Source organism: Robertmurraya beringensis (assembly GCF_042433785.1).
GTDB lineage: Bacteria > Bacillota > Bacilli > Bacillales > Cytobacillaceae > Robertmurraya_A > Robertmurraya_A beringensis.
Genome location: NZ_JBHLUU010000127.1, coordinates 1 through 175681, shown reverse-complemented (window position 1 = coordinate 175681; position 175681 = coordinate 1). Strand labels below are relative to the sequence as shown.

The 175681-nt window shown below is 39.1% G+C and carries 160 protein-coding genes, 6 pseudogenes and 4 riboswitches; of the genes and pseudogenes, 119 read left to right on the top strand and 47 right to left on the bottom strand.

Annotated elements, in window-relative coordinates; translation table 11 throughout:
* Positions 1-184 precede the first annotated feature (184 nt).
* The 4 genes from ACFFHF_RS23775 to ACFFHF_RS23760 all read right to left on the bottom strand — a co-directional run bounded on the left by ACFFHF_RS23775 (position 185) and on the right by ACFFHF_RS23760 (position 2111).
* Positions 185-355 carry a hypothetical protein gene (locus tag ACFFHF_RS23775; protein ID WP_377059202.1) on the bottom strand — a complete coding sequence of 57 codons (171 nt, stop codon included), beginning with the start codon at positions 353-355 and terminating at the stop codon, positions 185-187.
* A gap of 20 nt (positions 356-375) precedes the next feature.
* Positions 376-774, bottom strand: a complete 399-nt coding sequence (locus tag ACFFHF_RS23770) for a DoxX family protein (RefSeq protein WP_377059201.1) — start codon at positions 772-774, stop codon at positions 376-378.
* Between the two features lie 60 nt (positions 775-834).
* A complete protein-coding gene (locus tag ACFFHF_RS23765; protein ID WP_377059205.1) occupies positions 835-1539 on the bottom strand; it encodes a M56 family metallopeptidase in 705 nt (234 codons plus the stop codon).
* Between the two features lie 149 nt (positions 1540-1688).
* Positions 1689-2111, bottom strand: coding sequence for a BlaI/MecI/CopY family transcriptional regulator (locus ACFFHF_RS23760; RefSeq protein WP_340903562.1), 423 nt, complete (start codon positions 2109-2111; stop codon positions 1689-1691).
* A 139-nt stretch (positions 2112-2250) separates the two neighbouring features.
* Here ACFFHF_RS23760 and ACFFHF_RS23755 point away from each other — a divergent pair, with 139 nt between their 5' ends.
* The 4 genes from ACFFHF_RS23755 to ACFFHF_RS23740 all read left to right on the top strand — a co-directional run bounded on the left by ACFFHF_RS23755 (position 2251) and on the right by ACFFHF_RS23740 (position 4782).
* Positions 2251-2901 carry a YdeI/OmpD-associated family protein gene (locus ACFFHF_RS23755; RefSeq protein ID WP_377059200.1) on the top strand — a complete coding sequence of 217 codons (651 nt, stop codon included), beginning with the start codon at positions 2251-2253 and terminating at the stop codon, positions 2899-2901.
* A gap of 100 nt (positions 2902-3001) precedes the next feature.
* Positions 3002-3343 (top strand): MerR family transcriptional regulator, encoded by a 342-nt coding sequence (locus ACFFHF_RS23750; RefSeq protein ID WP_377059199.1) that lies wholly within the window; start codon positions 3002-3004, stop codon positions 3341-3343.
* A gap of 23 nt (positions 3344-3366) precedes the next feature.
* Positions 3367-3792, top strand: a complete 426-nt coding sequence (locus ACFFHF_RS23745) for an SRPBCC family protein (protein ID WP_377059198.1) — start codon at positions 3367-3369, stop codon at positions 3790-3792.
* A gap of 636 nt (positions 3793-4428) precedes the next feature.
* The gene (locus ACFFHF_RS23740; RefSeq protein WP_377059197.1) at positions 4429-4782 is read left to right on the top strand and encodes a putative zinc-binding protein; all 354 of its coding nucleotides are present in this window, start codon (positions 4429-4431) and stop codon (positions 4780-4782) included.
* A gap of 39 nt (positions 4783-4821) precedes the next feature.
* Here the strand turns inward: ACFFHF_RS23740 and ACFFHF_RS23735 are convergent, their stop codons facing one another.
* Both ACFFHF_RS23735 and ACFFHF_RS23730 read right to left on the bottom strand, forming a co-directional pair.
* Complete coding sequence (locus tag ACFFHF_RS23735; RefSeq protein ID WP_377059196.1) at positions 4822-5322, bottom strand: GNAT family N-acetyltransferase; 501 nt, start codon at positions 5320-5322, stop codon at positions 4822-4824.
* A 4-nt stretch (positions 5323-5326) separates the two neighbouring features.
* Positions 5327-6325, bottom strand: coding sequence for a glutathione S-transferase family protein (locus ACFFHF_RS23730; RefSeq protein ID WP_377059195.1), 999 nt, complete (start codon positions 6323-6325; stop codon positions 5327-5329).
* Between the two features lie 256 nt (positions 6326-6581).
* On the opposite strand from ACFFHF_RS23730, the gene ACFFHF_RS23725 reads away from it, so the two are divergent.
* Positions 6582-7814 carry a multidrug effflux MFS transporter gene (locus ACFFHF_RS23725; RefSeq protein ID WP_377059194.1) on the top strand — a complete coding sequence of 411 codons (1233 nt, stop codon included), beginning with the start codon at positions 6582-6584 and terminating at the stop codon, positions 7812-7814.
* Positions 7815-7943: 129 nt separating this feature from the next.
* Here ACFFHF_RS23725 and ACFFHF_RS23720 read toward each other — a convergent pair whose 3' ends face one another.
* Positions 7944-8303: a Lin0512 family protein gene (locus ACFFHF_RS23720; RefSeq protein ID WP_377059193.1), complete on the bottom strand. Its 360-nt coding sequence runs from the start codon at positions 8301-8303 to the stop codon at positions 7944-7946.
* Between the two features lie 574 nt (positions 8304-8877).
* Between ACFFHF_RS23720 and ACFFHF_RS23715 the strand changes: the two genes are divergently transcribed.
* The 9 genes and pseudogenes from ACFFHF_RS23715 to clpP form a co-directional block, all read left to right on the top strand.
* Entirely contained in the window at positions 8878-9810 is a 933-nt protein-coding gene (locus ACFFHF_RS23715; RefSeq protein WP_377059192.1) for a prolyl oligopeptidase family serine peptidase, read from the top strand.
* A 122-nt stretch (positions 9811-9932) separates the two neighbouring features.
* The gene (locus ACFFHF_RS23710; protein WP_377059191.1) at positions 9933-11099 is read left to right on the top strand and encodes an acyltransferase; all 1167 of its coding nucleotides are present in this window, start codon (positions 9933-9935) and stop codon (positions 11097-11099) included.
* A 24-nt stretch (positions 11100-11123) separates the two neighbouring features.
* Entirely contained in the window at positions 11124-12653 is a 1530-nt protein-coding gene (locus ACFFHF_RS23705) for an AMP-binding protein (protein ID WP_377059190.1), read from the top strand.
* Between the two features lie 29 nt (positions 12654-12682).
* Positions 12683-13636, top strand: a complete 954-nt coding sequence (locus ACFFHF_RS23700) for a sulfonate ABC transporter substrate-binding protein (protein ID WP_377059204.1) — start codon at positions 12683-12685, stop codon at positions 13634-13636.
* A gap of 18 nt (positions 13637-13654) precedes the next feature.
* Positions 13655-14419: an ABC transporter permease subunit gene (locus tag ACFFHF_RS23695; protein WP_377059189.1), complete on the top strand. Its 765-nt coding sequence runs from the start codon at positions 13655-13657 to the stop codon at positions 14417-14419.
* A 20-nt stretch (positions 14420-14439) separates the two neighbouring features.
* Positions 14440-15192, top strand: a complete 753-nt coding sequence (locus tag ACFFHF_RS23690) for an ABC transporter ATP-binding protein (protein ID WP_377059188.1) — start codon at positions 14440-14442, stop codon at positions 15190-15192.
* A gap of 90 nt (positions 15193-15282) precedes the next feature.
* Positions 15283-15975, top strand: coding sequence for a hypothetical protein (locus tag ACFFHF_RS23685; RefSeq protein WP_160546095.1), 693 nt, complete (start codon positions 15283-15285; stop codon positions 15973-15975).
* 163 nt (positions 15976-16138) lie between these two features.
* On the top strand, positions 16139-16861 hold the full coding sequence (locus ACFFHF_RS23680) for a sigma-70 family RNA polymerase sigma factor (RefSeq protein ID WP_160546094.1): 723 nt from the start codon (positions 16139-16141) through the stop codon (positions 16859-16861).
* Positions 16862-16885: 24 nt separating this feature from the next.
* Positions 16886-17470, top strand: a pseudogene (gene clpP / locus ACFFHF_RS23675) (ATP-dependent Clp endopeptidase proteolytic subunit ClpP); the annotation flags it as partial.
* A gap of 36 nt (positions 17471-17506) precedes the next feature.
* Here the strand turns inward: clpP and ACFFHF_RS23670 are convergent.
* Positions 17507-17821, bottom strand: a complete 315-nt coding sequence (locus ACFFHF_RS23670; RefSeq protein WP_377059187.1) for a DMT family transporter — start codon at positions 17819-17821, stop codon at positions 17507-17509.
* Positions 17821-18162, bottom strand: a complete 342-nt coding sequence (locus tag ACFFHF_RS23665; RefSeq protein ID WP_377059186.1) for a DMT family transporter — start codon at positions 18160-18162, stop codon at positions 17821-17823. Before ACFFHF_RS23665 ends, ACFFHF_RS23670 begins: the two co-directional genes overlap by 1 nt.
* A 68-nt stretch (positions 18163-18230) precedes the next feature.
* Positions 18231-18330: riboswitch (guanidine-I (ykkC/yxkD leader) on the bottom strand.
* A 143-nt stretch (positions 18331-18473) separates the two neighbouring features.
* Positions 18474-18516: riboswitch (PreQ1 riboswitch) on the top strand.
* Between the two features lie 53 nt (positions 18517-18569).
* Here ACFFHF_RS23665 and queC point away from each other — a divergent pair.
* From queC to ACFFHF_RS23630, 7 genes and pseudogenes are all read left to right on the top strand, one after another.
* Entirely contained in the window at positions 18570-19223 is a 654-nt protein-coding gene (queC, locus tag ACFFHF_RS23660; RefSeq protein ID WP_160546090.1) for a 7-cyano-7-deazaguanine synthase QueC, read from the top strand.
* A 3-nt stretch (positions 19224-19226) separates the two neighbouring features.
* Positions 19227-19706 carry a 6-carboxytetrahydropterin synthase QueD gene (gene queD, locus ACFFHF_RS23655; RefSeq protein ID WP_160546089.1) on the top strand — a complete coding sequence of 160 codons (480 nt, stop codon included), beginning with the start codon at positions 19227-19229 and terminating at the stop codon, positions 19704-19706.
* Entirely contained in the window at positions 19703-20431 is a 729-nt protein-coding gene (gene queE, locus ACFFHF_RS23650; RefSeq protein ID WP_377059185.1) for a 7-carboxy-7-deazaguanine synthase QueE, read from the top strand. Before queD ends, queE begins: the two co-directional genes overlap by 4 nt.
* 145 nt (positions 20432-20576) lie before the next feature.
* Positions 20577-21785 (top strand): MFS transporter, encoded by a 1209-nt coding sequence (locus tag ACFFHF_RS23645; protein ID WP_377059184.1) that lies wholly within the window; start codon positions 20577-20579, stop codon positions 21783-21785.
* Positions 21786-22268: 483 nt separating this feature from the next.
* Complete coding sequence (locus ACFFHF_RS23640) at positions 22269-22733, top strand: NUDIX domain-containing protein (RefSeq protein WP_160546086.1); 465 nt, start codon at positions 22269-22271, stop codon at positions 22731-22733.
* Positions 22734-22776: 43 nt separating this feature from the next.
* Complete coding sequence (locus ACFFHF_RS23635; RefSeq protein ID WP_160546085.1) at positions 22777-23295, top strand: NUDIX domain-containing protein; 519 nt, start codon at positions 22777-22779, stop codon at positions 23293-23295.
* A 180-nt stretch (positions 23296-23475) separates the two neighbouring features.
* A pseudogene (locus tag ACFFHF_RS23630) lies at positions 23476-24524 on the top strand (DUF2332 domain-containing protein).
* A 297-nt stretch (positions 24525-24821) separates the two neighbouring features.
* On the opposite strand, the gene ACFFHF_RS23625 reads toward ACFFHF_RS23630, so the two are convergent.
* Entirely contained in the window at positions 24822-26165 is a 1344-nt protein-coding gene (locus ACFFHF_RS23625; RefSeq protein WP_160546083.1) for an MFS transporter, read from the bottom strand.
* Positions 26166-26535: 370 nt separating this feature from the next.
* Between ACFFHF_RS23625 and ACFFHF_RS23620 the strand changes: the two genes are divergently transcribed.
* The gene (locus ACFFHF_RS23620) at positions 26536-27264 is read left to right on the top strand and encodes a GDSL-type esterase/lipase family protein (protein ID WP_160546082.1); all 729 of its coding nucleotides are present in this window, start codon (positions 26536-26538) and stop codon (positions 27262-27264) included.
* 63 nt (positions 27265-27327) lie between these two features.
* Complete coding sequence (locus ACFFHF_RS23615; protein WP_160546081.1) at positions 27328-27786, top strand: DinB family protein; 459 nt, start codon at positions 27328-27330, stop codon at positions 27784-27786.
* 24 nt (positions 27787-27810) lie between these two features.
* On the opposite strand, the gene ACFFHF_RS23610 is transcribed toward ACFFHF_RS23615, so the two are convergent.
* The 3 genes from ACFFHF_RS23610 to ACFFHF_RS23600 form a co-directional block, all read right to left on the bottom strand.
* The gene (locus ACFFHF_RS23610; protein WP_160546080.1) at positions 27811-28863 is read right to left on the bottom strand and encodes an iron-containing alcohol dehydrogenase; all 1053 of its coding nucleotides are present in this window, start codon (positions 28861-28863) and stop codon (positions 27811-27813) included.
* The gene (locus tag ACFFHF_RS23605) at positions 28863-29516 is read right to left on the bottom strand and encodes an MtnX-like HAD-IB family phosphatase (RefSeq protein WP_377059183.1); all 654 of its coding nucleotides are present in this window, start codon (positions 29514-29516) and stop codon (positions 28863-28865) included. Before ACFFHF_RS23605 ends, ACFFHF_RS23610 begins: the two co-directional genes overlap by 1 nt.
* 106 nt (positions 29517-29622) lie before the next feature.
* On the bottom strand, positions 29623-30093 hold the full coding sequence (locus ACFFHF_RS23600; protein ID WP_377059182.1) for a hypothetical protein: 471 nt from the start codon (positions 30091-30093) through the stop codon (positions 29623-29625).
* Positions 30094-30206: 113 nt separating this feature from the next.
* Here ACFFHF_RS23600 and ACFFHF_RS23595 point away from each other — a divergent pair, with 113 nt between their 5' ends.
* The 24 genes from ACFFHF_RS23595 (at position 30207) to ACFFHF_RS23480 (ending at position 54941) form a co-directional block, all read left to right on the top strand.
* Positions 30207-31139, top strand: a complete 933-nt coding sequence (locus tag ACFFHF_RS23595) for a D-2-hydroxyacid dehydrogenase (protein ID WP_377059181.1) — start codon at positions 30207-30209, stop codon at positions 31137-31139.
* Positions 31140-31306: 167 nt separating this feature from the next.
* Positions 31307-33013: a methyl-accepting chemotaxis protein gene (locus ACFFHF_RS23590; protein ID WP_377059180.1), complete on the top strand. Its 1707-nt coding sequence runs from the start codon at positions 31307-31309 to the stop codon at positions 33011-33013.
* Positions 33014-33038: 25 nt separating this feature from the next.
* A complete protein-coding gene (locus ACFFHF_RS23585) occupies positions 33039-34094 on the top strand; it encodes a sugar ABC transporter substrate-binding protein (protein ID WP_340903539.1) in 1056 nt (351 codons plus the stop codon).
* 202 nt (positions 34095-34296) lie between these two features.
* The gene (nikA, locus tag ACFFHF_RS23580) at positions 34297-35823 is read left to right on the top strand and encodes a nickel ABC transporter substrate-binding protein (protein WP_340903538.1); all 1527 of its coding nucleotides are present in this window, start codon (positions 34297-34299) and stop codon (positions 35821-35823) included.
* Between the two features lie 54 nt (positions 35824-35877).
* Positions 35878-36831, top strand: a complete 954-nt coding sequence (nikB, locus tag ACFFHF_RS23575; RefSeq protein ID WP_160546075.1) for a nickel ABC transporter permease — start codon at positions 35878-35880, stop codon at positions 36829-36831.
* Complete coding sequence (gene nikC, locus ACFFHF_RS23570) at positions 36831-37655, top strand: nickel transporter permease (RefSeq protein WP_160546074.1); 825 nt, start codon at positions 36831-36833, stop codon at positions 37653-37655. The genes nikB and nikC overlap by 1 nt, the downstream gene beginning before the upstream one ends.
* A complete protein-coding gene (locus ACFFHF_RS23565; RefSeq protein ID WP_340903537.1) occupies positions 37652-38470 on the top strand; it encodes an ATP-binding cassette domain-containing protein in 819 nt (272 codons plus the stop codon). Before nikC ends, ACFFHF_RS23565 begins: the two co-directional genes overlap by 4 nt.
* The gene (locus ACFFHF_RS23560) at positions 38467-39237 is read left to right on the top strand and encodes an ATP-binding cassette domain-containing protein (RefSeq protein WP_160546073.1); all 771 of its coding nucleotides are present in this window, start codon (positions 38467-38469) and stop codon (positions 39235-39237) included. The genes ACFFHF_RS23565 and ACFFHF_RS23560 overlap by 4 nt, the downstream gene beginning before the upstream one ends.
* A 14-nt stretch (positions 39238-39251) precedes the next feature.
* Positions 39252-40601, top strand: a complete 1350-nt coding sequence (locus ACFFHF_RS23555) for an MATE family efflux transporter (protein ID WP_160546072.1) — start codon at positions 39252-39254, stop codon at positions 40599-40601.
* Positions 40602-40797: 196 nt separating this feature from the next.
* On the top strand, positions 40798-42564 hold the full coding sequence (locus ACFFHF_RS23550) for a methyl-accepting chemotaxis protein (protein WP_160546071.1): 1767 nt from the start codon (positions 40798-40800) through the stop codon (positions 42562-42564).
* Between the two features lie 104 nt (positions 42565-42668).
* Positions 42669-42779: riboswitch (TPP riboswitch) on the top strand.
* 96 nt (positions 42780-42875) lie between these two features.
* Positions 42876-43694, top strand: a complete 819-nt coding sequence (thiM, locus tag ACFFHF_RS23545) for a hydroxyethylthiazole kinase (protein WP_160546070.1) — start codon at positions 42876-42878, stop codon at positions 43692-43694.
* Between the two features lie 14 nt (positions 43695-43708).
* Entirely contained in the window at positions 43709-44344 is a 636-nt protein-coding gene (gene thiE, locus ACFFHF_RS23540; RefSeq protein ID WP_340903533.1) for a thiamine phosphate synthase, read from the top strand.
* A 20-nt stretch (positions 44345-44364) separates the two neighbouring features.
* On the top strand, positions 44365-45180 hold the full coding sequence (gene thiD / locus ACFFHF_RS23535; RefSeq protein WP_160546068.1) for a bifunctional hydroxymethylpyrimidine kinase/phosphomethylpyrimidine kinase: 816 nt from the start codon (positions 44365-44367) through the stop codon (positions 45178-45180).
* A 5-nt stretch (positions 45181-45185) separates the two neighbouring features.
* A riboswitch (TPP riboswitch) is annotated at positions 45186-45282 on the top strand.
* 101 nt (positions 45283-45383) lie between these two features.
* Entirely contained in the window at positions 45384-46154 is a 771-nt protein-coding gene (locus tag ACFFHF_RS23530; protein ID WP_160546067.1) for a thiazole synthase, read from the top strand.
* A 9-nt stretch (positions 46155-46163) separates the two neighbouring features.
* On the top strand, positions 46164-47279 hold the full coding sequence (gene thiH, locus ACFFHF_RS23525) for a 2-iminoacetate synthase ThiH (protein WP_160546066.1): 1116 nt from the start codon (positions 46164-46166) through the stop codon (positions 47277-47279).
* A gap of 12 nt (positions 47280-47291) precedes the next feature.
* On the top strand, positions 47292-48359 hold the full coding sequence (locus ACFFHF_RS23520; RefSeq protein WP_160546065.1) for a LuxE/PaaK family acyltransferase: 1068 nt from the start codon (positions 47292-47294) through the stop codon (positions 48357-48359).
* Positions 48350-49783: an acyl-CoA reductase gene (locus ACFFHF_RS23515; RefSeq protein ID WP_160546064.1), complete on the top strand. Its 1434-nt coding sequence runs from the start codon at positions 48350-48352 to the stop codon at positions 49781-49783. The genes ACFFHF_RS23520 and ACFFHF_RS23515 overlap by 10 nt, the downstream gene beginning before the upstream one ends.
* Before the next feature lie 13 nt (positions 49784-49796).
* Complete coding sequence (locus tag ACFFHF_RS23510) at positions 49797-50549, top strand: ATP-binding cassette domain-containing protein (protein WP_160546063.1); 753 nt, start codon at positions 49797-49799, stop codon at positions 50547-50549.
* Positions 50546-51313: an ABC transporter permease subunit gene (locus tag ACFFHF_RS23505; protein WP_160546062.1), complete on the top strand. Its 768-nt coding sequence runs from the start codon at positions 50546-50548 to the stop codon at positions 51311-51313. Before ACFFHF_RS23510 ends, ACFFHF_RS23505 begins: the two co-directional genes overlap by 4 nt.
* On the top strand, positions 51310-52311 hold the full coding sequence (locus ACFFHF_RS23500) for an ABC transporter substrate-binding protein (RefSeq protein WP_340903530.1): 1002 nt from the start codon (positions 51310-51312) through the stop codon (positions 52309-52311). The genes ACFFHF_RS23505 and ACFFHF_RS23500 overlap by 4 nt, the downstream gene beginning before the upstream one ends.
* 41 nt (positions 52312-52352) lie before the next feature.
* Positions 52353-53099, top strand: a complete 747-nt coding sequence (locus ACFFHF_RS23495; RefSeq protein WP_160546061.1) for an SDR family oxidoreductase — start codon at positions 52353-52355, stop codon at positions 53097-53099.
* Between the two features lie 7 nt (positions 53100-53106).
* The gene (locus ACFFHF_RS23490; RefSeq protein ID WP_160546060.1) at positions 53107-53733 is read left to right on the top strand and encodes a thiamine phosphate synthase; all 627 of its coding nucleotides are present in this window, start codon (positions 53107-53109) and stop codon (positions 53731-53733) included.
* Positions 53717-53920 carry a sulfur carrier protein ThiS gene (thiS, locus tag ACFFHF_RS23485; RefSeq protein WP_160546059.1) on the top strand — a complete coding sequence of 68 codons (204 nt, stop codon included), beginning with the start codon at positions 53717-53719 and terminating at the stop codon, positions 53918-53920. The genes ACFFHF_RS23490 and thiS overlap by 17 nt, the downstream gene beginning before the upstream one ends.
* Before the next feature lie 4 nt (positions 53921-53924).
* Positions 53925-54941, top strand: coding sequence for a MoeB/ThiF family adenylyltransferase (locus tag ACFFHF_RS23480; RefSeq protein ID WP_160546058.1), 1017 nt, complete (start codon positions 53925-53927; stop codon positions 54939-54941).
* Positions 54942-54978: 37 nt separating this feature from the next.
* On the opposite strand, the gene ACFFHF_RS23475 is transcribed toward ACFFHF_RS23480, so the two are convergent.
* Complete coding sequence (locus tag ACFFHF_RS23475) at positions 54979-55437, bottom strand: hypothetical protein (RefSeq protein ID WP_160546057.1); 459 nt, start codon at positions 55435-55437, stop codon at positions 54979-54981.
* 11 nt (positions 55438-55448) lie between these two features.
* A complete protein-coding gene (locus ACFFHF_RS23470; RefSeq protein WP_340903526.1) occupies positions 55449-57278 on the bottom strand; it encodes a peptidoglycan-binding protein in 1830 nt (609 codons plus the stop codon).
* 394 nt (positions 57279-57672) lie between these two features.
* Here ACFFHF_RS23470 and ACFFHF_RS23465 point away from each other — a divergent pair, with 394 nt between their 5' ends.
* Both ACFFHF_RS23465 and ACFFHF_RS23460 read left to right on the top strand, forming a co-directional pair.
* On the top strand, positions 57673-58182 hold the full coding sequence (locus tag ACFFHF_RS23465) for a GNAT family N-acetyltransferase (RefSeq protein WP_160546056.1): 510 nt from the start codon (positions 57673-57675) through the stop codon (positions 58180-58182).
* A 97-nt stretch (positions 58183-58279) separates the two neighbouring features.
* The gene (locus ACFFHF_RS23460) at positions 58280-59257 is read left to right on the top strand and encodes a DUF3231 family protein (protein ID WP_340906214.1); all 978 of its coding nucleotides are present in this window, start codon (positions 58280-58282) and stop codon (positions 59255-59257) included.
* Between the two features lie 41 nt (positions 59258-59298).
* Here ACFFHF_RS23460 and ACFFHF_RS23455 read toward each other — a convergent pair whose 3' ends face one another.
* Both ACFFHF_RS23455 and ACFFHF_RS23450 read right to left on the bottom strand, forming a co-directional pair.
* Positions 59299-60270 (bottom strand): alpha/beta fold hydrolase, encoded by a 972-nt coding sequence (locus tag ACFFHF_RS23455; protein ID WP_160546054.1) that lies wholly within the window; start codon positions 60268-60270, stop codon positions 59299-59301.
* A gap of 12 nt (positions 60271-60282) precedes the next feature.
* A complete protein-coding gene (locus ACFFHF_RS23450; protein ID WP_160546053.1) occupies positions 60283-60816 on the bottom strand; it encodes a helix-turn-helix domain-containing protein in 534 nt (177 codons plus the stop codon).
* Between the two features lie 217 nt (positions 60817-61033).
* Between ACFFHF_RS23450 and ACFFHF_RS23445 the strand changes: the two genes are divergently transcribed.
* The 3 genes from ACFFHF_RS23445 (at position 61034) to ACFFHF_RS23435 (ending at position 62316) form a co-directional block, all read left to right on the top strand.
* Positions 61034-61255, top strand: a complete 222-nt coding sequence (locus ACFFHF_RS23445; RefSeq protein WP_340903524.1) for a hypothetical protein — start codon at positions 61034-61036, stop codon at positions 61253-61255.
* Between the two features lie 61 nt (positions 61256-61316).
* Entirely contained in the window at positions 61317-61760 is a 444-nt protein-coding gene (locus tag ACFFHF_RS23440; protein WP_160546052.1) for a hypothetical protein, read from the top strand.
* Between the two features lie 19 nt (positions 61761-61779).
* Positions 61780-62316 carry a GrpB family protein gene (locus tag ACFFHF_RS23435; RefSeq protein WP_160546051.1) on the top strand — a complete coding sequence of 179 codons (537 nt, stop codon included), beginning with the start codon at positions 61780-61782 and terminating at the stop codon, positions 62314-62316.
* 48 nt (positions 62317-62364) lie between these two features.
* On the opposite strand, the gene ACFFHF_RS23430 is transcribed toward ACFFHF_RS23435, so the two are convergent.
* On the bottom strand, positions 62365-63264 hold the full coding sequence (locus ACFFHF_RS23430) for a Gfo/Idh/MocA family protein (protein WP_340906212.1): 900 nt from the start codon (positions 63262-63264) through the stop codon (positions 62365-62367).
* A 226-nt stretch (positions 63265-63490) separates the two neighbouring features.
* Between ACFFHF_RS23430 and ACFFHF_RS23425 the strand changes: the two genes are divergently transcribed.
* From ACFFHF_RS23425 to pepF, 11 genes are all read left to right on the top strand, one after another.
* A complete protein-coding gene (locus ACFFHF_RS23425) occupies positions 63491-64054 on the top strand; it encodes a sigma-70 family RNA polymerase sigma factor (RefSeq protein ID WP_160546049.1) in 564 nt (187 codons plus the stop codon).
* Positions 64047-65177: a hypothetical protein gene (locus ACFFHF_RS23420; protein WP_160546048.1), complete on the top strand. Its 1131-nt coding sequence runs from the start codon at positions 64047-64049 to the stop codon at positions 65175-65177. Before ACFFHF_RS23425 ends, ACFFHF_RS23420 begins: the two co-directional genes overlap by 8 nt.
* 101 nt (positions 65178-65278) lie before the next feature.
* On the top strand, positions 65279-66085 hold the full coding sequence (locus ACFFHF_RS23415; protein WP_160546047.1) for a Cof-type HAD-IIB family hydrolase: 807 nt from the start codon (positions 65279-65281) through the stop codon (positions 66083-66085).
* Between the two features lie 257 nt (positions 66086-66342).
* Positions 66343-66951 carry a TetR/AcrR family transcriptional regulator gene (locus ACFFHF_RS23410; protein WP_160546046.1) on the top strand — a complete coding sequence of 203 codons (609 nt, stop codon included), beginning with the start codon at positions 66343-66345 and terminating at the stop codon, positions 66949-66951.
* A gap of 11 nt (positions 66952-66962) precedes the next feature.
* Entirely contained in the window at positions 66963-67574 is a 612-nt protein-coding gene (locus ACFFHF_RS23405) for a TetR/AcrR family transcriptional regulator (protein ID WP_160546045.1), read from the top strand.
* Positions 67575-67725: 151 nt separating this feature from the next.
* Complete coding sequence (locus ACFFHF_RS23400; protein ID WP_160546044.1) at positions 67726-69240, top strand: gluzincin family metallopeptidase; 1515 nt, start codon at positions 67726-67728, stop codon at positions 69238-69240.
* 66 nt (positions 69241-69306) lie between these two features.
* The gene (locus ACFFHF_RS23395) at positions 69307-70182 is read left to right on the top strand and encodes a GNAT family N-acetyltransferase (RefSeq protein WP_160546043.1); all 876 of its coding nucleotides are present in this window, start codon (positions 69307-69309) and stop codon (positions 70180-70182) included.
* 245 nt (positions 70183-70427) lie between these two features.
* A complete protein-coding gene (locus ACFFHF_RS23390) occupies positions 70428-70814 on the top strand; it encodes a hypothetical protein (RefSeq protein ID WP_160546042.1) in 387 nt (128 codons plus the stop codon).
* A gap of 20 nt (positions 70815-70834) precedes the next feature.
* Complete coding sequence (locus ACFFHF_RS23385; RefSeq protein ID WP_160546041.1) at positions 70835-71485, top strand: PspA/IM30 family protein; 651 nt, start codon at positions 70835-70837, stop codon at positions 71483-71485.
* Positions 71486-71601: 116 nt separating this feature from the next.
* Entirely contained in the window at positions 71602-71796 is a 195-nt protein-coding gene (locus ACFFHF_RS23380; RefSeq protein ID WP_160546040.1) for an IDEAL domain-containing protein, read from the top strand.
* Between the two features lie 253 nt (positions 71797-72049).
* Positions 72050-73837 (top strand): oligoendopeptidase F, encoded by a 1788-nt coding sequence (gene pepF / locus ACFFHF_RS23375; RefSeq protein WP_160546039.1) that lies wholly within the window; start codon positions 72050-72052, stop codon positions 73835-73837.
* A 42-nt stretch (positions 73838-73879) separates the two neighbouring features.
* Here the strand turns inward: pepF and ACFFHF_RS23370 are convergent, their stop codons facing one another.
* The gene (locus tag ACFFHF_RS23370; protein ID WP_160546038.1) at positions 73880-75544 is read right to left on the bottom strand and encodes a YrzE family protein; all 1665 of its coding nucleotides are present in this window, start codon (positions 75542-75544) and stop codon (positions 73880-73882) included.
* A gap of 166 nt (positions 75545-75710) precedes the next feature.
* On the opposite strand from ACFFHF_RS23370, the gene ACFFHF_RS23365 reads away from it, so the two are divergent.
* On the top strand, positions 75711-76370 hold the full coding sequence (locus ACFFHF_RS23365) for a hypothetical protein (RefSeq protein WP_160546037.1): 660 nt from the start codon (positions 75711-75713) through the stop codon (positions 76368-76370).
* A gap of 297 nt (positions 76371-76667) precedes the next feature.
* Here the strand turns inward: ACFFHF_RS23365 and ACFFHF_RS23360 are convergent, their stop codons facing one another.
* Positions 76668-76919 carry a phage holin family protein gene (locus ACFFHF_RS23360; protein WP_119708441.1) on the bottom strand — a complete coding sequence of 84 codons (252 nt, stop codon included), beginning with the start codon at positions 76917-76919 and terminating at the stop codon, positions 76668-76670.
* Positions 76920-77117: 198 nt separating this feature from the next.
* Here ACFFHF_RS23360 and ACFFHF_RS23355 point away from each other — a divergent pair, with 198 nt between their 5' ends.
* The 23 genes from ACFFHF_RS23355 to ltaS all read left to right on the top strand — a co-directional run bounded on the left by ACFFHF_RS23355 (position 77118) and on the right by ltaS (position 109984).
* Positions 77118-77261 carry a YvrJ family protein gene (locus tag ACFFHF_RS23355; protein WP_340903521.1) on the top strand — a complete coding sequence of 48 codons (144 nt, stop codon included), beginning with the start codon at positions 77118-77120 and terminating at the stop codon, positions 77259-77261.
* A gap of 219 nt (positions 77262-77480) precedes the next feature.
* The gene (locus ACFFHF_RS23350) at positions 77481-77681 is read left to right on the top strand and encodes a cold shock domain-containing protein (RefSeq protein WP_160546036.1); all 201 of its coding nucleotides are present in this window, start codon (positions 77481-77483) and stop codon (positions 77679-77681) included.
* Positions 77682-77830: 149 nt separating this feature from the next.
* Positions 77831-78970, top strand: coding sequence for an exonuclease SbcCD subunit D (locus ACFFHF_RS23345; protein WP_340903520.1), 1140 nt, complete (start codon positions 77831-77833; stop codon positions 78968-78970).
* 1 nt (position 78971) lies between these two features.
* Positions 78972-82109 carry an AAA family ATPase gene (locus ACFFHF_RS23340; protein ID WP_377059177.1) on the top strand — a complete coding sequence of 1046 codons (3138 nt, stop codon included), beginning with the start codon at positions 78972-78974 and terminating at the stop codon, positions 82107-82109.
* A 255-nt stretch (positions 82110-82364) separates the two neighbouring features.
* Positions 82365-84245 (top strand): selenocysteine-specific translation elongation factor, encoded by a 1881-nt coding sequence (selB, locus tag ACFFHF_RS23335; protein WP_340903518.1) that lies wholly within the window; start codon positions 82365-82367, stop codon positions 84243-84245.
* Between the two features lie 53 nt (positions 84246-84298).
* A complete protein-coding gene (locus ACFFHF_RS23330) occupies positions 84299-85279 on the top strand; it encodes an STAS domain-containing protein (RefSeq protein ID WP_377059176.1) in 981 nt (326 codons plus the stop codon).
* Positions 85280-85679: 400 nt separating this feature from the next.
* Positions 85680-86564 carry a nitrilase-related carbon-nitrogen hydrolase gene (locus tag ACFFHF_RS23325; RefSeq protein WP_160546031.1) on the top strand — a complete coding sequence of 295 codons (885 nt, stop codon included), beginning with the start codon at positions 85680-85682 and terminating at the stop codon, positions 86562-86564.
* Between the two features lie 42 nt (positions 86565-86606).
* Positions 86607-87980: an NAD(P)-dependent oxidoreductase gene (locus tag ACFFHF_RS23320; protein WP_160546030.1), complete on the top strand. Its 1374-nt coding sequence runs from the start codon at positions 86607-86609 to the stop codon at positions 87978-87980.
* Positions 87981-88012: 32 nt separating this feature from the next.
* Positions 88013-89299 (top strand): NAD-dependent dihydropyrimidine dehydrogenase subunit PreA, encoded by a 1287-nt coding sequence (gene preA / locus ACFFHF_RS23315; protein ID WP_160546029.1) that lies wholly within the window; start codon positions 88013-88015, stop codon positions 89297-89299.
* A 22-nt stretch (positions 89300-89321) separates the two neighbouring features.
* Positions 89322-90737, top strand: coding sequence for a dihydropyrimidinase (hydA, locus tag ACFFHF_RS23310; protein WP_160546028.1), 1416 nt, complete (start codon positions 89322-89324; stop codon positions 90735-90737).
* Between the two features lie 93 nt (positions 90738-90830).
* Complete coding sequence (locus ACFFHF_RS23305) at positions 90831-92303, top strand: cytosine permease (RefSeq protein ID WP_160546027.1); 1473 nt, start codon at positions 90831-90833, stop codon at positions 92301-92303.
* Positions 92304-92317: 14 nt separating this feature from the next.
* A complete protein-coding gene (locus ACFFHF_RS23300) occupies positions 92318-92545 on the top strand; it encodes a hypothetical protein (RefSeq protein ID WP_160546026.1) in 228 nt (75 codons plus the stop codon).
* A 74-nt stretch (positions 92546-92619) separates the two neighbouring features.
* Positions 92620-94269: a PucR family transcriptional regulator gene (locus tag ACFFHF_RS23295; RefSeq protein ID WP_377059175.1), complete on the top strand. Its 1650-nt coding sequence runs from the start codon at positions 92620-92622 to the stop codon at positions 94267-94269.
* Positions 94270-94375: 106 nt separating this feature from the next.
* Positions 94376-95842: a CoA-acylating methylmalonate-semialdehyde dehydrogenase gene (locus ACFFHF_RS23290; RefSeq protein WP_160546024.1), complete on the top strand. Its 1467-nt coding sequence runs from the start codon at positions 94376-94378 to the stop codon at positions 95840-95842.
* A 32-nt stretch (positions 95843-95874) separates the two neighbouring features.
* Positions 95875-97233 carry an aspartate aminotransferase family protein gene (locus tag ACFFHF_RS23285; protein ID WP_160546023.1) on the top strand — a complete coding sequence of 453 codons (1359 nt, stop codon included), beginning with the start codon at positions 95875-95877 and terminating at the stop codon, positions 97231-97233.
* Positions 97234-97280: 47 nt separating this feature from the next.
* Positions 97281-98384 carry an alanine dehydrogenase gene (ald, locus tag ACFFHF_RS23280; RefSeq protein ID WP_160546022.1) on the top strand — a complete coding sequence of 368 codons (1104 nt, stop codon included), beginning with the start codon at positions 97281-97283 and terminating at the stop codon, positions 98382-98384.
* A gap of 19 nt (positions 98385-98403) precedes the next feature.
* A complete protein-coding gene (locus ACFFHF_RS23275; protein ID WP_160546021.1) occupies positions 98404-99651 on the top strand; it encodes a M20 family metallo-hydrolase in 1248 nt (415 codons plus the stop codon).
* A gap of 216 nt (positions 99652-99867) precedes the next feature.
* The gene (locus ACFFHF_RS23270) at positions 99868-102573 is read left to right on the top strand and encodes a tetratricopeptide repeat protein (RefSeq protein ID WP_160546020.1); all 2706 of its coding nucleotides are present in this window, start codon (positions 99868-99870) and stop codon (positions 102571-102573) included.
* Between the two features lie 206 nt (positions 102574-102779).
* On the top strand, positions 102780-105215 hold the full coding sequence (nirB, locus tag ACFFHF_RS23265; protein WP_160546019.1) for a nitrite reductase large subunit NirB: 2436 nt from the start codon (positions 102780-102782) through the stop codon (positions 105213-105215).
* 37 nt (positions 105216-105252) lie between these two features.
* On the top strand, positions 105253-105612 hold the full coding sequence (gene nirD / locus ACFFHF_RS23260; protein WP_377059174.1) for a nitrite reductase small subunit NirD: 360 nt from the start codon (positions 105253-105255) through the stop codon (positions 105610-105612).
* 47 nt (positions 105613-105659) lie between these two features.
* The gene (gene cobA, locus ACFFHF_RS23255; RefSeq protein ID WP_160546018.1) at positions 105660-107129 is read left to right on the top strand and encodes a uroporphyrinogen-III C-methyltransferase; all 1470 of its coding nucleotides are present in this window, start codon (positions 105660-105662) and stop codon (positions 107127-107129) included.
* Between the two features lie 18 nt (positions 107130-107147).
* Complete coding sequence (locus ACFFHF_RS23250) at positions 107148-107777, top strand: precorrin-2 dehydrogenase/sirohydrochlorin ferrochelatase family protein (protein WP_340903508.1); 630 nt, start codon at positions 107148-107150, stop codon at positions 107775-107777.
* A gap of 230 nt (positions 107778-108007) precedes the next feature.
* Positions 108008-109984, top strand: coding sequence for a lipoteichoic acid synthase (gene ltaS, locus ACFFHF_RS23245; protein WP_377059173.1), 1977 nt, complete (start codon positions 108008-108010; stop codon positions 109982-109984).
* A gap of 87 nt (positions 109985-110071) precedes the next feature.
* On the opposite strand, the gene ACFFHF_RS23240 is transcribed toward ltaS, so the two are convergent.
* Positions 110072-111727, bottom strand: a complete 1656-nt coding sequence (locus tag ACFFHF_RS23240; RefSeq protein WP_377059172.1) for a glutamine--tRNA ligase/YqeY domain fusion protein — start codon at positions 111725-111727, stop codon at positions 110072-110074.
* A 444-nt stretch (positions 111728-112171) separates the two neighbouring features.
* On the opposite strand from ACFFHF_RS23240, the gene ACFFHF_RS23235 reads away from it, so the two are divergent.
* Positions 112172-112945 (top strand): C40 family peptidase, encoded by a 774-nt coding sequence (locus tag ACFFHF_RS23235; protein WP_377059171.1) that lies wholly within the window; start codon positions 112172-112174, stop codon positions 112943-112945.
* A 96-nt stretch (positions 112946-113041) separates the two neighbouring features.
* Here the strand turns inward: ACFFHF_RS23235 and ACFFHF_RS23230 are convergent, their stop codons facing one another.
* Positions 113042-113245: a hypothetical protein gene (locus ACFFHF_RS23230; RefSeq protein ID WP_377059170.1), complete on the bottom strand. Its 204-nt coding sequence runs from the start codon at positions 113243-113245 to the stop codon at positions 113042-113044.
* A gap of 42 nt (positions 113246-113287) precedes the next feature.
* Entirely contained in the window at positions 113288-114325 is a 1038-nt protein-coding gene (locus ACFFHF_RS23225) for a M42 family metallopeptidase (RefSeq protein WP_160546156.1), read from the bottom strand.
* Positions 114326-114456: 131 nt separating this feature from the next.
* Between ACFFHF_RS23225 and ACFFHF_RS23220 the strand changes: the two genes are divergently transcribed.
* On the top strand, positions 114457-115851 hold the full coding sequence (locus ACFFHF_RS23220) for a PAS domain S-box protein (RefSeq protein ID WP_377059169.1): 1395 nt from the start codon (positions 114457-114459) through the stop codon (positions 115849-115851).
* A 19-nt stretch (positions 115852-115870) separates the two neighbouring features.
* Here the strand turns inward: ACFFHF_RS23220 and ACFFHF_RS23215 are convergent, their stop codons facing one another.
* Complete coding sequence (locus ACFFHF_RS23215) at positions 115871-116482, bottom strand: YczE/YyaS/YitT family protein (RefSeq protein ID WP_377059168.1); 612 nt, start codon at positions 116480-116482, stop codon at positions 115871-115873.
* A 117-nt stretch (positions 116483-116599) separates the two neighbouring features.
* Between ACFFHF_RS23215 and ACFFHF_RS23210 the strand changes: the two are divergent.
* The 4 genes and pseudogenes from ACFFHF_RS23210 (at position 116600) to helD (ending at position 121731) form a co-directional block, all read left to right on the top strand.
* Positions 116600-116836, top strand: a pseudogene (locus tag ACFFHF_RS23210) (hypothetical protein).
* Positions 116837-116981: 145 nt separating this feature from the next.
* A complete protein-coding gene (locus ACFFHF_RS23205; protein WP_377059167.1) occupies positions 116982-117935 on the top strand; it encodes a Gfo/Idh/MocA family protein in 954 nt (317 codons plus the stop codon).
* Between the two features lie 124 nt (positions 117936-118059).
* The gene (locus ACFFHF_RS23200; RefSeq protein ID WP_340903498.1) at positions 118060-119301 is read left to right on the top strand and encodes an MFS transporter; all 1242 of its coding nucleotides are present in this window, start codon (positions 118060-118062) and stop codon (positions 119299-119301) included.
* 141 nt (positions 119302-119442) lie between these two features.
* Entirely contained in the window at positions 119443-121731 is a 2289-nt protein-coding gene (helD, locus tag ACFFHF_RS23195; RefSeq protein WP_377059166.1) for an RNA polymerase recycling motor HelD, read from the top strand.
* A 20-nt stretch (positions 121732-121751) separates the two neighbouring features.
* Here the strand turns inward: helD and ACFFHF_RS23190 are convergent, their stop codons facing one another.
* Positions 121752-123125, bottom strand: a complete 1374-nt coding sequence (locus ACFFHF_RS23190) for a dipeptidase (protein ID WP_377059165.1) — start codon at positions 123123-123125, stop codon at positions 121752-121754.
* Between the two features lie 161 nt (positions 123126-123286).
* Here ACFFHF_RS23190 and ACFFHF_RS23185 point away from each other — a divergent pair, with 161 nt between their 5' ends.
* Together ACFFHF_RS23185 and ACFFHF_RS23180 are read left to right on the top strand one after the other, a co-directional pair.
* The gene (locus ACFFHF_RS23185) at positions 123287-126649 is read left to right on the top strand and encodes a hypothetical protein (protein WP_377059164.1); all 3363 of its coding nucleotides are present in this window, start codon (positions 123287-123289) and stop codon (positions 126647-126649) included.
* A 79-nt stretch (positions 126650-126728) separates the two neighbouring features.
* The gene (locus tag ACFFHF_RS23180; protein ID WP_160546005.1) at positions 126729-127169 is read left to right on the top strand and encodes a peptidylprolyl isomerase; all 441 of its coding nucleotides are present in this window, start codon (positions 126729-126731) and stop codon (positions 127167-127169) included.
* Between the two features lie 319 nt (positions 127170-127488).
* Here ACFFHF_RS23180 and ACFFHF_RS23175 read toward each other — a convergent pair whose 3' ends face one another.
* From ACFFHF_RS23175 to ACFFHF_RS23150, 6 genes are all read right to left on the bottom strand, one after another.
* Positions 127489-128139: a glycoside hydrolase domain-containing protein gene (locus ACFFHF_RS23175; RefSeq protein WP_340903491.1), complete on the bottom strand. Its 651-nt coding sequence runs from the start codon at positions 128137-128139 to the stop codon at positions 127489-127491.
* Between the two features lie 77 nt (positions 128140-128216).
* On the bottom strand, positions 128217-128828 hold the full coding sequence (srtD, locus tag ACFFHF_RS23170) for a class D sortase, LPxTATN-specific (RefSeq protein WP_340903490.1): 612 nt from the start codon (positions 128826-128828) through the stop codon (positions 128217-128219).
* The gene (locus ACFFHF_RS23165; RefSeq protein ID WP_340903488.1) at positions 128828-129628 is read right to left on the bottom strand and encodes a processed acidic surface protein; all 801 of its coding nucleotides are present in this window, start codon (positions 129626-129628) and stop codon (positions 128828-128830) included. The genes srtD and ACFFHF_RS23165 overlap by 1 nt, the downstream gene beginning before the upstream one ends.
* A gap of 150 nt (positions 129629-129778) precedes the next feature.
* The gene (locus ACFFHF_RS23160; RefSeq protein WP_340903487.1) at positions 129779-131398 is read right to left on the bottom strand and encodes a PhnE/PtxC family ABC transporter permease; all 1620 of its coding nucleotides are present in this window, start codon (positions 131396-131398) and stop codon (positions 129779-129781) included.
* Entirely contained in the window at positions 131395-132153 is a 759-nt protein-coding gene (locus tag ACFFHF_RS23155; protein ID WP_340903485.1) for a phosphonate ABC transporter ATP-binding protein, read from the bottom strand. Before ACFFHF_RS23155 ends, ACFFHF_RS23160 begins: the two co-directional genes overlap by 4 nt.
* A 10-nt stretch (positions 132154-132163) precedes the next feature.
* Positions 132164-133051: a putative selenate ABC transporter substrate-binding protein gene (locus ACFFHF_RS23150; RefSeq protein WP_340903483.1), complete on the bottom strand. Its 888-nt coding sequence runs from the start codon at positions 133049-133051 to the stop codon at positions 132164-132166.
* Between the two features lie 342 nt (positions 133052-133393).
* On the opposite strand from ACFFHF_RS23150, the gene ACFFHF_RS23145 reads away from it, so the two are divergent.
* Together ACFFHF_RS23145 and ACFFHF_RS23140 are read left to right on the top strand one after the other, a co-directional pair.
* Entirely contained in the window at positions 133394-134590 is a 1197-nt protein-coding gene (locus ACFFHF_RS23145) for a glycine C-acetyltransferase (protein WP_160545999.1), read from the top strand.
* 19 nt (positions 134591-134609) lie between these two features.
* On the top strand, positions 134610-135557 hold the full coding sequence (locus tag ACFFHF_RS23140; RefSeq protein ID WP_340903480.1) for an L-threonine 3-dehydrogenase: 948 nt from the start codon (positions 134610-134612) through the stop codon (positions 135555-135557).
* A 45-nt stretch (positions 135558-135602) separates the two neighbouring features.
* Here ACFFHF_RS23140 and selD read toward each other — a convergent pair whose 3' ends face one another.
* Positions 135603-136640 carry a selenide, water dikinase SelD gene (gene selD, locus ACFFHF_RS23135; RefSeq protein WP_340903478.1) on the bottom strand — a complete coding sequence of 346 codons (1038 nt, stop codon included), beginning with the start codon at positions 136638-136640 and terminating at the stop codon, positions 135603-135605.
* Positions 136641-136871: 231 nt separating this feature from the next.
* Between selD and ACFFHF_RS23130 the strand changes: the two are divergent.
* Positions 136872-137054 (top strand): annotated as a pseudogene (locus ACFFHF_RS23130) (Rdx family protein); the annotation flags it as partial.
* Between the two features lie 55 nt (positions 137055-137109).
* Here ACFFHF_RS23130 and ACFFHF_RS23125 read toward each other — a convergent pair.
* The gene (locus tag ACFFHF_RS23125; RefSeq protein WP_160545996.1) at positions 137110-137481 is read right to left on the bottom strand and encodes an Hsp20/alpha crystallin family protein; all 372 of its coding nucleotides are present in this window, start codon (positions 137479-137481) and stop codon (positions 137110-137112) included.
* 108 nt (positions 137482-137589) lie between these two features.
* On the opposite strand from ACFFHF_RS23125, the gene selA reads away from it, so the two are divergent.
* Entirely contained in the window at positions 137590-139020 is a 1431-nt protein-coding gene (gene selA, locus ACFFHF_RS23120) for an L-seryl-tRNA(Sec) selenium transferase (RefSeq protein ID WP_377059162.1), read from the top strand.
* Positions 139021-139045: 25 nt separating this feature from the next.
* On the opposite strand, the gene ACFFHF_RS23115 is transcribed toward selA, so the two are convergent.
* Complete coding sequence (locus ACFFHF_RS23115; protein WP_119708486.1) at positions 139046-139192, bottom strand: small acid-soluble spore protein P; 147 nt, start codon at positions 139190-139192, stop codon at positions 139046-139048.
* A 109-nt stretch (positions 139193-139301) separates the two neighbouring features.
* Between ACFFHF_RS23115 and ACFFHF_RS23110 the strand changes: the two genes are divergently transcribed.
* Positions 139302-139562 (top strand): hypothetical protein, encoded by a 261-nt coding sequence (locus ACFFHF_RS23110; protein ID WP_160545993.1) that lies wholly within the window; start codon positions 139302-139304, stop codon positions 139560-139562.
* Between the two features lie 43 nt (positions 139563-139605).
* Here the strand turns inward: ACFFHF_RS23110 and sspO are convergent, their stop codons facing one another.
* Positions 139606-139755 (bottom strand): small acid-soluble spore protein SspO, encoded by a 150-nt coding sequence (gene sspO / locus ACFFHF_RS23105; RefSeq protein WP_160545992.1) that lies wholly within the window; start codon positions 139753-139755, stop codon positions 139606-139608.
* A gap of 355 nt (positions 139756-140110) precedes the next feature.
* On the opposite strand from sspO, the gene acnA reads away from it, so the two are divergent.
* From acnA to ACFFHF_RS23055, 10 genes are all read left to right on the top strand, one after another.
* The gene (gene acnA / locus ACFFHF_RS23100) at positions 140111-142819 is read left to right on the top strand and encodes an aconitate hydratase AcnA (protein WP_160545991.1); all 2709 of its coding nucleotides are present in this window, start codon (positions 140111-140113) and stop codon (positions 142817-142819) included.
* Positions 142820-142939: 120 nt separating this feature from the next.
* Positions 142940-143989: an S-methyl-5-thioribose-1-phosphate isomerase gene (gene mtnA, locus ACFFHF_RS23095; RefSeq protein WP_160545990.1), complete on the top strand. Its 1050-nt coding sequence runs from the start codon at positions 142940-142942 to the stop codon at positions 143987-143989.
* Between the two features lie 82 nt (positions 143990-144071).
* Entirely contained in the window at positions 144072-144494 is a 423-nt protein-coding gene (locus tag ACFFHF_RS23090) for a hypothetical protein (protein ID WP_377059161.1), read from the top strand.
* Between the two features lie 18 nt (positions 144495-144512).
* Positions 144513-145019: a redoxin domain-containing protein gene (locus ACFFHF_RS23085; protein WP_160545989.1), complete on the top strand. Its 507-nt coding sequence runs from the start codon at positions 144513-144515 to the stop codon at positions 145017-145019.
* 130 nt (positions 145020-145149) lie between these two features.
* The gene (locus tag ACFFHF_RS23080; protein ID WP_119708492.1) at positions 145150-145281 is read left to right on the top strand and encodes an FbpB family small basic protein; all 132 of its coding nucleotides are present in this window, start codon (positions 145150-145152) and stop codon (positions 145279-145281) included.
* Between the two features lie 65 nt (positions 145282-145346).
* Positions 145347-145490, top strand: coding sequence for an acid-soluble spore protein N (locus ACFFHF_RS23075; RefSeq protein WP_119708493.1), 144 nt, complete (start codon positions 145347-145349; stop codon positions 145488-145490).
* A 172-nt stretch (positions 145491-145662) separates the two neighbouring features.
* Positions 145663-145899 carry a small acid-soluble spore protein Tlp gene (tlp, locus tag ACFFHF_RS23070; RefSeq protein ID WP_160545988.1) on the top strand — a complete coding sequence of 79 codons (237 nt, stop codon included), beginning with the start codon at positions 145663-145665 and terminating at the stop codon, positions 145897-145899.
* Positions 145900-145995: 96 nt separating this feature from the next.
* Positions 145996-148323, top strand: coding sequence for an AAA family ATPase (locus ACFFHF_RS23065; RefSeq protein WP_340903471.1), 2328 nt, complete (start codon positions 145996-145998; stop codon positions 148321-148323).
* On the top strand, positions 148323-148757 hold the full coding sequence (locus tag ACFFHF_RS23060) for a YbgC/FadM family acyl-CoA thioesterase (RefSeq protein ID WP_160545986.1): 435 nt from the start codon (positions 148323-148325) through the stop codon (positions 148755-148757). Before ACFFHF_RS23065 ends, ACFFHF_RS23060 begins: the two co-directional genes overlap by 1 nt.
* A gap of 14 nt (positions 148758-148771) precedes the next feature.
* On the top strand, positions 148772-149071 hold the full coding sequence (locus ACFFHF_RS23055) for a hypothetical protein (protein ID WP_340903467.1): 300 nt from the start codon (positions 148772-148774) through the stop codon (positions 149069-149071).
* Between the two features lie 25 nt (positions 149072-149096).
* Here the strand turns inward: ACFFHF_RS23055 and ACFFHF_RS23050 are convergent, their stop codons facing one another.
* The 3 genes from ACFFHF_RS23050 to ACFFHF_RS23040 all read right to left on the bottom strand — a co-directional run bounded on the left by ACFFHF_RS23050 (position 149097) and on the right by ACFFHF_RS23040 (position 152271).
* Positions 149097-149384 carry a HesB/YadR/YfhF family protein gene (locus tag ACFFHF_RS23050; protein WP_160549972.1) on the bottom strand — a complete coding sequence of 96 codons (288 nt, stop codon included), beginning with the start codon at positions 149382-149384 and terminating at the stop codon, positions 149097-149099.
* A gap of 200 nt (positions 149385-149584) precedes the next feature.
* Entirely contained in the window at positions 149585-150757 is a 1173-nt protein-coding gene (locus tag ACFFHF_RS23045) for a CapA family protein (RefSeq protein ID WP_340903464.1), read from the bottom strand.
* A 458-nt stretch (positions 150758-151215) separates the two neighbouring features.
* On the bottom strand, positions 151216-152271 hold the full coding sequence (locus ACFFHF_RS23040; RefSeq protein ID WP_160548824.1) for a phosphatidylglycerol lysyltransferase domain-containing protein: 1056 nt from the start codon (positions 152269-152271) through the stop codon (positions 151216-151218).
* A gap of 178 nt (positions 152272-152449) precedes the next feature.
* On the opposite strand from ACFFHF_RS23040, the gene ACFFHF_RS23035 reads away from it, so the two are divergent.
* Entirely contained in the window at positions 152450-152620 is a 171-nt protein-coding gene (locus ACFFHF_RS23035; RefSeq protein ID WP_340903460.1) for a hypothetical protein, read from the top strand.
* A gap of 91 nt (positions 152621-152711) precedes the next feature.
* Here the strand turns inward: ACFFHF_RS23035 and ACFFHF_RS23030 are convergent, their stop codons facing one another.
* Together ACFFHF_RS23030 and plsY are read right to left on the bottom strand one after the other, a co-directional pair.
* Positions 152712-153398: an ATP-binding protein gene (locus ACFFHF_RS23030; RefSeq protein WP_160548825.1), complete on the bottom strand. Its 687-nt coding sequence runs from the start codon at positions 153396-153398 to the stop codon at positions 152712-152714.
* 131 nt (positions 153399-153529) lie between these two features.
* The gene (gene plsY / locus ACFFHF_RS23025) at positions 153530-154117 is read right to left on the bottom strand and encodes a glycerol-3-phosphate 1-O-acyltransferase PlsY (protein WP_160548841.1); all 588 of its coding nucleotides are present in this window, start codon (positions 154115-154117) and stop codon (positions 153530-153532) included.
* A gap of 211 nt (positions 154118-154328) precedes the next feature.
* Between plsY and ACFFHF_RS23020 the strand changes: the two genes are divergently transcribed.
* The 8 genes from ACFFHF_RS23020 to ACFFHF_RS22985 all read left to right on the top strand — a co-directional run bounded on the left by ACFFHF_RS23020 (position 154329) and on the right by ACFFHF_RS22985 (position 164482).
* On the top strand, positions 154329-156050 hold the full coding sequence (locus ACFFHF_RS23020; RefSeq protein ID WP_160548826.1) for a glycosyl hydrolase family 18 protein: 1722 nt from the start codon (positions 154329-154331) through the stop codon (positions 156048-156050).
* Between the two features lie 98 nt (positions 156051-156148).
* Positions 156149-156562 (top strand): CoA-binding protein, encoded by a 414-nt coding sequence (locus ACFFHF_RS23015; protein ID WP_160548827.1) that lies wholly within the window; start codon positions 156149-156151, stop codon positions 156560-156562.
* Between the two features lie 328 nt (positions 156563-156890).
* Entirely contained in the window at positions 156891-158870 is a 1980-nt protein-coding gene (parE, locus tag ACFFHF_RS23010; protein ID WP_377059160.1) for a DNA topoisomerase IV subunit B, read from the top strand.
* A complete protein-coding gene (gene parC / locus ACFFHF_RS23005) occupies positions 158867-161314 on the top strand; it encodes a DNA topoisomerase IV subunit A (RefSeq protein ID WP_377059159.1) in 2448 nt (815 codons plus the stop codon). The genes parE and parC overlap by 4 nt, the downstream gene beginning before the upstream one ends.
* Before the next feature lie 144 nt (positions 161315-161458).
* Positions 161459-162328, top strand: coding sequence for an NAD-dependent epimerase/dehydratase family protein (locus ACFFHF_RS23000; protein ID WP_160548828.1), 870 nt, complete (start codon positions 161459-161461; stop codon positions 162326-162328).
* A gap of 85 nt (positions 162329-162413) precedes the next feature.
* On the top strand, positions 162414-163193 hold the full coding sequence (locus ACFFHF_RS22995; RefSeq protein WP_160548829.1) for a YybI family spore inner coat protein: 780 nt from the start codon (positions 162414-162416) through the stop codon (positions 163191-163193).
* A 79-nt stretch (positions 163194-163272) separates the two neighbouring features.
* Positions 163273-163752: a staygreen family protein gene (locus ACFFHF_RS22990; protein WP_160548830.1), complete on the top strand. Its 480-nt coding sequence runs from the start codon at positions 163273-163275 to the stop codon at positions 163750-163752.
* A gap of 97 nt (positions 163753-163849) precedes the next feature.
* A complete protein-coding gene (locus ACFFHF_RS22985) occupies positions 163850-164482 on the top strand; it encodes a nucleotidyltransferase family protein (RefSeq protein WP_160548831.1) in 633 nt (210 codons plus the stop codon).
* Positions 164483-165362: 880 nt separating this feature from the next.
* Here the strand turns inward: ACFFHF_RS22985 and ACFFHF_RS22980 are convergent.
* The 7 genes and pseudogenes from ACFFHF_RS22980 to ACFFHF_RS22950 all read right to left on the bottom strand — a co-directional run bounded on the left by ACFFHF_RS22980 (position 165363) and on the right by ACFFHF_RS22950 (position 175439).
* Positions 165363-166718 carry an IS1182 family transposase gene (locus tag ACFFHF_RS22980; RefSeq protein ID WP_377059158.1) on the bottom strand — a complete coding sequence of 452 codons (1356 nt, stop codon included), beginning with the start codon at positions 166716-166718 and terminating at the stop codon, positions 165363-165365.
* 334 nt (positions 166719-167052) lie between these two features.
* Complete coding sequence (locus tag ACFFHF_RS22975) at positions 167053-167688, bottom strand: 2OG-Fe(II) oxygenase (protein WP_377059157.1); 636 nt, start codon at positions 167686-167688, stop codon at positions 167053-167055.
* Between the two features lie 541 nt (positions 167689-168229).
* Positions 168230-169210: an NADPH:quinone reductase gene (locus tag ACFFHF_RS22970; protein WP_377059156.1), complete on the bottom strand. Its 981-nt coding sequence runs from the start codon at positions 169208-169210 to the stop codon at positions 168230-168232.
* 381 nt (positions 169211-169591) lie between these two features.
* Positions 169592-171170, bottom strand: a pseudogene (locus ACFFHF_RS22965) (SagB family peptide dehydrogenase).
* Between the two features lie 23 nt (positions 171171-171193).
* On the bottom strand, positions 171194-173140 hold the full coding sequence (locus ACFFHF_RS22960; RefSeq protein WP_377059155.1) for a TOMM precursor leader peptide-binding protein: 1947 nt from the start codon (positions 173138-173140) through the stop codon (positions 171194-171196).
* A pseudogene (locus ACFFHF_RS22955) lies at positions 173137-175042 on the bottom strand (putative thiazole-containing bacteriocin maturation protein). The gene ACFFHF_RS22960 and the pseudogene ACFFHF_RS22955 overlap by 4 nt, the downstream one beginning before the upstream one ends.
* A 157-nt stretch (positions 175043-175199) precedes the next feature.
* Positions 175200-175439: a hypothetical protein gene (locus tag ACFFHF_RS22950; protein WP_377059203.1), complete on the bottom strand. Its 240-nt coding sequence runs from the start codon at positions 175437-175439 to the stop codon at positions 175200-175202.
* Between the last annotated feature and the right edge of the window lie 242 nt (positions 175440-175681).

Sequence of the window (175681 nt, the reverse complement as noted above, 5' to 3'; positions counted from 1 at the left end):
GGATTTGGACGGGTTACCACCTGACTTATCCATTATAAAGGACTTTTTCTTTGCACAATATAATAAAGTTGAACATTTTGAGTATTTTTAATAGTGAAATTAAATTAATGCAACACTAGTGATCTAAATCTTCTAATTGTGAGATATTTTCATGCAGCTGAACCAGCTGCTGTTGGCAGTGTGTTCAGGTGTATGTGGTGATAAAAAAGAATAGTGTTGGTTTCTCTTGTGGGAAGGTGACTTCCTTCTTATTTTGGTCAACCAAAGCCAGCGTTCCATCCATTTTCTCTGTTCCGCAAGCGGTCAAGAGCAAAAGAAGGATCGCTAATAAGCTAAATAATCGTTTTGTTTTCATTGTTACACCATAACCTTGTCTTATATTTGAGTGGGAGTTTCTTTCGTAGGAATTTTCGAATCTAGACTGAACATCGAGCTGCCGGTTAGTGATAAAAAGACAGCGATAGCAAGTAAAACAACATCTAATTCATATCCTCCCATGAAACCTGCGCCAATTTTTACTTTTACAATTGCACCTAACATGATAAGTGCAAACAGGGCTGAAACAAATTTCGTTCCTAGTCCAATGATTAAGGCAACACCTCCAAGTAGCTCAATTCCAGCAACTACATAAGCAAGTATTCCTGGCAAACCAATACTTGCAAACCATCCAGCCGTATTTTCAATTCCTCCTTGTAATTTGTCTAAACCATGGATAAAGAAGGTAATTCCTAGTACAACCCTTAGAATTAGGGCACCTATTTCATGTTTGTTCATTCATTCATTCTCCTCTCATTTTATTTTAAACTACACAATGTAGTGTAATACCCAAAAAGATTAGGCAGTGGTGAGTAAAACCATGCCTATGAAAAAAAGTAACACGTGAACCGAAATGAAAATGGTTTTTGTGGTTAACTTGATTGGAATCGCTTCTTTTGGTTCGACTAATTGCTGTAGCCGAAAGTTAATAGAACCCCCAGAAAAATGAACCAAAGAAGGGGTAGTCTTTAATGAAACATGATACTTAATCAACTTGATTAATGCCGTACTTAGCTCCATTTCTGACCCCATTTTTCGTACCGCATACTCATCTGCAAGAATTTCACTAATGATACTGTAATTTTGTTGACACCAATGCGTTAGCGGAATGAACCACAGAGACTGGGCAATGATCTCTAGCAAAAAGACCTTCAACGGATCACAGTTGTTTTTATGAAAGGTCTCGTGCTCAATCACTGCTCTCAACTCATCTTTTTCAAGCAACTGGATTAAACCGGTTGATAAGACAATTGTAGGTTTGATGTACCCCATGGTGAAGGCAAGTACGGAACTACTTTTGACAACGATTAGTTGATCGTTATGACCAAACGTAGTTCGAATCAACGAGGTTAACTCATTATCCTTACATTTCAATAATCGTACAGAAAACCTTTTAGATACAATTACTTGTCTACCTATTTTTATAAAGGTGATTAATAAAATATAGGTGAGGAGGGTGTTAATGAGAAAAATAACTAAAAAATAATAGAACGAATCTTCCATAAACAAGCTTAAGCAAAATTTAAAAAAGTTCATTTTTAGCTGTGTACCAAAAATCAAATGAGTAAGAAACATTCCCATTTGAACCCATATGAGGGTTGCTAACCCAAGGCTTAGAAATAGTAAGTAGAGTGATTTCTTTTTCCACCACATCATAACTTGTCCTTTTTAAGTTGTTGAATTTTTTGTTCGAGTTTATTTAATAGGGTTTCATCCACGTCGGTGAGGGAATCAATCATGTGGCTGATCACAACGCCACCGAATTCATCGAGTAGATTTTCGGTCAGTTTTTTGGACTGTTCTTCCAAAAATTCCTCTTTGGTTTGAATAGGACTAAAAAGGGAAACACGTCCACTTACTCGCTTTTTTAGTACCCCTTTGTCTACCAGTCGATTCATAACCGTCATAACGGTATTAAAGTTGATATTTTTTTCAGAATCAAGGCTTTGCTGTACTTCTTTTATACTGTATTCACCTTGTTCCCTGTCCCAGAAAAGCTCCATAATTCTTGCTTCTAACGGACCAAAGAAACGAGAAAGACCTTCTTCATTGTACTTAAATCGCTTAATAGACAAGTTAATCACCTTCCACTACTGATTGTAGTGTGAAATATAAAGATAATCAAGTGAAAAACATCCTTTCCTAAAACAATAGTATGATATAACTATATATAAGAAAAGAGACTTATAATTGAAGGAGGTAAGGGAGCCAACTATGTCAATCGTCGAAAAATTAAAACTAGAAAAGTATACAAATATGGTAGTAATTAACCAGCCAAGTGATTATGATATTTTTACAGGTTATCCTACCGAATTAAGAAGAGATCATGATGCGGTTTTCATTTTCATTGAAACACTGGACGAAATGGTCGCTCATACACAGCATGTCATTAAGAATCAATTATTACTTGAAAAGGGCTATCTTTTCTTCGCCTATCCGAAAAAGGGCAATAAACGATATAGTTCATATGTACATAGAGACGATATCTTTCCTGCGATGAGTGTAGGGGAGGACGGATATATTGGAGACAGTGAGATAAAATTTGGACGTATGGTTAGTATGGACGATGTGTTTACTGTTGTTGGCTTAAAGCGAGAGAAAAAGAAAATGAAGAAAACTCCAGCTGCCAGTCAATGTGTAGCTGATTATGAGGACAATATTACAGATGTGGAAGCATTATTAGCAGACACACCGAACGAACTTGCGTTTTACCAGAGCTTGACCCAGGGATACAGAAAAGACTGGGCGAGATTCATTTTTTCAGCGAAACAGCAACAAACAAGAGACAAGCGCCGCGGGCAAATGGTCGAAGTCCTCTCACAAGGCTATAAAACCATGGATTTGTATAAACAACAGAAGAAATAAGAAAGAATGACGAATGAGAGAGCTGCTCATTCGTTTTTTTAAGAAAAAAATTTGACTGTGTTGTGCACCCCACAGTGTATCCTAAGGGTGGGAGGACGAAATGTATAAAATCAGTGAATTTGCAAAGTTAACGGGATTAAGCAAGGAAACTCTTCGTTATTATGCAGAAGTGAAGCTATTAGAACCCGCCTATATTGATCCAAAAAATAATTATCGTTACTATGACGATGGTAGTATCTTTTTAGCCACTCTATTAACAAAGCTTAGGAAAATAGGCTTCACGATCCAAGAGATGATCTCCGTGATGGAGGACGAGTCCTTTGCGAATCTAGAAACATTATTAATACAAAAGAAAAGAAATATACTACAGCAAATCCATGACCTTCAGTTGCAAGTTGAAGAAATAGATGGATTTTTAGCATCAGGCAAGGAGGAAACCTAGTAATACATTGGAAGGAAGAAAAAGTGATTCCGTCTAATATCGAAACGGTATGGAATTTATTTTCAGATAAAAATATCAAGAGAATCATGCCAAAAGTAGAAGAACATATCTTAATTGAAAAAAGGGAAAGCGAAGCAGGAGCCAAGCATCGACAAACCTATCGCGAGGGGAAAAGACTAGAAACCTATATTGTAGAAACGCTCATTTATGAAGACAGGGAAGGGGAAAAGAAAAAACAAATTCAGTTTGTTTTAGGAAAAGCCTTTGCAGTTACCCTAACTTTTACACTAATAAAGGTCGATGATTCCCAGACAAGATTGATATACGAAGGGGAGAACAAAGGGGTCAACTTTGTTGGCAGAGCGATGCTAAAGCTTGCTGGGAAGAAGAGTAATCACGATGTGGTGATGGAGTTTCTAGAGCGGGTACAGACAGAGGCAGGGAAATAAAGACGGCACAACGCAAAAATGGAAAATATACCTAAATGAAGGCTGTATCTGTGGTAAAGGCACTAGGAAACGTTCTTCATAACGCCTATGAAGGACGTTATGGTAGAAATACTAGGCGCTAACGGTCTTCATGAGCCCGATGAAGGAAGTTACAATCAGAAATACCTGCGCTAACGGTCTTCATTAACAATTTTCAAGTCCATACTTAATATCTCTACATAAAAACCTAGTTGTACAACGTTTGTACAACTAGGTTTTTTCTCGCGGTTATTATTTCCCAAGTTATTTATCTTAAAATAACATTATAGGGAGAATATCCTTGATCCAACCTTCCTGATTTCCGTCGATTCTTGTCGTGTAATTTTCTGTTGTTATAAATTTGAGCAAAAAAAAGAACGCCTATTAGCGTCCCTTTGCATTCTATTAATCTACATTTACAAACTGCACGTCCTCTTTTTCTAACCCTATAGGTAGGAAGAGCTATACGTGAATTACAAGTAAACGAAGAGCTTTTCTTTAAATTCTTTCAATTTAATAAAAAAAGTAACATTCTTCACAGAATCCAATCCAACATTTCCTTTACAGTAAATAAAAATCAGAACAGTTTGAAAAGGAATCTGTAAAGGAGGAGTTCTGATGAAAAAAACACATTTGCCGTTGGTATATTCATGCTCAGGCTGTTCTTCAGCCGCACAAACCGCAAACTTGATCGCAGTCAAAATGGATCGGGAGGACATCGCCGAAATGTCTTGCATAGTTGGAGTTGGGGGAGATGTTAAGCCACTTGTAAAAACAGCGAAATCAGGGAGGACAATCATCGCCATTGATGGCTGTCCGTTGGCTTGTACGAAAAATTGTCTCGCGAGGCACGAGGTTCAACCCACCCATTATTTTGACCTATCTAAATTTAATGTGGTAAAGAAAAAAGGGGAAGACCCAGACTTAGATGTGTTTATGACGACTTATGAAAGAATAGTAGAGCTCATTTAATGGAGTAAGGATATGTTCACCTTGAACATATCCTTTATTCTAGATTGATAAACGAAATGCCTTCACTATAATGCCATCATTAGCTGGCTCAAAGTCGTATTGTGGCAGACGTTCGAAACCAAAATGTTTATAAAGTTTGATCGCATTTGTCATAAACTCTCCTGTATGTAACCCAATCGCTTGGTAACCTTTGGTCTTAGATCGTTGAATGCACTCTTTAATTAAAGCAGAGGCAATTCCTTTTCCTCTGAATTCTTCAGCAACAGCCAAGACACGAATTTCAGGGTGATCCAGTTCGTCAACCATCCCCTCATACGCATCCGTTTTAGCAGGAAAAAGAGCCACACTGCCAACGATTGTGCCCTCTACTTCTGCCACAAGTAGCTCCACACCCGGCTGACTGTCGGCATCAGAAGAGATGGCTTTTTTAAGCGCCTCCCAATGTGCATTCGGAATTTTCTCCGCATGCTCCGTATACGCATTCACACGTTGTTCCCGTATAAAAGGGATTTCAGTCTCTTTTGCCTCACGAATAATCATAATGTTACACCTCTAACTTCCTTAGAAATTTGTCTAGTTGATTACTTAGTAAATGACGATTATGCTCCATGTTCCAATCTGATAAATCAGGTCCTTTCGGCAATATTTTCACGGAGGTATTGCTTGGATCAATCGTTATAGATGTGTGGTAGTGTTTTTTTATAGCATCAAAGTCAGTTGTATCACCAAATCCAGTAGTTTGGTAGAGATCACGTGCATATCCCCAGAGATTTTCGTATTGACGAATGAGCTGTCGGTTAGTATTAAAACGAGTATAGTAAGCTGCATCAAACCTGACTAATGTGGCAAAAAGACGAACATCTGAATCGGTGATATAGTCCCCAAGTAAAAACCGTTTTTGGGATAAGCGCTCCTCAAACTCATCGAGTCGAGCAAACAACGTATCATACGCCTGTTCATATGCATCTTGCGATTTCGCAAAACCGCATTTGTAAACACCATTATTAATATCGTTAAAAATGATTGTGTTTAAATCATCAATCTCTTTTTGTAGATGCTCAGGGTACAGAATAGGAGCATTAACTTTATGATAGGGAGCCCAGACGGTTTCCAAGTAATTTGTTAGTTTAAAATAATCATTGTTAACGGCTTTAAACTCTTTTACATCGACCATAACAGGAACGGTTGGTCGGCCAGAATACTCTGGATCGGTTTTTGTATAGATATCACTTAGGTACCGTATACCGAGAATCGGATCTACACCATCCTTATCTAGAGAAAACTCCCAATCAACATGTGGAAGGTGGGGACGAATGGGACTCACTGTTCCTAAACTGATCACATCCTCTAACCCTAGCAAACGGCGAACAATAACGGAGCGATGTGCCCAAGGACAAGCTTGAGACCAAAACAAGCGATATCGGCCAGACTCAATCGGTAACTCTCCTGGACCGTCACCAAAAGGAGTGGAAAATCGATTGCCTTGTCTTTTGAAAGATCCATCTTTATTAAACTCTTTACTAGTAAGCTGTTCATCCTGCATAATTGTCAACCCTCTCAACGAATTGTAAAAATACTCTGAATTTGAGGCTTTATTCAAATTTTAGTCTTTTTCTATCGGCTTCGTCAATTTTTAAAGCCGCGACGCCTGATGTAACCGCATACAAAAATTTTATAAATTTTATTATATATTTCAACCCCCGAAACAATTTACTTTACTAAGGCAATGTTATAGAATGGTAAAGTTACAATCTTAGGAAATTATGATCTTCATATTTAAAAAGAAAGGCGAGAGGAACTTGAACAATTTAACAGGTACAAAGCGTTTACAGCTGGCATTGCTTCTAGGGTCTCTGGCGATCTTAGGTCCGTTTACCATCGATATGTATTTGCCTTCTTTTCCGACTATTGTGGAAGAGTTCGGTACAACGGCATCTTTCGTGCAAATCAGTTTAACTTCATGTTTGTTAGGCTTAGGACTAGGGCAATTAATTATCGGCCCAATGAGTGATGTACAGGGACGGAAAAAACCATTATTAATATTTCTTATTATGTATTTAATTGCCTCTGCCATTTGTGCATTTGCTCCCAATATTTATTTCTTCATTGCAGCTCGTTTCTTACAAGGATTTTCAGCAGCAGGTGGGATCGTTATTTCGAGAGCGGTCGTACGTGATAAGTTTAGTGGAAGAGAATTAACGAAGTTTTTTGCATTATTAACATTAGTAAGTAATCTTGGTCCCATTATCGCTCCTGTTGCAGGTGGCGCAATTCTAGCCTTCACAAATTGGACGGGAGTGTTTGTCGTTTTAAGTGTCGTGGGTCTAGTTTTATTTTTCACGGTATTCTCAAAGTTGGAAGAATCACTCCCAACCGAGAAGCGTGTTCCAAGTAATATTGGCCAAACATTTAGGAATTTTGGAACTTTATTAAAAGATCGTCAGTTTACAGGATATGCCTTTACACAAGGATTTATTGTGGCTGGGATTTTTGCTTATGTTTCTGGTACTCCATTTGTGTATCAAAATATTTATGGAGTTTCACCGCAAGTATTTAGTTTATTATTCGGATTGAACGGAATTGGCTTGATTCTAGGAAGTCAGGCAGTTGGAAAGTTCGTAGACGTGATATCAGAAAAGACCTTTTTAGTTATTGGTCTAACCATTTCAAATGTATCAGGTGCGATTCTTCTTGTTGCGTTATTACTAAAGGCTCCATTAATTGCTGTGGTTATTCCTATCTTCTTCTTCGTTGCATCGATCGGGATTATTGGAACCACATCGTTTTCACTTGCAATGGAGTCACAAGGGCATATCGCTGGTAGTGCATCGGCTCTATTAGGTTTATTACCATTTATCCTAGGCTCTATTTCGTCCCCACTTGTAGGGATTGCAGGTGAGAATTCAGCCATTCCGATGGGTTCTATTATCTTTGGCGCTAGCTTTTTAGCTTTTCTTTCTTATTTTCTTTTCGTACGAAAGGCTTCTGACGTGAAACCAGCTATAGAAGAACCTGAGAAGATTTCAGTATAAGATCTAGACGCTATCCAATAAGGGTAGCGTCTTTTCTTCTAAAATATTTAATGGTTGGATACATTGAATTTTAACTGTATAAAGATAAACGAAAAAAGGGCAGGAAAGCTATTTCCCGCCCTATATTTATTAGTAGCCAACCTCAACAGCTGCTACAACTATGTACATCAAATCATTTTTATCTTCTTTATCAGGAAGAACGATTCCGCTTGTTGTTAACATTCCTCCATCCTGAATGTGAACAGTCACCTCTCCGTACGGAAGAACTGCCTTCACCGCTTCAATATCTAGCAACTCTTTATCACCAGGAACCGCCAATTTCACATTCACTTTCATATTTTCCAGCTTGTTCTCCGGAAGAACCGTACGAATACCTGGCATTGAGTTAAAATGAATTGCATTTTGAACCGCACGAATTGCTGCTTTTGTCACGTTTTGCCCGTGAACATCAATCCCCATTCCTGTTTCAATAAACATAATCTGATCCATAAATTTCCCTGCCTTTATTATTTTTTCCCTCTAAGGATAACCCAAATCAATCGTTTTACCAACTAAAAAAGAGTAGACTAGTCATCATAAAATAGAAACATTTGGTTAATTTAATAAAAAGTAGGATTTTAGAATATTAATGAGTCTTAAGTGCTTTTAAAAGCAGCAGTCATTATTTCAGAGGCCAATTGAAAGCCTGATTTTGACAGAATTCTGATTTACAGTGCAAATAAAGGTCGGATTCAGACAAAAACAGTGACTCATACTAATTCAGAGTCCAAATGAAGACCGGATTCGGACAGAATTAGCAACTTATACTAATTCGAAGACCAAATGAAGGCCAGATTCGGACAGGAACAGCAGCTCTCACTAATTCAGAGTCCAAATGAGGGTCTAATTCAGACAAAAACAGCAACTCAAACTGATTCTCAGTCCAAATGAGAGCCTGATTTGGACTAAAAGGGCAGCAACAACCAGTTCACAGTCCGAATGACACATTCATGCCCATACCAAACACAAAAATAAAACACAAATACCTCCATTTCAAATCAAAATAACAAAACGAGTTGATCAAATGAAAAAAAGCATTCTTCTATTAATCATCGTCGCCATAACAAATTTAACTACATGCAGCTCTTATGCTAAAAATAACGATGAAATCCAAACCATTCCTACAAAAAAGTCAGCCTATAACGGAGTACATCTTCAAGCAAATATTGTGTACGCGAAGACTGAGGTCAAGCCGTTACATATGCACATCCTGCTACCAAAACAAAAATCAAAACCTCGTCCATTGATTGTGTTTATAAAGGGAGGAGGCTGGGGATTTCATCATCCTCAAAAGACGTTTGAGTTCATCCCGCAATTAGTGATGTTCGCCCAACACGGCTATGTGGTAGCAAGCATCGAGCATCGAACCAGTCATGAAGGAAAATTTCCGACACAGCTATACGATGTAAAAAACGCCATCCGGTACTTACGCGCGCATGCAGTTCAATACAATGTCAACCCCAATCGAATCGGTGTATGGGGCAATTCTTCCGGCGGTCACTTAGCAGCTCTACTAGGAACCACAGGAGGAGTTCGTGAACTAGAAGGTGATGGTGAATACTTAAATGAGTCAAGTTCCGTCCAGGCTGTAGTCGATTGGTATGGACCGACAGATATGTTACAAATGAGTAAATATCCCGCTGATGTTGATTTCGACTCGCCCGACTCACCTGAGTCTGTACTAATTGGCGGAGCTCTTCAGGAAAATAAGGAAAAGGTGAGACGTGCCAACCCCATCACATACATAACCAAGGAGGATCCACCGTTCCTAATTATGCATGGTGACAAAGATCGAAGAGTTCCTTACAATCAAAGTGTCTTATTATTCGAAGCACTTAAAAAAGCAAACGTAGAAGCAACCATGATTAAAATTAAGGGTGCAGGTCACGGCGGATTTTCACAACCAGAAATATTAAACACGGTACAACAATTTTTTGATAACCATTTAAAAAGGTGAGCCATTAGGTTCACCTTTTTGCATTCTACCTACTTTGTTACATAAATGGTAACAAAATCGTCATATTTATCCTTTTAAATGAGATAGTACAAACTTTCTAGATAAGGAGGGACTTAGATTAGGTGAAGAAGACACATGTATACGAAGTTGATTTTATGCGAACGTTCATCATGCTAGGGGTTTTATCCGTACATACGATGACGATTTTCAATCAACAATTTGATGATTGGACCATTCCCTTTCTGTCCATGTCTGCCTTCCATTCCTCGATGAAAGTGACAAGACTTGCTTTTATGTTCATCACGGGATTTGTCTTGTTTCTAACTTATTATCATAAGGATCTTCAACTTTTTACCTTTTGGAAAAAAAGACTCTCATTGATCGCCATTCCGTATGTATTTTGGAACATAGTGTATCTAATATTTCGAGGGACTTACAGCATTGATTTTAACGGATCGATCTCAGCTTTTTTAGTAGAACTTATGAATTCATTGCTACAAGGTGATGAGTTTTATATTTATTTTGTTTTAGTAAGTTTCCAGTTTTATCTCGTGTTTCCGTTTTTACTAGCTTTGCTGAAAAGGTATGAAAAATGGCATTTGCAGCTATTTGTTGGAAGTGTGATTTTTCAGGTATTGTTAACAACCTTTTATAAGCTAGGGATTCCCCATCTTGATACAAGCAATTGGCCCTATTTACTTTCTCATTACGGTGTATTTGTGTTGTCGTATCAATGCTGGTTTGTTGCTGGGGGAATGGTGGCCTGTCACTATGAAAAAATATGTACGTTTCTCGAACAACATAAAAAGACGATTCTGTTTCTTTTATTTACGGGAGTCGTCATTATGTGGGCGTATTACCTATTTAATCGCGTTATTCTTTTGGAAAGTGATAAAAGGGCACAGTCACCACAGCAGCCGATTTTTCTCCCGTATAGCTTACTAGTGATTGCCCTTCTAATGATTTATGGCAGGAAGTGGGCTAGCGTTCGCAACGATCCAAAATGGGAAAAGTTCAGCCAATTTATTATGTTTGCGTCTAGTTGTTCCTTTGGCATGTTTCTCGTCCAACCGTTTCCACTGTTTATGATTAAACAAATGGTTCCACTGTTCTCTGAAGCAAAGTGGATGTATGTGATTGTTCTTCCGGCTTCGATTGTGTTTGTGTATGCTACATCAATGATCCTTTCGTACATGTTGAACAAAACCCCCATCGTTTCCTATGTGGTCGGAAAAAAGTCAAAACTTCCACGTTGGCCAAAAATAGTGAAGGCAAGGGAACAACTGTAAGAAATTAGATAGGAGTGGATTCGAATGTCAAAACTAACCCATCAAATACAAGAAGCGTTACTACAAAATAGACCCATTTTACATGAAAAAGAAACCTGGTATACAACGAAAGAATTGCAATGGGAGATGACCAAAGTTCAAGATTATTTAATCACAGCAGGTGTATCAAAAGGAGATCGTGTCCTAGTGGGGCTTCCAAACTCGTATCAATTTATTTCTATTTTTCTAGGAATCATTAATTATGGTGCGGTCGTTGTACCGATGAATCCCTACATGCCAGAGATTGAATTTCTTTCTTTCATTGAAAGAAGCAAGCCGGTATTTGGCTTTATCAAACCAGAGTATACAAACTTTCTATTAAAAGAAGAAGTGAAAAGGATCCCACTCGATTCCTTTTGCCGTGTGGACTACGACGGTTACACCTTCTTTGATTTTAAAGAGCTAAATAAACCATTCCAACGTGAAGCTAATATTGAAGAAGATTCCATTGCGATCCTTTTATATACATCGGGAACAACCGGCATCCCGAAAGCAGTTGGATTAACTCATGAACAAATTCTGGAGACAGCCACAAATATTATCATGTCTCATGAATTGAAATCAATGGATACGACATACTGTTTTTCGCCACTGTTTCATATTAATGCACAAGTAGTGGCCGTTCTTTCAACCATTTTATCGCATGGAAAAATCGTTCTAGATGAGAAGTTCAGTGCAACAAAGTTTTGGAAGGTTCTCTCGGAGTTTCAGATCACATGGGTTTCAGCCGTACCTGCGATTATATCGATTTTATTAGAAAAACCACAGCCGTCAGAGATTCCCACACATGTTCGATTTATCCGTTCCGCCTCTGCACAGCTACCGATGATTCATGCGAAACGATTTGAACAACGATTTGGAATTCCCTTAATTCAATCGTATGGAATGACCGAAGCAGCAAGTCAGATATGCGTAAATCCACTTCCACCGAAAAAGAGAGTACTAGGATCTGTCGGCCGGCCAGTTGGGCTTCAACTTCAAATTGTCGACTCAAACGGAAGAAAAGTACCAACTAATAAAGTAGGGGAAATAACCATTCGAGGGAAAAATGTTATCACATCGTATGTGGAAGCTCTGAATCAAAATGATTTTCGAAATGGCTGGTTTCATACCGGTGATCTCGGGTTTATGGACCAAGAGGGATTTGTATTTATTGTTGGGCGAATAAAAGAAATGATTAATCGCGGAGGCGAAAAAATCAGTCCATACGAGTTAGAGGACGTGATCCGTCAACTACCTATGATTAAAGAAGCGGCTGTAATTGGGATCCCACACCATCTATATGGGGAGGAAATCGTTGCCTATATACGTCAAAAACAACATGATCACAATGATGAGTTGGAACAGTTGGTCATCGATCATTGTGAAAGAAACCTAACAAGCTTCAAATGTCCTGCAAAAGTTGTCATCGTTGAGGATCTCCCACATGGACCAACAGGCAAGGTACAAAGAAGTAGATTAAAAGAAATAAGCTTGGAATATTTTCAAAATCGCCAGCATTCAAGTATGAGATAAAAATAGATAGGTTGTGTATCCATTTGAAAATGAATAAAAAGTATCTGATGATCCTTGGTAGTTTGCTTCTGGTTTGTTTCATCACGATCGGTTGCAGCAATCAATCGAATAATGAGACAGAGGAGGAAAAGGTCGTTAGAATTGGTTATCAAAAAAATGGGCCTTTATTTATTGTGAAGTCACGAGGAACATTGGAAGAAAGTTTAAAAGAGTTAGGGTTTACGGTCGAATGGAAGGAATTCCAGGATGGACCTTCTCTTTTAGAAGCGCTAAATGCAGGAAGCATTGATCTTGGTCGTACCGGGAACACACCGCCGATCTTTTCACAGGCAGCGGGTTCCAAACTAACATATGTTGCTGCAGGATTTTCGAAGTATGAGGGCAGTGGGATTCTCGTAAAAAATGATTCAACGATCACGTCGCTTGCTGACTTAAAAGGGAAAAAGATTGCTTTTTCAAAAGGATCTAGCTCCCACTATTTACTCGTCAAAGCTCTAGAATCTGTTGGTCTTTCTCTCGATGATATCCAACCTGCGTATTTAACTCCTGGAAATGCACGGATTGCATTTGAGCAAGATCAAGTGGATGCATGGGTCGTGTGGGATCCTTATACATCTTCTACAGAAGTAAATGCCAATGCCAAATTACTGGTCAATGGAGAAGGTTTAACCACTGATCGCGACTTTTTTGTTTCTACCGAAGATTTCGCAACTAACCAAGAAGAATTACTTAACACCGTTCTAAATGAAGTGTCAGTGTCTATGGACTGGGCGAATACTCATCATGAGGAGCTCATTGAATTACTAGCAACAGAGCTAAAAATGGATGAAGCTTCTGTTACCTTAGCGGTTGAACGACGCGTGTATGGGGTAGAGGACATCAATGACGAAATTTTGATAGAACAACAAGAAATGGCTGACTTATTTTACGAATTAGAGATTATTCCTAACGAAATAAAAGTCAACGAGGCAGTCAAACAGTAAGAATGGAGGGAAAGGAGAATGTTCAATCGCGTATGGAGGGAAAAGCTGATTCCTTGGATGATTCCTATGATCATCCTTGGATTATGGCAAATTCTTAGTATGAACGGGATGATTCCGGCAACCATTCTACCGTCACCAATAGCGGTCATTCAATCTGGAGCAGAGCTTACCGCATCAGGAGAATTAATTGACCATATTACTATAAGTCTAGGTCGTGCCTTAACTGGTTTTCTCATCGGAGGATTTTTAGGGTTTCTTTTCGGTTTATTTAATGGATTATTTAAACCTTTGGATTTACTATTGGATACTTCCATTCAAATGCTAAGAAATATACCACATTTAGCGTTACTTCCACTCGTTATCCTTTGGTTCGGAATTGACGAAGTGTCAAAAGTGTTTCTGGTCGTATTAGGAGTTCTTTTTCCTATTTATATCAATACGTACCACGGAATCAAGACAGTTGATAAAGGGCTGATTGAAATGGGAAAAGCCTATGGTCTGAAAGGATATTCGCTTTTCTTTCAGGTCATTTTACCAGGAGCATTATCATCCATTTTGGTAGGTATTCGCTACGCATTGGGGGTCATGTGGACGACACTTATTGTTGCCGAGACTATCGCCGCCAATTCTGGAATCGGCTATATGGCCATGAACGCGAGAGAATTCATGCAGATGGATGTGATTGTATTAAGCATTCTCATCTACTCCTTACTCGGAAAACTCTCCGATTGGATTGCAAAGCTCTTTGAAAAAAAATGGCTGATGTGGAAGCAATTATCCTAACAGAAGGAGGATGATATTGTATGGACTTTAACCCTATATTACATGTTGATCATGTTCGAAAATCGTATAGTGACACCCCAGTATTAAAAGGAATTAACTTGTCTATTTTTCAAGGAGAGTTTGTCTCGATTGTTGGGAAAAGTGGCTGTGGAAAAAGTACGCTGCTTCGAATTATAGCTGGACTAGAAGATATTAATGAGGGTGAAGTGAAGGTGAATGGGGAAAAATTAACAACCATCAACGATGAGGCAAGAATGATGTTCCAAGATGGTAGATTGCTGCCGTGGAAAACACTTCTCCAAAATGTGGGTTTGGGGTTAACAGGTGATTGGAAACCGAAAGCTACGTATGTATTAAATAGTGTTGGTTTAAAAGATCGTGCTGGCCATTATCCATCTTCCTTATCAGGTGGACAAAAGCAACGGGTAGCACTAGCTAGGGCCCTTGTCCATGAACCCGAGCTGCTTCTGTTAGATGAGCCACTAGGAGCGCTTGACGCGTTAACTCGAATGGAAATGCAAAACCTAATTGAATCCGTATGGAAAGAGAATCGACTCACCGCGATTTTGGTCACCCATGATGTCGAGGAAGCCGTTCTTCTATCCGACCGAGTCATTGTGATTGGAGAAGGGGAAGTATTGCTGAATAAAAAAATTGATTTACCTAGGCCAAGAAGTCGATCGAATCCAACTTTTCATCACTATACCGAAGAAATTCTTGAAGTAATAATGGAAGAAAGCTGCGTTAAGAAAAGTGAGTGCAAAATTGTTTAATAATTCTTTCATCATTTGTTCATAAATTGGTAATAATTTCTGGACATCCTACCTTCTGTAGTACAAAACATAAGATGAAGGAGGAAAGAAATGGTGAAAAAAATCAAAGGATTATTTCTGGTTGCTCTAGTTTTTGGGTTGCTCGGTTCTGTTCAAGCACTTGCAGCAACGGAGGAAAAGGTGGAAGTGGGGTCGAAAGCAGCGCATGCTCATAAAGGACATTTCCACCACAGTCCGGAGTTTCTTGAGAAAAAAGCGAAAGAGTTAGGGATTTCTACTGAGGGAAAAGATTCCGAGACGATAGCGAAAGAAGTTCGTGAAGCCATGATCAAGAAGAAGGCGGAAGAGCTCGGAATAATAACGGAGGGAAAGAACTTTGACACTTTAGCGAAAGAAGTAAAAGAAACGTTTATTAAAAAACAAGCAGACGAGCTTGGTATCAAAACGGATGGAAAAGATAGTGACACGTTAGCAAAAGAAATACGAGAAACCATCATTAAATCAGAGGCGAAGGAACTCGGCATTTCCACTGAGGGGAAAGAACTCAAAGAACTAGCCAAAGAAGTTCGTGAAACCAGTATCAAGAAAGAAGCAAAAGAATTGGGGATATCTACAGAAAATAAGGATTTCCGTCAGTTAGCACATGAAGTACGAGAAGCAAAAATTCTTCAGGCGGCAAAGAAATTAGGGATTTCTACCGAAAATAAAACGACAGAAGAACTTTTTGATGAAATGATGACCAATCATGAAGAGGAAGTAAAAAAGTTAAAGCTGTTTCCATGAAGTCAAATGTGACTATTCGATTTAGAGTAGTCACATTTTTTATGTTCCCAATAGTGGTACCACCACATACATTTCGTATAAACTAAAAAAAAGATGGTGACCCCGTATCTTTATTTCTCCATTCTTCGTTTAAAGGATAGAGAGTGCTGAAGGAGTGATGGTTGTGCAAAGTAAAGTTAGGAAACAGGAGACGGATATTAAGGAACACCCTAGGCTTACACGTGAGGAAGAAATCGAGGAACTTTATTCAAAGCTTCAACGATATTGTCAGTTCATTTCCCAAAATAAATGGGATGGAGAGGATTTGGCTCAGGAATCGTTCCTGAAAGCTTGGCTTCATTATAAGTATCAGCCGGAAATTTCTGCCGCGCTTGTGAATAAGATTGCTCATAATGAATGGATCGACACCATAAGAAAGCGCAACAAAGAAACTCTCGAAGATATTCCTGAACAATCTCAAAACGAGACAGAACAAATTGTTAACCGCTTTGAAGCCATTCAACAACTGATTCATCAATTAACCCCGAAACAAGCAATTATGTTTGCCTTAAAAGAAGGATTTCAGTTTCAACTTTCGGAAATAGCGGAGCTTTTGGATACTTCTGAAGCGGCTGTAAAGGCGGCCATCTTTCGGGCAAAACAGCGCCTTGGAAAAAAGGACTCAGAAAAAACCAATCCTTTAATTGAACAATATTGGAATGAGGATGAACGCCAACATATCGAGATCATTCTTTATGAATCTTTCAAAGCCCATGATCCGTCACCACTCATTCGTTCCATTCCGAACATTCGCTCGTTACGAAAAGATGATACCCTAACTTGCACGATGAAAAAACCATCACCTCTCTTCAATCGTCCTTCAGGCACTGTCTATATGGCTGCATAATTTTATGCAAGTGAAACGAAGGAGGAAACAAATATGAGTTTAATTCCATATGTTATCGAACAATCAAATCGCGGAGAACGTTCGTACGATATTTACTCTAGACTTTTAAAGGATCGAATTATTATGATCGGTGAGGAGATTAATGATGCTGTAGCTAATAACGTAGTAGCACAGTTATTATTTTTAGCAGCAGATCAACCCGAGAAAGACATTTCTATCTATATTAATAGTCCTGGAGGTTCCACTTCGGCGGGGTTTGCGATATATGATACGATGCAATACATTAAACCAGATGTTAGAACGATCTGTACAGGGATGGCTGCTTCCTTTGGGGCGATGCTCTTACTTGCTGGAACAAAAGGAAAGAGGATGGCACTCCCGAATAGTGAGATCATGATTCATCAGCCTCTTGGGGGAGCGAGGGGGCAAGCAACAGAAATCGAAATCTCAGCCAAACGGATTATCAAACTTCGTGAACATATCAACAAAATTATTTCCGACCGAACAGGCCAGCCTGTGGAGAAGGTAGCGAGGGATACAGATCGAGATTATTTTATGAGCGCAGAAGAAGCGAAGGAATATGGGATTATTGATGAAATTATAAAGTAGTAAAAGAGGAGTAGCTTCTATTAAAGGCTACTCCTCTTATGATACTAGTTTTAATCCAATCACAGACCCTAACACCATGGCTATGAATAGCATACGTTTCCAATCGTTCGACTCTCCATAAAACATAATCCCGATAATAGCACTACCTACAGTTCCAATTCCTGTCCAAATCGCATAAGCTGTTCCCATCGGTATCGTTTTCATCGAAAATGAGAGTAAAAAGAAACTCACTCCGAATCCAAGAACAACGAAAGCTAGTGAGTACCAATTTCGCTTTAAGTTGAATTGATTGATCAAACTCACACCAACAATTTCAAACATTCCTGCTAATATTAAAGCAAACCACGCCATTAACTTTCCTCTCCTTCAAGAACCTTTTCTCCCGTGACGATCTTAAGCCCAATGATTCCTATTAATAAAATCAGAATTAGTAGCATTTTTTCTATTTTAAACATGTCTCCAAAAAACAAGATATCTGCCAAGACCGTACCGACCGTTCCTAACCCGACAAAGACTGCATACACCGTTCCAACAGGCAGAGCTCTGCTCGCGCGAAGCATCACATAGAAACTAATAGCAATCGAAATTCCAGTTCCTAACCAATCCCACACATCATCGGCATGCTTCAAACCAATCACCCAAAACACTTCAAAAAACGCAGCAATAAATACCATAATCCAATGCTTATTCATGTGAAATCCCTCCGATAATTATTATTCCCACAAAACAAAAAAGCCCGAGAGCTACTGAAAAATCAGTTACCTCCCGGGCTTTTATCCCTCCGTGACACAGTGAAAAAACTGTGAGTTTCCTCTCGGTCCAGACCAACAAGCTGTTGCGGAACCCTAGAAAACATTTTCCATATATAACAAAATATATTATACACATATATGAAATTTATGCAAATAGATTACATATTTTATAGATTTATAAATAAGTATGATAGTAAGAACAAATTTACTACCACTTTTGTCGAAATATGATATAATTCTCGAGGGATAAATAAAAAGAGGTTCTAGCTACCCTCTCTAAAAAACTAAGGAAAACAGTACTGCTTTCTTAGTGGTACTGTTTTTTCCGTTAAAAAGGAGCATGCAATTTGAAAAACGATAAAGCCATTGTTGTGTTTAGCGGCGGACAGGATAGCACGACTTGTTTATTTTGGGCACTTAAAAACTTTAAAGAAGTCGAAGCGGTAACGTTTGACTATAATCAACGTCATAGCTTAGAAATACAATGTGCAAAAAATATAGCCAATGAATTAGGTGTCAGACACCATATTTTAGATATGTCATTACTTAACCAATTAGCACCAAATGCGTTAACTCGCTCAGATATTGAAGTAAAAGAAGGGGAAGAAGGAGAACTTCCGTCAACTTTTGTTCCAGGTAGAAACCTCTTATTCCTAACATTTGCTGGTGTATTAGCACGTCAAGTAGGCGCGAAGCATTTAGTAACAGGCGTTTGCGAAACAGATTTTAGCGGGTACCCAGATTGCCGTGACATTTTTATTAAATCATTAAATGTTACCTTAAATCTTTCCATGGATGATCAATTTGTCATCCATACCCCGCTTATGTGGTTAAATAAGGCCGAAACATGGGCATTAGCAGATGAGTTAGGCAAGCTTGATTACGTTCGTGAAAATACATTAACTTGCTACAATGGCGTCATCTCTGATGGCTGTGGTGAATGTCCGGCTTGTGTGTTACGTAAAAGAGGCCTTGATGATTTTTACAACGGGAGGTTTTAACACATGTACGGATTTCGCATCGTAGAAAATCTGCAGAAAATTGATCAAGACATCAAACGAAAAGAATTAAAATATCATACTAAGCGCGTACTTGTGAGTAAGGAATTTACGTTTGATGCGGCACACCATCTACATTGTTATGAAGGAAAATGTAAAAACCTCCACGGCCATACGTATAAAGTGATTTTTGGCATTAGCGGCTTTGTTGATGATAGAGGCTTAATGATGGACTTTGGTGACATTAAAGAAATTTGGAAAAATGAAATTGAAATTTTCCTTGATCATAGATATTTAAACGAAACACTACCACTGATGAACACAACGGCGGAAAACATGGTTGTCTGGATTTATGAAAAAATGCAAGAAGCTGTTACAACAGAAGAACGTCAAAAGCTGTATCATGGGGCAAGAGTGGAATTTGTTAAACTCTATGAAACTCCTACTAGCTACGCGGAAGCAAGAAGGGAGTGGATGGAGGAATGAGTAAAATTCCTGTGTTAGAAATTTTTGGTCCTACGATTCAAGGGGAAGGCATGGTCATCGGGCAAAAAACGATGTTTGTTCGCACAGCTGGCTGTGATTATTCGTGCAGCTGGTGCGACTCTGCCTTCACATGGGATGGAAGCGCAAAAGATGATATTCGTATGATGATAGCAGAAGAAATTTGGCACGAGCTTAAGGAAATCGGCGGAGACAATTTTTCATTTGTAACGATCTCTGGTGGAAACCCGGCCCTTTTGAAAAATTTAGATGGATTAATTGGCCAGCTTAAAGAAAATCAAATCAAGATCGGGATTGAAACACAAGGCAGCCGTTGGCAGGATTGGTTTTTACAAATTGACGAACTAACTCTTTCTCCGAAGCCGCCAAGTTCAGGCATGGAAACAAATTTTGAGGTGTTGGACAGCATTTTTGCCAACTTGCAAGCAGGGGAATTTGCGAATCAAGTGAGTATAAAAGTGGTGATATTTGATGATCATGATCTGGAGTATGCGAAAATCGTTCATAATAGATACGCTACCATACCATTTTACTTGCAGGTAGGGAATGACGACCTCACCAATACAAATAACGACGAGCTTGTGAAAAAGCTTCTCCAAAAATACGAATGGTTAGTGGATCGTGCTGTTGCTGATCCCGAGCTTAACGATGTAAAAGTTTTGCCACAATTACATGCGTTTTTATGGGGAAATAAGCGCGGAGTATAAGATAAAATAGAAGCATTCACCTTTTTGGTGGATGTTTTTTTATTTCATCAACCGAATATTTCGAGAGTGAAAATAATCCCAATTTATGTTACAATATTAAGATATAAAAAGTATTAGCGAATGATGAACATTGGAGATGTAAAGGATGGAAACGTGGAAACGAAATTTGTGGGTACTTTGGATTGGCGTCTTTTTTACAGCAGCTAGTTTTTCAATGGTCATTCCGTTCTTACCCATCTTTCTGATCCAAATTGGAGTGCACAACCATACGGAAATGTGGTCAGGATTATTGTTTAGCTCCGCCTTTTTTGCAGGGGCAATCGCCTCACCATTTTGGGGAAGAATAGCCGATAAGTACGGTAGGAAACCAATGATTGTAAGGGCCGGAATTGTCCTGTTCTTTATTTACACTTTAATGGCCTTTGTCACGAACCCCTATCAAATTTTGGTACTTCGAATCCTACAAGGCTTACTAAGTGGCTTTATTCCTGGAGCCATCGCTCTTATCGGAACAAACACCCCCTCCAAGCATGTAGGCTATGCGTTATCACTCATTTCAACTGCTTCGGCTTCTGGTATGATTGCTGGACCCTTAATTGGTGGTGCCATTGCAGAGTGGGTTGGTAACAGATGGGCATTTGCAACAGGTGGGATAATTGTATTCATTGCCACTATACTTATTATCTTATGGGTTAAAGAAGAAAACTTTGTTCCTAGTAAAGAAAGAGGATCGGTTACGAACGATATTAAGTTAGCGATGTCCAACCGTCCATTAATGATGGTCACTGTACTGACCATTATAACTAGTTGTTCCATCATGATCCTTGAGCCTGTTTTACCATTATATGTGGTGAAAATCGGCGGATCCTATGAAAATACTTCGTTATTAGCGGGAATCATTTTCTCTTTGCCTGGAATAGCTAGTGCCTTGTTCGCACCGGTATGGGGCAAATGGGCAGATAAAGTGGGATTTCATAAAGTATTGTTCATCGGCCTTCTCGGTGGAGGAATAGGCATGCTCGCCCAAATCGCTTTTACAGAAATTTGGGGATTCTCAATCGTCCGCTTTTTGTTTGGAATCTTCTTCTGTGCGGTATTCCCAGCATTAAACGGTCTTGTAGTAAGAGCAACGGAAGAGGATTTCCGTGGCAGAGCGTTCGGACTGAACCAAACCGCTAACCAAATAGGCGGGATGATCGGACCGATGCTTGGTGGAGCAATCGGTGGTCTATTTCCAATCCAAACCGTTTTCCTCGTTACCGCAATATTTTTATTTGCAGCAACAGCTGTTGTTTTCTGGAGCGGAAACGGAGTTCAGACATCAACTAAAAGAAGAGTCGCACATAGCAAGTAAAAAGGACGCTACTCTGTAAAATTAAGGGCAAGTGGATGTACCTTTTTATTTGCATTGTAGATGATTGTCTTTAATGTCAGACATTAAATAAAAATTAAGTACATCACTTGTATATAGTGGTGTACTTTTTTAGTTTATTTAGACCTCTAAATGACCTCATTTACAACAACAACAATATATTACATTGACCCAAAGGAATTAAAAGTCGCTATGAATTACTGGTCTTTAATGGAGAAAGGGAGCCATGGAAGAAGGGTTAAGTTTCTTAGATTTAGTAAAGATACTGTGAAATTACTGATGCGATATATCAAAAATGACCGACTCCAATATGACGAATTCCAACGCAATTTTGAAGAATTGCCAAATGAGGCTCCAATATTTATTACGGCTCTAGGGACCCACTCTTATTAAACAAACGAAGCAGTTTTATAATAAGGGTTAATCAAACATATGGTAAAATTAGGGTAGAAGAGGGGGGCATATATGAATATTAGAAACTCAGCAAAAGCCATAATACTTAAAGACAATAAACTCTTACTAACAAAAAATAAGGATGAAGAAGGTTATTTTTATCTTTTTCCTGGTGGAGGGCAAGAGCACGGAGAAACGATTCATAGTACTTTAACTAGAGAGTGTATGGAAGAGATTGGGGAACAAGTAGAAATTAAAGAGCTCCTTCATATTAGAGAGTATATAGGTAAAAACCACGAACATTCTTCTTTCGATTTTAATGTTCATCAAGTTGAATATTACTTCATTTGTAACCTTATTGATGGACTAAATAATAATGGATCACCAACTAATCCTGACAGTCACCAAGTGGGAATTGAATGGGTTCAAATTAACGATTTACTAGATTATAGAATATATCCGAAGGAATTAAGAAGATACATAGTAAGATATTCTAGGAATGAAAAATCTCCTGTTTATTTGGGAGATATAAACTAGATAAAGGGTGATTCTTCCATAATTTTATATAAGGAGTTTAGCAATGGAAAAGTGGGATTTATTTGATAAGCATCGTAATAAAATAGAGAAACAAATAACTCGTGGAGATGAAATGACACCAGACGAGTTTCATTTAGTAGTACACGTATGTATATTTAATTCAAAAGGAGAAATGCTTATTCAGCAGCGTCAACCCTTTAAGCAAGGATGGCCGAACCTTTGGGATATCACCTGTGGTGGTAGTGCAGTTGCAGGCGATACAAGTCAGCACGCTGCTTCAAGAGAGTTATTCGAGGAGTTGGGAATTCATTATAACTTTGAAAGGGTTCGTCCTCAATTTACTATTAACTTTGAACGTGGCTTTGATGATTATTATTTAATTGAATATGACTTGGATTTGAATGATTTGACGTTACAGACTGATGAGGTGCAAGCAGCCAAGTGGGCTTCTAAAGAGGAAATCTTAAAGCTAATAGAACTAAAACAATTTATACCTTATTATGAGAGTATCATTGGGTTTCTTTTTGAGGGTCGACATCATTATGGCTCCATTCGTCTTTAAATGAATGAAACGTGCAAGAAAGTTTGGACACGTACTAAAAGGCTTTCTCTTGTGTCGTTATAAAAAAAGGATTGTTGTATAAGATTTTCTTTTCTTGATGATATGGTCACAATAATAAAGGCTTTTTTTGGAAAAATATAGAATTATACAATATTCTTGTTTAAAAAGGGAGGATTATATTTGTTTAATGCTGAAGTCTTGTCAAAAACTTTTCTGACGTTTGCCGAGAGGGAATGTAAAGGGTCTAGTTTATTATACGAATATTTGTCCAAAAAAATTGCTAGAGATGAAAACCTGCTTGAAATTTGTAGTAGCGCACGTGCGGGACAACCTGTTCCAAACCTTCTGTTTGGTGCAGTTCACTATCTCTTACTAAATGGTAAGGAACACCCATTAAAAGAGTATTACTCGAGCATAGTAAATAATCCAAAATTATTTAATGAGTCGTTTGAAGACTTTAAAGATTTTTGCGATAAATATCGAAATGAAATTGAGTCGATTCTTAAAACTAAGCTTGTTCAAACCAACGAAGTACGAAGATGTGCATACCTTTATCCTGCTTTTTGTACTATTTACGAGAAAGCAAAGAAACCATTAGCACTTGTCGAAATTGGGACAAGTGCGGGGTTACAGCTTCTTTGGGATAAATATTCATATTCCTACGGGCAAAATAACATTTATGGTAATATAGATTCTAAACTTAATATTTCAGCAGAAATAAAAGGAGAAATTATTCCAATCCTCCATTCGACACCGCCGCCAGTTTTAACAAGGGTTGGCTTTGATCTAAATATAGTTGTCTAAAAAATGAGGAAGAGCACTTGTGGCTAAAATCATTAATATGGCCCGAACATAAAGAGAGGTTGTTTATGTTTGAAGAAGCTGCAAGTTATATCAAGGACGGCTCAGTACATTTGGTTGATGGGGATGGGATAAGTCTATTATCAGAATACATTGAAAATATACCAGAGGACAGTGCAATTTGCATATTCCATACTCATGTTGCGAACCAAATATCATTAGAAATGAAAAAACGTTTATTAAAAACTGTTGAAGCTATAGGTAAGGAAAGAGATGTCTTCCATATCTACAATAATGTTCAAGATAGATTTTTACATCTAGATTATTATTTGAATGGCATTGAGAGTCAAAACACTATTGCAGCAACCGATGGGCACGGTAGATGGTTTGAATGGTTTTTGAAAAATGAGCTGCCAATTACACAGTAAATATGGAACTCGGTAAAGCTGCAAATTATAGGCAGCTTTCTTTATTTTGTATAACTTTGTGAAATTTTGCACTTAAACAATAGGGGGCGTTTGCACAACAACATTATATTTTTTTGTTGTAGTAAAAGAGGTCATTTGTTGTACAAAGAGAGGATAGATAGAGCATATTTTCTACTGCTCACCTATCCTCTTTAATTTAACCATCTATAATGTCTGACATTAAATAGAAATTCATTATTGATAAAGGTTTTAAGAAATATATTGACTTTTAATAAAACCCAGATCCTCCTTTTTGTGTTACCCAATTTTAGCAGCAGGAGTGGATTGCTCTGCTGTATTTTTTTGAATAAGGAAAGAAGTTAGTAGAGCTAAAACACTACCAATAAATCCAAACTGGAATAAATGATGAATTCCGTCCATATCGGATGCACCTGTAGTTAACAGATAACCCATAACGGTTACCCCGATAACGGTACCCATGTTTCGGCAAAGCATAAAGAACGCTGTGGAGACTCCTTTTTCGTGCACACCCACGAGTTGTTGTACCCCGATCACTCCCACTGTGGACAGCATTCCAAAAGCGATCCCTTGAATAAGCATGACAAAGAATACAAACCAAAAACCATGACTTGGATCTAGAAGAAGCAACAACAGACCTGATGCGAATAAGAATGCATTACCGATAATCAGCAATCTTCGATATCCGTATTTTAATATCCACTTTCCTGCAGGAACGGCCGCCATCATCCAGCCAATAGCCTGACCAAGGAGCGCAACACCACTGAGAAAAAGGGAAAGACCAGCGATATGTTGTAAAAACAACGGAATATAACTAGCTGTACCAAAAAGAGCCAGATTCCCAATAAAACCATTAAAATTAATTCTCGATATCATTTGATTTTTAAACATAGAAAACGGAACGATCGGTGATGCTTGCTTTTTCTCAAAGAAATAAAACCCTACAAGCAATAATACTCCTACTATGCAAAAGATCCATCTATTTTCTTGAACTACTGTAACAAGAAGCAGACTAGTAATACTAGCACCAAACAGTACCGCACCCATATAATCGACCTTTGCTTTTCTCGGTTCATATTCCTCTTTATAAGCTAATAAAGTGACAAATGAAATCAGACAGATTGGTAGGTTAATATAGAAAATCCATCTCCATGTTAATACTTCCACAAAGAAAGAACCTAAAAGGGGAGCAAGCACAGCCGATAACCCCCACATTCCTGTGAATAATGCTTGGATTTTCCCACGTTTTTCAACTGAGAAAAGGTCACCAGCAATAATGGCTGGAAAGGGCATCATAAAACCGGCACCCATCCCTTGTACAGCACGAAAAATAACCAATTGTATCATATTGGCAGATATGCCACATAGAAGTGATCCAGCTAAGAAAAGTAAGATACCGAAGCCAAATACTTTCTTTCTACCAAACAAATCAGATAATCTTCCAGCCACCGGGGATAATATGGTGCTAGCAATCATATAGGAAGCAAACGACCATGCATACAAATCAAAACGGCCAAGCTCCTCTGCGATGACAGGCATGGTTGTGTTCATGATAGTTGTATCAATGGATGCAACAAGCATCGCGAGTACAATACTAATCATGACGGTTACTCGACTTTTCATAAAAATTCTCCTTTTTACGGCTTGATATATGTATAATACTTCGAATACAGAAGTATCTTGAACTTGAAGTATATTAAAGCAATTGGTGGTTTATGTCAAGAGGTGGTGTTGGACCATAAGTTTCATAGTATTTTGTAAACTTGAGCGCACATATAAAAGACGTGAGTTGGATTTTCTAGTTACTTACTCAATTCTGCTACTTGCTCAGCGGTTAATGCCCCTGATTAATGAAGCGTGAGTTGGATTTTTGTAATATTTGTGTGGTCATATGGAAAAACAAAATAAAATATTTATCGTGCGAATAGGAATTTTGTTCTTAATCACGAATTATTATAAAGAATAAGGAAAAGGGGGAGTAGGTGTTATGAAAATGAAGAGGATAATTTTACGTTCCATGATAATTGGATCACTTTTAGCATCCTTACCAATGACAGCGTTTGCAAAAGGCAGCAAACAAGTCGACTATGTGGCTCTTGGTGATTCATTAGCCGCTGGGGCAACACCTTATCATAAACTAGATAAAGGGTACGCAGATTTTCTGGTTGATCGTTATGAGCAATCACAGTATGAAATCACATTAGATAATTATGGTGTCCCTGGATACAGAACTACCAATATCGTAAGCGAGCTACTCAATCCTAACAATGCCAATTACGCTGAACTACGAAACTCCATTAAAAACGCTGAGCTTGTTACCATTGATATTGGTGCCAATGACTTATTAGCCAATTTAAATACTATAAGGCAAAATCCGTCCACCGCACCTGCTGTATTAAACACCATCGCCGAAAACTTATATCTTATTTTAAGTGAAATCGATAAGATCAATCCAGGAATAAAGGTCTATGTTATGGGCTACTACAATCCATTCCCTCATCTACCAAAGCAAGAGCAGGCTGCCTTACTTCCATTATTAGATGCGCTGAATCAGACCATTGAAAAAGTCGCTTCCGCCAATGGTGATGACTTTGTCCCTACAGCAAAAGTGATTAAAAAATATGAAACATTATATGTGCCAAACCCTAACGACATCCATTTAAGTTTAGAAGGATATAAGGCCGTAGCGAAAGAATTTTGGAAGGCAATTCAAGAAGAGTAAAGTTCCTCACGCCCTATTTCACAATGAAAAAGGGCGTGCAAATTTTCGGAGGAGGTGAAAGAATTGAAGTCCATTCAAAGCATGTATGATCACTTGCATTGGGCAAATGAACGCATCATCAACACCTTGCTTTCACTAAGTGTACCCAATAAGCCAGCAGGAAAATTATTTGCTCACACCTTATTAGCTGAACGAGTGTGGATCACTAGGCTGGCGGGGAATAGCAGCGCACACCTTCCTATATGGTCCGACCTCTCTATAGAAAGTTGTAAGGAACTACTTCACAAGAATCATCATGATTATCAGCTTTTTTTATCAAAATTAACAGAACAAAAGGGCGAACAAACCGTTACATATAAAAATAGCACGGGAACTGAGTTTCAAGACTCGATCAGAGATATCCTCGTTCATGTAGCTCTTCACGGACAGTATCATCGAGGTCAAATCAATCTTCTTCTCCGACAACATGGCGAAGAACCCATTGCCTCGGACTATATCATTTTTAAAAGGGAAAAAGAATAAAGTGGGTGCTTACGGGCTTCACCTTTATTCTTTAAATAATCCCTTCAAAATCTCATCTTCATCTAGCAACTGTTTGGCTTTTTCACGATACCTTTCTTCGTGTAAAAATGTATACCGATTAGGCTTTATGGTAGGCGCCAAATCAATCGCTTGCAGGTATTCTTCTTTATGTAGTGACAATGTTTGTACATAATCAAAAAATCCCGTACGTTCAAACACTTTTCTTACACGTTCGTGTCTGTGATTCTGAACTTTTGCTACGATATACGTTGCAATCCCAACCTGAACACCATGCATTTGTGGTGCATCTGATATTTTATCCAATGCATGTGAGATCAGATGCTCAGAACCGCTAATAGGAGCACTATTTCCACTTATATCGGTCGAAATTCCACCCATCGTCATCGAACTAACCAATTCTTTTAAGAATATTGGATTCTTAATATCGTTCATAGGTGTTCGGATAAAACTGTTCACCGCTTTTTTACTTAGCATCGCCGCAAATGCATTAACATATCCAACCCCATGTTTTTCTTCAAAATCCCAATCATATAGGGCGGTGATATTTGACAGTAAATCACCGATTCCCGCGAGAATCATTTTTGTCGGGGCAGTCTGTATGATATCAAGGTCTACAACGATTCCATAAGGAATTTGTGCTGGAACGGTCGTCTTTTTGCTATTTACCATAATCGAACAGTTAGAGCTTGCAAATCCGTCATTTGACGCAGAAGTAGGGATACTAATAAACGGAAACTTCCGAATAAACGCAACATACTTTCCATAATCGACTAGTGCGCCACCACCCATAGCTAGGACTACATCATAGTTCTTTAGCGAAAAGGCTACTTGAATCAAATCATTGATATCCAATCCGGATTTCAATACCTTTGTATCGAGAGTGAGCCTTGAAAAGGAGGACTCAATGGTTTCAGCAAAAGTTTCATTCGTAAACTCATCAAAAAAGATCATTGCATTGCGAAATCCATGCTTGATTAAGTACGCTTCTAATTGATGAATAACCCCACTATTAATTTCCAGTAAAGAAGGAATCGAGATATTTGTACCTTGCCGCATTATCGTGAAATCAGCCCTTTATTGATTAAATATTTTTCAATTTCTGTGAACTCCTCCACAGCTTTATAAGGGACACCTTTTTCCTCTAGCATATCTTGTAGGGCATCCTTGGCAAAGGTGAGGTCAGCAAACACAGCCGGATGCGAGTCAGGCTCACTGTCTCCAGCAAAATACACCAGCTCGTATTCTTCCTTTAATTTTTGAATTACTTTCGATTTATCAATTCCATATCGCTCAGAGTATTTCCAGTCGTTACTATCAATTTTCATATGAATATTTTTTTCGTGAAAAAATCCTTCGTTTGAAAATACAGTCACGTCTTTTATGTCGTATTTCTTAAGAATATGATGAATGTAATAATCCGTACCTGCACTTAGTATGTAAAAATCTCCACCATTTTCTTGAACATGCATGATAAATGAAGGAACATACTCGTCAATTGGTATCGTATGTATATCTTCAATAATATGTGCTTCTTCTTGGTGAATTGCTCTAAAGACGGTTGCAAGGAAATCAATATCTTTGATCGTCCCAGCTTTCCATTCGTTAAATAGTTCTTTCCCTTCTGAAAAGTATTTATCAATCACCATCCAGTAAAAGTCTTTCTTTGAAATCGTACCATCAAAATCAGAAACAAATGCCCATTTTTTCATCTTCAAAAATTCCCTTCACTATTATTTAGGTATTTCCCATATTATAAGCAAAAATTGGTAAGATAACGAAGTAAATTTAAAAGACTCATGGAAAATTCCATGAGTCTTAATTGGACGGTTTATCCGTTTCTTGCTCCGGTTGAAACAACTTCGCGGAAACAGCATTTAGTTTATTTAAAAACCGATTAAAACCAAATCCAACAAAAAAAGCGATGCTGATTTGGGCGTATGGAGTATCTTCATATTCAATAAATTGAATTAATAAAATCCCACTTTGAATGAGGGTAACCGCCACAACGGCTGTCCCTGTAGCAAATATAGGATAAAATATATACATAATCCACTTTCGATAATCGGTTAATTCACCTTTCATATAATGGGAACAAAACATATATAGATGCCGAAGTGAACCACCAATTGCACCCGCAAAGAAATAATAAAGAAAGATTTCTATTTTAGAAACCTCTGGAATCCACTTTTCAATCCTTCCCGTCCATAGCATACCTACAGCGATAAAACTTCCGAAAAAAAGAAGGGATAAATAGATGAGTATCACGATTTTTAGCCATCTCTTCATAGTTATCACCCCGTTTTACACTGTATGAAAGAGTAGAAGTGGAAATACCAAAGAGCTACTTCTATTTATCGCGCTATAGTACAATAAATGATATTAGACAATCGGAGGTTTGTATGAACATACATAACATTCTTATAGCAGGGGAGTATCAGAAGGAATTTGAGACATATTTTCCAAACATGGATCAAAAGGAATTTCGCTTTCTACCAGTAGAGGCGATCACCGAACATGACTTAGACTGGGCAGATGCCTACGTTGGTTTTAAACCATGCGTGAATTTTCAAATACCGAAAATTAAATGGGTTCATTCCTTTAATGCAGGTGTAAATAATTTTTTAGAAATAGAGGGCTGGAATGAAAATCAAACTCTCCTTACCCGTACCATTTGTTCCTTCGGAGAACGAATAAGTGAGTACTGTTTAAGTTATCTATTAACAAACCTACAATATCATGGACAATTTCAGCAGCAACAGCAACAAAAAAAGTGGTGTCAAAGAACGCCAAAGTTGCTAAAGGATGTTACGATCGTTATTTTTGGAACTGGGGCCATTGGCCAAGAAGTAGCTAAGACGTTTACCTATTTTGGTTCAACCGTTATTGGCGTCTCCGAAAGCGGTAAACAAAAAGAATACTTTCATAAAGTTGTTCCGATAAGTTCCGTTTCTTCTATAATTGAAAAAGCCAACTGGATCATCAGTACGCTTCCGCTGACTCATCACACAAAACAATTATTCAATGAAAAACTTTTCTCTCAAACGAAGTCAGTTGGTTTTATTAACGTAGGCAGAGGCGCAACAGTTGATGAAAAAGCACTGATCACTGCGCTCGATTCAGGGAACGTACATACGGCGATCCTAGATGTAGTAGAAATAGAACCACTACCAGAAGAATCGACTCTTTGGTTAAGGAAAGACGTAATCATCACTCCACATATCTCTGCTGTAACCGAACTGAACGAAGCAATTCTTTGCTTTGCTCAAACCTTACAAGCCTTAGAATCAAACCACCCCGTATCGAACTCAGTGGATTTTGATAAAGGATATTAAAAAAGGTCTGTTTCTATCAAGATGATGGAAACAGACTTTTTTAGTTCCTTATTCTTATATAATATTTTTTTTGTAAGAAAACTTAACATAATCTTCACAAATGCCGATAAAAAGAATGAAGAATTTTGTCGATTGTTAAAAACAATCACCGAGTTAGGGGGAGTAGTATGTTAAGAAGGGTAAAATGGTCAAACATCAAGATTGGTGGAAAGTACATGGTGATCTTCTCTTTTATGACCATTGCTTTTATCATTTCTGTAGTAGTTACAGGGATTTTTATTAAAGATACGAGCGAAAAAATGGAAGATACAGTGACGAGAAATCAAGTAGCTGTAGATGCTGGAAACTTGGTAACTCTTTACCATGAAAAGTACTTATTAGTTCCGGAGTACATTCTATTGTCTGATGAAACCAAGTTGAATGTGTATTTGGATCATAGTCAAGAGTTTGTCAGTATCGCTAAAAGAATAAAGAAAAATCTAACTACCAATCAATTGGAAACGTTTAATCAGCTCATAGAGAACAATCATAAACTCGACGAGTATTTCTTTAGTACAATCGTACCAAAAGTACAACAAATTAATACAGAAGAGTTTGCGACATTAGAAAGTGAAGCAAGAGAATTAAAAAATGAAACCATTAAATTGGGATATGAGTTAAAAGATTCAGCGACAAAAATTAGTGAAGCTGACTTAGCATCCGCACAAAGTCAACTGGAAAGACTGTATCTTATTCTTATTCTTTCATCATTTGGATCAATCATTCTTTCTTTTATCATGATTTTTATTCTTAGCCGCAGAATCAAGAGAAATCTGGAAGAAATCGTTGTACAAAGTAACGAGATTGCTAGTGGCAGACTGAACAATGAGAGATTAACCTACAGTGGAAACGATGAAATTGGACAACTCTCTCATTCTATTAATGAAATGGGAACAAGCTTACGAGGAATGATTTCCGAAATCTCAACTTTATCAGCTGAAGTGGACAAACAAAGTGTTACGTTGTTTGAGTCATCTGAGGAAGTAAAGCTGGGTAGCGAACAAGTTTCTATAACGATTGAAGAAATGGCGAAGGGCGCAAGCTCACAAGCGGATAATGCAGCGAATATTGCGTCAAAAACGAAGGAATTTAACGAAGAAATCGTACAATCTAACTCACAAGGGGAAAGATTAGTAGAATTTTCTGGTCAAGTGTTAGATGTGGCCGTTCGCGGGGACAATCAAATGAAAGAATCACTACAACAAATGAAAAAAATTAATCATGTGGTAAGTGAATCTGTTCACCAAGTGAAGAATTTAGAAAGCAAAACACAATCAATTACAGAAATCGTCCATGTGATCAAGTCCATTGCCGACCAAACTAACTTGCTTGCTTTAAATGCGTCCATTGAAGCGGCCAGAGCTGGAGAAGCAGGAAAAAGCTTTGCTGTTGTAGCAACGGAAGTAAGAAAATTAGCCGAAGAGGTTTCGCGTTCAGTTGAAGGGATCGCATCCATTGTTTTCAGCATAAAAGAAGAAACATCAAAAATTGCTGAAAATTTAAACGAAGGATACGGTGAGGTAAATAAAGGAACCGTACAAATTGAACTAACCGGCCAACAATTTGCAGACATTAAGGAAAAAGTAGAACATATGTCTATTGGCATAAAAACGATTTCAGAAAGTTTTAATAAAGTTCAACAATCAAGTCAATCCATGAGTGAGAATATCGAGCATATTGCTGCCGTATCAGAAGAAACCGCCGCTGGTTCGGAAGAGATATCAGCTGCAGTTCTTCAACAAAACCAATCACTCGACAATATTTCTGTAAGTGCCAAAATGCTTACAAGCATGGTAGAAAGAATGAACAATTTGATCAAAAAATTTGAACTATAAAGGCTCAAAAGGAAGGAGGATATATATGAAAAATATTCCAAAGATGTCTCTCACAAGCTTGTTTCTAATTATTGTTATGATCGTTACAGCTGGTTGTTCCTCGACAGAGAAAGCATCAAGCACTAACCACTCAAAATTAATCACTGATGATTCAAAACCATATGTCGGATTTTTATTAGATACGCTAAAAGACGAAAGATGGTACAAAGATAAAGCACTGTTTGAAGAAGAAATTAAAAAGTTGGGCGGGCAAGTAAAAACACTAGCCGCCAACGGATTGGATGAAGTTCAAATTAAACAAGCCCAATTATTAATTGAGGAGGGAGTAGATGTATTAGTCGTCGTTCCTCATGATGCTGTGATTTCAGCTGAAATCGTAGAAATTGCTCATGAAGCAGGGGTAAAGGTGGTTTCCTACGACCGATTGATAAAAAATGCTGATGTTGATTACTATATTTCCTTTGATAATGAAAAAGTAGGAGAAATTCAAGCTACAGAAATTTTAAAGAAAGTACCTAATGGAAATTTTGCTTATATTGGTGGAGCAGAATCTGACAACAACGCGATTCTTTTCCGCCAAGGCGCGATGAAAGTATTACAGCCTCTAATCGATAACGGAACCGTGAAGCTCGTTCATGATCAGTATACTGATGATTGGAACCCAGACATTGCAAAAGAAAATATGAAAACGGCACTGAGTAAAAATGGAAATGCTATTAACGCGGTTATTGCTGCAAATGACGGAACGGCTGGTGGAGTAATTGAGTCATTAGCAGGCGTTGGTTTAGCTGGTACCGTTCCTGTTTCTGGTCAGGACGCCGAGCTTGAAGGAGTTCGCCGTGTTGTTCAAGGATTACAAACGATGACCGTATATAAACCGATTAACCTATTAGCGGTAAAGTCTGCCGAAATGGCGATTATGGTAGCAAAGGGAGAAGAAGTAAAGACCGACAAGCAAATTAACAATGGAAAAATCGATGTCCCAGCTGTCTTCTTAGATCCAATTGCCATCACAAATGAAAACGTTCGTGATACCGTGATCAAGGATGGATACTTGAACGAGGCAGACGTGTTTAAATAAATCATAAGTATAGGACCAACTGATGATCGTTGGTCTGTTTTTTTTATATTAAATCGTAAAAATTACGATTTAATATTGACACTATGAATGCAACACATTATAGTTTAGTATTGTAAACTGAAATGATTTCGATTTACCAATATTTATTGTATTTTAATCGTAATGATTTCTGTTTACAAAAATGTTCAAAGGATGGGTTCGATTGAAAAAGTCATTTATTACTTACATACTTCTTGCTTTCGTTATTGTTTTTACAGCTGCTTGCAGTAGTAGCGGAACTTCTTCAAAAGAAAGCGAGGAAAAGAAAACAGTAAAACTATTATTTAGCTTTGCATCAAAAACCTTAGATCCTCACCAGGATTGGATGGGAGTACGTGCAGGAATTGCTGAAACCTTAGTCCAGATTGACGAAAATCTAGAAATACAGCCTTGGTTAGCAGACTCTTGGGAACAATTGGATTCAACTACCTGGAAGTTTCATATTCGAGAAGGGGTTACCTTTCACGATGGATCTACACTAGATGCTGAAGCGGCAAAGAAATCATTTGAAAGACTAATAGAAGTCAATGAGGCAATGAACTCCAATTTGAAAATCGCGTCCATCACAGCTAGTGGCCAAGAAATTACCTTCCAAACCGAGGAGGAATATCCAGCTTTTCTATCGGAACTAGTTCATACAAACGCTTCGATCATTAAGGTGGATTCTGAAGATATTAGTGAGCAACCAATTGGAACTGGACCATTTCAAGTACAAAGTTTCGCACCAGAATCCGAGATTAAACTAGTAAGCTATGAGGATTATTGGGATGGAAAGGCAAAAGTAGATGAAGCAACAGTTACATTTAATTCTGACGGAAATGTACGTGCGTTAGCCCTTCAATCAGGAGAGGCAGATATCGTCTATCACTTGCCTCCCGAAACACTGAAACCTATAGAAGACAATAAGGATCTTCGCATTGAATCTATCATGAGTCTACGAGCTCATTTCCTTCTATATAATTCAGTCAATCCTCAATTACAGGATGAAAATGTCAGAAAAGCGATAGATTTACTGTTAGATCGTACAACCGTTGTGGAAGAAATCATGAATGGTCATGCGACAGAAGCTACTGGTCCCTTTAACCCCATGTTTGCTTTTTCGTCGGATAAAGAAGTGGTAAAGTCTAACCCCGTAAAAGCGGCGGAGCTGTTAGAGGACGCAGGTTATATAAAAAACGCAAGTGGAACACTTGAAAAAGACGGAAAGTCACTTGAATTAACCGTTGCTACGTATCAAGGAAGACCTGAGCTTCCGCTAATTGCTCAATATTTACAAGCAGAAGCAGCTTCTGTCGGCATAAAAATAAACATTGTCACAGTTGAAAATATTGATACGTTTCTATGGGAAAAGCAAGATGACTGGGATATTGCAACGTATTCCAATTTAACGGCTCCTCGTGGTGATGGTGGATTTTTCTTGAACTCTGCGTATGTTCCAGATGGCTCCTTAAACCCTGGACAAATTAACGTGCCGGAACTAACCAATACTATTTTACAACTAAATACTACGAGTAACTTAGAGCAACGCGTAGGATTAGAAAAGGAAGCCGTTAAGCTAATACAGGAAAAAGTTCTTCATTCGTTTGTTGTTCATCCTCATATTATTATAGGTGTGAGCAATCATGTGAAAAACTGGGCTCCCGGTTCAGAAGAATACTATATTTTAACAAACAAATTAGAGGTTGAATAATCAAAAGGTGAAAGTGTCCTTGGCACTTTCACTTTTCTCGTGAGGAAGGTGATTATGTTGAAGAGAATAGGGAAGATGATTGGTTCAAGACTGTCTCAGTTATTAGTTATGGTATTTGTTTTATCCTTTTTAACCTTTCTGTTAATGAAAATTACTCCAGGAGACCCGATACGGTCCATCCTGAAGGTTGATGATGTGTCGGTAACAACAGAGAAAGAAGAAGAGTTGAAGAAGGAATATGGATTTGATAAACCCATTCTACAGCAATACGGTGACTGGATTATTAATGTAGGCCAATTTGATTTAGGTGAATCATTGATCTCAAAGAAACCTGTCTCTGAGCTGATATTTGATAGATTACCTGCAACTTTTGCGTTAGCAATAGGTGGATTAACGGTTCTTTTCCTTATTTCCATACCATTAGGAGTGGTCAGTGCTTTATATGAAAACCGATGGCCCGATTACATAAGTCGCTGGTTTGCGCTCGTTGGTGCTTCTATCCCAAGTTTTTGGTTAGGACTACTGCTTATGTATTTCTTTTCATTAAAATTGCAATGGCTACCGATGATGGGGAGAGGGACATTTGCCCATTATGTTCTGCCTTCAATCACTCTTGGAATGGCGATGGCACCGATCTATATTACCTTGTTAAGAGAACGACTCATCACGATCCTGCAAAGCCCGTTTATTGAAGCAGCGATAGCAAGGGGGATTAGTAGAAGTAGAATCCTTTTCTTCCATGCGTTACGTGGAAGTCTCATTCCACTTGTTACGATGTTTGGCCTTAGTCTCGGAAGTCTACTTGGCGGGATATCAGTCATTGAAATTTTATTTTCTTGGCCAGGCATGGGGGAATTAATTGTTCAAGCTGTTATGCAACGTGATTATCCCCTTATTCAAGGCTTTATTATTGTGATTGGCTTTTTAATCGTACTAACCAATTTGCTCGTTGACTTACTTTATTTGGTGATCAACCCACAAGTTCAGCAAGGAAAGGAGGCAAAATAATGAAAAACAAGAAAAACCTGAGTATGGTGATAGGGATCTCTCTTGCCTCTATTTTAGCCATAGTTTTTTTGGTGGGAAGTTTCTTTGGAACCCAGGATCCGTTTTATATTAATATGACCAACCGTCTAAGCGCTTCATCATCCCATCATTGGCTTGGCACGGATCATATGGGAAGAGATATTTTTGCACGAATTGTATATGGTGCCAAATTAACGATTGGACTAGGACTCCTTATCATCTTGCTAGCAATGTGTATAGGTATTCCTATCGGATTGCTATCAGGATATATTGGTGGGAGGATGGATGCTTTTTTTATGAGAGTCATAGATGGAATCCTCGCTTTTCCAGATTTCATCTTAGCAATTGCGATAGCAGGAATTCTAGGACCAAGCTTAACCAATATTGTGATTGCGATTGTCCTCGTAAAATGGATTGTATACGCTCGTGTTGTTCGAGGCTTGGTTTTAGAAGAGAAACAAAAGGAGTTCGTTCTTGCTTCAAGGCTCTCTTATTCTAGTAACTTTCATACCATACAGTTTCATATCATCCCACAAATATTTTCTGAGATTGTCGTTATGGCTGCTATTGATGTAGGAAAAATTATTTTGCTGATTTCTTCTTTTTCCTACATTGGAATAGGTGCTCAAGCGCCGTTACCCGAATGGGGAGCCATGTTGAATGAAGGAAGAACATTCTTTCAAGTGCATCCATCTCTAATGGTCTATCCAGGCATTGCTATTTTGTTGACTGTTCTATGCTGCAATCTTCTTGGAGAAGGGTTAAAAGGTTATTTTAAGACGGGAAAAAGGAGGAACATACTGTGAAGGAGAGGCTTTTATCTATACAAAACCTATCAATAAAGACGAAAGATGAACAGTTACTTCTAAAAGATATCAACTTAGAATTGAATCAAGGCGAAATGGTCGCACTGATTGGAGAAAGCGGTAGTGGTAAAAGTATAACCGCAAGGACCGTTCAAGGCTTATTGGATTCTACTATGGTAGTTACGGGTCATGTATTTTACGAAGATATGAACCTTCTTTCCTTGGATAAAAGAAACCACCATCGACTGCTAGGAAGCGAGATAGGGAGTATCTTTCAAGACTATCGTGGCAGCTTTACCCCGTTTATAAAAGTAGGAAAGCAAATGGTAGAAGCGATTCGTTCTCACTATTCTATTAGTAAAAAAGAGGCGAAAGAATTATCTCTTCATGTTCTCGAGGAAATACAATTAGATAGCAACCGAATCTTTCAAAGTTATCCCTTCCAATTAAGTGGCGGGCAAGTCCAGCGAGTTGCGATTGGATTAGCATTAGCTTTAAAGCCTAAGTTACTTATTTGTGACGAAATCACAACGGCTTTAGACGTTATGACAGCGGAAGCAGTACTAGATGCGATTGAAAAAGTTAGAAAAGAAACACGCTGTGCAGTTTTATTTATCACACATGATCTCGTACAAGCATACAAACGATCCGACCACATTTTTGTGATGCAAAAAGGGAGAATCGTTGAGGAAGGAACACCGGAACAAATACGTTGTGAACATCAGCATCCATATACAAAAGAATTATGCTCCTGTTTGTTGTCACTACCAGGAGAACGTTACCTTCACACCCATCAAGGAGTTCGAACCGTATGAGTTTACTAAAAGTGGAACAACTATCAAAAGTATATACAAACAATATTGCTGCACTACAAGGGGTTTCTTTCCAAATAGAGAGGGGAGAAATCGTTGGTATTGTTGGGGAAAGCGGCAGTGGAAAAAGTACACTCACGAAACTCATTCTTGGTCTAGAAAGCTATAAACAAGGGTGTATCACATTTAACGAACAACAAATCCCTCCTAAAAAACGAGCAGATGTTCGAGCCTATCGGAAGAATATCCAAATGGTCTTTCAAGACACTAATAGTGCTTTAAATCCAAAACTACCAATTGGGAAAAGTTTACTTGAGCCACTTAACAACTTTACTGATTTTACACCTTCTTATTTGCCACCAGGTAAGCATACCAATCGTGAAAAGGCAGAGAGATTGCTTGAAATGGTTGGACTAGAGAAGGTTATGGTGGATCGCTATCCCGATGAACTGAGTGGCGGTCAAAAACAAAGAGTGTGTATAGCACGTGCTATAAGTATTGAACCTGCTCTTTTAGTTTGTGATGAAGCAACTGCGAGCCTAGATGTGTCCGTTCAAGTACGTATCTTAGAGCTATTAAAAACATTACAGAGAAACTTACAAATGTCCATCTTATTTATTTCTCATGATATACGAACAGTAACCAACTTATGTGATATAATTCTTGTCATGAAAAATGGGTGCTTGGTCGATCATTTTCAACTATCTGACCTTTATGCTCCTGAAAGACATTCGTATACAAAAGCGTTGTTACAAGCTGCTATGCTGTAAGAAAGGGGAGTAAAATGAATTTAGCTTCCGTTAAACAAAAGGTTCACCGCTATTCACATACATGCACTCATCGCGAATACTTAGTATTGGCTTTTCCGTTAATTTTATCTGGAGTGTCTACCCCATTACTAGGGGTGGTAGATACTGCCGTCGTAGGAAGAATTCAAGATCCTACGGCATTAGGCGGGGTCGCGATTGCAGCCGTTATTTTTAACACGCTGTACTGGTTGCTCGGCTTTTTACGTGTGACAACCAGTGGCTTCACTTCACAAGCCGATGGAGCAAAAAACGAAGAAGGTATTATGCTAGCTCTTTATCGTCCAATGATCATTGCTATTCTGATGGGATTGCTATTCATCCTTTTTCAAAAGCCCATCATCCATCTTTCTCTCCTATTAATGGGCGGGAATACAGCAACAAACGCTCTTGCTGAAACCTACTTTCTTATTCGTATCTGGGGAGCACCATTTATTCTACTAAGCTATGTAACCATCGGTTGGTTAGTCGGCTTAGGTAAAGTGAAAATGTCTTTGTTCCTGCAAATTGGTATGAATGTATTAAACATTGTGCTAGATATTGTATTTGTTCTGGGCCTACATATGGGGGTTGCAGGCGTTGCCTATGCTACATTAATTGCTGAAGTGTCCTCCGTTATAGTTGGAATGTTCCTTATTTTTCAAACAAATAAAAGTCGTTTCTTTATTCCTTCTCTTAGTGCATTAATCAAGAAAGATACCTTAACTCAAATGTTTCTTGTTAATCGCGACCATTTTCTCCGAACATTATGTTTGGTTACAATGACTGGAATACTCACCTCAAAAGGAGCAAGTATGGGTGAGCTCACCTTAGCTGCAAATGCGATCCTTTTACAAATTCAGTACGTAATGGCATATCTATTTGGCGGATTCGCTAATGCCTCAAGCATTTTAGTGGGAAGAGCGTTTGGAGGAAAAAACACTTCTCTATATTTTCGAGCCTTGTCGCTTTCTGCAACTTGGGGAATTGCCACAGCTATTCTTTTATCCTTTTTGACTATCCTGTTTGGAGACTTTATCGTGTCATTATTCACGACTATTCATGAGGTAAGAGAAACCACTCATGTATTCTTATTTTGGATGTTATTATTTCCCCTTGTCGGATTTTGGGGATTACAACTAGAAGGTATTTTTTCCGGTGCAACGGACGCGAAATCAGTAAGAAATTCTATTTTTATTGCATTACTTGTATTTTTAGCAGCCATTATAGGTCTTGTACCTGTTTTTGGGAACCACGGAGTATGGATGGCGTTTATCTTATTTAGTCTATCTCGAAGCGTCTTTTTATCACTATATCTCAAAAAACTAACTAATCGATTAGTCGGATAAGGAAATTTGCAGAGAAATGTCATAACCTGCGCTTCCCTAGGAAATACCATGATTTCCTAGGTTTTTTATTCCGAGAATAGTTCTTAAGAATTAGGTATTTAGTTTTATTTTTATACAATACTTACACTTCCTTTACAATTGCTTAATATTCCTTTGCCATAATGAAGTGGACAAACGGGTGAAGGATGTGTAGGGATTGAAGTCTATTGATAAATGGGTTAATAAAATTAAGAATACAAAATGGCGGTTACCAATCATAAGAATACCATTTCAATCACAAAGTATTCGAAAAAAAATCATGCTTAGCTTCGGGCTCGTGTTACTAGTTTCTAGTGGACTAGCTATTTACTCCATGATCAATACCCAAAAGGCAAATGAATTAGCAAAATCACTTATTCTAAAAGAATCACAGCAATTAAACGCCTTACAAGATTTACGATTTTTCATGGCTGAGCGATTAAGACTCGTAAATGAGTACATGCTTGAAGGTTCTCCTCAGGCTAAGGAAAGCTTTGAAAACAATGTACACCTAAGTACCCAATTAGAAGATAGGTTATTGACTAACGTAGCTGGGAACAAAGATGAAGCTGCTGTAAAAAAGGTCATTTCCGACGGTTCCAAATGGAATGAGATGATGATGAAGGAAGCTTTCGACGTGTTTGATAACGGAGAGAAACGCCAAGCCTTACTCAATGTTGGATCTGAAAAGTTTAAAGCCGAACAAACGATGGCAAAATTAAAGGCTTTAGCAGATGAAAAAAATAAAAGTGTAGAACAGCTGGGAGAAGAAATCATTTCAAATGGAAATCAAGTTCAACTTTGGACAATGATCTTTACATTCATCGTTATTTGTATTTCCGTAATAGTTGCCATCGTATTGATGAATTCTATTCATGGCCCGATCCGTCGTTTATCAGAGAGAATTCAAGTAGTTGCAGAAGGTGATTTTAGTCACGCAGATATGAAGGTTACATCAAATGATGAAATTGGTGAGCTAACTACTACTTTCAACCGGATGGTAAAAGAACTGCGAGCCTTAATTTCCCAAGCATATGAGACAACCACCCAGGTTTCTGCCTCTGCGGAGGATTTAACAGCAAGCTCGGAGGAAACCGCACAAGGTTCAGAAAGTATTACTTTTTCCATTCAAGAGGTTGCTGCTGCCTCTCAAAAACAACTAGATAGTGTAAATGAAACCATACATACAATGAACACATTGGCTTCGATTCAAGAAACTCTCACTTTTTCATCAGAAAAACTGGAAGCTTCAGCTAATATGGTCGATGGAGTGTCTAAAAACGGAAACAAGGTCGTAGAGAATGCAATAAAGCAAATGTCACATATACATGACTCTGTAATCGAAGTGGCAGGAGTGATTGGTAACCTTGGAAGACAATCAAAGGAAATCAGTCAAATAACCAAAGTGATCACTGGTATTGCAGATCAAACGAACTTACTCGCTTTAAATGCTGCGATTGAAGCAGCACGAGCCGGGGAGCATGGGAAAGGTTTTTCTGTGGTTGCTGATGAGGTCCGGAAACTTGCCGTACAGTCAAAGAGCTCTTCTAACGAAATTATAGATCTTATTTTGAAAATCCAAACCGGTACAAATCAAGCCGTAAAAGCAATGGAAAAAAATACGCTTGAAGTAGAAAATGGGTCAATCGCTGTAAATGAAGCGGGAAGATCTTTTATACAAATCACTGACTCTATCACAGACATTCGTAAAACGATTCAGTCTATTCATCAATATGTCCAAAAAATGACGGAAAGTTCCAAATGTGTAACTGCCAATATCGAAGTGCTAACAGAAATTGCAAAGGTAAATTCGAACTCCTCTTATGCGGTTGCTGCATCTGCTGAGGCACAGTTGGCAACGATGGAGGAAATCGCTTCTTCTGTTCAGACAGTTAATGAAATGGCGATTAACTTAAAAGAAGTTTTAAGGAAATTTACGATTTAATCGGCTTCCTCCTGTTGGTACAGGGGGAACTTTTTTTACTTTTTAAATAATTTATAGTTGCGTTATAAAAAACCTTCCACTATGATGTAAATATAGTTTCATAGGAAATCTACTAGGGGGGCCCGTATGTTCGGGCTGAGAGAAAACAATTCAGTTTTCGACTCTTGGAACCTGATCTGGCTCATACCAGCGGAGGGAAGTAGTTACTGCGAAGATAAATGTTTATTGTTTCGTAACTATGCCAGGTTCTATAAGAATCTGGCTTTTTTTGTCTTGAAATCGTTTTGCTAATATGAAAGGAGCAGGGAAAAATGAGTCATGAATTTTTAACATTAATTGATAGAGTAAGAGAGCAATCACCGTTAGTTCATAATATGACGAATGTAGTAGTAACTAATTTTGTTGCTAATGGATTGTTAGCTCTTGGCGCTTCACCAGTGATGGCCTATGCCAAAGAAGAAGTAGCTGAGATGGTAAGCATCGCGAATTCCCTTGTGCTCAATATCGGCACATTAAGGGAACCTGAAGTAGAAGCGATGATCATTGCTGGTCAAGCAGCGAATGAAAAAGGCGTTCCAGTCGTCCTTGACCCGGTTGGAGCTGGTGCAACACCATACCGCACAAATACTGTAAAACGACTTCTATCTGAAGTGAACATTAGCCTATTACGCGGAAATGCTGCAGAGGTAGCCAACGTAATAGGAGAAGAATGGCAAACACGCGGTGTGGATTCTGGTACAGGTGAAGGGAATATCACAGACCTTGCTCGAATGGCAGCTCAAAAATTACATATGACCGTTGTGGTTACCGGAAAAGACGATGTTGTTTCTAATGGTGAAGAATCGATTATTATTTCAAACGGGCATCCACTTCTAACAAAAGTAACTGGAACTGGTTGCTTATTTTCATCTGTCGTAGGAGCGTTTGCAAGTGTAGAAACCAATTATTTACTCGCAGCGGCAGGAGCATCAGCCTTTTATGGTGCAGTTGCTGAGCGTGCGATTTTAGCGACAGGTGACCAACATGTTGGCACTTTTCAGATGGAATTTCTTAATCAACTCATGCTCACTTCATCCTCTGATGTGGTAGACCTCGCCAAAGTCAGCATTGCAGAAGTAACATCCATATGAGGGAGCAAAAGGAAATGGATTTTCTAAAACTGTATTTTATTATGGGCAGTCAAGACTGCTTGAATCGAACACCTGAAGAGACGTTAGCTCTAGCCATTGAAGGTGGAATTACTTGTTATCAATATCGAGAAAAAGGGATCAGCACTCTCGGAGAAATTGAGAAGTACGAACTTGGAAAAAAACTGCGAGAACTCTGCGGGACACATAAGATCCCATTTATCGTCAATGATGATCTACCACTGGCTATCGCTCTTGATGCTGATGGAGTACATGTTGGCCAGGATGATGAAAATGCAAAATATGTGAGGGAGACAATAGGTCCTAAGAAAATTCTTGGTGTATCCACACACACGGTTGAAGAGGGACTTCAGGCCGTTCTAAACGGAGCTGATTACTTAGGAATTGGGCCGATGTATCCTACCATTTCAAAAGCGGATACCGAAAAGCAACAAAGCTTAGATATCTTCACTGAATTTCGTCATGCAGGAATTTCTTTGCCTCTTGTTGCGATTGGTGGAATGAATTCTACCAACGGAGAAACCGTTATGAAATCAGGAGCTAATGGCCTCGCAATCATTTCCGATATTTGTCGAGCCAGTCATATCCAAGAGCATACCAAGCTTTTACGTAGATTAGTTGATGAATTTTAGGCAAGGAGAGGTTATTCGTTATGGTAAAAAAGGCATTAACCATCGCAGGGTCAGATAGTGGTGGAGGGGCTGGTATACAGGCTGATTTGAAGACATTTCAAGAACTTGATGTATACGGAATGTCTGTGATAACAGCCGTAACTGCACAAAACACAACAGGCGTACAAGGTGTCTATAAGGTTCCTTTGGAAGGGATTCAAGAACAACTTCAATCGATTGCTGAAGATTTGCGTCCAGATGCGATCAAAACCGGAATGTTATTTAACAGTGATACCATTGATGCGGTTTCGAGATTTATAGAATTTTATGAAATGAAACATGTCGTCGTAGATCCCGTAATGATTGCAAAAGGGGGAGCATCACTTTTACAAAACGAAGCGGTTAAAGCTTTAAAAGAAAAATTACTTCCACTTGCGACCATCGTGACACCAAATATTCCAGAAGCAGAGGTGCTTACAGGAATAAAAATTGTGACAATGGATGACCGAAAACAAGTTGCTAAATTGCTCCATATCATGGGTGCAAAAACTGTCATGATCAAAGGCGGACATGATCAGGGTAGGGAAGAAATGATTGATCTTTTATATGACGGTCAACAATTTCACACCTTTAGTTCGAATCGGATTCCCACAAAAAATACTCATGGCACAGGCTGTACCTTTTCCGCTGCCATAACCGCACAACTCGCAAAAGGGAGCTCCGTTGTTCAAGCGGTGAAAGTGGCAAAAGACTTTATTCAGGCAGCCATCGAAGAAGATTTACACATCGGATCCGGCCACGGCCCAACCAATCATTGGGCATACAAACGAAACAAAGTTAAAATCGCAATCAAATAAAATAAAAAATTAGCTAGGGGTGCCTAAAAGCTGAGAGGAATCTTTCCAACCCTTGAACCTGATTTGGTTAGAACCAACGTAGGGAAGCAATCATTTTACATGAGCTCTATTATGAGGAAAAGCTTTATGTAAGAATGTGAAGGCTTGCCAAAATTGGTAAGTCTTTTTTATATTTCCAAAATGAACCAATAGGAGGAACCACAATGACCGACTTATTAACGATTGGGAACACGCAGCTACATAACCGACTACTAACAGGAACTGGAAAATTTTATAATCACAAGCTAATGAAAGAAGCACTAACCCAATCCGGTTCACAAGTCGTCACAGTCGCTTTAAGACGAGTAGACCTGAATGCTACTGGAGAAGAAAACATCTTAGAATACATTCCTAAAGACATGATTCTACTTCCGAATACGTCGGGAGCAAGAACGGCGGACGAAGCGGTTCGAATTGCCCGACTTGCAAGAGCAGCCGGCATGGGGAACTGGATTAAAATTGAGGTCATTTCCGACCAAAAGTACTTGCTTCCTGACAATTACGAAACAGCTAAGGCAACTGATATCTTAGCGAATGAAGGGTTTATCGTTCTACCTTATATGAGCCCAGACTTAATGGCAGCAAAAGCGATGCAAAATGCTGGAGCAGCAGCAATTATGCCACTTGGTTCTCCTATCGGTTCAAATCGAGGTATTCGCACGAAGGAATTGATCCAAATTTTGATAGAAGAGATGGAGCTTCCAATCATTGTTGATGCAGGAATCGGAAAGCCATCTGAAGCAGCGGAAGCGATGGAAATGGGAGCAGCCGCTGTACTGGTAAACACAGCCATTGCTACAGCTAAGGATCCCGTTGAAATGGCCATTGCATTCGACTTAGCAGTCAAGGCTGGAAGGAAAGCTTACTCGAGTGGAGTAGGACAGACAACAACGACAGCACAAGCGTCATCTCCATTAACAGGATTTTTAGGGTAGGTGAGTGGAATGTCATTTTATGATGAGTATGTAAAAGTAAAATATTATCCATTTGACGACTTTTTTTCTACCATCACTACTCAAGACGTAAGAAGGGTTTTGCAAAAAGAGAGACTTCATACAGAAGATTTCTTGATTCTTTTATCTCCAGCTGCTGAAAATTGTCTAGAAGAAATGGCACAAAAGGCACATCAACGTACCGTACAGCATTTTGGCCGTACGATTCAATTATACGCACCACTGTATTTAACCGATTATTGTGTGAACAAATGTACGTACTGCAGCTTTAGTATTGATAATGATTTTCCACGTAGAAAATTGACCCTGGCTGAAATTGAAGAAGAATCAAAGGCACTTGTCAAAATGGGATTACGACATATTATCTTGCTAACGGGAGAATCTCGCCTCCATTCCTCGGTAGATTATTTGTGTGAAACGATTGATGTGATGAAAAAGTATTTTTCTTCTTTATCCATTGAGATACAGCCATTAGATACGGAAGAGTACCAAACGCTCGTTGCCCGTGGAATTGATGGATTAACGGTGTACCAAGAAGTGTACAACGAAGAAATCTATAAAAAGCATCACTTAAAGGGACCGAAACGCAATTATCGCTATCGACTAGATGCACCTGAAAGAGGTGCCAAAGCTGGCATGAGATCCGTCAATATCGGAGCACTACTAGGAATGGATGAGTGGCGTAAGGAGGTCTTTTTCACAGGACTTCATGCTCATTACTTACAAAGAAATTATCTCGAAACGGATATTGCTCTATCCTTTCCTCGAATACGCCCAAACCTTGGTGGTTTCCAACCAAAGGTCGATGTATCTGATAAAAATTTAGTTCAAGCAATGCTGGCATCTCGTTTATTTTTACCACGTGCAGGTATGACTCTATCAACACGAGAAAGCGCGGAACTAAGACGTCATTTACTTCCGTTAGGAGTGACCAAAATGTCTGCTGCCTCATCTACCGTTGTCGGGGGATATGCCAATAAAGAACATACTCATAGTCAATTCGAAATTTCGGACAAAAGAAGTGTGGCAGAGGTAAAGGAATCACTGAGAGAACTTGGATATCAACCTGTCGTAAAAGATTGGGAAATACTAACACATTCATCTTAAGGAGAGTACAACATGCACTACGAAGATATCAAGCAAAGGATACTCACTTTTATTGAAAATGAAGAAAGAGATTCATTTGATTCATTAGCCTTACAGGTCTTCGCCTACCAATACGAAAATAATCGTATTTACCGGAAGTTTTGTCGATCAAGAAAGGTTCACCCATCAATGGTGCAATCCTATCAGCAAATTCCTCCTGTACCTGTTGGTGCTTTTAAGGAGGCGGTCATCGCTTGTACACCGATTGAAGAAGCGGAGACGTATTTTCAAACAAGCGGAACGACCAGTGGAAAGCAAGGGAGAAATTATCACCATGACTTAGAGGTGTGGACTGCTTCGATGAAGTCACATTTTGAAGAAAATATCATGAAAGAGAAATGCCGTGTGAAAATGGCCATTCTATTTCCACATCCAAAGGAAATGCCCAATTCCTCTCTGTCACAGTATTTGTATACAGCCATTCGCGACTACGGCACGGAGGAGAGTGTTTATATCGCCAGTAACGGGACCTATGATTTCGAAAAGCTCGTCTCATTCCTTGTAGAATCTGAACGCACCAACACCCCTGTATATTTGTTAGGGGCTACGTTTTCCTTTATCCATTTTGTTGAGTACATGGAAGGCAAAAACCTTCAATTTCAACTACCAAAAGGAAGCCGGTTAATGGATACAGGAGGGTCTAAGGGTCGAGCCATAGAAATGAGTTCAGATCAATTTAAACAAATGGTAGCAGAAGCGTTTAACTTACCCGTTGAAGATTGTGTGAATATGTATGGAATGACCGAGCTAAGCTCCCAGTTTTACGATCAAAGCGGAAGCGGGCAACAAAAAGCTCCTCATTGGGTAAGAACAGTAGTCATCAATCCTGAAAACGGTTTGTGTGTACAAGACGGTGAGCGGGGAATACTCGTTCATTATGATCTAGCCAACTTCCATTCGGTCCTTGGGGTTATGACGGAGGACTTAGGGATTTCGAAAAAAGGTGAATTTTACTTGTTAGGAAGAAGCGAAGGGGCAGAAGCAAAGGGCTGTTCCCTCGCCGTAGAGCAGTTTCGTAATGGAGTAAGCAAATGGAACTAAAAATTGGATTTGTCCCAAGCATGATCTCCCCATCTTATGAAGAACGAACGTTTGATTCTCTTACTCTTCTTGTACCAAAACTTACGAGTGAGGAACTGAAACAAGTTGTTTTACATCTAAAACAGCAACAAAGAAAACTGCAAGCTCGGAAAACGAATGACATTATTGACTCCCTTGACCAAGCCATTCAACTCTGGCTTGACCCGAACTACCACAATCGAAAACTAGCGGAAGAGCTTCTTCCCATTATAACTGGGTATGACTCGGAAATGATACGCGTGTTTTTACATTCGTATTTACGTTCCTTTCGTAAAGAAAAGCTGCAAAGAATGGTCGAGGTGGATTTCCCTAATCCTTTTGTACTTGACGAGTTTCGTCCACGTTCATCAGGTGGCTTAACAAGAGCCTATGGACCCAAGCTCATTACGAATGTGTTTTCCGGAAATGTTCCTGCCTTGCCGTTATGGAGTTTAGTAAGCGGCCTTTTAGTTAAGTCTAGTACACTTGGGAAGCTCTCTTCCTCCGAGCCTTTGTTTCCCTGTCTGTTTGTTGAAACATTGAGAGAGATTGACAAGGACTTAGCGGAATCCATCAGCATCATTTGGTGGAAAGGTGGAGAAGAAGAATTAGAGCGTATAGCATTCTCTTCATCAGAGGCAGTGATTGCATATGGAAGCGAGAACTCCATTGATTCGATTAGAAAAAAAGTTCCATCTCACGTCAACCTACATGCACATGGACATAAATTGAGTGCTGGATTTATTGCAAAAGACTGTTTACAGCGCGTTCTCGTAACCGAAACTGCTAGGAGGGCTGCAAAGGATGCTTCTCAATTTGATCAACAAGCCTGCCTTTCTCCTCATGTCTTTTTTGTAGAGGAAAAGGGGAATGTATCGGTACGGGAATTTGCTAGTTTGCTAGCGCAGGAAATGAATAATTACGAGGTGAAAATGCCAAGGGCTAGATTAAGTGAACAGGAAAATCAAGCGATCATTCAGGCCCGTTCATCCTTTCAATTTCAAGCTTTTCAAACGAATGATATAACACTTTTCGAAAGCGAAGAAAGTACTTCTTGGACCGTTGTTTACGATAAGAAAACGACTTTGTTTCCCATCTCACCATTAAACCGCTTTGTGTATGTGATTCCCGTTCAGTCCATTGAAGATGTTCCTTGCTATCTACATGAAGTTCGAGGATTATTACAGACCTTTGGGGTCGCCTGCACGCCAAACCATTTTCGTTCCATCATAGAAGTGCTTGGCCAATGTGGAGTCAATCGAGTTACCTTTTTAGGCCGTATGGGAGAACCGGAACCTGGTTGGCATCATGATGGCAGACCTCATTTAGCCGATTTGGTTCGCTGGGTCGACGTGGAGGCTAGCGTAGAAATTGAAATGGATGCGTATGATCCGAATCGAATTTAAGGAGAGAAGGGACATGCAGGCACCATATATACAATTAAAAGAGATTAGGCTTACTTTTGATAAAGATCAAAAGGATACAATCCGTCGATTTTCCCTCAATATTAAGGAAGGCGAATTTATCAGCATCGTTGGAAAAAGTGGCTGCGGAAAAACGAGTCTTTTACAAATGGTTGCAGGAATGAAAAAGCCTACCTCTGGATTGATTACAATAGGTGGACATGAGGTGAAAGAACCGGTTGATGAGCTTTCATACGTGTTTCAAAAACCTATTTTACTAGAATGGAAAACGATCTTGGAGAATGTCTTACTTCCATTACAGTTAAAGCGAAAATTGACTGAAAGAGATACGAATAAGGCAAAGGAAATGCTAGATCGTGTTGGACTAACCGATGCGATTCATAAATTTCCATATGAGTGCTCGGGTGGGATGCAATCAAGAGTGGCAATCGTACGTGCCTTACTTGATAAGCCACAAATCCTTTTGATGGACGAACCATTTTCTGCACTAGATTCTTTTACAAGAGATCAATTGCATGTTCAACTTAATGAATTAATCGATACGTACAAACCAACCGTATTATTTGTCACTCATGATTTGCAAGAAGCATTTTTCCTGTCTGACCGAATTATTCTTCTAGGTGGGGAACCGGGACGAATTCTTCAAGAATACCAAGTACCGTTTACTCGACCACGACAGAAGTCTATTTTATTCGATCAGTCATTTTACAACTTTCAGCAAGATATGAATGAGAGGCTTCAATCATGAAGAAAATCTATCTATATTCGACTCTACTATTTATTTTCCTGCTTATTATGTGGGAGATGATTGTTAAGGTGAAGAAAATATCACCGTTAATTTTACCTAAACCAACAACCATTGCAGAAAATCTTTTCACCCTGTTACAGAGTGGGTATTTTACACCACATATTTTCACAACCCTAGTTGAAATTATTAGTGGATTTTTTGTGGGTGGTCTTATTGGAATCGGACTGGGCCTTTTGGTTTCACAGTCGAACACCCTTCGACTTGTCTTGAAGCCCTATATTATCGCAACACAAGCCATGCCAAAGGTCGCTTTAGCTCCGCTTCTCATTCTATGGTTTGGGTACGGATACACGCCAAAGATTTTGATTGTGGCATTAATTAGCTTCTTTCCTTTGTTCGAGAGTACGATTACAGGCTTGTTAGTAGTCGACAAGGACCGTTTAGCCCTTTTTCAGCTATTAAAAGCTAGCAAATGGCAAACTTTGTGGAGACTGCAATTGCCGACCTCCATCCCTTACTTGCTTTCGGGTATGAGGGTGGCGGTTGTCCTTAGTGTGGTTGGAGCCGTTGTTAGTGAGTTTATTGGTGCGAATAAGGGATTGGGAGCGTTAATTATCGTGGCACAAGGAATGATGGATACGCCATTATTATTTTCAGCCTTTATCCTTTTAACAGCTATTGGCATCCTTTTGTACGCTTCGATATATGCCATCGAACATCTATTTTTAAGAAAATATACAACTTATCGGAGGAAAATTTCGTGAAATTCATTAAAGTAGTTCTACCAATTTTACTAGTTTTAACAGTCATCATAGCAGGCTGTTCAAAGGAAAGTAGTCAAGCAACGGAATCAGAAAATCAAAGGGAAACGATTCGAATGGCCTCATGGAGTAAACCAATTGTTGAACAAAGCAACTTATATGTGGCTGAGGATAAAGGTTTTTTTGAAAAAGAAAACCTTACATTTGAGTACATACCTGGTGCTGGTGGAGGAGATGCAGTTAAGAACATCCTGGCTGGAAATGCTGATATTGCTTTCGCAAACCTAGAGGCCGTATTGTTAGCTGTCGAAAAAGGTGAAAAATTGAAGATCATTTATAATATTTATCCTGAAAACGTATTTAACTTAGTTTCCTTAAAGGAAAGTAATATTCAATCCATAGAGGATTTAAAAGGAAAAAATGTCGGAGTATATAGCTTGGCTAGTGGGACCTATCAAAATTTACAAGTGCTTTTGCATGACGCAGGAGTGAAGGAAGAGGAAATGACGATAACGGCAACCGGCGTTCTTAATTTCGCCCCTTTGATGGAAGGGCAAGTAGCTGCTACCGCTGCTACAGATACCGGTTTGTATGATGCAAAGCAAAAGGGCTTAGGCGAAGTAAATATCATTGAAGTAAAAGATGTGCTAAATACTCCATCTGATGTGTTTGTTGTGACAGAAAAGGTATTTAACGAAAAGAAAGATCTTCTTATCCGCTTTCTTCAGGTCTATAAAGATAGCATAGAGTATACGATGGAGAACCCAGATGAGGCAGCTGATATAGCAACGAAGCATGCAGTGGACGGAACCAATATCACACGAAACAAAGAGATTATTGCGATTAGAAACCAAACTAGTGAGAACAACAACGGTCTGGGTATGTTCGACTTTACCGTTTTAAAAGAGGTTGAAGCGTCTTACGTAGAAATGGGATTACTACAAAAAGCGGTTAATATAGAAGACCTTACCACAAATGAACTTGTTGAACAGCTGAAGTAAGGGGTGTTAATGTGAATCTCTCATTAGCAGGAAGGGTATGCATGATCACGGGTTCAAGCCGAGGCATTGGAGCTGCATTTGCTGAAAGCTTCGCCTCCGAAGGGTGTCATATCGTTATAAATTATTTAAAAAATGCAGAAAAGGCAGAAATACTCGCGGACAAATTACAAAAAGAATACGGAGTGGACTGTCTACCCATTCAAGCGGATGTGACGAATGAAAACGATGTAAAAAGATTGATAAGCATGGTAATTGAAGAGTTTGATCGGATCGATATTGTGGTTAATAATGCCCTCCATAGCTACCTTTTTGATCCTACAGAGAGAAAATGGGCATGGGAAGTAGAGTGGGAAGACTATCAAAAACAAATCGATGGTTCCTTAAAGGGGACCTATCTCCTGAATAAATACGCAATACCGCATATGAAAGATATGAACTTCGGTCGAATCATAAATATGACAACCAATTTATTGTATCGCCCGATTGTACCTTACCATGACTACAACACAGCCAAGGGAGCGGTCATGACCTATTCTCAAAACCTAGCCGCTGACCTAGGAAGATTCGGTATTACCGTTAACTGTATTGCTCCAGGGCTTGTGTATCCGACAGAAGCAAGTAAACGAACAAAAGAGGAAGTGAAATCAGTCATTGTTGCTGAAACACCACTTGGGAGAATTGCCCGACCTGAAGATGTTACAGGAACAGCCCTATATTTAGCTAGTAATTGGGCTCGATTTGTAACAGGTCAAACCATTATCGTTGATGGTGGATATACGATGAAATAAGGAGGGTATGATGAAAAAAGAATTGCATGTCATTTCAACAGGACAGCAAGAAAAAGCAGATGTGATTAAAATTGCCAGAAGCATTCACACATATGTGGATTATATTCATTTACGGGAGAATCATCGGTCACCAGAAGAAATTCTTCACTTCATTCAAGGCATGAAAGAAGCGGATATTCCCCTTTCAAAGGTAATACTAAATGGACCGTCAAGTGTGGCGTTAGCTGGAGGGGTAGCTGGAGTTCAACTTTCCCATAGAGGCGAAGATGTACTCAAAGTAAAAAAGAATTATCCAATGTTACGTGTGGGATGCTCGGTACATTCGCTTAGTGAAGCATTGGAAAAAGAAAAAAAAGGTGCCGACTTCTTATTATTCGGACATGTGTTCGAAAGTAATTCTAAGCCTGGACTCCGTCCTCGTGGTCTGCATGCATTACAGGAAATCACTGCTTACGTATCAATTCCTGTCATTGCTATTGGCGGAATGATTCCTTCGAATGTACAGGAGGTTCTTACGGCAGGTGCTAGTGGAGTGGCTGTCTTATCGGGTATTTTTGGAGCGAATGATCCCGAAAGAGCTGCCTTCAATTATCATAAGGAACTTGAGGTGAAGCAAAATGACCATTTACGTTAACGGTAAAGAAACATTGTTAGGAACAGGAACCAATACGATTATGACACTCATTGAATATTTCGAACTAAATCCAAAGGTTGTTATTGTTGAACGCAATAAAGATATCGTTGCGAAAGAAAATTATGAGTCTACGATCCTTGAAAAAGGTGATCATATTGAACTCGTACATTTTGTTGGGGGAGGTTGATGATTTGAGCGACCGATACTCGAGACAGGAACTTTTTTCACCAATTGGGAAAGAAGGTCAAAAGCAAATACAGCAATCACATGTATTAATTATTGGAGCAGGCGCACTAGGAACAGCACTTGCTGAATCTCTCACACGAGCAGGAATAGGGAAACTGACCATCGTTGATCGTGATTACGTCGAATGGAGCAATCTTCAACGCCAACAGTTATATAGTGAATCTGACGCTCGTGATCGGATCCCGAAGGCTGCAGCAGCAAAAAAACGGCTTCAAGACATCAACTCTGACGTGGAAGTGGTATCACATGTGATGGATGTAAGCATCGAGGAGATGGAGCAGTTAATGGTAGGGGTTGATCTTATTTTAGATGCAACCGATAATTTTGACACGCGACTACTTATCAATGATATGTCACAAAAAGCGAACATTCCATGGATTTATGGAGCATGCGTGGGGAGTTACGGGTTGTCTTTTACCATCATTCCAGGAAAAACTCCGTGTTTGCAGTGTTTATTAGATCATATTCCTCTAGGTGGAATGACCTGTGACACAGCCGGTATCATTTCACCCGCAGTTCATACCGTTGTTGCTCACCAAGTAACAGAAGCACTTAAGCTTCTTACTAGAAATCTAACAGCACTTAGAGGCTCTCTTTATTCGTTTGATCTGTGGCTTAATTCATCGTCATCGATTTCAGTAGATAAAATGAAAAAAGATGATTGTCCGTCTTGTGGAAATACTCCACATTATCCGTATTTAGATAAAACCAACTCAACAAAAACAGCGGTGCTCTGTGGAAGAAATACCGTACAAATTCGACCAGCAACCAACACAAACTTAAATCTTGAAGCACTAGCTGATCGACTGAAACCCTACGGACAAGTGAGTAAAAACCATTATTTACTATCACTGACGAAGGGAGAACACAGACTCGTATTTTTTACAGATGGACGTGTACTTATTCATGGAACAAAGGATATTGCAGAAGCAAAAAAATTGTACTATCAGTTTGTAGGATAAAAGGAGGGTCCTCGTTTTTAGAACAGGACCCCTTTAGCTATTCTTGTCCGGTCACAGTCACATTTCTAACCGAAAATTCCGTTTTCTTCTTCTCTTTTGTTAATACAAATACATCTATTTGTGAGGAGTCACTCTCAAGTATAAAGTCTAGTTGTTTTAGGCTCCAGTTGCTTGTTAATGGGACTTCCAGTTCTTTTTCTTTTAAAAATTTGCCCCTAGCATCTGTTTCTTCAATTTTTAAAATGACCACATCTGACCCTTTGGCTTCCATTTGAAACAAGATGTTTTTGGTTTCAAGATCTTTAGGTGTTGAAACAAAACCTTCTCCGGCCTTCAATCCTTCTGTTTTAATGAGAAATTCACCTTTTTGCGCCTCTTGAACAGTAGCACCTACACCAAGTAACGGAAGGCTTGTCATTTCTTTCGCGGAAATACTTTGACTTTTTACCACAAAAGCCAGCAAGATTACCAAAAACACATGCATCGTTTTTTTCATCGTTTTTCCTCCTATTTGGTTACCATATCTAATTTACTGAGAGTTGCTGGACCTGCAATACCATCAGCTTTTAATTTATATTTCTTTTGAAACGCAATAACGGCATTTCTTGTTGCTGCATCATACACACCAAGTGAATTCCCTCTGTATACGCCATTTTTCTTTAACTTGTTTTGCATATCCACTACAGCCGCACCTTTTGAACCAGAACGTAAGGTAGGGTACTTTTTAACAGAGGTTGTTGCTGGTTTTGATACGGTAGCCACTTTGGTTGGGGCGATTACCGCATCAAGCTTGGATAAAGTTGCAGGTCCTGCGACACCGTCCGCTTTTAGCTTGTATTTTTTCTGAAAGGCAATGACCGCATTACGCGTACTTGTATCGTATTTACCATGCACACTTCCTTTATAAATTCCCGCTTTCTTTAGTTTATTTTGCATATCTGTAACCGCTGAGCCACTCGATCCCACTCGAAGAGTTGGATATTTCTTTGCTGGTGCTGCTACGATAGGAGCCGGTGCTCTTGGTGGAGCTACGGCTGGTTTTGGTGCAGGAGCAGGTGGAGGTACCGGTGTAGTTGGAACAGGAGCAGAGACAGCACCTGGTGTATTAGCAGCTGGTTGACTTGTTATTGGTTGCTGATTAGTAGGTTCGGTTTGCAAAACTTTTACTTTCAAAGCTTGTCCAATAAAGATGGAATCTGTTGTTAATTGGTTCCATGCTTTCAATTCATCAACGGTCATTTTATAAGTGGTCGCAACTTTCCAAAGTGTGTCGCCAGATTGAACGATATGTGTAACAGCAGAAGAAGGAGCCGTGCTTCCTGTTTGCTCCTTTGGCTGAGTTTCATTAACGGTAGAAACTTCTACTTGTCCATCATGTGCTAACCATGTACGATACGATTGCCAAATGGATGAGCTTTCTTGCCCTAAACTCCAACTTCCAGAGCCTTTTAAATTATATTTATGAATTAACTGTAACTTCGCTTTAATTGACTCATGATTTTCATACCAAATATGATATGTACCAGCAGTAAGAGTGTTGCCAGCAATGGTCATAGTTGGGTCTCCTGGTTTAATCGTAATGGTTGCTTTAGGGGATTGTGTCTTCTCATCGTAGGTCACCGTACCGCCGTATTTGGCGAGCATTTCATCAACGCGGTTGTTGGAAATCCCCGCTCCGCCTGTTGCTTCACCTTCTTTCCAGTATCGTCCGTAAAAGGGAACTCCTAGAACAATTTTGTCAGCAGCAACTCCTTGATTCAAAGAGTATTGAATGGAGCGTTCCACCCAGCCATAACTTGCGACAGGGCCTTGAGGTCCTCCGGTATAGCTTTCATCATAAGCCATAATCATTAAATAACTGGCATATTTCGCAAGCTCTTTGTAGTCATAAGACCCATGCCAGCCTTTGTTCCATCCGTTTGGGTTAGCAGCAATAGCTACTGAAATCTCCTTGTTTGCAGGAAGTTTTTCGCGCAACAAGCGAACCAAATCTGTGTAGGCTTCACGGTCGATATCTGTCACATTTTCAATATCCACCTGAACACCATCAAGATTATTTTTTACGATAAAGTCGGCAATTTGAGAAGATAATTTTTCACGGTTGCTAAGCTCCTGGCGTCCGAGCGTTCGGTCCCAATGATTACTTAAAAAGGGTACGACTTTAATTCCACGGGCATGCATTTGAGTAACAAAAGCTGGATCAAATTGAGAACTAATTTTGAGCGATCCATCGGCATTCAAATCAAAATAGCTTGGGGACACTTGATTTAAGTTTCCTTGTGTCTTATCCACTTGAGAAATATAAGAGTTTGTATTTCCAAAATATAAATAACTCATGTTAAAAGTCACTTCGTGAGCGGAAGCTCTTAATGAAGGGAAGTTAGCAAGAATCATGGCACCAGAAACAACAAGAACCCTTGCAATCTTTAAACCAGGGAATTGCTTTTTAACAAAACCTTTTGCTGAGTGCTGGAGAGTATCGTTTCCCTGCCAAATTCCGTACTAAACTCAGTAATTAAACTCATTTTATCTATGTCCATATGTACAATAGCTATAAGCTGCCCGTCTTGTTCTTTTAGTTCAATTTGAGAAAATTCATACATTTTGTTGTTCACTCCCTAGTGTTAGTATGTTCTATCTGTCTGGTCATCATGAAAATTACATAACAGATAAAGGAAGGTTTCTTGGTATAATGAAGCCATAAAGAAATTTATAAAGGGAGAGGAAAGGAATGTTCATTCGTAAAGCCATACCTGCGGATGCAAAGGGCATCGCAAAAGTTCATGTTGATAGCTGGCGAACCACTTATAAGCATATTTTTCCAGATGATTACCTACAATCATTAACGTATGAAAGCCGAGAAGAATTATGGAATGGGGTCATCCCTAACGGACATGTATATGTCGCTGAAAATCATCAAGGGGAGATTGTTGGTTTTTCTTCAGGTGGAAAAGAAAGAACAGGAGACTACCCCGGGTATGAGGGAGAATTATATGCCATATACATTCTGCAGGAATACCAAGGGAAAGGGATTGGGCGCCAACTCGTGAAGCCGTTAATTGAACAGTTCAAAAATGAGGGAATGAATTCAATGACGGTGTTTGTCTTGGAAGAGAATCCTTCAAAGCATTTTTATCAATCACTTGGAGCAACAGAAATCGACCGGCTAAAAGATACCATAGCCGGAAAAGAAGTAATTGAACTGGTATACGGTTGGAAAGACTTTTCAATAATCACATAAAATACACCCATATCTATTACATCCGACTCATTAATTTCATTTATTTCGCCAACAATAAGAAATAAAGTTATAAATGAGAGGACGATAATAGTTGAAAATGCAAATGGATTTAACCGCCAGTGAACAAGGCTATCTCTGGTCGATGTACCAGTCACTTTCCATGAATATGTGTATATTAAAGTATTTTGACCAAATTGCAGAAGATGAAGAGGTTAGGGAGTTAAACAAGGAAATTTTAGCTTGTTGTCTGAACACACAACTTGAAATTACAACAATTATGAATAATGAAGAATTTCCCATTCCTGTTGCCTTTACAGATCAAGATGTGAACTTACAAGCAGGCAAACTATTTACAGAACCACTTATTCTTTATTATCATTGGTTTGTTTCAAAAGGAAACTTAAATTATTCATCCATAGCCTTGAATACGATTGCACGGGAAGATGTATTTGCTTTATTTAAGAGATTTAATACCGAATCATTAGAATTATTGGATAGGGCAAGAATTCTTCTACTCGAAAAAGGATTATGGATTCGATCACCATATATCCCGATACCAAGTGAGGTTCAATTTGTTCAAAAACAAAGCTACTTAACGAAGTGGCTTGGTGAGCATCGTCCATTGACAGGTCAGGAAATTTCAATGATATTTTATAATGTTTTAACGAATGAATTAGGACTCACGGTGATGAAAGGATTTATTCAGGTCACTGATGATGAGCCCTTCAAATCGTATATGATCAAAGGGAAAGAAATAGCTACAAAGCATATGAACACATTAAGTGAGATATTTCAAAAGGAGGAAATCTCGACTCCTGGAGCATGGAGCGTGAGTACGACTTCTTCTAAAACGGCTCCTTTTTCAACAAAACTAATGATTTCGCTTATCAATTTCTTAAACACTCAAGGAATCGCCAACTATGGTGTGGCACTAACAAGTTCAATGAGAAGCGATATTTTCAGAACCTTTACTAGCCTGATGGCTGATGTTGCACGGTATACGGAAGATGGGGCGAATATTATGATTGAACATGGCTGGTTTGAATCTCCACCACAAGCACCAAAATTAACGTAAATTAGAAACGACCACCTATATAAGGATGGTCGTTTCATTAATTAAGAGATAATATGTGTTAGATTATTTGATTCAATAAGTTGTTTCTCTACCCAATTTCGTAATAGCATCTCTAATTCTGGATGAAGGGGAAGGGAAGACTCCGTAATTAAATCTTTCTTAACTGTTAGCATATGAGAGGTCTGAGCTTGAAATTTTAATGAATGACCCATATTCTCCACGATGTGATATTCAGAATCACCTTTAACAAAGCTAGCCAAATTCTCTAAAACCGCAGGGTTTGCTTGCACGTCTCTAGCGCCAGTAATCGCAAGAACGGGACAAGTAACCTTAGCTAAATCCTCCCGTACGTTATAGGCAAAATGTTCACGCATCCATTTTGCATTAATCGTCTGAAATTGAACCTTCATCGTGTCATTTTTAGATTCCATCACTTTTTGCATAAAGGCCTGGGCCTGAGGTTCAATTTTTTTATCAGCTTTAAACAAGCGCAATAGGAACCCAATAAACCCTTTGGCACTCCTCATATCAACAGCTGCTATCTCTCGTTGCCTTTTTAAGGCTTCTTCTAAACGTTCCACGGCACCCGCAAGTAAAATCAATCCAGACATTGGTTCTCTGGCTGCAAGAGCTGTTCCAATCATACAACCTTCACTATGACCAAGGACAATCACTTGATCTGCATCTACAGCAGCATGCATTTTTAAAAACTGGACAGCTGCTTGCGAATCGTCCACGAGATCCCAAAAACCTGTTCGGTTATAATCACCTTCGCTTTTACCAACTCCACGCTTATCATAACGTAAAGTAATAAATCCAAGCTCTGTAAAAAACTGTGCCAACTGTTTGTATAAATTAAGATCTAGCTTTTTATTTACTTTCCCATCACGATTCAGCTTTCCAGTTCCAGGAATAATTAATATGGCTGGAGATTTCTCCTTATCAGAATCAGGCAGACTAAGGCTTCCACTTAATTTAACTTTGCTTTGAATAACAACCTCTGTTTCTCTCATACACATCTCTCCCTACTCATTTGGTTCTGGTATGATGATATTAGCAAATGTTCGTTTCCTTCTATTTGATGCTTGCTTATTCGTTAGAACTTTAGAATACACTTGACCGAGCTCTTGAAGGAGGGAAGTGAACTCTTCGTCAGATAAATAAAGGGAAGCTTGGCGTAATGAAACTCCATCCTTTACAAAGTCTACCTTTTCCTGTGAAACATACCGTTCATATTCAGCCATGATATTAGCGATATACTTCATGAAAAGGGCCATGTATTGTTCTTTACTATAGTTGGCTAAATCGTCAGTCCCTAAGTTCGCTTCTTTAGGTTGAAGGGCATACCATTTTTCTACCGTTCCCCGAATTTGTTGCTCATCTACTACAAAAACAATTTTGGATTCAAATAGTTTTTTTAAATGACGATAAAGGGTCGCTTGAGGAATGTCTGGCATACGTTCCTTCATTTGTTGAACAGTTAAGGGCTCGCTAACAAGCGACTGGATGATTCTCATGCGAACAGGGTGTAAGATGACATCTGCTTTTGATTCACTCATATAAGCTGGCTCCTTTTTTTATATATTATCACTATTGATAATGATAATATAACCGTTTTATTGCCAAAAGTAAAGAGCAATCCAAATATAGAAAGGTGCTACGCCATGCTATCAGAAAGATATCACGCTTCTACATAAGTGCTTCACTAGACAATACTGTATAAGTAGGCTAAGGATGTCCATACTAATATCAGTTTCTAATGAGGAGGAATATTGTGTGAAGCACGATCATGACCATGGAGAAGATTCAATGAATCGAAAAACTCTAAAACAAACTTTAGAAGAAACTCTTGAACTTGAAAATCAGCTTTTACGCACATACGCTATTACCGCAGAAGCGGTCCATGAAGACCATGAACTTAAAATAAGATTACATAATATGGCTGAAGGAAATGCAAAAAGAGTCAATCAAATTGAGTATGAGCTTGATAAGTTATAAAATGGAAAAAGGGTGCAAGATTCCTTGCACCCTTTAACTTCGACTTAGAGGAGAGATGAAGATGAGTGCTTCCTGGTTATTTGTTCTTGCATCCGCAATAGCTGTAGTGGGTATTTCTTTTGCCTTTAACAAAATGATGCAACAGGTCCAAGACAAAGTAGAAAAAGGAGAACACCTAGACCTGAATACGATGCAAGCAGTGCAAACAAAGTTTTTTATTCAAGTGGCAATAGCTGAAGCAATCCCTATTTTGATCATCGTTTATGCATTTACTTTAATTGGTCAGGTAGTTGAGAAAAATATTATCGTTCCACTCGTAGTTATTATTGGAATATTGGTCGTTGCAATGGTTTCTCTTCTTCGTATCAGAAGGGATATAATGGGATCTCCAAGGATGAATCAACAAGCAGTAGGAATGATAAATACATTATTTTTTATCGGTGCAGCGCTGCTTTCTGCCATCCCCATCATTTCAATTGTTGGGATCATGACTGCAAGCTCGTAAAAAAGGACGGATTCATTTTATGCGTAAAACAAATATCGTACCATGGTCGGAAGAATGGGCTAGCGAATTTGAAAAAGAGGCGGGACTTCTCAAACAAATCTTTCAAGATAACGTGATTGACATTCACCACATAGGAAGCACCTCCATTAAAACAATTGGTTACGCTAAACCTATCATCGACATATTGATAGCCGTTCATGACATATCCAGAGTTGACCGTTTAAACACATCCATGCTTGAACTCGGATACGAAGCAAAAGGAGAAAACGGGATACCTGGGAGACGTTTCTTTCAAAAGGGTGGAGACCATCGTACTCATCATGTCCATGTTTTTCAAGAAGGAGATAACCAGATTAATTTCCACCTAGACTTTAAAAGGTATTTACTACAACACCCGAAACAAGCTGCCAGATACAAACAAAAAAAGCTGGAACTAGCTAACCAATATCCCGATGCACATCATCGATACCAAGAAGGAAAACAAGAACTTGTTTCTGAGTTGGCACAACTTGCCACACAATGGGCAGAAGAAATTCGAACATTGCGAGACCAATAGTATTTCAAATATCTCCTATTAATTAATTCAATGAAAAACCCCCACATTTCACAAGTGGGGGTTTACTAATTTCATGACTAATTGTTGTGATTTTAACGCTTCTTCACCATCGACTGAAGGCGTTATATCATGGTCAACACAATGAATAAAATGATGAATAGCATCTTCAAATCCGCGTTGTTTCAAAGTAGAATCCCAAGAGCCTGGGTAAGAAGTAGAGATGGTATCACTAGCTTCCTTCTCAGTCACATTCATATTCTTTACACGTATAATGGCCCCGTTCGTTACAAGCTCCAGTTGCTCCAATCCCGAACCAGCATTTCGATGCATGGCCGTCGTCAATTGAATACCGTCTTTTCTGGAGAACGTATGCTGTCCAAAAACCATCTCGTTTTTTTCATTTTTATGTAAGGCTCCATGCTGAAGAGTAAGATCACCATCAGCCAACCAACGGACTGTATCCACAAGATGCAAGTAATCATCTAACATTGTAAATTCTACATCATGTGGCCCAACACTATTCGCACGATGCTTCTCAAATCTCGCCCATGCAAATTCTTTCGATTGTTCCTTCGCTTTCACATACATAGGTGCAAAACGACGATTAAACCCTACCATTAATTTACAGCCTGTAGTCTGTTGCAACTCCACCAATTTTTCTGCTTGATCAAGAGTAGCCGCTAATGGCTTATCCACGTATACATGCTTGCCTTTTAAAAGTAAAGTAGAGATGATGTCAAAGTGTGTAGCCGTGGAACTATGAACAAACACTGCGTCGCACGCATCAGCCACTGAATGAACACTTGAAAAATCCTCAATTCGATATTGCTTACAAATTAAACCTCTCTTTTCCTTATTCGGGGTGAAAGCACCAACAAACTCCCAATCTGTCTCTCTAGTTAGAATAGGCAAATATGCCTTTTGTGCTATATTTCCAAGCCCAACCATTCCAATTTTTAATTTCAACTTATACCACCCCTTACCATTTATGTACATCTTTCATCATATAGAGGGAAGGGAACATCCGTCAACAAGGATATGATTAACTATTTTATCTAAGAAACAAAAATTTACATGCTATATTTAAAAAAGTGAAACCGATTCGTTAGCTTCTTCGTCTAACGCATGGAAATCAAATAAGTTAGTAGTTTATAAAAAAGGAGGGGCTTATATTTTGAGTTTAGAGAAAGAAATAGAACAAGCCCTTGTAGGAATATATGAACGAGAAAAAATCATTGAAATGGTGATGGATGAATATGGAACCAAGTTAAAACGAATGATCTACTCCTATGTAAAGGACTGGGAGGTTGCCAGTGATCTCACTCAAGAAGTATTTATCACCGTTTTTGAAAAACTATTATCGTTCAAACATCGCTCATCTTTTAAAACATGGATTTACACCATAGCCATCAATAAAAGCAAAGACTACCTAAAAAGCTGGCATTATCGAAATCTTGTAATCAATGAAAAGTTATTCTTTTTTAAACAGAGTGGGGAGAAATCACCCGAGGACCTCCTTTTGCAAAAAGATGTGCGGTCAGAGCTCACAAAAGCCATTATGGCCATGCCTGTGAAATACAGAGAAGTTTTTTTGCTCCACTATTATCAAGATTTTACTTACAGTGAGATTAGTGAAGCACTCGGCCTTCCTTTAGCAACGGTAAAAACAAGACTATTTCGAGGAAAAGAAAGATGTAAACGCTTCTTAACCAATGAAAGGGGAGAACAACATGGCTGATATTCATACACAGGTGAAAGACGCCGTTCATACAACAGCTTCTGAAAAATCCATTTTCACAGAATTAGAAAAACAACGAGTTCTGCGAAAAATACGATCTGGAGATATACAAAGCACAAAAAAGTCTAATCAATTTGTTCCAAAGTTAGTCACTTCTATTGCTGTTGCGGGATTTTTATTATTTATCGGTGGAATCATTGGATCAAATATGGAAAACAACAATAAAACATCACAAAGTAACACTGTTGCAGATGCAGAAAAGTTTTACCCAAACCTCCAAGATGGTGAGGTGTTAAATGGCTGGCGTCTCCTTACTAAAGGACCTTCTGACGGGGCAAAAAGGGAGCAAAACGGATTATTGCATGCTGTTTTTCAAGGCGAAGCCCAAATTACTGGCACTTTAAAATATTATGATAAAGATGATTCAGAACGCCCGGATCAAATTTTGTTTACCCCGGATAAGCTTTCCTTACAATCATTGCCTGTAGAAACGGGGAGACATCCAGACCTTACTTTCGAATCAAATGAGCAACGAAAACTAAAAGCCGTGTTCGGACTTGGTACCAATCGCATGGATATAGGGGAAGTCACACTCGTAGTTGACAACTACACGGCTAGGTATTTAAAAGGAAAAACGCTACCAGATACAGTAGGTATAAAGGAAATTGTCTTGCCGGAAGAACCGGAAGTTCAATCGACACCGTTTCATATTCAAATAAATCAAAGTCAGAAACTGGAACTTCCAACCGTTCTTCTTGATCGCTATGCACAATTCAAAGACACCAAAGATAAACAAATTTTAAATGGATTGTCCCCATCAGAAGTTTTCCAGCTCTTTTTCTATGCGGAGGAACTGAAGGATTACGAAACGCAATATTCGCTTTTTATTGACGATGAAGAATATTTAAGAGTGTTCGAAACGTATGAGGATTATCTAATTGCCAAACAGCAAAACCCTAGCACAAGCTTATTAGAACAAGTAAAAGCAGGAACCTTGTTTGAGCATATTATTGATAAAACTTCTGCAACCGTTAGTATAGAAGCAGAAACCACTGGCTTATCGTTCGGATTATCTAAAAATAAACATGGAATATGGTGCGTAAACTGGCTTCCTATCCAATAATTAAAAAAATGCCACCTATACGAATTGATAGGTGGTCGTTTTTATGTAAAAATAAGATATGTTAAAAAATATTACAAAAATTCAATTTTAGTTAGGTGTGAATGTGTGTGAAATGTGTTGCTCTTGATTTAGATGGTACTTTGCTCAATTCAGAGCATGAGGTATCTGCTGAAAACGAAAAGACGATCCGAAAGCTCCAAGAACAAGGGGTAGAGGTGATCTTGAATACAGGACGAGCTTATGCTGATGTTGTGAAAGTAAATGCGATTCGTGAGCTAAACTGTCCGATCCTAACGTTAAATGGTTCTGCGCTTTATGGGAAGGACGGTACCTTATTATACGAAACAACGATACCTGTTCCTGTCTATAAGGAAATGCTGACTGAATTAAGAAAGCTATCTGTTGGGATATTGGTATATACAAATCACGGAGGATTTCCTTGTACACTTCCTGGGTTAAGAGGTAAAAGTGACGAGGAACTTAAAGAGCTTTTCCTTACATACGATTATGACCATATTTTACAAATCGAGGATTTGAAGATTTTCAAATGTATTGCGGTAGTTTCTTATGAAGAGCTTGAGAGAATTCAAACCGTTAAGGAGCAATTATCCGGTTTTGAAGAATTAACTTTGGCTTCTTCCTTCCCCAATAACGTTGAAATCATGTCAAAAGAAGCTCATAAAGGGAAAGCAATTCAGCGCTATGCTTTGATGCATAATCATGTGTTTACTGAGATTTACGCATTTGGTGATGGAGGTAACGATTTACCGATGTTCGAAATCGCTACTGCATCCATCGCCATGGAGAACGCACCGGATGAAGTAAAGGAAAAAGCTACGTATGTAACTAAATCAAATGATGAGGATGGAGTTTCTCACGCCGTTTATCATATTTTAAAGCTTTTATAAGCAGTTTTTGATCGTTTTCCTCTTGTTCTTGAGCAGGAGGGGACGATTTTTTAAAAATCCTTAAAAATCTTCTTGTTGTTTTCTAATATTTTTGCGATAATCAGAACTTATTTGCGATTATCGGGAAATACTTGCGTTTCAAACAATTTATTTGCGATTAAAAATTTTTATTTGCTATTTTCAGAATTTACTTGCGATTATTAAAATTTATCTGCGATCCACCATTCAATCACAACAAAAAAACAAAGGAGGAGCTTATGCCAATCGTTTCCGAGGAGTACAAAGAGGAGAAAAAAGAACAAATTTTAGACAGTGCGTTTGAGTGCTTTGCGAAAAAAGGCTTTCAAACGGCGACAATGGATGATATTGTGGCCCATTGTGGTATGAGCAAAGGAGCTATCTACAATTACTTTTCAAGTAAGGAGGAAATCTATTTAGACCTCCTAACACGTGCAACAGATAAAAACTTTGCTCAATACCATAAACACTTTGCCAAACATCGAACAGCAAGCAGTAAAATGGATTATCTATTTAACGCTTATTTGTCGGCAAACCCCATTGATCGCAATCGGTTAGAATATATTGTTGTTTTCTACGAATTTAATCTTCACAGTACAAGGGATCCTGATCTTCTTCAACAGTTACATGAAAGAAAAAGAAAATTAGTTACCTTAGTAAATGACATCATTCAAGAAGGACAACAGCTGGGTGAATTCAAATCAAATATTCCATCCCAACTTTATGCTGAAAGATTTTGGACGATCATCGATGGAGTCAATCTTCATGCGGTATATGATGATTTTCCTTATTATGATGTGTTAAGAGAATTAAAAGAGATGTATTTAGATGAATTAAAGTCGGAATAAGGGAGGGTACTATGCCAATCGTATCTGAAGAACATAAGAGACAAAGAAGAAATCATATTTTATTGAGTGCACAGCATTGTTTTGCGAAAAAGGGCTATCATATCACGTCAATGGATCAGCTTGTTCAACACTCAGGCCTTTCAAGAGGAGCGATTTACAACTATTTTAAAAGCAAAGAAGAAATATACCTAGAGCTTATGAAGGGGATTGTCACTCGAGAAATTGATCCGATCGAATCACATATTAAGACCCTTCCTTCAAATCTTGAAAAAATAGCCTATTTGTTTGATCATTATTATCAGCTAGAGCCTATGTGTGAAGAGCAAAAGGAAGCATTTTTTGTACAGCTTGATTTTCAATTGTCCGCTTCTAGAAATCCTGACATGATGACCACCTTAGATGAATTACATAAAAATATGAAATTCGAATTAGTGAAAAGAATTTTACAAGAAGGGAAAGAGTCGGGAGAGCTAAAGTTAAATATCCATGTTGATATATATACACATATGTTTTGGTCATTTATTGATGCGGCAAATATGCAACGAATTCTATTTCCTGAGCTTCCATACCAATCAATCTTAATGGACCAGAAGCAGTCTTTCCTAAAAAAGATCACTAAATAGACTTGTTGGTATCTTAAATAACCACTCTATAAGATTGCGCGTTTTTTCTCGAAAATTGACCGTTTAATTACACTTGATAATATTCAGAATGTTCCATATAATGAAAATAAACCGATTAGTCGGTTAAAAATCATTAAAGGGGTGTTCGGCTATGACTCAATCGGTTCTTCATACGGCTCTTGAAAGATTCCAAGCATTGGACGAAAAAATTTCACACTTAGAAAGTATCTCTGGTCTCCTTTCATGGGATCAAAAAGTGATCGCACCTAAAAAGGGCAGAGCCCAGTTCTCAAAAGCATACGGGTCACTGCAAACGGAAATATTCGATCTTATGATCTCACAGGAAATGGGAGAGCTTTTAGATCAGTTGTCAGAAAGCAATGAGAATTTTGATACCATAACGAAAGCAAAAATCCGTTTGCGAAAACACTTTTACAACCGTTCTAAGAGTATTCCTTCTGATCTATATAAGGAATATTCCGTCTTGTGCAGCGATGCTAATGATGCATGGGAAGAGGCACGAGAAAAAAATAACTACAGACTGTTTCTCCCTTATTTAGAAAAAATCGTTGAAATTAAGAAGAAATTCGTTGAATATTACGGGTACGAGAAGCATCCGTATGACGCATTACTTGACGAATTTGAGCCGGGCTTAACGGTAGAAGCACTTGATCCACTATTTGCTAGCTTAAGAGAAAAGAGCATAGCACTGTTAAATAAAATTAAAGCTGCCTCACATAAGACACCTGTTGAAATCGTGAAACAGCCATTTGCCATAGAGAAGCAAAAAGAGTTTAACCGTTACATGCTTCCACAACTAGGCTTTGATCTAGACGCTGGAAGACTCGATGAAACGGTGCATCCATTCGCCCAAACAGTAAACACTGGAGATGTTCGAATTACGACTCGCTATCTAGAAGACAATGTACTCTCTGCCTTGTTCGGTACGATCCACGAGGCGGGTCATGGGATTTACGAGCAACAAATTAGCTCTAGCTTTGAGGGAACGGTCTTATGCTCGGGTACTTCATTTGGGATTCATGAATCACAATCTCGCTTTTTAGAAAATATGGTGGGACGAAGCGAAGCCTTTTGGCAGTACTTTTTGCCAAAGCTAAAGGAATTTTTCCCTACTCAGCTTCATAACGTTGAATTACAAGAATTTTACGAGGCAATCAATACCGTTCATCCTTCATTTATTCGTGTGGAAGCAGATGAACTTACGTATAATCTTCACATTATGCTTCGGTATGAAATTGAGAAGGAATTATTTGAAGGAAAACTAGAGGTAAGTGAACTCCCAACTGTTTGGAATAAGAAAATGGAAGAGTTTCTAGGAATTGTCCCTCCAACAGATACGCTAGGTGTTCTTCAGGATGTTCACTGGTCATTCGGTGGATTCGGTTACTTCCCGTCGTATTCGTTAGGAAATCTGTATGCCGCACAGCTTTTAAAAACGATGAAAAAAGAACTTCCGGAATTTGACCAATACTTAGAAAATGGTCATTTACAGCCAATCATGAGTTGGTTAAAGGAAAAGATTCATCAACACGGAAGCTTGTATACTCCAAATGAGTTGATTGTTTCTGTGACAGGCGAGCAACTAAATGCCGCTTATTTAGTCGAATATCTTGAAGAAAAATATAGTGGAGTGTATCAGCTGTAAATAATAGAAGGGTGTGCCAAAGTGTTTACAACTTTCTGGCATACCCTCTTTTAAGGAGAGATACCAATGCTTAAAATCAAAAGATTAAAAGATTGTGCGATATCAGAAGCAGTAGAGGCATGGAATATTGGCTTTAAGGGATATTTCTTTGATATGACGATGACCACCGAAAAGTTTATGGCTAGAATGGCTTCCGAGGGACTATCTGATGAAATATCCGTTGTTGCCTACTGGAATGATAAACCAGTCGGATTAATTGTAAATGGAATCCGCGAGTTTCAAGGGGAATTAATCGGCTGGAATGGAGGAACAGCAGTCGACAAGGATTATCGAGGCAAAGGCATCGGTAGAAGAATGCTAGAAGCCACATTAGATATTCTTGAAGAAAAAAACGTGAAAGTGTCGACGCTAGAGGCTATTAGCGATAATAAGGGAGCCATAGCTCTCTATCAATCTCTTGGGTACGACATTATTGACCACCTCGAATGCTTAGAAAAAAAAGAAGGTCAAATTCCAGTCGTCTCATCAAACATTTTTCTAATGAAGAGAGTTTCACTTGAAGAAGTCAGCAATCTATCGTTCTATCAAGGAAAAAACCCTTGGCAAACTCACTGGCAAAGCGTCATGGATGGGGAAGCATTGATTGCTGAAGATGCCTTTGGAAATGCCATTGGTTATGCCTACTTCCGTAAGATTTTATCAGAGGAAGGAATGCATACCAGTACCACCTTGTATCAATGTGAAGCAGATCGAAGTAGAAACGATCAAAAAGAAATCATTCAGGCTCTGTTAGCAGAAGCTTTACATACTACCAGTGACCAGATTCGTCATTATGTACCTAACCTACCGAAATTAAGCAGTTCCACTACTCATGGAGTATTACAAGAGATGGGATTTGAACCCATTGTTCATCTTGTTTATATGAAACAAATCTTAATCTAACTATCCGCGACCTTACTCTGCGAAATGAGTAAGGTTTTTTTATGATCATTAATGAATTGTTCCTCCCTTTTCCTACATTTCGTAAAGGATCGTTAATAGTTTTGACATATCTCCTCGATATGATATTAACAAGCCCAGGATATAGCAGCCTCAGCCAGAAGAGAACCCTTGGAATTCCCCCTCCAATGAATAACTCATAAAAAGAGGCTGCGAATCCGGTTAATAGGGAGAGGAGGTGTAGTTGATTGAAAAAGTTAAAGTGGCTGCTTTTCTTCCTTTTACTTGCAGTTGCTTTTAGTTTAGGAGTCTATGCAGCTCCCTATCTAAACGGAACAACACAATGGGTACAATCTTTGCCAGATGTAAGTAACTGGAATGTAAATTATAATCCACTACCGTTTTTAATGGCACTTAGTATGTCAACGATACTTACAATCATTAAAATGGTTACTGCGTTCATCGGTTGGCTCCTTTGGAGTAAAACGAAAAAACTGAATTTAGTAAAGCTATCAGGTTTACTATTGTTCGCTTTTTCCATCATTTCCTTATTACCCATGTTATTTGCAGTGGCGATTATTGGATTAGCTTTAATTTTAGTAACAAAAAGTAGAAAAAGAACCATAATGGAATGAATCTGAGGAGGAACGATCAAATGGGATTATTTAAACGTTTAAAAACAATTGCAACAGCAGACTTACATGATGTACTCGATAGAATGGAAGATCCAATTGTGATGCTTAAGCAGCATCTACGTGAAATGGAACAGGATATTGATAAAGGGGAACAAGCTTTAGCCAAACAAGTATTTTTCGAGAAGAAACAGGAAGCTCAATTAAATGAAACAAGAGCATTAATTGAAAAAAGAGTGGGACAAGCAGAAATAGCTGTTAAAAAGGGTGACGAAGAAACAGCGAAACAATTAATCTTAGATAAAATTGAACTTGAAAAGAAGCAACAAGTATATGCTTCACAGCTTGAGGCTCTTTCGCAACAAACGAAGAAACTGTTTCACCAAATGGAAGATTATAAGAATAAATATAAGGAATTAAAAAATAAGCAACAGCTTCTAATTTCAAGAGCTCATGTGGCAAAAGTGACTGAATCTATTGAACAATCATTTGCGACTTTTACTCCTGGCAGTGCCGTGAAGGGATTTGAACGTGCTGAGGAGAAAATCCTTGCTCTTGAAGCAAAATCAAAGGCTAGAGAACTGTTTCAACCGTCCGTTGACTTAAATAAAGTATATGATTATGAGCTTGAAGAACAGGTCCAAAAAGAATTAGAGAAGATTAAGAACAACTAATACGAACACTTTGATCACTCCTTAACAAAAAGTATTCCAAAAAAATAAATTATTTAATTATTGAATTTTCAGAAAACAAATGTTATTATAGAAAAAAGGTTAAGGAGTGATTTCCAATGGAAAAGTATTTGCTAAATTCACCACAACAACCAACTGAAGAACAATTGTCGTCAGCCGCAGATATGGTCATCCGTCAAGCACTACTTGATTATCGAAAAGATAAGTTAAGACAGGAAATTGATGATTCCTTAGCCACGAGAAATAAAGATGAGTTTTTCCGACTAACAGACGAATTAAAAAATTTAATGTAAGCAAAAATTAATCGACGACCACACAATTGTGTGGTTTTTGTTTTTTATAGGCTCTTTTCTAAAACATTAGAAAAGAGCTACTCTCCAAATAGACCAATATACCCAGCGTTATTCGGGGAAAAATCAGGCATTTGGGATTTTTCCTGAACAACGATCTTTACGAGAACAGCCTTTTTATACGATTTTCGATTTGTATTGGCGTATAATGGATATAAATAGAAAATATTACATACTTAAGGAGTTGTCTTCGCCTATGACTACCTATACGTCTCGAGAGCAAGTACCAACTCAAGAAAAATGGAATTTAGATGATATTTATTCCGATTTAGCATTATGGGAGAACGATTATAAGCAAGTCGAAGAAATGACGAGTGATTTAAAAGCTTTTGATGGCAAGATCCAAGATGGAGCCAGCCTTTTTCAATTTTTAAAGAAAAAGGAAGAGCTCTCCTACAAATTCAATCATTTATACGCATACAGTATGCTGAAGGTGGATGAGGACACGCGTGTCACTGAGTCTCAAAGCTATCTTGAACGAATGAAGAGCTTAGGTATTAAAGTAAGTTCCTCTACGTCATTTTTTATGCCATATCTATTGAGTTTGGAAGAAAAGGAGTTAAAAGCCTTTATTTCGGAAGAAAAGGGCTTGAGTTACTTTGAAGAGGATTTATATGAATCATTTCGTTACAAGCCTCATGTTCTATCGAAGGAAAAAGAAGAGCTCATTTCCCAGCTTGGGGAGGCTTTTTCTGCGCCAAGTACCATCTATGGAATGATAAACAATGCGGATATAAAGTTTGGAGAAGTGACACAGGAAGACGGCACAAAGGTCGAACTCACTCGTGGATTATATTCAAAATTGATTGAAGATGAGAACCGTGAGAAAAGAAAAGAAGCATATAAAGCTTACTATGAACCTTATATTCAGCTAAAAAACACAATAGCTTCCACTTTATCCAATTCAATAAAAAACAATGTGACGATGTCGAAGCTTCGTAATTATCCTTCTGCACTTGAAAAATCATTGTTTGGAGATAATGTTCCAAAAGAAGTATACGATAATTTAATTATGTCAACAAAACAACATATTGCACCGATGCATCGTTATAATCAAATGCGGAGGGAAAAGTTAAACCTCGATGAACTTCGAGCCTATGACATGAGCGTTCCAATCGTAAGTGGTGTGAAAATGGACATCACTTACGAAGAGGCGTATGAAACGATGCTAAAAGCACTTGCTCCACTTGGAAGTGATTATATTGAAACATTAAAATTATTCAAGGATTCCCGATATATTGACGTTCGGGAGACAAAAGGGAAGCGGTCTGGTGCTTATAATCTTGGAATTTATGGGGTCCACCCGTATATTTTATTAAACCATCAAGATGATTTGGATAGCATGTTTACACTCGTCCATGAATGCGGGCATGGTGTTCATAGTAAATTAAGTGCAGAGCATCAACCGCAAATTTCAGCAAGATACAGTATTTTCGTAGCCGAAGTAGCTTCCACTGTAAACGAAGTACTTTTAATCAATTATTTACTGGAACACGAAACAAAGCCTGATATTCGTAAGCATTTGTTAAATCACTTTATTGATCAATTTAAAGGTACATTTTTCACACAGGTCATGTTTGCAGAATTTGAGAAAAAGACACATGAAATGGCGGAACAGGGAACTCCATTAACCGTTGATGTTTTTAACTCCACCTATGAACAACTATTCCGAGAATACAACGGAGAAGAGCTTATTTTTGACGAGGAAGTAAAATATGGCTGGTCACGAATTCCTCATTTTTATCGTCCGTTTTACGTATACAAATATGCGACTGGCTACGCATCCGCCATCCATATTGCCTCGAACCTTTTGTCTGGCGATGAAAAGATCCTTGAGTCGTATTTGCAATTTTTACAAAGCGGTAGCTCTGATTATCCACTTGAGCTTCTAAAGAAAACGGGTGTGGATCTTACAAATAGTGAACCAATCGAATCAGCGATGAAAAAGTTTTCTGAGCTTGTTGACGAATTTGCTAGCTTATAGTTTATCTAAAAGGACGAACCAAGTCGGTTCGTCCTTGAATATTTATTCAATATTATCAATGGTTAACTTTTTCACTGGGAGGAAGTCCTCGCCCGAATCCAAATACGTGATAGATACTTTGTCTCCACGCTCTAAGTATATCGCTAGAGGATTATTTTCTGATGAAACCGTATAATTCTGTTGATTGTTAAGAAAGAAAGATACAACCGTATAATCTCCGATTCGCTCCTTGTAAACTCGAAGGACTTCGCCGCTCGTTTCCACTTCCTCAGCCTTTGAGCTTCCATCTAGTGTACTACCTTCCCGCTGTAGGGCGACCTTGTATTTTTTTAACGCTTCGTTAGGCGTTTCTGCATAGGATGATATTTCAGGGTTTGCTGCCGAAACGATAAAATAATTTTGAAAGAAACCATTGGAATCAAGAACGGGAGTGAGCCAGCTTGCTTCTCCATAGAAATTGTAAAGAACAGGCATTTCTCCATCCCATTTTTTCTCGATGAATTTTTTATCGATTATTTCAAGTGCTCCTCGAGAATCCATATATGATTCTTCTAAATTTCCTGTATAAAAGGTTGCTTTGCCGGTACGAGCATTTGTTAAGGAGTATCCCAGCATTGAATCTACTCCTTCTTTCGGACTCGTAAAATCAGTAAAGTAATACATCACACCATTCTCATCAAAAATGGGGCTTACATTGGCCTCTGTGCCTTCATCGGAAGGCAACTTCACATCTGATTTTCCAAACAAGCTATTCCAAAACCCATGTACAAAATTGCCGTAATAACTATTTTGTAAACTCACCGCTTCAGGTGAGACAGACCCATCAAGAAACTCTGGTGCGGATTCTAGATCAAAGGCTTCTGTTTTTCCAGAGGAGGGATCGACAAGTACAATTCCTTCCGCTTTAAAACCGTTTCGTGCCGAAACAAAACTACCGTATGTTCGAATATAATAAGGCTTACCTTTATCATCAATTTCAAGCTGCACATCACCGTAGAAAATATTTTTTGGATAGTTAAGACGAATATGACGTTCTAGATTCTTCTGAAAATAGGAAGATGGAGTGTACTTCATGCCTGATTGTACAAATTTAGGATTCGCCGAGGAATCTGTTGCACTTAATGTAAAATAACCAGGTGTTTCCTCGCCCTTAAACCACTTGAAAAAGCCTGAGAACTCAACAGGAGCAATGTAGACAAATTGTCCATTTACTTTCTGTATTTGTAAATTTCCGAGTTCATAGTAACTTGTATTGGGAACCTGTCCAAAAGCCTTTCTCATTTTATTCCTAGCAAATTGGGGCGGAACACTAGCTGGAGTCACACTTTCATCAAAGGCCGGGATCTCTACCTTTTCGTCCATTTTGGAAAGCTCATACTTCTCATCGGCATTGAAAACAAAGACAGATAAAAAATAAATTCCAATACCAAGTGCTCCGAGAGAGATAATTCCTTTCAACTTTCGCTCCATTCCTTTCGAAGCGATCGTTCCTCCAATTGATGCCAAAAGGATTAAAGTCCAAAGAGTACTGAAGTTTTGATCCAGTTTTGTGAGATAAAAGAATCCGAACACCATCAAAACAAGAATCGTTGTAAATGCCAACGCAATACCTGTTACTTTCGTTTCTTTTGTCATTTTAGAAAAAGGGATAAGTAGAATGCTCGAAATAATTCCTGCAAGCAGTGCAAATATAAGAATGTTCCCCATTGGCCAACTCCTTTCGGTGATTATGTATGTTTTACGGGTGTGAAAGGTTTTTTTGTTTCAAGTTTTTAAAAATTGTAATAGGCTTGTAATATTTTTACCAAAATCTGAAACTTTTTATCTTCGAAATCGTCTAATAGTTATGGAGTTATTTTTAGGGGGGAGTCATTTGAAAAAGAAAGTATTGACCGTTATTTCGCTGCTCTTCGTTGTAATTGTTGTTAGTTTTTCACGTTTTTTAGGTGTTGGTGCAAATGTTACAGGCGATCAGGAATCATCACCAAATGTAAGCCATGATGTTCCAAAAAGAGCAGAGGTCTCCCTAGGAAAAACAATGGATAACGAGTCGGCTTTTTTAGTTGCTTCCGAAGAAGAAGAGGTGATCGAAGTAGTTGCGGTTGTTTCAGAACCAGCTGCAGAAACCACGGAGGTCGTGAGCAAAGGGGAAGAAACACAGGTTCCGGATTCAGTCGAGTTGTTTGGATCAACATATGAGAAAATTACAGATGAAAAGTTTTCTGTTTATATAAATGTAGCGAGTGAATTAGGGGCAGGTTTTTATGCCATCCCAAATAGTGATGTTTTTGCCATGGTAAAGAATGGGGAAGTTGTATTTCAGATGTCTACAGGACTTAAAGCAGTTCCTAAGGCAAATGTAGAATTACTAGTAAGCATTTTTGAAAAAACAGGAGAGTTTAACCTAGTGGGACCTATTGCCGACGATATACGAAAAGCGGCATCCACGGGGGAAACGATTAGTGTGGAAGGTGAGAACTACACCGGATATAGTGTATTTGTTCAGGACGAATGGATTCTCGTATCGTTCTAATATCATAAAAGGGCCGCCTAAATGGGTGGCTTTTTTCATTGGAAAAGGATTTTGCCTCCGCATATCAAGCAGCCTATCCATATCTCATCCAGGGGGGAGTGGATGGGAATAAAATCTTGTTATTCCATTCCTTATATACCCTCACATATTTAAAATAAAACCAAAAAGAAAAATCAATGCAGCACTGTCCACCCCAGACGGACAAAAGCGGCAATTCTGTCCACGAGCGGTGTCAGACACCCTAAAAAGACACTTATCCTACATTTGTCCACGAAGGGTGTCTGACACCCTTTTTTGTCACCCTTTTTTGATTGTTTGTTTGACCATTTGGTGGCCGAGTACGGCAATTCCGGCTGCGATGATCGCGTTAATTACTCCTGTGTAGGAAAAACCCCAAGCAATGACTCCGAATACAAGGGAAAACCCTAATAAGACCCAAATAATTGACCAGTTCGGTACGCTAGGTGTACGTTTAAGTGCAAATCCAAGAACCCAGAGAGCTGGTACTAGCATATAGTAATTTTCATTTAAAAATGATGCTAAGTCCATTATTCTCACCTCCTAATCATGCTACTAACATGATATGAAGGCTTGTCGGTGTTGGTTTGCATTCATGTCCTCCATATGAAAAATTATTATTTCAAAACCTGTCCAAATCACTACATAAAATATATATAGAGAGTAGAAGGATACTAGAGATAAAAAACACCCATACCTTCATATTTAATAAGAAAGGAGCTGAGGCTAGTGGAACAGCTTATTGCGTTCATTAGTGATGTCGGATTTCCGATTGTAGTAACTTTATATTTGCTTCATCGGGTAGAAGCAAAATTAGACGCAGTCGTCCAATCCATCCAAAGTCTACCTGACCGAATTCGCGAAATCACTTAATGTTAATTTTCCTAACTTTCTAAATTTTATAGACAATATAGGTCAAAATTTATTGACAGAAATAGGCGATGATGCTAAATTTAGGGTAACCGTTCTGCACCGTGTTAGAGTTTTTGTACGACTTTGTTCCACGTTTGGATGCGTAATGTTTACAAATGCTATACGTTGTAAATGGTAATTTAAGGCATGGCTTTCAACAGCCAGTAGGGGGATTTTGAGATGAAAAACGGAAAAGTAAAATGGTTCAATGCTGAAAAAGGTTTCGGTTTTATCGAAGCTGAAGACGGTAACGACGTATTCGTTCATTACTCTGCCATCCAAGCTGAAGGCTTCAAAACACTTGAAGAAGGTCAAGAAGTATCATTTGAAGTAGTAGAAGGTGCACGAGGACCTCAAGCTGCTAACGTAACAAAAAAATAATTCCTATAACCTTTCAAGCAGTTTTAACCACTTGCGGTTAAACTGCTTTTTTATTTGCTGAAAATATGAACTTACAAAAATATGTAAAGAAAAACGAATGCACGTTCTGTTATAATAGAAAAATACACTAAACAAACGAGGTGGAAGGTTTGAAATTTATTCATACAGCGGACTGGCATTTAGGAAAGCTCGTCCACGGTATATATATGACGGACGACCAGAAAGAAGTATTAAACCAATTTATCCAAGTGGTTGCTGAGGAGCAGCCCGATGCGGTTGTCATTGCAGGAGACCTATACGATCGTTCTGTTCCACCAACTGAAGCGGTTGAACTGCTCGACCAAGTATTGTTCGAAATGAATGTAGGTCTAAATATTCCCATCGTGGCCATCGCCGGGAATCATGATAGTGCCGAACGTTTATCCTTTGGAACCTCCTGGTATCGAAATAGTCAATTATACTTAACAGGGAAACCTGAAGCAAACTTTCAACCTGTACAAATAAATGGGGTGAACTTTTACTGTGTCCCCTATTCAGAACCTGGAATTATTCGCCAATTATTAAATGAGGAAAGCATTCATAGTCATCAGGAAGCAATGAAGAGGATCATTGGAAAAATAGAAGAGCAGTTAGACCCGAACACACCAAATGTATTCGTCGGACATGCCTTCGTCTTAGGAGGAGAGTCATCGGATTCTGAACGGTCCTTATCTGTAGGAGGATCCGGTTGTGTCTCACAGGATTTATTTACTCCTTTCCATTATACAGCCTTAGGTCATTTGCACAGTCCTGATGCTATTAAACATGATAAAATCTTCTATTCTGGATCTCTATTAAAATATTCCTTCTCAGAAGCGAAGCAGAAGAAATCCATTCAGATCGTAGAGATGGATGAAAAAGGTGATTTTACCATTCGTTACCGTTCCTTAACACCCAAACAGGACATGCGTGAACTCGTTGGATACTTAGATGAACTTTTGGATACGAGCTTTTACGAAAAACAAAAGGTCGATGATTATTTGAGTATTACGTTACTAGACGAAGGGGCATTACTTGATCCGATCGGAAAGCTTCGTCATGTCTATCCAAATGTCCTTCATTTAGAAAGACAGACCGTGTTAAAGGATATGAAGGAAAAGAAATTACTCAATGTGATCGGTCAGGAAAGGAAATCGGAACTTGATCTATTTGAACAGTTTTATAAAGAAATGACTTCAGAAGAATTCTCGCCTGAAAAGAAAAGGATTATGACAGGGGTCATCGAGAGTGTCTTAAAGGAGGAACTATAAAATGAGACCTTTGAAGCTAACCATGCAGGCATTTGGCCCATACTCTCGTACAGAGGTGATTGACTTTTCCGAGCTTGGAAACAGAACGATGTTTGTCATCTCTGGGAAAACAGGGGCAGGAAAAACAACCATTTTTGACGGAATTAGCTATGCCATCTATGGAAAAGCGAGTGGGGAAGATCGAAATGGTCCAGAGCTTCGTAGCCAATTTGCCGACAACGATACATTAACAGAGGTATCATTGGAATTTCTTCTTCGAGGCAAAACGTATGAGATTAGTCGTTCTCCTCAACAAGAAAAGAAAAAGGCACGGGGTGATGGGGTTACCTCAATTGGCGCAAAAGCTGAGCTGTATGTATACGATGAGGATGGAACGAAGCAAATCGTCGCATCTAATGTTCGTGATGTGGATGAAAAAATAAAACAAATCATGCTGATTGACAGCAATCAATTCCGCCAAATTATTATGATCCCACAAGGGGAATTTAGAAAGTTATTAACCTCTGATAGCAAAGAAAAAGAAGCCATCCTGCAACGCTTATTCCATACTCAGCTGTATAAGAAAATTGAGGAAAAGCTAAAAGAAGAAGCCGCTTCTTTAAAAGCAGCTGTAGAAAAACAGCTTGCAGACCGTAACCTTGCGATTCGAAAAATACACGCCTTGTTTACAGAGGATTTAAAAGAGTATATGGAAGCGGGCAGTACAAATGATCTTGTTATTGTACCGGCATTAATAGAAGAAATTCAAGCAATGACAGAGCAAATCTCGTTATTTGAAAAAGAAATATCGGAAAAAAATCAACAGCGTCAAGTAGAGCAAAAAAAGCTTTATGAGGCAGAAATCGTTATAAAACAGTTCGAAGCAAAGGAAAATGCCCTTCAGAACAAGCTGCGCCTTGAAAGCCAAAAGGAAATGTTTGAGAAAAAAAGGCATGACGTAGAATTAGGAAAAAAAGCGATATTCTTGCTACAGCAAGAGCAACTATGTTCTAGGTTAAAAAAAGAACTAACCGCTTACGAAACTCAAGCGAATGACTTGGAAGAAAAGCAAAAGGCATTGTTGGTTCAAGGGCAAAAACTTGAAGAAGCATGGCAAGCCGAAAAGGAAAAAGAACCTCAAAGAAGAGCATTAGAGGAAGGAATACACAAACTGAGATCCTTAAAGGACGATGTACACTCTTATGCGAAACTTGAAGCTGAAATCCGCGACCTTCAACTACAATGTAAAAAACTGGAAGAGGACAAGACAGTAGCGGAAAAAAAGGGAACAGAAATTGAACATCGTCTTAAATTATACGCCCAGAAAAAAGAAGAAATAGATGCAAGCAAACTTGTTTTTCTAGAAAACAAAAACCTCCTTGAAGAGTTAAAGCGTGAAGCAGATCTAATTTCTTCGCTAGAAAAACAGAGGGAAAACCTGTTAACTTTAGAAGAGAAATACAATCGAAAACAAGCGGAGTTTGAGCGAACAATTGCACGCTACTTGGATTCCAAATCTCTCGTGGAAGAACTAGAAAACAGCTGGATGCATGGACAAGCTTCTATACTAGCCAGTAAGCTTCAAAACGGTGCTCCTTGTCCAGTTTGCGGGTCAGAACACCATCCAAAACCGACTCATCTGGAAGATAAAACCATTCCAAATGAAGCCGATTTGAAAGCTGCGAAACAACAGCTTGAAGTATTAGAGAAAGAGAGAAACGAAGGACAGTCACAAAGTTACAAGTTACAATCGAGCGTGGAAGCCTCCACACTATTAGTCTCTCAAACACTAGAGTCTTTACAAGCGAGTAAGCCTGATTTTTCAATTGAGGAACTATCTACTTTCAAAGAGACCGTTTTAAGTAAGAAAAGTGATGTCTGGGCGGAGCAACTAAAATTACAAACAGGTCTTGAACAGCTGGATACAATTGTGGAGGGCCTAAAGAAACTAGAAACAGCAAAGGCGGAATGGACACTGAAGGCCAAAGAGCTAGACGAATCCTACCAGGAAGCTAGACTCTCGTTCGTTGAAAAAAACAGCCATTTTACTAGACTTCAAGAAACAATTCCTGAAGCACTTCGTTCAGTTGATATGTTCGACCTAGAAGTAATCCGTCAGCAAAGCCAGTTACACGAACTCAACACCAAGCTTGAACAGGCACAAATAGCACTACAAAATTCTAAAGTTTCCCTTTCCACGATTGAAGGACAGCTTCAGTCAGTCCATCAGTCAAAGAAGACGAAACAGGACGAGCTTCAAGTGGAGCGAGAAGTGTTTAAGGAAAAACTAGAACAACAAGGCTTTCAAAACTATAAGCAATATGAAACAGCAAAGCGCTCCGAAGTGGAACTTCAACAAATGGAAACAGAGATTACACACTATCGTGAGTCACTTCGCTCAGCAACCGATCGCTACACAGAATTAGAAGGACAATTAAAGGATGTACCCATGCCCCATCTTCAAGAATTAACTGACCTCATTGATAAAATGACTCAGGAAATTAAAGAGATTGAAGATCAAAAGAGTGACTTAAACTTTAAAAAGCGAGAAAACGAACAGATATTAGAAACGATTTATTCCTTGAACAAAGAAATGAAGCAAATGGAAGAACAGTACAAAATAATTGGTAATCTTGCCGATATTTCAAAAGGCAACAATAATCTACGAATCACATTTGAGAGATATGTTCTCGGTTCTTTTTTAGACGACATCTTAAGAGAAGCGAATGGACGATTGCAAAAAATGACGAGTGGAAGATTCCAACTGCTTCGAAAAATGGATAAATCAAAAGGGAACACACAAAGCGGACTTGAGCTCCTCGTCATTGATTCATATACGGGTCAAGAACGTCACGTAAAAACATTATCTGGTGGAGAGAGCTTTAAAGCCTCACTTTCTTTAGCACTTGGACTAGCTGATGTTGTCCAGAATTATGCGGGTGGTGTTTCTCTAGAGACGATGTTTATTGATGAAGGCTTTGGTACGTTGGACCCAGAATCACTTGACCAAGCGATTGAGGCACTCATTGACATTCAAAGTAGCGGACGACTAGTTGGGATCATATCACACGTACCTGAGCTAAAGGAACGAATTGATGTGCGACTAGAGGTTGTTGCTAGCCAGAGTGGAAGTACTACTCACTTTCAATTTATTAATTAACCAAAACCAGGAGTAAATTACTTTACTCCTGGTTTTTAGATTATTAGAGGAATAAAATAGTAATAATTGGTATGAATGTTCAGCTTATCCAAGGTGAGCATTGGAATCATTCTATTACAATTCTATTACAATTCCATTACAGTTTTATTCCATATCATAATGGGAAACGGCAGGTAACCATACACCAAAAAAGTTGAGCAATTAACATTTTAAAGATAAAGTAAAAGAGTGGAGAACATTAAAGTAGGTGCAAACATGGAAAAACGATATTTTACAATAGGCATGGCTGGTCATATTGACCACGGAAAAACAACACTCACGAAGGCACTGACCAATGTTGATACCGATCGTTTAAAAGAAGAAAAAGAACGACAAATTTCGATAGAACTAGGGTTCGCCCCCTTATATGAGAGTGAAAATATACAAATATCAGTAATTGACGTTCCGGGACATGAGCGATTTATTAGGCAAATGATTGCTGGGGTGGCAGGTATCGATTTGGTCGTTCTTGTCGTCGCAGCAGATGAAGGAGTTATGCCACAAACAAAGGAGCATCTTGAAATACTCGGATTTTTAGGAATACATTCAGGTATTGTTGCGATTACAAAAATGGACAAGGTCGATGAGGAATTTTCAGAATTAGTAAAAGATGATATTTATGAAGAATTAAACGGTACGGTCTTTGAAAACTCTCCTTACGTCCTTGTTGACAGCCTTTCACATAAAGGAATTGACGAACTTAAATTACAAATTATAAAAACGCTAGAACAGCAAGACGTTCGTGATACAAAGGGACCATTTCGCTTGCCAATCGACCAAGTATTCACCGTAAAAGGACAGGGAACGGTTGTAAGAGGGACCCTGTATGAAGGGGCGGTTGAGGAAGGTCAACTTCTTACGATTATGCCTCGAGGAATTGAAGTTAGAGCAAGGCAGCTTCAGGTTCACCACGAACCAGCTAAACAAGCGTTCGCTGGTCAAAGAGTAGCGATTAATTTATCAAACGTATCTAAAGAGGAAATTGAACGCGGCGATGTACTTGTTTCCTCCGAGCATTTTAATATCACTCGTACAGTTGACGTTGCCATCCACATGGTAGAGGACCTTGAATATCTGGTAAAGCAAAGAATGCCGATTAAATGTCATATCGGAACGGCCGAAGTGATGGGAAGAATTGTATTTTTTGACCGTAATGAACTGAAAGCTGAAAGTGGGGAAATCCTTTGTCAATTAAGACTCGAGGAGGAAATCGTCACAAAGCGTGGAGATCGTTTTATTTTACGCAGACCTAGCCCACAGGAAACGATCGGCGGGGGCTGGGTTATCGATCCTAAAGGTGAGAAGTACCGTTTCGGACATCAAACGATTGAAGAGTTGGCGAAAAAGAAAGAAGGGTCACCGGCCGAACGCTTAACTGCCGCGTTAATCGAGGCCAAGAGTTTGTCCATCGATGAACTCATTAAGCGGACCTCTCTCGATCAGGAGGAAGTTTCTCTTGCTCTTGCTGGGGAAGAATTTATCCACTACTCTAGCAAGGAATACACCCTACAAGCCATCATTAAGGATGTTGAGGAAGAATTGTTCGATCGTTTAAATGACTACCATAACCAGTTCCCACTACGCAATGGGGTCAATAAAGCCGAGCTCCTACAAGGCTTACAAAAATGGTATCCGAAGTCGTTAGTCGAATATGTAATTGAACAAGGGTCTGCTACGAATCTGTTTCAGAGAAAGGGACAATTTGTTTCCTTATCCTCTTTTACTCCTCATGTTCCGCCTAGTTGGATGAAACGAACAGACAACCTATTAAATGATTTAAAAAGAGATGGTCTTCAAGTAAAATATTTACAGGAATATATTAAAGGAGCGGGAATTCCAGACGCCTTAGTCGAGGACGTTAAAAGATATTGGATCGAACGAGAAATGATTATTTCTCTTGACGAATCCTATTACTATCATGGAGAGGTTTTTACAGAAGCAGTGAATAGGCTTAAAGCTGAAACGAATATAGAGTTTGATGTAGGGAAAGCAAAAGAAATACTCGGATTATCAAGGAAATACATGATTCCTTTTTTAGAGCGATTAGATGAGAACCAAATCACAAAACGAGTTGAAAACATGCGAGTGTGGTTATAAATGTAGCATCATATTTATGTTGCTACGATCGCGATTACATAGGGGGAAAATGAATGCATAGAAATAAAGAGCTACATAAGTTTTTACTTGATAAATCTTGGCAGCTAACAGAAGACTGGTATGCTTCCTTGGATAAGAGTGATCCTGCCGGAGTGTATTCTTCCAAGGATCCTGAAGTCATTGAAAACTTAAAACAGCAAAACTATCGTTTTCACTTACAGCTTTGCGAAATATTTATTAAAGATGAAGAGCAATTCACACAAGACATACAAAATTGGATACTAGAAATTGTTAAGGATGAACCACATTTCCAAACTCCTAACCATTTTACATTACGAGAGTTTTTTAGAGTACAAGACCAGTATCTAGATTTTCTTCAAGAGTTTGCGACCATCCATGAGGGGACATATGACCGACACTCAATAAATGTATGGAATCGTATGATTATTAAAGCCTTTAAGCTTGTGATGCTACGATTGGTTGAGGAATTAAATGAATATACTGAGAGCCGCCTGCGTGCACAGCAGGAATTAATAAATGAATTAGCCTCTCCCGTTATCGCTATCGATAATAACGCTGCATTATTACCATTAACTGGGGAAATTGATACAAATCGATCCAGGTTTATTATAGAGAATACTTTGTTGCAATGTTCCTCAAAAGGAATAACCGTGTTGTTTATTGACCTTTCTGGGGTCGTAATGATCGACACAATGGTTGCCCACAAGTTATTTCAGCTAATAGAAGCACTTGACTTAATCGGTGTGAATACCGTTCTTTCTGGGTTGCGCCCAGAAATCGCCCAAACGTCAGTCCAACTGGGCCTAAACTTTAATAAAGTCAAAATCGTGTCCACCCTCGCCAAAGCTCTCGCAACCGCTAAGCTGGTGACAGACACCCTTCGTGGACAAATCACAGGTATTTGTCTGCCTGAGATGGACAGTTTCAAAACCACTTCTTCAAAAGGAAGTGGTTTTTTATATGATAATAAAAAGGACGTAATGATATCTAACAAAATAGTTCTCAGTCACTAGGTTGTAAGTATTATAATGGGCTTAATTCAATTTTTGTTACATAATTTCACACAACATATTCCACTATGACAAATACTCTTCTTGTAAAAAATATTCTCTACTACCTTTATAGAACAACTCGTCAAAATATCTCACATACTCCAGTCAAAATTAACAAAGTGACTAGCTATTGGCTAGAAGGATTTTACATAATGTATCATGCGATGGAAAACAAGCAATTGTAAAATTAATTAAAAGTTTAGATTTTTCTGCATTCAGTATAAAAATAGGAGGGATACTGTCCATTTACAAGAAATATAATGTACAAGATGTACATGAAGAATCCATGCTCCTATGCTATTAGTTTTTATATTTCAAGAAAAATAGAAAAGTATTTTTGGGATTAGGGGGAATAAAGAGAATGGCAGATCAAGTAACCATTGGTTTAATTCAGGCAAGCAACGACGTGGATGGAAAAGAGCCCGTTGAGGTTCATAAACAAAAAGCCATCGAAAAACATATCACTCTCGTTCGTGAAGCAAAGGAAAAAGGGGCACAAATTGTTTGTTTACAAGAAATCTTTTACGGACCCTACTTTTGTTCTGAGCAAAATACAAAATGGTATGATGCGGCAGAGGAAATTCCTAATGGTCCCACAACAAAGCTATTTCAGGAACTTGCGAAGGAACTGGGAGTCGTAATTATTCTTCCAATCTATGAGCGTGAGGGCATTGCCACTTATTATAATACGGCAGCTGTCATTGATGCGGACGGTGCTTATTTAGGAAAATACCGCAAACACCATATCCCGCATGTGGCTGTAGGTGATCAGGGTTATGGCTTCTGGGAAAAATACTATTTCAAGCCTGGAAACTTAGGATACCCCGTATTTGATACCGCATTTGCAAAAATCGGAGTGTACATTTGTTATGACCGACATTTTCCAGAAGGTGCTCGAGTACTAGGACTTAATGGAGCAGAGATTGTGTTTAACCCTTCCGCCACAGTTTCTGGAACCTCCGAATACTTGTGGAAGCTTGAGCAACCTGCCCATGCAGTTGCCAACGGTTATTACGTGGCCGCTATCAATCGGGTTGGCTATGAAGGTCCATGGAATATGGGCGAATTTTATGGCCAGTCGTACCTCGTTGATCCAAGAGGAAGCTTTGTGGCCATGGGTAGCCGAGACAAAGATGAAGTAATCATTGGAGTAATGGATAAAAAAATGATTCGAGAAGTAAGAGATGTTTGGCAGTTTTACCGTGATCGACGTCCGGAAACGTATGAGAAAATGACCTCAATTTAGATAGCAAGAAAAAAACAAAAAGCTTAGAGGGGGTATTTACATTTGAGTACGGTAAAACAATCGAGAATTTCCTACGATCATATAGCTGCTAACTTTCAGGAGGTCCATCCCGGACTTTCCAATCGAGAGGCGGTAGAGGAAGCAAATCGCTGCCTTTATTGCTATGATGCACCTTGTATTACAGCCTGTCCAACAGGGATTGATATCCCAACCTTCATTAAAAAAATAGCCTCAGGAAATATAAAAGGTTCCGCAACCACCATCATGTCAGCCAATCCAATTGGCGCAAGCTGCTCCCGTGTCTGCCCAACAGAAGAATTATGTGAAGGCTCATGTGTACTCAACCATTCTACTAAACCAATTATGATTGGAAACCTACAACGATATGCTACCGATTGGGCTATGAAAAATAATCAAATTCTTTTTAAAGCTGGTAAGAAAAACGGTACTAGGGTTGCCATAATCGGTGGTGGACCTGCCGGACTATCTGCTGCGAGAGAGCTCGGTATCCTCGGCTATGACGTTACCATTTTTGAAGCAGCTGAACATGCTGGCGGATTGAATACGTACGGTATTGTCTCGTTCCGACTGCCAAAGGAAGTATCGTTCTGGGAAGTCGAACAAGTGGAAAGTGTCGATGTGAAAATTAAGACAAACACAAAGGTTGGCATCGACATCTCTGTCCAAGAAATTCTAGAAAACTATGATGTGGTTATTTTAGCGATTGGCATGTCTAGTGTTCCTAATATAGGAATTGAGGGTGAAGATTTACAAGGAGTATATGATGCGATTGAGTTTGTAAAACAAACGAAAACAAGTCCTATTACTAATGAGTTCCTTGGAAAAAAAGTCGTTGTTATCGGCGCCGGTAATACGGCAATTGACGGCGCGACTTGTTCTGTTCGACTCGGAGCTGAAAATGTAAAGATCTTATACAGAAGAACTCTCGAGGAAATGACTGCGTATGACTTTGAATATGAATTTGCTAAGCAGGATGGAGTCGAGTTCAGATGGTTAACCGCACCCGTCAGAATTATCGGAGATCAGCTTGGGAATGTAAAAGCCATCGAATGTATTAAGATGGAACTAACCGAAGCAGGTGAGGATGGTCGAAGGAAGCCTGTTCCGGTAAAAGGATCTGAATTTCAATTAGAAGTGGATGCTGTTATAAAAGCGATTGGCCAGTCTAGATACGTAAATCTCATCGAGGAGATGAACCTCGAGCATGATGGTGGAGTCGTTACTATTAACGAAAACACATACCAAACCTCCAACAAAAAAGTATTTGCTTGTGGAGATGTTATTTTCGGAAAAGGTCAAGGAGAAGCGATGGTTGTTTCCGCAGCACAACAAGGAAAGAAAACTGCACACGCCATCCACCAAATGATTAACAAAACCGTATCTGAAACCGCCTAATCAAGGGCTACTCAATTCAAGGAGGTATGATGATGGCAGATTTACGTATCAACTTGGCAGGGATTCAATCCCCGAATCCTTTCTGGCTCGCTTCAGCTCCCCCGACAAACTCTGGATACCAAGTGCAGAGAGCCTTTGAGGCGGGTTGGGGTGGCGCTGTTTGGAAAACGCTTGGAGAACCGATTCTGAATGTTTCATCTCGATTTGCTGCTGTAAGCTTTAATGGGCAAAGAGTGGCAGGCTTTAACAATATTGAACTGATCACCGATCGACCACTTGAGGTGAATCTGAAGGAAATCGCGGAAACCAAAAAGAAATTCCCCAATCACGCAATCATTGCTTCTCTTATGGTAGAGCCCAAACAAGAAAAGTGGCATGAGATTGTCAAAAAGGTAGAAGCAATAGGTGTAGACGGGTTAGAGCTCAATTTTGGTTGCCCGCACGGAATGGCAGAAAGAGGAATGGGATCAGCCTCTGGCCAAGTACCTGAGCTAGTCGAAAAACAAACGTATTGGGTAAAGGAAGTTGCCCAAACACCCGTCATTGTTAAGCTCACGCCGAATATTACCGATATCACCGTTACAGCTGAGGCAGCAACAAGGGGTGGTGCCGATGCCATCAGTATGATCAATACCATCAATAGCTTAGCTGGTGTCGATATTGATACTTGGAACACCATTCCTCATGTTGCTGGTAAAGGAGCGCACGGCGGATATTGCGGACCCGCAGTAAAGCCGATTGCTTTAAATATGGTCGGTGAATGTGCGAGAAATCCCCATATTAATGTTCCGATTTCTGGAATTGGTGGAATCTCATACTGGAGAGATACCGTGGAATTTTTGTTGATGGGAGCGACAGGCGTCCAAGTGTGTACAGCTGCCATGCATCACGGCTTCCGAATTGTTGAGGATATGATTGAAGGCTTAAACAATTATTTAGATGACAAAGGAATCGCTTCGGTCATGGATATTGTGGGGAAATCTGTGCCAAAATACTCTGATTGGGGAAATCTGGACCTTAATTATAAAATCGTTGCAAGAATTAATAACGATGTATGTATCAATTGCAATAAATGTCATATCGCGTGTGAGGACACTTCTCACCAGTGCATTGATATGTTAAAAGGAGCAAATGGAGAAAGTATCTTACGAGTACGAGAAGAAGATTGTGTAGGTTGTAATTTATGCTCGATTGTTTGTCCTGTTGACGGTGCAATTGACATGGTTGAACTACCAAACGAGCTGCCACCTATGACTTGGAACGAAAGGCAAGCAGCACTAGGTGCCATAGCTTGTGATGCAGACATTATAAAAAGATAGATCATTAAAGGAGGAAACAGACTTGAAAAAAGTAATCAAAAACGGAACGGTCGTAACAGCAACAGATACGTATCAAGCTGACATACTCATTGAAAATGGAACCATTCATCAAATCGGTCATAACCTCCCTTCGAACGACGCAGAAGTGATTGATGCAACAGGAAAATTCGTGTTTCCCGGTGGAATCGATCCTCATACACATCTAGATATGCCATTTGGCGGCACCGTAACAAAAGATGATTTCGAAACAGGGACAATCGCGGCAGCTTTTGGTGGAACGACAACCGTTATCGACTTTTGTTTGACCAATAAGGGGGAACCATTAAAAAATTCCATCAAAGTGTGGCACGATAAGTCAAAAGAAAAAGCGGTAATTGACTACAGCTTCCATCTAATGATCGGTGAAATTAATGACCAAGTACTAGAAGAGCTACCAACAATCATGAAGGAAGAGGGAATCACATCCTTTAAAGTGTTTATGGCATACAAAAATGTATTTCAGGCGGATGACGAGACTTTATTCCGTACCTTATTAGCGGCGAAGGAGCATGGAGCACTCGTGATGGTACATGCCGAAAATGGGGATGTGATTGACTTCTTAACAAAGAAAGCACTTGAGTTGAATCAGACAGACCCTATTTACCATGCATTAACCCGACCACCTGAGGTCGAGGGGGAAGCAACTGGAAGAGCGGCTACTTTAACAGGGCTAGCTGATTCACAACTGTACGTCGTGCATGTTTCTTGTGCAGAGGCAGCTAGGAAAATAGCAGAAGCTCGTTCAAAAGGTATTGATATTTGGGGAGAAACCTGTCCACAATACTTAGTTCTTGATCAGTCCTATCTTGAAAAACCAAATTTCGAGGGAGCCAAATACGTGTGGTCACCGCCATTGCGTGAAAAATGGAACCAAGATGTATTATGGAATGCTCTCAAAACAGGTGAGCTGCAAACGATAGGTTCCGATCAATGCTCCTTTGATTTTGATGGCCAAAAAAGTCTTGGTAAGGGTGACTTTTCAAAAATTCCAAATGGAGGTCCCATCATCGAAGACCGATTATCCATCTTGTTTTCTGAAGGTGTAAAAAAAGGAAGAATCTCTTTAAACCAATTTGTAGATATCACATCTACAAAGGTTGCAAAGCTTTTTGGTCTTTATCCGAAAAAGGGAACTATTGCGGTTGGTACAGATGCGGATATCGTCATATTTGACCCGAATGTTGAGCGCACGATCTCAGCAAAAACTCACCATATGGCGGTTGATTACAATGCCTTTGAAGGAATGGAGGTAATTGGTGAACCCGTGTCGGTTCTCTCTAGAGGAGAATTTGTCATTCGTGACAAAGCTTTTATCGGAACAATTGGTGGAGGAAAATACATTAAACGAGCAAGGTACGGAAAAACGCTTGAAACGGAAAACAATTCCGTACCAATTTAAATCAAAAAATGCAAATGGGAAGGGATATAAATTTTCTGATAATTCCATTATCAGAAAATTTTATATATTAAAAACTAGAAAAGGAGTGGTTTAATGAAAAAAAGTAGTGGTTATTTAAAGTCTCCAGATTTACTTCCCATTTCCCACAGCGATAAGAAAATTGGATCATTAGGTTTTTCAATTATTTGGGTAGGGATGGCAGTCGTTTTAGCAGCATTTGCGATTGGTGGCTCTGGTGTACAGAGTCTTCCTCTTGGCTGGGTAATTGTAGCAACGATCATTGGTTCAGTCGCAATCGGAATCTTTATGACAATAATTGGAGACATCGGAATCGAACATGGATTATCCTTCCCAGTCTATATGAGAGCCCCTTTTGGAACGATCGGTACTCATATCCCTTCCATCGTTCGTGGAGTAACCGCTGCTTGTTGGTTTGGTATTAATACGTATTTTGGTGCAACTGCAATGAACGGAATACTAAATGCACTTTTTCAATTTGATAATTGGTTTATTTGCTTCGTGTTGTTTGCTACCGTTCAACTAGTAAACACCGCCTTAGGAATTAAAGCAATTGAACGGTTCGCTGACCTTGCCGCTCCGATCATCATTATTATCTCTGCCTGGATGTATACATCCCTTTCTGACAAAGCGATTGAGCAAGGAAGAGACGTTTGGACTTGGGTGGAAAGTCCGGTTACTGGTGGTGCTGCCTTAACCGCATTTATGGTTGTTGTTATGGCAAATATGGGCTTTTGGGCAACTCTTGCCGCAGATATGCCTTCCTTATCTCGTTTTATCAAGGCTCCAAAAAACGAAAGAAATTGGTTTAAACGAAACAAAGCTCAAATTTTTGGGAATATCATTGCCATGCCAATTACAAACACGTTTATGGTCATTATCGGTGCAGTGTCCTATATTGCTGTATTAAATTATGATCCGGTCGTTGCTCTACAGGAAGCAGCTACTGGCTTTATTCTAGGTATTCTTCTCCTTATGATCGTTCTAGCACAATGGTCAACCAATACATCTGCAAATGTTATTCCAGCGGCGACGATTTTTTCCAATGTTGGCGGTCCGAAAGTTCCGTTCTGGGTTGGAGTAATCATCGCCGGTGTCATTGGAATTGTTGTTCAGCCATGGAGCTTATTTGGAGTAATTGTTCCAGCTCTACTCGTGATTGGTGGGATTTTATCAGCCATCGTTGGTATTTTATTTACCGATTATTATGTGATTCGTAAAAGAAGAGTAAACGTGACAGACCTATACGAGGCAGATGGGCAATTCAAATATATGAATGGTGTCAATCTTGCTGGAATGATTTCATGGATCATTGGAGGCGCAGCAGCATACTATTTATCAACGTACTCCTTTATTGTTGGATTCTTGGTAGGGGCCATTATTTACTATTTCTTAGCCAAGTATTGGTGGTTTCAAAAATATGAGCAAGCTGAGCTCGTGGATCCTAGCGATGAAAAATACCTCGGTATCTCCGTCGGACGTGACTGGGATATAGAAGCAGGAAAAGAATCTGTTCTTGTCACAGAGCCAATTAACACACAAGTATAAAAGGGGGACACCTTATGTCCGAATACCAACAATATCTTCAGGAAAGAGATAAGATTGATTTTTTCATTCAAAAAGGATTTACGATAAAAAGTGTCACAGAAACATTAAGCGGATCTTTTGTTGACTTTATGAACGAACAATCTGATGAAAAAGAAACCGTCACCTTACATGTAGCTACAGCTGAAGGGCGTAAGTATTTCTCTGTAATGATCATAAAACTAAAACAGCAAAAAGGAGCTTAACACAAACGCGAGTCACACAGACAATGTCTGAGTGACTCACGTTTTTACAATTGAAGTGGGAAGGGGGCTGTTTCTTGAAATCATATATTACAGTAGGAGATTTATTACAAAGAAAACATTTTGAAGAAATTGAGATTCTCGCAGGTGAAGAGGGACTTATTCGACCAGTCAAGTGGGTACATATTGTAGAGGTAACAAATATTCGCAAGCTTTTGCGTGGAGGAGAATTTATTTTATCCACTTGTGCCTTACTACATGATAACAAGGAGTTATTTTTATCTGTTGTGGAGCAATTAATTGAAGTACATGCTTCCGGATTATGCATTGAACTAGGTACATACACCACGCATATACCAAATGAAGTGATTGATCTTTGTAACCTGCACCAATTTCCCTTACTCATTTTTCACAATGAAGTACCGTTCGTTGAAATCACACAAGATATTCATTCCATCCTTATCAATCGACAATATCAAATGATATCGGAGCTTGAAAGCTACACACAGGAACTAAACAAAAAACTACTTACGTTCGGCCATACAAAGGAAATCCTTCAGTTTACAAAGGAATACTTACAGATTCAAGTAGTGATTGTCTTTAACAATCAAGAAATGCAATTTTCACCAGATGTAAAAACAAGTGAAAAAAAGAAATTTATTCAACTGATTCATGATGAGATTAATCAAGGTGCCGATTTCGCCCCTCAAACGATAACAAAAATCCCCATTCATATTTTAGGAGATACATATGCAGAATTATATCTTCTTGCGGAAAACCGCACTCTTACAGAATTTGATCACTTAATACTCGATCGAACCGCAACCGCACTGGCGCAGCTCCTTTTGAGACAACTATATGTAGAAGAGAAAAAAAGGATTGAGGAATCTGAATGGCTTACAGCTTGGCTCGATGGGGAACATAGCGAAGATGCTATTCATGACTATTTGGGCTATCATTTCCCCAAAATTAAGCCGAAGGGGGCAGTTGTTTGTCAATTTAAGTTAGAATCAATCTCAGACTTTTCCACGCTTGATATTACCTATTTCAATTTATACGTTCGTGCTTTTTTTGAACCTCAAGGATTTACACTCTTTTCCATTGAGAAGAAGCATACGATTACTTTTATCTTCATTAACGAACGAAACGCTTCAACGTGGAAGGTCCGGATGAAGGAAGGGATTCAACGATTAGAAAAATCAGATTTAAGAATGTCTAAGCAAACAACCCCATTTGTACTTGCTATAGGTAAATTTGTCCCACAATTAGCCCATGTTCATGAAAGCTATTTAACCTCCTTAGAAACGATCCGCATCCAAGACCGGTTAACCGTACCTTCTCAATGTCATTTTTATGATGATCTGCATATTTTCCGCCTTATTTCGTTATTAAATAAACATGTTAATCTACAAGAAATTGTCATGGAGTATCTCGAACCCGTTCTAACCTATGACGATATGTACAATGGAAAGTTATTAGAAACATTAAAAACATATCTAGCCTGTAACGGGTCCAAACAGGAAACCGCTAAGCGCTTATTTATCGTTCGTCAAACGCTCTACCATCGTATTGAAAAATTAGAAAAGCTTCTTGGGGATGATTTTTTACATCATGAAAAAAGGCTTGCCATTGAGTTCATGATTTTATCTCACGAATTCCTTCTTACTTCCCAGTTGAAGAAAGAGAAAGGAGGACGTCAGTTAGTCCCCAAAGAAGGCAAAATGTAAAGTTTAACACAAGCTTTTTTTCACAAAACGTCTAATGTCACAAGGAGAGCATATCCTTGATAATAATACTAGAAGATAACTAATTATTTATAAGGGGGATGCACGAATGACAGTAATCAAAAAGCATACGGTAAAGTTGAAAAACTATATTAACGGAGAATGGGTTGAGTCTTATAGTTCAGATTCATTGGAAGTGCTTAATCCTGCAACCTCAGAGTTGATTGCAACCGTTCCCCTTTCTTCAAAAGAGGACGTTGATCAAGCAGTAAAAGCAGCAACCATTGCATTTCAAACGTGGAAAAACACTCCCGTGCCAAAAAGAGCAAGGATTCTATATAAATACCATTATTTATTAACAGAAAATCATGAAAAGCTCGCCCGGTTAGTCGTAAAAGAAAATGGCAAAGCGTATAAGGAAGCCTATGGAGAGGTTCAACGTGGAATTGAATGCGTCGAGTTTGCCGCGGGCGCTCCTACGCTGATGATGGGTGAAACTTTATCTAATATTGCAGAAGATATTGATTCCGAAATGTATCGCTATCCGTTAGGGGTAATCGGTGGAATTACACCTTTTAACTTCCCAATGATGGTCCCCCTATGGATGTTCCCACTTGCGATCGCCTGTGGAAACACCTTTGTACTAAAACCGTCGGAACGAACGCCTCTTTTAGCAAGTGAACTAGTTGAGCTATTTACTCAAGCCGGAGCTCCCAAAGGAGTGCTCAATATTGTTCATGGTGCACATGATGTCGTAAATGGGCTGATCGAACATGAGGATGTAAAGGCGATTTCCTTCGTTGGGTCACAACCGGTTGCAAAGTATGTATACGAGCGTGCAGCTGCGCATGGAAAAAGAGTGCAGGCATTATCCGGTGCTAAAAACCATCATGTCGTCATGCCTGATGCCAATATTGAAAAAGCAGTTTCACATATCATTAGCTCTGCTTTTGGAAGCGCAGGCCAACGATGTATGGCATGTAGTGCAGTCGTTGTTGTTGGGGATGGAGAACAATTTGTAGCTGCACTTAAACAGAAGGCAGACGAATTACTGATCGGAAATGGGCTGAATGAGGAAGTATTACTAACACCAGTTATCCGTGATTCTCACCGCGAGAAGGTGTTACAGTACATCGATATCGGTGTAAAAGAAGGGGCCACTCTCGTTCGTGACGGGCGACCAGAGATGGAATTGCATAAGGAAGGTAGTTTTCTTGGACCAACGATTTTCGACCATGTTTCTCCTGATATGAAGATAGCAAAAGATGAAATATTTGCCCCAGTTTTAAGCCTATTACGGGCAAAAGATCTAGATGAAGCGTTATCATTTATTAGCAAGTCCCGATACGGTAATGGAGCAACCATTTATACAAAGGATGCAGCTGCTATTCGTCAATTCCGAGAAGAAGCAGACGCTGGCATGCTAGGAATCAATGTTGGTGTACCTGCAACTATGGCCTTTTTCCCATTCTCTGGCTGGAAGGACTCCTTTTATGGCGATTTACATGTAAATGGAAAGGATGGCGTCAATTTCTTTACAAAAAAGAAAATGATTACATCCCGTTTTGACTATTAAAAACATAACTGGGTGAGAAAGGGGAATTTGCGATGGCTCAAATGAAACAAGGAGAAGATTTTCTAACAAAAGATAAAGACTTTGTATGGCATTCCATGAAACCTTACAATCCAAACGGTACGATGATTGCTGAAAAAGCAGAAGGCGCTTGGGTAACGGATCATGAAGGAAATCGTTTTTTGGATGGAATGGCTGGCCTTTGGTGTGTCAATGTAGGATATGGTCGGACAGAGCTTGCTGATGCTGCGTATGAGCAGCTAAAGAAAATGGCTTATTTCCCACTCACCCAAAGCCATACCCCTGCGATTCAATTAGCTGAAAAGCTTAATGAACTTTTGGGCGACGAATACGTGATCTTTTTTTCGAACAGCGGTTCAGAAGCGAATGAAACCGCATTTAAAATAGCAAGACAATATCATCAGCAAATGGGGAACCACTCACGATATAAATTCATTTCTCGTTATCGAGCCTACCATGGAAACACAATGGGGTCTCTTGCTGCAACGGGGCAGGCACAGAGAAAGTATAAATATGAACCACTAGCTCCTGGTTTCGTTCATGTGTCACCACCTGATTCTTATCGATCAAATGATCAATTGGACAGTCCAGCCTCAGAACTCGACTCTGTCAAAGATATTGAGCGAGTGATGACATGGGAGCTTAGCGAAACGATTGCTGGAGTTATCATGGAGCCGATCATTACCGGAGGAGGGATACTCATTCCGCCTGATAACTATATGATGGGCGTGAAGGAAGCGTGTGAAAAACACGGAGCACTATTAATTGTTGACGAAGTAATATGTGGATTTGGTCGTACAGGGAAAGCATTCGGCTTCATGAATTATGGAGTGCAGCCTGATATAGTTACGATGGCAAAGGGGATCACAAGCGCCTATCTTCCATTATCAGCAACAGCTGTCAAAAAGGAAATCTATGAAGCTTTTAAAGGTAGTGAAGAATACGAATACTTCCGCCATGTTAATACATTCGGTGGCAATCCGGCTGCTTGTGCTCTTGCATTAAAAAACCTAGAGATCATGGAAACAGAGAAACTATTTGATCGTTCTAAAAATTTAGGAGAACAACTCAAAGAGAGATTAAATACAAGATTACTGAACCATCCGTTCGTAGGGGACGTTCGTGGAAAAGGGTTACTAATAGGAATTGAACTCGTAAAGGATAAAGCTACTAAGGAACCATTAGATGTAGGTTTGGTGAACCAAGTGATTGCTGGCTGTAAGAAAAAAGGACTTATAATTGGGAAGAACGGAGCAACCGTAGCTGGATTTAATAACGTTCTGACCCTATCTCCCCCATTATCCATTAAAGAAGAAGAACTCGACTTCTTATTTACAACCGTCACGTCTGAACTAGAGGAGCTCGTCAAATAAACATAGAGCATCGTGCGTTTTCCAAATGACTAGAAAGGAAGAATGCTATGAAAATCGGAGTACCAAAAGAGATCAAAAGCCAAGAGAACCGCGTTGCTCTTACACCTGCTGGCGTCCTACAATTAAGCACAAAAGGTCATCATGTTTTCGTAGAAAAGGGAGCCGGATTGGCTTCAGGTTTCATTGATGAAGAGTATATAGAAGCGGGAGCGTGTATTGTTGAAACGGCCGCTGAAGCTTGGGCATGCGAAATGGTCATAAAAGTAAAAGAACCCATTCCAAGTGAATATGCTTATTTTTATGAAGGATTAATTTTATTCACCTATTTGCACTTAGCTGCCAATTTTACGTTAACAGAAGCACTCATTCAGAAAAAGGTAGTCGCCATCTCCTATGAAACTGTTCAATTGCCCGATCGCAGTTTGCCATTATTAACACCAATGAGCGAGGTAGCAGGAAGAATGGCTGCTCAAATTGGGGCCACCTATTTAGAAAAAAGTAAGGGTGGAAAAGGGATCCTCCTCGGTGGTGTTCCTGGTGTAAATCGTGGGAAGGTTACGATTATCGGTGGAGGGGTTGTTGGAACCAATGCAGCGAAAATTGCTATTGGTCTTGGTGCGAAGGTATCGATCCTTGATGTTAGTGCAGCAAGATTAAGAGAATTAGACGATATCTTTGGCTCATCTATAACGACACTTATGTCGAATCCATATACGATCGCCCAAGCGGTTGCGGATTCGGACTTAGTAATTGGTGCGGTTCTTCTTCCTGGTATGAAAGCTCCTAAACTAGTAACAGAAGAAATGGTTCGACTCATGGAGGAAGGCTCTGTCATTGTTGATGTGGCCATTGACCAGGGAGGAATTTTTGAAACGGCTACACATGTGACCACCCATGCCGATCCAACCTATATAAAGCATGGTGTCGTTCATTATGCAGTTGGAAATATGCCTGGGGCTGTTCCAAGAACGTCAACCATTGCGCTAACAAATGTCACGGTTCCATATATTATCGAAATAGCTGACAAAGGCTATAAAATAGCATTTGCCGAAAACAAGTCATTATTTAAAGGGTTAAATGTCATTGATGGGAAGGTCGTTTACGAAGGAGTTGCTATGGCACATAATCTTCCGTACGTTTCAACCATTTAAAGGGGAAGGAGGGATATAGATGACACTACGAACACTTTCTATCAATAAAGAGCGACTTGAAAAAAGAATACATGAGCTAGCGGAGATTGGAAAGATTTCCGATACAGGTGTTTGCCGCTTAGCACTCTCGACCGAAGATAAGCAAGCAGTTGAGACAGTTAAAAGGTGGATGGAGGATGCCGGTTTAAAAGCAAGAATTGACCATTTTGGAAACTTAATTGGTAGACTAGAAGGGAAGAATTCTAATGCACCTATATTAATGGTAGGCTCTCACATCGACTCACAGCCTTATGGAGGAAGATTTGATGGAGTAATTGGCGTATTGGGTGCCCTAGAAGTTGTCCAAACGATGATAGAAAAAAACATAGTCCCTGATACTCCCATCGAAGTAGTTGCCTTTTGTGATGAGGAAGGATGCCGATTTAACAAAGGTTTATTTGGAGTCAGAGGAATACTTGGCAAGCTAGAAGAGGGAGAGCTTGCGAGGAAGGACAAAAATGGAGTATCAAGAAGAGAAGCACTAATCGAATTCGGCTGTGATCCAACTAAATTTAAGGATTCACAGTATAAGGAAGGGGTGATTGGTGCCTTCTTAGAACTTCACATTGAACAGGGTCCTATTTTAGAAGCAAAGGGGGTTCCTGTTGGAATTGTGACAGGTATATCTGGACCACTTTGGCTTTCTGTTGAGTTCGAAGGTTTTGCCGGTCATGCTGGATCCGTTCCGATGTCCATGCGACAAGACGCGCTAGTTGGTGCTGCGAAAGTAATTGTCGCACTAAACGAGCTGGCTAGCCAGGATCCAAATGCGCCAACCGTCGGAACCGTCGGAAGTCTACAAGTATTCCCAGACTCTCGAAATATAATCCCTGAGAAAGTAACCTTTACTGTCGATTTACGTGATATTGATATTAATCGAAGACATGTGCTTGAAGCTAACCTAAGAAATCAAATCAAAGAAATAGCGGATACTCATGGTTTACGCTATACCATTTCGGAGGATACCAATAGCGAACCAAGGTATTGCTCTGAAAGATTAATGAATATCATGAGGCAACAAAGTGAAGTGATCGGCCTAAATCCAATTGAATTAATGAGTGGTCCTTTTCACGATTCTCTTTCCATGTCATACGTTTGCGAATACGGCATGATTTTTGTGAGATGCAAGGACGGAATCAGCCATAATCCTAAGGAATTTTCAACAATTGAGGATATCTCACTCGGAACCGAGCTCCTCTACCACACCGTCATCAACTACAAAGGGTGAGACACAACCACCATCGTGGTTGTGTTGGATATAACATCTAGTTCCTTTGAGCTAGGTGTTTTTGTTCATTTTACGACATAAAAAGATATTTTTCTCCGAATTATGTAGAATCATATTATAATAAACAGAATCAATGAAGAGTTACATAGCATCTTAGCATATTTTACTCTATCGGTTATTAAAATGAATGGGGAGAAAAAATATGGAGGAATTATTATGACATCAGAGAAGCAATTCGTTCAGAAAAAATATTATCAAACCCTAATTGAACAAGAAACGGATTTTCCCGTACGTTCACTAGGGGAAGCATATTATAGGGAGCAACAAAAGGACGTTCCCGACTTAACACCCATTCGATTCGCACAAGGGGAAGTGTATTTCCTATACAAAGACTTTGAAGCAGCGATCTTTAAGTGGGAAAGTATTCAAAATGAGTTAGCACCATGGGCCAAAAAGAATATCGCAGATGCTTACTTGGAGTTAGAGCAATACTCAACTGCAGAGGAAATCTATAAAAGAGTAAGTACAGAATCGATTGTACTTCATACAGAAGTTTCTTTACAGCTATTTAGACTTTACGTAAAAGACGGTCGTACCCATGAAGCCACGTCTATTATTAGCGAAACCATTAACAACCACCCTGATTATCCTGGAGTCACTGAACTTGCCCGTCTCTTCTTTGAAGAAATTGAAGATTGGGCTAATGCAATTCATCTTGCCATGAAAGAATTTATGCGCACCAACTCTCCAGAATGGATCGATATCATTAAAAAATATTGCGATGAACAACGAACCACCATTTTTAAACCTGAAGAGTATATTCCATTTTTATCATTCATGTTACGCCTTGATCGTATTCGTTTTGAGAAGATTGTTTTTAAGCTTTGGGAAAATTACGAAGAACAATCAGAGCTACTTAATTGGGTACGCGAGCTTAATTCATTACTACTACAATCAGAGCTTCCTGAACAGTTATCCTGGAAGCTTCTATCTCAACAATACTTAAAAACTTTTCAGTTATTTTTAAGTGGAAAGTATACCTTGAATGAGATTCAAGAAATCATTCCATTATTGCTAAAAAATTGGATGCGTTTCGCAGAATCAAATCATTTTGTCTATACTGCTTGTGCAGTACTGGCGTGGAATGAAGTTTTCCCAGGTACGATCGATGAAGATACGGTTTCGGTGGCTAATCATGCACTAACAAATTCTTCATTAAATGGATTAATTGATGTGCACCAAACTAAACAATTGTTCTCAAGTATCGTTACTTGGGCTGAAGAAGATATGCAAGTAAGCAATAAGCTGAAATGGATTATGGAGAATTTACAAAATAAGCAAAGCACCATTACTTTGTTTACAGGAACAAGCAAGCTACAAACAACGATTTTAAGTGATGTGCTTGGACATGAACAAGTAAGCCAATTGTCTTCCAAATTAGCATTATATAGCTACTTGCCTGAACCTGAATTAATAGAAGTCAATTCCGTTGAATCCAAACAAGTAGACAGTCCTTCGGAAATCGGGTCAACTGATCATTACATCCATTCTAAAGGACCTTTTGAACTGTTAAAAGCGGAGAACACTTCATTAATGTCCATTCCACCGTATCGTGGAACAGTTCAAGAAAGAAGCTCACTATCTGTTAATTTACACATGGCTGATAGCATTATTTATGTTTTAAATGAGGAAAATCCATTAAACGAAATGGAAATGAATGTGATAAGACAAATGAACCAACAAGCTAACGATCATACGTTCATTTTTATCCTTCCAATCCCAAAGGTAGCTGAAGAAGAGACTGGCGTTTCTTATTATATGGAAACCGTCAAGAAAAACCTGAATCCAATATTCCCTAATGCTGAGATTTATCCGTACACGACTTCTCAAGCGGTGGACTGGAGTCATGTTTTAGCCGAAGTAAACAGTGAGAGATCCAACGAAAGAAGAACAAGAAAAGAGCTTTACTTTATTAAAGAAACACTACACTATCTACTAGCTAAACGAGCTGATAAAGAAGAAAAATTAATCGATGTGATTCAGTGGAATAAGGAAATGTTAGCTAAGGTTAGTGGAGCTTCCATGCAACTTGGTGATCTAGAACAGGAAGTTGGAGAAAGGCTTAAGCAGAATTATATTTCGATCTTGCAGGAGCTTTCAGCAGAAGTAGAAGCTGACATACCAAGTGTTCTAAAATCAACAGCAGAATCTATTACCGATCAAAGCAATCTTGCTACTATTCATCTTCAATTAAACGAAGAAATGAATAGGCGCATGGAGGAATATTTACAAAACACTACCCTTCCAAAGCTCTACTCTTCTCTTCAAAAATGGATTGGTCTTACAAAAGAGGAACTACAGCAGATTCGTGCTTATTTAGATGAAATGGCTACAAGCTTTAATGGCTTATACGGAATTGAAAAATTCCAGTTCCCTGTAGATGATCAATTACTTCACGACTGGAGAAGAGACACTGGACGGTTAACAAGTGGTGTTCAATTAGAGCACATCAACATTATGTTAAAACATAATCCAACACAATTGTTGCTTAAGGGAGCAGGGAAGCTTTTGGCTGGCATCGGTCAAAATAAAGCGATGCTGCAGCAAAAATACAAGCGCTATGTAGAAACGGAAGATTATTCCGAAGTAGCAAAACACGTAAGTAAACAGTTTTTTGCGCCTTATCATTTTTTTGCAATGGCCATACAAAAAGATTTAGAATCGTTCTTCCAAAAACCTAAGGATGAGTTAACTCACACAGCAGAAGACTTAGTAGAAAAGATTAATCAATTTGAGCTATCTTTAGCAAAGCTTCAGCAAAATCCAACTGCTTTTGAGGATCCAATTAAGCTATTCACGGTCCGTTATAAGCAATACGAATACCTGTTTACTGGAAGTCCTAAAGTCAAACAAGAAGTATAATTAGTTTTCAAGCTGGTGCAATCATGCACCAGCTTTTTTTCATTCTGAAAGCTTCAAAACTTTGAACAAAATGTGAATACATTCACATAGTTCACGAAAGTGTGACAAACTTCACAAGTTTTCAACATAAAAGAAGTTAAAATAGAGCTATCAAATTGATTGTGAAATAACGAGCATAAAGCTCAGGCTGGGGAGGACAAAACAAAATGGAAAAAAAACATTTAGTTCTTATTGGTAACGGGATGGCAGGAGTAAGAGTAATCGAGGAAATTCTAAAACTAACGCCCGATGCTTTTCATATAACAATCTTTGGAAACGAACCATATCCAAACTACAACCGAATTCAATTATCAAATGTATTGCAAGGAAAAACAACGGTAGATGAGATCTTTCTAAATGAATGGGAATGGTACCGTGAAAATAATATCACTTTATATACAAATGAAGCGGTAGCAAAGATCAATCCACAATTAAAGACAGTCGTTTCTTCTACGGGAAGAATCGTTGCTTACGATGAACTAATTATTGCAACAGGTTCAAGCTCTTTCATCCTACCGGTACCCGGTGCGGATAAACAAGGAGTAACGGGCTTCCGTGATATTCAAGATTGTGAAAATATGATGGAAGTAGCTCGTACACATAAAAAAGCGGTAGTTATCGGTGGAGGTCTTCTTGGTCTAGAAGCTGCAAGAGGTTTAATTGACCTAGGAATGGACGTTCATGTGGTTCATTTGATGCCACACCTCATGGAAAGACAGCTAGATGAGACAGCTGCAATTATGCTGAAAGAAGAACTTGAAGCGCAAGGGATGAAGTTCCTTTTTGAAAAACAAACGAGTGTAATTCTTGGAGATGACCGAGTTACAGGTCTTCGATTTAGCGACGGAACAGAAATCGAAACAGATCTAGTCGTTATGGCGGTCGGAATTAAACCAAATACACAGCTTGCAAAAGAAGCTGGCATTAATGTAAACCGTGGGATTGTTGTCAATGACTTGATGGAAACAAATACACCTAATGTATATGCGGTTGGGGAATGTGCAGAACATAGAGAAATCACGTATGGAATGGTCGCCCCTCTCTATGAACAAGGGAAGGTTTTAGCACAGAGAATACTCGGTTTAGAGGTTTCACCATATGAAGGATCTGTAACAGGGACCCAGCTGAAGGTTTCTGATGTTGACCTTTATTCTGCGGGTGAAATAATTGATGATAAATCAACAAAAGCAATTAAAGTACACAATGAATTTGAAGGCATTTATAAAAAAATACTAATAAGAGACAATCGAGTAGTGGGGATTGTTCTATACGGTGACACAAAGGATAGTACAAAATTGTTCCGCATGCTTGTTGATAAAGAAGATGTTAGTGGGAAAACAAGCGCAAGTATCTTAGACTCTGGTTGCTGTGGCGGGGGTCAAGCAGACATGAGCGTTGACTCTATGCCAGATACAGAGATTGTGTGTGGATGTAACGGCGTCTCAAAGGGAACCATAGTGGAAGCCATTCAAACAAAAGGGCTTACAACGGTTGATCAAGTATCTAGCTGTACAAACGCAGGTCGTTCTTGCGGTCGATGTAAAGGTATTGTTGGTGAAATTCTTGCTTATACATTGGGTGATTCATTTGATGCCACAAAAGCTAATAAAAAGACTCTCTGTGGTTGTACAACTTTAAGCCGTGACGAGGTAGTTGCTGAAATTAAAGAAAAAGGCATGATGAGTACGAAAGAAGTCATGAATGTTCTTGGCTGGAACAACGAGGAAGGCTGCAGCAAATGTCGTCCTGCTCTTAACTACTATCTAGGTATGCTTCACCCTGAAGAATACCACGATGAACGTGACTCTCGACTTGTTAACGAGAAAATGCACGCGAACATTCAAAAAGACGGCACATACTCTGTTGTTCCAAGAATGTACGGTGGTGTAACAAATGCTGAGGACTTAAAGAAAATTGCTGAGGTTACCGAGAAATACAATATACCGCTTGTTAAGCTTACTGGTGGACAGCGTATCGCATTACTAGGTGTGAAAAAAGAAGATCTGACAAATGTTTGGGAAGACCTAGGAATGCCTTCTGGTTATGCCTACGGAAAAACATTACGTACAGTAAAAACATGTGTAGGATCTCAATTCTGCCGTTATGGTACACAAGATACCATGCAACTAGGAATTGACCTTGAGAAGAAATTTGAACGTTTAGACACTCCACATAAATTTAAGATGGGCGTATCAGGATGTCCACGTAACTGTGCTGAAGCAGGAATTAAAGATATGGGAATTGTCGGAATTGATGGCGGTTTTGAATTGTATGTAGGCGGTAACGGAGGAACCGATCTTCGTGCCGGTGACCTACTCTGCACGTTAAAGACTGAAGAAGACGTAATGGATATGATTAGTGCTTATATTCAGTACTACCGTGAGACCGCCAATTACCTAGAGCGTACATCAACATGGATTGAACGTGTGGGCCTAGAACATGTAAAAGAAGTACTGCAGAATGCTGAAGTTAGAAAAGAATTAACTGCGAAACTGGATCGTTCATTAACTAGATACACAGAGCCTTGGAATGAAGCACTGAAAAATCAACAAATTCGTGAAAAATACTACAAAACAGAGGAATTTCCAGAAGTTTTAGTCTAGTATCGTAAGTGGAAATTTAATATTTACGAAGACGAAAATGATGGGTAAAATTAGAGGAAAGGTTTTGGTGATTGATATGCCACAAACATTAACAAAGGTTGATGTCGGAAATTATCAAACATTAGCACATCAAGCAGGAAAAGTGATCCGACTTGGCGAAAAAGAAATAGTCCTATTTAAACTATCAACTGGAGAAGTTAAAGCGGTTGAAAACAAAAGTCCTCATCCAAAAGGAGGCACTTTGGCTGATGGCTTAGTAAGTGGAAGCTATGTATACTGTCCACTTTATGACTGGAAAATCTCTTTGAATGATGGGAAGGTCCAAGCACCAGACGAAGGACAAGTAAAAACGTATGAAGTAGAAGTTGAAGATAATCGCATTTTATTACTAATATAAAGGATGGGGGCGACTTCGCCCCCATTTGCCTAGGGGAGGAAGTTTGTATGACAACAGGAAAAGCATATTTAGTTGGAGCAGGACCAGGGGATATCGGACTCATTACAGTAAAAGGCCTAGAAGCCATTCAAAGAGCGGAGGTTATTCTTTATGACCGACTTGCAAACCCAAAGCTTCTGGATTTTGCACCGCCAAATTGTGAGTTTATCTACTGTGGGAAGCTTCCTGATCGTCATACCCTCAGGCAGGAAAAAATAAACGAGCTACTTGTAGAGAAAACAGCTGCAGGAAAAATCGTCGTTCGATTAAAGGGTGGAGACCCTGGAGTGTTCGGACGCGTAGGTGAAGAAGCAGAGGCTTTAGCTAAAAATGGTCTTTCGTTTGAATTGATTCCAGGAATCACTTCCGGAATTGCAGCCCCTCTCTATGCTGGTATTCCAGTAACCCACCGAGAATATGGAGAATCATTTGCCATTGTTACGGCTCATGATAAATCAAAGGACGGGAAATCTACACTCAACTGGGAAGGACTTGCAAAAGGGATCGATACAATTGCTTTTTACATGGGTGTAGGCAATCTTTCGCATATATGTACGAATTTACTTTCACATGGGAAACCCTCATCAACACCAGTCACGCTCATTCAGTGGGGAACATTTGGACGTCAAAAAACACTGGAAGGTACACTTGAAACGATCGTTCAGCGTGTGGAGGAAGAAAAGTTTACGAATCCAGCCATTACGTTGGTTGGAAATATCGCTTCTCTTAGAGAAAAAATCAGCTGGTTTGAGAAAAAACCATTATTTGGTCGCCAGATATTGCTTCCAAGAACAGGGCTGAACACGAGTAATCTAGCAAAGGCATTAGAAGAACAAGGTGCTGACGTGATTGAATTTCCTAAATGGAAACGTGTAAAAATAACACCAGATCGTCTCATACTATCTAAGCTCTCAATGTATTCTTCCATTATATTTACCTCACCTGAGAGCGTAGAAGAGTTCTTTCAAATATTAATAGAAGAGAAAATAGACATTCGTTCAATCCAAGCTGATTTGTACGGTATGTCGCAGAAATCAGTAAATCAACTATTGAATAAAGGGCTGCTCGCTGAACCAACTGAGAAATTAAGAAAAGGAGGGACTATCCTCCTCATTGGAAGTAGTAATAATATAGAAGAAACTAGTCAAAACGTCTTGAATTTTGGGAATTTTGAAACCTTTACAACATCTATAAAAGAAGTGGATGAAACGTATCTGCCTATTTTTAAGCGTATGCTTGACGACTCTAAGCTTAATACAGTAATCTTTCCAAGTTCCGCTTCTGTACCAATATTGATAAAAGCACTTGAGAAAACTGATTCTCTTACAACAGATATGTTAAAAGAACTAGAGATATACTGCTTTGGTAATCAAACAATGAATGCACTACTAGCACACGAAATACTAGGGGCAGAACAAACAAAAGAAGCAACTATCCCGTCGCTTCTATTATCTCTAGCAAAAAAGTCTGATTCCTAAAAAGCAAACGGTGATGAAATGGAAAACTTATATCCTGTCTTTATAAATCTAAAATACAAAAAGGTATGTATTATTGGCGGGGGACGAATTGCTGCTCGTAAACTGGAAGGATTATTGCAATCAGAAGCAGTCATTACGATCATAAGTCCCACTCTCATGGAGTCCATTTTTCCCTACGTAAACAGTGGATTAGTTCATTGGATTCAAAAATCGTTTGAACTAAGTGATATTGAGGATGCTTTCTATATTATCTCTGCCACCAATGATCCACATGTAAGTAGTGAACTACGGAAAGGGGTCAGTCCCTCTCAACTCATCAACTTTGCTGATGATTATTCCTCTTCTAACGTAATCGTACCTTCTGTCGTTAGGAGAGGACGGCTTGCCATTGCAGTTACGACCTCTGGTGCAAGTCCCAGCTTATCGAAAAAAATAAAAAAAGATCTAGAGGCCATTTATAGTAAAGATTATGAGGATTATGTAGAGTTCCTAATGGAAAAGCGCTCCTATATTCAAGAGAGTGTAAATGACACAGATAAAAGAAGAAAATTGCTCTCTCTGCTTGTAGAGGATCCGATATTTCGTACGGAAGAGAGAGAAAAGCGCTTCCAAAAAATTTACAAAAAGATCAACAATAATTGTGAGTAAGGGGTGCCTTACTCCTTTTTTTTATGGTATAATCTGTTTTTGTAAACAGAATGCTAAAAATCATTGGCATTTTTAAAGAGAATATTAAATATTTTTTAAGAAAAGACAAGAGTCGTCACAATTTGTTAATAACTATGTTGTACACTATTGTTTGTTACTCGCTACTATTTAAGATATTGACAATTACTAAAATTATAGTAAAGGTTTTAATGATGAAGAGGTGATTAAATATGCTTAACAAAAAATTAACGCACATACAGTTTTATTTTGTGGCAATTATTCTTTTGTGGATTAAGACTTACGGAGCATATCGATTTGAATTCAATTTAGATCTTGATAATGGAATACAGAAGTTTTTGTTATTTATTAACCCAATTAGTTCTGCCATTCTTTTTCTAGGACTTGCTTTATTTTTTAAAGGGAAAAGATCACTAAAAATGCTAGTGACAGTTAATTTCCTTCTTACTTTTTTATTGTTTGCTAATATTGTGTATTACCGCTTTTTCTCCGATTTCATTACGTTGCCAACCTTAACTCAAACAGGTAACGCATCAGATCTTGGAGGAAGTATTTTAGCTTTAATTCGACCAACGGATTCATTGTATTTCCTAGACACAATCATTTTGTTTACACTCTTACTAACTAAGCGAGTAACACCGATGGTTGGAAAATTAAAAGGACGACAACTTGCTCTAGTATTTCTTACTGGTCTTGGTTTCTTCGCAGTCAATCTTGGACTTGCTGAGACAGATCGTCCTCAGCTATTAACAAGAACATTTGACCGTAATTATATTGTTAAATATTTAGGTATGTACAACTTTACCATTTATGACGCGATTCAAAGCACAGGTGTATCTGCTCAACGTGCAATGGCAGACACGGACGATATTACGGAAGTGCAAAACTTCACAAGAGCGCTATATGCTGAACCAAACCCAGAACTATTTGGGGTAGCAAAAGGGAAGAACGTGATCTATATTCATTTAGAGTCTGTTCAAAATTTCCTAATTGATTACCAATTAAACGGACAAGAAGTTACTCCGTTTATGAATTCTTTAACAAGAGATTCCAATACGTTTTATTTTGATAATTTCTTCCATCAGACTGGGCAAGGGAAAACAGCTGATGCTGAATTTATGTTAGAAAACTCATTATATGGATTACCACAAGGATCTGCATTCTCAACAAGAGGACGTAACACGTACCAAGCAGCACCTGCTATTCTTGGACAACAAGGTTATACATCAGCGGTGTTCCATGGTAACAATCGTACATTCTGGAACCGTGATGAAATTTATAAACGACTTGGCTTCGATAAGTTTTATGATTTAAGCTATTACAATGCAAAAGAAGAAGATGTCCTTAACTACGGTCTTAAAGATAAACCGTTCTTCGAGGAATCTGTTTCATTACTAGAGTCTGTACCGCAGCCTTTCTATGCTAAATTTATTACTTTATCGAACCACTTCCCGTATCCAATGGATCAAGAGGAAGCAACCATTGAAAAGCATACAACTGGGGACACTTCGGTTGATAACTATTTCCAAACCGCACGTTATTTAGATGAAGCTTTAAGCGAATTCTTTGCGTATCTGAAGGAAAGTGGTTTATATGAAAATTCAATGATCGTTATGTATGGTGACCATTATGGCATTTCAGAAAACCATAATAAAGCCATGTCGATTGTACTTGATAAAGAGGTAAATGAATTTGAAAGTGCACAACTTCAAAGAGTACCACTTTTCATACACATTCCGGGTGTTGAAGGTGGAACAATGCATCAATATGGTGGTCAAGTCGACTTAATGCCAACCGTATTACATTTACTTGGTGTAAGTACGAAGGAATATGTACAGCTTGGTACTGATTTATTTTCAACACAGCATGATTCAGTTGTACCATTCCGTAACGGGAACTTCATTAGCGAATCTGTTACTTATATTGATGGTAGACTCTACAATACAGCAACTGGAGAGCGCATAGAGGAAACAGAAGAGATCACTCGTATGAAGGAGCAAACAGAAGAAAAGCTCCGTACATCTGACGTGATTGTAAATAAAGACTTGCTTCGTTTCTACACACCGGATGGTTTTACACCAGTAAATCCTAATGACTATGACTATACAAACAAGGCTGAGACAAAAACAGAAACTGAAATAGAAACTGAAGAGTCTGAAGTACCAGCCAATGAAGAAGTAAGCCAATAAAAAACTGTAGGGGATATATTCCCTTACAGTTTTTTTCATATAAAAAACAAATGGTCAATCCCAAAAGCCCAGATTGACCATTTGTTTTCATAATTTAAAAGAACTCTTTAACGAAACGATTTGGTTAAAAACAATATGTGATGACTTAGAGTCCTTAGGATCTACATTAAAGTAGCCATGACGGAAGAATTGGTATTTATCATGTGCCTTGATATCAGACATATTTGGTTCGATAAATCCGTTAATTTTTTGCAATGAATTTTCATTAACGTTATCAAGGAATGTTTTGTTTTCTGACTCTTCTTCATCCTCGGCCGTGTTGTCTAAGATCAGAGGCTCATACAAACGGAATTCTGCTGGAATCGCTTGTGATACTTCCACCCAATGTAGAGTACCCTTAACCTTTCTTCCCGTAAAGCCCGTTCCGCTCTTTGTTTCCGGGTCATACGAACAGTGGATTTCAACAACATTGCCATCCTCATCCTTGATGACTTCTTCACATTTAATAAAGTAAGCGTGCTTAAGTCTCACTTCATTACCAGGGAAGAGGCGGAAGTATTTACTTGGAGGATTTTCCATAAAGTCATCTTGCTCAATATATATTTCTCTAGAGAACGGGATTTGTCTGATGCCCATTTCAGGATTCTCCGGATTGATCTCCGCATCAAGCATCTCTACTTGGCCTTCAGGATAATTCGTAATAACAACTTTTAACGGTCGAAGTACGCCCATCGTTCTTGGTGCTTTCAACTTTAGATCTTCACGAACAAAATGTTCAAGCATAGCAGAATCTACCACACCTGACCCTTTTGAAATACCTGTTTCTTTTACAAACTCACGAATCGCTTCTGGAGTATAACCTTTTCTTCGTAATCCAGATATCGTTGGCATCCGAGGATCGTCCCAACCATCTACAAAACCTTCGTCAACAAGCTGTTTTAGTTTTCTCTTACTCATTACAGTATTCGTAAGCCCTAGTCGACCAAACTCGATTTGTTGTGGCTGACTCTCCATTTCACATTGCTCAACAACCCAATTATACAGCGGACGTTGATCCTCAAACTCCGTTGTACATAATGAGTGGGTTACACCTTCAATTGCATCCTCTAACGGGTGTGCAAAAGCGTACATAGGGTAGATACACCATTTGTCACCCGTATTATGATGACTTGCATGAGAAACACGATAAATAACTGGATCGCGAAGGTTAATATTAGGTGAACTCATGTCAATTTTTGCACGAAGCACCTTCTGACCGTTCTCAAATTCACCCTTACGCATACGAGCAAATAAATCAAGATTCTCTTCAATGGAGCGAGTTCTAAATGGACTTTCTTTCCCAGGCTCCGTAAGAGTTCCACGATATTCCCGAATCTCATCTGCGGTTAAATCATCCACATAGGCAAGTCCCTTATTAATTAATAATACGGCTCTATCATACATTTCTTCGAAGTAGTCTGAAGCAAATCGAAGCTCTTCCCATTCAAAACCAAGCCACTTTACATCTTCCTTAATGGAATCAACGTATTCTTGATCTTCTTTCAATGGGTTAGTATCATCAAAGCGTAGATTTGTACGTCCATTAAACTCATCTGCTAAACCAAAGTTAATCACAATTGATTTTGCATGACCAATATGTAAGTATCCGTTTGGTTCAGGAGGGAAGCGGGTAATAATCTCTTTATGTTTTCCCGATTCTATATCCTCCTTAATAATTGTCTTAATAAAATTTGAAGTTTCCAACCAGAATCAGCCTTTCTATGTAACTGTTTTAAATATCATTTGTCTTTCATTATAATATATCAGCAACATAATTAAAAACCCTTATTAGTGATTTATTAATAATGTCAAGACTTGTTTTCAGAAAATTATTTCAATAATCATTTTATTGGAAACTTGTTTCCCATTCATGCAACCATTTTTAATAGTAAGATTGACCAAAATTAAAAAAGTTTTCCAGAAAAATTTCAATCTTGTAATATAGCTGTAATATTTCTATCACAAACAAAAGCAGCAGTGGATTTCATGCTGTAATATACATGAAATATTAAAGGCTCTTTTTTCTAAGATATATTAATAATTCCATACATGGTTGTAAAAAACATTTCCTCCAATTATTAGTTATACCTTTCTAGTAAAATACCAACTATCATTAAGGTAACAACAAGAGCTAACAGGAGGGAATACATGAAAAAACAACTATTTGCAGCCGCAGTAACAGCAGGTTTACTTTTCACATCCTTCAACGCTACAGCGAGTGCACATGAAAAAACACATAAAGTTTCTTCTGGAGATACTCTCTATCGAATTGCATTAAACAATAATCTATCAGTCTCGCAAATTATGGAGTGGAACAAGCTTTCTACTTCTAGCATATATGTTGGACAAACATTAACATTACTTGCACCACACACACACACAACAACTTCTTCATCTACGTACACAGTAAAAGCTGGTGATACACTTTGGGGAATTTCAACAAGAAATGGAATGACTGTTGATCAGTTAAAATCTTTAAACAAATTAACAACCAATACATTGTATGTTGGACAAGTATTAAAACTATCTGGGACAGCACCAGCGCCAACAACAACTTCAACTTCAACGATTAATTCTTTAATTGCTGAATCTAAAAAGTATATCGGTGTTCCTTATGTTTGGGGCGGAAGCACACCATCTGGATTCGATTGTAGCGGTTATTTAAATTATGTATTTGCAAAAGTAGGCGTTTCTATTCCTCGAACAGTGGAGACCATTTGGGGAGCAACCAAGTCTGTATCTGCACCAAGAGTAGGGGACTTAGTTTTCTTTACAACGTATAAAGCAGGTCCGTCTCATGCAGGTATTTATCTTGGGAACAATCAGTTTATCCATGCAAGTTCTTCTCAAGGCGTAACGATTTCTGATATGAACAACACTTACTGGAAATCACGGTACCTAGGAGCACGTACTACTTTTTAAAACTGTAAAAGCAAAAGAACCTGTCCACACAGTTCATGATCATCATAACTGGGTGGACGGGTTTTTATTTTTTCACAGGTCCATATCGCTCTGAAACTACATGTTTTCGCTATAGTTGATTTCTTGTTTTAAGTTGGCTCCAAACCGGTTGGAGACACGCAGATCATGACCATCTTCATCAGATGCCACATGTATAATATCTTCAACTGCACCTCGTTTGCTTGCTCTTCTTATTTCCGATTCACTACTTGTTACATCTTCATTCTTCAAATGACTCACCTCAAAGGATAGTATGTTCATTTAGTAGACATCTATTCTGATAAGAAGGTGAGAGCTTGCTACTTATGATTGCACCATTTGAGATTGAATATAATGATACAAAAGCTTTCCAGTATTCTCAATGGAAGACTCATGAGTACGCTCAAACGCATGAGAAGAATCGATGCCTGGCCCGATTAACCCATGGACGATATCGTGCCCAGACCGAATCGCAGCAGAAGCATCTGAACCGTAATATGGGTAAATATCGAGCTTATATTCAATATTATTTTCTTCAGCTAAACGTACCAAATGTTTTCGAAGTTCATAATGGTACGGACCGCTTGCATCCTTTACACAAATCGAAACCGTATATTCATCTGTTGATTGACCATCGCCCATGGCACCCATATCTACTGCCAAATACTCGATGGTTTCGGGTGTGATATTGGAGTTGCCACCATAACCGATTTCTTCATTATTAGATATGAGAAAATGTGTTGTATATGGAAGTTCAATCGATTGTTGCTTAATCGTTTTTATCAATTGTAATAAAATAGCTACACTTGCTTTATCATCAAGATGCCGTGACTTGATAAAGCCACTTTCTGTTCGCTCCACGCGAGGGTCGAAGGATACAAAATCTCCCACCTCAATGCCTAGTTTCTTAACCTCCTCTTTATTTTTCACAACCTCATCTATTCGGACTTCCATATTTTCTTGATTTCTTTCCGCTTTACCTGCATCCTTATAAACATGAACAGACGTTTGACGCATTAAAATGGTTCCCGTAAATCTCTTTCCACTACTTGTTTCAATTTGGCAATACTCTCCCTCTATGGAGTTGTATTGAAAACCACCAATTAAATCGATCTTCAAACGACCGTTTGACTTTATTTCCTTCACCATTGCCCCTAATGTGTCCACATGTGCAGTCAGCATTCTGTGATGACTATCAACAAGCCCCTTAATTGTAGCGATTAAACCACCTTTGCGATTTCTTATTGTTTCCACTCCAATTTCCTCTAAAAACTTCTCAACAAAGGTAATCACATCATTTGTGTTGCCTGAAGGACTTGGAATGGAGACTAACTCGGTTAATAAATCTAGTGTTTCATTCATATCTATGTATGTCATGCATGATTCCTCCTTTTTAAACTAAATAGTAGCATTCATACCTGAAAAAATACAGCGGCGAGTTTTACAAAAGGATAAATTTGGATATAGATAAAAACAGTAAACAAAGGAGGGAAATGATGTTCAGGGACATTTTTCATCAATCGACACTCCCGCAGGTGGTCATAGAGCCAGACTTAACATATATTGAAATGAACAACGCATTTTGCCAGTTTCTCGGTTATACAAAAGAAGAGTGTGATTCGATAACGATTGAAAGTATTTCACATCCCGATGATTTTCTTCAGGATTTTCGTCAATTTCAAAGGTTACATAATGGAATCATCAAAGAATATGAAATGGTTAAACGCTATATTCACAAAAATGGACAGATCAAAACAGGCAGATTAAAGGTTTGTACGATCCGAGACCAAGAAACAAAGAAAAAATTCTTCCTCGCCCAAATTTATGATTTAACTGAATTCACTAAAGTTTATGAGGGATTAAGACAAAGCGAACAAAAATATCGACTGCTCGCAGAAAACAGCTCAGATATTATTTGTCTACATGACTCTCATGGTCACTTTCTGTATATTAGTCCGTCCATCAAAGGAGAGCTTGGTTACGAGCCTGAAGAACTAATTGGCTGTTATTCACCTAAACTCGTTCATCCTGAGGACCAAGACTTCGTTACGCTAGAAGAACAAACGATTGCTTTTCGAGCAAAAAAGAAAAACGGAGCGTATATATGGATGGAAACGGCTATAAAGAAAGTCTCTGATGACGAAAGCAATTGCATGTCACAATTTATTACCGTCACACGTAATATTCAAAAAAGGAAGGAAACGGACGAGCTCCTAAGAAAGTCAGAAAAATTAGCTGTTGTGGGGCAAATGGCTGCTGCCGTTGCCCACGAAATTCGTAACCCTTTAACCCCCATCAAAGGGTTTATTCAGTTACTGAACTCAGGGGCAGAGGTTTCATCTCATTATTCAGCTATCATATTAAATGAAATCAGTCGGATTGAATCCATTCTTTCTGAATTTCTATCTCTTGCAAAACCAACGGAAAGAAAGAAGGAAGCGATTTGTGTAAATGAACTTTTAGAACAGGTGATTCAGATTTTCACACCACAGGCATTTTTAGCCAACAAGGAAATTCTTTTTCAAAAAAATGGAGAATCAAATAAAAAAATTAATGGCGATAGCAACTCCCTAAAACAAGTATTCTACAACGTGTTACAAAATGCCCTAGACGCCATCGAGGAAAAGGGACGAATCATGGTGAACCTTGAAGAAGGGGGAGAGGTACTTTGTGTACATATCAATGACAACGGATGTGGAATGCCAGATGAACGGATCAAGCTGATAGGAGAACCCTTTTACTCTACAAAAGAGAAGGGAACAGGATTAGGTTTGATGACAAGCTACAATATCATAGAAAATCATGATGGGACGATTAGCTTTGAAAGTAAAGAAGGAGAGGGAACGACCGTTACGATATCATTTCCATTCATTGAAAAAGAGGCATAAATAAAAAAGTGAGAGCTCATTAGCTATGAGCTCTCACTTTTTTATGATAAAGTCGTTCAAAATATGGGTGTAAATGCTGTACTACATACCCGAGAGTTAAAGTGACAACAATCGTACCTACTCCAATTTCTCCTTTGAAGAGAAGAGCAAGTATAAATGCCGAACCCTCAGCGATCACCCTCGATAACCCAAGTGAGAGACCAAAGCGCTCATGAATCGCAACCATTAAGACATCCATGGGGCTTGATGGTAGCTTTGCTTGAAGATAAATCGATATTCCAAGACCCAATATGAGAATTCCGCAAATAAGTGAGATGACTTTCAATAAAAGTGAACCAGGATGATAGTGATTAAATAAAACAAAAAACCAAAAGTCAATTAATAAACCAATCGATAAAATCGTTAAACCTGCTAAATATTCTGGCTTCTTCTTTTGAAGAATGGAATTAATAATAATTAGGATAATACCTTTAATTAATACACATGTACCCATGCTAAGGCCAAATACACGTGCTTCTCCAATCGCCAGTGCATCCCATGCCCCTGCACCAAGACCTGCTTGAATAATCAGGCACACACCGAAGGTAAGTATCAGGATTCCGATAAGAAAAAATACCATTCTGTTCTTCATAAGCTGCTCCTTTTTGAACTAATACAGACTATTATCTCCACACAAAGAATGAACATACAACTTGCCAATTGTACGATAAATGTTATAGAGTAGGCATAAATACTGGAGGTAGTTATTTTGGAAAACAAATGCAAACTTAATCATCCCGTTGAAGACGTTCGAAACAAATACGAATCGCAAAAATAGTATTTACCTTTAGACATGATTTCTTCTTTTGAAGCATTTTTCACCCATGAACATACTCAGGACATCTTAAATGATGTGTTTCATTTGTTAAAAAAATACGATCTTTCTTCAGAGGAAGAGAGAGAACAAAGAAATAAAAGGTTGTATATGGTTTTACATAATGTATAAAAAAGGAAGCGGACTTCAAGTTCGCTTTTTTTGTAACAGGACAAACCTGTTGTATCGTCTACTCGTATAGAAAGAAAAATCAAAATTTCAAAAATCAAAAAGAGAAGCTATAATGAATATAATGTTTAAAGAATGGGGGGGCGACATGAAAAAAGAAGTAAAGGTAGCGATGATTGGAATTGGTGCAATTGGAGAACGTGTACTGCGAAAGTTCCAGTACCATTCAGGTGTAGAGCTTGTTGCTGTTTGTGATCAGAATGCTGAAAAATTACAAGCGCTCAAAGAAGAATTGGAAGACGTTTCTCTCCACACGGATTATATAGACATGTTACAGAAAAATGAGATTGATTTGGTATATATTGCTGTCCCTCCCAAATATCATCATGAAATTGTTTTATACGTTTTAAAACAAAAAAAGCATGTTTTATGTGAAAAGCCTTTAGCCAATTCATTAAATGAAGCCATCGAAATGCTGGAAGCAGCAAGAGAAGCTCGGGTTACACATGCGATGAATTTTCCAATGGTGTATACAAATGTATATCAATTATTTAAAGATAAAGTGTTAACTGGGGAAATCGGAGAGGTAAAAAGGGTAGAGGTTCATTTACATTTTACCGAGTGGCCACGTGCCTGGCAGAAAAATAATTGGATTTCTAGCCGAGAGCAAGGCGGCTTTATAAGGGAAGTTGCACCACACTATATTCACATGATTCACGATATGCTAGGTGAACTACATGACGTAACATCTTTTGTCGATTATCCTGAAAACGAGTCTTTGTGTGAAACTGCATTTGTCACACATATGAAGCTACAAAACGGCGTAACCGTATTATTTAACGGAGTAAGCGGAATTGGCCAGAAGGAACATCTCTCGTTTAAAGTGTTTGGAGAGAAGGGGACGCTTGATTTAACAAATTGGAGCCAACTTTGTATGAGTTCCCCAGATAAACAGACATCCGTTCTGCCGATTGAAAGAACCGAGCAGCATGATATTGTTATGGAGATTCTTAATGCTATTGAAGGAAAAGAAGCTAAAATAGTAACATTCGAACAAGGCTACCAAGTCCAACAAGTGTTAGAAAAAATGTTAAAAAAATAGCACAAAAGACACCTTGCAGGGTGTCTTTTTTCGGTATTCGAAAGATTCCTATTGCAGGGAGAAACCGATTGGGAGTATGATAACTTTTGAATAGTGAAAATGGAAAAAGAAAGAAGCTGAGTGTATGAAACCTTCTTCATATGAGTATAATGAAAAGCTTAGCATTCAAAATGGAATCGCTTCAACGATCGTCACAAACATTACGAATAATTACTTCACTTTATTTGCTATCAGCGCCTTAGGTGCAAGCAATTATCAGATCGGCCTTATGAATTCCCTTCCTCAATTTATCGGTATGTTTGCGATGGTTGCAGGCTCTATCCTATTAGGGCGATTAAATGAGAAAAAGAAGTTTACCGCCTTATCCATTCTCTTTACTAGATTATTTCTTATATTAATGACATTTGTCATATATATTCCAGGTGACTATAAAAGCTGGGTTTTTGTCATACTAGTTGGCTTAATGAATTTCCCAGGCTCGTTTGCTCTCGTAAGCTGGCAATCTTTTATCGGAGATTTGATTCCAGAGTCACGGAGAAGTAATTTCTTTAGTAACCGCAATCGTATTTTAACAATTGTAGGGATGATTTCAACGTTTATTATCGGACTATCATTACAGTATTTTCATCCTTCCAATCCATTGCCATATCAAGTATTATTTTTTCTGGCCTTTTTATTTGGTTTAGTGGAAGTGTATTATTTATTTAAACATAAGGAGCCCAAGCTAGAAAAGAAAGTTGTCACAAAAAGCAAAGGACTCGGATTTCATGTGTATAAGCACAAGCCATTTTTATATTTCTTAGTTTGTGGATTATTCTTTAATTTTGCCTGGCAAATGGCCTGGTCACTTTTTAGCATTTACCAGATAAAATATGCCATGGCAACAGGTCTATGGATTAGCTTATTTGCTGTTGCCAATCAAGTCGCACAAATTGTCAGCTTTAAATGGTGGGGAAGAATGGCAGACAAGCATAGCAATGCGAAAATGATGATTCTTGTCTCGGTTGGAATGGCAACTGCCCCCATTTTAAACGTTTTGTCTACCAATCTCGTATACTTATTAATTGTGAACGGGTTGTCCGGTTTTTTCGTCTCAGGCACGGTCTTGATTTTATTTAATCAACTGCTAGAAGTCACAAAAGAAGACAATCGAAGCTTATGCATCTCACATTACAATGTGTTATTAGCATTTGTAGCTTTTATTGCTCCTCAGTTTGGGGTATATTTACTTGAAACCACATCTATGGACATGGCCATGACAACAGCAACTATATTGCGTGGACTTAATGCTTTTCTTTTCTTAGCGCTTTACGTTTTCATGAAAAAAGAAAAATTCAAGCAAAATACGCTTATTCCGTCTAACTAACCATTGTTCTAGAATGACTCTTTTCGGTCTATACTAACAAAAAGAAGTCGAAAAATAAGTTAACAAGTCATCTTCATCCGAGGGTGACTATTTTCTTTCATAAGAAATACTGCATGCAGATAGTTGGAGGGGGAATCGCTTGTGGAAAGGGAACGAGAACTTGAGCAGAAAAGAGTTAATGAGATCATAAAAATAATTAATCATAAATCAAACAAAATCTTTAAGCATCTTGAGAAAGTCGGTGGAGATGCACTCGAAATTAGGCAAAACTTCTGGAATGACGTAACAGTGAATACGGATGAAGCAGATGATTTAGCAGAAACCTTCTCAAGCATCAAACAACAAGCCCAGCTTCTATTGGAAAGGGAAAGAAGCCAAAGTCAGCTCGATAAACAAATCAATACCTTGTTTCGGTTAAAAAATTCGCCTTATTTTGGTCGCGTAGACTTTTTAGAAAATAACGAACCATCTACCGAATCTATTTACATAGGAATTAGTTCATTGATGGATGAAAAAGATGAAAACTTTCTGATATTTGATTGGAGAGCACCCATATCCAGCCTTTATTATGATTACTCCCCCGGAGAGGCAAAATATACTACTCCAGAGGGGACGATTGAAGGCGTCATTGAGTTAAAGCGTCAATTTCTAATTCGCCATAGCGTGATTCAAGGTATGTTCGATACCGGGATTACAATTGGCGACGAAATGTTACAGGAAGTATTAGGAAATAATGCGAATTCACAAATGAAAAGTATTGTTGCAACGATTCAAAAAGAACAAAATCGAATTATTCGAGATGAAAAAAGCAAACTATTAATTGTTCAAGGTGTTGCTGGAAGTGGAAAAACATCCGCAGCCTTACAGCGTGTAGCCTATTTACTTTACCGATATCGCGGGAAAATCACCTCTCAAAACATTATGCTGTTTTCACCTAATCCATTATTCAATAGCTATGTGTCCACGGTTTTACCAGAGCTTGGTGAAGAGAACATGCAGCAAAGTACGTTTTTAGAATTTCTTTCATCAAGAGTAGGTGCAAGGCTTGAGCTCGAGGATTCTTTTATGCAATTAGAAAGCCTTCTGTCCTCTGAGCAAATCAGTTCGTACGAGCTACGAATGAAGAGTATTAAGTTAAAGTCGAGTCTTGATTATAAAAATATTCTTGATGACTATATTCAAAAATTAAACCATTCCGGCCTTCAGTTTCACCCGATCGTTTTCAAAGGGAAAGTTCTTTTGTCAGCTGAAGACATAACAGAAAAGTTTTATCGTCTAGATAAACAAGCAAGTATCCCAAGTCGGATGGAAGACCTAAAAGAATGGTTATTAAAAGAAATTCGTAGACACAAACGCGCAGAAGCAAAGAAAGACTGGGTAAAGGAAGAAATTCAGTTTCTAGATAAAGAAGATTATTTGGAAAGCTTCAAAAAAATTCAGAAAAAAGAGAATGACGGATTTCAAGATTTTGATGTAGAAGAGAAATTTTTATCAAGTGTAGTCGTTGCTAGATACTTTAAACCTCTCATCAAAAAAATTAAAAGATATCAGTTCATTAATTATGAAGAAATATACCGAAACCTATTCTTCACTTTGTCTGGAGAATGGGAAGAGGTCGTTGGACTAAGCTTAAGGCAATTAGAAGAGGGATTTTTAACCTATGAAGATGCGACCCCATTTGTCTATTTAAAAGAGAAGATCGAGGGGAGCAAATCAAGGCTTTCCATTAAGCATGTCTTTATTGATGAGGCACAGGACTATTCACCATTTCAATTTGCGTATATTCGTGAATTGTTTCCCGTAAGCAAAATCACCTTACTTGGTGATATCAATCAAGGGATTTATGCACATACAGATGACACAAGCTCCATTTTGCTAGGAGAAGAAGTGAAAGATAAAGAAACGATTACTTTAACAAAGAGCTATCGCTCAACCAGACCGATTGTTGAATTTACAAAAGGTTTATTGCCAAACGGCGAAATGATCGAACCATTTAACAGGGATGGAGAGAAACCAACTCTAACGATTTACAAGAAGAAGGAAAGTCATAAACAGGGGTTACAAAGCCTTCTTGACCAACTGGTTGAGGCAGGGCATGAAACGATTGCAGTTATTTGTAAAACAGCGAAAGAAAGTGCAACGGTCTATGCTTCCTTAAAAACCGGTCGCGATGTTCACCTGGTTGAAAAGGGAACCGTCTCCTTTGAAAAAGGAATTACCATTATCCCAGCGTATTTGGCAAAGGGCATCGAGTTTGATGCAGTTATTATTCACGATGCGTCTCAACATACGTACTTTAGAGAAAACGAACGAAGACTCTTTTATACCGCTTGTACAAGAGCGATGCACGAGCTTCACATACTTTCCCTAGGAGAACCGTCTATGCTTTTAAAAAATAGTATGGAAAAACTACAGGCAGCCCACAAATAGGCTGCCTGTTTTTTCGATTGTTATAACGATTCTGCAAGCTCATACCAGTACGTGCACAGTGTCTCAAGTCCTTTGTCAAAGTTCTCAAGGTGGAAATGCTCGTTCGGAGCGTGGAAGTTTTCCGTAGATAATCCAAAGCCCATCAAGACCACTGGTAGTCCTAATAATTGATCAAAAGCGGCAACGATTGGAATCGACCCACCTCCACGAGTATAAGCAGTAGGAACTTTGTAAATGGCTTCGTATGCCCTGCCAGCTGCTTGGATGGCTGGATGCTCGAGAGGAGTCACATACGGATGACCTTGATCAAATAAGGACACATTTACCGTCACACCCGCGGGTACATTCGCGTAAATATGCTTGGTTAAAAGATCGGCAATTTCAGCTGGATCTTGATTAGGAACCAAACGACAGGTAATTTTCGCAGAGGCCTTAGCAGGAATGACCGTTTTAATGCCCTCTCCTTGAAAGCCTCCGTAAATGCCGTTCACTTCTAAGGTAGGTCGCACGTAGGTACGTTCTCGGGCGGTAAATCCAGGTTCTCCATGCAGTTCAGAAACTCCTAATTGTTCCTTTAGTTCCTCGTCTATGTCACCAAGTGCTGCAAATGCTTCTCGTTCTTCTGATGTAATCTCTTGAACACTATCATAAAAACCTTCAACTAACACTTTTCCGTCAGGACTGTGGAAGGAATTCACAATCTCTACTAATGCATGAATCGAATTCTGCACCGCACCTCCGTAAAGTCCTGAATGAAGATCACTATTTGCACCAGTTACATCGATCTGAAGTCCGCATAAACCGCGTAGTCCATAACAAATGGCAGGTTTTCCAGGCCCTTGCATGCCGGTGTCTGAAATCACTATCACATCAGCAGCCAACAACTTCTTATTCTCTTCAACAAACTGAGGAAGAGTAGGACTTCCAATTTCTTCTTCTCCTTCTATACAAAACTTGAAATTCACAGGAAGGCTTCCAGTTGTTCGTAAGATCGCCTCCACTGCTTTTATATGCATAAACACTTGACCTTTATCATCGCTTGCCCCTCGAGCGTAAATTTTGTGGTCACGAATATTGGCTTCAAATGGGGGAGTATCCCAAAGTTCAAGCGGATCAACCGGCTGAACATCATAATGGCCATATACGAGTACAGTTGGCTTTCCTTCTTGCTTTAACCAATCACCATACACAACAGGATGGCCCTTCGTTTCATATACTTTTACGTTTTCCATTCCAGCATCCTGTAGCGCTTTTGCCGTCCATTTTGCTGCACTTTTCACATCTTGTTTATGCTCAGGAAGGGAGCTAATACTTGGTATAGCCAAATACTTGGTAAGCTCTTCTAAATGCTTGCTTCGGTTGGAAGCTAAATAATCAAAAATCTCTTTGTTCATCACTCATTCTCCTTTAATTAAAACAGTTCTTATTAGTATTTCGATAGACGAAACGAAAAATCCTTTAAATAAAATCATACGAATTTTTCATAATATTGGTAGATATAATATGGTGAAAATAGTATAATTGTGTAAAATTACACGAAAAGGAGGATATAACAATGGATTCTGTTACAAAAGAGCAAAGGAAACAGATCTTCAGAGAAGAACTTAATTTGCTAAAAAAAGAGCAACATATTTCATATGCGATCTACGACAAGGTATACGAAGCATACGAAAAGTTCAACTATATAAGCATCCATAAAGAAACGTTAAAAGAAAAAGAGACGACACCTGTTAACATAGTGAATGCCAAACCAGAAAAAAAGAAAGTCGTACGAGAAAACAAAAAGAAAACTCCTGAGCAATTACGTGAAAGAAATATCACTTGGTTGCTTAACTTAGGGGTCATTTTGTTACTGATTGGTGGATTGTATGTAGCGACAAGCAACTGGGAGACCATGTCTAGTTGGATGAAAGCTAGTTCCATCGGTCTGGTTGCATGTTTATTCTATGGAATGGCTTATATATCAAAAAGAATCCTTCATATCAACCAAACAGCGTTTGCTTTTACTGTCTTAGGAAGTCTATTTTTACCCATTTTCCTGTTATCTCTGGGCTGGTTTCAGTTATTAGGCTCTTATTTCTCTTATACAGGAGAGGGAAGATACTTTCTAGGAATGCTAAGCGGCTACATACTTGTACCCATTTATCTATTATTAGCTAAAAAGATTTCTTCTCGTCTATTTGTTTGGTTTGCGGGAGTTGCTACAACAATCGGCACGGCATTTTTTCTGACGGCACTTCCTATCCAAAGAGATGGTTTTTATTTCGGAATGATTTTGTACCATGCAGGCTTGTTACTCGTCCATTTTTATATGAAAAAGAAACCTTCTTTTACATGGTTTACGAAAGAGGTTCTTCCATTTTTCCAAGCAAGCTTAGTACTGACGACGGCTTTTATGTTACTCCTATTTGATCATCCTGTCTTCTATGGAATGAACATTATATTTACTGCCGTTTTATATTTATCAATGGTGTTTGTGACTGGCCACAAAAACTATCATTTTGTTTTTACTTTATTTTTGGTTTATGGATTGTATCAGCTTGTCGAGAACTCGATTCTTCTAACAGTTGGACCAATCATGTATGCATTGGTAGGGTCGTTTCTACTAGGCATGCCTCTATTTTTACAAGGAGGAGTGGATTGGAAGAAAATCTTCTCACTGACAAGTGCGGTGGTATCGCTTATTGCATTTGTATATATATCCGCCAAAGCCTTCCTCGTCAACTTAGGAGATCCCACAATGGTGATGATGATTTCTTATTTGATTCTTGCCGGTAATTTTTATTACTTAGCTCTTTCTGAAAAAAAGCAGTGGTTTACGTATGTAACTTCAAGTTTTTTAGTTGCGGCTTTATTTGAATTAATGATGCTTGTAAATAAGGTTGCTCTGTTTGATTCCTTTCTGCCATTGTTTTTTATCGGGTTCTTCCTCTTCGTTGTTTTTGGTGTTACGGTACCATCGCTCATTCGCCAAAGCTCTAGAGATGTGGGGATGGGGGTCATGGTTTTACCACTTCTTCCGTCTTGGCTCATGTATGATTGGTGGGAAACAGGCGTGATGTTTGGGTTATTAGCTCTATGCTTTATCCTTGGAAGAAAAGTGGAGGAACGCTCGTTTTATCTGGAAATGATTACTTGGGTCATTCCTATTTGTTATGGGTTAAGTACAGCTGCCATGTTTGAGGAAGGTAAGGAATGGTTCGACTGGAGTAAGGAAGAAGTGGGGCCTGCCCTTAATTTTATCGCAGGAAGCGTACTTCTTCTCTTGATCGAGAAGACAAAGAGACCAGCCTTTTTTATATCACAAGCCTTCTATTTGATAGGAATTCTTTATTCATTTAGTTTGCCAGTTAATGATTTTATCAGAGTCTTTATTCTCTCTGGTGGAATGGCTATCTCATATCTTCTTTATCAACAGACAAAGCAGAAGACCGTCACCTATTATGTGACTCTTTGTTCGCTCATTTCCTATATCACTCTTGTTTATGCGATTCATGAAAGCTCTCGTTTTCCTTTATGGCTAGAGGAGGAGCAATGGGTAATCGGTGGAGCGATTTTAATCATAGTAAGCTATGTATTACGAAGACACGAAATGGAACTGTCTACCAGTTTCTTATATACAGCTCATGTTTATTTACCAGCAGCCTTGCTATTAACATTCTTTGCTTTTAATAATGATGGCATATGGAGCTTTGTGATTGCGACTTTACTGTATGGTTTGAGTGTTAAGCTTGTTAGCAAAGAATGGATCCTAAAAACCCTCCTTTACGGCTGTTATATAAGTTTATTTGTTGCTATCAGTTTATATCTTATTGAATCAGGCTGGAGTGAATACTCGTTTTTCGTGACAAGTATCGTTTTAGCGATTTGGTGGGGAGTTAGCACTAAAGTATGGAAGGAGAGATCCACCCTTTTTCTTATTCCATTTTCAATGATCGGAATGCTCTCCATGCTAACATCGTATCCATTTGGAGGATCCATGTATCTTTGTCTGCTGCTTTATGGCGTGGGAGTCTTGTTCCTTTTACATCAACAAAAATGGGATTTCCTTGTCATACTTCCATTAATGGTTATGCTAGCAGGGAGCATTCAGTTTTCCTATGTTTCAACCTTACTTGATACGGAGGGTACAATGGTTCTTTTCGCCGGTCTCGGTTTATTGTCTCTTTTTGCGGGTAAAAAGATTTATAAAGGACTAACCTTGTTAAATGCTCACATGCCATTTCGCTATTGTGATGCCTATACGGTCACAGCTTTTCTGTATGTATTATTCCTGTATACGGTGGAACCAGTAGGGATTCTTTTGGGAATCTTGCCTGGTATCCTAATATGTATATTTTTGTGGATGCAGCAACCGCGGGTTAGTCCAAAGCTAGCTTGGATTCCAAAATTTTTAGCAGGTAGTTATTTACTAGAGCCTTATTATCAAGTGCTTGATCTACTCACGATCCCTGCCTTGTTCGAGAGGGAGTTATATGTTTTACCTTTCATCGTATTAGGAATTTATTTGGAGCGTTGTTTGAAGGGTGCATATTCTACACTGATTCAAAGAATTCAATGGGGAATATTGATCGGAGTTGCATTATTACTCGTTCAAGATGGTTTACAGAGCAATACTGTATATGATGCGATTATCGTCGGTACACTTTCACTTCTGTCGATATTGACTGGAACGATACTTCGAATCAAATCGTATTTCTTTGTAGGCTCAGGTGTCCTGCTACTCAATGTCGTCTTACAAACAAGACCATATTGGGGCAATCTCCCATGGTGGGCATACTTGCTACTAGCCGGATCCTTGTTAATCTCAGTGGCTAGCTATAACGAATGGAATAAACAAAAGCGGGCAAAAGGAGAGATACCGAAGCTAGAAGAGATCAGAAGAAAGGTTCTGTTGCGACTAAAGACGTGGAAATAAAAATTGTAATGTTTGTTTTTTCTACTAGAGTAGTGATATGATATAAACTGATTTTACATAAGAAGGAGATGTTCTCACAATGGCTAAAAAAGGATATATAGCAATGGAGAATGGGGAAAAGGTAGAATTCGACTTATTCCCAAACGAAGCACCTGGTACAGTTGAAAACTTTGAAAAATTAGCAAATGAAGGTTTCTACGATGGAGTTACTTTCCACCGTGTTATTCCTGGTTTCGTAAGCCAAGGTGGAGACCCAACTGGAACTGGAGCAGGCGGCCCTGGTTATTCTATCAAATGTGAAACAGTAGGAAACCCTCACAAGCATGAAGAAGGTAGCCTTTCTATGGCACATGCTGGAAAAGATACTGGTGGAAGCCAATTCTTTATCGTTCATGAGCCACAACCACACTTAAACGGAGTTCACACTGTTTTCGGTAAAGTAACTTCAGGAATTAGTGCTGTAAAAGCGATGAGAAACGGCGACACAATGAAAGAAGTTCGCGTATTCGACGCTGAATAATACAAAGGAAGAGTCCATTTGGGCTCTTTTTTTGTTGCCCAAACCACACACCGTTCTAATGAATGAACCACACCCCTCTTTCATATATTGGTACAAGCGGGCAAAAGGGAGGGGACAACCATTCATCCCGGTAAAGGAATGTCCCTTCTGTTTGTCTAATATTCCTGCTAAGGCTATACGGTGCCCACAGTGTACCTCACAACTAACGATAGGTGGGGAAGATGAGTTCGGGGAACAAGATAATGATACTCGAGCAAAGATTCACTTTCGGCAAAATAAAAAGCGCTTGAGCTAAATATTCTCAAGTGCTTTTCTATCGTCACCAAAGCAATTCATACAGGCGGCTATTAAATAAATTCGTATCAATTGGACACTGTCGTGCATCGCGGCCATATTGCCAGCCCCATACATTGGCCTTACATGACGGCTTTTTCGGACGGAAGTTAGGAGCGCTTCTTGCTTTTGTCGGACCCGGCCCGGGCTCTGCACTCCACAAAATGAGTTGATTGGCCACTTTATTATCCTTAGCAACAGCGGCACAATACGCCTTGGTAAACTCTCCATGAACGGGGTCGTGGTATAAGCCAGCCTTGTAGCCGCTCGGTTCCATGGCATCAACAAAGCCTCTAATCCATTCTTCATCTACTTTAAAAAACTTCTCAATATTCCCAAATACCACTTTGCCTTTTGGAATACTTAATCGTCTTGCATGATAAATTGCATTTTGTGCCACAACTTTTCCTTCTCGATACCCAACCGCTTCACGAAAATTACTTAATATCGGTAACAGCTTTATGCCCCTACTACGAATAAAACGGACTTCTTCTCTCGTGAGCCCAGCTACTTCTTTTCCTTGAATGGGTGCTACATATCTTCCCCAATAGGATGGCTTCCCAAATTCATTTTCCACAAAACTATACAGGTCCTCCGTTACTTCTGCAGAAGAGTCTACACCCCAATAATAAGCCAATGGCCATTCTCCCTTCAACTTATGTTAACTTTAGATTATATAGGGAGAATCTTGTCCTCATTCCAAAAAAAGCGTGATTACCTAGAAGGATTCCAAGTAATCACGCGCTGTTTATTTATGAGCTTGGCACTAATAATATAGCGTTCAGGTGCATTGCCTAAAAAATAGAAGGGGTAACAGGTTGTCAACGTCAAAGTTGCCCTTGGCTTTGGCGCCATAACAGAATGATCGTCCGCTGTTACAATTCGTATGCGATAGATTTTATAGGTGAAAGCTCCTTCTGGTGTTGTTACGACCAGTTCATCGTCTTCCTTCAAATGACGCAAGCCTCTAAATACAGTATCTCGATGACCTGATAAAATCGTATGATTTTCTTCACCCGGCAAAGCACTTCGGATATAATGTCCAACTCCGGTACGCAATACTTCTGTTCCGGTACCCTCATAAATAGGAAACACTTGCTCTAATCGAGGAATGTACAGTTCAGCAAATTTCTCACCTACAGATGGTTTCACGTCGTACAGTGGCCACTGTTTGTCAGAAGAAGCTTCTGTTACTTTAACAGGCAGAGGCGAGTCCATTTTAACTTGTTGGATGGAAAGAGTTCCTTCTAAGTAATAATACATGTTGACAGCAGCAAGACTAACCCCAATGAGGAGCAAGCCTGCTGCTAGCATGTTTATCTTCATTATTTTATTGCCGATAGGGTTTTCTTTCGTATCAAGAAAAGACCCAGTCCAGAAAAGGCTAGAATGAGACCCAGCAGGATTCCCGTTCCATAAAAGCTTGCTGTATCAGGAAGCTGTGCCACTAGTTCCCCAACATCTGCGACTTTTTCAAAAGCACTCAAAACAAAATCCCCTGAAAGCATGGCATGGGTTAGCTCAACATCTGCGAGCAGCTCACCACTTAAACTATGCAGTTGTACAAGGAGACCGTCACTTGTAAATTCATTCGCCTGTAATAGCTCTTCATATGATATAGCTGTTTGAGCTCCAGCAGAGTCGACTAAATAAAAAGTCGGAACTACCTGCATGGCGTCCATCATCTTAGCAAACAGGGAGGAAAGCTCCTCTTTTTCAGCATCTGTAAACTCTGAATCAGAAGCCATCATGATTTCCTCTATTCTTGTATCGATGGTCACCATTTGATGTTGCATATCATCTGAATCGATTTTCTCGAGGTGTGCAAACAGTTGATCAGCTTCTTCCTCTGAAATGCCAATCGACGCTAGAAATTCTTCTAGATCCTTTAATACTGAGAGGTGATTTAAATAAAAATCCACCGCATCTGCTAATTCTTGCTTTGACTCATGTTCCTCAACCGTTGTACCATACTCGGACAAAATCACATCAAGTTCTTCTCTTGATAAATCGTAGTCTGATAATATTTCATTAACCTCCGTATCCGTCACAGCAGCATGGGCGTTCAGAATTCCCCATTGCGAAAAAATAAGACCGAAGAAGATAAGCGCACTTAATTTTCTCACTATACTAATCCTCCATTTCGAAAGTATCGATAATGGTATTGTTTGTAAATTTATGAAAAAACATACTCGCTTTTCCTAATGAATGTTAATGTTTGCTATTATTGGCATAAAGAAAGAGCACCGCCTAAAAAAGAGGTACTCAAGTTTCTATCATTTGGCTATTTTACGAGAAAGCTCAGATAAAAAGTCCGCCAACCAAACAAGCAATAAATAACAAAAAATAATCAATGTGATATCTGAATAATGGAAATAACTCATGCTAAGCTTGAACTGCTGACCAAGCCCTCCCGCTCCAACAAAACCTACAACAATCGTTGTTCTCATGATTACTTCCCAACGATAGAGGATAAAGCTTAAAAACTTCGGAAGAACGGAGGGAAGAACACCATACAATAAGATTTGTGCGTGACTCGCACCTGAAGAAGAAAGATGCCGAATAGGCCTTTCATCAAGATCTTCAATAACTTCAGCACATAGCTTTCCAAGTATACCAAAGTTATGAAGGGCTAGTGCAACAGCCCCAGGAAGAATACCCGGCTGGAAAATAAAGATGATCATCATAGCCCAAATCAGTTCCGGTACCGCTCTACTCAAAATATAGGACGAGCGTATGAGTAGGAAAGATACCCAATGAAAAGGGGAACGACTCATCGTTAGCTTTCCATTCGCTACGTTACGGGCAGCAGGTACAACTGTGATCAGCATAACGATCGTTGCTATCCCAATAGCCATAATACTCATCATGAGCGTATCATAAGTCAGCTGCAGAATAGGAAGCCAGCTTTGAGCCGAAAAAAAGGCCGGAGACTCTTCGCCAACTCCAAGTAAGCTTAAGAAGAACTTTTTCGCATACTGACCATTTTCGTCTGTAAACAAAGTGAATAAAGAGGCATGCTCGACTACATACAAATACATCCATGATCCAACTACTAAGGCAAAGGATATGAAAAATGATAGCAGGGAAAAGCGTGACGAGCGTTTCGCTAAACGAGAACGCCATTGACTGCTCCATCCATCTATGACGATTACAATGGCCATCAAAAATAATACAAACGTCCACACTTCTTCGTAATTTAGATCATCCAATGAAAGCTGGATCTGATATCCAAGTCCCCCTAAGCCAACAAAGCTCATGACCGCAGAGGAACGAACCGCACATTCAAAACGGTACATGGTATATGAAATCATATTTGCTTTTACCAGTGGAATATAGCCGTAAAATAACAGTTGCCACCTAGACGCACCTGTTGACTGTAACGATTGTATCGGTTCATTATTTACATCTGACAGCATATCAGCGAAGATTCTCCCTAGAATGCCTCCATAAGGAATGGCGATAGCCAAAATAGCAGAGTAAGGCGTTAAACCGAAAGCAGCTACAAACAGCAATGCCCAAACCAGCTCATGAATAGCACGAAGGAAACCAAGAATTGCTCGAAAAAAGCTTTTACTCAATGAAGAAAAAGGCTTCTGAGAGCTTTGTAATACACCTGAAGCCAGAACCCCAAAAACAACAGCAATCACGATGGCAATTGTCATTCCTGCCACTGCATAGGTAATCGTCAACCAAGCAGAATTAAGGGCAAGAAGAAGAATCTCTGGGGAAAGATCAGGGTGTATTATCGCCTCAATGATCTGGAGGAAGGTGGCACCTCCACCCGGATGAAGAAGTGGCTCCTTCCAATCAATCACATGTAAGCTCCATAAAAACACAAGGACTAAAATAATAGTGAGAAGGTTTTTTTGTTGAAATCGGAGACTCTGTTTCATTCGCTCGTCTCCCTCAATTTGTATAACTCTTTGAGGTGACGATCTGTTAATTGGTCAACAGGAAGATCGAAAACCATTCCACCTTCTCTTAGTCCAATGACTCTAGTAAAGTACTTTTTTGCATAATCGACGGAATGAAGGCTTGTAATCAGTGTTTGATTTTCTTCTTGAACAAGCTTTGTCAATATGCCTAACACATCTTCGGCTCGAGCAGGATCGAGAGAGGCCACCGGTTCATCTGCTAGTATAATTTCAGGCTGTTGCACGAGCAATCTGGCAAATGCCACACGCTGCTGCTCACCACCAGACAATGAGCCGGTTTGCTCAAGAATTTTGTGACCCAAACCTACTCGTGAGAGTGCTTGTTCGGCCATTATCTTTTCTTGAGGAATCACTAGGGAAAGAACAGATCTAAATAAACTCCAGTCCGCTAGTTTCCCAGCTAAAACGTTATGTATAACAGGGAGGGCATTTACTAAATCGAACTGCTGACGAATCACACCAATTTTTTTGGCACGTACTTTGCGGTTACGATAAAAGGAAGGAGGTTGCCCATCAATCATGATGTTGCCCGTTCCACTGACATTTGACAAAGATAGTACATTTAAAAGCGTGCTTTTTCCCGCACCACTCGGGCCAATTAAGGCAATTCGTTCACCCTTTTTAATCAATAAAGAAAGGGAAGATAAGGCTATCTTCCCGTCAAAAGAGACTGATACATCGTTTAATTCGATGATGTTTTGACTGGTCTCCACATCTACACCTCTATTTAATAATACCGATTTGTTTGGCCACTTTTTCAATGGCTTCGTAGTTTTCATTTTTTGTTGCAATAAACTTATCCGTTTGGAAAAGATCCAAAATCGTTTGCTGGTCACTACCCATAGAAAGGAGGGCATCTGTTATTTTTTGCTTGACGTCAGAATCGTATCCTTCAAGTGTATTAATTGTCCAGTGATAATCGTAGTAGGCAGGGGTCGTATAAAATACATCCACCTTGTTTGTATCGACTTTTCCTTCAGCAACTGCTGCTTCCCAAACAGCTACGTTTAAAGCACCCGTTTGATAAGCACCTGATTCTACTAGCTTATAAGTTTTATCGTGAGAGCCTGAGTAAGATGGTTTGCCGTTAAAATCTTGGTCGGCATCAATGCCTTCTTCCATTAAATAATATCGAGGCATTAAATGCCCAGAAGTGGAGCTTTCGCTACCAAAAGTAAAGCTTTTTCCTTTTAAATCACTTAACGATGTTAATCCAAGTTCTTTTTGAGCGATAAAAACAGATTTGAATTCTTCATCACGAGGTCTTTGAGCGATAGCTTCCGCGTCAGGAACCAGGCTTCTTGCTTGAACACCTGTTAAACCACCAAACCAAGCTAATTGAATTTCTCCTCTTTCAAAGGCCGTTACTAGCGCTGCATAGTCTACGGATGGGACATACTCAACCTCTAAACCTGTCTCATTAGAAAGATATTCTGCCACTTCGCCCATGCTTCGACTTAGAACCGAAACATCTTGGTCAGGAATCGCACCAATTTTAAGTGTTTGCTTTGTTGTCTCTTCTTGTTCAGATGTCTCTTTATTCTCCTCCGCACAACCGCTTAGAAGACCAAGCAGTAAAACAAACGCAAAAAAAGTGACTAATCTTTTCATTTTAGTTCCCCCAAATCTTAATAAATATTTTTTATGTAGAATAACAATCCTGACTAATACATTTTCCTCACGTTATTTAAGTAATCATAAAAAACCTCATTTTCTAATCATACTAAAATTTTAAGTTTTACACTACTGATTTATTGTAATAGGAATACATTATCAATTTCGAGTAGATAACTCAGGCGAAATTTGTCCACGCACTATGCACAACGTATAAAAATATGCTAAAGTAATAACTATAAAAACCTTTATATTTCAACGATTCAACTACATAACAACTGTCTTTTTCCAGTGGACAGTTGTTTATTCCGAAACAACATTGCAAGGGGGATGAATGGAATGTCAAGTAAGAAGTTAGCCACGTTTTTAGCTGAAAATCTCGAAGATTTAAAGGGGAAGGGTCTTTATAACGTCATCGACCCACTAGAAAGTGCGAACGGTCCCATGATTATAATTAACGGGGAAGAGCTCGTGAATCTTTCCTCTAATAACTATTTGGGACTTGCAACTGATTCTCGTCTAAAAGAAGCTGCAACAGAAGCCATTCAACAGTTTGGAGTAGGAGCGGGAGCTGTCCGGACAATCAACGGAACGTTAAAGCTTCACTTAGAACTTGAGGAGAAATTAGCTCAATTTAAGCAAACAGAAGCTGCCATCGCCTACCAATCAGGCTTTAATTGTAATATGGCTGCTATCTCGGGAATTATGGATAAAAACGATGCGATTCTTTCTGATGAATTAAACCATGCTTCCATTATCGATGGATGCCGCTTATCACGAGCAAAAATCATTCGTTACAATCATTCAGACATGGATGATCTTCATGCAAAAGCAAAGGATGCAACAGAGTCAGGACTCTACAATAAAGTAATGGTAATTACGGACGGGGTATTTTCCATGGATGGTGACATTGCCAAGCTGCCTGAAATCGTTCAAATTGCAGAAGAGTTTGATTTAATTACGTACGTTGATGATGCGCACGGTTCTGGTGTACTTGGAAAGGGTGCAGGAACGGTTAAACACTTTGGACTATCCGACAAAGTAGATCTTCAAATCGGAACTTTATCAAAAGCCATTGGAGTCGTCGGCGGATATGTGGCAGGGAAGAAAGATTTAATCGACTGGTTGAAGGTTCGCAGTAGACCGTTTTTATTCTCCACCTCTTTAACTCCGGCTGATGTGGCTGCAAGTATTCGTGCTGTCGAATTGTTAACGGAAAGCTCGGAACTGAACGAAAAGCTTTGGGAAAATGCAAATTATTTAAAAGCAGGTCTTGTCAAATTAGGTTTTAATATCGGAAACAGTGAAACACCCATTACTCCATGTATCATCGGTGAGGAAGTAAAAACTCAGGAATTTAGCAAGCGTCTGTATAAAGAGGGTGTGTACGCCAAATCGATTGTCTTCCCAACGGTACCAAAAGGGACGGGAAGAGTAAGAAATATGCCTTCCGCAGCTCATACAAAGGAGATGCTAGATCAAGCGCTTGTCATCTATGAAAGAGTAGGGAAAGAGCTAGGAATCATCACTGAGTAAGCATAATTGGAGGAGAAACATGAAACGCATTTTGATAACGGGGGCATTAGGGCAAATCGGTTCAGAGTTAACCGTTAAATTAAGAGAATTATACGGTGCCGACAATGTGGTGGCAACTGATATTCGTAAGAACGAGAGCGAAGCAGCCTTAGCTGGACCTTTTGAGATTGTAGATGTGACAGACGGAGCTAGAATGCTTGATGTTGCGAAGAAGCACAAAACAGATACCGTTATTCATATGGCCGCGCTTCTTTCAGCAACAGCAGAAGCAAACCCTGTGTTTGCTTGGAATTTAAATATGGGCGGCTTAATGAATGCTTTAGAAACCGCTCGCGAGACCAAAAGTCAGTTTTTCACTCCGAGCTCAATAGGAGCTTTTGGTCCAACGACTCCGAAAGTTAATACTCCTCAAGACACCATACATCGTCCAACGACTATGTACGGTGTTAATAAGGTAGTGGGTGAGCTATTATCTGATTATTACTATCATCGTTACGGAGTTGATACGAGAGGTCTCCGTTTTCCTGGATTAATTTCTTACGTAACAGCACCCGGTGGAGGCACGACTGATTATGCTGTAGAAATCTATTACAAGGCTCTAAAATTCGGACAGTATACCTCTTATATAAAAGAAGGAACGTACATGGATATGATGTACATGCCGGATGCTTTGAATGCTATTGTTGATTTGATGGAAGCGGATTCATCCCAGCTTATCCATCGAAATTCCTTTAATGTGACAGCTATGAGCTTTGCACCGGAAGAAATAGCAGCTGAAATAAAAAAGCATATTCCACACTTCACGATGAAATATGATGTAGACCCCATTAGACAAGGGATCGCTGACAGCTGGCCAGATTCAATTGATTGTACGGCTGCAAAGGAAGAATGGGGCTTTACAACTAAGTATAATTTAGAAACGATGACGATTGATATGCTTGAAAAACTAAGAAAGAAAATGATCTAAAGTAGAAAAGGGTCTGACGTTGTTGTCAGACCCTTTTTATGCATATTATTTTACATAAATAAGCTTGTCTTTCTTTTCAATTACACGACCAATAACGATATACGTGGAATCTAGTGAGGTATACTTTTCTGCTTCTTCTTCAGGAAGAGCAATCAATAAGCCTCCTGAAGTTATTGCATCACATAGGACGAGCTGTTGTTGTAAAGTAATATCACTATTATATTCAATATCTTTTTTCAGCCACTCGTGATTAGATTTTGACCCACCAGGAACAATTCCTTGCTCCGCTAACTCATATGTACCTTCAAGAACAGGAACACGATTAAGGTCAATCTCAAGACTCACACTACTGCCTCGAGCCATTTCACTAGCATGACCAAGTAAACCAAACCCTGTTACATCCGTTACGGCGTGAGGAGAAAATTCCTGCAAGTGTTCGCATGCATCCTTGTTCAACTTCGCCATAAGCAAGGTAACAAGTTCCTCTTGTTCTTTCGTTACTACCGAACGCTTAATTCCTGTTGTCATAATTCCAACACCAATTGGCTTCGTTAAAACAAGCACATCACCCGGCTGAGCACCAATGTTTTTCCAGATTTTGTTAGGGTCAACAATACCCGTTACAGACAATCCAAACTTCGGCTCTTGATCATCAATGGAGTGACCCCCAATTGTTAATGCACCAGCTTCAACCACCTTATCGCTTGCACCTTTTAAAATTTCAGCTAACATATCAGGTCCAAGCTTCTTAACAGGATATCCAACAATATTTAATGCTGTTTTCGGTGTTCCACCCATGGCGTACACGTCACTTAACGCATTAGCAGCTGCAATTTGACCAAACATATATGGGTCATCGACAATTGGTGTAAAATAATCAATTGTTTGAATGATGGCTATTGAATCGGTTAACTGATACACCCCTGCATCGTCGGACGTTTCATGTCCCACTAATAACTCAGGTGTTCTTTTTTGTTCAGGTAAAAGGCGCAAAACTTGCGCTAAGTCCTCAGGACCAATTTTACAGCCTCAACCAGCCTTTGTAGAAAGGGAAGTTAGTCGTACGTTTTCTAACTCGCTCATTTATCACTCACCTCCATAAAATAGTATACAACCTAATCGGGGGAAAAGCACTTTTTTGGTCGTTTTCCGACAGGAGATTTCGTAGCCTTGCAAAAACTAGTAACCCTGTAATAAAATAGTTTTATCACAAAGAAATGAAAGTTTTGTGAAATCTTTCTGCTGAAAATGGAGGAAGCGAAAATGTCTTTTGAGGTAAAAGTTGAATTTTGCATGATGTGAAACTACGCACCAAAAGCCGCGAGTTTCGCGGAGGACCTGTTTAATCATTTCCGTAAGGACATTACAAAACTAGAGCTCATACCTTCATCCGGTGGGGTTTTCGAAGTTACGGTAAATGGAGAAAAGATTTATTCTAAAGCTGAAACGGGCGTATTTCCAAAAAGCCCAGACATTATTGCTAAAATGGAAAGCTAAATATAGCAACAAAGCCGTCTTGTAAAAGGCGGCTTTTCATTTTAAAAAAGAGAGGCTACCTCTTTATCTCTATTAGACGATCTACTGACGCTAACGTTTTTTCCTTATCAATAGTAATCTCTAGTACTTGATCGATTTGGTATGCACTAACCTCATGTTGTCTCACATCAAATGGCCAATCCACCTTTCTTGTTCGAATCTTTCCGCCACAATTGACAGAAATAACAACCATATTCTCCTGAAGGGAAACGGTTGTTTCAGTGGATGGGTTAGGAATATCTGCTTCGATAATAAACTGAGTCCCTGATTCAAATATATCTATGCGAAAGGCAGTTTCGTCCAAAAAAGTTGTAAGCGGGTCCAAAAATAAGGTTTCTAACCATTTGTCAATTGACTGGGAGTCAGAATTCTTTTTTGAAGATGTCATCGCTGTGTTCCTCTCATGTATTGATAACTGTTATTATCGTATGAGAATTTTTTCTATCGGTGAAACATGTTATACTAAACAGGCAAAATAAGGGCTGGAGGGTTACATTTGAAGGAGTTTGTACGATATATACCACCGATTCATGAGCTTCAAAGAGATGCTCGTTTTTCTACACTCACTCAAACATACGGAATTGACACAACTGAAATGAGTACGATTCTTAAAAATATCGTCAGTACCATTCGCGAGCAATTACTTAATGGTTGCTGGGAAGGAGAAACTCCGGGTTCTCAACCATTTCTAGAGGAGCTCTTTCAACAAACAGAATATGAATTAGCACAAGCTTATCAATATACGATTAAAAGGGTCATCAATGCCACTGGAACCATTTTACATACAAACCTTGGCAGAGCACGCCTCAGCCAAAACGCTATGGATCATGTGATTCAAACCGCCCAAAACTACTCTAACCTCGAATACAAGTTAGCAGAAGGAGAAAGGGGCTCAAGACATGTTCATGTAGAAGAACTGATTAAACGATTAACTGGTGCTGAAGCGGCCATGGTTGTTAACAACAATGCTGCTGCTGTATATCTCATTCTGCGTGCACTAGCCTTTCAAAAAGAAGTGATTGTATCTAGAGGACAATTGGTTGAAATAGGAGGTTCCTTCCGTATTTCATCTATTATGGAAGAAAGCGGGGCAAAGCTCGTAGAAGTGGGAACGACCAATAAAACCCATTTGTATGATTTTGAACATGCTGTTACTGAAGACACAGCCATGATTATGAAGGTACATACTAGTAATTTTAAAGTGATTGGATTTACAAAGTCAGTTGAAACCTCCGATTTGGTGGATCTAGCCAATCAGCATCCGTCTATAATTTTTTACGAGGATTTAGGTAGCGGTGCACTTTACGATTTTAGTCAACACGAAATTGGAGAAGAGCCCGTTGTTTCTGATGTAATTAAACAAGGAGTAGACATTGTTTCTTTTAGCGGAGATAAGCTACTAGGTGGACCACAAGCTGGAATTATTGCCGGTAAGAAGGTTTTAATTGATCAATTGAAAAAACATCAACTTGCTCGTGTGTTGCGTGTAGATAAAATGACATTAGCAGCCCTTGAGGGGACTTTACTAGATTATAGTAAAGGAAAAGATGCGATTCAAACCATTCCAGTGGTACGAGATTTGCTAGCCACAAAAAAAGAGTTACAAATACGAACCGATCAGTTTATCGACCGGCTAACGCAACAATCAAGTGGCTATACAGCAACTAGCAGGGAGGCAACAAGCCAAGTAGGGGGAGGGACGATGCCAGACGTCGAGCTTCCTACAGTAATTGTTCATATCAAAAGTGAGTCCATGTCGGCAGAAACACTTGCTAACTGTCTACGAACCGAAAACACCCCTCCTATTGTGGGACGGATTCAAAAGGACGAACTTCTACTGGATTTACGAACGGTGACAGTTGAGGAAGAGGATATGATGATTCATGCACTAGTTTCCATCGATAGGATGATGTCAAAAAAGCTGTAGGAAGTAACCTACAGCTCTTTAATTTTTACATATCATGTCCTGAGTTATGCTTCTGTCTCGTATGGTTACGGTTTTTCACCTTTTTAGAACCGCTTAGTGGCTCAGGTTGGCTACCGTTATTGTGACCTTTTGGTGCATTTTTACGCATGTCTTTTCCGTCATTTTTGTTCATTTTCATCCCTCCTATTGATAGGATGGAATGCGCAAGATTTTTTATACCGAATATTTTTATCGTTACCTGCACAATTTAACCTCAAGCAAAAAAGAAAGGAGAGGCTTACATGCCTTACAAAGAGGATAAACAACATGCATTTTTAGCTGCACAGCAAGGCGTAAATGAAGCGCAGGAGCTGTATAACGATATTGTACAAGACAGTGCTAGTTATGGTCATCAGTTAAAGCACTTGAAAAAAGAGGTTAACGAAGCATATGCACAAATAGAAAATGCACTCGAGGTGGCATCTGAAACCCAAAGAGCGCAGCTGGAAAGATTTCAGCAAGATTTACAATCAATGGTTTCAGAAGTAAATATGACGGAGTAAAATAGATAAGCTGACCCGAGATAATCGAGTCAGCTTTTTTCTTCTATTGATTTTTCTTTCTCTTTTTATTATTTTGCTTTTGCATTTCCGTTAACGGTTCGTTTGAAAACTCCTCATTATAACCTGCGCCAGCTCCTTGAGCGCTAGCCGCGTTCGTGGTTGGGATTACATGGTTTGCCTTTCTTTTTGCCATTTCTATCACCTCCACTGATATTTTCACCAAAATGATATGGATCATACCGATAAAGCTTTCAAAACTCCTAGAGTAAAAATAAGGACAGTATTTTTCCACCATAGCTTTACCTCAAGCCTCTTTAGTTCGAATCATAAGTACCACAAACATTTACTCATGATTTCAATGATACTAAACAAGGCAATAGAAAATAACATAAGCACAACTTATCAAAAACAATAACTTTCTTGTTATTTACTTATGTAAAAGGTTGTATTAAGATAATATTGAAAGAAAAGTCTGAAGAAAATTCATTTTATTCACTTTTCTACTATCAATCTATTGGTATATGAACATTGTAATGGGGGTAATTCATATGTCTAATCAAGATGTATTCCAATCCCGTAAGTCCTTTGAAATCGACGGGAAGCGCTATCACTACTATCATTTAGGAGCTTTAGAAGAAGCAGGAATTGGGAAAGTTTCTAACCTGCCATATTCTATTAAAGTATTGCTAGAGTCAGTACTTCGTCAGTATGATGGCCGTGTTATTACAAAAGAGCATGTTGAAAACTTAGCAAAATGGGGAACAAGTGAAGTGAAAGAAGTAGATGTACCTTTCAAGCCTTCACGTGTTATTCTTCAAGATTTCACTGGAGTACCAGCAGTTGTTGACTTAGCTTCATTAAGAAAAGCAATGGCTGATTTAGGTGGAGATCCAAACAAGATTAACCCTGAAAAACCAGTTGACCTAGTAATTGACCACTCTGTACAGGTTGATAAATACGGAACAGCTGATGCACTTCAAGCAAATATGGATCTTGAATTTGAACGAAACACTGAGCGTTATCAGTTCCTTAGCTGGGCTCAAAAAGCATTTGATAACTACCGTGCAGTTCCACCTGCTACAGGTATCGTTCACCAAGTAAACCTTGAGTTTTTAGCAGGAGTAGTTTTAACAAACGAAAATGCCGATGGTGAAGTTGAAGCGTTCCCAGACACATTAGTAGGAACAGATTCACACACGACGATGATCAACGGTATTGGTGTTCTTGGATGGGGTGTAGGTGGTATTGAAGCAGAAGCAGGAATGCTTGGTCAACCTTCATACTTCCCAGTTCCTGAAGTAGTTGGAGTTAAATTAATTGGAGAACTTCCAAACGGTGCAACAGCTACAGACCTTGCCTTAAAAGTAACACAAGTTCTTCGTAAGCAAGGCGTAGTTAACAAGTTCGTTGAATTCTTTGGACCAGGTGTGGTGTCACTACCATTAGCTGACCGTGCAACGGTTGCTAATATGGCTCCTGAGTACGGCGCAACTTGTGGTTTCTTCCCAGTTGATGGAGAAGCACTAGAATATATGCGTTTAACTGGACGTTCTGAAGAGCAAATCAAGCTTGTTGAAACATATTGCCAAGCAAACGGTTTATTCTTCGATCCAGAATTAAATCCTGTTTATACAGATGTGGTTGAAATTAATCTTGCTGACATTGAAGCGAACCTTTCTGGTCCAAAGCGTCCACAAGACTTAATTCCACTATCTCAAATGAAAAAAGAATTCAATGAAGCGATTACTGCTCCTCAAGGCAACCAAGGTTTCGGTTTAACAGAGTCTGAAAAAGACAAAGAAGTTACCGTTACTTTTGACAATGGCGATACGACTGTAATGAAGACGGGCGCTGTAGCAATCGCTGCGATAACAAGCTGTACAAATACTTCTAACCCATACGTATTAGTAGGGGCTGGCTTAGTGGCGAAAAAAGCTGTTGAACTTGGTATGGAAGTACCTAAATTCGTTAAAACATCTTTAGCACCTGGATCAAAGGTTGTAACAGGTTATCTTTCAGATTCTGGCTTACTTCCTTATCTTGATCAATTAGGCTTCAATCTAGTAGGGTACGGATGTACAACATGTATCGGTAACTCAGGACCCCTTAAGGATGAAATTGAAAAAGCAGTGGCAGAAAATGACCTGCTAATTACATCTGTTCTTTCTGGTAACCGTAACTTTGAAGGACGTATTCATCCACTAGTAAAAGGTAACTACTTAGCATCACCACCACTAGTTGTTGCTTATGCACTTGCTGGTACAGTAGATATCGATCTTCAAAACGAGGCAATTGGAAAAGATCGTAACGGAAACGATGTATTCTTTAAGGACATTTGGCCAACTACTGCAGAAGTAAATGAAGTAGTAAAGCAAACCGTTACACCTGAACTATTCAGAAGAGAATATGAAAATGTATTTGATGATAACGCTCGTTGGAATGAAATCCAAACTAGCAATGACTCTTTATATACGTTTGATAATACTTCAACATATATCCAAAACCCACCGTTCTTCGAAGGCTTAAAGCCAGATCCAGAAGAAGTAAAACCTCTAGCTGGATTAAAAGTAGTAGCGAAGTTCGGAGATTCAGTTACAACTGACCATATTTCTCCTGCTGGTGCTATTGGTAAAAACACACCTGCTGGAAAATACCTACTTGAAAACGGAGTAGAAATTCGTGATTTCAACTCTTACGGATCTCGTCGTGGTAACCACGAAGTAATGATGCGCGGAACATTCGCAAACATCCGTATCCGTAACCAAGTGGCTCCTGGTACAGAAGGTGGATTTACAACTTACTGGCCAACTGGCGAAGTAACATCTATCTATGATGCATGTATGAAGTATAAGCAAGATGGAACAGGCCTAATTGTTCTAGCAGGTAAGGACTATGGAATGGGTTCTTCACGTGACTGGGCAGCAAAAGGTACAAACCTTCTTGGAATCAAAACGGTTTTAGCTGAGAGCTTTGAGCGTATTCACCGTTCAAACCTTGTATTAATGGGTGTTCTTCCACTTCAATTCAAGGATGGAGAAAACGCTGATACACTTGGCCTAACTGGTAAAGAAACAATTGACGTTCAAGTGGACGAAAACGTAAGACCACGTGACCTATTAAAGGTTACGGCTACTGCTGAAGACGGAAGCAAGAAAGAATTCGAAGTTCTTGTTCGTTTCGACTCAGAAGTAGAAATTGATTACTACCGTCACGGTGGAATCCTTCCAATGGTTCTTCGTGATAAGCTACAAAACTAATACAAAAGACCGTACAGCCGTTTAGTGGCTGTACGGTTTTTTTATAAAAAATGTTTGCTCAAATACAGAATATTGTTAAAATATAATAGCAACCAATTACAACATTATGAGGAGCAAAAGATGACTACTAACTTTATTCAATCCGTTACTTTTGACGACCAAGGTCGTTTGCATATCTTAGATCAAACGAAACTTCCACATATTACTGAATTTATTGAAATTGAATCCGTCGAAGATACATGGGATGCCATTAAACAACTAAAGGTAAGAGGAGCACCGGCGATCGGAATTGCAGCCGCATACGGACTGGTATTAGCCGTAAAAGATGCACCGGAAGACAGCTTTGATTCTTTTTATCAAGTGTTTAAAAAGCATTTAGATTATTTAGCTTCATCTAGACCAACAGCAGTCAATCTATTCTGGGCATTAAATCGTTTGGACGAGCTTGTCAAACAACAGCAAACTCAACCAATTAGCGAGATCAAAGCATCTTTAATAAAAGAAGCACATGAAATCCGTAATGAAGACGAAGAACTATGTCGTGCGATTGGAGAGCATGCCTTAACCCTTCTTGAAGATGGAATGACCGTTCTTACACATTGTAACGCAGGAGGAATTGCGACAGCGAAATATGGTACTGCCCTTGCACCTATCTACTTAGCTAAGGAAAAAGGGATGGATATTAAAGTTTTCGCAGATGAAACAAGACCGCTTCTTCAAGGAGCACGCTTAACTACTTGGGAATTAATGCAGGCTGGAGTAGATGTAACCTTGATTGCTGACAATATGGCAGCGATGGTCATGAAAAAGGGAATGGTACAAGCAGTTATTGTTGGTTGCGACCGTGTCGCAGCAAATGGTGATGCCGCTAATAAAATAGGAACATATGGAGTGGCTTTGTTAGCAAAAGCTCACAATATTCCTTTTTATGTCGCAGCACCAACACCAACCATTGACATAGATACACCAACAGGAGAAGATATTCCGATTGAAGAACGCGGTTCAGAAGAAATCACTCAAGCATTCGGGATTGAAACAGCTCCTCAAGGCGTGAATGTATTTAATCCAGCATTTGACGTAACACCACATGACCTCATCACGGCAATTATTACCGAAAAAGGCGTCATTAAAGGTAATTACAGTGAGGAATTAAAGAAATTATTTATTTAGATTGCATAAAGAGAGCCCTGTAGCTCTCTTTTTTTATACTAGTCAGGGTATAATAGTAGAAAAAAGAAGCAAGGAGTTACTCATGGAGACAATGGTTTTTGGTCCGCTAATTATCCCGTTTAAATGGCTATATTTCTTATTAGCGGGTATAACAACATACATTACAGTAAAGATTATTTTAAAAGAGAACAAGGCTTTCTTTAAGATGTTTTTCGATGAAATAATCAATGCTTTATTTTTATGGTTTCTCATTTTTAAATTTAGCACCGTCCTATTTCGACCATCCATTCTATTTGAAAGGCCGATAGAAATTCTATATTTTACAGGCGGTTCAAAAGGACTTTTATTGGGGACTTTTATAGCTGTGATTTTTTTTATTAGAAAGGTTCATAAAAACAAGTGGAGTATCTCTTTCACGCTTCGGACGGCAGTTTATACTCTACTTACATTCGTCATTTCGTATTGGATCATCCACACATTTTTTGTTATATTTCTACATCAATAATCAACATGGAGGGACAACATGCTTAAAAAAGTAACATTTACGCTCTTCCTATTTTCGTTAATGACCATTGCTCTTACTCATACGATGGCGGAAGCAGCCCCTGACAATCTCCCAGGTTTACGGGTAGGGGAGAAAGCTCCCGAATTCGAACTAAAGACCCTTGACGGAAAAACGGTAAAGTTATCGGATTATCGTGGGAAAAAAGTGATTCTCAACTTTTGGGCAACCTGGTGTCCTCCATGCAAAGCGGAAATGCCTGATATTCAAAAGTACTACAATGAAGCTGATGACAACGTTGAGATATTAGCAGTTAATATCGACCCTCAATACGATGTGAAGAAGTTTGTACGCGATGCCAATGTTACATTTCCTGTTTTATTAGACAGTAAGGATGAAGTAAATACCCTATACAAAATTCTCACGATCCCGACTACTTATTTTATCGATGGAGAAGGAATCATACGTAGCAAGCATTTAAGTGTCATGACAACCGAGATTATTCGCGAGCATATCAAAAACATGTAATCTGCCTTTATGAGGCAGATTTTATTTTGCAAAGGCTTGCACTTTATTAAATTTTCAAAAAGTTGTAATAATTTCATGCAATACCGGGCATAATGACTGTTATAATAGTGATAAGGATGGTGAATACGACATGAGAAAACCAAGAAAACGCTCTTTTGAGGAGCTAGTAGCTGAAAACAAACTTCAGTTATTACGCGATCAAGAGGCCTTAGATAAAATTGAAGCAAAGCTTGAGGAAAAGAGACTTGGTAAAGCGGAATAAGGGAAGGATTCCCTTACATGTTTCTCTTTAAAAATGCTGATACTTTTTAAAGAGGAGGGATAGTGATGGGAAATCCAAAAAGAAATTCCAAACCTTTTGTTCCAAGTCACCTCGGAACTCAACCACGTGGGTTCAGTGGCAATAATGGTAAAAAAATGAATGATACATCAGGCAAACATGCCCAAGTCATTCAAACCAAGGGTGAATGACCCAGTCATTCAAACCAAAGATGTATAATCTATGACAAACCCGTCGAAAAGACGGGTTTTATTTTTTGCTAAAAAAGTACAAGAAAACACCATTCGTTTCCTCTTTTATTTCTGATTCAAAAAGGCAACCTATCTTTGTACCGCACTAATATGAATGAAGGAGGAATTGACCATGGTCAAAAACAAGCCAAATCCTGATGACAGAAGCGATAATGTCGAAAACATTCAATCAATAATTGTTCACACAATAGAGAATATGCGAGAAGCTGAAGCAGCTATAGAACATAGCAATTCCAAAGATGCGGCTGAGATTGAAGCAAAGAACGAAAGACGAAGAGAAGCACTTGATGCGTTGCGTTCAGAAGTAAAAGAAGAAGCACAAGCTAGTCAAAATGGATATACTGAATAAGTAGTACAAAGGGGCTGTATTCGCAGCCTCTTTCTTCATGCCTTGAGATAAATATGGTACTATAGAAAAAAATAAAGATAAAAAAGAAGTGATATTATGGAACAACAACTAGAAATACATACCCTAACACCTGAAGTAATCGACGCATGGGAAACTGAACTCCGCGAAACCGGATCTATAGAAGATGAGACAAAGATCATTCATGCCATTCATTCGCTTCATGAACAGAACGATGCCCATTTACTTTCCAAACTACTCTCGATCGCATCCCTATCAAGATCCGCCAAACATGGGAAAGAGAATCACCTGAGCTTTTTATGGATGACCAAAGCATATGAGCTCAATCCAATGAACCAAAGAGCGAGCGAATTTCTTGCACATTTTGAGTGGAAGAAGAAAAAGTCGATCCTCGATTCTCTGAAGTTTCCGGCCATGCGTGAGACAGATAATCGCGCTGCAAAAAAGAAGGTGGCTGTAGATATTATCGCCATTTGCCAACGCTTTTTATCCACAAGTGATGAACATATCGACGAGCTGGAATCTGGCTATCAACTAGCTTACCGGAACCAAACTGGAGAAATAGTGAGTATTTATCGAAACTTGATTGATACGCTTGTTGAAGTACAAGAGGTTATCGGCATGATGTTAAAGGCAGCCGAAGAATACGATGAATCCATATCTGGAGTGTTTCATACAGCCGTTCATTTCCAAGACTTAAAGGGATCACTAGAGGAACTCGATCGCTTAAAACAAACATGGGAACAATTATTTGCCGAAGAAGAGACCGTACCGAAATCACAGCACTCCCTTGATACCCTTCATGAAATGATTGGGATGAATAAGGTGAAAGAACGCATTTCACAGTTATATGAATTTTTAAAATACCAAAAGGAAAGAAAAAAACAGGGATATCAGTCAAAGGATGAACAAAGTCTTCACATGATTATCACAGGAAATCCTGGTACGGGTAAAACCACCCTCGTTCGACTGCTAGCAAAAATTTACCACGAGCTAGGCATCCTTCCACGAGAAGAGGTCATCGAGACGGATCGGACACGACTCGTTGGAGCGTTTGTTGGTCAAACGGAAGAGAATGTACGCCAAGCCGTCGAGCAGGCTATTGGTGGTGTTCTGTTTATCGATGAGGCATATAGCTTAAAAAGGGAAGGCCAGACCGGAAATGATTACGGACAAGTAGCTGTTGATACTTTGGTTTCCTTAATGACTGGAAAGGAATACGGTGGGAAATTCGCAGTTGTACTTGCAGGCTATCCAGAGGAAATGAGGCAATTCCTCGATTCAAATACAGGATTAAAAAGTAGATTTCCTCGGTCCAACCATATACACCTAGATAACTATTCAACGGAAGAACTATTAATGATTGCTGAAAAATTTGCGCAAGATAACGATTATTTGCTCACGTCTGATGCGAGAAAAGAGTTGGAGCACCGCATTGATATGGAAAGGGTCGATGACACGTTTGGAAATGCGAGAACCGTTCAAACACTCGTGCTCGATGCGATTTTTAGAAAAGGATCGAAGAAACAGTCCGAAAGATCTGTCTTGGATTTCACCGTATTAGATAAAGACGATTTTGCCACTAGCACCGAACAGAACGAAAAGAAGGCAGAGGAGCTTTTAGCATTACTCGTCGGATTAGGTCATGTGAAAGATGAAGTGGAGAAGCTCGTTTCGTTTGTAAAAGTTCAAAAACTGAGATTACAAAGTGGCTTACCCATCTTGCCTGTTCAATTGCACTCTGTATTTACAGGAAATCCTGGAACGGGAAAGACAACGGTAGCAAAGGTTTTTTCCAGAGCATTAAAGGAAATTGGTTACTTAAAGCGGGGCCACTTAATTGTCACAAGTAGAGCAGACTTTGTAGCGGGATATGTTGGACAAACAGCCGCCAAAACAAAAAAGAAAATACGCGAGGCGCTTGGAGGGGTATTATTTATTGACGAAGCGTATTCCTTACTTAGTAAATCACCAGGAGATTTTGGGAAGGAAGCGATTGATACTCTCGTTGATGAGATGACGAAGCACAATGAAAACTTAGTTGTTATTCTAGCTGGTTATCCCAATGAAATGAAACAGCTTCTCGAAAGCAACCCAGGCTTACAATCTCGTTTTAAAAAATTTTTTCATTTCCATGATTATCAGGTAGAGGAGCTTATCGAAATCATGGTCTCTTACGCAACAAGCTATCATTATACCCTTGAAGGGGAAGCCTTATCTTTCTTAAAAGAGGAACTTGGTGGATTGTCTGTGAGCGGAAATGGGAGATTTGCAACAAATGTTATTGACGAAGCCATTCAAGTTCAAGCATTACGTATTTCAAAAGAGAACGACTCTGATCTTTCACTTTTAACTAAAGACGATCTTAGAATGGCTTTGCACAAAGTAGGAAAAGGGGAATCTTAATGCTAGTAGGAAAAAAAGAAATAGAGGTACGCTATGCGGAAACGGATCAAATGGGAGTTGTTTACCATGCGAATTACCTTGTTTGGATGGAGCTAGGTCGAACAAGTATCATTGAAGATCTAGGTTTTAAATATGCTGATATGGAGAAAGAAGGCGTAATATCTCCTGTAATTGATATTCAAGCATCGTATAAAAAACCAGTAAGATACGGGGAAAAGGCTATGGTCCATACGTGGATTGAAGAGTACGACGGGTTCCGTGTAACGTATGGCTATGAAATTTTCACAGAAAGTGGAGATACAGCTCTAAAAGGAATGTCCCAGCATGTTTGTGTAATGCAAGACACATTCCGCCCGATTTCCATCAGAAAGAAATTTCCGATTTGGCATGAGGCTTACGAAAAACATAAAAAGCAGCCAGTTGCAACCGAGTAAGAAGGAGAGAACCGATGGCTTTTGGCATTAAAAGAGAAGAATTACGAGCTTGGAAAAAGAAAATTGATCGTGGTGAAATTGCCTTTCTCACCCATTACTGGTTGGACGATCGCTTTCCCGATTGCACTACTGTAACAAAGGTTGGCTGTCGTGATCTTGATCAGTTAGCCAAATGGGGCGAAACCTATAATTTAAAACGAGAGTGGATTCATTATCGAGAAAATGGCTATTCGCACTTTGATTTATTAGGTGAACATCAAAAAAGAGTGCTGCTACATGAGAAAGAAGCAGCAACGAAATTATTGAAAAAATAAAGCTGATCCGCTTTGGATCAGCTTTTTACTCGTATCGAAAGACTGGCTCATTTACTTGTTCGTTAAAATCAACGAATAAATCCTTACCATCAAAATACCATAAATCTTTTTCTTCAATATAGTAATGAATATCATCCTTGACCACTTCAAATCCAATTTGATGCGGTGTTTCAGACGATACTCCTAATGAAAATCCTTGCTGTACCGTACTACAGCCACCATAGCGTGCAAAGAAGCGTACATAATCGCCCTTATTTAACAGCATTTCTTCTTTATACCAAGCCGCAGCAAGATCATTTACAATTATATTCATAATGAAAAACTCCTTCCGTATATCGAGTATTATAATGCAAAAAGGACGAAATTGCTAAAAACAAGCTCGATAAAAGTACATTTCAACTGTGCTTTTCTTTATGTTAGCAGCTAATTTTGATTGAGGGGTATGCTACACTGGACGTTTGGATAGGATGGGAGGGGAAAGAAAAGCAGTGTCCGTAAATAGACACCGCTTATTCATTTAAGATTATTTGTCATATGTGTCAGTATTTCATTGTACTTGCTTTCGGCGTTACTCATTCCAAAATTGCCAGCATTCTGCAATGGGACCACCCGATAATTTTGTAGTCTTTGATTTGATACATATGTTGGAAAGAAACCAGGCTCAGAAAGACGAATTGATGTTCCATCTGAATTTATTTGCTTGGTCACTCGTATAGAAGCCATACCGCCTATGTCTTTATAATCTCTCATTTGTCCAGATAGAAAATTCCCTAACGAATAGACCACTAGAGCTTGTCTTCCATCAGAAGCCTTCAACCATTCCATCGGTTGGAGTACATGGGGATGATGACCAAAGATAATATCTACTCCTTCATCTACAAGAAATTGAGCAAGTTCTTCCTGTTCTTCGGTAGGAAAACGTTGATATTCATTACCCCAGTGAATGCTCATGACAGTAATATCAGCGGCTTCACGTGCGCGGTGGATTTCACTTTTCATGGCTTCCTTATCAATTAAGTTGACTAAATAGTCCTTACCTTCAGGAATCGGCATCCCGTTCGTTCCATATGTGTACGACAGATAGGCGACCTTAATTCCGTTCTTTTCCATCATGGTTAACGTTTGCTGATCCTCGGCACTTGAATATGTTCCAACACTTGGAACTCCAAGTTGATCTAAATTGGTTAGAGAAGTAAGTAGCCCTTTTTCACGTTTATCTAAAGAGTGATTATTTGCTGTGGAGACAATGTCTACTCCTGCATCTTTTATAGCGCTTCCAATTTCTATAGGACTATTAAACATCGGATAGCTAGAAATACCCAACTCAACTCCACCAAGTATCGTTTCCTGATTAGCTAACAAAATATCCGGTTGAGATAGTGTTGCTGCAACTTGCTCAAACATGGGGTGAAAATCATATCCATTGCCAGTCTGAGCATCCTCATACACCCAATCATGAATCAGAATATCTCCAATGGCACCAAGTGTGATCGTTTGTTCATAAGTCTTCGATTCAACCCCAAGTGCACGAGGGGACACATTTTTTTCATTATGTACAACGGGACTCGCATTGGCACTTTCATACATGTTCATAAATAAGAATAAAGACGCGGTGATTAAAGAACCTGAAAGAGCGGCTCCAACCCACATATTGTTTTTCCGCTTTTTCTTTCTAACTTTCCTCATAATAACACCTACTACATACAGTTTATTGGCAATCCATGTACTTTTTCGCTAAGATGGGTATCATAAAGTTGTCTTTTCTTCATTATGTCATAAATGCGTTACAATATGCGACAATTTTCTTGTTAGAGAGGAGCAAAAAATGTTAAAACTTACCCCATCAGCGTATCAAATTTTGCTATCTGCTGTTGAAAAAGAGAAGAAAACAGAAGAGGAAGTACTGTACGTTCGATTAACCATGGGAATAGGCTGAGGAGGTCCACAGTTAAAGCTTTCTCTGGAAGAGAAGCCATTACAGGAGGATCAAGTAATACCTTTTCACGACCTTCATATCGTTATCCATAATCATGATATGGTCTATTTTGAGAACATCAAACTTGACTACCAAACCGATGTACTTGGTAAAGGACGTTTTCAAGTAATCAAGTTATAAAAAAGAGGTGAACCTCTTGGTTTACCTCTTACACCGCTTTTTTAATCAAATATTTAAGCTTTCCTACAACCTCTTTTGTTTTCGTTGATAAAGGAGGTTGATTGATTAATAGAATCAATTGAATAATCACAAGAATTAAAGGGGACTTTTTATAAGCCAAATACTTCGGTTCCCAACTTGAAGTGAATTTGCCTTTAAACTCTTGAAGACCCTTAAATTTATATAAAGTATTACCATGCAAAAAGATAAAACGAATCCATTTTTCAGAAGTAATCGAGTATTTAGTTTGTCCTACATTGGCAAGCGGGGCCATACCTAAGCTGCAGTACTGATATCCATGTTCTTTAACCCATTGAAAGATATGAATAAAAAGTACATCCATTGTCCCGTATGAGGAACTAGTCGATTTTCTCATTAAATCAATCGTTACTGTGTCTTTATAATCTGTTGCTAATGTAGCAAAAGCGACCACTCGACCTTCCGCATTCGTTAATAAAGCAACCGGATATGAAGAAACATATTCCTCACTGAAGGAGACAACCGAAAATCCTTTTTCCTTTTGGTCTCCTAACCACTCTTCAGAAATGGCACGAAGCTCTGCAAGGAATGAATGCGAATAGGGAGGAGTGATGACTCGAAAATGAAAGTTTTCTCTTGTAAACTTATTAAACTTTGTACGAAGTTTCGCTCCTTGTTTTCCAGCAAGAGAGAAGTTTGTCACATCCACAATACCTTCTTCGCCAAGCTTCATAAAGGAAAAACCAGTTTCGTGAAAATAGTGCATGTATTTAGCACTGATTTGATAAAAAACAGGAGTTAAACGTAGTTCATCACAGTATTCATGAAATTCTTTTATTGCATCCACTATATAAGTTTCATCACCGATGGGATCACCTAATACAACCAATTTATTCGCAATTTTTTTATAAGCAATTAACACCTTTTCATCTACAGCCCAAAACAACTCTTTATCGCGCAACAAAATTAAGTGAGAAGCATGATTTCCTCCGTTTTTTTCTAAGAAGGAAAGTACTCGCTCATCCTTATGCTCTGTTTTACTAAGAGAGAACATGTTATTCGTCATATCGTTCGTTCCTCCTGATAAAATTCACCTCCATAAAGATACCATATTCCACTTTGTTAGAGTGATAAAATTTTTACCAAACCATAAAAAACTGGATTTAAATAAATAGGACTGTCATAATTGAGTAATACTTAACTTTCTATGGATCAAAAATTAAAATATAAGACAGGATGAGAGAATGAAAAAGAATTTATATAACAGCGGAGAAGAAGTAAGCATAAAAGTGTCTGGTGAGTCTGTCGTCATCTCTAAATGTCAATATGTTAAAAATATGAAGAGGTATTCGTACATTGTTGAGGAATACCCAAATACCTTTTTCTTTGAAGATGAGTTAATCAAAGAGACCTAACACAAATAAAAGAAAGGCCCGATGAAAGCAGCTACACAAGCTCTTGTCGGGCCTTTCTTTTCTATATTTATTTAGGGGTTATCTATGACAATTAGTCTACATCTGTTGGAATAGGCAGAGCAATTTGAAAAGTGGTTCCTACGTTTTTTTGGCTCTCAACGGTGATTAAGCCATTATGCTTTTCAATCAGCTTTTTGCAAATCGATAATCCCAAGCCTGTACCATAAGATTTTTCGGTATAAAAGGGGGTAAACAGTCGCGCAAGGGTCGCTTGATCCATCCCAGAACCGTTATCTTTTACAACCACATGTATTCTGTTTTCTAGAACATTGGTTTCTAAAGTAATTTTTCGGACTCGGGCATCCTGGACCTCTATTAGTGATTCAACCGCATTTTTCACTAAATTGACGAGCACTTGTTTGAATTCATTACGACAAACATCTACCTTAAGAAGATCGGGATCGAATTGAGTATGAAATTGAATTCTATATACATTTGCTTCTCTTTCAAAAAGCAATTTCATTTCCTCTAATAACCTGTTCACACACACAAGCTTTTGCTGAGGAGAACTGGCTATATTTGAATTAGCATATGCGGTAAGTAACTCATCCGCACGGTTGATTTCACTTATGGCGAGATCCGCATATTGTTCTTTTTCTATCATCACCAAGTATGGTTTTAATAATTGCAGCAAACCTTTCACGGTTGTCAGAGGATTCTTCACTTCATGAACCATTTCAGCAACCATTGTTTCACACTTTTTCATCTCGTCCGTCATTTCTCTTATCTCCCATCTAGCGTAATTTCTACTCCATCTATATGGTGAATTTCATCGTAATATGTATGTTTTTCATTAAAAAAGTCAAAACCTGCAAAATTTTAGTCAAAAAAAAGACCCTTTGTCGGGTCTTACATCCATTTAATCTTTGGTTCTGTTTTATTGATAATTCGCTTGATATTCGCTCGATGTCGATAAATAACAAATAAAGAAAGTAATGAAACGACGATAATTAACAGTGGTTCCTTTGCAATCACTGCATAAATCACTGCTACAATGGATGCAATAATTGAAGAAAGTGATACGAACTTCGTTATGTATAAGCTAAGCAAGAATACAACGACCATCACCAGAAACATCACTGGAGCACATGCTAAAAGAACTCCACCTGACGTAGCCACCGCTTTTCCACCCTTAAAATTAGCGAACACAGGATACATATGCCCAACAACCGCAATCATCCCCGCTATTAAAGGATCAATTTGACCATCCACTCCGAACATAATCGGAAGGGCCGAGGCAAGTGTACCTTTTAAGATATCCGCAGCGGTAACAATCATCCCTGCTTTTTTCCCTAAAGTACGAAACGTATTGGTTCCACCTAAATTTCCACTTCCATGCTCACGGATATCAATACCGTAAAATGCTTTTCCAACAATTAACCCTGAGGGGATGGAACCAAGCAGGTAAGAAACAATAATTATTAATGCAATTTCCATCATACAAAGACTCCTTCACACTTCATATACCGTCTTATTATTGTACCATGTATCGCTTAAAAAACCATGTCCAATTGGTTTTTTCCATTATATTCTCGTAACTTTTTTGTTATTCAATCGTCATATTTAGAGGCTAAAATGAACGAATGTCGAAACCCTCTTTTCAAAAGATCATCTTTTCGGGTACGATGAAGGTAAGGGAGAGTGAAACATGGCACGTCTAGAAACATATAAGAAAAAACCGGTTGTATCAAAGGGATGGACCATCACAGGGCTCATTGCATCAATACTTGTGATTATCTCTAGTATTCTATTATTCTTCTATCCTTTTGCTTCAAGCGAAAAAACAAGCTACTTCACGGGAGAAAATCCTGTTCTATTTCAAGGGAAACAACAAGGAAATGCGATTATAGAAGGCGAAAGCGTCTATGTATCGTTAGACTTTTTGAAGGAGAATATTGATGATAGTATCGCGTTTGATGAAAAATCAAACTCAATCATCATTACTACCTCTAATAAAGTGGTACAAATGCCTACAGAGTCCTTAACCTATTTTATAAATGAGAAGCCGGTTGAACTCCAATTTGCTCCATTAGTAGATGAACAAGGCCAATTATATGTAGCGCTTGACCCAGTCATTCAGTTTTATCCTGTTACGTACCGTGTACTTGAAAACTCAAATGCCGTATGGATTGAAAAGGATGGAGATACTCTTCAAAATGCTGTGGTTACGAATGAGGATGTTCACGAGGAAAAACTTCGACTGCGTACAGACGCAACCTTACAATCTCCTTATGTTGCAGATGTATCAAACGGGGAAAAGATTTGGATTGAAGATGAGAAGGAAGAATTCTATTTTGTTAGAAAAATAGACGGAGTTGCTGGATTTATATCTAAGGACTTAATTGAAACACAGGATAAGGTAACCATCAATGTAGAATATGAAAAGGAAGCTGTAAATACTCCAACCTTTGAAGGACCGATCAACCTTACTTGGGAAGCAGTGTATACGAAAAACCCAGATACTACTATGATTCCTGTAATGAACGGAGTAAACGTTGTTTCACCAACCTGGTTCGAACTAAAGGACGAAACGGGAACCATCGGGAACCTTGCTTCTCTGGAGTACTCGAAATGGGCAAAGGCACAGGGCTATCAAGTCTGGGGACTATTCTCCAACGCGTTTGATCCTGACCTAACTCACGCAGCCTTTAAGGATTACGAGACGAGACAGAAGATGATTCGAGAGCTCCTACATTACAGTCAGTTATACGAGCTGAACGGAATCAATATTGATATTGAAAATGTAAGAGAAGAAGACGGGCCACTTGTGACACAATTTGTCCGAGAGGCAACACCCTACTTACATGAAGCAGGCTTAATTGTTTCCATGGACATTACATTTATGGCAGAAGGTAATTGGTCTGCTTTCTATGAACGTGATAAGCTTGCAGAAATTGTCGACTATCTTGCGATTATGGCCTACGATGAGCATTGGGGTTCCTCGCCAAAAGCCGGGAGCGTAGCAAGCCTTCCATGGGTTGAAACCAACCTTCAAAAGCTCTTGGAAATCGTTCCAAATGAAAAGCTGATTTTAGGTATTCCGCTTTACACAAGACTATGGGAAATCAAAGACAGCGGTGAAGTTTCCTCCAAATCCAAAAGCATGGCGCAAATCAAAGAATGGTTAACCACAAATAACTTAACTCCTATCTATGATGCAGCTAGCGGACAAAATTATGCCGAGCTTTATGTTCCCGATCAGGCGACTACCTATAAGGTATGGCTTGAAGATGAACAGTCTCTTACCGCAAGAACGATTTTAGCGGTAAAGTATGACCTTGCGGGGGTGGCGAGCTGGTCCAGATATTTTGCCGATGAAACAGCATGGACCGCTCTACAAACTTTTAATCAGCAAATAGTGAAAAAGTAATGCGTGGCTAGGAGTTTCTCCTAGCCTTTTATCATTCAATTGGCTATGATTAAAGAATGTAAGGGCATACTAAACAAAAATTAAGAGGAGTGAGTTTGATGCCAATCGAGTATCCGAGCCGTGAAGAATTGGGGCAAATCTTAAAAAAGGCAAAGCGAATCGCTGTTGTTGGAATAAGCAATAATCCAGAACGTACCTCTTACATGGTTTCTGAAGCTATGAAAAATGCTGGATATGAAATTATTCCAGTTAACCCTACCGTAGATGAAGTGTTTGGTATTAAAGCCGTAGCGAAGTTGACTGATATTGAAGGCCATGTAGACATAGTGAATGTGTTTAGACGATCGGAATTCCTGCCAGAAGTGGCAAAAGAGTTCGATCAAATCGATGCGGATGTATTTTGGGCACAACTAGGATTAGAAAATGAAGAAGCGTTCGAATTTTTAAAAAGCAAAGGCTACACGGTCGTTATGAATCGATGCATTAAAGTAGAACATGCTTTGACAAAATAATTTTTTCTCCTTCACTCTAGTCATTAAGATTAGAGTGTTTTTCTTTTTATTATAGGCTTTATAAACATTTCTGTAATCGAAGAATATTCGTCTAAAATACTTTTGTTTTTAAAATATCCATTTGCCAAATCAAAAGAAATATATACAATAAAGCATAGGTGTCTTAAAAAATGTGATAAAATACGAGATGAGAACATTCGTTCTGTAGTCTTCGTTTCATAATATTTAAAGGATAATTTACTTGTAAGAACGAATAGGTATAAAGACGTTCAGGTCCATTACATAGATAGAGACATGTGGCTGGCACGGAAGGAAAGGGGTATTATACGTGGCAAAAAATCAAGGAACGTTTGAATACAACGATGATGCCATTCAAGTACTAGAGGGGTTAGATGCGGTTCGTAAACGCCCAGGAATGTACATTGGTAGTACAGATTCACGAGGGCTTCACCATTTGGTGTATGAAATAGTAGATAATTCTGTTGATGAAGCATTAGCAGGTCATGGAGACCATATAACCGTAAAAATTCACAAAGATAATTCCATAAGTGTGCAGGACAAAGGGCGTGGTATGCCAACGGGTATGCACAAAATGGGAAAACCCACTCCTGAGGTCATCTTAACTGTCCTTCACGCAGGGGGAAAATTCGGTCAAGGTGGGTATAAAACAAGTGGTGGGTTACACGGTGTAGGTGCATCGGTTGTAAATGCATTGAGCGAGTGGCTCGTGGTAAAGATTAAGCGAGATGGCTTTGTCTACGAGCAGCGTTTTGAAAACGGTGGAAAACCTGTGACTACTTTAGAGAAAGTAGGAAAAACGAATCAAACCGGTACGACGATTCACTTTAAGCCGGATACGTCCATTTTTTCAACGACCACCTACAATTATGAAACATTGTGTGAACGCTTGAGAGAATCTGCCTTTCTTTTAAAAGGCATGAAAATAGAAATTATTGATGACCGTAATGACTTCCACGAGATTTTCCATTACGAAAATGGAATTGAGGCGTTTGTTCAATATTTGAACGAGGAAAAGGACGTCTTACACCCAGTTATCAGCTTCGAAGGGACGAGCGGTGGAATTGAAGTGGATTACGCTTTCCAATTCAATGATGGATATTCGGAAAATGTTCTATCCTTCGTCAATAATGTTCGTACAAAAGACGGTGGAACACATGAGGCTGGTGCTAAAACAGCCATGACTCGTGTATTTAACGAATACGCTCGTAAAATCGGCCTGTTAAAAGAAAAGGATAAAAACCTGGATGGAGCGGATATACGAGAAGGATTTGCAGCCATTATTTCCGTGCGTGTTCCAGAAGAACTTCTTCAATTTGAAGGACAAACAAAAGGAAAGCTAGGAACGAGCGAAGCACGTTCTGCTGTAGACTCGGTTGTTTCTGAGTATTTGTCTTACTTTTTAGAAGAAAACCCGGAGACCAGTACGTTATTGATACGTAAAGCAATAAAAGCGTATCAAGCTCGTGAAGCCGCTCGGAAAGCTAGAGAAGAAGCACGAAGCGGGAAGAAAAGGAAACGCTCTGAGGCTGTTTTGTCAGGGAAGTTAACGCCGGCCCAATCTAGAAATCCTCAGAAAAATGAGCTTTACTTAGTTGAGGGTGACTCTGCCGGAGGATCTGCTAAACAAGGTCGTGACCGTCGATTCCAAGCGATCCTTCCACTTCGAGGAAAAGTTATTAATACAGAAAAAGCAAAATTACAGGATATCTTTAAGAATGAAGAGATTAATACGATCATCCATGCTATCGGTGGTGGAATTGGAGCAGATTTTAATATTGACGATATCAACTACGATAAAGTTGTTATTATGACCGATGCCGATACCGACGGTGCTCATATTCAAGTTCTTCTCCTTACATTCTTTTACCGTTACATGAAACCTCTTCTTGAAGCTGGAAGAATATTCATCGCCCTTCCACCGCTTTATAAAGTGAGTAAAGGAACAGGTAAGAAAGAAATTATTGAGTATGCATGGAGCGACGACGATTTACAATCAGCCATTAAAAAGGTTGGTAAGGGTTATATGATTCAACGGTACAAGGGACTAGGTGAGATGAACGCTGACCAGCTTTGGGATACAACGATGAATCCTGATACAAGAACATTAATTCGTGTGCGCATTGATGATGCTGCTCGAGCAGAACGTCGTGTGACTACATTAATGGGCGATAAGGTTGAGCCTCGCCGAAAGTGGATTGAAACACATGTAGCCTTCGGTTTAGAGGAAGACGGAAGTATTTTAGAAAATGAAAATATTTCTGTTGCTGAGGAGGTTACTGAACAGTGAGTTTGACAGAAAAATTTCGCGATTTACCACTTGAAGAGGTCATTGGTGATCGCTTCGGAAGATATAGTAAATATATTATTCAAGACCGTGCCTTGCCTGATGCAAGGGACGGTTTAAAACCAGTACAAAGACGAATTCTCTATGCGATGCATGTTGAAGGAAATACAAACGATAAAGGGTTTCGTAAATCGGCTAAAACAGTCGGTAACGTTATCGGTAACTATCACCCACACGGAGATTCCTCTGTGTACGATGCCATGGTACGTATGAGTCAAGACTGGAAGCTACGTAATCTTCTTGTTGAAATGCATGGAAACAACGGTAGCATCGATGGAGATCCACCAGCTGCGATGCGTTATACAGAGGCCCGTTTAAGTGCAATTTCGTCGGAATTATTGCGTGATATTGACAAAAGAACGGTCGATTTCATACCAAACTTCGATGATACAGCCAATGAACCGACCGTACTTCCAGCGATGTTTCCTAACCTTCTCGTTAATGGTTCTACAGGAATTTCTGCTGGATATGCCACAGAAATCCCTCCGCATCATTTGAATGAGATCATCGATGGTGTCTTCATGAGGATGGATCAGCCGAATTGTACCGTTGATGATTTAATGACTGTGATAAAAGGACCTGACTTTCCAACTGGTGGAATCATTCAAGGGGTAGACGGAATCAAAAAGGCTTACGAAACGGGTAAAGGAAAAATCATTGTTCGCGGAAAAGCAGAAATTGAAACGGTTCGTGGCGGTAAGCAGCAAATTGTTATTACAGAAATTCCTTTTGAAGTAAACAAAGCAAACCTTGTGAAAAAGATGGATGAATTCCGTTTAGACCGTAAAATAGAAGGTATGTCTGAGGTTCGTGACGAAACGGATCGTACAGGACTTCGTATCGTGATTGAATTGAAAAAAGAAGCGGATGCTGAAGGTGTACTAATGTATTTATACAAGAACACAGACCTTCAAATTGCCTACAACTTTAACATGGTTGCTATCCATCATCGTCGTCCGATGCTTATGGGCCTTACACAGCTTCTCGATGCGTATATTGAGCACCAAAAGGAAGTCGTCACTCGTCGCTCTCAATTTGATTTACAAAAGGCGAAAGACCGCCAACATATCGTAGCAGGATTAATGAAAGCTTTATCCATCTTAGATGAAGTTATCCAAACCATTCGTGGATCAAAAGATAAGCGTGATGCAAAAGACAACTTGATTATGAAATTTGGTTTTACCGAAGCACAATCCGAAGCAATCGTTTCTTTACAGCTTTATCGCTTAACAAACACAGATATTACCGCTCTTCAAAATGAAGCAGATGAACTTGCTAAGAAAATTGAGGAACTAACTGCTATTTTAGAAAGTGAAAGCAAGCTTCTTTCTGTGATTAAAAAAGAGTTAAAGGATGTTCGAAAACGCTTTGCCGATCAACGTCGTACCATAATTGAAGCGGAGATTGAGGAAATTAAGATCAATCTTGAGGTTATGGTAGCAAGCGAAGATGTGATTGTCACTGTAACGAAGGAAGGCTATATTAAGCGTACTAGCCCAAGGTCGTATGCTGCATCGAATGGTCAGGATTTCGGGATGAAAGATTCCGACCAATTACTCGCACAGCTTGATATGAACACAACCGATGTGGTTCTGTTATTTACGAATAAAGGGAATTACTTGTACTGTCCAGTGCATGAACTTCCTGATATTCGTTGGAAGGACCTCGGTCAACATATTGCAAATCTTGTTCCAATTGACCGTAACGAAACGATTATAAGGGTACTTCCTGTTAAAGACTTTGAGAAGGAAGCATTCTTGTTATTCATTACGAAAAATGGAATGGTTAAGAAAACCGAACTGAAGGCATATAAAGCTCAAAGATATTCAAAGCCACTCGTCGCGATTAATGTAAAGGATGACGACGAAGTACTTGATGTTCATGAAACGGATGGTACGAAGGAGTTGCTATTAACGACTCATTTAGGGTACGGTTTACGTTTTGCTGAAGACGAAGTCAGTATCGTTGGCGCTAGAGCTGCAGGTGTGAAAGGAATGAACCTAAAGGATGGCGATTATTTAACAGCTGGTAAAATTGTCGATGATCCCCGTTCTCAAAGTCTTGTGATTGTGACTCAGCGCGGTGCCATCAAAAAGATGAAGTTAGATGAATTTGAAATTACTTCACGTGCCAAGCGCGGCGTGGTCATGCTAAGAGAATTAAAGGCGAACCCACACCGAGTGATCGGTGCAGTTATCGTTAGCGAAGAAGACCAAATCTTTGTGAGTACAGAAAAAGGTCATGTCGAAGAAGTTCGTGCTTCTGATCTAAGACATAATGACCGTTACTCAAACGGATCCTTTATTATTGATGAAACCGATGCTGGCAAAGCAAAAACTGTATGGTCGGTTGCTCAAAAAGAAGTTAACGAAGCTACAAAAGACTAAAAAAGCTCATCATAAACGTGTAAAAGGCCAAATCCCTACGATTTGGTCTTTTACTTTTTAACAAAAGGGCAGAAAGGTGAATAAGCGGTAGTGATTGAATATATATAAATATGATTTAAGTAATCTTGAGGAGGAGATAATCGAATGAAAACGGCTTTAGTATTTGGGGGAACTAGATTTTTCGGAGTTAATTTAGTTCAAGAGTTGCTTAACAAAGGGGTAAAAGTTACTGTGGCAACAAGACAAAACAGTGAGGTTCCATTTGAGAACAGAGTTGAAACACTCAAAGTTGACCGATTTGATTTAGATTCTGTGAAGGAAGCTGTTAGTGGGAGAAATTGGGATGTTGTATTTGATCAGATTTGCTTTAACGCTAGAGATGCGAGAATTGCCATTCAAGCACTTACTGACAAAATTCATACATACATTTTCACTTCCACGATGTCCGTTTATCATTATGCTGAAAATGTGGTAGAAGCAGACTTTGATCCATATTCATATCCAATTTCTGATACACCACCAGACAAAGTTACCTATCAAGAAGGAAAACGACAGGCGGAGGCGGTATTCTTCCAAGAGGCAGATTTTCCTGTGATTGCTGTTAGAATTCCCATTGTTCTCGGAGAGCATGATTACACGGAACGTTTACTTCTACATATTAATCGAACAAAGGAAGGGTCTATGATCGGATTTCCGAACTTACAAGCCAAAATGGGATTCATTCATCAAAAGGAAGCAGGGAACTTTCTTGTCTGGGTAAGTGAGCAAAATTTCAATGGCCCCATCAATGCCTGTGCAAACGAGGAGATATCAATGGCAGAATTGATGATACTTATAGAAGGCGAGGTTGGCAAGAAGGCCATTCTGCCAAGTACTTTTGACTCGACTGAACACTCACCATATGGTATTGAAAACAACTGGAATATGAGCAACGCTAAGGCAAGCGAGCTTGGGTTTCGTTTTAGTAATCTATCAGATTGGTTACCCTCACTTATTAAACATTTAGCAAACTAATTTTTTGTTATATTTGTTTTTTCTACATCTTTTTTCCACTTATGGGCAAAATAAAATAATGATATTGCTCAGGGAGGAATTATAAATGAAGAAAGAGCTATTGTTTGCTTTTGCTGCCTTCTTTTTTATGTCACTGTCCGCGATCACAGGCGTATATGCAGTAGAGGAAGCTAACATGCTTGAAAGTGTCATCGTAAAAGAACAAATGGATGTTACCGGAGATGGAAAACTTGATACGATATATGTGAAGGGGGAGCCCTTTGAGGAAGGAGCAATCTTCTTACGTTCTATAACATTGGAAATCCTTTCGGCAACTGGAAAAGACCATAAAATCAATCTTGAAGGTGGATACGAACCACGAATAGACTTCAAAGATCTGAACAATGATGGCGTAAAAGACCTATTCCTAGCGGTTAACACGGGTGGAAGTGGCGGATTATCTAATCATTATTTATATACAGTTAAGGATGATCAGTTAACCGATTTAACCGTACCTGCACCACTGGTTATTCAGACTTCTTTTCTAAATGGATATAAAGCCAATATGACTATAGAAAATACGAATGAGTCGTATCAGTTTGACTTAAGAAATAGAGCAAAAGATTACGAGCGGCTTGGATTATATCATAATGGCAAACTAAATGAACCTGCAGAGCTCATGGTCCTTCCGTTTGGAACGCTAAAACCTGTTAAAGTGACTGGGAATCAATTGGGCTTAAAAGGTTCCCAACGAATTAGCGGTGCCTATAATGCCGATTCGATTGCGTATGTGGAGTCATCTTGGTTGTATGAAAACGCACAATGGAAGCTCCTTGATACGAATGTTATGGAATTACGTAGGAATACAACGAAGAAGAAAAAATAGGCTGTTGTCACATTTAACATTCAATCACATAAAATACAGTAGGAAATACTACTTCTTCATCCAGGGGAGTGAGGCTTACATGAGTAAGTTTGATCCGGCTATGTTAAATGTGACATACTTTCCACCAGCAACACCCTTTAAACCTGTAGATGAGAGAAAATATACCTTAACGCATTCAGACGTAACAGGTGAGTTATTTTTAACAATTGGATATTGCTACGATTATGATGCGGTAAATAGCAAATTTCGAGATGAAGTGTTAGCAGAGTGGAAACCAGTTATGGGTCAATACACATTATTAGGGAAAGTGTATGTTACGAACGGAGAATTCGACGAAAATTATGCGTTGATTCGCTTTCATATTTTCCAAAAAGAGCTACCATTAGCACTCACAGCAATGGTATATGGTGACCAAAAATTCTATCAAAATTATCCATGGTTATTAGACTCACCGATATATATACAATTCGAGTCTTCCTACCCACAATATAACCAGTACATGTACTTCGGCACTCCTAGATATTACTTAACAACCGCCCTTAAACAGCGAGTTGTATAGCCTCAAACCTGACATTCCGTTAGGTTTTTTTGTTTTGGGAAGGACTTCTCACCAGTTAATCGAATATATAAGGGAAAGTTTATTGATGGGTGGGATAATGATGGATAAGAACGAGTTAATGCAAACACTTGAGAAGATCAGCATTGAGATTCGGTTAAGTGGTTTGCAAGTGGACTGGATGCTAGTAGGTTCTGCAGGTTCTGTACTTCAAGGCTGTGAATTGGAAGCAAATGATATCGACATATATACAAAAACTGAGAGTGGGGTAGAGCTATTCGCCAAAATCTTTGAAAAGTATGCCCACCAGGTAAAATGCAACCAATCTATAGATGATTTACATTGGAAATCATCTATAGAGGTGCCTACGTTTACGCAAACGTTTCCGTGGGGCTTTTCTTGGAAAAAAGGGAAATGGAAGATAAATGGTTGTGAGGTAGAGGCTGTTCATATCATGAACTCGGCTGGAATACCCGATTCAAAGGATGGAGAAGGAATTTGGGAAGGTGGGCAATATATATGGGAACTGGCAAAACCGATAACGTTAAATGATTTTACGTTTCAAACCGTACCATTAGAAGTTCAGTTAGAATCCAACTTACGCAGAGAACGTACCGATCGTGTAGCAGCTATCATACAGGCTCTAAATCGGAATGGCACAAATCAAACATTTTTACAGCAAGCGTTATCAACCAAGCACTATGAACAAGTTAAAAATCAATTGGAATTATAAGTTGTGTATGATGCGCTTAGTCATTTTTGACTGAGCGTGTATTCAAAAGATAAGTTTTATATAATAATATTATGTAAACTTAATTAATAATATTAAGATCTGGATAGATCGAATATAGATCGTTAGTATTTTGCTTAGAGTTATAAAACACTTAGTAGACGCTAAATAACTAAATCAAATTATTATCTAGATTACTAACAATTTGATTTACTGTAGCGCAGATTAACATTATAACAGTAGTCTCAGATTAAAAATTCAAATTCCGTCTCACTATTTTAAGTATACTTAGTTATTGAGACCCCTTCCGTCTCTCTTCATAGAACTGTGTATAATAGATATTATGTAAACTAGAAAATATAAAATTTATTTAAACAATCTCTTCCCCTTTTATACCGTGAAGTAATCCTCCTACATAATATCGATTGCTCTTGCAGATAGACTTCTGGTTGTTCCTTTAGGACCCATAGGTGCTGCAACAAACAACGCCTTGTTATCTTTACCAACATTGTACCTACATTACTGCCACACTTTCAAACTTCTCTAAAATAGGTATTCCATTACAATTATTAAGTAACACACTTGAAAATTATTATATTTCTAATTGTTATTTAAACAAATTGAATCAATTTCATAATTGACTATTTTAAAGAAACACAGACTAACAGAATATTTGTTACTTGAAAATTTCTTAGTTTTATACCTGTTGATTATGGATGTTGATTTCCGCTACAGGCGGACGCTTTCCGCGGGCGGTCCGTGAGCCTCCTCGTCACTTCGCTCCTGCGGGGTCTCACCTGGCCACGCTTTTCCCGCAGGAGTCGCCGCCTTCCGCTCCAATCAACAGGTTTGGAAATCAAGAGTGGCTCGCACAGCCTATATTTCAGGCAGCTAGTTGGTGACTTATCGTGGCATTTATTCGATCTACAGCTAATTTAGAAGCATTATAAACTAGGGTCACTAGGTCAAAATGAACTTTGGCACGTTTTCCAGTACGATAACGAACATGGTTTAGTTGAAAATACTGCTTGAGATAAGCATTTACACGTTCCACGGCAGTACGGCGTTTAAATATTTCTTTCCATACCTTCGATCCGCGAGCTGGTGCAGTATACTTTCTTAAATCAGTGGTGATTTTCACTTTGTATACTTTTTGGCAAAGACCATCGTTAGCTAAAGGGCAGTCTTTGCATTCCTTTGGCCGAGTATACTTTAGTGTTTCATATTTCGAATCGAAACTATCATAACGGTACGAATGTTCACGGACACAAGTAGGAGCGAAATATTTATCAAAGCCAATAGGTTCAGGCTCATTTCTTTTATTATAGGCAATAACAGACTGATGTCCCATTAGATGAATCTGAGTATATATAGGTTCGTAATCGTATCCAGCATCCATTGTTTCATAGCGTAAGGTTGGTAGGGACACACGTTCTTGAATCCCTTTTAATAAAGGAATAGCTGCTTTACCATCATTCAGATTACCAGATGAAAAAACGGATTGAAGAATGTATTGACTTGTAGTCCCTACAGCTAAATGTGCTTTATAGCCGTACCAAAACACATTTTTCCCTTCACTGTTCTTCTTCACACCCCATTGTGGGTCTTGGGGGATTTCAGTGCGAAGATCGGATAAGGGAACGTCCAATTGATCCTCAATTTTCTTTTCAAATAGAGGAAGATTGGTCTCAAGTTCTGTTTTCTCAATCAACCATTGTTCACGTTCTTCCTTTGATTTTCGACCACGCTTTTTAGGTTCGGATGTGGGCTTTTCCTCCTTCGGAGGTGCCTGATCTTTTGCTTCAAAGTGTGTAGCGTCAATCGCAACGGTATCATCCGAAATAAACCCTTCTGTGATCGCTTGATGGAGAAGCGTTTCCTGAACTTTTTCCAAGACATTGGATTCACTGATGAGAGTAATCATCCTTGAATAAGCTGATTCTGATGGTACTGTATCGGAAACTAAAAAACCACAGTCCAGTCGAAAAATCATATCATTTTTTAATCGCTTTACTAAATCTTTAACGAATGGAATCCGTTCTGTCAGTCTAGCAACTAAGGAATAAATCATAGCGGCATAGTTGAGTTCAACAGGTCTACCAAAACGAGACTTCTTCGTGACTAAAGCGAAGATTGGCTCGATGTCAATAGCTGAAAAAATTGCATCAAAGCGTTGGGTAGGTTCTAAGTTATATAATTCTTGTAGTCCAAATAGGCTTCCTTGTCGTATAATAGTCATAGGGAGTCTTCCTCCAGTCTTTGAGTTTGTTTGGTCACTTACTCTTTTCGACATTTTGGGGAGGTACTCCTTTTTTTAGTTCTTAGAAGCCTTGAGCCCGTAGGGCTCATAATTATGAAATTAATTCAATTAATTGGATAATTGGAAAAAGTCCAGTTGTCCCACTAGCCGAATGTTCTAATTAATAAAGTTATAGCTTTATTTAAATTTTAAAAAATGTATAGACAAATAACACCCTTTGAAATGCAAAAGCGGACGCCTTGTTCTTCAAAGGGTGTTTCTTAAGTTATATATGTTAGTTAAGATAACCTTTAAATTATGAAGGTTGACGCTATTAAATCATCTTCCTACGCCTTACCCACTGAGTCGCAGCCCACTTGTCCCCTTTTATTACTGGAGCACCTCCGTGAAACGTCAATTCATTTAACGTTTGTTCTTCATAAAAATACTCAAAATACACAGCCATTCCTTTTTGAGGGTTAATTTTCAAATTCAGTTTAGGGAAATATGTTTCCCCTCCCTCTTCTACATCATTTAAATACATGACAAGAGTGCTTATCCTTGGATTTGACACCTGTTTATTTTGGGATGAAAAAAAATCAAAATGTGCCTTATACTCTTGCCCTACTTGATAGTTAAGAATGTGTAGGCCATCTCCGTGTTCATAAGGGATATTCATAATTTGTGATGCTCTCTTTTCAATTCTTGTAACAAGTTCGCTTTCTCCTTCTTTAAAAAACATCCCACTACTTGTTCTTATAGAATCAACTTCACGAGTAGCACCGATTTTTGAACGTTCCACCCTGTCTTTTGATAAAGAAATTAATGCATTACATTCTTCCTCACTTAGCACATCTCCTAGGACAACTATCAACGGTTCTTCTAATTTAGCAATAATCTTAATCTCTTTGTCTTCAGTTTTAATCCTGTTTCCTTTGTGGTTAAAAATTGTTTGCTCTTTAATTTTCAACTCGCATCATCCTTAATTACAGAGTTAATTGTTTCGTAATAACTAGATATGAACTTGGGTTGAAATTTTTTACAAGAAGTCCCAAAAAGGCCACCTACCTCATGTCAATACTTATATAGAAAAATCTCTAAAAGTACTCCAAGTTTCAATTTAGACATACCCATTAATTAACTATACAGGATTGATCGGTTTATGACAAAAAATTAAGATTATTCAAAAATTCCCGTTCGAGATACACATAATATAAGTGGTTATAAGGCGAGAGGACTTAAATTTGTTACTAATAATGACTTTATATATATCTTCCTTATACTTATATTCATGTTTAACAATGTTTAAAAACTTAACACAAAAAGACAACCATTTAATTTAAAGGTTGTCTTTTTGTGTATATCCCCGCATCTTCTTCGAATCGGGTCAAATTTAATTTTAAGTGTAACGAAGAAAAGGTAACATCCTAATTATTTATTAGTAATGAAACCATCATCTCCTCGAAAATGACCACCATTTTCTACAAGGTAAAATGATGCATCCAAACTAATTAGTCAATTATTAAAATAAGTTTACCATTTCCTATACCTTTTATTAATTGTTCAAAACCCTGCGACACTTGTTGGAGAGGCAAAGTTCTCCCAATGATCGGACGAAGTGCACCACTTGTTAGCATGCCAATTACACCATGGATACTTTGATCATATTCATCTTTTGGTGCATTCCAAAGAGCTGTTGCTAAAATATCACATTCCTTTTGCATTGCAAGACGTGGATTTATTTCTATTGAACCACGGTTTCCTACAATTACAATTTTACCAAATGGTGCAATAAGCTTTAAATCTGTTTCTAAATTCTTATTAGCTAAAAACTCAATAATTACATCTGGTCCATTGCCATTCAGTAAGGCTCTCGCATCTTCAATCGTATCTTCTGTTACATGATCAATGACAAAATCTGCACCAGCTTGCTGAACCATTTTTTTACCCTCTGGTTTGCTTGCTGTTCCAATCACTTTAGCACCATGAGATTTCGCCATTTGCACAATCTGTAATCCAACCCCACCACTGGCTCCATGAATAAACACGGTTTGACCAGGCTTCAGATATGCACGTTGAAACAGTGCACGATATGCGGTTAAAGCAGGTACCCCTAATGCCGCACCTTGTTCAAAAGATACATGTTCAGGTAATGGATGAACCAAGGTTGCATCACATACTACTTTTTGTGCAAATGTTCCTGTACTTTTTCTTCGTATTAAGGACGCAATAAATACACGATCACCTATACGAACATTTGTGACTCCTTCTCCAATTGCCTCTACAATCCCTGCACCATCTAATCCTGGGGTATAAGGCAAATGAGGGACACTAAATGCATATGTACCTGTTAATGTGTATGTATCACTTGGATTGACGCCAGCTGCATATAAACGGACACATACCTCTCCCTTTCCTGCTACTACATCCTCAACGTCTTTAAATACTAATTTATCTAGTCCACCAAATTGTGTAACTTGAATTGCTTTCATGTTCTGAACCTCCTTATTAATTATTATAAACTACGAAGTGAAATATACAGTAATCCGCTCACTTGCAAGCCTATGATCCTCGTATACTACCACATAATTATTAGGTGGTTTAAATAAGGTACGATAATCGATATTTTCAGAACTATGAAGACCAGCGGAAATAGTAAAAGCTAGATCAATTTCGTCGTTTTTGAGTTTTTTATTCAATATGTGAAAATAAAGACATTTGTACACTTATTTTCAGAACGTAATCGATATTAAATAACAAATAATGTTAACTAATTATATTTGGATACTCCTTACTTTAATAAAAAATTTTTAGTTTATTGATTGCAATCTCTAGATTCTCATCTTTTATATGGGGTATATATAAGCAAGCTTTTAACAATGCAAACCTCCTACTAACCAAGGCCGTTGTTGATAAGGACCAATGGGAATTTGGATGAGAGCCGTATCCCCCCCAGTATCCAACCTATACAGGTGATCACATAATTTTACATCATATCCGAGGAGTGGGTGTCCTCCTAATCCTAACGCTGATGCAACGATCAGTAATCGTTGCACGAGCATACCTGCCTCCATCTGCTGGATACGATATCCTCTATATCCGAATGCATCTTTATCGTAATCCTTCTGTCCTCTCACATGAAAGCAGAGTGGGACTTGGAGCAAATTGACATTATCCATTGACATCCCGGATTGGAGCAGGAGTCGGTGATCCCCGGGTTGGATTGGTCTTAGTGCATGGGCATGACGTTCATAGTGATAGGCACCATTAGGGATCCCTTCCACATTATAGATACAAACACTTAGAGTGACGCGTGGCTCATGGTTATGATGCACAGCTTCCAAATCATTTCGATACGAAAAGGAGTTTCGTCGTCTCCTGTAAGAGATAAGCTACTAACTGTTGACTGACTTTTCCCAACACGAAATCCAGGCTAGGTGAAAATCGATTTTGACAGGCAGTTGCCAAATCATAGGACATCCACTCTGTTTCTGGCAGAGCTACCCGTTGACCTTCCGCTTTCACCTTTCGCTTTTCCTTGACTAAGTCAAACGAAGAAGGAGAATGTTGCATGGCTGCTTGATTTAATTTGGTTAACATGGGAAATTCTTTTACCTTCTTTGAGCGGACATAGTGATCAGGCTGAATCGCTTGTAATTCCCGGATCAGCTCTTCTGAGGATACCATTCTTTCCCGTTCACTCCCATTTACTGACCAAATGGTCGGTTCTACCGATAACGGTATGGCAGCATAAACGCTTTCCTCTTTTTCCGATAAACCTAGCAAATGATTTACGGCCCGATCAAGATATTGAAAGTACACCCCCGATTCCCAACTAAACTGTTTAGATACTTCCAATAGCTGCCCCATCAATACACCCGCATCCAACCCCTGCAGCCGGTAGGCAAAGTTATTATATTTGAAAAAATTTTTCCAAAACATCGTCGACACAAAAACCGTACCAAAACAAGAAGATACGTCACAGCGATGACCAAGAGCCCGGGCTATATATGAATCGAAATTGCCTTCTCGCAGCAAGATCAAGCGGTGGTGTGCCACATCGTAATGGTACACCCCGGTTGGCAAATCATCAATTTTCAGATATACGTATAATTCGTTTGGATAAAGCCCTCCACCCGAAGGAGCAAATCTTCTGAACGATTGCATCATGTTTGTGTGGTTCTCTCCAGAACTCGATGAAAAAACAGAATGACTAAATTGAGTCAGCCCGTAGACATACCAAAGAAAATGACTGATTTCATGAAGATCGGGTTTTTTGGGAGGTTTAGAACCTTCGAGTGTCAACGGTACATTTAAAGATAATGGTACGACAGGCAAACCGCGGTATAGTTTATAGGCAAGTGGTCCATCCTCCCAATCCACTTCCCAATTCGGGATACTTGCCTTTTCAATATCGAAATGTAAATTATGCAGAAACTCATCACAATTCATAACAATCGCCTCCTAGTGACTGCTTATGGAAACGGATGAGGATGGGGATTAAGCTGTTCGATCGTCAGCGGTTCCATTGTATATCCCAATTCCATCGGGACCCTTAACACCCTCTCGAGCCCGGTTATTCGTGTAAGATGCTGTCCGAATGTCATCGGAAGCATTCCTGGAATCAGCACCTTCACACAATATAGGTTGTTTCGAAGCGTTTCCGGTGTCGACTGATCCACCACAATAACATCGAGGTTTAAACGTCGAAATTCTTGGAGAAGTTCCAGTAAATCATCGGTAAGATCTAAATGCGTACGTCTAGAACCATATTCCTCATTAAAGGTTCTTAATGGGCGATTGTCCTCTAGCAAAAACTTTAGGCGCTCTTCGGCCTCCGGTAATCCATACAACATCCCATGATCATCCATCTGTCTTACCAAGCTTGAGTCATGTAACATACGCACATACTCCGACTTGTTCTTCTCCAATTTCTCATCCAATGACAGCATCATCCCAGCTAACTCGTGAACGGCAGTTTTTATAGCCCGTATTGGGTCCAAATGAGCTCCCGCTGCACAAATCAGATTCAAACCTGTTTGCTTTCTATTTTTCGCGATGGCTAAAATACTTGGGATTCCGTTCTCCATGGTCGAGTTATATAAATGTAAATCATATCCGCCAACCGTTTGCATCCGGTCAATCATTAACAGAAGCTCTTGATCTGCCGTGGAGTATGGATCAAGACGCGGCAAAGGAAGCTTGGCGTACCAAGTCATTAAAAACGAATCACGCTCCACCACTTCCAAAATACCATAGAAAATAGCTTCTTCTAAACTACCTCCTAACGCACATCCGTTGGAAGTCTCGTAAACGAACCCTCGCGATCCGCAGCCCAAACTGTAATAGGCCAGTAACTCGGGGACCAAGATCGGACGCTCCAGCAAAAATGAATATCCCCATACCCAATTGATGGGGCGATCGGGATCAAATTCTTCAAATGGGAAACCAGGTCTTTGGTACTGTTCTTTTTCGTGCACACCTACTTCAATCGGATGCAGTGCTTGATTTTTCAACATGTTATAACTATCATGGACCACAGTCCGTTTACCACGGGGCTGAAGTCCACAGTACCGCTCCAATCCTTCCAATATCGCCGTTAACTCACTTACCGCGAAGGAGTTAGTCCGGCCCGCTGTTCCCTCATCTCCCTCGAACAAAGGCAGATTAACACTTACATCCGCAAATGTATGAACAAGGTTTACATGTTTTTCATTTAAGAGCCCTGTACGTGGATCTAGGTAGTCTTTCGCTAAAACTGTACTCAGACTATCTAACGAACGGGTGCGGAATTGATCACGATTAAATTTAGGAGTATTTTTCAATGAAATACCTGCCATTTCGGGTGAATCGTCTGGTATTGAACTACAAACGGTACACAAAGGGTCAGGCAGGAACTTATGCCAAGAACTATTCAAGGTTTTCAGATGGAGAAAACAGACCTTTCCTTCATAGGAAGCCTCTTCTCCTTGTATGATTCTTTTTACTTCAGCTTCGATTAAGTGAGCCAACTGTTGGAGTCCAGTACGTGATGCCCAAGCTTCCTGGTGCACTCCCCCATTTGACTCTAACCGCCTTTGCATCTCCCTCATGTCTCTACGGTCGTGTCCTGTCAAAAGTCGTCTTGTCTCCACACATTGAGTGCAGCCCGGGGTACCAGGCGGAACCAGAGGACCTATGATTCCCTCTCCAAACGAAACAAAACCTCGCAGCCATGAAGTGTTGGTACGACGAAACACCCGTTCTGCTTGTTGAAAAACAGAGGGATTCCAGACATCCTGCAACACCAATGCCAAATCGATGGTGGCTGGTAGGATGCTCTCGAAATTAGATTGACGAACCACTAGGTATTGAGAGGACATCTCTTCACATATGAGGTCTGACAATATCCCTTCTCCGACCACTAACACAACAGCACTCACTTGAATCCCTCCTCTTGAACCAATACCCCAAATACCCCTGCCAATTCCTGTTTCAGAAAAGGTTCTACATCAAGTTCATACACTTGAAGCTGCTTTCTATTCTGTTTCAGGACTTCAATCGCTTCCTGTAGGTCCTCGGACTGAATGCTGTCTTCACACGCAGGAATTTCTATTCTTTGCGGTTCTTTTTCATCCAAAGATAATGAGGTGAATTCCAATGATCGCGGTGTTACCGATTCTTCACGGTTTTGAGCTTTTGCAATAGCCTGCTGCAGCGCGTTTCTTAGTGCCAAGGTTCTATTCATATTTACACTGCCATACCATCCGTCTCTTGTACCAACCCACACAACCGGAAATCCCCACACATTCTCCCCTAAGGCAATGTTCGGTGCACCTTGCATAGTCGTTAGGGACTGCAAATAAAAACAGCAGCGTTGATCCTCTACCTTCCTTAACTTCACTATAGATACGGAATAGCTCGGCTCACGGCTTTGTCTGAGTAACTCTTCTTCCAAACATTTTTGCAGCCCCCGGCAAACCCCTTCCGCTAACATAACACCAGCAGCTACTTTTACTTGTGGAGGCAGTTCTAGGATGTCGGCCATTCTTGAGACATACATTTCTATTCCGGTCAGCCCTGCTTCTATTCGTGCTTCCTGATGTGTCAGTGCTGAACATACCCTCTCCTGCAATAGGTCAGCAGGTCCCTCCGCTAATGGATTGGCTGCCTGAACGGAGCACTGCGATAAGGGTAACTGCTTTAAATCTCCTTCCTCCCATTTGTGAAAAATCCCTGATACTTTGGATGTCAGCTGATTAAAGTGAAGAACTCGGATCACGTTCCTCTGTTCTCTGTTTCAGCCTTACATCGATATCCTCTACTAATCTAACAGACGGATGTCCAGTAACTAGTGGATGAGGAATGAACGGATGCCAGTTCCCTTCAAGTGTTTCTAAATCTAGGAGAAAGAATCGTTCTTTCTGTTCCTTTTCAGACACCCCTGTAACATGCTTATACAACTCAAATACGATCACATTGGCAAGCATGGATCCTGCTGTCGGAGAATAGGCGGAAAAAGGCTGGTCATTGATGAGAGCTGATTGGTGAAGTCGGTTCCATGCAGACTCCCAACACCCCTCTGAATTTGGAAGCACCAACGGTCCTGCTAACCCGACCTGTTCTAAACAAATAGCAGGGAGAAACACCTTCTTCTCATCCCTGCTCACCTTATGTAGAAGTCGTAGTTCCTCTACATCAGCCTTTTCTGAAACATACAAAATGTAATCAAATGGCTTCATCACTTCCTGCCAATTTCTTTCCTTGTTTTGGGTAAGCTCCCCTATCTCCACTTCATCGTCTGTTTTACGGGTACGATCCACAAGCTCGTTCAATCGTCGTCTATTGGTCTGATCAGTATCCGTTATCAGGATATTGAACTTGGGATGTCCGGAAGTAAGTAACGAAGAAATCAACGAAATAAAAAATGACCCTGATCCTATAGCCAACACTTTCGACTGTCGATAGCATTGAAAACGGAACGCTCCTGAATCTATTAAGTTATCGACAAATTCGATTTGAGAAGCATGTGTTTTTATTACCTGTTCTGTCAATTGATGCGGACGGTCTTGGCTTACATCGCGAGCAAATCCGTTGCTTACCAGCGTTTCTGCAATTTCAAACACTCTGTCCCGGTATGGACCCGCTAATCCGGTTGTCAAATACTCCAAAGTGTGCTGGCCATTAAACATCGGAATTAACTTTTCAACCCACTTATCGATCATACTGCCTTCCATACGGAAGGAGCTTACATTGTTCCGAAAAAACACACCGCTGTTTGGGTATGGGAGAAAAAACGTGTCCCTTTTTACTTTCAGACGCGCAGAAGGGGTTAAATTTGTCACTTTCGTTCCTCCTTAGGTCCTCGTCATTAATTATCATCACTATTATCGTATGTACTGCAATTTGTCCCTTATGTTAATACTTAAAGAGAAGAGCCCCTGCACAATTGCAAGGGCTCTTCTCTTTAAGCAAACGGGGTTACCAATTAGTAAACGAAAACTATCTTCCTCCGCAGCGATGTCCTCCACCACAACGGTGTCCGCCTCCTCCGCAATTATGACCGCCGCATCGATGCCCACCGCAATTAAAACAGTTAAAGCAACTGAAGCAATTAAAACAACTGAAACAATTAAAGCAATTAAAACAGCTGCTAAAGCAACTAGAACAACGGCCAAAACCACCCACACCTATGATTATACGGTCCTGATTTCCATAGAGTTGGTTTGGATCGTACGTCACTGGTTGGGAAGCTTGGAAATCACCGAGATTTAACGATTGAAGTTCATTTTGAAATTCGTACACTTATTTAACCTCCTAAATAATTTATCCAAGGGCAGATTTAATTTGGAAAAAACGGTGTTTGTCAAGATAGTTGTCGCATTTAACTTGTTTACTAGTGTAAGAACGTAAGGGTAACTACCGCGCTTTGCTTGGTGGCCTTCTCATCAAAGAACAGAATTCATTCTGTTCTTTGATGAGAA

What these genes read in the sequence shown, in the direction of transcription:
- ACFFHF_RS23775 (WP_377059202.1), bottom strand. Translation starts at nt 355, where the DNA reads ATGAAAACAAAACGATTATTTAGCTTATTAGCGATCCTTCTTTTGCTC.
- ACFFHF_RS23770 (WP_377059201.1), bottom strand. Translation starts at nt 774, where the DNA reads ATGAACAAACATGAAATAGGTGCCCTAATTCTAAGGGTTGTACTAGGA.
- ACFFHF_RS23765 (WP_377059205.1), bottom strand. Translation starts at nt 1,539, where the DNA reads ATGGAAGATTCGTTCTATTATTTTTTAGTTATTTTTCTCATTAACACC.
- ACFFHF_RS23755 (WP_377059200.1), top strand. Translation starts at nt 2,251, where the DNA reads ATGTCAATCGTCGAAAAATTAAAACTAGAAAAGTATACAAATATGGTA.
- ACFFHF_RS23750 (WP_377059199.1), top strand. Translation starts at nt 3,002, where the DNA reads ATGTATAAAATCAGTGAATTTGCAAAGTTAACGGGATTAAGCAAGGAA.
- ACFFHF_RS23740 (WP_377059197.1), top strand. Translation starts at nt 4,429, where the DNA reads ATGAAAAAAACACATTTGCCGTTGGTATATTCATGCTCAGGCTGTTCT.
- ACFFHF_RS23735 (WP_377059196.1), bottom strand. Translation starts at nt 5,322, where the DNA reads ATGATTATTCGTGAGGCAAAAGAGACTGAAATCCCTTTTATACGGGAA.
- ACFFHF_RS23730 (WP_377059195.1), bottom strand. Translation starts at nt 6,325, where the DNA reads ATGCAGGATGAACAGCTTACTAGTAAAGAGTTTAATAAAGATGGATCT.
- ACFFHF_RS23720 (WP_377059193.1), bottom strand. Translation starts at nt 8,303, where the DNA reads ATGGATCAGATTATGTTTATTGAAACAGGAATGGGGATTGATGTTCAC.
- ACFFHF_RS23715 (WP_377059192.1), top strand. Translation starts at nt 8,878, where the DNA reads ATGAAAAAAAGCATTCTTCTATTAATCATCGTCGCCATAACAAATTTA.
- ACFFHF_RS23705 (WP_377059190.1), top strand. Translation starts at nt 11,124, where the DNA reads ATGTCAAAACTAACCCATCAAATACAAGAAGCGTTACTACAAAATAGA.
- ACFFHF_RS23700 (WP_377059204.1), top strand. Translation starts at nt 12,683, where the DNA reads ATGAATAAAAAGTATCTGATGATCCTTGGTAGTTTGCTTCTGGTTTGT.
- ACFFHF_RS23695 (WP_377059189.1), top strand. Translation starts at nt 13,655, where the DNA reads ATGTTCAATCGCGTATGGAGGGAAAAGCTGATTCCTTGGATGATTCCT.
- ACFFHF_RS23690 (WP_377059188.1), top strand. Translation starts at nt 14,440, where the DNA reads ATGGACTTTAACCCTATATTACATGTTGATCATGTTCGAAAATCGTAT.
- ACFFHF_RS23685 (WP_160546095.1), top strand. Translation starts at nt 15,283, where the DNA reads ATGGTGAAAAAAATCAAAGGATTATTTCTGGTTGCTCTAGTTTTTGGG.
- ACFFHF_RS23670 (WP_377059187.1), bottom strand. Translation starts at nt 17,821, where the DNA reads ATGGCGTGGTTTGCTTTAATATTAGCAGGAATGTTTGAAATTGTTGGT.
- ACFFHF_RS23665 (WP_377059186.1), bottom strand. Translation starts at nt 18,162, where the DNA reads ATGAATAAGCATTGGATTATGGTATTTATTGCTGCGTTTTTTGAAGTG.
- queD (WP_160546089.1), top strand. Translation starts at nt 19,227, where the DNA reads ATGTACGGATTTCGCATCGTAGAAAATCTGCAGAAAATTGATCAAGAC.
- queE (WP_377059185.1), top strand. Translation starts at nt 19,703, where the DNA reads ATGAGTAAAATTCCTGTGTTAGAAATTTTTGGTCCTACGATTCAAGGG.
- ACFFHF_RS23645 (WP_377059184.1), top strand. Translation starts at nt 20,577, where the DNA reads ATGGAAACGTGGAAACGAAATTTGTGGGTACTTTGGATTGGCGTCTTT.
- ACFFHF_RS23640 (WP_160546086.1), top strand. Translation starts at nt 22,269, where the DNA reads ATGAATATTAGAAACTCAGCAAAAGCCATAATACTTAAAGACAATAAA.
- ACFFHF_RS23635 (WP_160546085.1), top strand. Translation starts at nt 22,777, where the DNA reads ATGGAAAAGTGGGATTTATTTGATAAGCATCGTAATAAAATAGAGAAA.
- ACFFHF_RS23625 (WP_160546083.1), bottom strand. Translation starts at nt 26,165, where the DNA reads ATGAAAAGTCGAGTAACCGTCATGATTAGTATTGTACTCGCGATGCTT.
- ACFFHF_RS23620 (WP_160546082.1), top strand. Translation starts at nt 26,536, where the DNA reads ATGAAGAGGATAATTTTACGTTCCATGATAATTGGATCACTTTTAGCA.
- ACFFHF_RS23610 (WP_160546080.1), bottom strand. Translation starts at nt 28,863, where the DNA reads ATGCGGCAAGGTACAAATATCTCGATTCCTTCTTTACTGGAAATTAAT.
- ACFFHF_RS23605 (WP_377059183.1), bottom strand. Translation starts at nt 29,516, where the DNA reads ATGAAAAAATGGGCATTTGTTTCTGATTTTGATGGTACGATTTCAAAG.
- ACFFHF_RS23600 (WP_377059182.1), bottom strand. Translation starts at nt 30,093, where the DNA reads ATGAAGAGATGGCTAAAAATCGTGATACTCATCTATTTATCCCTTCTT.
- ACFFHF_RS23595 (WP_377059181.1), top strand. Translation starts at nt 30,207, where the DNA reads ATGAACATACATAACATTCTTATAGCAGGGGAGTATCAGAAGGAATTT.
- ACFFHF_RS23590 (WP_377059180.1), top strand. Translation starts at nt 31,307, where the DNA reads ATGTTAAGAAGGGTAAAATGGTCAAACATCAAGATTGGTGGAAAGTAC.
- ACFFHF_RS23585 (WP_340903539.1), top strand. Translation starts at nt 33,039, where the DNA reads ATGAAAAATATTCCAAAGATGTCTCTCACAAGCTTGTTTCTAATTATT.
- nikB (WP_160546075.1), top strand. Translation starts at nt 35,878, where the DNA reads ATGTTGAAGAGAATAGGGAAGATGATTGGTTCAAGACTGTCTCAGTTA.
- nikC (WP_160546074.1), top strand. Translation starts at nt 36,831, where the DNA reads ATGAAAAACAAGAAAAACCTGAGTATGGTGATAGGGATCTCTCTTGCC.
- ACFFHF_RS23560 (WP_160546073.1), top strand. Translation starts at nt 38,467, where the DNA reads ATGAGTTTACTAAAAGTGGAACAACTATCAAAAGTATATACAAACAAT.
- ACFFHF_RS23555 (WP_160546072.1), top strand. Translation starts at nt 39,252, where the DNA reads ATGAATTTAGCTTCCGTTAAACAAAAGGTTCACCGCTATTCACATACA.
- thiM (WP_160546070.1), top strand. Translation starts at nt 42,876, where the DNA reads ATGAGTCATGAATTTTTAACATTAATTGATAGAGTAAGAGAGCAATCA.
- thiE (WP_340903533.1), top strand. Translation starts at nt 43,709, where the DNA reads ATGGATTTTCTAAAACTGTATTTTATTATGGGCAGTCAAGACTGCTTG.
- thiD (WP_160546068.1), top strand. Translation starts at nt 44,365, where the DNA reads ATGGTAAAAAAGGCATTAACCATCGCAGGGTCAGATAGTGGTGGAGGG.
- ACFFHF_RS23530 (WP_160546067.1), top strand. Translation starts at nt 45,384, where the DNA reads ATGACCGACTTATTAACGATTGGGAACACGCAGCTACATAACCGACTA.
- thiH (WP_160546066.1), top strand. Translation starts at nt 46,164, where the DNA reads ATGTCATTTTATGATGAGTATGTAAAAGTAAAATATTATCCATTTGAC.
- ACFFHF_RS23520 (WP_160546065.1), top strand. Translation starts at nt 47,292, where the DNA reads ATGCACTACGAAGATATCAAGCAAAGGATACTCACTTTTATTGAAAAT.
- ACFFHF_RS23515 (WP_160546064.1), top strand. Translation starts at nt 48,350, where the DNA reads ATGGAACTAAAAATTGGATTTGTCCCAAGCATGATCTCCCCATCTTAT.
- ACFFHF_RS23510 (WP_160546063.1), top strand. Translation starts at nt 49,797, where the DNA reads ATGCAGGCACCATATATACAATTAAAAGAGATTAGGCTTACTTTTGAT.
- ACFFHF_RS23505 (WP_160546062.1), top strand. Translation starts at nt 50,546, where the DNA reads ATGAAGAAAATCTATCTATATTCGACTCTACTATTTATTTTCCTGCTT.
- ACFFHF_RS23495 (WP_160546061.1), top strand. Translation starts at nt 52,353, where the DNA reads ATGATCACGGGTTCAAGCCGAGGCATTGGAGCTGCATTTGCTGAAAGC.
- ACFFHF_RS23490 (WP_160546060.1), top strand. Translation starts at nt 53,107, where the DNA reads ATGATGAAAAAAGAATTGCATGTCATTTCAACAGGACAGCAAGAAAAA.
- thiS (WP_160546059.1), top strand. Translation starts at nt 53,717, where the DNA reads ATGACCATTTACGTTAACGGTAAAGAAACATTGTTAGGAACAGGAACC.
- ACFFHF_RS23475 (WP_160546057.1), bottom strand. Translation starts at nt 55,437, where the DNA reads ATGAAAAAAACGATGCATGTGTTTTTGGTAATCTTGCTGGCTTTTGTG.
- ACFFHF_RS23470 (WP_340903526.1), bottom strand. Translation starts at nt 57,278, where the DNA reads ATGAGTTATTTATATTTTGGAAATACAAACTCTTATATTTCTCAAGTG.
- ACFFHF_RS23465 (WP_160546056.1), top strand. Translation starts at nt 57,673, where the DNA reads ATGTTCATTCGTAAAGCCATACCTGCGGATGCAAAGGGCATCGCAAAA.
- ACFFHF_RS23460 (WP_340906214.1), top strand. Translation starts at nt 58,280, where the DNA reads ATGCAAATGGATTTAACCGCCAGTGAACAAGGCTATCTCTGGTCGATG.
- ACFFHF_RS23455 (WP_160546054.1), bottom strand. Translation starts at nt 60,270, where the DNA reads ATGAGAGAAACAGAGGTTGTTATTCAAAGCAAAGTTAAATTAAGTGGA.
- ACFFHF_RS23450 (WP_160546053.1), bottom strand. Translation starts at nt 60,816, where the DNA reads ATGAGTGAATCAAAAGCAGATGTCATCTTACACCCTGTTCGCATGAGA.
- ACFFHF_RS23440 (WP_160546052.1), top strand. Translation starts at nt 61,317, where the DNA reads ATGAGTGCTTCCTGGTTATTTGTTCTTGCATCCGCAATAGCTGTAGTG.
- ACFFHF_RS23435 (WP_160546051.1), top strand. Translation starts at nt 61,780, where the DNA reads ATGCGTAAAACAAATATCGTACCATGGTCGGAAGAATGGGCTAGCGAA.
- ACFFHF_RS23430 (WP_340906212.1), bottom strand. Translation starts at nt 63,264, where the DNA reads ATGGTTGGGCTTGGAAATATAGCACAAAAGGCATATTTGCCTATTCTA.
- ACFFHF_RS23420 (WP_160546048.1), top strand. Translation starts at nt 64,047, where the DNA reads ATGGCTGATATTCATACACAGGTGAAAGACGCCGTTCATACAACAGCT.
- ACFFHF_RS23415 (WP_160546047.1), top strand. Translation starts at nt 65,279, where the DNA reads ATGTGTGTGAAATGTGTTGCTCTTGATTTAGATGGTACTTTGCTCAAT.
- ACFFHF_RS23410 (WP_160546046.1), top strand. Translation starts at nt 66,343, where the DNA reads ATGCCAATCGTTTCCGAGGAGTACAAAGAGGAGAAAAAAGAACAAATT.
- ACFFHF_RS23405 (WP_160546045.1), top strand. Translation starts at nt 66,963, where the DNA reads ATGCCAATCGTATCTGAAGAACATAAGAGACAAAGAAGAAATCATATT.
- ACFFHF_RS23400 (WP_160546044.1), top strand. Translation starts at nt 67,726, where the DNA reads ATGACTCAATCGGTTCTTCATACGGCTCTTGAAAGATTCCAAGCATTG.
- ACFFHF_RS23395 (WP_160546043.1), top strand. Translation starts at nt 69,307, where the DNA reads ATGCTTAAAATCAAAAGATTAAAAGATTGTGCGATATCAGAAGCAGTA.
- ACFFHF_RS23385 (WP_160546041.1), top strand. Translation starts at nt 70,835, where the DNA reads ATGGGATTATTTAAACGTTTAAAAACAATTGCAACAGCAGACTTACAT.
- ACFFHF_RS23380 (WP_160546040.1), top strand. Translation starts at nt 71,602, where the DNA reads ATGGAAAAGTATTTGCTAAATTCACCACAACAACCAACTGAAGAACAA.
- pepF (WP_160546039.1), top strand. Translation starts at nt 72,050, where the DNA reads ATGACTACCTATACGTCTCGAGAGCAAGTACCAACTCAAGAAAAATGG.
- ACFFHF_RS23370 (WP_160546038.1), bottom strand. Translation starts at nt 75,544, where the DNA reads ATGGGGAACATTCTTATATTTGCACTGCTTGCAGGAATTATTTCGAGC.
- ACFFHF_RS23360 (WP_119708441.1), bottom strand. Translation starts at nt 76,919, where the DNA reads ATGGACTTAGCATCATTTTTAAATGAAAATTACTATATGCTAGTACCA.
- ACFFHF_RS23350 (WP_160546036.1), top strand. Translation starts at nt 77,481, where the DNA reads ATGAAAAACGGAAAAGTAAAATGGTTCAATGCTGAAAAAGGTTTCGGT.
- ACFFHF_RS23340 (WP_377059177.1), top strand. Translation starts at nt 78,972, where the DNA reads ATGAGACCTTTGAAGCTAACCATGCAGGCATTTGGCCCATACTCTCGT.
- selB (WP_340903518.1), top strand. Translation starts at nt 82,365, where the DNA reads ATGGAAAAACGATATTTTACAATAGGCATGGCTGGTCATATTGACCAC.
- ACFFHF_RS23330 (WP_377059176.1), top strand. Translation starts at nt 84,299, where the DNA reads ATGCATAGAAATAAAGAGCTACATAAGTTTTTACTTGATAAATCTTGG.
- ACFFHF_RS23325 (WP_160546031.1), top strand. Translation starts at nt 85,680, where the DNA reads ATGGCAGATCAAGTAACCATTGGTTTAATTCAGGCAAGCAACGACGTG.
- preA (WP_160546029.1), top strand. Translation starts at nt 88,013, where the DNA reads ATGGCAGATTTACGTATCAACTTGGCAGGGATTCAATCCCCGAATCCT.
- ACFFHF_RS23305 (WP_160546027.1), top strand. Translation starts at nt 90,831, where the DNA reads ATGAAAAAAAGTAGTGGTTATTTAAAGTCTCCAGATTTACTTCCCATT.
- ACFFHF_RS23300 (WP_160546026.1), top strand. Translation starts at nt 92,318, where the DNA reads ATGTCCGAATACCAACAATATCTTCAGGAAAGAGATAAGATTGATTTT.
- ACFFHF_RS23290 (WP_160546024.1), top strand. Translation starts at nt 94,376, where the DNA reads ATGACAGTAATCAAAAAGCATACGGTAAAGTTGAAAAACTATATTAAC.
- ACFFHF_RS23285 (WP_160546023.1), top strand. Translation starts at nt 95,875, where the DNA reads ATGGCTCAAATGAAACAAGGAGAAGATTTTCTAACAAAAGATAAAGAC.
- ald (WP_160546022.1), top strand. Translation starts at nt 97,281, where the DNA reads ATGAAAATCGGAGTACCAAAAGAGATCAAAAGCCAAGAGAACCGCGTT.
- ACFFHF_RS23275 (WP_160546021.1), top strand. Translation starts at nt 98,404, where the DNA reads ATGACACTACGAACACTTTCTATCAATAAAGAGCGACTTGAAAAAAGA.
- ACFFHF_RS23270 (WP_160546020.1), top strand. Translation starts at nt 99,868, where the DNA reads ATGACATCAGAGAAGCAATTCGTTCAGAAAAAATATTATCAAACCCTA.
- nirB (WP_160546019.1), top strand. Translation starts at nt 102,780, where the DNA reads ATGGAAAAAAAACATTTAGTTCTTATTGGTAACGGGATGGCAGGAGTA.
- nirD (WP_377059174.1), top strand. Translation starts at nt 105,253, where the DNA reads ATGATGGGTAAAATTAGAGGAAAGGTTTTGGTGATTGATATGCCACAA.
- cobA (WP_160546018.1), top strand. Translation starts at nt 105,660, where the DNA reads ATGACAACAGGAAAAGCATATTTAGTTGGAGCAGGACCAGGGGATATC.
- ACFFHF_RS23250 (WP_340903508.1), top strand. Translation starts at nt 107,148, where the DNA reads ATGGAAAACTTATATCCTGTCTTTATAAATCTAAAATACAAAAAGGTA.
- ltaS (WP_377059173.1), top strand. Translation starts at nt 108,008, where the DNA reads ATGCTTAACAAAAAATTAACGCACATACAGTTTTATTTTGTGGCAATT.
- ACFFHF_RS23235 (WP_377059171.1), top strand. Translation starts at nt 112,172, where the DNA reads ATGAAAAAACAACTATTTGCAGCCGCAGTAACAGCAGGTTTACTTTTC.
- ACFFHF_RS23230 (WP_377059170.1), bottom strand. Translation starts at nt 113,245, where the DNA reads ATGAACATACTATCCTTTGAGGTGAGTCATTTGAAGAATGAAGATGTA.
- ACFFHF_RS23225 (WP_160546156.1), bottom strand. Translation starts at nt 114,325, where the DNA reads ATGAATGAAACACTAGATTTATTAACCGAGTTAGTCTCCATTCCAAGT.
- ACFFHF_RS23220 (WP_377059169.1), top strand. Translation starts at nt 114,457, where the DNA reads ATGATGTTCAGGGACATTTTTCATCAATCGACACTCCCGCAGGTGGTC.
- ACFFHF_RS23215 (WP_377059168.1), bottom strand. Translation starts at nt 116,482, where the DNA reads ATGAAGAACAGAATGGTATTTTTTCTTATCGGAATCCTGATACTTACC.
- ACFFHF_RS23205 (WP_377059167.1), top strand. Translation starts at nt 116,982, where the DNA reads ATGAAAAAAGAAGTAAAGGTAGCGATGATTGGAATTGGTGCAATTGGA.
- ACFFHF_RS23200 (WP_340903498.1), top strand. Translation starts at nt 118,060, where the DNA reads ATGAAACCTTCTTCATATGAGTATAATGAAAAGCTTAGCATTCAAAAT.
- ACFFHF_RS23190 (WP_377059165.1), bottom strand. Translation starts at nt 123,125, where the DNA reads ATGAACAAAGAGATTTTTGATTATTTAGCTTCCAACCGAAGCAAGCAT.
- ACFFHF_RS23185 (WP_377059164.1), top strand. Translation starts at nt 123,287, where the DNA reads ATGGATTCTGTTACAAAAGAGCAAAGGAAACAGATCTTCAGAGAAGAA.
- ACFFHF_RS23180 (WP_160546005.1), top strand. Translation starts at nt 126,729, where the DNA reads ATGGCTAAAAAAGGATATATAGCAATGGAGAATGGGGAAAAGGTAGAA.
- srtD (WP_340903490.1), bottom strand. Translation starts at nt 128,828, where the DNA reads ATGAAGATAAACATGCTAGCAGCAGGCTTGCTCCTCATTGGGGTTAGT.
- ACFFHF_RS23160 (WP_340903487.1), bottom strand. Translation starts at nt 131,398, where the DNA reads ATGAAACAGAGTCTCCGATTTCAACAAAAAAACCTTCTCACTATTATT.
- ACFFHF_RS23150 (WP_340903483.1), bottom strand. Translation starts at nt 133,051, where the DNA reads ATGAAAAGATTAGTCACTTTTTTTGCGTTTGTTTTACTGCTTGGTCTT.
- ACFFHF_RS23145 (WP_160545999.1), top strand. Translation starts at nt 133,394, where the DNA reads ATGTCAAGTAAGAAGTTAGCCACGTTTTTAGCTGAAAATCTCGAAGAT.
- ACFFHF_RS23140 (WP_340903480.1), top strand. Translation starts at nt 134,610, where the DNA reads ATGAAACGCATTTTGATAACGGGGGCATTAGGGCAAATCGGTTCAGAG.
- ACFFHF_RS23125 (WP_160545996.1), bottom strand. Translation starts at nt 137,481, where the DNA reads ATGACATCTTCAAAAAAGAATTCTGACTCCCAGTCAATTGACAAATGG.
- ACFFHF_RS23115 (WP_119708486.1), bottom strand. Translation starts at nt 139,192, where the DNA reads ATGAACAAAAATGACGGAAAAGACATGCGTAAAAATGCACCAAAAGGT.
- ACFFHF_RS23110 (WP_160545993.1), top strand. Translation starts at nt 139,302, where the DNA reads ATGCCTTACAAAGAGGATAAACAACATGCATTTTTAGCTGCACAGCAA.
- sspO (WP_160545992.1), bottom strand. Translation starts at nt 139,755, where the DNA reads ATGGCAAAAAGAAAGGCAAACCATGTAATCCCAACCACGAACGCGGCT.
- acnA (WP_160545991.1), top strand. Translation starts at nt 140,111, where the DNA reads ATGTCTAATCAAGATGTATTCCAATCCCGTAAGTCCTTTGAAATCGAC.
- mtnA (WP_160545990.1), top strand. Translation starts at nt 142,940, where the DNA reads ATGACTACTAACTTTATTCAATCCGTTACTTTTGACGACCAAGGTCGT.
- ACFFHF_RS23090 (WP_377059161.1), top strand. Translation starts at nt 144,072, where the DNA reads ATGGAGACAATGGTTTTTGGTCCGCTAATTATCCCGTTTAAATGGCTA.
- ACFFHF_RS23085 (WP_160545989.1), top strand. Translation starts at nt 144,513, where the DNA reads ATGCTTAAAAAAGTAACATTTACGCTCTTCCTATTTTCGTTAATGACC.
- ACFFHF_RS23080 (WP_119708492.1), top strand. Translation starts at nt 145,150, where the DNA reads ATGAGAAAACCAAGAAAACGCTCTTTTGAGGAGCTAGTAGCTGAAAAC.
- ACFFHF_RS23075 (WP_119708493.1), top strand. Translation starts at nt 145,347, where the DNA reads ATGGGAAATCCAAAAAGAAATTCCAAACCTTTTGTTCCAAGTCACCTC.
- tlp (WP_160545988.1), top strand. Translation starts at nt 145,663, where the DNA reads ATGGTCAAAAACAAGCCAAATCCTGATGACAGAAGCGATAATGTCGAA.
- ACFFHF_RS23065 (WP_340903471.1), top strand. Translation starts at nt 145,996, where the DNA reads ATGGAACAACAACTAGAAATACATACCCTAACACCTGAAGTAATCGAC.
- ACFFHF_RS23060 (WP_160545986.1), top strand. Translation starts at nt 148,323, where the DNA reads ATGCTAGTAGGAAAAAAAGAAATAGAGGTACGCTATGCGGAAACGGAT.
- ACFFHF_RS23055 (WP_340903467.1), top strand. Translation starts at nt 148,772, where the DNA reads ATGGCTTTTGGCATTAAAAGAGAAGAATTACGAGCTTGGAAAAAGAAA.
- ACFFHF_RS23050 (WP_160549972.1), bottom strand. Translation starts at nt 149,384, where the DNA reads ATGAATATAATTGTAAATGATCTTGCTGCGGCTTGGTATAAAGAAGAA.
- ACFFHF_RS23045 (WP_340903464.1), bottom strand. Translation starts at nt 150,757, where the DNA reads ATGAGGAAAGTTAGAAAGAAAAAGCGGAAAAACAATATGTGGGTTGGA.
- ACFFHF_RS23040 (WP_160548824.1), bottom strand. Translation starts at nt 152,271, where the DNA reads ATGACGAATAACATGTTCTCTCTTAGTAAAACAGAGCATAAGGATGAG.
- ACFFHF_RS23035 (WP_340903460.1), top strand. Translation starts at nt 152,450, where the DNA reads ATGAAAAAGAATTTATATAACAGCGGAGAAGAAGTAAGCATAAAAGTG.
- ACFFHF_RS23030 (WP_160548825.1), bottom strand. Translation starts at nt 153,398, where the DNA reads ATGACGGACGAGATGAAAAAGTGTGAAACAATGGTTGCTGAAATGGTT.
- plsY (WP_160548841.1), bottom strand. Translation starts at nt 154,117, where the DNA reads ATGGAAATTGCATTAATAATTATTGTTTCTTACCTGCTTGGTTCCATC.
- ACFFHF_RS23020 (WP_160548826.1), top strand. Translation starts at nt 154,329, where the DNA reads ATGGCACGTCTAGAAACATATAAGAAAAAACCGGTTGTATCAAAGGGA.
- ACFFHF_RS23015 (WP_160548827.1), top strand. Translation starts at nt 156,149, where the DNA reads ATGCCAATCGAGTATCCGAGCCGTGAAGAATTGGGGCAAATCTTAAAA.
- ACFFHF_RS23000 (WP_160548828.1), top strand. Translation starts at nt 161,459, where the DNA reads ATGAAAACGGCTTTAGTATTTGGGGGAACTAGATTTTTCGGAGTTAAT.
- ACFFHF_RS22995 (WP_160548829.1), top strand. Translation starts at nt 162,414, where the DNA reads ATGAAGAAAGAGCTATTGTTTGCTTTTGCTGCCTTCTTTTTTATGTCA.
- ACFFHF_RS22990 (WP_160548830.1), top strand. Translation starts at nt 163,273, where the DNA reads ATGAGTAAGTTTGATCCGGCTATGTTAAATGTGACATACTTTCCACCA.
- ACFFHF_RS22985 (WP_160548831.1), top strand. Translation starts at nt 163,850, where the DNA reads ATGATGGATAAGAACGAGTTAATGCAAACACTTGAGAAGATCAGCATT.
- ACFFHF_RS22980 (WP_377059158.1), bottom strand. Translation starts at nt 166,718, where the DNA reads ATGACTATTATACGACAAGGAAGCCTATTTGGACTACAAGAATTATAT.
- ACFFHF_RS22970 (WP_377059156.1), bottom strand. Translation starts at nt 169,210, where the DNA reads ATGAAAGCAATTCAAGTTACACAATTTGGTGGACTAGATAAATTAGTA.